Here is a 227,376-nt window from a genome sequence, read left to right on the forward strand (position 1 = left end):
CCCCAGACCCCCTCAGATCCAACGATCTGAGGGGGTCTTCTTTTGCGCCTGGGAAAAGCAAAGCTGCCGCGCGGCCTGGGACGCAACGCAGAGAGCCAGGCAATACGCCCGCGCGTTCGATGCGGGCGGATCGGATGGAAGCGGTGCCCTTGAGCCCGCGGGCGATGCCGTGCTTTGCATCGGCAGCCCGAAACCGAATGGCAATGCAACGGAGAACAGGACGGCAAGGCATGACCACGTCGAAGGGCCGCACCGACGGTCGTTGCCGGAACGCTTCTAAAGCGGGGCCTCGCGGCTCGTAGCGGTGGCTCTGGCCTGGCTAGCAGCAAAGAGAAGCTGCCTGACTCACGTCCACACTCACCCGGCGCATACGCTGCAGTCCAGCGGTTAAACATGTGGCGCGAGGTCGCCTGTTTTTCACCAAAGATTGCAATGTCTGGTGGCTTCATGGCCGCACGTATCGTTACGCAAACGAGGTTTGCCATGAAGAAGTCCCACATCCACGCTTCCCGCCTGTTGGTGTGCGCTGGTCTGCTGGGGATCGCCACCTCGGCCATGGCCCAGCGCTACGGGCCGCAGGACGAGGGCCGTCGTTTCAACGACGGCACGCGCGTGGTCTGCAAGAACGTCGAGGTCCGCAAGAACAGCAAGGATTCCAACCGGATCCTGGGCACCGCCACGGGCGCCGTAGTCGGCGGTCTGCTGGGCAACCAGATTGGTGGCGGCAACGGCAAGAAGCTGGCCACGGTCGGCGGCGCCATCGCCGGCGGTGCGGCCGGCCGCACGATCCAGGGCAACCACCAGATCGATCACGGCGATCGCGTCGTGGAGAAGCAGTGCGTCCGCCGCTGATCCGCAGCGCTTCGTGAGATCAACAGAACGGCCGGGCATTGCCCGGCCGTTCTGCGTTATGGACCTGGCGTGGGCGCGGAGGCTGCGCTCAGCGGTGCGCCCGTCGCAAATGTAGCGCTGCGGCCGATGCACTCGAATCGGTAAGCCTCACGGATCAAGCGCTGTGCGCTGAGGTCGCCGCCTGCGCGAACGCCTCGAAGGCGCGCGCCACCGCTTCCGCACCGGGGTCGACCACGCCTTCCAGCGCTTCGGCGCGCACGGAGGCCGAGCGGCCGGCCTGGGCCTTCTGCATCGTCGCCGTGGCGGCTGCGCCCTCGCGGGCCGCAGCCGCGGCGGCTTGCAAGTCGCCGGGCCGTTCGCGCAGCGCGGCGATGGCGGGAATGAGGGCGTCGAGCATGGTGCGGTCGCCCTGGCGGGCGCCGCCGGTCTCCTGCATGCGGGCGATGCCGCGCTCCAGCGCCTCGGGCCAGGACGCGGATTCCGCCAGCGCCTGTGCGGAGGCGGTGAGCATGATCGACAGCAGCACGCCGCTGGACCCGCCCATGCTGTGTTCGATCAGGGCCGCCAGTTCATGCGCCAGGCCTGCCTGTTCGCCGGTGCTTAGCGTGTCCGCCTCCAGCGCCGCGCGCACGGCGGCGGCGCCTTGGGCGAAGGTGGATCCGGCGTCGCCGTCGCCGACCTTGGCATCGAGCGCATCCAGTTCCTCCTTGGCGGTCAGCAGGGTCTGCGCGGCCTGCTTCAGCGCGTTGGCGCGCGTGGCATCGCGACGGCCGCTGCCGGGGGCATGTTCGGATTGGGGGCGCTCGGGTTCGAAGTAGGTCACCGGTCGCGGCGTTGAGACGCCGGGCCAGGCCAGCGTTTCGACCGGCGCGCGCAGGGCCTCGAGCACGTCGGCGTCGGCCGGGCCCAGGGTGATCGAGAAGCCGTGCATGTCCATCGAGGTCATCAGCGCCGCCGGTCGCACCATCACGGCGATGCGTTCCAGGCCGATGCGGGCGATCACGCCATTGGCCAGGCTGCCGAGCTCTTGCGTGGAGCAGCCGCCCAGGTCGTTGAGAAACACCACCAGCGGCGCGTCGGCGCCCAGGCGGGCGTCAGCGGCCTCCAGCAACGGCGAGAGCACCAGGTCCAGCGCATCCTGCAGCGACTGCGGATCGACCTTGCGCGCGCCCGGTTCGTTATGGATGCCCAGGCCGAGTTCGGGCGAGCGCTTGCCCTGGTGCTGGCCGGGCACGGTGGCGCTGGAGAGCGCCATGCCCAGCGACAGCAGGCGGTCGGCGAAGGCCTGCCCGCGTTCGGCGATCTGCGCCAGCGCCATGCCCTGCGCCGCCAGATGCCCGACATACTTGTGCACCAGCACCGTGCCGGCCAGGCCGCGCGGCTGGGCGGCATCTGGCAGGGCGATGTCGTCGCGCACCAGCACGGTGGCCACGTCGATGCCTTCGGCGCGCGCACGTTCGGCGGCCAGGCCGAAGTTGAGCCGATCGCCGGTGTAGTTCTTGATCACCAGCAGCACGCCGGGCGCCTGGCGGCAGGCGTGGATCGCGGCCAGGACCGCTTCGACACCGGGCGAGGCGAACAGGTCGCCGGCGATGGCGCCGGTCAGCATGCCCGGGCCGACGAAGCCGGCATGGGCGGGTTCGTGGCCGGAGCCGCCGCCGGAGAGCACCGCCACCTTCGTGGCGTCGGGCTCGGCCTGCAGCACGATGCGCATGCCCGAATCGGGTGCGCTCATGCGCAGCGGCATCAGCTGCGCGGTGGCGTTGAGGAGGTCGGCGACGATGGCGCGCGGTGCGCCGAGGAACTGCTGCATGCGTCGGTCCTGTCCGGGAGGGGCTTGCGAGCCTAGGACATGACGCGTGAGTCAGGTGCGCAGACATGGGGGGGCATGCACAATGCCCGTCCCCCTCTTCAGGACGACCCGCACAATGGCCGGAGCCAGCCTGTTCACCCTGCTCGACGATATCGCCACCATGCTCGACGACGTGGCGGTGATGACCAAGGTCGCCGCGAAGAAGACCGCCGGTGTGCTCGGCGACGACCTGGCGCTCAACGCCCAGCAGGTCACCGGGGTCAAGGCCAACCGCGAACTGCCGGTGGTGTGGGCGGTGGCCAAGGGCTCGCTGCTGAACAAGGCGATTCTGGTGCCGGTGGCGCTGGCGATCAGCGTCTGGCTGCCGGTGGCGATCCCTTATCTGATGATGATCGGCGGCGCGTATCTGTGCTTCGAAGGCGTGGAGAAGCTGGCGCACAAGTTCCTGCATTCGAAGGACGAGGACGCCGCGCATCACGCGCAGGAGGCCCGCGGCCTGGCCGATGAGCGCGTGGACGTGGTCGCGTTCGAGAAGGACAAGATCAAGGGCGCGGTGCGGACCGATTTCATCCTCTCGGCCGAGATCATCGTGCTCTCGCTGGGCGTACTGAGCGAGCGCACGCCGCCGCCGACCTTCGTCGAGGAGGTGATCGTGCTGGCGCTGATCGCGCTGCTGATGACCGTCGGCGTCTACGGCCTGGTCGGGGCGATCGTGAAACTGGACGACCTGGGCCTGTGGCTCTCGCGCAAGGGCGCCGCGCTGGCATCGATCGGCCGTGGCCTGTTGGTGGCCGCGCCGTTGCTGATGAAGTTCCTGTCCATCGCCGGCACCATCGCCATGTTCCTGGTCGGCGGCGGCATCCTGGTGCACAACATCGGCCCGCTGCATCACCTCATCGAAAGCCTGAGCCTGGGCGGGGTGGCCGCCAGCGTGGCGGGCATGCTCTACAACGCCCTGATCGGCGTGCTGGCCGGCGCGATCGTGCTGGGCGTGGTGCAGCTGGTCGGCAAGTTGCGCGGCAAGTCCGCCGCGCACTGAGGGCCTTCGGTCAGGCGGTGCCGGCGCCGCGCCCGCGGCGCACCAGGCACAGCGACACGGCCATCAGCCAGCCCAGGATCAGCACGATCACCGACTTCTGTCCCAGTCCGGTCAGCGGCGGTGGGCACCAGGCCATGGCCCAGATCGCCAGGAAGCACAGCGCCGCCCACGGCAGCGCCCAGCGCCGGTGCGCGCGCCAGTAGGCATCGTGGCGGAAGTCGTGGGCCTGCCACATCAGGCCGACCGTGGCGCAGACGAAGGCCGTGCTGGCCGCGCCCACGTGGATGCGCCCCTGCACGGTGGTGTGCGCGCCGGGCATGTCCATCCACGCATAGGCGGTGATGCACAGGGCCAGCGCGGCGGTCACGAACAGCGCCATCGGCATCCGGCCGCGTGCGCGCGGATGCAGGCTGCCGCGCAGCCCGAAGATCAGCGCCAGCATCCCGACGCTGAGCACGCAGTAGGCGGACTGGAGCAGATGGCCCCAGGGCCCGATCAGATACAGGCTCATCTGATTGCGCACCACATCCAGATCCGAGCGCAGCAGGTGGACCACGATGGTCACGGCGACGAAGGTCGCTAGGCTGGCCAGGGCCAGCCCCGGCCACAGCAGGTTCACGCGACCGTGCGGCGTCGAGGGGGAGGCGAAGGCGGTGGCGAGCGGCGCCGATCCTGGCATGTGGGCGGTCTGGCGATGGCATTGCTTCGTGCAATGCAGGGATTCTAGCGAGCGCGGTACGCGGCTGACCAATTCCTTGCTCACGCCACGCTGGCTAGCATGGGGCCCTGTTTCGGTCGGAGGATGGGTCATGGCATTCAAGGCCTTGCTGGTGAACAAGCGCGACGGCGCGGTACAGCCGGAGCTGGTGACGCTGGAAGACGGCGATCTGATGGAGGGCGATGTCACCGTCGCGGTCGAGTACTCCACGGTGAATTACAAGGACGCGCTAGCGGTGACAGGCCGGGCGCCGATCATGCAGGTGTTCCCGTTGATTGCCGGTATCGATCTAGCCGGGCGCGTGCTCGCGTCGGCGCATGCCGGCTTCAAGCCCGGGGATGCGGTGCTGGTCAACGGCTGGGGACTGAGCCAGACCCACCACGGCGGTTTCGCCCAGCGCGCGCGGGTGCCGGGCGACTGGCTGGTGCGCGTGCCGGACGCCTTCGACACGCGCCAGGCGATGGCGATCGGCACCGCCGGTTACACGGCGATGCTCAGCGTGCTGGCGCTGGAGCACAACGGCCTGACCCCCGATGCGGGCGAGGTGCTGGTCACCGGCGCCAATGGCGGCGTGGGTTCGGTGGCCATCGCCGTGCTCGGCAAGCTGGGCTATCGCGTGGTCGCCTCGACCGGGCGCATGGCCGAGGCCGACCATCTCAAGGCGCTGGGCGCGGCCGAAGTGATCGAGCGCGGCCCGCTGGGCGAGCCCGGCAAGCCGCTGCAGAAGGCGCGCTGGGCCGGTGCGGTGGACAGCGTCGGCAGCCACACCCTGGCCAATGTGCTGGCGCAGACCCGCGAGCGCGGCACGGTCACCGCCTGCGGGCTGGCCCAGGGCATGGACCTGCCGACGACGGTGGCGCCCTTCATCCTGCGCAACGTCACCCTGGCGGGCATCAATTCGGTCGATGCGCCGCAGGCGCTGCGCGAGACCGCCTGGCAGCGTCTGGCCCGCGACCTGGACCCGGCCTTGCTGGCGTCGGTCACCAGGCAGGTGGCGCTGGCCGAGGTGCCGCAGGTGGCCGACGACCTGCTCGCCGGCAAGGTGCGCGGGCGCGTGGTGGTGGACGTCAATGCCTGAGCCGGCCCCGGGCAGGGCGCACCCGATGACGCAGGTGCTGTTGGCGGGTGCGACCGGGCTGGTGGGCGGCCTGACGCTCTCGCAGCTGCTGCTCGACGAGCGGGTCACGCGGGTGGTGGCGCCGACCCGCCGCCCGCTGCCGATGACCCACGCCCGCCTGTTCAATCCGGTGGTGGATTTCGACGCGCTGCCGGCCGATGCGGACTGGTGGCGGGTGGACAGCGTGATCTGCGCGCTGGGTACGACGATGCGCCAGGCTGGTTCGCGCGCGGCGTTCAGGCGGGTGGATCACGACTATCCGGTGGCGATCGCGCGCCATGCGCTGTCCGGCGGGGCGCTGGCCTATGCGCTGAATTCGGCCACCGGCGCCGATGTCGCCTCGCGCTTCTTCTACACCCGGGTCAAGGGCGAGGTGGAGCGCGACCTGGAGGCGTTGGGCTACACGTCGCTGACCCTGGTGCGCCCCGGCCTGATCGAGGGCGATCGCGCGCAGCGCCGCACCGGCGAACACCTGGCCGGCCTGGTCCTGCACGCCCTCTCGCCGGTGCTGCCGCGCCGCTTCCGGCCCAGCCCCGCCGAAGGCGTCGCCGCGGCGCTGGTCGATGCGGCCTTGAATGCGCGTCCCGGGCGCCATGTGATCGAGGCCGCGCAACTGGCGGGCTGATCGGGGCGCGTGCCGGCCCCGGGTTGGTCACCGCTGCAACCATGCGCGGCGGCGCCTGTCTTCGGTGTTATAAAGCACGCCGTTTTTAACGGATCGGTAACGCGCATGACGCTCTCGAACGCCCGCTCCCGCACGTGCCGCCGCGTGCCGGTGCTGTGCCTGCTGGCCACCGCCATCGCCGCGCCCCTGCATGCGGCCGAATTCAAGCTCGCCGACGGGGAAGTCACCGGGACCTGGACCACGCGCGCGACCTACGGCATGGGCGTGCGCACGACCGGCCGTTCGGAGCATCTGGTCGGCAAGGGTTTCCGGTCCGACGGCGTGGCCAAGGGCGGCGATGGCGCCGATACCGCGGACGACGGCAACCTCAACTACGGTGCCGGCGATGTGTATTCCTCGCTGTTCAAGCTCAGCACCGCGGTCGACCTGAAGTGGCGCAACCTCGGCGTGGCCGTCAGTGGCCGCGCCTGGTACGACACCGCGCTGAAGGACAACGACGTGCCGCAGGGCAACCAGCCCAGCGGCTTCAAGGGCAATGCGCCGCTGAGCGACCACGACTTCTCCCAGTCCAACCAGTTCTCCGGGGCGATGCTGTTGGATGCGTATGTCTACGGCCGCTTCAAGCTGGGCGAATCCACCACGTGGGATTCGCGCCTGGGCAAGCAGCGGGTGAAGTGGGGCGAGGGGGTGTTCTTCCAGGGCGTCAACCAGGTCAATCCCTACGACTACACCACGCTGCGCCGCCCCGGCACCGATCCGGCCACCGAGGCCCAGCTGCCGGTGGAGCTGTGGTGGAACAAGCTCAGCTTCGACAACGGCGTGTCGGTGGAGGCCTTCTACCAGTGGAAGTGGCGCCCGACCGAGCTGGATCCGTGCGGCACGTTCTGGTCCGGCGCGGACATCGGCATCGACAACGGCTGTTCGGGCCTGCAGTCCAACGCCTACTACCCGATCAACGCCTATTCGCCCGGTGCGGGGCAGTGGCTGAGCGATGGCTACATGAACGCCGTCGGCGCCTACCTGCCGCGCGGGCGCGACATCGAGGGCAAGGACAGCGGCCAGTACGGCGTGGCGGCGCACTACACGATCAAGCCCATCGCCACCGAGCTGGGCCTGTACTGGATGCGCTACAACTCGCGCCTGCCGATCCTCAATGCCACCACGCCGAACATGGCCAACGCCGATCCGACCCTGGTCGCGCGCATGACGGCCGACGGCGTGCCGCTGGCCTACGCGCAGCTGTCCCAGCGCCTGTCCACGATCACCGAGTCGTGGGAGTACCCGGAGGATCTCACCCTGATGGGCCTGTCGGCCTCGCACAAGGCCGGGGCGTGGAAGTTCGCCGGCGAGGTCAGCTTCACCCAGGACCTGCCGGTGCAGATCAACACCGCCGACATGTTCGCCGCGCTGACCCGCAACGGCGGGCCGGTCGGTGGGCGCACCGCTGGGCAGGATCCGGGCTTCCTGCTCAAGGGCTACGACCGCTTCGACAAGTGGCAGGCGCAGGCCTCGGTCACGCGCACGCTGGGGCCGGTACTGGGCGCCAGCAGCGGCGTCATCGTCGGCGAGGCGGCCTGGCAGCACGTGGACCTGCCCGGGCTGGATGTCGCGCGCTATGGCCGTGGCTTCGCCTGGGGCTATTCGCCGCAGGGCTTCGACGGCAGCTGCGGCGCGGTGCAGAACCCGCAGGGCTGCGTGAACAAGGGCTACTTCACCAAGATGGCCTGGGGCTATCGCGTGCGTGGCCAGCTCAACTACGCGGTGGGCAGCACCACGCTGTCGCCCAGCCTGACCTGGGGCCAGGACGTGCACGGCTACGCGGTGGACGCCACCCTGGTGCAGGACCGCAAGACGGTCTCGCTGGGGCTGGCGGCCAAGTTCGCCGGCAACGCCTTCGCCTCGGTGGCCTACACCAACTACCTGGGCGACAACCCCTACGACGTGCTGGCCGACCACGACAACGTGGTGATGGCGATCGGCACCACGTTCTGAGCATGGCGGATGCGGTGCCGCCGGCCTGGCGGCACTGCGTGCTCGTTCAACCCGCGCAGCGCGTGCCCGGGCCGGGCGCTTCGGCCTGCACGTATTCGTTCACCTGCATGTCCAGGCCCTGGAACACGCGCTGCTCGCCGGCGCCCAGGCTGAACTGGTCCACCGGTGTGCGTGCGCAAGCGCGCTTGTCGTCGGTGCCGACGCGACAGGTCTCCTCGAACAGCTGGTAATGGCAGCGCCCACTGGCGCTGCGCACGCACTGGAACGTCGCCGAGCCGGCCGCGCGCGTGGTCCGGCTGAACAGCGTATCCACGCCGTCGCGCTGGCTGCGCGTGATGGACGTGCTGCTGCTGCCGTCGTGGCAGCCGAACAGCGCAAGCATGCAGTAGAGAATCGAGGTCAACAGGCGCATGGCGCGCTCCTTGTCATGTGATCGGTGGGCCGGCACGCAGGCAGACCGGGGGCTGGCAGTCCCGCTCGGCCAGGATGCGAAACCGTCGTCGCGCCGCACGAGACCGGCCGCGCTGCGACGTGCTACATGCCCTTGAACAAGCCCATGAACGGCTGGCTGACGCTCAGCAGTTCCGGGCGGTTGCGCAGCTTCAACTGGCCCTTGCCGGTGTCGTCGCGGATCACCGAGGCCACGGCCTTGAGATTGACGATGGTGGAGCGGTGGATCTGCTTGAACGCCGCCGGATCCAGCGCGCCCAGCAGCTCGCGCAGCGGCGTGCGCAGCAACGCCTCGCCGTCCGCGGTCATCACCACGGTGTACTTGTGGTCGGCACGGAAGTAGGCGACGTCCTCGATCAGGATCAGCCGCGTCTCGCGCCCGGTGCTGGCCGTCACCCACGCCAGCGGCGCGGCGGCCGGGCGCGCGCTCGGGGCTAGCCGCTGCAGCAGCGCATCCAGCACGGCCACATCCGGTGCCGAGGGCTTCGTGCGCGCCTGCAGGCGCTGCACCGTGGCGTCCAGGCGTTCGCGCGTGACCGGCTTGAGCAGGTAATCGACCGCGCCGTGCTCGAAGGCTTCCACTGCGTACTGGTCGTAGGCGGTGACGAACACGACCTGTGTGCGCGGGCTGGCATCGGCGACCGCGCGCGCCACCTCGATGCCGGTCAGGCCCGGCATGCGGATGTCGAGGAAGGCCACGTCCGGCTGGCGCTCGGCGATGGCTTCCAGCGCGCTGGCGCCATCGCTGCATTCGGCGCCGATGCCCAGCTGTGGCCAGGCCTGGCGCAGCTGCGCGACCAGCGCGGCGCGCAGCAGGTCCTCGTCTTCGGCGACCACGCACTCAGCCATGGGCGTCGGCTCCGGCGCAGGCCTGTGCGGCCGGCAGCGGCGGCGGCGTGGCCGCTGCCGGCGAGGGCGGCACGTGGACCGGCGGCGGGCGCGGCAGCACCAGCGTCGCGGCCACGCCGGCGGGGAAGTTGGAGGTCAGCGAGAAAGTCGCCGCATGGCCGTAGATCAGTCGCAGGCGTTCGCGCAGGTTGGTCAGACCGATGCCGGTGCCGCTGTTGTGCGCGCCGCCGAGGCCCAGGCCGTCATCGGCCACGGTCACCGCGATGCCCTCGTCGATGCTGCGCGCCATGATCCACAGCGTGCCGCCGCCGGGCTTGGGCTCCAGGCCGTGCTTGATGGCGTTCTCCACCAGGGTCTGCAGCATCATCGACGGCAGCGGCACGCCATGGAGCGCGTCGGGCACTTCGATGCGCGGGTCCAGGCGTGCGCCCATGCGGATCTTGAGGATCTCAAGATAAGCGCGGGTGCGCTCCAGTTCCTCGCCCAGCGGCGACATCGCGTTCTCCTCGCGCGGCAGCGAGCGGCGCAGATACTGGATCAGGTGCCCCAGCATCTGCTCGGCGCGCGGTGGGTCGGTGGCCGCCAGCACCTGCGCATTGGCCAGCGTGTTGTAGAGGAAATGCGGTTCCACCTGCGCCTGCAGCAGGTTCAGGCGCGCCTGGGTCAGTTCCTTCTCGGTGGCGTTGTGCGCGGCGGCGGCCTGTTCGGCGCGTCGGCGCTCGGCCACGCGCCGGGAGATGGCTCGGGTCAGCGACTCGATGTGCTCGTAGTTGACGCCCTTGTCCACCGTGTACAGGTCGCGCCAGGCACCGGCATCGGGTTCGCAACGCAGGCTGGCGCGACAGGTGCCTTCGCCCGGCATGATGGTGATCAGGACTTCGTCGCGCTTGATCGCGCACAGCGCCGGCAGGTTGTACCAGGCGATCCTGCGCTGCGGCTCGAAGCCCGGGCGTGGCACCTGGCCCTGGATGCGCAGGCTGTCGTGGACGATCTGCAGCGCGGTGATGCGTGGCAGCTCGCGCACCGCGCCTTCCAGCAGGGCGAAGGCGGCATCGGCTTCCATCGGCAGGTCGACCACGCGGCGCTGGCGGTTGGACAGGGTCGCCGCGTCCAGTTCGCCGGCCATGCCGCGCACGCGGTGCAGGTGATCGATCACGCGGATGATCGCCGAGACCAGCAGCCCGATCGCCAGCAGCCAGAAGATCACCCCCGGCGGCGCCTGGAACTGGTGGAAGAACGCCGCCCACAGCGGGAAGGCGATGGCCAGCGTCAGCAGCCACGCGCCCACGACACGAACGAAGAAGAAGAATCGCGGAAGCACGGTGCCGACCCCTGGAAAACCTGTTGCGGCCGAGCATACCCAGCGCCCCCCGGAGCGCCAGCCTGGACGCGACCAATCCACGGAATCGGCGACGAAGGGCCCGTCCGTCGGGACCAAACTCGCCCCTTCCCCCGATGACCTCCCCCGATCCGCGCCGCGCTGATACGCCACCTGCGGCCCTTGGGCATCCAGCCCGCCGCGCCTGTGCGCGGCCTTTCGTGTCTTGCGGCCGGTTCCTCGCGGACGGTCCGGGGCTGTGCCTGTGGGTGCCGGCCCAGGCGCCGCGGCTGGAGTCAGGCGATCAGGGAGCGCGCCGGCCCCATTTGGACGGACTCAAAGCGGCGCGTGTTCTTCCTTGTAGATCCGCAGCCCGCGCGCCTGGTAGTTGGCCAGGGCGGCCGGGTGGTCGAGGGTGCAGGTATGGACCCAGACGCGTTCGGTGCCGGGCCAGTCCCAGGCGGCGCGGATGGCGTGGCTCAGCAGTGGCCCGCCGAAGCCGTGCCCCAGGAACGCGCCGGCCAGGCCGAAGTAGCGGATCTCGGCGTTGCGCCCGTCCGGGCGATACAGCTCGTAATAGCCGGCGATGGCGCCGCGGTGATAAGCCACCCAGGTGCGGTGGCTGTCCTGCTCCACCAGCGCGCGCCAGTCGGCCTCGCTCCAGCGGTTCATGTCGCTCCAGTTCCAGTCCTTGCCGACCAGCCCGTAGAGGAAGCGGTTGAGCTCGGGTTGCGGGATTTCGCACTCGACGATCTGCAGGTCGGGCCGCTGCGGCTTCTCGCGCAGCGCGTCCGGCGAGGTCATCTCGAGATAGAAGGTGGTGCAGCGCTGCGACATCCTGCGGCTCCTGGGAACGTTCCAATCCGATTGTGACCAACCCGATGGCGGCGGCGCCAGCGTCGCCTTGCGCCAGGCCGCGGGATGGTGGACGTCCGGAATGAGGTCGTCGTCTGACAGCGGTGCTGTACAGGCGGCGGCCGTCGCATAGGCAGCCTGGCTGCCTGTCGCGCGCCGACGAGCTCCTTGAGCGCCGACCTAGTCCGCTGGACCCGGGAGGGTGCATCGCGCCGTCCGGCACCAGAGGCGACGGGCGTGGCGCCTTGTGTCGCACGCGTGCGGCCCGGACGCGCGCTGTCGCGGTGTCCGGCCGCATGTGACTCGCCCGTCACCCATGCGCGGGACGCAGGCCTCGTCGCGGTCACCATCCGCTGGCGCATGGTGGGATGGTCAAATTCTCGCCAATCTTCTGTGCGCGCCGCTTCGGCGACCGCTCGTCCGAGCCGACCCTCGAGCGCAGGAAAAAGCGGCGCCGCGCGGCTTGACGGCTGTCATCAAATCGTGGCATTTGGTTCACACGTCTTTTATCGCGGCGTTCGTAGATTCGATTCGAGCAGCGCCCCACGGGCCCCTTGTCCGCCGCGCCGCTCCCTCTCACCCGCGTCACGTCGCCGGTCGCTCAATGGCCTGCGGCGGCTCTTCGCTCCGCGCTCGTTTCGCTGTTGCTGTTCCGTCTTTCTCCTCTTTCGTTCCTGCGACGGATGTTCGATCCCCCATGTCTGCGTCTGTGCTGCCCGAGTCCCCGCGTCCCCTGAAGCCTTCACCCCGCGCCGCGCTGCCGCTGTCGCAGGAGTCCCTGCGCGCCCGCGATGCGCGCGGCCGGTTCGCGCCGCGCGCGGCCAACGATCCCGACACGGTGCGCTCCGGCGTCTCGCCGCGCCGCACGTCGCTGTTCGTCACCTCGGAGATGGCCGACTTCATCAAGGCCGGCGGGCTGGGCGACGTCGCCGCCTCGCTGCCGCGCGCGCTGCGCCACCGCTACGACGCGCGCGTGCTGATTCCCGGCTATCGGGCCGTGCGCGCCAAGGCCGGCAAGCTGCAGATGGTCGGCCGGATCGCGCCCAAGGCCGGTCTGCCGGCCTGCGCGCTGGGCTACACCACGCTGGACGATGGCTTGCCGGTCTATGTGCTGATCTGCCCGGAGCTGTTCGAACGCGAAGGCTCGCCCTACGTGTCCAGCCTGGGCGCGGAGTGGGAAGACAATGCCGTGCGCTTCGCCACGCTCTCGCATGCCGCGGCCGAGATCGCCGGCGGCCGCGCCGGCTTGGACTGGGCGCCGGACCTGCTGCACCTCAACGATTGGCCGTGCGCGCTGGCCTCGGCCTATGTGAAGTGGTCCGGCGGCAGCACGCCTTGCCTGCTGACCATCCACAACCTGGCCTACCAGGGCCTGTTCCCGCACGCGGTGGCGCCGCTGCTGGGCATCCCCGAGGCGGCGCGCGCGGACCTGGAGTTCTACGGCCAGATGTCCTTCCTGCGCGGCGGCATCGTGCATGCCGCGCACGTCAACACCGTCAGCGTCAGCTACGCCGCGCAGATCACCCTGCCGGCGATGGGCTGCGGCCTGGACCGGCTGCTGGCGCGCCGCGCCGCGGCCGGCGGCCTGACCGGCATCCTCAACGGCATCGACGCCAGCTGGGACCCGAGCACCGACAACCATCTGCAGGCGCACTTCAACCTGCACGACTGGGCCGGCCGCAAGGCCAACGCGAGCCAGGTCCGGCGCGAGTTCGGCCTGCCCGAGCGTGACGGCCCGCTGTTCGCCGTGGTCTCGCGCCTGGTCCACCAGAAGGGGCTGGACCTGATCTGCGAGGTCGCCCCGCAGATCGTGGCCGCCGGCGGGCAGATCGTGGTGATCGGCGGCGGCGAGCCGCAGATCGAGCAGAGCGTGCTGGCGCTGACGCGCCGCTACCCCGGTCATGTCGGCGCCTTCATCGGCTTCGAGGAACAATTGGCTCGGCGCATGTTCGCCGGCTCGGATTTCCTGTTGATGCCTTCCCGTTTCGAACCCTGTGGTCTGAGCCAGATGTACGCCCAGCGCTTCGGCAGCCTGCCCATCGCCCACGCCACCGGCGGGCTGATCGACACGGTGGACGATGGCGTGACCGGCTTCCTGTTCCAGGAGCCGTCGGCCGACGCGCTGCGTCGCTGCCTGGCGCGCGCCTTCCGCACCTTCCGCCTGCCGGGCCTGATCCAGGCCATGCGCCGCGCGGCCATGCTCAAGCCCAGCGGCTGGGACGTGGCGGGCAGCAAGTATCTGGCCCTCTACGACCGCACCGCGGCGCTGGCATGAGTGAGTCCGACCGGGCCGGGCAGAGGGCCAAGGTGATCACCGCCGGCGAAGGCGATGCTTCGCAGACACGCGCCGATGCGCCGCTCGACCCGCGGCTGCAGGCGCTGGTCGATGGCCACGACGGCGATCCGTTCGCCCTGCTTGGCCCGCGCGCCACCGGCAGCGGCGGGATGCGGATTGTGGCGATGGCGCAGGGCGCCGAGGCCATGGCCGTGCTCAATGCGCAGGGCAAGGTCGTGGCGCTGATGCGCTGCGTGCATCCGGCCGGCCTGTTCGAGGCCGAGCTGCCCACGCAGATGGCCTACCGTCTGCGCATCGCCTGGCCCGAGGCGCTGGAGGAGATCGAGGATCCCTACCGCTTCGGCCCGGCGCTGCAGCAGGAATGGCTGCACGGCATCGTCTCCGGCGATGGCGAGTCGGCGCGGCTGGCGCTGGGCGCGCACCGCGTGACCCACGAGGGCGTGGACGGGGTGCGCTTCGCGGTGTGGGCGCCCAATGCGCGGCGCGTGTCGGTGGTCGGCGACTTCAACGGCTGGGACGGGCGCCGTCATCCGATGCGCCTGCGCCACGATGGCGGGGTGTGGGAGCTGTTCCTGCCCGGCATCGTGCCGGGCATGCGCTACAAGTACGAGATCACCGCGGCCGACGGCACCCGCCTGCCGCACAAGGCCGACCCGATGGCCCGCCAGTGCGAACTGCCGCCGGCCACCGCCTCGGTGGTGCCCGAGGCCGAAGCCTTCGCCTGGACCGACGTGGAATGGATGGCGCGCCGCGCGGCCCGCGCGACCACGCCCGAGCCGATCGCGATCTACGAGCTGCACGCCGGTTCCTGGCGCCTGCGCGAGGACGGCCGGCACATGAACTGGGACGAGCTGGCCGATGCGCTGATCCCGTACGTGCAGTGGCTGGGCTTCACCCATATCGAACTGCTGCCGATCACCGAGTATCCCTTCGGCGGTTCCTGGGGCTATCAGCCGCTGGGCATGTACGCGCCGACCGCGCGCTATGGCAGCCCGGAAGGCTTCGCCCGCTTCGTCGATGCCTGCCACAACGCCGGCATCGGCGTGATCCTGGACTGGGTCAGCGCGCATTTCCCCAACGACGCGCACGGCCTGCAGCGCTTCGACGGCACCGCGCTGTACGAGCATGCCGATCCCAAGGAGGGCTTCCACAAGGACTGGAACACCCTGATCTACAACTACGGGCGGCACGAGGTCTCGGCCTATCTGGTCGGCAGTGCGCTGGAGTGGATCGAGCGCTATCACATCGACGGCCTGCGCGTGGACGCGGTGGCTTCGATGCTCTACCGCGACTACAGCCGCAGCGAGGGCGAGTGGGTGCCCAACCAGCACGGCGGTCGCGAGAACCTGGAGGCGGTGGAGTTCATCCGCCGGCTCAATGGCGAGGTCGGCCGCCGCTTCCCCGGCGTGATGATGATCGCCGAGGAGTCCACCGCCTGGGGCGGGGTGACGCAGCCGCCGGAGCACGGCGGCCTGGGCTTCACCCACAAGTGGAACATGGGCTGGATGCACGACACGCTCGAGTACATGAAGCGCGATCCCATCCACCGCAAGCATCACCACAGCGAGATGACCTTCGGCATGGTCTATGCGTTCTCCGAACGCTTCGTGCTGCCGCTCTCGCACGATGAAGTGGTGCACGGCAAGGGCTCGCTGCTCACGCGCATGCCGGGCGATGCCTGGCAGCGCTTCGCCAACCTGCGCGCGTACTTCGGCTTCATGTGGGCCCATCCGGGCCGCAAGCTGCTCTTCATGGGCGGCGAGTTCGGCCAGTGGTCGGAGTGGAACCACGACACGCAGCTGGACTGGGGGCTGATGCAGCAGCACGAGCATCACGGCCTGGCGCAGCTGGTGGGCGACCTCAACCGCCTGCTGTGCGCCGAGCCGGCGCTGTACCGCAACGACCACACCCCTGCGGGCTTCGACTGGTCGGTGGGCGACGACCACGCCAACAGCGTGTTCGCCTTCGTCCGCTTCGATCGCGATGGCGACGGCGCGCCGGTGCTGGCGGTGAGCAACTTCACCCCGATGCCGCGCTACGGCTATCGCGTCGGTGTGCCGCGTGCCGGTCAGTGGCGCGAGATCCTCAATACCGACAGCGGCCACTACGGCGGCTCCAACGTCGGCAACGCCGGGGCGGTGAGCACCGAGCCGGTGCCCATGCACGGGCATGCGCAGTCGCTCTCGCTGGCGCTGCCCCCCCTTTCCACCATCTGGCTGCGAGCGGTCTGATGCCGGGCCAGGGGGAGCATCCGGGCAGTTCGTGGCTCGGCGCGGTCGCATGCGCCGACGGGCAGACGCGGTTCCGGCTGTGGGCGCCGGACGCGCGCCAGGTGCGGCTGGAGGTGGAAGGGCAGGCATCCCAGCCGCTGACGCGCCGCGACGACGGCAGCTTCGATGCGGTCCTGCCACTGCCGCCCGGCACGCGCTACCGCTATCGCATCGACGATGCCGAACCGGTGCCGGACCCGGCCTCGCGCTGGCAGCCCGAGGACGTGCACGGCCCCAGCGTCGTCGTCGATGTCGACGCTTATGTTTGGCAACACGCGGGCTGGCAGGGCCGGCCCTGGCGCGAGGCGGTACTCTACGAGCTGCACGTGGGCACCAGCGGTGGCTATGCCGGGGTGATGGCGCAGCTGCCGCGCCTGGTCGAGCTGGGCATTACCGCGATCGAGCTGATGCCGCTCAACGCCTTTCCCGGCACGCGCAACTGGGGCTACGACGGTGTGCTGCCGTACGCGCCGGCGGCGGCCTACGGCAGCCCGGACGAACTCAAGGCGCTGATCGACGCTGCCCACGGCCACGGCCTGATGGTGCTGCTGGACGCGGTCTACAACCACTTCGGCCCGGACGGCAACTACCTGCACCAGTACGCCGAGACCTTCTTCAACGCCGATGCGCACACGCCGTGGGGCCCGGCCATCGACTTCCGCCAGGAGGCGGTGCAGCGCTACTTCATCGACAACGCGCTGATGTGGCTGCACGAATATCGCTTCGACGGTCTGCGCCTGGATGCGGTGCACGCGATCGTGCCCAACGATTTCCTGGAGACCCTGCGCCAGGCCATCCTCGCCAGCGTGGCCGAAGGGCGCCACGTGCACCTGGTGCTGGAAAACGAGGCCAATCAGGCCTTCCGCCTGGCCGACGGCTACACCGCGCAGTGGGACGACGACTTCCACAATGCCCTGCACGTGCTGCTGACCGGCGAGGACGAGGGCTATTACGCCGCCTTCGCCGACGATGCCAGCGGGCACCTGGCGCGCGTGCTGGGCGAGGGCTTCGCCTACCAGGGCCAGCCCGATCCGCGCGGCCATGTGCGCGGCGAGCCGTCCGGCCATCTGCCGCCGACCAAGTTCGTGGTGTTCGCGCAGAACCATGACCAGATCGGCAACCGGGCGATGGGCGATCGCCTGATCACCCAGGTCGCCCCGTCGGCGCTGCGCGTGGCGCTGGCGCTGACCGCGCTGACGCCGATGATCCCGCTGTTCTTCATGGGCGAGCCCTGGGGCGCGCGGCAGCCGTTCCAGTTCTTCACCGATTACCAGGCGCCGCTGGACGAGGCGGTGCGCGAGGGCCGGCGGCGCGAGTTCGCGCAGTTCGCCGCGTTCGCCAATCCTGCGGTGCGGGCGAGCATCCCGGACCCCAACGCGGTGCAGACCTTCGAGGTGTCCAGGGTGGACATCGGCGAGTCGCTGCGCGGCGAGGGCGCGGCGTTCGCCGAATGGTTCGCGCAGCTGCTGCAGGTGCGCGCCACGCAGCTGGTGCCGCATCTGGATCAGGCGCGCGCGCTGGGCGCGCAGGTGCTGGCGCCGGGCGCCATCGTCGCGCGCTGGCAGCTGGGCACGGCGGTGCTGCAGGTGGAATTCAACCTGGGCACCGCGCCGCTGACCGTGCCCGTGCCGGCCGGCGCGCGTCTGCTGCATGCCGAAGGCGCCGATGCCGACAGCGATGCGCTGGGCCCGAACTCCTTGCGCGCGTGGTGGCAGGACGCGCAGGCATGAGCGCCGACGCGCTGCACGCGCTGGCCGACGCCGCCGGCCTGCTGGTCGACTGGGTCGACGTGGCCAGCCAGCCGCGCAAGGTGGCCGATACGACGCTGCGCGCCGTGCTCGAGGCGATGGAGCTGCCCTGCGCCACGCCGGCGCAGTGCGCCGACAGCCAGCGCCGGCTGGAAGCCATGCAGGGCCGGCCGGCGCTGCGGACCGCGGTAGTCGATACGCCGGTGGCCGTCGAGGGCCGGCCGGGCGCCGCGTACAAGCTGCTCGATGAGCACGGCCAGGCCCAGGAAGGCCGCTTCGATGCGCAGGGCGCGCTTGGCCCTGTCGCGGTGCCCGGCTACTACCGCGTGCTGTGCGAAGGCGCCGGCGAAGACGGCATCGCGCTGGCCATCGCGCCCACGCGCTGCTGGTCGGTGGCCGATGCCTGCGGGGTGGCGCAGCCGCGCGCCTGGGGCGTGGGGCTGCAGGTCTATTCGGCGCGCACGCCGCTGGATGCCTCCATCGGCGATGCGCAGGGCGCGCTGGACTGGGCGCGGCGCGTGGCCGCCGCCGGCGGCGATGCGCTGGCGCTGAGCCCGATCCATGCCGCGCGGCCGCTGCAGCGGCATTACAGCCCGTATTCGCCCAGCGACCGGCGCTTCTTCGATCCACTATATGCCGCACCGGCGCTGGTGCTGGGCGAGGCGTTGGCGCGGCAGGCCCTGCAGGCGGCTGGGCTCGAGGCGCGCCTGGCCCAGTTGAACGCGGCCGCGCTGGTCGATTGGCACGGCGGTGCGCAGGCCAAGTGGGCCTGGCTGCGCGCGCTGCGCGAGCAGGCCTTGCCCGAGGCGCTGCAGGCGGATCTGCAGGCCTTCATCGCGGACGGCGGGCCGGCGCTGGAGCAGCACGTGACCTTTGCCGCGGCCGATGCCGGCGACGGCGATCCCGGCCTGCACCGCTATGCGCAGTGGCTGGCCGCGCGCAGCTGGCAGGACGTGCAGCGGCAGGCCCGTGCGGCGGGCATGCGCCTGGGCCTGATCAGCGACCTGGCGGTGGGCTTCGATCCGCACGGCGCCGAGGCGGCGGCGTGGCCGCAGGCGGTGCTGCACGGCCTGGTGCTGGGCGCGCCGCCGGACGCCTTCAACGCCGACGGCCAGGCCTGGGGCATCGGCAGTTATTCGCCGGCCGGCCTGCGCGCCAGCGGCTTCGCGCCCTTCATCGCGCTGCTGCGCGCGGTGATGCACGAGCGCGGCGGCGTGCGCATCGACCACATCCTCGGGCTGCTGCGGCTATGGGTACTGCCCGACGGCGGCAGCGCCGGCGACGGCGTGTATCTGCGCTATCCCTTTGAGGACCTACTGCGGCTGCTGGCGCTGGAATCCTGGCGCCAGCGCTGCGTCGTGATCGGCGAGGACCTGGGCGTGGTGCCCGATGGCCTGCGCGAGGTGCTGGCCGCGCACGGCGTGCTGGGCATCGACGTGCTGATGTTCACCCGCGACGCGGACGGCGCCTTCCTGCCGCCGGCGCAGTGGCGCCGCTCGGCGGTGGCCACCACGACCACGCACGACCTGCCGACGCTGGCCGGCTGGCGCATCGGCCGCGACCTGGACTGGCGCGAACGGCTGGGCACCGGCGGCCGGATCGACCGCGCCGCCGAAGACGCCCAGCGCAGCCAGGACGTCGCGCGCCTGCAGGCGCAGGTGCGCGCCGACGGCGGCGATGGCCAGACGCTGGCCAGCTGGCTGGCCTTCGCCGCGCACGGCCCGGCACCGCTGGCGCTGCTGCCGGCCGAGGACGCGCTGGGCCTGGAAGAACAGCCCAATCTGCCCGGCGTGGTCGAAGGCCATCCCAACTGGTCGCGGCGCCTGCCGCAGGACACGCCACACCTGGATGCGGCGCTGGCCGCGTTCGCCACCGCACGCGGCGAGGGGACGCCATGACCGAGTTACGCGCCACCGCGCGCCTGCAGCTGCATGAGGGCTTCACCCTGCACGATGCCGCCGCGCAGGTGCCGTACTACGCGCAGCTGGGCGTGAGCCATCTCTATCTGTCGCCGATCGGCACGGCCGTGGCCGGCTCGACCCATGGCTACGACGTCACCGACCCGACCCGCGTCAATCCTGAGCTGGGGGGCGAGCAGGGGCTGATGGCGCTGCACGCGGCGGTGCGCGCGCACGACATGGGCCTGCTGCTGGACATCGTGCCCAACCACATGGCCGCCCACGCGACCAATCCGTGGTGGTGGGATGTGCTCAAGCACGGCCGCCGCAGCAAGCATGCCGACTGGTTCGACATCGACTGGCGCAGCCCCGGCCACGACGGCAAGCTCTGGCTGCCGGTGCTGGACCGGCCCTATGCGCAGGCGCTGGCCGAAGGCGCGCTCAAGCTGGGCGTGTCCGCGGCCGGCGAGCTGCAGCTGGAACACCACGACGCCTGCTTCCCGGTGCGCGTGGACGGCGCGGCGGTCCCTGCGGATCTGGCGCTGCGCCGCGACTGGGCCTGGCGCATCAGCCAGGGCACCGCGCGCGGGGAGAGCACGCTGCACCGGCTGCTCGAACGCCAGTCCTATCGGCTGGCGTGGTGGGCGGTCGGCAACGACATGGTCAACTACCGGCGCTTCTTCGACATCACGTCCTTGGCGGCCATCCGCGTGGAGCGGCCGGATGTGTTCGCCGCCGTGCACGCGCTGCCGCTGCGGCTGATCGCCGAGGGCGTGCTCGATGGCCTGCGCCTGGATCACGTCGACGGCCTGGCCGACCCGCGAGGCTACCTGCGCCGACTGCGCGCGCAGGTCGACAAGGCCGGGCGCAAGCGTGGCCTGCGCCCGGGCAAGGTGACCCTGCTGGTGGAGAAGATCCTGGCGCCCGGCGAGACGCTGCCGCGCGACTGGCCGGTGCAGGGCACCACCGGCTACGACTTCATGGACCAGGTCTCCGGCGTGCTGCACGACGCGGACGGCGAGGCGGCGCTCACCGCGCTGTGGCAGCGTGTGAGCGGGCGCAGTGGGGACTTTGCGCAGGAGGAATTCCAGGCGCGTGGCGAGATCCTGGACGCCTCGCTGCAGGCCGAGTTCACCCGCGCCCAGCAGGCCGCGGTGGCCTGCGCGCATCTGGACCCGATCTGCCGCGAGTTCAGCCCGCAGATGATGGGCAAGGCGCTGACCGCGGTGATGCGGCGCTTCCCCGTGTACCGTACCTATGCCGGCAACGATGGGCTGGACGAGGGCGATGCGGCGCTGTTCGCGCGCGCCGCGCAGGCCGCGCGCGAACACGCCAATCCGCGCGTGCAGGCCGCCATCGACGCGCTGCAGCGCTGGATGCACGATGACCCCGATACGCCCAACGTGCAGCGCAGCCTGCGCCGCGTGCTGCGCCGGCGGCTGGAGCAGCTGTCCGCGCCGCTCAACGCCAAGTCGGTGGAGGACACGGCCTTCTATCGCCACGGCGTGCTGCTCTCGCGCAACGAGGTCGGCTCGCATCCGCAGCATCTGGCGACCGATCCACAGGTCTTCCATACCAGCGTCCAGGCGCATGCCGCCGGGCACCAGCGCGCGATGCTCGCCACCGCCACCCACGACCACAAGCGCGGTGAAGACGTGCGCATGCGCCTGGCGGTGCTGAGCGGCCGCGCGCCGTGGTGGGCCGAGCAGGTGGAGACCTTCAACGCGCTGGCCGGCGTGCGGATCAGCGCGGATGCCTGTTCGCCGGGCGATGCGTTGATGCTGTGGCAGACACTGATCGGCGCCTGGCCGCTGGAACTGGGCGTGGACGATGCCGACGGTCTGGCGGCCTTCGCCGAGCGCGTGGCCCAGTGGCAGACCAAGGCGCTGCGCGAGGCCAAGCTGCACAGCACCTGGACCGAGCCCAACGAAGCCTACGAGAGCGCCGCACGCGCGTTGCTCGACCTGGCACTGGTCGCACCCGAAGGCAAGTCACTGCGCACCGCCCTGCACGGCGCCGCGCAGTCGATCGGCGCGGCCGGCGCGGTCAACGGCCTGGCCCAGACCACGCTGCGGCTGACCGCGCCCGGCGTGCCCGATCTCTATCAGGGCACCGAGGGCTGGGACCTGTCGCTGGTCGATCCGGACAACCGTCGGCCGGTGGACTTCGACCTGCGCCGCCGCTGGCTGGCCGACGAGGCCTCCTGGGCCGCGCTGCTGCAGGACTGGCGCAGCGGCCGGGCCAAGGCGCGCCTGGTCGCGCTGCTGCTGCAGCTGCGCGCACGGCTGCCCGAGCTGTTCGGCCGCGGCGACTATCGCGTGCTGCACGCCGAGGGGCCGCGCGCCGGGCAGGTGCTGGCCTTCCGCCGCCAGCACGAGGGCCAGCGCCTGGTGGTCGCGGTGCCGCGGCTGGTGGCCGAGGGTCTCGTCGACGCCGCCGTGCCGCAGCTGCCGGCAGACTGGTGGCAGGATGGGGCGCTGCCCGTTCCCGATGGAACCTGGCACAGCCTGCCCGATGGGCGCGTGCTGCAGATACCCTCGGGACGCATCGCGCTGTCCGAGTTGTTCGCCCATGCCCCGGTGGCCGTGCTGGTCGCCCCTGAATGACGTTTCGCCATGGACCCCAATGCCCGCAGGCTCCGCATCGAACAGCTGGCTCACGAGATCTGGGAAGCCGAGGGTCGCCCCGACGGCCAGTCCGCGCGACACTGGGCCATGGCCGAACGCCTGGCCGATGCCGAATCGCGCGTGGCCGAGCAGAGCGGCTCGACCCTGACGCCCCGATCTGAGGACGCTGACACGCCGTGACCCTCGTGCCCCCCCGCACCCGGCCGGCCCGCGCCCAGGACAAGCGTCGCCCGGTCCGCCGCTCGCGCATCCGCGAGGGCCGGCCCTTCCCGCTGGGGGCCACCTGGGACGGGCTGGGCGTGAACTTCGCCCTGTATTCGGCCAACGCCACGCGCGTGGAGCTGTGCCTGTTCGACGAGCGCGGGCGCGAGGCCGAGCGCATCGTGCTGCCCGAATACACCGACGAGATCTGGCACGGCTACCTGCCCGACGCGCGGCCCGGCCAGCTCTACGGCTATCGCGTGCACGGTCCGTACGCGCCCGACGCCGGCCATCGCTTCAACCCGTACAAGCTGCTGCTGGACCCGTACGCCAAGCAGATCGTGGGCGAGCCCAAGTGGGCGCCGCACCTGTTCGGCTACACCGTGGGCCACAAGGACAAGGACCTGTCCTTCGACCGCCGCGACAGCGCCGGCTACATGCCCAAGTGCGCGGTGATCGATCCGGCCTTCACCTGGGGCAACGACAAGCGCCTGCTCACGCCCTGGCAGCGCACGGTGATCTACGAGGCCCATATCCGCGGCCTGAGCATGACCCACCCGGGCGTGGACGAGAATCTGCGCGGCACCTTCTCGGCGCTGAAGAACGACGAGCTGGTCGAGTACATCCAGGGCCTGGGCGTGACCGCGGTCGAACTGCTGCCCGTGCACGCCTTCGCCGACGACCAGCATCTGCTCGAGCAGGACCTGTCCAACTATTGGGGCTACAACACCCTGGGCTTCTTCGCCCCGCACTCGCGCTACATGGCCACCGGCTCGGTGCACGAGTTCAAGCAGATGGTCGCGCGCCTGCACCACGCCGGGCTGGAGGTGCTGCTGGATGTGGTCTACAACCACACCGCCGAGGGCAACCAGATGGGGCCGACGCTGTCGTTCAAGGGCATCGACAACGCCAGCTACTACCGCCTGGCCGACGACCGCCGCTACTACATCAACGACACCGGCACCGGGAACACCTTCGACCTGACCAACGCCGGCGCGCTGCGCATGGTGATGGATTCGCTGCGCTACTGGGTCGCCGAGATGCACGTGGACGGCTTCCGCTTCGATCTGGCCACGATCCTGGGGCGCGAGCGGCACGGCTTCGATCCTTCCAGCGGCTTCCTCGCCGCGTGCCGGCAGGATCCGCTGCTGAGCCAGGTCAAGCTGATCGCCGAGCCCTGGGACGTCGGCCCCGGCGGCTACCAGGTCGGCGGCTTCCCGCCGGGCTGGGTGGAGTGGAACGACAAGTTCCGCGACAACGTGCGCGCGTTCTGGCGCGGCGACGAGGGCAAGCTTTCCGAGCTGGCCACGCGCCTGACCGGCAGCGCCGACCTGTTCAACCGCCGCGGCCGCCGGCCCGGCGCCTCGGTGAACTTCGTCACCGCCCACGACGGCTTCACCCTGCGCGACCTGGTCAGCTACAACGAGAAGCACAACGAAGCCAACGGCGAGGACAACCGGGACGGCACCGACAACAACCTGTCGTGCAACTACGGCGTCGAGGGACCCACCGACGACGCGCAGATCAACGCGGTGCGCGCGCGCCAGCAGCGCAACCTGCTGGCGACGCTGCTGCTGTCGCAGGGCACGCCGATGCTGCAGGCCGGCGATGAGTTCGGCCGCACCCAGGGCGGCAACAACAACGCCTACTGCCAGGACAACGCGATCAGCTGGCTGGACTGGGCGGCCGCCGCCTCGCCGGACGGCGCGGAGCTGACCCGGTTCGTGCAGCGCCTGACCGCGCTGCGCCGGCGCTATCCGCTGCTGCACCGCGCGCGCTTCTTCGATGGCAAGTTCGACGAGGAGCTGGGCATCAAGGACGTGACCTGGATGTTCCCGGACGGCACCGAGATGGCCGAGGAGGACTGGCACAACCCGCAGGCGCGCGCGCTGATGATGCGCCTGGACGGCCGCGCGCCGGCCAGCGGCCTGCGTCAGGTGGCGGCCAACGTGACCCTGCTGATGCTGCTCAACGCCAGCCCCGAGGATGTGGTGTTCCATCTGCCCACGGTCGAGGGTGAGCACTGGCGCGTGCAGATCGACACCAGCGGCCGCAGCAACGCGCTCGCGGTGCCGGCCGGCGCGGCCTGGACCGCGCTGGGCCGCTCGCTTGCGCTGATGGCGGTCGAACAGGACAGCGCCGCGTCCGCCGAGCGCGCGGGCTGAAAGCAATGCGCGCGCGGCCCGGCCTGCGCCATCTGGTGGTGGTGCTGGGCGACCAGCTCGACCCCGACTCGGCCGCACTGCACGACTTCGACCCGGACCGCGACGCGGTGTGGATGGCCGAAGTCGCGCACGAGGCCTCGCATGTGTGGAGCACCCAGCCGCGCATCGCGGTGTTCCTGGCGGCCATGCGCCACTTCCGCGATGCGCTGCGGGCCCGCGGCTGGCGCGTGGAGTACCGCGCACTGGACCGCCACGACTTCGCCACGCTCGAAGATGCGCTGGCGCACGACCTGGCCGCGCTGCGGCCGGAGAAGGTCGTCGCCGTCAGGCCGGGCGAATGGCGCCTGGCGCAGTCGCTGCCGCGGGTGGTGGCCGAGGCCGGCCTCGCCTGGAGCGAGCGGCCGGACCTGCATTTCTTCTGCGATCCGGCCGACTTCGCCGACTGGGCGCGCGGCCGGCGCGAGCTGCGCATGGAGCACTTCTACCGCTGGATCCGCCGCCGCGAGCAGGTGCTGATGGACGGCGCGCAGCCGGTGGCCGGGCGCTGGAACTTCGACGCGGACAACCGCAAGTCCTTCGGCAAGACCGGGCCGCAGAAGGTGCCGGCGCCGGCCGCCTTCCCGCCCGATGCGGTGACCGGCGAGGTGATCGCGCTGGTGCGCGCGCGCTTCGGCGACCGGCCCGGCGACCTGTCGCGCTTCGACTGGCCGCTCACCCCGGCGCAGGCGCGGCAGGCGCTGGACGACTTCGTCGCGCTGCGCCTGCCGCACTTCGGCCGCTACCAGGATGCGATGTGGACCGATCAGCCGTGGCTGTTCCATGCGCTGCTGTCGGCGGCGATGAACCTCAAGCTGATTTCCCCACGCGTGGTGGTCGAGGCGGCGGTGCGCGCCTGGCGCGACGGTCATGCGCCGATCGAGGCGGTGGAGGGCTTCGTGCGCCAGGTGATCGGATGGCGCGAGTTCGTGCGCGGGGTGTACTGGCTGCGCATGCCGGCCTTCGCCCAGGACAACGCGCTGGACGCGCGGCAGCCGCTGCCGGCCTTCTACTGGGACGGGCGCACGCACATGGTGTGCATGCGCCAGACGCTGCAGCAGACCCTGCAGCTGGGCTATGCCCACCACATCCAGCGGTTGATGGTGACCGGTGCGTTCGCGCTGATGCTCGGCGTCGCGCCGGCGCAGATCCACGCCTGGTATCTGGCGGTCTATGTCGATGCGGTCGAATGGGTGGAGCTGCCCAATACGCTGGGCATGAGCCAGTTCGCCGATGGCGGGCGCATGGTGTCCAAGCCCTATGCCGCCTCGGGCCGCTACATCCAGCGCATGTCCAACTACTGCCAGGGCTGCCGCTACGACCCGGGCGCGGCCAGCGGCGAGGACGCCTGTCCGTTCACCACCTTGTACTGGGACTTCCTGCTGCGCCACGCGCGGCGCTTCGCCGACCATCCCCGCGCGGCGCTGCAATGGCGCAGCCTGGAGCGGCTGGACGAGGAGCAGCGCGCCGCCATCGCCGCACGCGCCGCGCAGCTACGGGCGCTGCTGACGCCGCTGGCGGACGCTTGATTCGTTTCGCGCATTCCAGGCGACGCGCCTCTACGTTTGGGCTCATCACTTCTCTAGCGCTGCAGCTCGCGTCGAGCGCGGGCATACGCCGCCTTCGCCTCGCTGCGCTCAGCTGGGGCGAACGCGTAACCCTTGAGGCATTGCCTCTTCGGGGGTGCTATAAGGCGTTCCCGCGGAATTGTTCGCCGGTTGAGGAGAGACCTGGATCATGGATCGGAGCCGGAGGCACTCGTCACACGTCGCAGTGATGGCAGGACTGCTCCTCAGCGCATCCTGCTTCGCCCAGGCGGCCGACTGTCCCGCACCTGCCGAGACCGTAGGTGGGCCCAGCAACGCCCATACCCGCTATGTCGAGGCGAATCTGCTGCCCGCGGTCATCAAGCCGGGCGACAAGCCGATCCCCTTGGTCGAACGCATGCGTCAGTTCGACGTGCCGGGACTCAGCGTCGCGGTGATTCACAATGGCAAGCTCGACTGGGCACGTGGCTGGGGCCTGCGCGACACGGCGGCGTGCCTGCCCGTAACGCCGGGCACCGCGTTCCAGGCGGCATCGATCAGCAAGGCGGTGACGGCCGTCCTGGCGTTGCGGCTCGTGGAGCAGGGCAGGATCGCCCTGGATCAGGACATCAACATCGCCCTGCGTTCCTGGCAGTTGCCGAAGGATCCGAAGCTTGCTCCGAACGGCGTGACCCTCCGGGAACTGCTGAGCCATACGGCCGGGCTTGGAGTCCATGGATTCGGATCCGACTACCTGCCCGGTACGACGCCACTGCCCACCCCCGTCCAGATCCTGGACGGCGTGCCGCCCAGCCACAACGCGCCGGTGCGCAGCGTGTTGCCGGCGGGCGCGCAGTTCGAATACTCGGGCGGCGGCTATGTGGTGACGCAAGTCGCGCTTGCCGACGTGAGTGGCATCTCCTTCGCCGACCTCGCGCAACGTGAGGTGCTGGGGCCGCTCGGCATGACCCGCAGCGCCTTCGCGATGCCGCCGTCGAAGGCGATCCTGACCGACATGGCATTCGGCCATGTCAATGGCAAGCCGATTCCTGGCAACTACGTGGTTTACCCCGAGCTCGCACCCGCGGGCCTGTGGACGAGCGCCAGCGATCTGGCGCGTGTGTTGATCGACCTGCAAGCCTCGATCGCGGGCAAAAAGGGCCGCCGTCTCTCGCCCGGGATGGCGCGCGACATGATGAAGCCCGTGAAAGATAACTGGGGGCTTGGCTTTGCCTTGTACACGAACGGGGCCCCCCGTTTTGGCCACGACGGCCTGAATCAAGGATTTGAATCCTTCATGGTGGCTTACGAAGGCAAGGGCGACGGCATCGTGGCGCTGACCAACGGAGGCGATGGACGTCGGTTGATGGCGGACGTGGTCCGGGCCATCGCAACCGACTACGGTTGGCCCGACCTCGCGGTGCCGGCGACCGAGGAGAAGAAGCTGTCGCCCGAAGAGCTCTCCAAGGCCGCCGGTCGCTATGTGGGGGGCGGGCTCGACGTCGTGCTTGAGGCGCGCCCGGAGGGCTTGTTCGCCAACGCAGGCGCTCCGGTCGCCGAGCGATTGATCACGTTGTCTCCGACCCGCTTCCGCTCCGAATCCATGGGGATCACGGTCGAGTTCGCGCCCGATTTCTCGAGCGGCACCATGATCGAGGGAGGTCCTCCGATGAGGTTGGTGCGCGTTGAAAACCCCTCCTCGCCTGCGAGTAAGCACTGAGCGATCGCTCGGGCGTTGACCGCAGGTCTTGGCTTGAATCCCGCCGATGTCGAAGCTCGGCGTTGCGGGGCGGCGATACAGGCGACCGGGATCGGCCTCAGGCCTCGTGCTCCAGGCTGCGCGCCAGCGCGTCGTCGAGGGTGGGGTAGAGGAACTGGAAGCCCTGGCCCTGGGCGCGGGCCGGGATCACGCGCTGGCCGTCGATCAGCATCTGGCCCATTTCGCCGAACGCCGCCTTCAGCGCGAAGCCGGGCGTCGGCAGCAGGGTGGGGCGGTGCAGGGCGCGGCCCAGTGCGGCGGCGAAGTCGCGCTGCCGCACCGGCCCGGGCGCGGTGCCGTTGACCGGGCCCTCCAGCGTGTCCTGTTCGATCAGCCACACGATCAGGCGCACCAGGTCCTCGCGCTGGATCCAGCTGAACCACTGCTCGCCGCTGCCGATCGGCCCGCCCAGGCCCAGCCGGTACGGCGTCAGCAGCTGCTGCAGTGCGCCGCCGCCGCCGTCCAGGACCACGCCGGTGCGCAGGCAGACCGTACGCACGCCGAGCTGCTGGGCCGGCCAGGCCGCGGCCTCCCAGTCGGCTGCCAGGTGCGCGCCGAAATCCTCGCCAGGCGGGTCGGTTTCGGTCAGCGGGGTGTCGTCGCTCGGCCCGTAGTAGCCGATGGCCGAGCCGGAGACCAGCACCGCCGGACGCACGGTCAGGCCCTGCATCCAGGCCAGCAGCGCCTCGGTGGTACGCAGGCGCGATTCGCGCAGCTGCTGCTTGTAGCGCTCGGTCCAGCGCTGCCCGGCCAGCGGCGCGCCGGCCAGGTTGATCACCGCATCGGCGCCGCCGGCGCCTTCGATGTCGGCCAGCAGGCGCACGCCCTGCGGCAGCACCTCGGCCGCCGCCTGCAGGTCGCGCGAGACCACGCTGACCTGCCAGCCGCGGGCCAGCAGCACCGGGCACAGGGCCTGGCCGATGAAGCCGCTGCCGCCGGTGATCAGCACCTGCATGGGGGATGCCTCCTGTCCAGATTTCCCGGCAGGGTAGGTGGCGTCTCGTGATGGCGCCGTGCGACGTGCGCGCCCGGGCCGAACGCCGACTGAGCGGGTCGCAGGGACGGATGAAACCGATTTCGCGCGTCGGGGTTATCCTTCAAGGGTTTCCATCAGCACGTCCGGCCGGTCCCCATGCCCAATCGCCTGTTCTCCCTCGTCCCTCTGACCGCTGTCCTGCTGCTGGCCGGCTGCGGCCATATGCCGTTCGAGAAGAAGGGCGAGATGCTGGCCAAGGAGAACTTCGATTCGGACGGCACCTACTCGCGCACCTTCGACCGCTCGCCCGAGCAGGTCTGCGAGGCCTCGCGCCGCGCGCTGCTGAGCCAGGGCTATGTGGTCAGCCGTTCGGACGCCTCCACGGTGGAGGCCAACAAGAACTTCCAGCCCGAGCCGGAAGTGCACGAACAGGTCGCCATCCGCGTCTCGTGCGTGGCCCAGGCCTCGGGCGAGTCGTGGGTGTTCGCCAGCGCCACCCAGGATCGTTACAACCTGCGCAAGTCCAATACCTCGGCCAGCGTGGGCACCGCGCTGGGCTCGCTGTCGCTGCCCTTCGGCAGCACCGACGACTCGCTGGTGCGCGTGGCCAGCTTGACCGTGCAGCAGCCCACCTTCTATCGCTCGTTCTTCGCCCTGGTCGAGCGCTACCTGCCGCCCCCGCCGCCGAAGAAGCCCAAGACCGACGCCGCGGCCAAGCCGGCCGAAACCCCGCCGCCGGCCCCGCAGCCGCTGCAGCCGCAGCCGGTGGGCGAGTCCATCCCGGTCCCGGCCAGCGAGGCCAAGCCGGCCGACGGCACCCTGGTGCCCCAGTCGACGGCGCCGGCCACGACGCCTTCGCAGGCGCCCGACGCGCTCTGACCGCGCCGGCTGCGTGGGTCGACCGGCCAGGCCGCCTTCGGGCGGCCTTTGTCGTTTCAGGGCGGGTCCTGTGGCGTCCGACTGGGGAAGACGCTGGGTCGTCACGAGATTGTGGGCTCGGTGTCCCGGTTGCCCGGATCTCGCTGCGCCGCACCTGGGTCATGCAGCCGATCTTCATCCGGGCGGGCCTAGGCTCGTGCCTCACATCGACAGCCTCGGGAGGGACGACACGATGGACACCCGCTATTTCGTCACGCAGGACAGCACCGGCGAGCGCCGCCGGGTGCGCATTCTCCCTGCGCCAGCCGGCGGCACCGACGCCGGCCATCCGCACGACCGTTACGCGCTGGACGACGGCTCGCCGGTGCGGCGCGTGGACAACGAGACCTTCCAGGTCATCGGCAGCGGCGCCTACGTCACGCTGGTGCGCGACTGACATCAGGCCCCGGCTCTTCGGCGCCTGCTGCGGCTCCTCCCCTTTCGCGCAGCGAAGGGGGAGGTTGGGAGGGGGTGCTTTGCCTTCCCCGCGAAGCGCGACCCCTCCCCTCAGTCGCTAGCCGCGACTTCGAGCTCCCCTTGGCCTGCGGCCAAAGGGCGGGGGCGCAGCGATGCCGCACACGCCACCCGACGCCACCCTCTGCCCGCCACTGCAACGATGCGGTGCGGGCCCTGCCATGGTCCGCATACCCGCCGCTCACGGAGGCGACCTATCCTTGTCGTCTTCGCGCATACGCGCCTGGCATCGAAAGAGGACACGCTGATGGAACTGGGTATGGTCGGACTGGGCAGGATGGGGGCCAACATGGCGCAGCGGCTGGCGCAGGGCGGCCATACGGTCAGCGGCTTCGATCCATCGCCCGAGGCGCGTCAGCGCGTCGCCGCCCAGGGCATCACCCCCGCCGACTCGCTGCAGGCGCTGGTCGCCGGGCTGTCAGCGCCGCGCGTGGTCTGGCTGATGGTGCCGGCCGGCAAGATCGTCGACGACACCCTGGACACGCTGCTGCCGCTGCTGGCCAAGGGCGACATCGTCATCGACGGCGGCAACTCGTTCTACCAGGACACCTTGCGCCGCGCCCAGCGCCTGCAGGAGGCCGGCCTGCACTACGTCGACTGCGGCACCAGCGGCGGCGTGTGGGGCCTGACCGAGGGCTACAGCATGATGGTCGGCGGCGCCGACGACGCGCTGGCCCTGCTCAAGCCGATCTTCGAGACGCTGGCGCCGTCGCCGACCACCGGCTGGGGGCATGTCGGACCGACCGGCGCCGGCCACTTCACCAAGATGGTCCACAACGGCGTCGAGTACGGAATGATGCAGGCCTATGCCGAGGGCTTCGCCATCCTCGAGCGCAAGGCCGATTTCAAGCTCGATCTGCACCAGGTTGCGCAGATCTGGCAGACCGGCTCGGTGGTGCGCTCCTGGCTACTGGACCTGACCGCCGATGCGCTGAAGCAGAACCCGACCATGGCCGGCATCGCGCCCTACGTGGAGGACTCCGGCGAGGGCCGCTGGACCGCCAAGGAGGCGCTGGACCTGGACGTGTCCGCGCCGGTGATCACCCTGTCCCTGCTCGAGCGCCTGCGCTCGCGCGAGAAGGACTCCTTCGCCGACAAGCTGCTGGCGGCGATGCGCAACGGCTTCGGCGGGCATCGCATCACCAAGGAGTAAGCGCGGTTCAAGCCCGGGGTTCCCCCGTCCCGCGGGAACCGGGAGATGTCCCGAGAGAAGCCCCAAGGCGCTGGGTTCCCGCGTTAGCGGGAACGACGGCTGGGGCGGGCCGACGCTTCGGCCAACACGCACCGCTGACGCGCACTGGCCATACTCGCGCGCCATGCGCGCGCTCGCCCTGCTCCTGCTGTGCCTGATCGTCTCGCCGCCGGCGCTGGCGCGCACGGTCTATCGCTGCGTCCGCGAGGGCACGTTGAGCCTGTCCACCGCACCCGAGCCGGGCTCCAGGTGCGAGGCGGTGCAACTGGACGACAACGCCGTGCAGACGCCCGACCTGTGGGGGCGCATGGGCGTCTTCAGCGGCACCCTGTACGAGCGCGAGCAGGACGGGTTCAAGGTCTACGGCACGCGCAAGCTGCCCGGTGCGGTGCCGTACCTGCGCTTCACCGTGGCCACGCCGCCGGGCGAGCCGGCGCACGCCGGCCTTGGCCAGGTCGGCACGCCCAGGCTGGATGCCTGGCCCAAGCTGTTCGCCGCCGCGGCCAGGCGCAATCAGGTCGAGGACGCGCTGCTGCGCGCCATCGCCCATGCCGAAAGCGGCTTCGATGCCGCCGCGGTGTCGCCCAAGGGCGCGCAGGGCGTGATGCAGCTGCTGCCGGGCACCCAGCGCGATTACGGGGTGGCCGATCCGTTCTCGCCCGAGCAGTCCATCGCCGCCGGCGCGCGCCACCTGCGCTGGCTGCTGCGCCGCTACGACGGCGACCGCACGCGCGCGCTGGCCGCCTACAACGCCGGCGTCGGCGCGGTGGAACGCTACGACGGCGTGCCGCCCTACGCGGAGACGCGCGCCTATGTCGACAAGGTCGAGGCGCTGCTTGCGCGTTACCGGCAGGCGCTGGGCACCGCGCCGCTGCGCCCGGCCGACGCGGTGCCGCGGCCAGCGCCTGCCGCCGGGCTCACGCCTTCGGGGTGAGCTTGATCAGGTGTCCGGCGCCGGCGTCCTCGCCGTCTTCCAGCAGGTACAAGGCGCCGTCCGGCCCCTGCTCGATCTCACGGATGCGCTGGCCCATGTCATAGCGCGCGGCCTCGCGCGCCTGCGTGCCGTTGAACTCCACCCGCACCAGCGCCTGCGAGGAGAGCCCGCCGATGAAGCCGTCGCCCTTCCAGTCCGGGAACAGGCGGCCCGAATAGATCACGAAGCCCGCCGGCGAGATCACCGGCGTCCAGGTGATCTTGGGCGCGGCGAACTCCGGGCGCGTGGCATGGTCCGGGATCGGGCGCCCGTCGTAGTGGTCGCCATTGGAGACGATCGGATAGCCGTAGTTGGCGCCGCGCTCGACCAGGTTGAGCTCGTCGCCGCCCTTGGGGCCCATCTCGTGTTCCCACAGCCGGCCCTGCGCGTCGAAGGCCAGGCCCAGGATGTTGCGGTGGCCCAGCGACCAGACCTGCGCGGCCACGCCGCCCTGGGCGGCGAAGGGATTGTCCGGCGGCACGCTGCCGTCGTCGTTGAGCCGGATGATCTTGCCCAGGTTGCTGGCCATGTCCTGGGCCGGGTCGAACTTCTGCCGTTCGCTGGAGCTGATCCACAGCTTGCCGTCGCGGTCGAACGCAAGCCGGTGCCCGTAATGCCCCTGGCCGCTGACCTTGGGCACCTGGCGCCAGATCACCTGCAGGTCCTGCAGCGCACCGCCGCCGGCCGTGTCCAGCTCCAGCTTGGCGCGCGCGACCGCGGCGCCGCGGGTGTCGCCTTCGCCGGCCTCCGCATAGCTCAGATACACCCAGTGGTTCTGCGCGAACTGCGGGTGCGGCAGCACGTCGCCGAACCCGCCCTGGCCGCCATAAGCAACCTTGGGCACGCCGGAAATCCGGGTGGCGTTGCCGGTCTTGAAGTCGAACAGCTGCAGCTGGCCGCGCTTCTCGGTCACCAGCAGGCGACCATCCGGCAGGAAGGCCATTGCCCAGGGCTCGTCGAAGCGGTGCACCCGCATAGCGGTGAAGGGCAGGGCGCCGGAGGCCGCCTCGGGCGCGGCCGCGCCGCTGCAGGCGGCCACCGCCAGCAGGGTGGGCAGCAGGGCCAGGCGCAGACGATGGGGAAGCGGCATGGCGCGAAGCTCTCGAAGTGCGCTGACGCGCGGAATCGCGGTTGTAACCGCTGGCCGGCGCGCAGTTGTTCAGGCCGCGTCAGGCTGACCGGTTCGTCACCGGCGCCGTCGCGCCAGCCGCCCACGCGCAAAAAGTGACACTTGGCATCTTGCGCGGCAGGTCCCCGGGTTCCACGCTGCGTCCTGCCCTCGCTAGGAATCTCGCCCATGCCCGCCCACGCCGTGTCGCCGCTGACGCCGTACCTGCCCATGGTGGCGATCGCCTTCCTGTACTACCGGCGCATCCGCCGCAGCTTCGGGCGCCAGCCCTGGCGACCGGTGCGCGCGGGGATCCGCCTGGGGATGCTGGCGCTGGTCACGGTGCTGCTGATCGTGCTGGGTTTCCTGATTCCGCACGTGGCGCCGGGGCTGGTGCTGGGCGCCCTGGCCGGCGCCGGGCTGGGCCTGCTGGCGCTGCGGCACACGCACAGCGAATGGCGCGACGGGCAGGGTTGGTACACGCCCAATCCCTGGATCGGCGCGCTGCTGATGGTCCTGCTGCTGGGGCGGCTGGCGTTTCGCTGGGCCAGCGGCGCCTTCGCCGGCGGCGCCGCCATGGCCGGCTCGCAGGCCAGTCCGTTGACGCTGGGCATGGCCGCGGCGCTGGTGATGTACTCGCTGGTGCACGTGGGCGGGCTGTGGCTGCGCATGCGCACGCTGCGTGAGCATGCGCCGGTCGCCCCACCGCCGCCGCCCACCGTGTCCTGAGCCACGCCAGATGCTCGACTTCCAGCTGATCCACTGCCCGTACTGCGGCGAGCCCTTGGAGATCGCCGTGGACGCCTCGGCCGGCGATGCCGACTACATCGAGGACTGCCAGGTGTGCTGCCGCCCGATCGCCATCGCCCTGCGCCTGGACGAAGAAGGCGATGCGCAGATCGCCGCGCGCGCGGAGAACGACGCCTGACCGGCCGCCTGGCGCTGCTACAGTGACTCCAGTCCCGTACCGCGTCCCCACCCCATGAATCTGCCGCTGCATTTCGGCCTGCTTGGCGCCCTGGAAGCCGGTGCCATCGCCTTCGTCATCGGCCTGCTGGTGTACGCGGTCTGGCACGCCATCGCCGCGCGCACCGGGCTGCATCATTCTCACGCGATCGGATGGAGCTGCGTGATCGCCGTGGCGATCGGTGCCGGCATCGACGCCTGGCATCTGTTCTCGCTGGGCGTGGTCAAGCTGGAATCCCCGGTGTACGCGCGCTTGGCCCTGCAGCGCATCCACGATCCGGACGCGCTGGGGACGCGTGTGGCCCTGGAGGCGATCGGCGCGGTGGTCGGCGTGGTGCTGTCGCGCCTGGGATTCAGCGCGCGTTCCTCGGCGCGCAACGCCGTCTGAGCCGCGTCGAGGCGCACAGCGCGCGGACTCGGTCACGCGATCAACGCCAGCCTGACGTTCTGCCCACGCTTCGCTAACGACGGGCCTAACGCCGATCGAGGCGTGGCGGGTTAACGGCGCGTTGGTCGCGGGTTCGCGGCACTGGTGGAGTTCATGCCGCCCCGCGCAGGGTGTGTGCCATGTGCCGTGCAGCGGCGCATGTCCCCGATGCAGAAGAGGTGCCCGCGCATGAAGCGTCTTCGATTCCACGCGTTCCCGCTGTTGCTGCTGTCCAGCAGCGTCCTGGTCGCGCCTGCATTGGCGCAGTCGCAGCAGCCCACACCGGCGCCGGCCGCCGCCGCATCTCCGGCGCCTGACCAGCGCCAGCAGCGTTGGGACGATCTTGATGCCAACCATGATGGCTCCATCAGCAAGGCCGAGGCAGCCGGCAACGCCGGACTGTCGCAGGTGTTTGACCAGGTCGACGCCAATGCCGACGGCGCCGTGTCGCTGGACGAGTACAAGGCCTTCGTGACCCAGCACTACGGGCCCGGCGCCGGCGAACCGGCTCCCGGCCGATAAGCGGACCCATCGTCCAGGTCCTGCCGGGCGAGAATCCGCACGCCGTCGCGTTTTCCGCTTGACCGCGGCGTGAAGACGGCGTTTCATGCGCGAGAGGCGCCGCCTTCACGGGTGCCTGGTCGCACCTTACCTGTTCTGCCCACCCCCTCGCGTCCGCGCGTTATCCGCGCATGGCGTCCCGCACCCAAGGAGTTTTCTGATGAAGATCCGCAACACGCTGCTGGCCTCGGCCGCCCTGGCCGCCACCCTCGCCCTGACCGCCTGCGGCCCGAAGGCCGACGAAACCGCCCCGGCGGCCTCGACTCCGGTCGAATCCACCGCCCCGGCCGAGACCACCACCCCGCCGGTCGAGTCGACCGCCCCGGCCGAGACTTCGGCTCCGGCCGAGACCACCATGCCGGCTGAGACCACCGCCCCGGCCGAGACGACCACGCCGCCGGAGAGCAAGCCGGCTGCCTGATCCCAGGCACCGCAAGTCCGGCCGGCATCTCGTCGGCCGGGCCTAGGCGAACAGAACGGGCGACCCTTGCGGGTCGCCCGTTTTGCTTGGGCATCGCTATCCTGTACAGCTCACGTCTCACAGGAGTGGCCATGCCACGGATCGACTGGGTCGGCTTCGACGGCGACGACACGCTGTGGAAGAGCGAGGACTACTACCGCGCGGCCGAGGCCGCGTTCGAGCAGATCATCGGCCACTACATCGACCTGGGCGACCGCCGTACCCAGCAGCATCTGCTGGCGGTCGAGCGGCGCAATCTGCGCGTGTTCGGCTATGGCGTCAAAGGCATGACCCTGTCGATGATCGAGGCGGCCATCGAGCTGACCGCACAGCGCATCAGCACCCAGCACGTGCAGGACATCATCGCCATCGGTCGGGCCACGCTGGATCATCCGGTGGAACTGATCGACGGCATCCGCCCGGCCGTGGAAGCCATCGCCGCGCGCCACCGCATCGTGCTGATCACCAAGGGTGACCTGTTCCATCAGGAAGCCAAGATCGTCAAGTGCGGGCTGTCGGACCTGTTCCACCGCATCGAGGTGGTGTCGGAGAAGGACACGCCCACCTACCAGCGCGTGCTCGACGAACTGGACGTGCGGCCCGAGCGCTTCGCCATGATCGGCAACTCGCTGCGCTCGGATATCGCGCCGGTGGTGGGCCTGGGCGGTTGGGGCATCCACATGCCGTATCACGTGACCTGGGCGCACGAGGCCGAGCACGACCTGGCCGAGAACACCCCGCGCCTGCTCCAGGTGCAGGACGCGCGCGAACTGCCCGGCGCGCTGGCCCGGATCGAGTCCGGCCTCGAAGCGCCATGAACTGGCGCGCGCTGGTCTGCGCGGCGGCCCTGCTGACGGTGCCGGCCATGCCTGCGATCGCGCAGCAGGCCGCGTCCCCGTCCACACCGGCCTACGCCCCGGACACCGGCGATGCCTGGATCGATGCGCGGCTGCGCGACCTGGGCGCCTACGCGCCGCGCTATCCCGACGCCTTCGTCGACGAGATCGCGCGCTACCTGGATGCGCCGCGTGCCTACGTCGTCGCACTGGGGCAGCAGCCCAACTGGGCGCCCGGCGACGTGTACTACGCCTGCGCCCTGGCCAAGGCGCTGGCCCAGCCCTGCCGCACCGTGGTGCGCGCCCGCACCCAGGACGACAGCGACGGCTGGCAGGGCGTCGCCCAGCGCCTGACCGGCAAGGGCAAGCCGATCCCCTATCGCACCGTGCGCACCCTGCTGCGCACCAGCTACGCCCACTGGGCCCGGCCGCTGGACTGAGCGGCGCAAGTCTGGCCGCTCACGTCGATAGCCTAGAATCGCAGGCGAAATGAACGCGCCCACCACGCCTCCGCAGGATCACGCCGCGACTGTCGCCCCCAAGCTGTCCGTCGCCCCCATGATGGACTGGACCGACCGCCATTGCCGGGCGTTCCATCGGGTGCTGGCGCCGGGCGCCTTGCTTTACACCGAGATGGTCCATGCCAATGCGGTGCTGCAGGGCGATCGGCAGCGGCTGCTCGGCTATGACGCCTCCGAGCATCCGGTGGCGCTGCAGCTGGGCGGCAGCGAGCCCGAGCGGCTGGCCGCGGCCGCGCGCATCGGGCAGGACTACGGCTACGACGAGGTCAACCTCAATGTCGGCTGCCCCTCCGACCGGGTGCAGGCCGGGCGCTTCGGCGCCTGCCTGATGAAGGAGCCGGCGCTGGTGGCCGAGTGCATCGCCGCCATGCGCGCGGCGGTGTCCATCCCGGTCACGGTCAAGTGCCGGCTGGGCGTGGACGAGCTGGAGGACTACGCGCACTTCGCCGGCTTCATCGACACGGTCGCCGCGACCGGCTGTGACACCTTCATCGTCCACGCGCGCAAGGCCTGGCTCGATGGCCTGTCGCCCAAGGAGAACCGCGAGATCCCGCCGCTGCGCTACGAGTGGGCCTACCGGCTCAAGCGCGAGCGTCCGCAGCTGACGATCTCGCTCAATGGCGGCATCGCCGACCTGGAGGCGATCGCCACGCACCTGACGCAGGTCGATGCGGTGATGCTGGGCCGCGCGGCCTATCACGATCCCTGCCTGCTGCATCGCGCCGATGCGCAGCTGGCCGGCACGCAGGTGCGCCCGCGCGAGGAACTGCTGCGCGCGCTGCGCCCTTACGTCGAGGCGGCGCTGGCGCGCGGTGTCGCGCTCAAGCACATCACCCGCCACGTGCTGGGCCTGTATGCCGGCCAGCCGGGCGGGCGCCAGTTCCGCCAGATCCTGAGCGAAGGCGCGCATCGCCCCGGTGCCGACTGGTCGCTGGTCGAACGCGCGCTGGCCGCCACCGGCGCGCCGCTGACCGCCGCCGCCTGAGGCCGGTGCGCCGGTGATCACGCGCGATCCGCAGGCCTTCCTCGCCTTGGCGCGCACGCTCGCGCCGGACTGGGGCGCCGCCACGGCGCGGGGCGTTTTCCTCGTGTCGCCCGATGGCTTTGCCCGTGCGGAGGAATCGGCCCGCGACAATGTCTACATGGCGAAGCACGGTTTCGATGCGGCCGCGGCACTGGCCGAGCACCGCGCCCTGCATCAGGCGCTGTCGGCGCAGCTGCCGGTGGTCGCCTTCGCCGGCGATGCGTCCACGCCCGATGCGCTGTTTCCCAACAATGTCTTCGCCACCGTGCCGGGCCGCGCGATCGTCGGGCGCATGCGTCATCCGGTGCGCCAGCGCGAGGCCGCGCGCGGCGACATCCGCGCCTTCTTCACCGACGTGCTCGGCTACGCGCTGGAAGACCTCTCGACCCAGCTGCATCCCTGCGAGCTGACCGGGTCGCTGGTGATCGACCGCGCGCGCGGCCTGGCCATCTGCGGGCTGTCCGAACGCTGCGACGCACAGGGCGCGGCGCTGATGCACGCCGCCTTCGGCCTGCGCGCCACGCTGCTGGTCGACCTGGCGCCGGGCGAGTACCACACCAACGTGGTCCTGGCGCTGCTGGCCGGCCGCGCCGCGCTGGTCAGCCCCGCCGGCTTCGCCAACCCGACACCGCTGCTGGCGGTGCTGCAGGCGCTGTACGGTCCGCACGTGATCGGGCTGGACGCGGCCGAGCAGCAGGCCTTCGCCGGCAATGCGATCAGCCTGAGGCCCGATTCGGTGTGGATGAGCCGCACCGCGCACCGGGCGCTGCGCCCGTCGACGCTGGCGGCGCTGGAGGCCGCCGGCCTGGAGCCGCAGTCCGTGCCGCTGCCCGCCATCGAGGCCGCTGGCGGCTCGCTAAGATGCTGTGTGGGCGAGCTTTTCTGATCCGGCCCGGCGCCTGAACGAGTCCGCATCCCCGTTCAGAAAATTCAGAACGGATTCACCGCGACGCCCCAAGACTGGCCCCTTCCTCGCCACCGGAGTGTCGGTCGCGGTTCATCCCACCGCGCGAATAGCCGTTACGATTCCGTTATGACCAGCTCACGCGCTCTAGATGCCCTTTTAACCGCCGCGCTCCTGCTCGGCGTGACGTCTGCGGCGTGGGCGCAGGTCGATCCCGGCATCGCCCCGGTCCTCCAGCGCGGCCCGGGTGGTCGCCTGGACGCGGCCGATGCGGTGCGCCGCGCCCAGGCCGAGAGTGGCGGACGTGTGCTGGGCGCCGAGCGCGTGCAGTTCGACGGCCGCGACATCATGCGGGTCAAGGTGATGGATCAGGACGGGCGCGTGCGCTACATGGACAGCGATTCGATGAGCCGGCGCGAGACGCGTCGCGGCGATCCGGGCCCGGGACGGGGCGATTTCCCGCCGATGCGTCCACGCGGGCCTAACCCCCCTCGCCCGTAAGCTGAACGGCATGGTGAGCCGTTCAGCTTGCCACCCGATACTCAGCAACGTCCCCATTTCAGTTAGGAAGACTCCATGCGCATTCTGCTGGTCGAAGACGAAGCTCCGCTGCGTGAAACCCTGGCCGCTCGCCTGAAGCGCGAAGGCTTTGCCGTCGATGCGGCGCAGGACGGCGAGGAAGGCCTGTACATGGGCCGCGAGGTGCCCTTCGACGTGGGCATCATCGACCTGGGCCTGCCCAAGATGTCGGGCATGGAGTTGATCAAGGCGCTGCGCGACGAGGGCAAGAAGTTCCCGGTGCTGATCCTGACCGCGCGTTCGAGCTGGCAGGACAAGGTCGAGGGCCTCAAGCAGGGCGCCGACGACTACCTGGTCAAGCCCTTCCACGTCGAGGAGCTGCTCGCCCGCGTCAACGCGCTGCTGCGCCGCGCCGCCGGCTGGAGCAAGCCCACGCTGGAGTGCGGTCCGGTCGCGCTGGATCTGGCCGCGCAGACGGTCAGCGTCAACGGCAGCAATGTCGATCTGACCAGCTACGAGTACAAGGTCCTCGAGTATCTGATGATGCACGCCGGCGAGCTGGTCTCGAAGGCCGACCTGACCGAGCACATCTACCAGCAGGACTTCGACCGCGACTCCAACGTGCTGGAGGTCTTCATCGGCCGCCTGCGCAAGAAGCTCGATCCCGACGGCGCGCTCAAGCCGATCGAAACCGTGCGCGGCCGCGGCTACCGCTTCGCCATCCCGCGCAACGAGGGCTGATGCCCGGGGCCGCGCCTTCCGCGCAGGCCCCGGCGGCAGGGCGCGAACGCATCGTCCGGTGGCGCCCGCGCTCGCTGCGGGCGCGCCAGCTGCTGGCCGCCAGCGTGGGCCTGGTGGCCTTCCTCGCGCTGGCCGGTGTGGCGCTGGACCGCGCCTTCGTCACCACGGCCGAGGACAACCTGCAGCGGCGGCTGGAAGGCTATGCGTACTCGTTCGCCAACAAGGTGGACTTCGCCCGCGACGGGTCGCTGATCAATCCATCGGATGCGGCGACGGTGATCGATCCGCGCTTCGGCCAGCCCGGTAGCGGGCTGTACGCGCAGATCGTGCTGCCCAATCCGGAGGCCGGCTGGGGGTCGGATTCGACCCTGGGCCCGTATCTGCCGCAGGGCAAGATGCTCAAGCCCAACGACAAGGTCTTCGAGGGCCCGCTGGACATGGTCCAGCTGGACGGGCGCGATGGCGCGATCTATCGCTTCGGCCTGGGCACGGTGTGGGCCGCGCGCGGGCCCAAGAGCGAGTTTTCCTATTCGATCTACGTGCTCGAAGACACGCAGGTGCTCGACTCGCAGCTGCAGACCTTCCGCCATGCGCTATGGGTCTATCTGGGCAGCGCGGGTGTGGTGCTGCTGCTGCTGCAGGGGCTGATCCTCAACTGGAGCCTGCGCCCGCTGCAGCGCGTGATCAACGAGCTCAAGCGGGTCCAGCGCGGTGAAGCCAAGGGCATGACCGAGCACCATCCGCGCGAGCTGGAGCCGCTGACCGAGAGCATCAACGCCTTCATCGATTCCGAGCGCGAGAACCTGGAGCGTCAGCGCAACACGCTGGCCGACCTGGCGCATAGCCTGAAGACGCCGCTGGCGGTGCTGCGCGCGCAGCTGGACGACGGCGTGCACGCCAATGCGCTGCGCGAGGAGCTCAACGTCCAGCTCAAGCGCATGAACGATCTGGTGTCCTACCAGCTGGCGCGCGCGGCCTCCACCGGCCACAAGCTGTTCTCGGCGCCGGTGGACATCGAGCCGCACGCCGACCAGATCGTGCGCGGGCTGGAGAAGGTGTACGCGGCCAAGGGCGTGATCTGCGAGTTCGAGATCGATCCGTCCGCGCGCTTCCACGGCGAGGTGGGCGACCTGCAGGAGCTGATGGGCAATCTGCTGGAGAACGCGTTCAAGTGGGCGCGCTCGCGCGTGCTGCTGACCGTCGCGCCGATCAATTCCGCCGGCAATCGCCGCGCCGGCCTGCTGCTGGCGGTGGACGACGATGGCCCGGGCATCGCCGAGGACAATGTCGCCAATATCCTGCAGCGCGGCGTGCGCGGCGACGAGCGCGTGCAGGGCCATGGCATCGGCCTGTCCATCGTGCAGGACCTGGTGCGCGGCTATCGCGGCGAACTGACCGTCAGCCGTTCGCAGGAGCTGGGCGGCGCGCGGTTCGAGGTGAAGCTGCCTGAGGGGCTGTGAGTCGGCCCCAGCTGCGCAGGCAGCTTGGGAAGTAACGTCCTTCTTCGACTTTGACCCTCCTTAGTTCGCCGCCGAGCAGGCGCCGGAGTTGGACATCAGGAGCCGCGAGCAACTTCCTACCGTCGCGAAAGCGGGAACCCATGGACGTTGCGCGACCTGGGCGGACGTCCATGGATCCCCGCGTTCGCGGGGATGACGGGTTTTTGCTGCGCTACCGCCCTCGACGCAACAACCTTCCTAAGCGAAGTTCGAGCCCGCAAGCTCCTGATCGATTCCCGATTCCCGATTCCCGATTCCCGATTACCGAATCCCGATTACCGAATCCCGAATCCCGAATCCCGAATCCCGAATCCCGAATCCCGAATCCCGAATCCCGAATCCCGCCGCCGCGGCGTTAGAACAGCGCCGGCGGCGCGCCGTAAAGCTTGATCAAGTGCTCGGCGACTTCCGGCATCGCCTCACGCAAGACCTGCGGGGCGGAGAAGTGGTATTCGCTGACCACGGCGAAGAATTCCTCCGGCGACTCGGCCGCATAGCCGTCGATGCGGGTGCGCTTGCCGGCGTCCACGCGCAGGCACAGGGCGTCGTAGTGCTGCTGGAAGTCCTTGGCCCAGGCGCGCTGCCAGCTGCCGGGCAGGGGCGGGCTGCCGTCGAGCACGCCGTTGAGTCCGTCGAGCTTGTGCGCCATCTCGTGCACGGCCACGCAGTAGCCGGCGGCCGGGTCTTCGATATCGGCCTGGACGTCGGCCCAGGACAGGATCAGCGGGCCGCTGTCCCAGGATTCGCCGGCCAGTTCGTCCTCCCACTCGTGCAGCACGCCGGCCGCATCGACATGACTGCGCTGCACGCGGAACGCCTCCGGATACACGATCAGCTGCGACCAGCCGCGCAGCCCGCCGATGCCGAACTCCAGCAGCGGCAGGCAGCACAGCGCGGCCAGCTGCACGCGTGCATGCTCGTCCAGCTCCAGGCCGCCCAGCGCCGTGATGGTCTTCTGATGGAGGAAGCGCGCCGCCAGGGCGCGCAGCGTCTCGCGCTGGGACGGCTGCAGGCCGCGGACCCACGGCAGGCCGTCGCTGGCCTGCTGCCAGAGGGTGTCGTCGAGGGAAGGTGGCTGGCCGCGCAGCCAGCGCAACAGCGGCTGGATCAGCGGAACATCCCGGGCAGGAAGCTGTTCCACTTGGGCGCGCGCAGGCGCAGCACGCCTTCGTCGTCGCCACCGCCGCCCTGGCTGGTCGCCGGTGCGGCGGCGTGGCCATAGCCGGACGCCGGACTGCTCTTGTCCGCCGTCGCGCCGGTGGTGGACTCGCCGGCGCGATTGCCCGACGCTGCCGGTGCGGTCGCGGCCACGGCAGTGCGCCCGTTCTGGGCCAGCACGGGCGAGGCGACGCAGGACAGCAGCACAACGGCAAGGCAGGCGCGAAGCATCGGAAGACTCCGGGGCGGGGCACACAGCGGCGAAACCCGATCATAACGCGCTTTTGACTTCCTGTACGCCATGACAGCATCCGCCGGCCCTCCCCATAATGGCGGCCTGATGACCGCCCTCCCTGTTCAGTCTCCCGCGTCCGCCGAGCGCGAGCGCCAGCTCCTGTCGCGCCTGATGCAGGGGCCGGTGTCCGGCGACCTGCTGGCGCAGGAGACCGGGCTGACCCGGACCGCCATCTGGAAGCGGGTCCAGGCCCTGCGCGAGGCCGGCATCGCCATCGCCGGCAGCGCCGGTCAGGGCTACGCGCTGCAGGGCCCGCTGGAACTGCTGGACGCCGATGCCCTGCGAGCGGCGCTGCCGGCCCAGGCGCTCGCCCTGATCGCGCAGCTGGAGGTGGCCTGGAGCCTGGATTCCACCAACAGCGAGCTCCTGCGCCGCACCAGCCCGGACCACGGCTGCGCCGTGCTGCTGGCCGAGCGCCAGACCGGCGGTCGCGGCCGCCGCGGACGCAGCTGGGCCTCGCCCCTGGCCGCGCACATCTATCTGTCGGTGGCCCGGCGCTATGGCGGCGGCCTGGCCCGGCTGGGCGGGCTGAGCCTGGTGGCCGGCGTGGCGGTGGCCGAGGCGCTGCGCGCCCTGGGCCTGGCCCAGGTGGGCCTGAAGTGGCCCAACGATCTGGTGGTCGACGGGCGCAAGCTCGGCGGCCTGCTGGTCGAGGGCGGTGGCGAGGCCGGCGGCCCGGTCCGCGCGGTGGTCGGCATCGGGCTCAACGTACGCATGCCGCAGGCGCAGGGCGAGGCGATCGACCAGCCCTGGATCGACCTGGCCGGTGCGCTGCCGACGCCGCCTGCGCGCCAGGCGGTGGTGGTGGCGGTGCTGGCGCAGCTGCTGCCGGCGCTGGCGCTGTTCGACAGCGAGGGGCTGGCGCCGTTCCTGCCGCGCTATGCCGCGCTGGATGCGCTGCGCGGACGCGCGGTGACGGTGAAGCTGGACGAGGGCGATGTGGTTGGCACCGCCGAGGGCATCGCCGAGGACGGCGCGCTGCGCGTGGCGACCGCGCAGGGCCTGCGCGTCTTCCACGCCGGCGAAGTCAGCGTGCGTCCGGCATGAGTCGGGAGGCGATGCCGCAGCGCTGGTTGCTCGATCTGGGCAACACCCGGCTCAAGGCCGCGCCGCTGCAGGCCGACGGCCGGATCGGCGCGGTGGTCGCGCTGGATCACGGACGCGGCGCCCTGCTGGACCAGCTGCGCGCGCAGCTGCCTGCGTATGGCGCGTCGGCCTGTCTGGCCAGCGTCGCGGCGCCGGCCCTGACCGCCGGCGTGCTGGAGGTCCTGCAGGAACGCTTTCGGCTTGTCTCGCTGGCACGCACCCAGGCGCAGCTGGCCGGTCTGCGCGTGGCCTATGCCGAACCGGCGCGGCTGGGCGTGGATCGCTTCCTGGCCATGCTCGGCGCGCGGGCGCGCGGCGCCGGGCCGTGGCTGGTGGCCGGCGTGGGCACTGCGGTGACGATCGATCTGGTCGCCGCCGACGGGGCGCACCTGGGCGGGCGCATCGCGCCGTCGCCGCAGCTGATGCGGCAGGCCCTGCACCGGGCCGCCGCGCAGCTGCCGGCCGAGGGCGGGGTGTTCGACGAATTCGCCGGCGAGACGGTCGACGCCCTGACCTCCGGTTGCGACGGTGCGGCCGTGGCCCTGATCGAACGCAGCCTGGCGCAGGGGGCCCAGCGCCTGGGCCAGACGCCGTCGCTGCTGCTGCATGGCGGCGGCAGCGCCCCGTTGGCGGCGCTGCTGCCGCAGGCGCAGCGCATCGACAGCCTGGTGCTGGAAGGCCTGGCCGTGTGGGCCGGGGTCTGCGCCGTGCCGGACCGATAGAATCCCGCGCCATGCTCATTCGTGCCCTGATCCTGTTGCTGGTCGTCCTCAACCTCGGCGTCGCCGCGTGGTGGCTGATGGCGCCGTCGTCGCCGGCGCCGGTGCCGACCGCGCAGGTCGATGGCCTGCCCTTGCTGGAGACGCCCACCCCGCAGCAGCTGGCCCAGGCGCGTCGCGCCACGGCCGGCCGCCCGGCGGTCGAGGCGCCGCCGTCGCCGCAGCTGGTCGAGGCCAAGCCGAGCACGGCCGTGCCCGCGACGCCGGCGCCGCAGGCCAAGCCGGTCGCGCCGCCCAAGCCCGTCGCCGCGCCCGCGCCTGCGCTTGCGCCGGAACCGCCGCCCAAGCCGGCGCCGCTGGCCTGCACGGCGCTGGGTCCGTTCGACAGCGAGGCCGAGGCGCGCGCCGCCCAGGGCCGGCTCAAGCCGGCGCCCGCGTCGGCCAGGCTGCGCAGCCAGAACCAGCCGGCCCGCGCCTACTCGGTGATGGCGCCGTTCGCCGATCGCGCCGCGGCCGAGGACATGGCCCGGCGGATCACGGCCGCCGGCTTCGACGACCTGATGGTGATCTCCAACGGGCCGTCCTCGGGCGTGGCGCTGGGCCGCTACAGCACGCGCGAGGCCGCCCAGCGCCGCCAGCGCGACCTGGAGGCGGCCGGCTTCGATGCGCGCATGGAGGCGGTGGGTCCCGAGGGCCCGGTGCAGTGGTGGCTCGACGTGCGCGCCAGCGCGCCGGCGACCGCGCTGCAGGGCCAGGCCGGGGCCGCGCGCGCCGTGGCGCAGGACTGCGCACGCGCCAGCGGCTAGAATGCGCCGCGACGCATCATCGCCGCTTTAGCTCAGCAGGTAGAGCAACCGCCTTGTAAGCGGTAGGTCGTCCGTTCGATTCGGACAAGCGGCACCATCTCCCGCAAGGCCGAACGGGCGCCTTGTGCAACCGAAGCTGACCGCTGTTCAGCGTGTTCACGCAGTTTCGACGAGGCGCTCGGCAGCCTTCACATCAAGGTTTTCCAAAGGGGAAAGCCGGGAAACCAACTTCGGAGAATTCCCAATGAAGCGCACGATCTGCCTGCTGGTGCTGTCCGTTTTCTTCGCCGGTTCGCTGGCTGCCTGCAACACCGTCAAGGGCGCCGGCAAGGACGTCCAGAAGGTCGGCAGCAAGATGGAAGATTCCGCCGACAAGACCGGCGGCACCGGGACCAAGTAATCCCGCTGCAGCGTTCAAACGATTCAACAAGGAAGCCGGCGCAAGCCGGCTTCTTTGTTCGTGCGCGCCGGTGACAGGTGCGACAGGCGCGGTGCGCTAACGACCCCTCCACGCGCGGCTCATGCGCGCGCAACACGCCGCCGGGCAGGCTGCCCGCACGGCATCGATCCGCCGTGTTGAAACCATGAGGTGAACGCATGAACAAGGACATCATCGCCGGCAACTGGAAGCAGCTCAAAGGCAAGGCCCAGGCCAAGTGGGGCGACCTGACCGACGACGTGTTCGACGTGGCCGAGGGCAACGCCGAGTACCTGGCCGGCAAGCTGCAGGAGCGCTACGGCTGGGACCGCGACCGCGCACAGAAGGAAGTGAACGCCTTCGAGCGTTCGCTTGACGAGCGCCACTGATCTTTCTCAGGCGCAGCTTGATCAGGCAACGGGCCCCTCGCGGGCCCGTTGTCGTTTGCGGCCGTGTTGGCACGTGCGACGGGCAGGCCGCCGCTTGGGCCGGGCAGTCGCCGCGGGCGGGTAAACTGGACGGCCCGCTTGCCACCGCATCGCCTTCGCATGAGCACCCGCGTCCTGACCGGCATCACCACTTCCGGCACGCCCCACCTGGGCAACTACGTGGGCGCGGTCCGCCCGGCCATCGCCGCCAGCCGCGCCGCCGACACGGAGAGCTTCTACTTCCTGGCCGACCTGCACAGCCTGATCAAGGCGCAGGACCCGGCGCGCACGCAGCGCTCGACGCTGGAGATCGCCGCGACCTGGCTGGCCGCCGGGCTGGAGCCGGACAAGGTGTGGTTCTACCGGCAGAGCGACATCCCCGAGATCTCCGAGCTGACCTGGCTCCTGACCTGCGTGGCCGGCAAGGGCATCCTCAACCGCGCCCATGCCTACAAGGCGGCGGTGGACAAGAACGTGGCCGATGGCGAGGACCCGGATGCGGGCGTGACCGCGGGCCTGTTCATGTATCCGGTGCTGATGGCCGCCGACATCCTGCTGTTCAACGCGCACCAGGTGCCGGTGGGACGCGACCAGATCCAGCACATCGAGATGGCGCGCGATTTCGGCCAGCGCTTCAACCACGTCTATGGCCGCGAGTACTTCACCCTGCCCGAGGCGCTGATCGACAACCACGTGGCCACCTTGCCCGGCCTGGATGGCCGCAAGATGAGCAAGAGCTATGGCAACACGATCCCGCTGTTCGCGCCGCCGGCCGAGCTGAAGAAGCTGATCTTCTCCATCCTCACCGACTCGCGCGCGCCGGGCGAGGCCAAGGACACCGAGGGCTCGCCGCTGTTCCAGCTCTACCAGGCCTTCGCCTCGGCCGAGGAAACGGCCGACTTCGCCCAGGCCTATGCCGAAGGCATCGGCTGGGGCGATGCCAAGCAGCGCCTGTTCGAGCGCGTCGAGCGCGAGGTGGCGCCGCTGCGCGAGCGCTACGAGACGCTGATCGCCAAGCCGGCGCGCATCGAGGAGATCCTGCGCGACGGCGCGCAGCGGCTGCGGGCCAAGTACGCCACGCCGTTCCTGGGCGAACTGCGCGATGCGATCGGGCTGCGCGACCTGTCCTCGGTGAGCACGGTGCAGGCGCAGACGGCGCCGAAGGCGGCCTTGCCGGTGTTCAAGCAGTACCGCGAGGCCGACGGCAAGTTCTACTTCAAGCTCTCCGATGCGCAGGGCCAGGTGCTGGTGCAGAGCCGTGGCTTCGACGCGCCGCGCGATGCGGGGCTGCGCGTGGCGGCGATGAAGGAGGCGAGCTCCGCCGACGCGCTGCCGGCGGCCGATGTCGAGCTGCGCGTTCCCGCCGACGAAGTGCTGGCCGCGCTGGCCGCGCTGCGCGAGGCCGCGGCGCAGGCCTAGCGCGCGCGCTGGGACCTTGCGACCAAGGCCGCATCGTGCATGCACGGGGCGCTGCCTAGAATCGCCGCATCTTTCCGATTCGGCGCGCACGCCATGAGCCAGCACGGCATCCACACGGTCGACACCGCCTTCCAGCGCGACCACTTCGACGCATGCTATCTCATCGTCGAACACGGGCGCGGCGCGTTCGTCGATTGCGGCACCAACCATTCGGTGCCGCTGCTGCTGCAGGCGATCGCGCGGGCCGGGCTGACGCCGGCCGACATCGACTGGCTGCTGGTCACGCACATCCATCTGGACCACGCCGGCGGTGCTGGCCTGCTGCTGCAGCATCTGCCCAACGCCCGGGTCGTCGCGCATCCGCGCGCGGCGCCGCATCTGATCGATCCCTCGCGCATCATCGCCGGCGCCACCGCGGTGTACGGCGCCGAGGAGATCGAGCGCAGCTACGGCCAGGTGCAGCCGGTGCCGGAGTCGCGTGTGGTGGTGGCCGAGGACGGCCATGTGGTCGACCACAACGGCCGCCCGCTGCTGTGCCTGGATACACCCGGTCACGCCCGGCATCACTACTGCGTCTGGGACGCGCGCAGTGCGTGCTGGTTTACCGGCGACACCTTCGGCCTGTCCTATCGCGAGCTGGACGGACCGCAGGGGCCCTTCATCCTGCCGACCAGTTCGCCGGTGCAGTTCGAGCCCGAAGCGCTCAAGCAGTCGATCGCGCGGATGCTCGCCTACGAGCCGCAAGGCATGTATCTGACCCACTACGACCGCGTCGGCTCCAGCTACGCCGAGGTCGAGAAGCTGGCGCAGGATCTGTACGAGCAGATCAATGCGATGGAGGCCCTGGGACGCGACGCCGATGGCAAGCCCGACCGCCACGCGAAGCTGCTCGAGGCTCTGGCGACGCTGTACCTGCAGCGTGCCCGCGCGGCGCAGGTGCCGCTCGAGGATGCGCAGATCGAACGCGCGCTGGCGATGGACATCGAGCTCAATGCGCAGGGGCTGGCCTGCTGGTTGGATCGGGAGCGGCGGTGAGTGTTGCAAGCCGTGGCGGCAGTGACACCTGGCGGCGACTTCATGTGGGCAGGATCGAGCCTTGTCGCATCAAGGGAACTCAAGGATGACCAAGGGCAGGCAGATGACAGGTTGGCGCGCGCGATGGAGTCTGGCGCGCGGTTCCGATGTGGCGGCCTTCTGGATGGCCATCGCGGTGGTCGGGACATTGATGGTGCTGGGCATATTGGGCGTACGGACCACCAGCGCGCTGCAGCCTGCTGCGCTGGCGTGCTTCGCTGCGTCGCTCTGGATCGAGCGCCCACTAGATCGACGGCGGGGGCTGTTGAACATGCGCCTGGGGCAGATTCATGAAGCCTTCGCACAGGGCCTGGTGCCGCGCATGCCTTTGGCCTCGCGACTGTTATCGATCACAGGCGCGGGACTGTTGCTGATCGCGGTCGTCCGCGCGATCGAAGGATAAGTACGCGTATCTAAGCGCCCAGCGACTGGCCGCCGTCGACGGCCAGGATCTGGCCGGTAATCCAGCGCGCCGCAGGCGAGGCCAGGAAGACGGCGGCGTTGGCGATGTCCTCCACCGCACCGAACTCGCCGAACGGGATGCGCTCGCGGATGCGCGTGTACAGCGCCGGCTCCCGGGTGCGGCGCTGCTCCCACAGGCCGCCGGGGAACTCGATGGAGCCTGGCGCGATGGCGTTGACGCGGATCTTCTCGCGCGCCAGTTCGGTGGCCAGGGTCAGCGTGTAGTAGTTCAGCGCCGCCTTGGCGGTGGAGTAGGCAGCCGCGCGCGGCGTGGGCACCTGGCCGTTGATCGAGGAGATGTTGAGGATGCTCGGGGAGGCGCTGCGGCGCAGATGCGGCAGGGCCAGGCGCGTGCTGCGCACGGCGGACATCAGGTCGACGTCGAAGCCGGCCTGCCAGCTGGCGTCGTCGCTGCCGTGACCGTAGCCGGAGGCGTTGTTGATCAGCACGTCGATGCCGCCAAGCGCGCCGGCCGCGGCCTCGATCCAGGCCGCGATCTGCGCGGGATCGGACAGGTCGCAAGGCAGGGCGTGCACGGTCAGGCCATGCCGGGAAAGATCGGCCACCGCGGCCTGCAGCGGCGCCTGGCCGCGCGCGCAGATCGACAGCTGGGCGCCGGCCGCGGCGCAGCCCTGCGCGATGGCCAGGCCGATGCCGCGGCTGCCGCCGGCCACCAGCACGCGCAGACCCTGCAGGCTGGAAGTGTTCATCGCCTCGTGCTCCTGTTTGAAAACGCCCATGATGCGCCTGTGCCGGTGAGCGCCGGGGCGGTGGCGATGAGCGCGGCATTCGCGCAATGGCCCGTGGTGGCCTCACAATGCCCGGCCCTCCCGTGGACCACGCCATGCGCAAGACCTACCACCTGGATATCGAAGGCCGGCATCCCGAGCGCCTGCTGGAGGCGGCCAAGCACGACATCCGCAAGTACCTCAAGCGCGAGCGTCGCAAGCCCTTGCCGGCCGGCGCGGACATCTGGGACTTCGATGCGCGCTTCGGCCAGGACGAGGCGGGCGCGCAGCCGCTGCCGCTGACCGAACTCATCCGCGCCATCGACCAGCATGTCGCGGCCGGCGCCGTGCAGTTCTATGTCGAACTGCTGCGCAAGCCGGGCAACCGCAATGCGCGGCCGCGCGGGCGCGATGGTGCGGCTGCCGCGGATGCGGGCGAGGATCTGTACGACGGCGACTGAGGTCGCCTGACGGCGAGCGCTGGTTGCGGCGAGGCGCGTCGAGCGCTGTGGCACACGCCGCCTGGACGTTTCGCGCCTGGGGCCAATCGTTACGCCCCTGCTGTGGTTCCCGTGAGAGCGGGAACTCAGGAGATTTGAAGCCAAGCGCTGACGTCCATGGGTTCCCGCTTTCGCGGGAACGACGGTCTTGCCAAGTCTTTCGAGTCGAAGGCGCAGCAGGCTCGAAGCGGCTCTGCTGATCGCTTTGGGTGCGGACACGTTCGAGCAGCGCGCTTTCCTCCGCGCGCGCGGCGCGAGGGCGATCAGGGCAGGCGCTTGCGCAGCGCCTGTTCGCGTGCGGCGTTTTCCGCCCGCAGCTGGGCCAGCGGGGCGATGCCGGCGGCCGCGCGCTCCTGGTCGCTGACCGCGCCCTCGCGCACCGCCAGCGTGCAGGTGGGTGGCGTGGCGCGCGCATCGCAGACGGGCTGGGTGCCGTACCACTGCTCGGGCTGCCGCGAGAGCAGCCAGCGATCGGTCGTGGCCGCGGCCAGCCAGCGCAGCTGCGCATCGTCCGGCGCCAGAGTGTTGCCCAGCATCGCCAGCGCGTGCGCCAGGGCGTAGTCCTCGCCGGTCAGGCCGTGCTGGAAGATGGTGGCCGCCATGCGGTAATCGTCGGCGCTGTGCAGCGCGCCGGCCCGGATCATCGCGCGCACCTGTTCGCGGCGCTGTGCGTCGTGCTCGGCCATCGCCTTGGCGGCGGATTTCAGCGCGACTGGATCGGTCAGGGCCCGCACTTGGCCGCGTTCGGCCTGGTCGGCCTGGTAGAGCGCGGCCAGCGAAGTGTCGGCCTGGGACTGGGCCGCGGCGCCGCCGCAGGCCAGGGCGCCGCAGGCGATGAGCAGGAGTGCGCGAAGTTGCATGGGATCTCCCGTGAGAGGCAGGGGGCGAGTCTGACCGGGCCAGACGCGCGCGTGCAACGTCCCGTCCCCCAACCGGGGCCAAGGCCGCCAGCGCGCACTGTTGTACGGGGGCGACAGGGCGAAGGCCACGGACTTGCGGCCGAATCTCTGTGGGCGATCGCATCCGCGCGCGATGGGTCCCTCTCAGCGTTCGCCAGCGTCGCAGCAGGCCTATCCCGCCTGCGCCTGCACGTTTCGTGATCAGCTCACGCCGGTCTGAGCACCGAGTCCAGCTGCGCCACGCACGAGAAATGCACGCTCTTCTGCTCGCCCAACTCCACTTTCTGGAAAGCCAGGTTGATCGGCGCCCAGATGGCCTGGTTCGGGAAGCGCAGCACGATGAAGGGGAAGAACGACAGCGAGGATTCGGGCACGAAGCGCGCCGGATCGACCCAGGCGGCAGGATGCTCGCGTAGGGCGACTTCGCCGATGTAGCAGCCGAAGCGGAACAGCGTGGAGGGAATGCGGTCGGCGGGCAGGCCGTCGTCGTGCATCTGCTGCAGGATGCGGTCGACGTGGTGCAAGGAGTCCAGGCTGTAATCCAGGACGGTCCCGTCCACGTCCTTGGTGGCAGCGACGATGTTGGCGGCGTGCCGTTCGGCGAATTCCGGCGTCGGAGGGAATTCCAGCTTGAGCTTCATGTTCACGATGGGGCGTCCTGAGGGGCGGATGGAGCAGGACGGGCCTGATGACATCCGGCGTCATTACACGTGGTCGGTGGCGGCATTCTGAGGCGCCATGCCGCCATCGTCCATCCGCTGAGGTCCATGCGCGCCCAGGCCAGGACGCCCGTCGCGGCCTGGGCGATGTCGCCTGGCGCCGCGGCTCAGTCCGCCAGCGCCAGGTCGTCGATCAGCGCGCGCAGGAAGCGGGCGGCTTCGCCACCGGTGCAGGCGCGGTGGTCGAAGGTCACCGACAGCGGGATGACCTTGTGCGATTCGAAGCCGCCCATCACCGGCGTCATCTGGAAGCGGGCGCGCCCGGCCGCGACGATGGCCACGCACGGCGGCACCACGATCGGGGTGGCGTAGCGACCGGCGAACATGCCGAAGTTGGACAGCGAGATGGTGTAGCCGGTCAGTTCGCTGGCCGGGATCGAGCGCTCCTGCACCTGGGTGCGCAGGCGGTTGACGCCTTCGCGCACGCCGCGCGCGTCCAGGATGTCGGCATTGCGCAGGGCGGGCACGAACAGGCCGTCGTCGGTGTCCACCGCGATGCCCACGTCCACGTGCGGGTGCAGGGTCCGGGTCAGCGCCTCGCCGTCGAACCAGGCGTTCATCGCCGGCACCGCGCGGCAGGCGGCGACGAGGCCGCGCACCAGACGCGCGGTGACGTCCTGGCCCGGCGCCCAGGCCTGGATGTCGGCGTCGTCGTTGAGCGTGGTCGCCACGACCTTGGCGTGCGCGTCGGCCATGACCCGCGCCATGTTGCGACGCACGCCCTTGAGCGGCTCGGGCTGGCCGCTGGCGCCGCTGCCCGGGGGCGAGGTGCGCATCGGCTTGCCGCTGGCCGACAGCGCGGTGCGCGCGCGGTCCGAGCCCCGCTCTCCCTGGGGTGCGGGTTCGGGACGTGCGGTGCTCGCTCTGGCGGCTGCACTCGCACCCCCGGCCGCGCTCCCGGTGGGCGCGGGGAGCAGCAGCGAAGCATCGGCGGCGGCCTGCTTGACGTCGGCCATGGTGACCACGCCCTCGGCGCCGGTGGCGCGCACGCGTGCCAGGTCCACGCCCAGCTTGCGCGCCATCGCGCGTACCGCCGGCATCGCCTTGACGCCGCCCACGGCGATCGCGGCCTCGGCCTGGACCGCGTCGGAGGACTGCATCGCGCCGACCACCGTGCCGGCATCGTCGCGCTCATGGTCGAAGCTCTCCACCGCGGGCGTCGGCGTGGGGACCGGCGCGGGCCTGGCGGCCGCGGCAGGCGCGGCGGGCTTGGGCGGGCCGTGGTGATGGCCGGTGTCCTGGCCTTCGGCGCGCTGGGGCAGGTTGGGATCGGGTTCGAACTGGGCCAGCATCGCGCCGGTCACCACCACCTCGCCGGCGGCGCCGGCCAGCCTGAGCACCTTGCCCGACACCGGCGAGGGCACCTCGACCACGGCCTTGGCCGTCTCCATCGACACCAGCGGTTCGTCCAGGCGCACCACGTCGCCCTCCTTGACGAACCATTCCACAATGGTCGCATCGGGCAGGCCCTCGCCCAGGTCGGGGAGGTGGAAGGTCTTGCTCTCGGTCATGGTCAACTCTCTTGAATCAATTCGATGGCGCGGTCCGGGATCCAGCCGCTGCGTCCCTGTGCATCGTGCGCCCACCACCAGCCGGCGTGTTGGCGTTCCAGCGTGATCACATCGCCCGGGTCGGCGTCGAGTTCGCGCGTGTCGTAGTCCTGCTGGGCGGTGGCGCCGGCCTCGTCGATGCGGAACACATCGGCCGGCATCCAGCCGCCCAGGCCCTGGGCCAGGGTGGCCCAGACGAAGTCGGGCCACTCGTGGTCGTGCTCGCCCAGCACCGCGCGCTCGCCCCGGGCCACGCGCACCGGCACGCGGTCGGGCGCGCGGTGGCGGGTCAGCACGCGCGCGCGCCGCATGTCAGCCGCGTGCCAGCGTGCGCTTGGCCGCCTCGACCACGCGCTGGGCGCTGGGCATGTACTTCATCTCCAGGCGGAACAGCGGCATGTGCGTGTCCGGCCCGGTGACGCGTTCGACCGGGGCCAGCAGGTCGTACATGCATTCCTCGGCCAGGCGCGCGGCGATCTCCGCGCCAAAGCCCGCCGTGCGCGGCGCCTCATGCACGATCACGCAGCGCCCGGTCTTGGCCACCGACTCGGCGATGGTGTCGAAGTCCAGCGGGGTCAGCGTGGCCACGTCGATCACCTCGGCGCTGATGCCCTCGGCGGCGAGCTGGTCGGCCGCCTCCAGCGCTTCCTTGACCTGCGCGCCCCAGCTCACCAGCGTCACATCCGAGCCGTCGCGCAGCACGAAGCACACGTCCAGCGGCAGCGCCTCGCCGTCGTCGGGCACGCGCTCCTTGTACTGGCGGTAGATGCGCTTGGGCTCCATGTAGATCACCGGATCCGGGTCGCGGATCGCCGCCAGCAGCAGGCCATAGGCGCGCTGCGGCGAGGACGGCATGACCACGCGCAGGCCGGGCACGTTGGTGAAGATGGATTCGTTGGCCTCGGAGTGGTGCTCGGGCGCGCGGATGCCACCGCCCCACGGTACGCGCAGCACCATCGGGCAGTGCAGGCGCCCGCGGGTGCGGTAGCGCAGGCGGGCGGCGTGGCAGACCAAGTGGTCGACCATCGGGTAGACGAAGCCGTCGAACTGCGCCTCGGCCACCGGCTTGAGACCCTGCGCAGCCATGCCCACGCTCAGGCCGGCGATGGTGGTCTCGTCCAGCGGCGTGTCCAGGATGCGCTGGGCGCCGAAGCGCTTCTGCAGCCCGGCGGTGGCGCGGAACACGCCGCCGTTGACGCCCACGTCCTCGCCCAACACCACCACGGTGGGATCGTGGGTGATTTCCCAGGCCAGGGCTTGGGTGATGGCTTCGATCAGGGTGATCGGCGTGGCCGCCGGGGTCTCGACGGTCGGCATCGCGTGGGTCTCGCTGGTCGCTTCGTGCGCGGGCATCGGCTTGTGCTCATCCATGGCGCTGCTCCCGGGCGATGGCGTCGGCGCGCTGCTTCAACAGTTCCGGCGGCGGGTCGGCGTAGAGGTAATCGAACATCGCCTCCACCGGCTGCACCGGGGTGGCCAGATACGCGTTGACCTCTTCGTCCACGCGCTGCCCACACTCGGCCTTCCAGGCGCTTTCCTGTTCCTCGTCCCACAAGCCCTGCGCGGTCAGCCAGGCGCGCATGCGCGGGATCGGGTCGCGTTCCCAGGCGGCCTTGACCTCGGCCTCGTCGCGGTAGCGACGCGCATCGTCGGCGGTGGTGTGGTCGGACAGGCGATAGGTGACGAACTCCAGCACCGTGCCGCCCTGGCCGCTGCGCGCGCGCTGCATGGCCTGGTCCATCGCATCGAGCACGGCGATCAGGTCGTTGCCGTCCACCTGGAGGCAGAACAGGCCGCCGGCCAGGCCCTTCTGCGCCAGGGTTTGCGCACCGGTCTGCGCCGAGCGCGGGACCGAGATGGCCCAGCCGTTGTTGACCACGCCCAGCACCAGCGGCAGCTGGTAGGCGCCGGCCGAATTGAGCGCGGCGTAGAAATCGGTTTTGGACGAACCGCCGTCACCGCAGGTGCTCACCGCCACGCGGTCTTCGCCGCGCAGCTTGAACGCCAGCGCCGCGCCGGCCGCGTGCAGGCATTGGGTGGAGATCGGCACCGACCAGGAGAAGTCCTGGCGCGGGACTTCGAAATCGTTGCCGCGCTCGTCGCCGCCCCAGTACAGCAGCACCTCGCGCGGCTTCACCCCGCGCATGAACTGCGCGCCGTACTCGCGATAGCTGGGCGCGAACACGTCCTGCGGGCGCATGGACGCGCCGATGCCCACGTGCGTGGCCTCGTGGCCCAGGCACGAGGCATAGGTGCCCAGCTTGCCGGTGCGCTGCAGCGCGATGGACTTGGTGTCGAACACGCGCACGAACAGCATCTGCTTGAACAGCTCGACCAGCCGGCCGGTGTCCTTGGCCAGTTCGGGCAGGGGGCGCCCGTTGGAAGTGCCGTCGGGGTTGAGGTACTGCAGGAATTCGATCTGGAAACTGGCTGCCAGGGACATGGCATCGTCGGTCTTGCGGAATGAGGACTTCATCATAGCCGCGCCATGGTAATGACCCGGTGCGGCTTTTCCTTCATGCAGCGCAGCAGCAACCGGTTCCCGTTCACCCCGTTTCACGCAAAAAAACGCGGCCCATCAAGGGCCGCGTGGGTTTTTGCCGGGATGTGTCGTCCCGCTTACCTGACCGCGGTGGAAAACCGTGTGCCGTTGTTGGACGTGTCGCGCTCGGTCGAGGTGGTGGACACCCGCGCGTCGAGCTGGACCGTGGATCCGCGCCGCGCCGTGCCCGTGGTCACCCACAGCGGGAACGCCGCCTGCGCGCCATCGGCCAGCGGCGTGCGCGTGACGCAGCGCAGCTGGGTATTGCGCAGCGAGCCCTCGCGCCGGCAGCTCCAGCCGCGCGGCGGATCGATCAGCGTCAGCACGTTCAGCGTATTGCCTTCGATCAGCACCTGCGCATTGGCCGCCGGCTGGCCGGCGTTGGCCACATGCACCACATAGCGCGTGTAGAACTGCGGGGCGCGGATGCTGGCCGAGCCTTCGACGGACACCGACACATCGGCGGTCGGCGGCGCGGTCACCTGCACCTGGGCCACGGCCTGGTTGTTGCTGCTGTCCGGGTCGAAGGTCTGCGAGGTCGCGGCCACGGCCAGGGTGACGCCGGTACCGGACTGGCTGGCCACCGAGGTCGCACTGACGCTGAAGTCGGCCGTCGCGGCGTTGTCCAGCGTGGCGCTGTTGCAGGCCACCGAGGTCATGCCGTCGGCCACCTGCGCCGCATCGCAGCTCCAGCCGGCCGGCGCGACGACCGTCATGTCCGGCAGCGCGCCGGCCAGGGAGAAGCCCACGCCCGGGGCGTTGGCGCCTTCGGGCCCGTTGTTGCGCACGTTCACCGTGTAGTGCAGCGGCTGGCCGGCGACGACGCTGGCGGCGTCGGCCGTGGCGGCGATCGCCAGGTCGGCCTTGGGCGCCAGTTCGAAGTAGGCCACCACCGGATCGTGGTCGGACAGGCGGGCCGGCGAGGTCGCATCGTTGCGCGCCACTTCCGGGAAATCGGCGTTGATGCGCGCGTGGTCCATGCCGAAGGCGGTGGTCGCCAGCACCAGCGCGTCGTTGACCAGCACATGGTCCAGCGTCTGCGCGCTGCCGCCGAAGGTGTAGGAGTAGTTCTGGCCGGCGGCGAGCAGTTCGCCCAGGTTGGTCAGGTCCGGATTGACCAGGTCGGCGCCGTCGCCGGGCACCAGGGTCTGCGCATCGGGGCTGGGCAGCCCGGTGATGGTGCCCAGCGCATCGACGTAGCCGTCGTTGAACTGGAAGGCGTTGAAGTCGCCCAGCACGGTGATGCGACGCTCCGGATTGTCGGTCTGCAGACCCTGGATCAGGTCGGCCAGGAACACCGCCTGCGCCTGGCGCTTGGCGCGCACGCGCTCACCGGCGGCATCGAGGGTGTCGGCGCCGTTGAGCGAGCGCTGATGCACGGCGATCACGGTGATCGGGAAGCTGCGGCCATCGGCCCAGTGCACTACCGCATCCAGCGCCAACGGCGGGCGGTCGTTGAGCAGGCTGGTGGCGCCGGAGGGCTCGGTCCAGGTGGTGTCCTTGCCGTACTGGGTCACGCCGGAGACCTCCACGCGCGCCACGCTGGCGCCGACCGTGGCGGTCTTGACCAGGAAGCCCACGTCGATGCCGCCCACATCGTTGCCTTCCTTCAGGTAGGGCACGTACTGCGGATCGGCCAGGCCCTGCGCCACCGCGTCGGCGTTGACCTTGTCGGCCACCTTCTGCAGCGTGGCCAGGTTCTCCATCTCCACCACCGCCAGGATGTCGGGCAGGCGCAGATAGTCGCGGATGGCGACCGAGGCCTTGGACAGGCGGTTGGCAAAGGCCGAGGGCGTCAGCGTCGGGGCGCCGTTGCCGTCGGCGGTGGTGTCGAAGAAGCGCTCCATGTTGTAGCCGGCCACGGTGAACTCGTTGGCGTTGGGCGCGCGCGCCGGGGTCGGCCCCGGGCCGGCGACGGTGTCCACCGCCACGCTCGGGTCGCGCACGATCACGTAGTGGCGATAGCTGTAGTCCAGCGGGCCGGTCAGGCCGCTGACCACCGCGCCGGCGGCCAGGTCCAGCGCGGTGCTGGCGCCGCCCAGCGTGTCGCTGTCGATGGTCAGGATTTCCGGATTGCCGTCCCACTGCGGGATGGCGCCGGAGACCGGCGTGGGCGCCTCGATGCCCGGCTCGCGGAACGGACGGGCGGTGTCGCCGATGACCGCGTAGAACTGGCCGTCGGTGGTGCCGGTGGCGTTGACTTCGTTGGTGAAGCCGCCGGTCGGGCCGACCACGCGCAGCTGCGGCACGGTCACGCGCATGCCTTCGAAGCGCTCCAGTTGGTCCAGGCCGCCGCCGGCGGTAAGCATCGAGGCGTCCAGCGCGATCGGCGCCGGCAGCGCCTGGCCGCTGGCCAGCAGCGTGGCGGTGACGCCGCCGCTGAGTTCGGTCAGCGGGCGCTGGTAGGGATCGGCGCTGGGCACGTACTCCTGCACCGTGCCGGACACGCGCACCAGGTTGCCGACCACGGCCGCGGCCGGGCGCGTGCTGCCGGTGTAGACGTACAGGCCCTCGGAGGTGGCCGGGTCGCTGTCGACCTCGGCGTCGGGCGTCTGGATCCAGAAGCCGACGTTCTTGACCGCGGTGACGATGCCGGTGGTGTAGACCAGCGCGCCCTTGCGCGGCGACTCGATGCCCGCGCCCTGGATGTCGTGGATGGCGGTCAGCGACAGATCGTCGTTGACGATGGTGCCGGTGGCCTTGGCCGTGCCCAGCAGCGCCGCGCCGGACAGGTTGGACAGGGTGAGGCTGAAGGTCTCGTCGGCCTCGGTGACGCTGTCGTCGATGAGGGCGATGGACACCGTGGCGCTGGTCTGGCCTGCGGCGAGGGTGACGCGGCCGCTGCTGGCGACGTAGTCGCTGCCGGCCGTGGCGGTGCCGTCGGCCGTGGCGTAGTCCACCGCGATGCCGCCGGACGGCGCCGGCTGGCTCAGGGTCAGGGTGAACACCAGCGGGCCGGCGCCCTCATCGCCCGAGGCGTCGGCGATGGACAGCACCGGCGTGCCGGCCGCGCCGCAGATCACGGCGGCGCTGGCGCGGTTGCGCGGGGTCGGCGCGCCGGTGGCGAAATCGGTGGCGTTGTCGTTGCCGTCGGTGCAGCCGTCGCCGGCGCGCAGCACCGCCAGGGTGTTGCTCGGCGCCGGCGTGGGGCCGCTGCCCTCGTAACAGCTGGCCGTGCCGCCGAAGCCGACCAGATCCACCGCCCCGCTCGGGCAGGCGCCGCTGAGCGCGGTGGCGCTGGCCACCAGGGCGACCTTGCCGGCGGTGCCGGACATGGCGATGCCGCCGCTGGCATCCGGCGTGGGCAGGGCGATGCTGCCGCCGCTGCCCTTGGCCTCCTGCACCAGGTAGTAGCCGCCCGCGGGCAGGCTGCCGCTCAGCGCGGTGACCGCCCAGCTGGTACCGCTGGCGCTGGCGTACTGCACGCTGTAGCCGGACAGGTCCACCGCGGCGGTGCCGGTGTTGTGCAGCTCGATGAAGTCGTTGGTGTAGGTGGCGCCGCTGTTGCCGCCGCCGCCATAGACTTGGCTGATCACCACCTGCGCCTGCGCGCACTGCGCGCCGCCCAGGCCCAACATCGCAAGCGCCAGCAGGCGCGACCAACGCGTCGTCATCGACGGCTTCTCCATGGCAAGGCTTCGGGGGATGGGGCCCGGTTCCGCCGGCCCGCGTCCGGACTATGAACGAAGCCTGAGTAAATTGCATGACAGCCATCGGCCGCGACACCGCGACATCCGGCGATGCCGGGCGGCGCGGGCGCTACCATGCCGCTCCCCTCGGGATGGCCGAACGCATGCAGATCCAGGACAACCAGCGGCCGCTGGAAGACGGCATCCACACCGACCTGGCCGGTCGCACCACCTATGGCGGCTATCTGCGCCTGGACCAGCTGCTGGCCGCGCAGCAGCCGCTGTCGGCGCCGCCGCATCACGACGAGATGCTGTTCATCGTCCAGCACCAGGTTTCCGAGCTGTGGATGAAGCTGATGATCCACGAGCTGAGCGCGGCCATCGGCCACCTGCGGCGCGACGAGGTCTGGCAGACGCGCAAGGTGCTGGCGCGCGCCAAGCAGGTGCTGCGCCAGCTGACCGAGCAGTGGTCGGTGCTGGAGACGCTGACGCCTTCGGAATACATGGGCTTCCGCGATGTGCTCGGCCCGTCCTCGGGCTTCCAGTCGCTGCAGTACCGGCAGCTGGAGTTCATGCTGGGCAACAAGAACGCGGCGATGCTCAAGGTGTTCTCGCACGACCCGGCCGGCCAGCGCGCGCTGGCCGCCGCGCTGGAGGCGCCGAGCCTGTACGAGGAATTCCTGCGCTACCTGGCGCGCTTCGGCCACGCGGTGCCGGCCCAGCACCTGGAGCGCGACTTCAGCCACGCGCACGTGCGCGACGAGGCGCTGCTGCCGATGTTCGAGCGCATCTATGCCGATACCGACCGCTACTGGCGCGAGTATTCGCTGGCCGAGGACTTCGTCGATCTGGAGACGCAGTTCCAGCTGTGGCGCTTCCGCCACATGCGCACGGTGATGCGCGTGATCGGCTTCAAGCGCGGCACCGGCGGCTCCTCGGGCGTGGGGTTTCTGAAGCAGGCGCTGGAGCTGGAGTTCTTCCCCGAGCTGTTCCAGGTGCGCACGGTGGTGGGGCTGACAGGCCCGTCAGCCTGAATCCGGCGCGATTGGTTTCATTTGACGCAATGACCCGCCTGCGGCCATCCTGCGCCGTCCCCCGCGCGGGGCGTTTTTTTGTCTACGCACGATTCAAGAGGGGAATCTGACGCATGACCGCCCAGTCCAACTGGTCCACGCTCGAGCCCGCGTCGCCGGCCAATGGCGATCCGCCGAAGTTCGACAATCTGATGGGGCATCCGCGACCGCTGTGGATGCTGTTCATGACCGAGTTCTGGGAGCGCTTTGCCTTCTACGGCATCCGCTGGGCCCTGGTCCTGTACATCGTGGCGCAGTTCTATGGCGGCGATGCGTCCGGGCAGGCCGATGCCAGCCGCACCTACGGCGCCTACCTGGCGCTGGTCTACGCGGCGGCGATCTTCGGCGGCTACATCGCCGACCGGGTGATCGGCTATCAGCGCTCGATCCTGCTCGGCGCGGTGGTGATGGCCGCGGGCCTGTTCCTGATCTCGGTGCCCAACCATCAGGTGTTCCAGCTGGGCCTGTCGACCATCATCGTCGGCAACGGCCTGTTCAAGCCCAACATCTCGACCATGGTCGGCAAGCTCTATGGGCTGAAGGACGAGCGCCGCGATTCGGGCTTCACCATCTTCTACATGGGCATCAACATCGGCGCGATGATCGCCCCGGTGCTGACCCAGTACCTGGCCGAGCAGGTCTTCGGTACCCAGGCCATGCCGTCCTACAAGATGGTGTTCATCGCCTCGGGCGTGGGCATGCTGGTGTCGCTGGTGTGGTTCTACATCGGCCGCCGCGGCCTGGGCGGCATCGGCACGCCGCCGGTCAACGCGCAAGGCATGGGGCGCACCTGGCTGGTGGCGGTGGGCTGCGTGCTCGCCGTGCCGGTGGTGTACTTCCTGCTGGCCATGGGCGCCAACGCGCTGGCCTGGGTGCTGGGCGTGATGTTCATCGTGCTGTCGGTGCTGCTGCTGGTCGAGGGCGTCCGCGAGGGCCGGGTCCAGCGCGACCGCGTGATCGCGATGCTGATCATCTTCCTGTTCAACGTGCTGTTCTGGTGCTTTTTCGAACAGGCCGGCAGCAGCTTCACCTTCCTGGCAGATGAGATCGTCAACCGCCAGTTCGGCGACTGGACCTTCCCGACCGCGTGGTTCCAGTCGGTCAACTCCATCGCCATCATCACCCTGGCGCCGCTGATCGCCTGGCTGTGGGTGCGCATGGGGCGCTTCAACCCTTCCATCCCGCGCAAGTTCGGCCTTGGCCTGCTGTTCAACGGCTCGGCCTTCCTGCTGCTGATGTTCGCCCTATCCACCCTGGTCAGCGACGCCGGCAAGATCCCATTCTGGACCTTGTTCATGGTCTACGTGCTGCAGTCGGTGGGCGAGCTGTGCCTGTCGCCGATCGGCCTGTCGATGGTGACCAAGCTGGCGCCGGTGCGCCTGGTCGGCTTCGGCATGGGCGGCTGGTTCCTGTCCACCGGCATCGGCAACAACCTCTCGGGCATCTTCGCCGGGCTGGTCAGCGGCGAGGGCGGCATGACCGTGGCCTCGGCGCAGCACGCCTATACGATGGGGTTCTGGATCCTCACCTGCTTCGGCGTGGCGCTGTTCCTGATCGCCCCGCTGGTCAACAAGCTGATGCACGGGGTGAAGTAAGCCCCGGTCCGCAAGGCGCCGCGGCGGCTCAGCTCGCCGCGGCGTGTCTGGGTGGAGGCGGGTGCTTCAGGCGCCCGCGCGCCCACGCACGAAGGCGGCCGCCAGCCGTATCGCATCGGCGCCATCGCGGTCGCCGCGCAACGCACGCACCAGCCGCGCCGGCGTCATGCCGGTGAATCGGGTCAGGTCGTGGGTGGCATGCGCCTGGTCGCTGTAGCCGTGCTGCGCCGCGGCCTCGGCGATGGGCGAGGCCGCGCCGTCCAGCGTCCGTAGCAGCCCCTGCAGGCGCCGCACCCGCGCGTACTCCTTCGGCGTCAGGCCGACCGCCGTGAGGAAGCGCGCCTGCAGCGTGCGCAGGGACACGCCCAGCCGGTCGGCCAGTGCGGTCATGCGCAGATCGCCCTCTGCGGCGTCCAGCAGCGCGGCGGCCTGTTCGGCCAGCGGGTCCAGCGCGAAGCCGGCGCAGTAGACCTGCAGCAGATCCCACAGCGGCTGTTGCGTCCCGGCGCTGACGCTGGCGCGGGTCGCCTGCGCGAAGCGCTGCGCGAACGCAGCGTCCAGCGTGTACAGGTCCGGGGCCTGTTCGCGCAGGGTCGGCAGGCGTTCGCCGGCGACCAGTCCACTGGCGGCCGCGGTCAGGCGCACGCCGATGCAATGCACCTGGCCGGCGGCCTGCAGCCGGATGGGGCCGCGTTGCTGCGCGGCGAAGCAGAACGCCTGGTCCGCCCGCAGCTGTCCGTCGGCCCCGTGGAAGCGCAGGGGCACGCCCAGCTCGGCCAGCAGTTCGCAGCGCCCGTCCGGGTACACGGTCTGGATGGCCGCGTCGGGCGTGGCGTCGCGCAGCTCCCACAGACAGTCCACGTAGCGGCGCAGCGCCGGCGGCGGCGTGTGTTCGGCGTAGTCCATGGCTGGGCATCGAACCGCCGCGCGCGTGTTTTTACAAGCCTTGCCCGCCGTAGCGTCGCTAAGGTCGCCTCATCTTCTGGACGGGGGTGCGAGATGCGGATGGCAGCGACGATGATGGTGGTGGGGTTGGGACTGTGGTCGGGCGCTGCGCAGGCCGCTGCGCCCGACCTGGCGTGGCTGTCAGGTCGCTGGTGCGGGGGCGAGGCTGGGCGGGTCATCGAGGAAGCGTGGCTGGCGCCTGTCGGAGGCGAGCTGATCGGGGTGTCGCGGACCGGCAAGGGCGAGACGACGCAGTCCTTCGAGTTCATGCGCATCGTGCGCGAGGGCGAAGGCCTGGCGATGCGCGTCCAGCCCAATGGCGAGGCGGCGACGGTGTTCGCCCTGGTGGCCAGCGGCCCGGGCTGGATCCGGTTCGGCAACCCCGCGCACGATTTTCCCAACACGATCGAGTATCGGCGCCAGGGCGAGCGCCTGAATGCCTGGATCGCAGGGCCGGGCCAGGATGGGAAACCCCTGCGCATCGACTTCGACTACACCCGCTGCGCGCCGTGAGCGCGCGATCAGGCCCCAGGGGCGCACGCGGCGCCCTCTGAAACAAAAACGCCGCGGGAGACCGCGGCGTTTTGTTCTCGGCGTTGCCGCGCGCTCAGCCCAGCGGCGGGTTGCGGTCGGCCGAGGACACCGGGCTGACCGGGGCGTCCTTCAGCCCGGCCAGCAGGTTGTCCATGCCGCTGCCGGCCAGGCGCTGCATCAGCGTGTGCAGCTGGGCGACCTCGGCCTCGTCGAGGACCGAGAGCAGGCGGCGTTCGCACTCGAGCACCAGCGGGGCCACGGTGTCGTGCAGGTCGCGGCCCTTCTCCGACAGCGCCAGTACCGAGCGGCGGCGGTCGTCGCCATGGATGTCGCGGCTGACCAAGCCGCGTTCGAGCAGGCGCGCCACCGCGCGGCTGACCGCCACCTTGTCCATCGCGGTCTGCTCGGCCACCTCGCCGGCGGACAGGCCGGGATAGCGGCCGAGCACGCACATCGTGCGCCACTCGGTCATCACCAGGCCGAAGCGGCGGTAGTACTCGGCGGAAATGGCCTGGCTGACGCGGTTGGACAGCACGCTCAGCTGGTAGGGGACGAAGGTTTCCAGCTGCAGGGTCAGCGGCTGGGCCGGTGGCAATGGGTCGGGCTGCTTCATGGTGCGGTGCGGCTTGTCAGCTTGTTTCAGATGAAACTATGCTGTCGCCAAGTCCTTTGCAAGGTGGGAGAAATGTCCGTGAGCGCCCAGCCCTCCATCCAGGCCCCGCAGACCAAGCCGCAGGTTGCCACGTTCGACAACCCAATGGGCATCGACGGCTTCGAATTCGTCGAATTCGCCGCCCCCGCCGGCCAGGGCGGCCAGCTGCACGACTACTTCCGCAAGCTCGGCTTCACCCAGGTGGCGCGGCACAAGACCCGGGCCATCAGCACCTATCGGCAGAACGACTGCACCTTCCTGATCAACGAGGACCCGGATTCCTTCGCCGCCGACTTCGCCGCCGAGCACGGGCCGAGCGCCTGCGGCTTCGCCATCCGGGTCAACAAGCTGGCCGAATGGGCCCGCGTGCAGGCGCTGAAGAACGGCGCCGAGCAGATCGGCCCGCGCGAGCTGACCAAGGCCGTGGCCGCGCCGGTGATCAAGGGCATCGGCGGCTGCATGCTCTACATCGTCGACCGCTACGACAGCACCGGCACCATCCACGACCCAGACTATGAGTGGCTGCCGGACGCCGAGCGCATGCCCAAGGGCTTCGGCCTGACCTTCATCGACCATCTGACCCATAACCTCTATCCGGGCAACATGGCGCAGTGGGCGGATTACTACGAGCGGCTGTTCAACTTCCGCGAGATCCGCTACTTCGACATCAAGGGCGCCAAGACCGGCCTGTTGTCCAAGGCGATGACCGCCCCGGACGGCATGGTGCGCATCCCGCTCAACGAATCGTCCGATCCCAAGTCGCAGATCAACGAATACCTGGACGCCTACAAGGGCGAGGGCATCCAGCACATCGCCTGCTTCACCGACGACATCTACGCCACGGTCGAGCAGATGCGCGCGGCGGGCGTGGACTTCCTGGACACGCCGGAGACTTATTTCGAGGTGATCGACCAGCGTATTCCGGACCACGGCGAGGACGTCGAGCGCCTGGCGCGCAACAAGATCCTGATCGACGCCGATCCGGAAACCGGCAAGCGCAAGCTGCTGCAGATCTTCACCCAGAACGCGATCGGCCCGATCTTCTTCGAGATCATCCAGCGCAAGGGCAACGACGGCTTCGGCGAAGGCAACTTCAAGGCGCTGTTCGAAAGCATCGAGCGCGACCAGATGCGGCGCGGCGTGCTGTAAGGCGTGTCTTGCGCTGCTCTCCCTGTTGGAGAGGGGCTGGGGTGAGGGTCCGGCGAAGTCCAGATGGCGAACGACGCTATGCTTCCAGCAAGCTTCCAGACAGGACGTCTGCCCATGCCAGGACGCATCGAGCCACCGCTGCCGACGCGGACGCTGCGCTACGCGCGCGTCTTACGTCGCGAGATGACCGATGCCGAGCGGCTGCTCTGGAAGCAGCTGAGCGGTGGTCAGCTGGAAGGACTGAACTTCCGGCGGCAGCATCCGATTCCGCCTTATATCGCGGACTTCTGCTGTATCGAGCGCAGGATGATCGTCGAGCTGGATGGCGGCCAGCATTCGCAAGGTCGCGATGCGGCACGCACGGCGTTTCTTGAATCGCAGGGGTGGCGCGTGCTGCGGTTCTGGGACAACGAGGTGTTGTTGGAGGTTGAGGCGGTGGTCGAGGCGATCTGGCATTTCGCCTCCGGACGCACCCTCACCCCAACCCCTCTCCCGGGGGGAGAGGGGCTTTAGTGAGCCGCGAGACGTAGACAGGTGGGTGGGTCCATGAATTCGACGCAATACATGACCGGCTTCGGCAACGCGTTCGCCAGCGAGGCGATCGCCGGGGCGCTGCCGGTGGGGCGCAATTCGCCGCAGCAGGTGGCCTTCGGGCTGTATGCCGAGCAGCTGTCGGGCACGGCGTTCACCGCGCCGCGCGGACAGAACCGGCGCAGCTGGCTGTACCGGATCCGGCCGGCGGCGATGCATGGCGGCTTCACGTTGTTCGAGCAGGCGCCGGACTTCCACAACGGCTTCGGCCAGGGGCCGGTCAGCCCGGACCAGCTGCGCTGGTCGCCGCTGCCGTTGCCCGAGGCGCCGACCGACTTCGTCGAAGGCCTGCTGACCATGGCCGGCAACGGCGCGGCCGAGGCGCAGCACGGCGTGGGCATCCATCTGTACGCGGCCAACCGCGATATGGCGGGGCGCTGGTTCTACGATGCCGATGCCGAGCTGCTGATCGTGCCGCAGCTGGGCCGGCTGCGGCTGGCCACCGAGTTCGGCGTGATCGAGCTGGAGCCGCAGCAGGTCGCGGTGATCCCGCGCGGCGTGCGCTTCGCGGTGACGCTGCCCGACGGCCAGGCGCGCGGCTATGTGTGCGAGAACTTCGGTGCGCCGCTGCACCTGCCCGAGCTGGGGCCGATCGGGTCCAACGGCCTGGCCAATCCGCGCGATTTCGAGACGCCGGTGGCCGCCTACGAGGACATCGAGGGCGACTTCGAGCTGATCGCCAAGTTCCAGGGCCATCTGTGGCGCGCGCCCATCGGCCACAGCCCGCTGGACGTGGTCGCCTGGCACGGCAACGGGGCGCCGTACCGCTACGACCTGCGTCGCTTCAATGCGATCGGCTCGATCAGCTTCGATCATCCCGATCCGTCGATCTTCACCGTGCTGACCTCGCCCAGCGACACGCCGGGCACGGCCAATCTGGATTTCGTGATCTTCCCGCCGCGCTGGCTGGTGGCGCAGGACACCTTCCGCCCGCCGTGGTTCCACCGCAACGTGGCCAGCGAGTTCATGGGCCTGGTGCACGGCGCCTACGACGCCAAGGCCGAAGGCTTCGCGCCGGGCGGGGCCTCGCTGCACAACGGCATGACCGGACACGGGCCGGATGCGGCCACGTTCGAGAAGGCCTCGCATGCGGACCTGTCCAAGCCGGACGTGATCACCGACACGATGGCCTTCATGTTCGAGACGCGGGCGGTGCTGCGGCCCACGCGTCAGGCGATGGAGGCCGCGCACCGCCAGCGTGACTACCAGCAGTGCTGGGCGGGCCTGAAGCGCAACTTCCAGCCGCCGGGTTGAGGGCTGTCGGGACGGCGGGCGTCGGCGTCTCCAGCGCGTGCAGGTGGTCCTCGGGCAGCACCTCGCGCAGGCGGTCGGCGATGCGCTGCACGTAGCCGGTGGAGGTCAGGGCCGGCAGCAGCTGCAGCGCCTCGCGCATGGTTTGGACGGCCAGGTGATCGTCGGCCGCGCGCTGCAGCTGGGCGTGCAGGCGCAGGGCGTCGGGATGGCGCTGCAGTTCGAGCATGCCGAGCAGGTACAGACGCGCGGCCACCATCGAGCGTCGGTGCGCCGCAGGCGCGGGCGTGGCGATGGGCGCGGGCGTAGTGGGCGCCGCTGGCGCGTGTGCAGGCCGCGGTTGCGGGTCGGCTTCTTCGGCCAGGCCCAGGTAGCCGGCGCGGATCAGCGCGGCCACGTGCAGCGGCGTGTCGGCGCCCAGCATCGCGGTCAGCGCCTCCAGGCTGCGCTGGCCATCGGCCAGGATCAGTACGCGCCGCTGGCGCATGTCCAGGCCCGCGCGATGGGTCTGCAGGGCGGCGTGGGCCTGGTCGGTCTTGCGCGGGCGCATGCGAAGGCGGCTCGGAGGGAGGCGCGCGCAGCCTGCGTGGCGTCCATGAAGCGGCGGTGACACCGGTGGCGTGCATGTGCGCAAGTGCGGGCGCGGTCCGGGTTTGCGTGAGATTCACCGGCGCCCGCTAGGCTGGGGCGGACCGATATCCGCCTTCGAGGAGCCCGCCTGCATGAAATCCCTGCTGCCCCTGACTGCCGCGCTGGCCCTCACCCTGGCCGCGTGCAAGCCGGCCGACACGCCGCAGCCCAGCACGCCGGCCGCCTCCGAGCCGGCCGCCTCCACGCCGGCGCAGGCCTCGCCGCCGCCCGCGACCGGCGAAGCGGACCCGCAGGCCAACGTGCCGGCCACCTGGCAGGGCTATGGCGATCTGAAGCTGGGCAGCACCGCCGACGCCGCGCGTCAGGCCTGGGGCGGCGAGCTCAACAGCAGCACGCCCTCCGAGGGCGGCGCCTGCTATCAGCTCACGCCCAAGTGGGCCACCGACAAGGCCGACGTGGCCTTCATGATCGAGGGCGATCACTTCGTCCGTTACGACGTGACCAGCTCCAAGGAAGTCGCGCCCGGCGGCGGCAAGGTCGGCATGGACGAGGCCGCGCTGCGCGCGCTGTACGGCGACAAGCTGCAGTCGATGCCGCACAAGTACGTCGAAGGCGGCAAGTACCTGAGCGTGGACGGGCAGGGCGGGGCGAAGCTGGTCTTCGAGACCGGCGCCGACGGCGTGGTCACCAGCTGGCGCGTCGGCCTGCCGCCGCAGATCGACTACGTCGAAGGCTGCGCGTAACGCGGGGTGTGGGTGGGTGTGTCTGTGGGGGCCATTGTCCCTCCTGCTCGGGGCGCGCCCACCTTGTAGAGCGGAGCTTGCTCCGCTGCCTTTCGACCCGATCATCGGGAAAGCTCCAGCGGAGCAAGCTCCGCTCTACAGGTGGGGTTCCCTTCAGGCCTTGCGCGGAAACAGGTAGATCACAGTTCCCACCACCATCGCTGCGCCGACCGCCAGCAGGTTGGCCAGGCTGGCGCTGCACAGCAGGCCCAGGGTGAGCAGCAGCGCCAGCACCGGGATCAGCGGGCCACCGGGCAGGCGCAGGGCGTTGGGGTTGTCGCGATGCCTGCGCGCCAGCACCAGCACCGCCGCCGCGGTGCCGATGTAGGCCAGCAGGCGGGTCACCATCGACAGCAGGGCGAGCTTCTCGAACGAGCCCGACAGCGCCAGCGCCACCGACAGCACGCCCTGCACGATGATCGCCGCGGCCGGCGTGCGGAAGCGCGGATGCACGCCCGCCAGGAACTTCGGCCCGAAGCCGTCCTGCGCCAGCGCGAACAGGAAACGCGGCCCCAGCATCACCGTGTTGCTGGTGGTGCCCAGGATCGAGATCACCGCGCCCACGGTCAGCACCAGCGCCAGGCCCTCGCCGCCGAAGCGCGCGGCCGCATCGGCCAGCGGCGTGGCCGACTCGGCCAGGCCGGGCAGGGTGCCCATCGCCACCACCTGCACCGCGGCGTAGATCAGCGTCACCAGCGCGATCATGGTGATCAGGGCGAAGGGCACGTCGCGGCGCGGGTTGCGGAATTCGCCGGCGGCGGCCGGGATGTTCTCGAAGCCGGCATAGGCGAACAGCAGCAGCAAGGCCGCCTGGCCCAGGTTGGGCAGGTCGCGCAGGTCCGGCGCGGTGCCGGCGAAGGCCAGTGACCAGTCCATGTAGAACAGGCCGACGACCACGAACAGCAGCAGCGGCACCAGCTTGCCGATCACCAGCGCCACGCCGGTGCGCGCGGCCGAGCGCACGCCGATCACGTTGATCGCGGTCAGCAGGCCCAGCGAGCCGATCACCACCACCAGGCGCCCGGCGCCGCTGGCGGCCGCCGGCCAGAAGCGCGAGACCGCATCGGCCAGGCCGTTGCCCAGCGCCGCGGCCGAGCTGATGCGCGTGAGCCAGATCATCCAGCCGACCTGGAAGCCCGCGTAGCGGCCGAAGGCCTCGCGGGCGTAGAGATAGCTGCCGCCCGGCTGGTCGAAATAGCTCGCCGCCTGCGCGTAGCACAGCACCAGCAGCGCCACCGCCACGCCGGCCAGCAGCACCGCCCACAGGCTCAACGGCCCCATCAGCGCGACCGTGGCCGCGGGCAACAGGTAGATGCCGCTGCCGATGACGTCGTTGATCGACAGCCCGACGATCTGCCAACGGCTGACCGCGCGGACCAGCGTGCCCTGCGCGGGCGTCGGCGCGGCGCTCACGGCTGCGCGTCCGCAGACAGCGGCGGCAGCGACCAGGCGCGTTGCAGGCGCTGGTACTCGGGCCGGGGCAGCAGCACGAACAGCGGCCGGCGCGCCGGATCCAGCCAGGCCTGCAGCGCCTCCATGCTGGCCGGCGCCATGGCCGTGCAGCCGGCGGTCGCCTCGCCGGGCTTGCGCCACAGGTGGGCGAAGATGCAGCTGCCCAAGCCCGGCGTGGCCTTGGCGTTGTGTTCGATCACGAAGCCGCGGGCGTAGCGCGGATCGCCGTCGTTGTGCAGATCCAGCCGCATGTGCTCGCTGGCGCCCTTGACGGCCTGCGCGCCGACCTGGCGTTCGTCGACGATCCGGTTGTAGAGCGGCGAGTCCGGCACGTCCACGCACCAGCTCGAGGCCTGCATCTGCTGGTAGGCGAGTCTGGTGTCGACCGCGGGTGCATAGCCGAAGGCCTCGCCGATGCCGTAGATGCCGGCCGGGCTGCGGCCATCGCCCTCGCGCTTGCGCGGGCCTTCGTGCTGGGCGGGGAACAGGCCTTCGCCCCAGGCGCTGCCCTGCTTGCCGATCGCCACGGCGAAGGCCGGCGCCGCCGGTTTCCAGCCCGTTCCATCGCGTTCGAAGGTCTGCAGCCGGCCCTGGGTGTCGTCCCAGCCGCCGGTGGTGACCACCACCAGCTGTTGCGCCTGGGCCATCGCGGGCGGCGTGGTGGTGCCTTTGGCCAGGGCCGGCTGCGTGGTCAGGACCAGCAGCGTGCACAGCAGGAAGTGGGGCAAGCGCAGGGACATGGACGCTCCGCGGGGCAGGGGGTCAGGCGTCGAGCAGGTGCTGGACGCGCTCCAGGTTGACCGCCAGCTGGCGCTCGCGGTCGGGGTTGATCTGGCACAGCAGCACGAACACGAAGTCCAGCAGGGACTGCAGCGAACAACGGTACAGCAGCTGGGCGATGTGCGGGGCCGGATCGTGCGCGGACACCACCAGCGCCGCATCGGCATGCGCGCGCAGCGGATTGGCGGTGTGCCGGGTGATGGACACCACCGCGCCGCCGGCGTCCTGGAACTGGCGCGAGATCTGCGACAGCTGCGGCACCTGGCCGAACTCGGACAGCAGGATCAGCACGTCGCCCGGCCGCGCGGCCGAGACGTTGGTCATCATCAGGATCGCATCGGCGTGATGCACGGTCAGCACGCCCAGCAGCGACAGGCGCATGGCGAACTCGCGCGCGAACAGCCCGTCGTCGCCCAGCCCGCATACGAACACCTTCTGCGCCTGGTCGATGCGCGCGACGATCTGCTCGATGCGCGCGCGCGGGTTGAGCAGGCGGGTCTCCTCCTCGGCCGCGGCCTTGCTGCGGCGCAGGCTGTCTTCCAGCCGGGTGTAGGCATCGCCGCCGTCTTCGGACGCGGTCGGATCCGCCGGCTGGCCGCCATTGCCGCGCGCGATGGCCTGGCCGACCGAGTACTTCAGGTCCGGATAGCCGCGGAAGCCGAGCTTCTGGCTGAACTTCACCACCGAGGACTGGCTGATGCCCAGCGCGCTGGCCAGCTGCTGGGAGGAGTAGTCGCGCAGCAGATGGGCGTTGTCGAGGATGTAGTCGGCGATGCGCCGCTCGATGGCGGACATGCGCTCGCGTTCGGCGCGGATCTTGAGCAGGGGGGGCATCAGCCGGTGCTCCTGCACAAGTTGTTGCCGTTGCCGTTGCCGTTGCCGTGGCTGGTGCCGTGGCCGTTGTTGTTGCTGTTGTGCTCTTTCCGCCCCCCTCCGCAGCGGCGATGCCGACGGGTCAAACCCCGCAGGGGCGCCGCGCATGGATGCGCGGCGTTTCCGGTCGGGGCAGGATGCCCCGTCCGGAAATTCCCGTCGGCAGCGCGGACCCGGCGCGCCGCAGGCGCGGCGGGCGCGAGGGCTGGGGTGTGCTTTCTTTGGCCTACCTTTCTTTGCACAAGCAAAGAAAGGTAGGTCGTGCCCCGGAGGGGCGCGAAAGCCTTTGCTGTTACATGCTGCTCCGCGTTGGAGGAGTGCCGCATGGAGCCAAGGAGAACGCGAACGCGTTTGAGGGTTGCGTGGTTCGCTTTCCTCCGATCGAGAGAGCGAGCGCGCTGGTGTTGCAGCTTCTGTTCAAAGCAGGGGCAACGGCCAAAGCGTTTCTCGCCCTGTCGGGCGCGAGTCACTTTTCTTTGCTTGTGCAAAGAAAAGTAACCAAAAGAAAGCACACCCCGTCCTCGCGCCCGCCGCGCTACGCGCGCCGGGTCCGCGTGACCGGCGGGGATTCGCGGAAGGGGCATCCTGCCCCTGCCGCGAACGCCGCGCATCCATGCGCGGCGCCCTTCGGGTGTTTCCCCGCCGGTCACGCCGCTGCGGAGGGGGCCCGGAAAAGCACAAGCAACGGCAACGGCAGAAGCAGAAGCGCCTCCCGTCTTCCCCGCGAACGCAGGGACCCAGGGACTTGCGTGCAGGAGAGGCAAAGGCGCTGGATCCCCGCCTTCGCGGAGATGACGCGCGCAAAGCGCCGTGGCGTTCCGGAGAAGGCGCATGTGCCTCACGGCGCGAGCAGCTCCAGCCCCTGGATCTCGCGGATGCCCAAGCCCGGTGCATCCGGGATGCTGATCTCCGACTCGTCGAACAGCACCCCGCCCACCACCGGATTGAACTGGCCCAGCGAAGGCCCGTCCAGATCGATCTTGGTGATCACATTGGCCTTGGCCACCGCCAGATGCACCGCCGCGGCCACGCTGATCGAGGACTCGATCATGCAGCCGATCATGCAGTCCACCCCGTACAGCGCGGCGATGTCGGCGATGCGGATGGCATTGGATAGCCCGCCGGTCTTCATCAGCTTGATGTTGATGATGTCGGCGGCGCGGCGCTGGATCAGGTCGAACACCTGCTGCGGGGCGAACACGCTCTCGTCGGCCATCACCGGCGTGTTGACCCGCTCGGTGACGTACTTGAGGCCGTCGATGTCGGCGGCCTTGACCGGCTGTTCGAGCAGTTCGAGTACCACGCCGGCGTCCTCGAGCTTGCCCATGGCATAGACCGCCTGCTTGGCGGTCCAGCCCTGGTTGGCGTCCAGGCGCAGCAGGGCGCGGCCCTCGACCGCGGCGTGGATCGCCTTGACCCGCTCGATGTCCAGGCCGATGTCCTTGCCGACCTTGATCTTCAGCGACTCGAAGCCGCGCTCCAGCGCGGACAGCGAGTCGGCCACCATCTTGTCGATGTAGTCCACGCTGATGGTGATGTCGGTGGTGATCACCGGATCGCCGCCGCCCAGCAGCTGGTACAGCGGCGCGCCGTAGCGCTGCGCCCACAGGTCGTAGAGGGCGATCTCCACCGCGGCCTTGGCGCTGGTGTTGCGCTCCATTGAGGACTGCACCAGCGCCGTCAGATGGTTGAGGTTGGCGATGTCCTGGCCGATCAGGCGCGGGGCGATGAAATGGCGGATGGCCTCGATGATCGAGCCATGCGTGTCGCCGGTGATCACCGCCGTGGCGGCGGCCTCGCCGTGGCCGGTGTGGCCGCTGTCGGTGCGGATCAGCACGATCACGTCCTCGACCGTGTCCACGGTGCGCAGCGCGGTCTTGAACGGGGTCTTCAACGGCACGCGCAGCATGCCCAACTCGATGTGGGTGATCTTCATTCTTGGGCTTTCGGGCGGATGCGCTGGATGTTGGTGATGCGGTCGACATAGCTGGCGGTGTCGCTGGCCAGCATCGGTTCGAGCGGGGTGACCGACACGCCGTTGAGGTGGCCGGCCACGCGCTTGCCGTCGGCGCCGGCCCAGCCGCCGCCGGCGGTGTCATGGATGACGTAGGTCAGGCCGTTGGCGTGGCCCAGCACCACCATGACGTGACCCGGGATGTAGACCAGGTCGCCGAGCGCGAGCTGCCCGACCGCGGTCAGGCGCTTGGCGTCGGGGTCGTCGGGGGCGAAGGCGATGCGGTCCAGCGCCGGGCTGACCGCCTGCTGCGAGGTATTGCGCGGCAGCAGCACGCCGAAGCTGCGGTAGACCTCGGAGGTGAAGCCGCTGCAGTCGCGCGCATCATAGGAATGGCCCCAGCCGTAGCGCTCGCCCAGGAACTTGAAGGCCTGGGTGATGAAGTGGCGCGGGGTCAGCGGCAGGTAGTCGGCCGCCGTGTCGGCCGTGCGCGGCAGCAGCGCCGGCACCAGCGCCAGCGAGCCGTCGGCGTTGCGGATCGGCAGCTGGATCACCCAGGCGGTGTAGGGCAGCTGGCCATTGACCGGCTGGGTCGGCGCCCAGTCGGCCAGCACCGGCACGCGCACGCCCATGTCCAGCTGCAGCTGCGAGACCTGCGGTTGCTCGGGCGTGAACACCGTGGTGGCGGTGGCACCGGTGACCACGCGATACGGCCCGTGGGCGCCGTAGTCGAACACCTGCTGCGCGCTGCCCAGGCCGACGAAGCGCTTCTCGATCCAGGCGCTGTAGCGCTCGGAGGTCACGAACAGCCACTGCCCGTCGCGGCTCTCGTGCAGCACGGCCACCGCATCGCCGGGGAACAGCGCGCTTTCCTGGAAGCGGTCGATGTCGTGGTCGTCCACGCTGCTGAAGACGCGCCTCGCGGTCGGGAAGGTACGCAGGTCGGCGCGATGGGTGACCAGGCCGTAGCGCAGCGGCGTGGCGGCGGGCACGGCATCCAGCGCCAGGCTGGCCTGCAGCGCGTCCAGGGCGGCGGCATCCAGCGCCTGGCCGTCGAGGCCGTAGAGCGTGCGCGTGGGCCGCGCCGACAGCGCCTGGATCGCCTCGACCACCTGCGCCCTGGGCAGCTGCGCGGGCAGGGCGCGCAGGTCGTGGATGGCCGGGTCGTCGCGGCGCATGCGCGCGTTCTGCGCGGCGATGCCGGCGCGGTCCAGCAGCACGCGGTCGGGCTGCCGCTGCCTGGCGATCCAGTAGGCGGCGGTGAGCTTGGGCGGATCGACGCCGACCACGCCGGTGACCGGGTCGATGGCGACCTGCGGCACCGGCACGCGCGCGGCCAGCGAGCCGATGGCCAGCAGCGACAGCAGGGCGCAGCAGGCGGCCGCGCGCAGGGCGTGGGCCGGGGAAGGCGGGCGCGTCATGGGGTGTCGCTCCGGAATCGATGAAGAAAAATAATTATTCCTTGTGATCTGAAATGCAAGAATAAATTATTGACCAGGCGCAGCCTGCGTGCTAATCGTGTCGTCCTCCGCCGCTGCCCGACGACCGCCTCGACGTGGACGCCTCGACCTGCCCCGGTTCTTCCTCCGCCACCCGCCTGGCGCGCAGCGCCCTGCTGTGCCTGGTCCTGGCGACCGCGCCGCTGGGCGCGCGCCCGGCCGCGCCCCCTGCGATGGTGCCCGAAGTGATCGCGCAGGTGGACCGCGGCCAGTTCCGGCAGGCGCGGGCCGGCATCGATCAGGCCCTGGCCGATGCCACGCTGGACGCGGCCACGCGCCAGGCCCTGCTCGACCAGCGCGAGCGGATGCGCCGCATCCGCCTGGATTTCAGCCTGGACCGCGCCGCGGCCTTCGCCAGGGTGCAGCAGGCGATCCCCGACCTGCGCCAGGACGAGTTCGACGCCTGGGACGCGCAGGGCCTGATCGAGCACATGGACATCGACGGGCAGCGCTGGTGGTTCAAGCGCGCCCCGTCCAACCTGTTCCTGCTGAGCAGCCAGGCCGTGGCGCGCCGCGCGCAGCCGCGCGCGCCCTCCGACGGCCCCAACGAGCGCCTCAACGATCATCACCGCGAAGTGCTGCGCGAGGCCAAGGCCAGCGGCCGCACCAGCGTGGCGCCGCGCCGAATCGAGGTGACCCAGTCCCTGACCGTCAAGGCCGATGCGGTGCCCGATGGCGAAACCATCCGCGCGTGGATTCCCTATCCGCGCGCCATCCCCGGCCAGCAGGAAGACATCGTGTTCCTGGACAGCACGCCGGCCGGCGCGCGCGTGGCCGGGACCGAGGCGCCGCAGCGCACCGCCTACCTGGAGGCCACCGCGCGCAAGGGCCAGCCCACGCGCTTTGCCGTGCATTACGCGGTGACCGTGTATGCGCGCCACTTCGCCATCGACCCGGCCAAGGTGGTTGCCACCCCAAGCGACCCGGCGCTGAAGCCGTTCCAGGCCGAGCGTCCGCCGCATGTGGTGTTCACCCCGCAGCTGCGCGCGTTCTCCAGGCAGGTGGTGGGCGATGAGACCAACCCGTACCGCATCGCGCGCAAGCTGTTCGCCGCGGTGGACAAGATCCCGTGGGCCGGGGCACGCGAGTACTCGACCATCAGCAACATCTCCGACTACGCCCTGCACGCCGGTCACGCCGACTGCGGCCAGCAGACCCTGCTGCTGATCGCGCTGCTGCGCATGAACGGCATCCCCGCGCGCTGGCAGAGCGGCTGGGTGTTCTCCGACGATGCGGTGGGCTACGACAACATCCACGACTGGGGCTGGCTGTACCTGGCGCCCTATGGCTGGGTGCCGATGGACGTGACCACCGGGGCGCTGGACAGCGCCGACCCGGCCGAGCGCGACTTTTACTTCGGCGGGCTCGACGCCTACCGCATGGCCTTCAACGACGACTGGTCGGTGGGCTTTGCCCAGCCCAAGGCGGCGTGGCGCTCGGACGATGTGGACTCGCAGCGCGGCGAGGCCGAGTGGCGCGGCGGCAACCTCTACTACGACCAGTGGAGCTACGACTTCAAGTGGCATGTGGCGCCGCTCACGCAGGCGCCCTGAGCCCTTTCGATCTTCCCCACCATTTCACCTGAAGGAGAGAGCAGGATGAAAGCCAAGCAGTACAAGCGCGTCGCGTTGTGTGTGGCCCTGGGCGCGTGCCTGGGCGCGATGGCGCCGGCCATGGCGCAGAGCACGACCGGCGCCATCGCCGGCCGCGCCGCCGTCGGCGACACGATCACGCTCACGCACCAGGCCACCGGCCTGACGCGCACGGTCACCGTCGGCAGCGATGGCCAGTACCGCCTGGCGCAGCTGCCGGTGGGCGAGTACCGCCTGGTGGTCGAACACGCCGGTGGCGGCGCCGGCGCGCCGCTGGAGGTCAGCGTGCCGCTGGGCGGCACCACCACGGTCAATCTGGGCGATGCCGGCGCGGTCACGCTCGATGGCGTGCGCGTGGTCGGCGCCAAGGTGATCAACCAGGTCGATGTCCATTCCACCGAGACCTCGTTCAACATCAGCCGCCAGGAGCTCTCGCGCCTGCCGGTGGACCAGAACCTCAGCGCGGTGGCGCTGCTGGCGCCGGGCGTGGTGTCCTCGGGCGCGACCTTCGGCGGGCTGACCTTCGGCGGTTCTTCGGTGGCCGAGAACGCGGTCTACATCAACGGCCTGGACGTGACCGATCCGTATCGGCGCCAGGGCTTCTCCTCGGTGCCGTTCGGCTTCTTCCAGGAAGTGCAGGTCAAGACCGGCGGCTACTCGGCCGAGTTCGGCCGCAGCACCGGCGGCGTCATCAATGCGGTGACCCGCTCGGGCGACAACACCTTCCGCGCCGGCGTGGAGTTCACCGCCGAGCCCTCGGCCTGGGCCGCGTCCAAGAAGGATCACTTCCACCACGACGGCACCCTGGACGAACGCGACCGCACCAGCCGCGACGCCAGTTCGTTCTACAAGACCAATGTGTGGGCCTCCGGCCCGCTGATCCGCGACAAGCTGTTCTTCTTCGGCATGTACGAGATCCGCGACAGCCAGCCGCGCGACATCGACACCACCCAGGCCTTCTACACCAAGGGCGACAACGACTTCTGGGGCGGCAAGCTGGACTGGCACATCACCGATGACCACCTGCTGGAACTGCTGGCCTTCTCCGACAAGGCCGACACGGTCACCGACGCCTACGGCTACGACTGGGACAGCGGCACGCGCGGGGCGTGGGTGGGCAGCAGCAATGCGGCCACCGGCGGCAACAACTGGTCGCTGACCTATACCGGCCACTTCGGCGACAACTTCGTGGCCAAGGCCCTGTACGGGGTGAACAAGCGCAGCGAGGACAGCGGCAGCCCGCTGGATGCGGCGTGCAGCATCGTCACGCGTTCGGGCAGCTATACCGCGGCCTTCGGGCCCAGGACCACGCAGGAAGGCTGCCACCCGAGCAATTCCAGCATCAACAGCCGCGAGGACGAGCGCAAGGCCGCGCGCCTGGACTTCGAGTGGACCCTGGGCGATCACCTGCTGCGCTTCGGCGCCGACCAGGAAATCATGGATTCCACCAGCGCCCGGGTCTATCCGGGCGACGGCCGCAGCTATCAGGTGCAGGCGACCACGCCGGGCAGCGTGCTGCCGGGTGGCGGGGTGGTGCCGGCCGGCGTCAACGCCATCGTCGATGCGCGCTACTACGTCACCGGCGCGCCGGTGCGGGCCAAGGCGCAGGCGATCTACGTGGAGGACAACTGGAACGTCACCCCCAACATCCTGCTCAATCTGGGCGTGCGCGCGGACAAGTTCGAGAACACGCTGCTGGCCTCGGGCGCGACCTTCGCCAAGGCCGACTTCTCCGACATGGTGTCCCCGCGCGTGGGCTTCAGCTGGGACATGCGTGGCGACGGCACGACCAAGCTGTTCGGCAACGCGGGCCGCTACTACATCCCGCTGACCAACAAGCTCACCGACTACTTCGGCGGCGGCACCACCGACGAGCACACCTACTACGCGCTCAACGGCTGGTCCGAGCAGCGCCACCCGGTCACCGGCGCTCCCTACCTGCTGCCCAACCTCGGCGCGCAGATCGGCCCGGTCAATACCGACGGCAACGCGCCGGCGCCCAGCGACCTGCGCACCACGGTGGCCAAAAACATCAAGCAGGTCTACCAGGACGAATACATCCTGGGCTTCCAGCAGGCCATCAGCGAGGCCTGGTCCTATGGCGTCAACCTGACCTATCGCAAGATGACCCGCGCGGTCGAGGACGCGCGCATCAACCATGTCGAGGGCTGCCCCTGGTATTCGGGCGACTGGCCGATCATCAACCCGGGCGAGAAGACCACGCTGTGGTGCCCGACCACCGAGGACTGGGTGACCTTCGATTCCTCCAAGGACGGCTACAAGGCCGGCGGCAGCGGCGCGATCATGGGCTACAAGAAGCCGCGGCGTACCTACAAGGCGGCCGAGTTCCAGATCGACCGCGCCTGGGACGACAAGTGGTTCTTCAACGCCAGCTACATCTATGCGCGCAGCGAGGGCAACATCGAGGGCCCGGTGAACTCGGACACCGGCTACAACGACACCAACCTGGTGCAGTACTACGACCATCCGGCGGTCAACGAACGCTACGGCGTGCTGTTCAACGACTACCGCCACCAGGTCAAGCTGCGCGGCGGCTTCAAGCTCAACGACATGTGGAGCTTCGGCGCGACGCTGGCGGCGCACTCGGGTGGGCCGATCACCGCCTTCGGCGTGGTCTGGCCCAACGACAGCCGCGCGGCCGGCGGCCCCGGCGAGTACAGCGGCGGCGGCTCGGGCTGGCTGTGCACGGCCAACTGCGGCGACTGGCGCACGCGCCAGCTGGTATACACCGAGCGCGGCGCGTTCGGCCGCATGCCCTGGGTCTACAACCTGGGCGCCAACGTGACCTGGACCCTGCCGGTGGAGGGCATCGACCTGAAGGCGCGGCTGTCGGTGTACAACCTGCTCAACCGGCAGACGGTGATCAACGTGCATTCGCGCTACGAGAGCGCACCGGGCACGCCGATGCCGTATTTTGGCGAGGGCACGGTCTGGCAGGAGCCGCGCTGGACGCAGTTGGTGGTGACCTGGAACTTCTGACGGCAGGTGCGCGGGCGGCCCGTCGCGCACGGGCCGTCCATCGCGACGGGAACGGCATGTTCAAGCACACAGGCAAGGCGCTGGCCCTGGCAGGGCTGCTGCTCGCATCGGGTCCGTCGGCGGCGGCCGATGCGCCGGCGCAGGCGTCCTTCGACACGCTGTTCGATCAGGCCATGGCGCGCTACCGGCTGCCCGGCCTGGCGGTGGGCGTGGTCGAGGACGGCAAGGTGGTCTACCTGCGCACGGCGGGCGAGACGCGCGCCGGCAGCGGCGAGAAGATCGACGCCGACACGCTGTTCAAGATCGCCTCCAACACCAAGGCCATGACCACCGGCGTGCTGGCGCGGCTGGTGGATCAGGGCAAGCTGAAGTGGGACGACCCGGTCACCCAGTACCTGCCGCAGTTCCGCATGGCCGATCCCTGGGTCACGCGCAACTTCCAGGTGCGCGACCTGCTGATCCACAACAGCGGCCTGGGGCTGGGGGCGGGCGATCTGATGCTGTGGCCCGAGCCCAACGACTTCACCCGCGCCGACATCATCGCCGGGCTGGCCTATCTGCAGCCCACGCACAGCTTCCGCGCGCACTACGCATACGACAACCTGATGTACGTGGTCGCCGGCGAAGTGGCGGCCAAGGCCGGCGGCAAGCCCTACGACCAACTGGTGCGGCAGGAGCTGTTCGGCCCGCTGGGCATGACCCGCTGCCAGGTCGGCGCGTTCGAGCGCGATGCGGTGGGCAACCTGGCCCAGCCGCACATGGTCCAGGACGGGCGCAACGTGGTGGTGCGCGCCGATGGCCCGACCATTCCGGACAACCCGTCCATGTCCGCCGGCGGCATCCGCTGCAGCGTGCGCGATCTGACCACCTGGATCGCGATGTGGCTGGCGCCCGACGCGGCGCATCCCTGGCTCTCGGCCCAGCAGCGCGCCGCGCTGTGGACGCTGCATACGCCGATGCCGATCGGGGCGCAGCTGCGCGACTGGGACGGCACGCATCTGTACGGCTATGGCTATGGCTGGCGGCTCTCGGACGTGGACGGCCAGTGGCGCGTGGCGCATACCGGCACGCTGATGGGCATGTACTCCTCGGTGACGCTGCTGCCGGACCGCAAGGTCGGCTTCGTGGTGCTGATCAACGGCGACGGCGAGGCCGCGCGCACCACGCTGACCGAGGCGCTGACCAAGCACTACACCCGCCCCGGCGCCGGGCTGGATGTCGATCACTACGCGGGCCTGCTGGAACAGGCGCGCGCCAGGGCGGCCGCGAACGCCACGCACCCGCAGGTGCCGGATACCTCGGACCGCAAGCCCGCCACGGCGGCGCGGTTCGCGCGCTGGCAGGGCGTGTACCGCGATCCGTGGTTCGGCCAGGTGAGCCTGTGCCCGCAGGACCAGGGCGTCGTGTTCCGCGCCGCGCGTTCGCCGCTGATGCGCGGGCCCGTGCTGGTCTCGCACGGGCGCTGGCTGGTGGACTGGGACGATGCCAGCGTCGATGCCGAGCCGTGGCTGGACTTCGCCCAGGCCGACGGCAAGACCACGCTGACGCTGAAGTCAATCGACCCGGACGCCGATTTCAGCTACGACTATCAGGACCTGCACTTCCAGCGCGTGGGCGCGTGCCCGGCGCAGCGGGGCGCAGCCGATCCATGAACCAGGGCCCGTCGATGCATTCCACCCCGAACCTGCCATTGCGCGCGGCCATGCTGCTGCTGGCCGCGCTGCTGCTGTCGGCCTGCGCCGGCCTGCCGCCGAAGAATCCGCTGGCCCAGTGGGAGCCCTCGCCGAATCAGAATGCGCGCGGGCCGATCCTGATCGTCATCCATTTCACCAGCGAGGACTCGGTCGCCGAGAGCCTGAAGACCCTCAAGACCGCCAACAGCGCAGGCCCGGTCAGTGCGCACTATCTGATCGGCGCCGACGGCAAGCGCTATCAGCTGGTCAGCGACGACCGCCGCGCCTGGCATGCCGGCGCGGGCCACTGGGGCACGATCAACGACGTCAACTCCGCCTCGATCGGCATCGAGCTGGACAACGATGGCCACTCGCCCTTCGCCGATGCGCAGATCGACAGCCTGCTGCTGTTGCTGGACGACCTGTGCCGGCGCCACCACATCCCGCGCACGGCGATCATCGGCCACGAGGACATGGCGCCGGGGCGCAAGGTCGATCCGGGTCCGCTGTTCCCGTGGAAGCGGCTGGCGCAGGCCGGCTTCGGCGTGTGGCCGCGCGCCGATGCGCCGCCGGCGCCGGCCGGCTTCGACCCGTGGCTGGCGATGGCCACGCTGGGCTATCCGCTGGACAACCGCGGCGACGCGGTCCAGTCCTTCCGCCATCATTTCCGCGGTCTGGAGGGGCGCACTTTCGATGAGGAAGACCTGCGCATCCTGCACGACCTGACCCTGCCGCCTCCGGCGAAGGACGCGCAGGAGGATGCGCCGTGAGGCGTGCGCTGACACTGCTGGTGGCGCTGGCGGCGTGTGGCGCGGCGCATGCCGCCGAGCCGGTGCGCACCTCGCCGGCCACCACCGCCGCGCAGGCCGGGCTGGTCGATGTGACCACGCTGGCGCCGGACGTGCAGCGCGACATCCGCTACGCCGGCGCGCACAACTTCACCGGCAAGCCGGTGGATGGCTACCAGGCGCCCAAGTGCCTGCTGCTGGCGCCGGTGGCGCAGGCGCTGGCCCAGGTGCAGGCCGACCTGCGCGCGCAGGGCCTGGGCCTGAAGCTGTTCGACTGCTATCGTCCGGTGCGCGCGGTGCAGGCCTTCATGCGCTGGGCCGCAGATCTGCCCGACCAGACGATGAAGGCCGAGTTCTACCCGGCGCTGGACAAGACCCGGATCATCCCCGATGGCTATGTGGCCGAGGTCTCCGGCCACAGCCGCGGCGCGACGGCGGACCTGACCCTGGTGCGCTGCCAGGCCGGTGCCTACACCGAGCTAGACATGGGCACGCCGTTCGACTTCTTCGATCCGCGCGCGCATACCGACGCGCCGGGCCTGAGCGAGGCGCAGCGCGCCAACCGCAAACGCCTGGTCGAGGCGATGGCGCGGCGCGGCTTCGCCAACTATCCCGGCGAGTGGTGGCATTACACCTTCAAGCCGGAGCCCTCGCCCGACGTGCAGTTCGACGTGCCGGTGCGCTGACTTGTCCGAGCAGCTGTCTGTCGGATGTAGAGCGGAGCTTGCTCCGCTGCTCTTCGGCCGGATCTATCGGGAAAGCCCCAGCGGAGCAAGCTCCGCTCTACAGGTGGGAGCCGCCCGTGTGGCCTTTCGGCCAATGGCGGCGATGGGCTCTCCGGGAAGGCCTCATTGCCGCCATTGGCCGAAAAGGCCACAAGGGCGGCTCCCACCGTACTTCGACCGGCCTGCGCGGCCGCTGGAATCGCTTCATGCCTGAGACCCACACCGCCCTGATCCAGTCCGACATCGTGCTGTTCGGCCTGATCGCCGCCACGCTGGCGTTCGTGTTCTGGACCGCCTCGCTCAAGGGCGTCTGGCAGAAGTTCTACGGCATCGTGCCGCCGCTGCTGCTGTGCTATTTCATCCCCGGCATCTTCAACTCGCTCGGCGTGATCGACGGTGCCGGCAGCCAGCTCTACAACCCGGTCGCCAGCCGCGTGCTGCTGCCGGCCGCGCTGGTGCTGCTGACCCTGACCATCGACCTCAAGGCGGTCATGGGGCTGGGCTGGAAGCTGCTGGCGATGTACTTCGGCTCGTCCTTCAGCATCATGCTCGGCGCGTTCTTCGCCTTCTGGGTGATGCAGCACGCGCATCCGGCGACCACCGCCGGCGACACCTGGGGCGGCATGGCGGCGCTGGCCGGCAGCTGGATCGGCGGCGGCGCCAACATGGTCGCGATGAAGGAGATCTTCCAGGTCGACGAGACCACCTTCGGCCAGTTCGTGGTGCTCGATGTCGGCGTGGGCTATGTGTGGATGGCGGTGCTGATCTTCCTGGCCGGGCGCGCCAAGGCCATCGATGCGCGCTCGGGCGCCGACACCTCGGCCATCGACGCGCTCAAGGCGCGCCTGGCCGACTACAGCGCCCAGCACGCGCGCATCCCCACGCTGACCGACTACATGCTGATCATCGGCCTGGCCTTCGGCGTGGTCGGCCTGGCGCACGCGGTGTCGCCGCCGCTGGCGGGCCTGTTCGCGCCGTATCCGTGGGCGCATGCGGCCAGCCTGGATTCGCCGTATGTGTGGGTGGTGCTGCTGGCCACCTTCGCCGGGCTGGCGTTGAGCTTCACCCGCGCGCGCCAGCTCGACGGCGCCGGCGCCTCGAAGATCGGCACGCTGCTGCTGTACGTGCTGATCGCCTGCATCGGCATGCAGATGGACATCGCCGCGCTGCTCGGCCGGCCATGGCTGTTCGTGCTGGGCGTGCTGTGGATCGTCGTGCACATCGTGCTGCTGTGGCTGCTGGGCCGGCTGCTGAAGGTGCCGTTCTTCTATTTCGCCATCGGCTCGCAGAGCAATATCGGCGGGCCGGCCTCGGCGCCGGTGGTGGCGGCGGTGTTCCATCCGGCGCTGGCCCCGGTCGGCGCGCTGCTGGGCACGCTGGGCTATGCCACCGGCACGGTGCTGGCCTATCTGGTCGGCATCGGCCTGCGCGCTATGGCCGGCGCGGGCTGAGCCGGGTCGGCCGCGCGCGCCCGTCGTCCTTCCCGCGAAGGCGGCAACCCGGCGCCTTCGGCCTTGCGCGTGTTCCCGCGCCTGCCCGCTGTTTCCCGGCGACCTACACGCGAATCGATGGCAGGCCCTAGAATCCCCTCACTCATCCGAGCGGGGCGGTGCGATGGTCGAGGGCTGGGGTTTGTTCGTGCTGGGCCTGGTGCTGCTGGCGCTGGGCGGCGACACGCTGGTCAAGGGCGTGTCGGGCATCGCCCAGCGGGCCGGGCTGTCGCCGTTCACCGCCGGGCTGTTGCTGCTGGCCTTCGGCACCTCGCTGCCGGAGCTGTTCGTCAACGGCGCGGCGCTGCTGCGCGGCACGCCGTCGCTGGCGCTGGGCAATGCGGTCGGCAGCAATCTGGTCAATCTGGGCCTGACCCTGCCGCTGGCGGCCCTGTTCGCCAGCGTGCAGGTGCGCCTGCGCCTGCTCACCCCGCTGCTGTGGGTGCTGGTGATCGCCTCGCTGCTGGTGATGGTGTTCGGCCTGGATGGGCGCCTGAACCGGCTCGAGGGCGGCCTGCTGCTGCTCGGCTTCGTGCTGGTCGTGGTGAAGGTGATCGTGCGCGGGCGCAGCGAGGCGCCCGAGGTGCGCGCGCCGGTGGAGGCCTACGCCGCCACCCGCACCGTGACCTGGCTCAACCTGCTGCGGCTGCTGATCGGCGTGGTGCTGCTGGGCTACGGCGCGCGCGATGTGGTGGTCTCGATGGGCACCCTGGCCCCGGCGCTGGGCCTGACCCCGCTGATGGCCGGCCTGCTGCCGGTGGCCATCGGCACGGCGCTGCCGGAGATCGCCGCGGCCATCGTCGCCGCGCGCCGCGGGCAGGGCGACATGGTGCTGGGCCACGTGATCGGCTCCAGCGTGTGCAACCTGCTGCTGGTGGTGGGCGGCATGGCCCTGATCGCGCCGCTGGCGCTGCCGGCCTCGTTCGTGAAGCTGGAGCTGCCCGCGGCCATCGTCCTGGCCATCGTGCTGGTGCCGATGCTGCGCGGCGATGCGCGCGTCAGCCGCGGCGAGGCGGCCGTGCTGCTGCTGGCCTTCTGCGCCTGGGTGGCGCTGGAACTGGCCTGGCTGCGCTGATCAGCGCGGCGCGTCGTCCTCGTCCTGCGGCGCCTGGGGCCGGGTGACCTGCGGCGAGATCCGCGTGTCCTTCGGCGGCACCGGCCGGGCATGGGTCATCAGCGACAGCGCCGCCTTGCTCATCAGGTGCGCGCTGATCGGCGCGGTGATGAACAGGAACGCGGTGATCAGCAGTTCGCGCGGCTGCGGGTCCTGGCCCAGCACCAGGTGATAGCCGACCGAGGCGATCAGCACGCAGCCCACGCCCAGCGTGCTGCCCAGCGTGGGCGCATGCACGCGCCGGAAGAAGTCCGACAGCCGCACCAGGCCCAGCGCGCCGATCAGGATGAAGGCCGTGCCGGCGATCAGCACCAGCGCCAGCAGCACGCGGAAGAGGTCGATCATTCGAACACGTCCCGGCGCAGCACGAACTTGCACAGCACCACCGTGCTGCTGAAGCCCAGCATCGCCACCACCAGTGCCGCCTCGAAGTAGACCGGGCTTTCCAGATGCATCCCCAGCAGCATCAGCGCCGCGATAAAGGTCACCGACAGCGTGTCCAGCGCCAGGATGCGGTCGGCCACCGTGGGCCCGCGCAGCAGGCGCCACAGGCACAGCAGCGCGGACACGCCGATGGCCACCAGGCAGGCCACGATGGTGTGCTCGAAGAACAGATGTGCGGTCATGGAAAGATCTCCATCAGCGGTTTTTCGTAGCGGGTCTTGATGTTGTCGATCGCTTCCTGCGCGCTGCGCATGTCCAGCATGTGGACGAGCAGGTAGCGGCGGTCGTCGGTCAGCGCGGCCGAGACCGTGCCGGGGGTCAGCGTGATCATGCTGGTCAGCGCGGCGATGCCGTGCAGGTTCTGGATGTCCAGCGGGATCCAGATGAAGCCCGGATGCAGCCGGCGCTCGGGGCCGAGCACCTGCATGGCGACGATCACGTTGGAGCGCAGGATGTCCCAGGCCACCACGCACAGCATGCGCGGCACCGGCCGCAGCGAACCGATGCGCGCGTACTCGCGGTCCAGGCGCGCGGCGAAGCGCGGGATCAGCCAGCCCAGCAGCAGTGCAAGTGCGAACTGGGCCGCGCTGTAGCTGTCGGTCATCAGCAGCCAGAACGCGATCACGCACAGGCTCAGCGGCCAGGACGGGGTCAGCCAGCGCAGCAGGCGCGTGCCCATCACGGCGCCCTCAGCACGGACGGCGCCGCGCGCAGCTGGTCGGTATAGCCGGCCGCGTCCAGCAGCTGTTGCCCGGTCGCGTCGGTGTAGCGCATCAGCGGCGCGGCGAAGGCCGTCATCGCCACGCCGAAGGCCAGCAGCAGCACCGTGGCCCAGGTCTCCTGCGGCCGGGCGCGGGCGGGCACGGGCTGTTCGCATTCGGCCTGCTCCACCTGCGCGGGCAGGCGCCAGAACAGGCGCACGCCGGCGCGGCTGAGGCCGATGATCACCAGCAGGCTGGAGAGCAGCACCACGCTCCACACCAGCGGCGTCTGCGCCGGCGGCACCGCCGAGAGCAGCGCGGCCTTGGCCAGAAAGCCCGACAGCGGCGGCAGGCCCGCGGCCGAGACCGCGGCGATCAGGAACAGCGTGCCCGGCACCGCGCGTCCGGGCAGGGCGGCGATGATCGACTTGTCGTCGCCGGCCGTGCCGCGACGGCGGCGGATCAGGTCGGCGATCAGGAACAGCGCGGCCGCCACGAAGGTGCTGTGCGCCAGGTAGTACAGCCCTGCGCCGATGGTCTGCGCCTGGCCCAGGGCGAAGGCCACGAACAGCGTGGCCGCCGACCAGATCACCAGATAGCCGATCATCAGCCGCAGCCGTGCCGAGCCCAGCACGCCCAGCGCGGCCACCAGCAGCGTGCCGGCGCCCAGCCACAGCAGCGCGGGGCGGGCGAAGCCGGCCAACAGCCCGGCCTGCTCGCCCAGCAGCAGGGTGCTGACCCGCAGCACCGCGTACAGGCCGACCTTGGTCATCACCGCGAACAGCGCCGCCACCGCCGCCGGCGCGCGCGCATAGGTCTCCGGCAGCCACAGGTACAGCGGCAGCAGCGCGGCCTTGGCGCAGAACACCACCAGCAGCAGGCCGAAGGCGGCCTTGACCAGCCCGGCCTGCGCCGGCGGCACCTGGCCGATGCGCGCGGAGAGCTCGGCCATGTTGAGCGAACCGAGCAGCCCGTAGATCAGCCCCAGCGCGATCAGGAACACCGCCGAGGCGGCGACGTTGAAGGCCACGTAGTGGAACGCGCCGCGCAGGCGCAGCCCGCGCCCGCCGCTGGCCAGCAGGCCGTAGCTGGCGCTCAGCATCACCTCGAAGAACACGAACAGGTTGAACACATCGCCGGTCAGGAAGGCGCCGTTGAGCCCCATCAGCTGCAGCTGGAAGAAGGCATGGAAATGCGGCGCGCGCCGGTCCCAGCCGCCGCAGGCGTGCAGCAGGCAGGCCGCCCCCAGCAGCCAGGTCACCGCCAGCATCCAGCCCGACAGCCGGTCGGCCATCAGCGCGATGCCCAGCCGCGCCGGCCAGTCGCCGAGCAGGTAGGCGACCACCTCGCCGTCGGCCACGCGCGCGACCACGGCCACCACCGCCACGCCCTGCAGGCCCAGCATCGCCCAAGCCGCCCAGCGTCGCGCCGCCCAGCCGAAGCGCCGGTGTTCGAGGAACAGCGCCAGCGCCGCGCCCAGCAGCGGCAGCACGATCGGCCACAGCAACAGATGGCTCATGCGCCCGGCTCCCGCGGCGGCGCGGCCGGCGGCTCGGGCGCGGCGTCGTGCGCATCGACATGATCGCTGTGGTTGTCGGCGCGGCTGCGCATGGCCAGCACCAGGCTGACCGCGGTCATGGCGAAGGCGATCACGATCGCGGTCAGCACCAGCGCCTGCGGCAGCGGATCGGTGTAGTGCGCCAGGTCGGCCGGCTGGCCGTCCACCAGCACCGGCGGCTGGCCCGGCCGCAGCCGCCCGCCGGCGAAGATCAGCAGATTGGTGGCATAGGACAGCAGGGTCAGGCCCAGGATCACATCGAAGGTGCGCGCGCGCAGCATCAGCCAGATGCCGGCGGCGGCGAGGATGCCGATGGCGCTGGCCAGAGCGAGTTCCATCAGGCGCGGCCTCCGGTGCTGGGCGAGCGGCGGTCCGGGTCCAGCGGCTTGCGCTGGGCGCGGCGGCGGCTCGAACCGCGGATGGTACCCAGCATCGAGAGCATCAGCATCGCCCCGCCGAACACCACCAGATACACGCCGGTGTCGAAGCCCAGCGCACTGGCCAGCGGCACATGCCCGATCAGCGGCAGCTGCAGGTCCAGGTGGCCGCTGGTGAGGAAGGGCACGCCGAACAGCAGCGACGCCAGCCCGCTCAGCACCGCCAGCACCAGGCCGAGCCCGATCAGGCGGATGTAGTCGAAGCCGAAGCGCGACTCGACCGAGGCCGCGCCCTGGATGACGTACTGCATCAGCAGCGGCACGGCCAGCACCAGCCCGGCGATGAAGCCGCCGCCGGGCGCGTTGTGGCCGCGCAGGAACAGGAAGATCGACACGGTCAGGATCAGCGGGAACAGGATCTGGGTCAGGTCGGCCGGCACCGGCAGCTGCACCGGGTCGCCGGCGATCAGGCGCTCGGGCGCCATGCGCGCGCGGCGCAGGCAGGCATGCACCACCAGCGCGGCGATGGCGAACACGGTGATCTCGCCGAAGGTGTCGAAGCCGCGGAAATCCACCAGCGTCACGTTGACCACGTTGCGGCCATAGGCCTCCGGCAGGGCGCGCGTCAGCAGCTCGCCGGCGACGGTGTCCGCGGGCCGGGTCATCATCGCGTAAGCCAGCACCGCCAGGCCCGCGCCCGCCGCGCAGGCGATCAGCGTATCGCGCCACTTGCGCCAGCGGGAAGCTTCGGGCGGGCTGGTCTCGGGCAGGTAGTTCAGCGCCAGCATCATCAGCACCAGGGTCACCATCTCCACCAGCAGCTGGGTCAGGGCCAGGTCCGGCGCCGACAGCAGCACGAAGGTCAGGCTGATCATCAGCCCCGCCGCGCTCAGCACGATCGCCGCCAGCAGGCGCTGGCGATGCAGACGCACCGCGCCGAGCGCGGCGGCGATCATCACCACCCACACCAGCGCGCCCAGCAGCGGCAGCGGCTGCACGCCGGCCAGCGACAGCGCCAGGCCGTCGCGCCACAGCGGCACCGCGGCCGCGGCGACGGCCACCAGCACCAGCATCAGCAGGCTGCGCTGCAGGCTGTTGTTGGCCAGGCGCGTGCTGATGCGGTTGCCCGCGACGAACAGCAGCTCCAGATGCCGTTTGAACAGGTCGCGCCCGATCGCCCGGGTCACCACCGCGTGCAGGTCCAGCAATCGCGCCAGCCCCAGATACAGCGCCACGCCGCCGACCACGCCGGCCAGGCTCATCGCCAGCGGCCAGTTCAGGCCGTGCCACACCGCCAGGCTGTAGTCGGGCGTGGCCGGGCCCAGGATGGCGGAGACGCCGGCGTGCAGCAGCCGCGCCACGGTCAGCGCCGGGAAGATGCCCACCGCCACGCACAGCAACACCAGCACCTCGACGGGGATCTTCATCCAGCGCGGCGGCTCGTGCGGGGTGACTTCGAGGTCGCGCGGGCCGTCGCCGAAGAAGGTCTCGTAGACGAAGCGCAGGCTGTAGGCCACGCCCAGCACACCGGCCAGCAGCGCGGCCACGCCGGTGAACACGCGCATCGGCGCCGGCGCCGGGGTCTCCAGCGCCGCGGCGAAGAACATTTCCTTGGACAGAAAGCCGTTGAGCAGTGGAATGCCGGCCATCGACAGCGAGGCCACGATCGCCAGCGTGCTGGTGAAGGGCATCAGCCGGCGCAGCCCGCCCAGCCGGCGGATGTCGCGCGTGCCGGTCTCGTGGTCGATGATGCCGGCGGCCATGAACAGCGAGGCCTTGAACACCGCGTGGTTGAGGATGTGGAACACGCCGGCCACCACCGCCAGCGGCGTGGACAGGCCGAACAGCATCGTGATCAGGCCCAGGTGCGAGATGGTCGAATACGCCAGCAGGCCCTTCAGATCGTGCTGGAAGATCGCATACCACGCACCCAGCAACAGGGTGACCGCGCCGATGGTGCTGACCGTGTAGAAGAACAGGTCCGTCCCCGCCAGCGCCGGGTGCAGGCGCGCCAGCAGGAACACGCCGGCCTTCACCATCGTGGCCGAGTGCAGATAGGCCGAGACCGGCGTCGGCGCGGCCATGGCCTGCGGCAGCCAGAAGTGGAACGGGAACTGCGCGCTCTTGGTCAGGATGCCGCCCAGCACCAGGAACAGCGCCCACGGATACAGCGCACTGGCGCGCAGCGTGTCGCCGGCGCCCAGCACCGTGTCCAGGTCGAAGCTGCCGACGATGCGGCCGATCAGCAGCACGCCGCCCAGCAGCGCCAGGCCGCCACCGCCGGTCACCACCAGCGCCATGCGCGCGCCTTCGCGCGCGTCCTTGCGATGCGTCCAGAAGCCGATCAGCAGGAACGAGGTCAGGCTGGTCAGTTCCCAGAACACGCACAGCAGCAACAGGTTGCCGGACACCACCACGCCCAGCATCGCGCCCATGAACAACAGCAGGAAGGCCAGGAAACGCGGCACCGAGTCGCGCTCGCTGAGGTAATAGCGCGCATACATCACCACCAGCGCGCCGATGGTCAGCACCAGCAGCGCGAACATCCAGGCGAAGCCGTCCACGCGCAGCGTGAACTCCAGGCCGATGCGCGGCAGCCAGGCGTGCCGGTCGTGCAGCACCTGCCCATCGAGGATGGCCGGTGTCATCGCCGCCAGCAGCGCCAGGCCGCCCAGCGGCGCCAGCGCGGCCAGCCACGCCAGCGCCGTGCGCGGCAGGCGATGGGCCGCGGCCACGATCGCCGCCATGACGAAGGGCAGGGCGAGCAGGGGAAGGAGGAGGTGGGGCATGCAGGGAATGCAGCCATTCGCGAGCAGGCCATCACGATAACAGCGGCGGCGTGAGCGAGCCGCTGACTGTCGGGTCATCGTGGTCAGCCAGGACCTGCGATCGATCCCCGGGCAGGCGGCGTTGGTGCTGCAAGGCCGTCAGGTTTGCGTCGCGTGGCGTAGGCCTGAGTGGCCGGTAGAGTCCAGCCCTCGCGAAGGTGGGCTCAAGCCGCGCTGGAGAAGAAGGCGGCCTTGCAGCGCGAATCCGAAGGGCCGCTCTCGCGGCGCGCTCTGCAGGGAATCGACAGGCCCTCGCGTCGCCGGAGTGCACGCAGTGACGCGGATGCGTCGTGCTGGCCTATCCTGTGCGGATGACTGCGTCTGTCGCTGCCGCCATGTCGTCTTCCCCCGCCCGCGTCGCCCTGGTGCTGGGCGGCAGCGGCCAGATCGGCCAGGCGCTGCTGGACCGGCTGGTCGCGCGCGGCTGGTCGGTGCTGGCGGTCTCGCGCAACGGGCAGCCGGCGCGCGAGCGCGTGCAATGGCTGGCCGGCGACCTGGCGACGATGCCCGCACTGCCCGATCGTGTCGATGCGATCTTCAGCGCCGGGCCGCTGGACCACTTCGCGCGCTGGTATGCCGGCAGCGCGCTGATCGCGCCGCGCGTGGTGGCCTTCGGTTCGACCAGCCTGGGCACCAAGCAGGCCTCCGTCGACGCGCATGAGCGCGACCTGGCCGCGCGTCTGCGCGATGCCGAGGCCGCGGTGTTCGCCGCGGCCGCCGCGCGCGGCGCGCAGGCCACGCTGCTGCGGCCCACGCTGGTCTACGGCGCCGGCCGCGATGCCTCGCTGACCCGGATCGCGGCGCTGGCGCGGCAGCTGCGCTGCTTCCCGCTGCCGCGCGGCGCCACCGGCGGCCTGCGCCAGCCGGTGCACGTGGACGATCTGGCCGATGCGGCGCTGGCCGCCTGCGACGCGGCGGCAAGCGCCGGCCAGTCCTACGCGCTGCCCGGCGGCGAGACGCTGACCTATCGCGAGATGGTGGCGCGCACGCTGGCGGCGATGTCACCGCCGGCGCGGCTGCTGGAACTGCCGCCACCGCTGTTTGCTCTGGCGGTGCGCACGGCGCAGGCGCTGGGCGTGGCGCGTTCGCTCAACCCCGCCGCGGTGGCGCGCATGCGCCAGGACCTGGTGTTCGACGCCGCGCCCGCGCGGCGGGACTTCGGCTATGCGCCGCGCGGCTTCGCGCCGACCGCGGCGATGCTGGGTCAGTAGCGCCAGCCCATCTTCCGGTAGAACTTGGCCAGTACCCAGATCGGGCCGATCAGCAGGTAGGACAGGTCGGTGAGGAAGCTGGGTTTGCGGCCCTCGATCTTGTGGCCGACGAACTGCGCGATCCACGCCACCACGAACACGCTCGCCGCGCTCCACAGCAGCACCTCGGTGCCCGCGCGCTGGCTGATCAGCCGGCACACGCAGCCCATGGTGAAGAACACCACGAACATCCCGTAGCCGATCGACCGCGAGAGCCGGTTGTAATACATCCACGCGCAGAACATCGCCAGGCCCGCCCACACCCCGCCGCGGAACCAGGTGGCCTGCACCGGGATGCACCACAGCAGCGCGACCACCGACCACAGGATCGCCGGCACCGCGACGACGTGGATCGCCTGGTTGGTGAGGTTGCGGTGGTCTTGCGAGTAGTTCGCGAACCACCGATCGATCGGGCGTTGCGCGTCGACGTGCTGCATCGGGTCCCTCCCAGGAAGACCGACAGCATAGCCCGCCGCCCGCCGCCGCACCCAGTGGGCGGCATGCTGCGCCGCGAAATCGACGCGAACGCAAACAGAAGCGCCGCGCCTTCTTACGAAAGCGCGGCGCTTTGGCCCCTCCCCTTGCGCAGCAGGGGGAGGCTGGCAGGGGGTTGCCTCAGCTACGCGCGGCCCCAACCGAAGGCGGCCTCACAAACCCCCTCCCACACCCTCAACCCATCACCGCTGCATCGCCACCACCGGCGCCGGCTCGACGACCGGAGCCGCCCGCTGCTGCGCCAGCAACTGCTGACTGCTGTGCTCGAAGCTCGGCGGCTGCGCCAGATCGACCGTGGCGCGGAAGCCCGGCGTGGTCCCCACGACGTAAGCCTTGCCGTCCTGCACCGCCACCCCGCCGACCTTCTCCGGCGTATCGATGCCGTGCTGCTTGGCCTGCACGGTGATATGCGCGGCCAGCTCGTTCGAATAAGGCGCCGGCACCTGGGCACGGATGGCCGTATACAGCCGGTGGTCCGGATGCGAGGCCTGGTCCAGCCCCGGCGTCGTCATCGCCGGTCGTGCCGCCAACGCCCGGCGCGTGTCCGGCCCGACCTCGCCATCCACCGCGATCCCGTGCGTGCGCTGCAGCCGCTCTACCGCCGCCTGCGTATGCGTGCCGAACTTGCCGTCCTCGGCCAAGCGCCGCCCGTGCTCGTCCCGCACGCCCAACGTGTTGAGCTGCTGCTGCAGGGCGCGCACGTTCGGGCCGTGGTCGCCGTGCTGGAGCACCTCGGCACCGGCGCCACGATGCGGTGCCGCGGTCGAGGTCGGCGCGGACGTGGTCTGCGCCGGCGCATGGCGATCCCAGAACGTCTGCGGGCTGATCAGATGGCCCTGCGGATCGCGCAGCTGGTAGTGCACGTGCTGGGCATATTGGCCGGCGCCTTCGGGTCCGCGCCCGCCCATCGTGCCGATCGGATCGCCGGCGCGCACGACCTGGCCTTCCTTCACCGAGCGCGAATCCAGATGCAGGATCTCGTGCGAATTGCCCTGCGCGTCGCGGATCTTCACCGTGCCGTACTGGCCGCCGGAGAAGGTCACCGTGCCGTCGATGGGCGAATGGACGGTCGGATGCCGCAGGTTGCGGCCGGCCTGGCCGCCCTCGTAGTTGAAGTCGGTGCCGCCATGCGGCCCCTTGCCACGATGCTCGCCGAAGTTGCCCGTGATGTGGGGGTCTTGACCGCCCTGGCCCGGCAGCATGCGCTCCATCGTCTGCTGGAAGCCGCCGTGGCCTTGCGCGTGGGAGGCGGGCGAGGGCGTCGCATGCGTCGGTGCGTGTCCCTGGGTCTGGGTGTGCGACAGGCGCTGTTCGACGAAGCGCTCGTAACGGTCCAGGTAGGGCGCCACCTCGCGCTGGGACAGGCCGAGACCGCCATAGTCCTTGCTGGGGCCGTCGTGATGGTACTTGTAGATGTAGTCCTCACCGTGGCCGCGGCTGCGCGCCAGGTCCCGATTGTCGATGAAGTGCTGCACCAGCGCCTGCGACTGGGTCCGCACGTCGAAGCGGTTGGCGTTGTTGAGCCCGTACTGGCCACCGGTGCGGTCGATGAACTGGCCAAGCCCGGACGCGGAGGTGGTCCCCGCGGCCGCATCCGGGTTGAAGCCGGATTCGACCCGGGCGATGGCCAGCACATAGGCCGTCTCGCGCGATGACAGCCCGGCCTCGCGCGAGGCGTCGATCAGGTTGTCGATCACCCTGGACTGGGTCTGCGGGGTGGCATCGCCCCATCGGCGCGACTCGCCGTGCAGACGGCCATCGCCGGCGTCGATGGGTTCGCGGTAGTGGCTCCAGGGTTTGATCCTGTCGCTGCGATAGGCGGCCCCGCGGGGCTGCACCATCTCGGTGTAGATCGTGTCGTCGGTCATGTCGTGCGTTCCTTTCTATGAGACGGATTCTTCCTTGGGAGGGGTACTGCTCCATGTACTGCGTACTGCGTTGGCCACGCGCCGCCGGATGGCGGTGCGTGAGCTTTCCTTAGCTCAGGACGGGTAGGGCACCACCTCCGGGTGCTTGAGTCCCAGCTCCTCGAGCTTGTGTTGGTATTCGTCGTTGTTCGGGCTCTGCTGGCCGTCTTCCTCATGCAGCGGCGGAGTCGCGTGATTCAGCAGCCGGCCCTGCGCGTCGTAGAGGAAGAACCACTCGCAGAACTCGCAGCCATAAGGCAGTTCGCCGTATTGCACGACGAAGTAGGCGCCGCCCTTGCCGTCTTCGGCGCAGCCCAGGCCCACCGCGGTGTAGTCGCTCATCTCGGGGGGCGCGGCCAGGGTCTGACGCTGCCCGTCGCGTTCCAGCTCGACCTGGGTCTTGGTGGAGGCGGCGCCGTCCTGGCGAGGCAACGCGTCCAGGTGCAGGCGTGCGCCTGGGCATTCCTTGATCATGCCGTTCTGTCCTTGTGCGGCCGCTTCGGTCGAAGCGGGAGAGGGTGAGGGAGCCGAAGCCTGTGCCGGCGTTTCGGCGGTCTGATCCGTGGAAGGCGTCTTGCCGCCGCAGGCGGCCAGCACCAGGGTGAGGCCCAAGGCGGGCAGGATGGAGCGGGCGGGGCGCATCAGGTCACCTCCTGGGCGGTGCGAGTCACGGGAAGGCAGGCCATACGGTCAGCGGCGTCCGGCATGCGGGTCGAACTGTTCGAAGCCCGGCGGGCCAATCTCCTCTGCCATGGCGCGTCCGAGCGATTCATCGACTCAAAGCGACTGGTCGTCCACCTTCACCAGGGTCCAGCAGGGGCGCTGGGCGAAGTAATAGACCTGCTGGTCGCCGCTGTCCGGCGTGCGCACCAGCACCTTGCGTCCGCCGGCCTCGTCGGAGACCACGACCTCGCGTCCACCGTTGCGGGCCGCCTCCAGGTTGGGAATCACCGGCCATTCGACCTCGGCCAGCGGGACCTGGCGGGTCACCGGCGCAGGTTCGGGCTGGGCGTTCGGATCGAGCTGGATCATCGTCAACGGATCGGCCGTGGCCTTTTCCTGGACCGCGATGTCGGCGCTGAAGCGCTGTACGAAGTGGTCGAAGTCCGCATCGGGGCAGTTGGCCGGGGCCGCGGCGGACGCGGCTGGCGCAGCGGGGACAGGCGCGGCAGCAGGGGCGGGCGCCTGCGGCTTGCAGGCGGCGAGCGCCAGAATCAGCGCGGACACGGGCACGAGCGTGCGGGTGAAGACCACTGGATCCTCCTGATCGCAAACAAGGCGCCCCGGGCGGGGCGCGTCATCGGGCCGGAGGATACCCGGCGTCTGCGGCCAGGTTTGTGAAGCGCACCCCGCGTCGCGCGCGGGGTGCTTGGCGCCGTTCAGTCCAGGCGGATGTCGGCCAGCTTGAGCAGGGCCTCGGCGTAGCGGGCGCGGGTGCGCTCGATCACTTCCGGCGGCAGCACCGGGCCGGGCGCGGTCTTGCCCCAGTCCAGCGTCTCCAGGTAGTCGCGCACGATCTGCTTGTCGTAGCTGGGCGGGCTGAGGCCGACCTGGTACTCGTCGGCCGGCCAGTAGCGCGAGGAATCCGGCGTCAGCATCTCGTCCATGATGTACAGGCGGCCGTCGGCATCGGTGCCGAACTCGAACTTGGTGTCGGCCAGCAGGATGCCGCGCGAGGCGGCGTACTCGGCCGCGAAGCTGTAGATGCGCAGGGTCGCATCGCGCACGCGTTCGGCCAGGTCGCCGCCGACGGTCTTGACCATGGCGTCGAAGTCGATGTTCTCGTCGTGGTCGCCGACCGCGGCCTTGGTCGAGGGGGTGAAGATCGGCTCGCGCAGCTTCTGCGCCTGCTGCAGGCCGTCGGGCAGCTCGATGCCGCTGATCTTGCCGGTGCGCTGGTAGTCCTTCCAGCCGCTGCCGATCAGATAGCCGCGGGCGATGGCCTCCACCGGCACCGGCTTGAGCTTGCGCGTGACCACCGCGCGGCGGGCGTACAGCGCCGGGTCCACGCCCTCGGGCAGGACGTCGGCGACCTCGATGCCGGTCAGGTGGTTGGGCATCAGGTGGGCGGTCTTGTCGAACCAGAAATTGGAGATCTGGCACAGCATCTCGCCCTTGCCGGGGATCGGGTCGGGCAGGACCACGTCGAAGGCGGAGAGGCGGTCGGTGGCGACGATCAGCAGATAGTCGCCGGGCGCGGCGTTGGCCGGCAGGCGTTCGCGTGGGATGTCGAAGACGTCGCGGACCTTGCCGCGATGGCGCAGGGTCAGACCGGGCAGATCGGCTTGCAACAGCGTGGTGGGCACACAGCACTCCTGGCGTGAGGCGAAAGGCGCTCGAAACCCCGCTCGCTGCGTGTGCCGGCGCGCCGGTTAAGGCGGCGGCGGGCCGCGTAGTGTACGCGCCTGCGCGCAAAGCGACAGGTGCCAAGGGCCCATCATCGATCCCCGGGCAGGCCGCGTTGGTGCCGCCCTGCGGCGCCCACCCGAAGGGCCGCCCTTGCGGAGACTGCGTCATCGCTCGGTCGTGGACGGACGTCCACTCCCTCCCGCTTCCTTGCCCCGGGCACGCGCAAGCACGGCGCGACCCACCCGGGGATCGATGACGGGCCTTGGGCCGCCTACCGTAAAATGTCGCTTCCCTCCCCACCGCAGGCCCGACCTCCCGATGAATCGCTGGTACGGAAAACTGCTGGGCGGCATCGCCGGCGCGCTGCTGTTCCGCCCCAATCCGGTGTTCGGCGCCCTGGTGGGGCTGCTGCTGGGCCATGCCTTCGACCGGGACTGGTTCCAGCTGTCGCGGGACAACCCGTACCGCGCCTTCGACCTGACCCGCGACGCCAGCGATGCGGAAGTCGACCAGGCCTATCGCCGCCTGATCTCCCAGTACCACCCCGACCGCCTGGCCGGCGCCGCGCCCGAGCTGCGCGCCCGCGCCGAGGCCCGCGCACGCGAGCTCAACGCCGCCTACGACCGCATCAAGACGCTGCGCCGCAAGCGCGCCGCCTGACCTCTTTCCTCTTCCGGCAGACCGCCATGTCCAACTGCATCATTTCCCCGTCCATCCTGTCGGCCGACTTCGCCCGGCTTGGCGCCGAGGTCGACGCCGTGCTCGCCGCCGGCGCCGACTGGATCCATTTCGACGTGATGGACAACCACTACGTGCCCAACCTGACCATCGGCCCGATGGTGTGCGAGGCGCTGCGCAAGTACGGGGTGACCGCGCCGATCGACGTGCACCTGATGGTCGAGCCGGTGGACCGCGTCGTGCCGGACTTCGCCAAGGCCGGCGCGAGCCACATCAGCTTCCATCCCGAGGCCAGCCGCCACGTGCACCGCACGATCCAGCTGATCAAGTCGCACGGCTGCACCGCCGGCGTGGTGCTCAATCCGGCCACCTCGCTGGACGTGCTGGACTGGGTGCTGGACGAGGTGGACCTGGTGCTGCTGATGTCGGTCAATCCGGGCTTCGGCGGGCAGGCCTTCATTCCCTCGGCGCTGGACAAGCTGCGCGCGGTGCGCGAGCGCATCGACGCCAGCGGCCGCAGGATCCATCTGGAGATCGACGGCGGGGTGAAGGTGGACAACATCGGCCAGATCGCCGCCGCCGGCGCCGATACCTTCGTCGCCGGCTCGGCGATCTTCAACGCCCCGGACTATGCGCAGGTGATCTCGCAGATGCGCGCGGCCGTGGCGGGGGCGAAGTGAGCCTGTCCATCCGCAGCGCCACGCGCGAGGACATCCCGCTGATCCTGGAGCTGATCCGCGCGCTGGCCGAGTACGAGCGCGAGCCGCACGCGGTCCAGGCCACCGAGGCCGACCTGGGGCGCACCCTGTTCGACGCGGGCGCCACCGCCTACTGCGTGCTCTGCGAGCAGGACGGCGTGGCGCTGGGCTTTGCGGTGTACTTCTTCAACTACTCCACTTGGAAAGGGCGCAACGGCCTCTATCTGGAGGACCTGTTCGTGCGGCCGCAGGCGCGCGGCCAGGGCGCCGGCCTGGCCCTGCTGCGCCACCTGGCGCGGCTGGCGGTGGAGAAGGACTGCGGGCGCTTCGAGTGGTCGGTGCTGGACTGGAACCAGCCGGCGATCGACTTCTACCGCGCCGTGGGCGCGCGGCCGATGGACGAATGGACCATCTATCGCCTGGATGGCCAGGCGCTGACCGACTTCGCACAGGGCTAGGGGCGCACCATGTTCAATCTGCTCAAGGCCACGATGCTGGCGATCGCCGCGCTGCCGCTGGCCGCGGTGGCGGCGCCCGCGTCGGTGGATCTGCTGGTCGGTTCGTATACCGACAGCGGCTCGCCGGGGCTGTATGCCTACCGCTTCGATACCGCCAGCGGCCGGCTGGACGCGCAGCCCTGGCAGACGCTGCGCCTGGACAACCCGTCCTGGCTGGTGCTCGCGCCCGACCAGACGCGCGTGTACGCCGTCAGCGAGAACGGGCCGGGCGCGCGCGACACGGTCGGCCGCGCCGGGATGCTGAGCCTGGACGCGCAGCATCGGCTGACGCTGCAGGGCCAGGTCTCCACCCTCGGCGACCATCCCACCCACGCCAGCCTGACGCCGGATGGGCGCTATCTGCTGGTGGCCAATTATTCGGTCGACACGCATCCGGGTGGATCGCTGGCGGTCCTGCCGATCGACGCGGAGGGCCGGCTGCAGCCGGTCACCCAGCTGCTGACCTACCAGGCCAGTCACGTGGATCCCGAGCGCCAGCGTTCGTCGCATGTGCACTGGGTCGGCTTCTCGCCCGACGGCGCGACCGCCTATGCCTCCGACCTGGGCGGCGATCGCGTGTACGCCTACCGCTATGCGCCGCAGGCCAACGCCGAACGGCCGCTGCAGCCCGCGCCCACCCCGTTCCTGGCGCTGCCGCCGGGCAGCGGGCCGCGGCACCTGACCTTCGACGCCAGCGGCCGGCACGCCTACCTGACCCTGGAGATGGCCGGGCAGGTGGCGGTGCTGGACGTCGACGCGCAGGGCGCGCCGCGGTTGCGCGAGGTGGTGAACCTGTTCGCGCCCGGCTTCACCGGCGGCAACGGCGGCGGCGCGCTGCACCTGTCGGCGGACGGACGCTTCCTGTACGCGATCAATCGCGGTGGCGACGATCATCTGGCCGTGTTCGCGGTCGGCGCCGATGGCGGCCTGACGCTGATCCAGCGCCGCGCCACCGAGGGCCGCCAGGCGCGCGAGTTCGCCATCGATCCGTCCGGGCGCTTCCTGCTGATCGCCGTGCAGGGCGCCAACCGGATCGTGGTGCTGGCGCGCGACCCGCACACCGGCAAGCTCGGCAAGACGCTGCAGGCGGTGGAAGTGGCGGCGCCGTCGGACCTGAAGTTCCTGCGGCCTTGACTCGAGGGGGTTTGGTTCGGTCTGGCTCGGTGGGAGCCGCCATGGCGGCGATAGGGCCTTACCGGGAAAGCTCCATCGCCGCCATGGCGGCTCCCACGAAAGCAAAAAAAGAACCGCGTCGAGTCGCCCCGGCGCGGTTCCCGCGAAGACTGGAGGCTGATCCTGCCTCCCTCCGTCGTCCCTGCTATGGCCTTCCACGCTACGCGCCGTATCTGACGGGAACATGACAGCCGGGGGCCGCGGCGACTGCTAGCCTGCGCCACCCCACGTCCGTTGCCCTTCCCATGTCCCAGCCGCGCTGGTGTCTGATCCTCAACGGCAAGGCCGCCGGCAACGATGCGGTGCGCGCCGCGGTGACGCAGGCGCGCGAGCGCGGCGCGCGGCTGGACGTGCGCGTGACCTGGGAGAGCGGCGACGCCGAGCGCTACGTCACCGAGGCCATCGCCGACGGCGTGGACACGGTGATCGCCGGCGGCGGCGACGGCACGCTCAGCGAGGTCGCCACCACCCTGGCCCATCGCGACGAGGGCGCCGACGCGCTGCCCGCGCTGGCCCTGCTGCCGCTGGGCACGGCCAACGACTTCGCCACCGCCGCCGAGCTGCCGCTCGAGCCGCAGGCCGCGCTGGCGCTGATCGCCGAGGCGCCGGCGCGGCCCATCGACCTGCTGCGCGTCACCGCCGACCACGGCCCGCACTGGTGCGCCAACATGGCCACCGGCGGCTTCGGCACCCAGGTTACGGTGGAGACCGACGAGGCGATGAAGCGCGTGCTCGGCGGCCTGGCCTATGTGGTCACCGGCCTGTCGCGACTGGGCCGGGTCGAGCCGATGCGGGCGCGCTTCCGCGGGCCCGACTTCGCCTGGGAGGACAGCTTCATCGCGCTGGGGCTGGGCAACGGCCGCCAGGCCGGCGGCGGCCAGGCGCTGTGCCCGGACGCGCTGGTCGACGACGGCCTGCTGGAGCTGACCATCGTCCCCGAGCTGACTGGCGCCTTCGCCGCCACGCTGGGCACGCTGATCACCGGCGGCAAGCGCGCGGCGCTGGAACAGGCCGCCGTGCGCGCGCGCCTGCCGTGGGTGGAGATCGACGTGGCCGAGCCGATCACGCTCAACCTGGACGGCGAGCCGGAGACCTCGCGCCACTTCCGCGTGGACTGCGTGCCCGGCCGCCTGCGCATGCACCTGCCCGACGGCTGCCCGCTGCTGGCCTGAGTCGGCCGCGCCGCGGTCGTCACGCAGATTCTCCCGTCTCGCCGCGCCCGGGTCCGGTCCACGGCTCGGCTGCGATGTCAGGCGCCGCTGCGACAGCCAGGTCGTCCGGCGCGCATTGGGCGACCGTTGCCGCTTGCGTCACCGCGCCATTCCCCGGAATCTGAGGCTCAGGCCCGTCGCGCGCGACACGACGGCGGCCGACGCCGTAGAGCACTGCGCTTCCGCCCGTCCCACGGACAGGCCGGCTTTCCCCGAACACGGACGCTCGCGGCCGGCGCTGCCTTGCCGGCGGCCGGCGTGCGTCGTCTTCGGCGGCCGAACTTTCTTCGCGCGCTGAGGTAGGGGGTCGGCGGAAACGGACGTCTGTCCGAGGGGAGGTGGTCTGCGTTCTTCTCAAGAGATGCTTGAGGTCGGGCATGTGGCGAATCACTCAATGAGCAAGATCTCCGAAGAGGCTTTCACCGTCGAGGAAGAGGACACCGTGTGCGCGTTGGACGAGGTACCGCTGGATGTCGACGCGCTGGTGCGGACCAGCCATGTCTCGCTGATCCAGTTCCTGCGAAGCCGGCTGCGATGTCCGGAGGATGCCCACGATGTCGTGCAGGAGACCTACATCAGGATGCTCCAGTACAACGGCTCGACGGCGCTGCGCTCGCCCACCTCGATGCTGTTCCGGATCGCCATCAACGTCGCCAACGACCTCAAGCGCAGCGAACGGGTCCGGCATGTTTCCCATCAATGCAACATCGATGATTTCGAGCTGACCGCGCAGACCCCGTCCTCGGAGCAGCACGTCCAGGCCAAGCAGGAACTGTCGATCGTGCGACAGACGATCGAGGAGCTTCCGCTCAAGTGCCGCACGGTGTTCCTGCTCAGCCGCGCCAGGGGCATGACCTACCCCGAGATCGCCAGGCACTGCGGGATCTCCGTGAAGATGGTGGAAAAACACATCAGCCATGCCCTTGCCGTGTGCATGAGCAGGGTGGCCAAACAGAATGGAACGATCAGTGGACACTAGAGACGAAGAGAAGCTGCTGCAGGACGCGGCAAGACACGCCGCCAGGCAGTGGTCCGGCGCGCAGACCGAACAGGAGCGCGCCGCGCTGCAGGCCTGGCTCGAGCGCGATCCGGCGCACGCCGACGCGTTCGCGGCCGCGCAGCTGCTGGCCGACGGGGTGGCCGAACTGGGCCGCTGCGATCCGGAGATGGCGCGGCTGGTCGCGCAGGCCGAGCAGCCCGTCGGGGGCGCGCATCGCCGCCTGGCCCGGACGACGTGGACGCTCGTGGCGCTGGCCGCCTGTGCGGCCGTCGTGGCCGCCGTGCAGTGGCGGCCGGCGCTGGGCGGTGCCGACCCGCAGACGACCTACGCCGCCACCGATGCGCCGCGCAGGATCGACCTGCCGGACGGCTCGCGCATCGACCTGGATGTCGGCACGCGCGTGCAGGTGGCCTATAGCCGCTCCGAGCGCCGCATCGCGCTGCTGGCCGGACGCGCGCTGTTCGCGGTGGCCCACGATCGCGACCGCCCGTTCGAGGTGGACGCGGATGGCTACAGGACCGTCGCGCTGGGGACCCGGTTCCAGGTCGATCGTCGCGATGCCCTGATCGCGGTGACCCTGAGCGAAGGCTCGGTGCGCGTGGAAAGCGGCGCGGGATCGGCCGCGACCGCGCAGCGCCTGCGCCCGGGCGAGCGCCTGCTGCTGCCGCTGGATGGACGCACGGCCTGGCACAGGGAACGCGCCGACGTGGACGTGGCCACCAGCTGGTCGCGGGGGCGCCTGCTGTTCCGCGACACGCCCCTGGACGAGGCCGTGCAGGAGATCAACCGCTACGCACGCATCCCGGTCGTGCTGGCCGAGCCCGGACTGTCCACGCTCAGGATCAGCGGGAACTTCCAGGCCAACGACAGCGACACCACGGTCGCCGCGTTCGCCTCCATTCTCCCGATCCGCACGGTCAGGGAGAAGGACCGGATCCTGATCCTCGAACGCACGCGCATGCGCTGACGCAGACCCGCCGAAGCGCGCGGCGGGCCGGGCCCGCCTCGGCTCCGCGCGTCCTGCTGTTGTGATGGAAGAAAACAGGGTCGCCCGGGGAGGGCGACGCCGCCGCGATCGCGATGTTCCAGGGGCCCGGCCGGGCCGCGTGCAGGGGCTGCGCGGCGCGACCGGCCCTCGATGCCGGATGCGGCCGGATGCGCGCGCCGCGGCTGCGCCGTGCGCGGCGCAACGCCATGCACGCGAGATTGCCTGCGTGTGTGCGGGCGGACATGCGTGGAGAGGATTCGTTTTTTTGTGCAATGCAGTATCGTTCCAGCGGGATGGAGGAAGTGGGAGTTCCGCGGAGCGGCCAGTTAGTCCCCTCTCATATCGACGCCGAAAATGCCCTTCTTGCCTGCAAGGCGGCTTGCTCGCGGAATTGTGAAGCTGTCCGGCCTGTCCGGTTGCCTGGCCGTGTTCGCCGGCGCCACCGTCCTCGCCCAGCCCTCGGCATCGATGGCCTCGGACCGTGCCTGGTCCGAAGCGGAGCGGGCGCGTGCGTTCGACTTCCGCATCCCGCCCGGCGCCCTGGCCGATGCCCTGGATCGTTTCAGCGAACAGAGCGGGCTGCAGGTCGTCTATTCGCTGGAGTGGCTGGAACGCAAACGCGCGCCGGTGGTCGCGGGCCGGATGTCGGCCGAGCAGGCGCTGGACAGCCTGCTGCAGGGCAGCGGCATGCGCTGGAAGCGGGTCACCGCCGGCGCGGTTGCGGTCGTGCCGGACGCGGAGTCCTCGCCGGACGCCTCCGTTCCTCGCGCGTCTGGCGCCGAAGACGCGGCGCAGTCGCATATCCCGCTGATGGATTCGGTGGAGGCGCTGGCCTTGCCGCAGCCACGCTGGTCCAACCTGCACAGCAGCTTCGCCCTGGGGATCAACAAGCGCCTGATCGAGACGCCGCGCGCGGTGACCCTGGTGCAGGAGGAAAGCCTCGACGACAACGCCGTGTCGGCCATCGACGATCTGGCCAGGGTCGCGCCCGGCACGTTCACCCCGACCCGCTTCGGCATCCAGGGCGGCATCGACATCCGCGGCGTGCCGGGCGACATCTTCTTCCGCGGCATGAAGCGTCTGAACCTGCAGGGGCATACGCCCTCGCTGCTGTCGGCGGCCAGCAGCATCGAGATCGTGCGCGGCCCGCCATCGCCCATCTACGGCATGGGCCGGATCGGCGGCTACATCAACATGGTGCCGCGCGCCAGCCGCGCAGTGCCCGCCAGCGATGAGACGAGGCGGGGCTGGCTGGAGGCGACGCTGGGCAGCTACCAGCACAGGGAGGCCAGCTTCGACGTCGGCGGCCCGCTGCAGTTGGGCGAGCGCAGCGCCAGCTACGACCTCTACGGCAGCGTGGTGGATTCCAACAGCTATGCGCGCAACGTGCCGCTGGACATCAAGGTGTTCCAGGGCGCGTTGAGCGTGGAGCCCATGTTCGGCAGGTTCCGCCTGGAGACCGGACTGAACCTGCAGGCCTCGCGCACGGCCGGCGCGCTGCTGGGGCGGGTGACCCAGGCGCTGATCGACGATGGCACCTATGTGCGCGGAACGCCGCTGGTCAATCTGGATCTGGACGGGAGCCAGGCCATCGGCCTCAAGGAACTGAACACCGCCTCCCCGGTGTCCGGCGCGCTGGGGCCGAACAATCAGCCCCTGCGGCAGGCCTGGGCCTGGCCGACCGACGCGCAGGGCCATCGGCTGCTGCTGAGCCAGTTCCCCACCGTCCCGGGCATTCCGCGCACGATGTACGACTACCTGGTCGCGCATCCGGAGGCCGACCCGACCGGGTTGCTGCGCGGGCAGGGCGTCGGCGGGCCGCGGCCGGCCAGGGGCGCGGTGCCGGCCGGCTTCGCCCTGGACCCGAGCACGGTGTCCTACGACACGCTGGACCGGCGCCGCTTCGCCGCCTACGAGCGCGACCTGCGCGCCGACCTGTACACCGCCTACGTGGACCTGATCGACGATGCCGATCCGGATGCCACGATGAAGAACCAGCTGTTCACCGATGTCATGCGCCAGTACAAGAGTTCCAACCAGCCGTTCGGAACCGAGCAGACGCCGTGGGTCCTGGAGGACAAGTTCACCCTCACCCGGCGCCTGCGCTCGGCGTCGGGGCTGGAGCGCAGCTTCATGGTCTCCACCAATCTCCGCTACACCGATGCGCATACGCGGCAGTGCACCGGGGACTTCTCCACGCATCGCACCGATGTGATGGCGTCCACCTGGGACAACGGCAGGAACGGCATGACGCCCAATGCGACCTTCACCAACTGCCTGGAGAACAGCGACATCCAGTCCGGTGGCTATCCGGTCACCTACGACGAGCGCACGCGGCTGCTGGAGCTGGGCACCGGCGCGCTGCTGGACCTGGAGCTGTCGCCCCACACCCGCCTGCTGCTGGGTGCGCGCCTGGACGTGTCGCGGGCCAGCACGGTGGAGTACGCCGGCACGACCGATGTCGGCGCGGGCACCTCGGCCAACCCCGGCGTGCTCGCCACCCGCGACCGGCGCGCCAGCGCCTGGGATGCGGGCGCATCGTGGAGCGCCAGCCTCACCCGCAGCCTGCCGGGCAATCTGCACCTCTATCTCACCGCGGCGCGGGCGAGCGTGGTGCTGGACGGCAACGACAACATCATCGACCGGGCGGTGGTCGAGGCCGGCCATATCGGCCAGTCCACCCTGTTCGAGGCGGGCATCAAGGGTGCGCCGCTGTCGGGCGACCTGTTCTTCAGCGCGGCCGTCTACCGCCAGCAGCGCAGCGGGATCCATTCGCCGACCGACGTGAGCGTGGCCGCGGACGCCACCTCGACCAGGACCCGGGGCTGGGAGCTGGAGCTGGCGTGGACGCCGAGCCCCCACTTCTCCGCCTCGTTCTACGCCGCGCACGAGAAGACGGTGTTCGACCCCAACTACAGCATCGGCATCGTGGTCGATGCGCGCACGCTGGGCTTCGCAGACGTGGTGGACCCGGCCACCGGCAAGGTGGTCTATCCGGCCGAGGCGTTCCTATACGGCGGGCGCGCGATCCTCGTCCTGCCCGCGGGCATGCGCGAATACGAGGAGAAGCAGGGCACGCCGAACCGGCAGATGGGCTTCAACCTGCAGCTCTCCAGCGGCGCAGGGCTCAAGTTCCTGTTCGGCGGCAACTACTTCTCGCCCACCTATGCCAGCCGGTTGAAGGTGGTGAGGCTGCCGCAGGCCTATGTGTTCAACGCCGGCGTACAGTGGACGCGCGGTGCGTGGCAGGTCCAGCTCGATGGCCGCAACGTGTTCGACGCGCGCTACTACCGCGCCAAGACCGGCGATCGGCTGGGCGATGTCACCCTGACCGCCATGCCCGAGGCCAACTGGCTGCTGAGCGTCAGGCGGAACTTCTGAGCGCGCGCCGGCACCCGGCCGGCGCGCGCGGTGTCACTTCGGCGGGGCGTCGACGAACAGGCGCTTGGGGATCATCGCGTGGATGCCCTTGACCCCGTCCACCACCTGCGTCACCCGGAAGTCGATGCCGATACTGGCCAGGGCGAAGGCGCGCTGGAAGTCCAGGCCCTTCTCCTGCCGCAGGAAGGCGTTGGTCTGGCGGATGGCCTGTTGCATGGCCAGGTCCAGATCGGGGTCCAGTCCGAAGGCGATGTAGTGGGTCGGGGTCTCCGCGCGCGGCATGGTCAGGCCCATGCCCTTGTGCAGCACGAAGCGCAGCACCGTGGTGTTGGCGGTCTCGATGGCGGTGATGGTGACCTCGCCGTCGCCCTGCGCGGCGTGCGAGTCGCCGGTGAAGAACAGCGCGCCCGGATGGAACACCGGCAGCAGCAGCTTGCTGCCGGCGACCAGCTCCTTGCAGTCCAGGTTGCCGCCGAACGCCCCGGGCGGGCCGCTGGCCCGGTTGGCGCCTTCCTGCGCCGGTGGCAGCACGCCCATCACGCCGTTGAAGGGAGCCAGGGGCACCTCGATGCCCGGCTCGAAGCGGCCGACCTTCCGCACAAGGTCGAGCGGCACCACCTTCGCGTACGCTTCCCTGACGTCCTCCGGCAGGCCACCGCGGCCCGGCGCCATGCTGACCACGCCGTAGGGAATGCGTGGCGTCACCGACAGGATCTGCACCTCCAGCACATCGCCCGGCATCGCGCCGCGGACGGCGATCGGCCCGACCAGCAGGTGTCCGCTCGGGAAGCCGGGCTGGCGCTGCGTCTGGGCCAGCACCGCGGCCACCTCGTCGATCGCCTGCGCCTGCTCGGCATCCAGCTGCAGGCCCTGCTCGCGCAGCCACTGCTGGGGCGGCTTGTCGCCCCAGCGGTTGCCGCCGCCGCCATCGATGCGCACGGTCTGGCCGCTGTCGATGGTCAGGATCGGCGCCTTCTGCGCCGGGAAGTTGCCGATCACCGCGTTCTGCGGCGTCAGCCGCACGTGGTGGTCGTAGGCCGGGGCCTGCGCGTCGGCCGGCGCGGCCGCCGGCGTCAGGCCGCTCGCGCCGCACAGCAGCAGCCCGAGCAGCGCCAGCCCGAGCGCACGGAGCGGGTCAGTATTCATCGAAGATCCTCTTGATTTCGGCGGTGTCGCGGGTCTTGCTCAGGGCGAGCTGGAGCAGGATGCGGGCCTTCTCCGGCGTCAGGTTGTCGCCGGGGACGATGCCGGCCTCGCGCCGGCGCGGCGTGTCCTGGACGCGCCCGCCGCGGGTGCGCGCGGTGGCGACCACCACCACGCCCTTGGCCTGCGCGCGCTTGATGGCCTCGGTCTGCGAGGCGGTGGGCGAGCCGGCGCCGGTGCCGTCCACGACGATGCCCTTGGCGCCATGGGCGACCATCGCATCGATCGGGTAGCCGGGCGCGTCGCGGTAGGCATAGGCGATCTCCACCACCGGCAGTTTCGGGTAGTCACGCCCGGCGAATTCGGAGGTCACGGTGTGCCGCCGCAGCGGTTCGCGCAGGAACACCACCTTGTCCGGGTCGGCGAAGCCGATCGCGCCGACGTCGATGCCCTGGAAGGCGTTGACCCGGTAGGCGCTGCCCTTGTTGACGTCGCGCGCCGGATTGATCAGCTGATTCATCACCTGCAGCACGCCCTTGCCGCGGGCCTGGTCGCTGGCCGCCACGCGCACCGCGTCGTAGAGATTGCGCGGGCCGTCGCCCGACAGCCCGGTCCACGGCCGCTGCGAGCCGACCAGGACGATGGGCTTGTCGGTCTTCACCACCAGGTCGAGGTAGTAGGCGGTCTCGGCCATGGAGTTGGTGCCGTGGGTCAGCACGATGCCGTGGACGCTCGGATCGCGCGCCAGTGCATTCATCCGCGCGGCGATGCGGACCTGGTCGGCGTAGACCGCCTGCGGCGCGTCGGGCGGGCCGCGCTGGTCGTCCAGCACGATGTTGGCCACGTTCTTCAGCTCGGGCAGGTCGTCGAGCCAGTCCTGCGGATCCACGCGCGGCACGCCCTTGCCGCCGTAGTTGGTGATGTTCAGGCGTGGCGTGCCGCGGCTGGCGATGGTGCCGCCGTAGGACATCAGCACCACGGTGGGCAGCGCTTCTGGCGCTGCCGGCGCCGGTGGCATGGGGATGTTGCGGGGAATCTCCTGGGCGCTGGCCGCGCCCAGCAGCAGGGCCAGCGGCCAGGCCCACCACGTCTTGTCGACTGTCATGCCTTAGTGCCTCCCAGGGTCAGTATTCGTTGAAGATGCGTTGGATCTCGGCCGGATCCGTGGTCCGGGTCAGGGCCAGGCGCAGCAGGATCCGGGCCTTGTGCGGCGGCAGGTTGTCCGCGGTAATCAGCCCGTCGGCGGCCGCGCGGGCGCTGGTCATGACCCGCCCGGACCCCTTGCGGTCGCTCATCACCAGCAGCACCCCCTTGGCGCGTGCGCGCTTGCCGGCCTCGCCCACGCCCCCGGTCAGGACGATGCCCTTGGCGCCGGCCGCGACGAAGGCGTCCACGGCCGTGCCGTCGCCGTCCTGGTAGATGTAGCTGACGTCCACGCGCGGCAGTTCCTTCAGCCCGGACACGTCGAACTCCGAGCGTGCGGTGTGGCGATACAGCGGGCGGCGGTAATAGACGATGCGGTCCGAATCGGCGTAGCCGAGCGGGCCGACGTCGCGCGCCACGAAGGTGTCCACCCGATAGGTGTTGCCCTTGGTCGTGTCGCGCGCGGCGCCGATCTGGTCGTTGAGCACGATCAGCACGCCCATCGCGCGCGAGGCCGGCGCGGCGGCCACCCGCACCGCGTTGTAGAGATTGAACGGGCCATCGCGGCTGACCGCCGAGAACGGGCGCATCGCGCCGACCACCACCGTCGGCTTGTCCGAGTGGATCACCAGGCTGAGGAAGTAGGCGGTCTCCTCCAGCGTGGCGGTGCCGTGGGTGATCACCGCGCCGTCGGAATCGGGCTGGGCGAGCCAGGCGTTGACCTCCTGCGCGAGCTTGAGCAGCAGCTCGGTGTTCATCGACGGCGAGCCGACGTTGGCGACCTCGGTGTAGCTCAGGTCGGCGATGTCGTGCAGCTCGGGCAGGTCGGCGATCAGCTCCTTCGGGCCGACCTTGCCGCTGTCGTACTCCATGAGCTTCTGCCGATCCGAGCCCAGGCTCTGGATGGTGCCGCCGGTGGTGAACAGGCGGATCCGGGGCAGGGACGTGGCGGCGTGCGCCGCTGGCGAGAGCCAGGCGCCGCACAGTACGAGGATCAGGAACAGGGCGATGCGGAGCTGCATGTCATCCGGTCTCCAGAACAAGGCGCAAGGGAAGGGGCGTGTGCGGGGCGGTGTCATCAGGCGTGGCCCGGCTGCAGGGCGCGCGCCTCGGCGCGCCATTCGGAGACGACGCGACGCACGTCGTCCGCGGTCATCCGTTCGCGGCCTTCGTGGGCGGGGCTGCCGCGCAGCGCCAGGGCGTGCTCCAGCCGGTCGGCCGCATCGGTCACCGCCTGGGCGTAGGCGTGCCGCTGCGCCTGGGTGATCGGCCTCGCGTCCAGGGTGGGCAGCAGCATCTGCCGGTAGCGGGCGCGGTCGTGCAGCAGGAAGGCCAGCGCCGCCTGGCGCGAGGCGCTCGGCTGCAGGGCGGCGAGCTTCGATGCCAGCGGATACTGCGCGTCCATGGCGGCCAGGGCCTGCCGCGCCGCGCGCACGGCCCCGGCCGCGTCGCCCTGGCCGGCCAGCCACTGCGCCTGCACCATGTGCGCGGTGTAAGGCGTCATCGGCGCGCGCCAGACGCGGGCCGCGCCGATCGTCAGCAGCAGCATCGGCACACCGAAGTAGAGCGCGTGCCTGGCCAGCACGGTGCCGGGGCCGCGTGCGGCGCCGTGTGTCCACCACGAGCGCGCGCCTTCCGACGACGAGCTGACCGCCTCGCCTGCCGTCTGCAGGTTCTCCTGGTTCTGGCGGTGGCGCAGCTTCCAGATGAAGCCGTCGAAGTAGTAGTGCAGCAGGGTCGAGGTGAAGCCCAGCGCCAGCAGCAGCGTCATCCACCCGCGCGAGGCATGCTGGCCGGACAGCACGGCGCCGTAGCCCAGGCAGAGCACGGTGTAGACCAGTGCGATGGCCAGCCCGCCGCGCGCGAAGGCGCGCGCGAACACGCCGCCGCGTGCGCGTCCCGGGCGCCGGGCCAGGTTGCGGTTGTAGTGCCAGACGATGGCCAGGTACTGGGTCATGTGCACGATGCCGACCACGGCGAAGCCGACCTTGAAGCTCCAGCCCGGCGCCAGGGCCTGGATCCAAGCATTGGGCGTGTAGGCCAGATACATCACCGCGAAGAAGCTCAGGCACAGCGCGAGCTTGATCCGGCTGATCCGCCAGCCCTTGTGCCGGCAGTACACGAGGTAACCCGCATAGGCCGCGATCGACACGCCGCCCAGCGTCAGGCCCGCGCGCGCCAGCGCCTGCGGCAGCGCATCGGGCAGGGCCAGGATCAGCGGCAGGCCGGCGACCCGGTACAGGTCTTCCAGCAGGTCGGGTAGCCAGTCCCCGCACAGCAGCATGATGGCGACGAAGCAGCCGATGGACAGCACCAGATCCATGCGCGCGGCCAGCGGCGGCGGCGCGTTGCCGCCGCGGTCGTAGAGGCGGGTGAAGCCGTAGTGCTGCATCAGGAAATGCCACGGATCCCACAGCGTGAGCAGCAGGAACAGGTAGAGCACGTTCTCCACCGGATCGCCGCGGGCGTTGAGATAGGTCAGCGCCGACAGCGCGCCCAGGAACGGAATCACCGGCGCCAGCAGGAAGGTCCAGCGGTGACGGCGGAACAGCTCGACGTCGCCGTAGATGCGGATGAAGGTCGGCAGGTGATGGGCCACCGTCATCACCACATGGGTCACCAGGATCAGCGAGGTGGCCCGCGCCGCGCCCTGCCAGCCGAACAGCGCCGTGGCCAGCACCAGCACCAGCACCGGCGCGGCGACGATGAAGAGCAGGTCGCGGGATGGCCCGAGGATCCAGCTGCCCGCCGTGCGGGCCGGCAGCGCGCGCACGGACGCCGCACGCGGGCCTTTCCCGAACGATCTGGCATCGCTGTGCGCGCTCAAAGGCGTCTCCCCGGACCGATGGCCACCCGAATTCCCCGCTGTGTCGGCATGCAGTCGCTGCACGCATGAAGGAAGACGCCAACGATCCGGCGGACCCTACCTGTCATGTGCGCGCGATGCGTTGCGCAGCGTGGGCGTCGGCGTGTTGTGTCTCGAGGGGTGGGGGATGCGCCGTGGCGTGCGTCTGCAAACCTTCGCCGTCGTTCCCGCGAAAGCGCGAACCCAGTGGCTTTCGCGGCGCACGCTGAAAGCGCTGTACTCCCGCGTTCGCGGGAACGACGGCTCTTTTCGCAATCGGCGCGATCCAAGCGTCTCGCGATCTACGCAAATCACGCATCTCAAGATCATCGTGATCGACATGTGGAGATTTTTTTCTCGCGCAGGGTAGGGGGCATGCCGCAACGCAGCGTCTGACTGGATGCGCTGCCGATGCGGATCCGCTCGGCCGGCGTCATGCGCCCCCTTTCCCGGAACCTCACCCATGCATCGTCTTTCGATCAAGGCGGAACGCTGTCCGCTGCTCAAGCTCGCCGTGCGCAGTCTGTTGCTCTTGATGTTGGTGCCGACCGTGGCGCTCTCCCAGTCCGAGACCGACAAGCCGTCCTCGGAGAAGAAGGTCAACACGCTGGACTCGGTCAGCGTCACCGGCGTGGCCGGCGGTTCGCCGCTGGAGGAACGCAGCGCGTCGTCGACCGGATTCGACAAGACCCTGCTGGATACGCCGCGCACGGTGTCCTTCATCGACTCCACCCAGATCGATCTGCTCGGCATCAACAGCGTCGACGACCTGACCCGCGCGGTGCCGGGCACCTTCACCACCACCCGCTACGGCCTGCAGGGCGGCATCAACGTGCGCGGCATTCCGGCGGACATGTTCTTCCGCGGCATGAAGCGGCTCAACATGCAGGGACATACGCGCACCAATCTGTCGGCGATGGACTCGATCGAGGTGGTCAAGGGCCCGCCTTCGCCGATCTATGGCATGGGCAAGATCGGTGGCTATACCAACCTGGTGCCCAAGTCCGGCCGCGCCGCCAACGGCGCCTATCTGGAGAAGCCGGAAGGATTCGTGCAGGCCATCACCGGCAGCTTCGACCGCGCCGAGAGCTCGGCGGGCATCGGCGGGCCGATGTCGGTGGGCGAGCGCAGGGGCGGCTACTACGTCTACGGGCTGATGGAGGATTCGGACTCCTACATCGACCAGGTCACGGTCAGGCAGAAGATCCTGCAGAGCTCGATCAGCCTGGACGATGTGGCCGGCCCGTTCCGCCTGGAGATGGGCGGGCAGTTCCAGAACTCCAAGACCCAGGGCGCCTACATGAACCGGGTGAGCCAGGCCCTGATCGACAGCGGCCAGTACGTCAGCGGCATGCCGCTGGCGCAGCTGGACCTCAACGGCGACGGCGCGATCGGCCTGACCGAGCGCAACCTGGCCTCGCCGATCCGGGGCAGGGTGGGCACCAACAACCGGTCCCTGTACCAGGGCTTCACCTGGCCCAGGTGCGGGGCCAACTACTGCGATGTCGGCAACTTCCCGAAGATCGGCGGCATCCCGCAGTCGATGTACAGCTATCTGTCGTCCCGCGGCGCCAACGATCCGGTCTCGCAGCTGCTGCTGGCCCAGGGCGTCGGCGGCGTGCTGCCGACCTCGGGCTATCTGCCGATCGGCTTCGTGCTCGATCCGGCCACGACCGGCTACAGCGACGTGGACTACTTCCGCAACGGCTCCTACGAGCGGCTGCAGGATGCCGACTCCAACATGTACTACGCGGACCTGATCTACGACACGCATCCGGACTTCACGATGAAGATCCAGTCGTTCTACGACCGCCTGGACTCGTTCAAGAACTCGCAGCTGCCCTACGGCGAGAAGCAGGACGTGCGCGTGTGGGAGGAGAAGGTCACCACCACCTATCGCATTCCCGACCGCTGGCTGCCCGCCTGGCTGCGCGTCAACAGCCTGGCCTCGCTCAACTACCGCGAGACGCGCAGCAAGATCCGCTCCTCCGGCGGCGACTACGACTGGCGCCAGGACGTGATGTACGGCGATGGCATCGCCGTGCCCAACACCTTGTTCTGGAACCAGTTGGACGATGCCAGCGTGCAGACTGGCGCGCCGTCCACCACCGACCGCCAGAGCTGGTTCAACGAGATCGGCCTGGGCGTGATGTTCGACGTGGACATGTTCCAGAAGGACACCGGCTTCCTGCGCGGCACCAACCTGCTGCTGGGCGCGCGCTACGACGTCTCGCACGCCAAGGCCTGGGACTTCTACCGCTTCAACGAGAACGCGAGCTTCGCCTACTACAACCCCGACGGCAGCATCCGCTACGTCAACAGCTATCTGCCCGAGCAGTACGCCCAGGGCTGGGACGGCGGCGCCTCCTGGAGCGTCAGCCTGTCCCAACAGCTGCCCTGGGGGCTGCGGCCTTACATCACCTACGCCAAGTCCAGCGTGACGCTGGACACCTCCAACAACGGCCTCGATCGCTCGACCATCACCTCGCCGGGCGGCCATATCGGCAGCGCCGACCTGCAGGAGCAGGGCCTCAAGGCGGACCTGTTCGACGGCCGGCTGGCCTTCACCGCCTCGCATTACAAGCAGACCCGCACCGACGTCACCAGTAACGTGGACGTGACCCTGGGCGCGGAAGTCTCCAGCACCGTGACCCGGGGCTGGGAAGGCGAGATCAAGTGGATGCCGATCAACCGCTTCTACCTGTCCGGCTACGTCAACTTCCAGAAGGCCAAGTACCTGTTCAACTCGGCCACCACCTACATGCTCAGCGCCTCCCAGCTCGGCTTCAAGGACGTGGTCGACCCGACGACCGGCAAGGTGGTGTACCCGGCCGATGCCTTCCTCTACGGCGGGCGCACGATCATCACCGTGCCGAGCAGCGTGCTGGCCAACTACATGGACCGCACCGGCAATCCGGAGAGCCAGTACGGCTTCAACGCGGCCTACGACTTCGACAACGGGTTCGGCGTGGTCTTCGGCGGCACCTACTGGAGCTCGGTCTGGGCCGATCGCCTCAAGACCCTGCGGCTGCCGTCGGCCACGGTGTTCAACCTGGCCGTCACCTACAAGCTGGGCGACTGGAACCTGAAGGTGAACGGCTACAACATCTTCGACGAGCTGTATTTCCGGGCGCGCAACACCGACACCGCGCCGGGCCTGGTTTCGGTGATGCCACCGCGCCGGGTCGAGCTGACCGCCCGCTACGACTTCTGACCGCGCTCGACAGCGCGCATGGGTCAGGCCGCCCTGCGACCTGGCGACCCATGCGCCTGCCTCTCCCCGCATGCCCGCCACCGCGCCGGTGGCGCGGCTCTCCCTATCGACAGGCCACCCGTCATGACCCCGCACGCTCCGCTTCTGTCCATGAAGGCCTTGCGCGTCCGCATCGCCTTCCCGCTCATCGCCGCGCTGGGCATCGCCGCCGCGCAGGCGGAAACGCTCGACATCAAGACCGCCTCCATCGCCGATCTGCAGCAGGCCTACGGCCAGGGCTTGCGTTCGGAGCAGGTGGTCGCCGCCTACCTGGAACGGATCCGCGCCTACGACAAGCGCGGCCCGATGATCAACGCGGTGATCACCCTCAACCCGCACGCGCTGGAGGAGGCCAGGGCGCTGGATGCCGAGCGCAAGCGCGGCACCACGCGCGGCCCCCTGCACGGCGTGCCGGTGGTGCTGAAGGACAACTTCGACACCTTCGATCTGCCCACCACGGCGGGCTCGCAGCTGCTGGCAGGCTCCCTGCCGCCGGACGATGCCTTCGTGGTCAAGAAGCTGCGCGAGGCCGGCGCGGTGATCGTGGCCAAGGTCAACCTGTCCGAGTTCGCCGGCAGCGGCGGCAGCGTCAGCGGCGCGGACGATCAGGACACGGTGCGCAAGGGCTCGGTGCCCAATGGCTTCAGCTCGATGGGTGGGCAGACCCGCAACCCGCACGATCCCACCCGCGGCCCGTCAGGCTCCAGCGGCGGCACCGGCGCGTCGATCGCCGCGACGTTCGCGCAGTTCGGCCTGGGCACCGACACCGGCGGATCGGTGCGCGGCCCGTCCTCGGTCAACGGCATCGCCGGGCTGAAGCCGACCCTTGGCCTGATGAGCCGCGATGGCATCGTGCCGCTCGCGCTGTCCTACGACACCGGCGGGCCGATGGCGCGCAGCGTCTACGACGTGGCGGTGGCGCTGGGCACCATGACCGGCGTGGACCCGGCCGATCCGGCCACCGCGCCCAGCGCGGCGTACCTGAAACACGACTACACGCCCGACCTGAAGCGCGGCGCGCTCAAGGGCGCGCGCATCGGCATCGCCCGCGACTTCATGGGCCAGGACGCCGGTGTGGACGCGGTGGTCGAGCGCGCCATCGCGACGCTGAAGTCGCTGGGCGCCAGCGTGGTGGACGTGCGCTACCCGCAATACCTGCTCGCGTCCCAGGGCCCCAACTACAACCTGCTGGTCGCCTCGGAGTTCAAGGCGCAGCTCACCGATTACCTGCACACGCTCAAGCCGGGCTTTCCGCGTTCCTTCGACGAGGTCGTGGCCAAGGCCAACGATCCGGCCACCGGCTACCGCAGCCCGCAGAAGGCGTTCGCGCTCAAGTACACCGCCGGCCTGGCGCTGGACCTGGACGATCCTTCGTATCTGGCGCTGAAGCATCAGGAGATGGCGGCGATCAAGGCCGGCATCGACGCCTTGTTCGAGAAGTACCGGCTGGACGCGATCGTGTATCCCACCTCGCCCAAACCCGCCACGCGGATCGACCTGGACCCGACCACCCTGCTGGGCAAGGGGCGGCCGCGGTCGGCGACCAGCTTCGCCAACCAGACCGGCTATCCGGACCTGATCGTGCCGGCGGGCATGACCCCGGAAGGCCTGCCGGTGACGGTCTCGTTCTTCGGCCCGGCCTGGAGCGAACCGAAGCTGCTGGGCTATGGCTACGACTTCGAGCAGGCCACCCACGCCCGGCAGCTGCCGCGCTACACGCCGGCCCTGCCCAGCGACGTCATCACCTACTGATCGTCCTTCCGTCTGCCGTGGAGACCCGCGCATGAAGCCCCTGCTGACGCTGGCCCTGTCCCTGGGCCTGCTGTTCTATCCGACCGCCCGCGCCGCCGCGGCGACCTTCGACCTGGAAACGGCCAGCGTGCAGGACATCCAGGCCGCGGTCGACGCCGGCGCGCTGACCTACGAGCGGCTGGTGCAGCTGTACCAGGCGCGGATCCAGGCCTACGACAAGCAGGGGCCGGGATTGAACGCGGTGATCACCCTCAACCCACAGGCGCTGGAGACGGCGCGCGCGCTGGACCGCGAGTTCCGCCAGCAGGGCCGGCGCTCGCCGCTGCACGGCATCCCGATCCTGGCCAAGGACAACTACGACACCGCCGACATGCCGACCAGCGGCGGCAGTTTCGTGCTGGCCAAGTCGGTGCCCTACCAGGACGCGCCCACCATCCGCCAACTGCGCCAGGCCGGCGCGATCATCCTGGCCAAGGTCAACATGGACGAGTTCGCCCACGGCGGCGTCGGCTTCTCCTCGCGCCTGGGCCCGACCCGCAACCCGCACGATCCGCGGCGCATCCCGAACGGCTCCAGCGGCGGTACCGGCGCGGGCCTGGCCGCCTGGTACGCGCCGCTGGGGCTGGGCTCGGACACCGGCGGCTCCATCCGCGGCCCGTCCTTCGCCAACGGCGTGGTCGGCATCAAGCCGACCACCGGCCTGGTCTCGCGCAGCGGGATCATGCCCTGCGTGCTGAGCTTCGACACCGGCGGGCCAATGGCGCGCACGGTGTACGACGCGGCGCTGGCGCTGGGCTTCATGACCGGCGTGGACCCGAATGATCCGCTGACCAGCACCAGCGCCGGGCTGTTCTTCCACGACTACACCCGGTTCCTGGACAAGCAGTCGCTCAAGGGCGTGCGCCTGGGCGTCATCCGCGATCTGACCGGGACCGATCCGGAAGTGGACCGGGTGTTCCAGGCCAGCCTGAAGGAGCTCGAGCAGTTCGGCGCGGTGCTGGTCGACGACCTGCACTATCCGGAGATGGCGCTGGCGCGCACCGGCGTGTCCAACCCCATCCGCGCCGAGGTCAAGGACAACTACCTGGACTACCTGGGCACCCTGCGCCCGGGCTTTCCCAGGACCATCACCGAGCTGGCCGAGCAAGGCCTGAAGCTGACCGCGCCGCAGGGCGAGTTCAAGCCGCATCCGAGCGTGTTCAAGCGCTTCCTGGCGCTGGGCCAGACGCCGCCGACCACCAGCATCGGCTACACCTACGCCAAGCAGTACGGGATGAAGGCGGTGCAGGGCGCGGTGCTGTCGCTGATCCAGGAGCATCGGCTCGATGCGCTGGTCTATCCCACGCGCCCGGCGCGCCCGGAGCTGATCGATCCGAAGACCCCGGAGATCGTCGAGCGCCCGCGCTCGCCCTCGCTGACCAACATCGCCAACGTGGCCCAGTTCCCCGACGTGATCGTGCCGGCCGGGGCGACCGCCGATGGCCTACCGGTGACGATCTCCTTCCTCGGCCCGGCCTATAGCGAGCCGCGCCTGCTGGCCTACGCCTATGGCTACGAGCAGGCCACCCACCACCGCATCTCCCCGTCCACCACGCCCGCGCTGTCGGGGGAACGGTTCGAGTACTGAGCCCGTTCCGCCCGTCACCGCCGCTCGATCGCCACAGGATCCGTCCATGCAGCCCACCGCTTCCCGCGCCCACGCGCGTCATCCCCTGCTGCTGGCCGGCGCGCTGCTGCTGGCCGGCCTGGTCGGGCCGGCCTGGGCGCTGGACATCACCACCGCCACGATCCCCCAGGTCGCCGCGCAGATGCGCGATGGCACGCTCACCTCCGAACAGCTCACCGCGGCCTATCTCAAGCGCATCGAGGCCTACGACAAGCAGGGGCCGACGATCAACGCGGTGATCACGCTCAACCCGCATGCGCTGGAGCAGGCGCGCCGGCTGGATGCCGAGCGCCGCGCCGGCAAGGTGCGCGGGCCGCTGCATGGCATCCCGGTGCTGCTCAAGGACAACTTCGACACCTTCGACCTGCCCACCAGCGGCGGCTCGCAGATGCTCAAGGACTCCATCCCGCCGGACGATGCCTTCGTGGTGAGGAAGCTGCGCGAGGCCGGCGCGGTGTTCCTGGCCAAGGTCAACCTGCACGAGTTCGCCTACGGCGGCGGCGCGCCCAACGGCTACAGCTCGCTCGGCGGGCAGACCCATAACCCGCACGATCCGACGCGGGGTCCGTCCGGCTCCAGCGGCGGCACCGGCGCCGGCATCGCCGCGGCCTTCGCGCAGTTCGGCCTGGGCAGCGACACCGCCGGCTCGATCCGCAACCCGTCCTCGGCCAACGGCATCGCCGGGATCAAGCCGACCCGTGGCCTGCTCAGCCGCGACGGCATCATTCCGCTGGCGCTGTCCTTCGACACCGGCGGCCCGATGGGGCGCAACATCGAGGATGTGGCCCTGGCCCTGGGCGCGATGACCGGCGTCGATGCGGCCGACCCGGCCACGGCCGCCAGCGCCGGCCACGCGCAGACCGACTATACGCGCTTCCTGGTCAAAGGCAGCCTGAAGGGCGCGCGCATCGGCGTGATGCGCGACTTCTTCGGCCAGAGCGCCAGGACCGACTTCGTGATGGAGCAGGCGATCCTGCGGCTGCAGGCGTTGGGCGCGACCGTGGTCGATGAGGTCCGGCTGCCGGAGTTCCTGATCGAGGAGATGGGGCCGATGCACCGGATGATGATCGACGTCGAGTTCAAGGCGCAGATCGCCGATTACCTCAAGACGCTGCGGCCCGGCCTCCCGCGCACCCTGACCGAGCTGGTGGCCGAGGCGCGCGCCCCGAAGACCGCCTATACCAGCCCGTGGAAGCGCGACAGCCTGGCCAAGATGGACCAGGCGCCATCGATCGACGACCCGATCTACCAGGCGGCCCGGCAGCAGGGCCTGGCGCTGACCACCGCGGTGATCGAGGGCCTGTTCGCCCAGCACCGGCTCGATGCGATGGTCTATCCCAGCGTGCCCTCGCCGGCCGCGCAGATCGGCGAGGATCGCGCTCCCGGCGGCGGCGCGCGTCGCCTGGGCCCGGCGATGCTGGCCAACCAGACCGGCTTCCCGGATGTGATCGTGCCGGCCGGCATGACGCCCGACGGCCTGCCGGTGACGCTGTCCTTCTTCGGCCGGGCCTGGAGCGAGGGCCGGCTGCTCGGCTACGCCTACGACTTCGAGCAGTCCGCGCACGCGATCGTGCTGCCCAGGTACACGCCGTCGTTGCCCACCGATGTGGTCGGGCGTTGAACGCCGGCGTCCGCGTGCACGCCGCACCTTTTCGCCATCGAGGACTCGCCATGACGCTGCACCCCCTGCGCCGCGCGCTGCTGTGGCTCACGCTGACGCTGACCGCGCCGGCCTTCGCCGCCGCGCCGCTGGACCTGGAAACCGCCACGGTGACCCAGCTGGAGGCCGCGATGGCCGATGGCGCCTTGACCTCCGAGACCCTGGTGCGCGCCTACCTGGCGCGGATTGCGGCCTACGACAAGCAGGGCCCGACCATCAACGCGGTGATCGCGCTGAACCCCAAGGCACTGCGCGAGGCGCGACGGCTGGACCGCGAGCGCAAGGCAGGCCATCTGCGCGGCCCGCTGCACGGCATCCCGGTGGTGCTGAAGGACAACATCGACACCTTCGACCTGCCGACCACCGCCGGCTCGTCGCTGCTGGCCGGCAGCCTGCCGCCGGACGATGCCTTCATCGTCAAGCGCCTGCGCGCGGCCGGCGCGATCGTGCTGGCCAAGGTCAACCTCAGCGAATTCGCCGCCGGCGGTGGCAGCGTCGGCGGGTCGCGGGACCCGGCGGTGCTCAAGGCCGGCGCGGTGCCCAACGGCTACAGCAGCCTGGGCGGGCGGACGCGCAATCCGCATGCGCTGGACCACGGCCCGTCCGGCTCCAGCGGCGGCACGGGCGCGGCCATCGCGGCGGCGTTCGCGCAGTTCGGCCTGGGCACCGACACGCGCAGCTCGGTGCGCGGGCCTTCCTCGGTCAACGGCATCGTCGGCTTGAAGCCGACCAACGGCCTGCTCTCGCGCGACGGCATCGTGCCGTTGGCGCTGTCGCTGGATACCGCCGGGCCGATGGCGCGCAGCGTGGCCGACATCGCCGTCGCGCTGAACGTCATGGCCGGGGTCGATCCGGACGATGCGATGACCTCGCGCAGCCAGGGCCGCGTGGAGCGCGACTATGCCGCTTCCCTCCGCCAGGGCGCGCTCAAGGGCGCGCGCATCGGCATCGCGCGCGACTTCGGCGGCCGCGACGCCGGCGTCGATGCGGTGTTCGAGCAGGCCGTGCAGGCGCTGCGCGGCCTGGGAGCCGAGACGGTGGACTTCCACTATCCGCGCTATCTGCTGGACGCCAAGGACGATCTCTACTTCACCATCACCCAGTCCGAGTTCAAGGCGCAGATCGCCGACTACCTGAAGACCACCGCGCCGCGCTATCCCAAGACCCTCGACGATCTCGCGCGCCTGGCCAGCGACCCCAGGACCGGTTACCCCAGTCCGCAGAAGGCCTACGGATTCCGCTACACCAATGCGGTCGCACTGGCGCTGGACGATCCGGTCTATCTGACCGCCAGGCAGCAGGGCATGGCGCTGGTGAAGGCGAGCCTCGATGCGATGCTGGAGAAATATCGGCTCGACGCCATCGTCTATCTCAGCGTGCCCACCGCGGCCTCGCCGATCCAGCCGCCGGCCAACCCGCAGCCGGTGAAGCCGGGAGACACCGCCTTCGACCTGGCCAACCTGTCCGGCTATCCCGACCTGGTGGTGCCGGCGGGGATGACGCCGAACGGGCTGCCGGTGAGCGTCTCCTTTCTCGGGCCGGCCTTCAGCGAGGCGCGGCTGCTCGGCTACGGCTACGACTTCGAACAGGCCACCCGGGCACGCCGCCTGCCCAGGTACACGCCGATGCTGGCCTCCGACATCGTGGTGCCGTGATTCGCGTTGCGGCGGGCGGCGTGCGTCGCGCTTAGGCGTGGGGGAACACAGGGGCTAGAATGGATCGCCTTCTTTCCCGTACTCCGCGCCCATGTCGCAGCGTGACTGGGTGGCTGCCGCCATCCACAAGATCGAGGCCGACTTCAACCGCTCGGCCGACACCCATCTGATCCCGCTGGAGCTGCCTGGCTACCCTGGCATCGACCTGTACCTGAAGGACGAGTCCAGCCATCCCACCGGCAGCCTCAAGCACCGGCTGGCGCGCTCGCTGTTCCTGTACGCGCTGGCCAACGGCTGGCTGCGCGAGGGCGCGCCGGTGATCGAGGCCTCCAGCGGTTCGACCGCGGTGTCCGAGGCCTACTTCGCGCGCCTGCTGGGCCTGCCCTTCATCGCGGTGATGCCGGCCAGCACCTCGCCGGAGAAGATCGCCGCGATCACCTTCTACGGCGGCCAGTGCCATCTGGTCGAGCAGGCCGGGGCGATCAATGCCGAGTCCGAGCGCCTGGCGCGCGAGCACGGCGGTCACTTCATGGACCAGTTCACCTACGCCGAGCGCGCGACCGACTGGCGGGCGAACAACAACATCGCCGAGTCGATCTTCAAGCAGATGGCGGCCGAGCCGCATCCGATCCCGGAATGGATCGTGTGCAGCCCCGGCACCGGCGGCACCGGCGCCACGCTGGGCCGCTACGTGCGCTACCGCCGGCATGCCACGCGCATCCTGTGCGTGGATCCGGAGCACTCGGTGTTCTTCGACTACTACCGCGATGCGCTGGGCGGGGCGGGCGATCCGGCGCGCCTGCACCACTGCGGCTCGCGCATCGAAGGCATCGGCCGGCCGCGGGTGGAGCCGAGCTTCGTGCCGGCCTGCATCGATGCGATGGTCAAGGTGCCCGATGCCCTGAGCCTGGCGGCGATGCGCTGGGCCAGCGCGACCCTGGGCAGGCGCGTGGGCGGCTCCACCGGCACTAACCTGGTCGGCGTGCTGCACGCCGCCCACGCGATGTGCCGGGCCGGGCGACGCGGCTCGATCGTCACCATCCTGTGCGATGCCGGCGACCGCTACGCGCACAGCTACTACGACCCGGCCTGGTACGCGCGCTGCGGCATCGACACCGCCGACAGCGATGCGGCCATTGCCGCAGCCGTGGCCGGCGGCGCGCTGCCGGCCCTGGCCACGGCCGCGGGCTGAGCGGGCGGGTCGACGGCGGCAGGGCCGCACGACAGTCGGCCCGGGCCCAGGCAAGTCCTTGCAATAAAACGTGTTGCGGCAGCGCTGGCTGAGATTTTGGCCAGCTGCTGCGGCGCCGCATGCAGGCCGGGCGCAGAATGATTACTCTGTAATTACAGAGTAATTCCTGGTGACGCGATGGCGGACTGGAACACCTTGAGCACCGACCGGAGCCAGCGCCTGCAGGCCGCGGCCAAGCTGGCCAGGGGCCGCCTGGTGCGCAGCCAGGACGTGGTGCCCCTGCTGGAGGCCGTGCTGCGGCCCGGCGACCGGGTCTGCCTGGAAGGCAACAACCAGAAGCAGGCCGACTTCCTGGCCGAGTGCCTGACCCGGGTCGATCCGGCGCGCGTGCACGACCTGCACATGGTGCAGTCGGTGCTGTCGCTGCCCTCCCACCTGGACGTGTTCGAGAAGGGCATCGCCAGGAAGCTGGACTTCTCCTTCTCCGGTCCGCAGTCGGTGCGCCTGGCGCGGCTGCTGGGCGAGGGCCGGCTGGAACTCGGCGCGATCCACACCTACCTGGAACTGTTCGGCCGCTACTTCATCGATCTGACCCCGCGCGTGGCGCTGATCGCCGCGCATGCGGCCGATCGCCACGGCAATCTCTACACCGGCCCGAACACCGAGGACACCCCCGCGATCGTGGAGGCCACCGCCTTCGGCGGCGGCATCGTCATCGCCCAGGTCAACCAGATACTCGACACGCTGCCGCGCGTGGACATCCCGGCCGACTGGGTGAACTTCGTCACCCACGCGCCGAAGCCGAACTACATCGAGCCGCTGTTCACCCGCGACCCGGCCCAGATCAGCGAGGTGCAGGTGCTGATGGCGATGATGGCCATCAAGGGCATCTACGCCGAGTACGGCGTCAACCGCCTCAACCACGGCATCGGCTTCGACACCGCGGCGATCGAACTGCTGCTGCCGACCTACGCCGAATCGCTGGGGCTGAAGGGCAGGATCTGCCAGCACTGGGCGCTCAACCCGCATCCGGCGCTGATCCCGGCGATCGAGTCGGGCTTCGTCAAGTCGGTGCACTCCTTCGGCTCGGAGCTGGGCATGGAGGACTACATCGCCGCGCGCCCGGACGTGTTCTTCGTCGGCGCGGACGGCTCGATGCGCTCCAATCGCGCGTTCTCGCAGACCGCCGGGCTGTATGCCTGCGACATGTTCATCGGCTCGACCCTGCAGATCGACCTGGCCGGCAACAGCTCGACCGCCACGCGCGACCGCATCGCCGGGTTCGGCGGCGCGCCCAACATGGGCTCGGACGCGCGCGGCCGGCGCCACGCCAGCCCGGCCTGGCTCAAGGCCGGGCGCGAAGCAGCCAGGCCCGGCGAGATGCCGCGCGGGCGCAAGCTGGTGGTGCAGATGGTGGAGACCTTCCGCGAGCACATGGCCCCGGCGTTCGTCGACAGGCTCGATGCCTGGGAGCTGGCCGAGCGCGCCGGACTGGACCTGCCGCCGGTGATGATCTACGGCGACGACGTCAGCCATGTGCTGACCGAGGAAGGCATCGCCAACCTGCTGCTGTGCCGCACGCCGGAGGAGCGCGAACAGGCGATCCGCGGCGTGGCCGGCTACACCGCGGTCGGTCTGGGCCGCGACCGGCGCATGGTCGAGAACCTGCGCGACCGCGGCGTGATCAGACGTCCCGACGACCTGGGCATCCGCTCGCGCAATGCCACGCGCGACCTGCTGGCCGCGCGCACGGTCAAGGATCTGGTGCGCTGGTCGGGCGGCCTGTACGACCCGCCCAAGCGCTTCCGCAACTGGTAAGGGGCACGCCATGGAAACCCTGCGCTACCGCTACGACGGACGCATCGCGCCCACCGGCACACGCGACCATGTGCTGGTCGGCGTGGTCGCCTCGGGCAATCTGGAAGTCATGATCGAGCCGGCCGCGCTGGAGGGCGCGATGGAGATCGAGATCGTCACCGCCGCGCGCGGCTTCGGCGAGATCTGGCAGGCCGTGCTGGACGACTTCGCCGCGCGGCATCCGCTCAAGGATGTGCGCATCTGGATCAACGATGTCGGCGCGACGCCGGCGGTGGTCAGCCTGCGCCTGGACCAGGCGGTGGAGACGCTGCAGGAGCCGGCCGCATGAGCACCGCGCGCAGCTTCTACGAGGCCGACGCGCGCGAGCGCATCGCCGGCTTGCTTGACCCGGGCACGTTCGGCGAGTTCCTCGGCCCGCGCCGGCGGATCACCAGCCCGCACCTGGCGCAGCTGGATCAGCCGGGCGAGTTCGACGACGGCATCGTCGTGGGCGAGGGGATGTTGCAGGGACGCCGGGTGCTGATCGCCGCGCAGCAGGGCCAATTCATGGGCGGCGGCGTGGGCGAGGTGCATGGCGCCAAGCTGGTCGGGCTGCTGGAGCGCGCGCAGCGGGTCGGGCCCGCGGCGGTGCTGCTGTTGCTCGACACCGGCGGCGTGCGCCTGCACGAGGCCAACGCCGGGCTGATCGCGATCTCGGAGATCATGCGCGCCACCTTGGCCACGCGCGCCGCCGGCGTGCCGGTGCTGGCGCTGATCGGCAGCGGCAACGGCGCCTTCGGCGGCATGGGCATCGTCGCGCGCTGCTGCAGCGCCGTGCTGATGTCCGAGGAGGGGCGGCTGTCGCTGTCGGGTCCGGAGGTGATCGAGACGGTGCGCGGCGTCGAGGAATTCGATGCGCGCGACCGCGCCCTGGTGTGGCGGGTCACCGGTGGCAAGCATCGCGTGCTGCTGGGCGAGGCGGCGCAGCTGGTCGCCGACCGCATCGACGCGTTCGGGCAGGCCACGCTCGAGGTGCTGGATCGGCTGCGTCCGGCCGACGATGACGCGCAGCTGCTGCAGGCCCTGGAGGGCGAGCACGCGCGCCTGGCGCAGCGCATCGAGGCGTTCGGCGATTGTCGCGATGGGCTGCAGGTCTGGGAGGCGCTGGGCGTCGCGCAGCCGCAGGCCTTGCCGCTGCTGGACACCGCCGCCTTCCTGGAGGCCACGCGCGGCCGGAGAATGCCATGGTACTGAGCGAACTGCTGGACCGGCTGTTCCCGCTGGGACACCGCATCGACCAGCGCGACGACGTGCTGACCGGCACGGCGAGCACCGCGCTCGGCGAGGTCACCGTCATCGGCACCGCCAACCGGCTCGAGGTCGGCGTCGACCATGCCCTGGCCCTGGCCGCCACCGTCATCGCCAGCACCCAGGCGCACCCGCAGCGGCCGATCGTGATGCTGGTCGACACCGCCGGCCAACGGCTGTCGCGCCGCGATGAACTGCTGGGCATCAACGGCTACTTCGCCCACCTGGCCAAAGCGTTGGACCTGGCGCGCCGCCGCGGCGCGGCGCTGGTGTCGCTGGTCTATGGCGAGTCGGTGAGCGGCGGCTTCCTGTCCTTCGGCCTGATGGCCGATGCGGTCTACGCCCTGCCCGAGGCGCAGGTGCGGGTGATGGACCTGCGCGCGATGGCGCGCGTGACCAAGCAGCCGCTGGAGAAGCTGCAGGCGCTGTCGCAGAGCTCGCCGGTGTTCGCGCCGGGCGTGGAGAACTACGTGGCGATGGGCGCGGTGCGTGCGATCTGGCGCGGCGATCTGGCCCAGGCCCTGGTCGATGCGCTCCAGGCGCCGCGCGAGGGCGATACCCGGCGCGCGCTGGGCGCGCAACGGGGCGGGCGCACGCTGGCGGCGGACGTGTCGGCGATGGTGGCCGCCGGCGATGCCTGAGCCGCTGCGCCGCCACACGCTGGTCTGGCTGCCGCCGCAGGCCGCGCACGCGGTCGCGCCGGCGCAGGCCGCGCGCGTGCGTGCCTGGTTCGAACAAGGCCATCCGGCCATCGTGGCGCGACGCCCGGCGGCGACGCCGGCCGATCCACTGCACCTGGGCGTGCCGCTGCCGCCGGCCGAAGGCAAGCAACGGCTGGCCGTGCGCGCCGCGGCCGCCGAAGTTCTGCGCATCGCACCGCCGCCGACCTTGGAGCAAAGCATCGCCAGCGCGCCTGCGGCATGGCGACCGGCGCTAGTGGCGCTGGCGCATCGGGCGCACGCGCTCGACCTGGTGCCACGCGTGTTCGGCGCCTTCTGCTGGCAGACGCTGACCGGCCTGGCGTACGTGCACGAGACGTCGGATCTGGATCTGCTGTGGGAGATCGATTCCGCCGCGCAGGCCGATGCCATCGTCGGCCTGTTGGACGAGTGGGAGCGGCGCCATCGCCATCGTGCCGATGGCGAGCTGCGCCTGCCCGACGGGCGCGCGGTGAGCTGGCGCGAATATGCCGGCGGCGCGACGCGGATGCTGGTCAAGACCGAGGATGATGCGCGCCTGGTCGCACGCGCGACCCTGTTTGGGGTGCAGCAGGTGGCCGCTTGAGCGCGCACGAGCCGCAGCCTGCCTGCGTGTCGCGTCCGCAGGACCGCGCCGAGGCGGCGCGCCTGGGCCGGCTCGCCATCGCCAGCCTGCATGCCGAACTGGCGCTGGCGCCCAAGCCCGGCCTGGTGACCCCGCGCGATGCCGGCAGCCATGCCGACATGGATGCGCGCACCTTCTGGCGCAGCCTGGCCGCGCTGCGCGGCTACTTCGAAGCGGTCGCGCAGGCGGGGCTGGCGCAGGTGCCGTTCGATGCGCTGCGCCGCCTTGGCCTGCAGGCCGAGGACGCGATGCTGCGCGCCACCGACGGCATCAACACCCATCGCGGTGCGATCTTCAGCCTGGGCCTGCTGACCGCGGCGGCGGCGCGGCTGCGGCGCATCGAGCGCGGACCCGTTGCCGCCGAGGCGGTCTGCCACGCGGTCAGCGACTGGCGTGCCGCACTCGAGACCGCACCGCTCGACCCCGACAGCCCCGGCCAGCGCATGCGGCGCGCCCACCGCGTCGCGGGCGTGCGCGAACAGGCCGCGGAGGGTTTCCCGCTGCTGCGCGAGGCCGCGCTGCCGGCGCTGCGGACCGCGCAGCAGGCCGGGCACGCGCCCACGGCCGTGCAGGCGCACGTGCTGATGACGCTGGTGGCGCGGGTCGACGACCTGAACCTGCTGCACCGCGGCGGCGCCGAAGGGCTGCGCTTCGCGCAACGTCAGGCGCGCGCCTTCCTCGCCCGCGGCAGCGTGTGGCAGCCCGACTGGGAGGCGCAGCTGGGGACGGTGGGCGAGGCCTTCGTCGCGCGCCGCCTGAGCCCCGGCGGCAGCGCCGATCTGCTCGCCTGCACCGTATTCCTCGACCGGCAGGCGCGCGCATGAGCCTGGCGCTGCTGTGTCCGGGGCAGGGCGGCCAGCATCCGGCGATGTTCGCGCGGGTGCAGGGCGATGCGGCCGCCGAACCCATCCTCCGCTACGCAGCCGACTTATTGCAGGAAGCGCCCGAGGCGCTGGCCGCCGGGCAGGCGCGCTTCGACAACGCGATCGCCCAGCCGCTGGTGTGCGCGGCCACGCTGGCGACCTGGGCGGCGCTGCGCGCGCGCCTGCCGTCGCCGGGGCTGGTGCTCGGCTACAGCGTGGGCGAGCTGGCCGCCCATGGCGTGGCCGGCAGCGTGACGCCGCAGGTGTGCCTGTCTCTGTCGCGGGCGCGTGCGGCCTGCATGGATGCGGCCAGTCCCGCCGACGGCGGACTGCTGGCGGTGATCGGCCTGTCGCGCCGGCGCATCGAGCGCCTGTGCGAGGCCTGCGCGGTCGCGGTGGCGATCGTCAACGGTGAGGATCACTTCGTGCTGGGTGGTCGTGAGGCGGGCCTGCAGGCCGCCCAGCGCGAGGCCGAAGCTCTCGGCGCGCGCACGCTGCGCTTGCCGGTACACGTGCCCGCGCACACGCCGTGGCTGGCGCAGGCGGCCGATGCGTTCGCCAGGACGCTGCAGGACGCTGCCGTGCGGGTGCCCGCTCTGGACGTGCTGGCCGGCATCGATGGCCATCGCATCGTCTCGCGCGAGGACGTCATCCGCAGCCTGTCGCGCCAGCTCGCCCAGCCGGTGGACTGGCACGGGGTGATGGCGCAGGCGATCGAGCGCGGCGCCCGCGTGCTGCTGGAGATCGGTCCGGGCAGCGCCCTGGCGCGGATGGCGCGCCAGGCGTATCCGGACTGCGAGGCGCGCGCGGTGGAGGAATTCCAGACGCTGGAGGGCGTCGTGGACTGGGTCGTCAGCGCCCTGGAGCGCCAGGCGATGCACTGAAGCAGGACCCTTGGGTGGCGGGCCGCCACTCGACGCAGTCGCGATATCACGTGTCTTAGGGAGGGCGCATGAGTCCGCAAATCATCACGATCATCGGCTTGGTGATCATGTTCGTCGTGGCCACGGCGCTGCCCATCAACATGGGCGCGGTGGCCTTCGCCCTGGCCTTCATCGTCGGGGGGATCTGGCTGGGCATGGATGCCAAGGCGGTGCTGGGCGGTTTCCCCGGCGACCTGTTCCTGACCCTGGTCGGGATCACCTACCTGTTCGCCATCGCGCAGAAGAACGGCACCATCGACCTGCTGATCCACTGGGCGGTCAAGGCGGTGCGCGGCAAGCTGGTGGCGATCCCGTGGGTGATGTTCATGGTCACCGCGCTGCTGACCGCCTTCGGCGCGCTGGGGCCGGCGGCGGTGGCGATCATCGGCCCGGTCGCGCTGCGCTTCGCCAAGCAGTACCGGATCAATCCGCTGCTGATGGGCCTGCTGGTCATCCACGGCGCGCAGGCCGGCGGCTTCTCGCCGATCAGCGTCTATGGCGGCATTACCAACAAGGTGGTGGAGAAGGCCGGCCTCCCGGTCAGCGAGATGTCGGTGTTCCTGACCAGCCTGGGCTTCAACCTGGCCATGGCGATCATCTGCTTCTTCGCGTTCGGCGGCCTGGCCTTGCTCAAGCGCCACGAGCCTTCGCGGGCCGAGTCCGAAGCCGTGCCCGTCAACGAGGCCTCGCCGCGCAGCTTCGCCATCGAGGGCCATGGCGCGCTGGTGACCCCGGGCGGGGGCACCTTGTCGATCAATCCGGTCGCGCTGGAGGCCGTGTCGATCAAGCGCGACCATGTGTTCACCCTGATCGGCCTGGTCGGCCTGGGCGTGGCCTCGCTGATCTACAGCCTCAACGTCGGCCTGGTGTCGATGACCGTGGCGGTGCTGCTGGCGCTGCTCTCGCCCAACGCGCAGAAGGGCGCGGTGGAGAGCATCAGCTGGTCCACCGTGCTGCTGATCGCCGGCGTGGTCACCTACATCGAGGTGCTGCAGAAGGCGGGCGCGGTCGACTTCATCGGCAACGGCGTGTCGCATATCGGCATTCCGCTGCTGGGCGCGCTGCTGGTGTGCTACGTCGGCGGCATCGTGTCGGCGTTCGCCTCCTCGGCGGCGGTGCTGGGCGCGACCATTCCGCTGGCGGTGCCGTTCCTGCTGCAGGGGCATCTGGCCCCGGCCGGCGTGATCTGCGCGCTGGCCGTGTCCTCGACCATCGTCGACGTCAGTCCGTTCTCGACCAATGGCGCGCTGGTGGTGGCCTCGGCCGCGCCGGACGAACGCGAGAAGCTGTTCCGCCGCTTCCTGGTCTACAGCGGCCTGGTGGTCGCGCTGGGCCCGCTTTCCGCGTGGCTGGTGTTCGTGGTGCCGGGTTGGCTGTGATGGCGCCACCCGGTAGAGCGGAGCTTGCTCCGCTGGGGCCTTTCGCGCGAACCGAACGAAGAGCAGCGGAGCAAGCTCCGCTCTACAAGGGGGACGTGACGCGATCGGGAGAGGGCGTTGCTCGGACCAAAAGAAAGCGGAGTGCCGATCGCTCCGCGCTCACGCCTCACTCCGCTCCACTCACTCCCCGCTTTTGCGTCCGCGCGGCAGTGGCGCCGGCACGTTGAGCTTGCCGCCCGAGGCGACGTACTTGGCCAGGGCTTCGCCCTGACTGAGCAGGTGGCGGTGCATGGTGCGCTCGGCCTCGGCGGCGTCGCCGTTGCGGAAGCAGTCCATCAGCTCGCGGTGTTCGCTCAGCGACATCGCCATCCGCCCCGGCGTGAGCAGCTGGCGGCCGCGATGCATCTTGAGGATGCGGTGCAGGTCGTGGGTGACGCGGATCAGCCACGGGTTGCCGGCGTGTTCCTGCACCGCTTCGTGGATGAGGTAGTTGTTGCGGTAGAACTCGGCCATGTCGCCGCGCTCGGCGGCCGCCTCCATCGCCGCGTGCAGCGACTCTAGCCGCGCCAGGCCGTCGGCGTCGATCTTGCGCACCGCCTCGTAGGCGCAGCGGCCCTCCAGCATCGCCATGATCGGGAACAGCTCGTTGAGGTCTTCCAGCGTCAGCCGGGTCACCCGCGCGCCGCGGCCGGGTTCGATCTGCACCAGCCCCTCGGCGGCCAGCAGCTTGAGGCTCTCGCGCAGCGGGGTGCGGCTGATGCCCAGCTCCTGGGCCAGGGCGGGCTCGTCGATCCAGTCGCCCGGCGGCAGGACGTAGTCGTAGATCTTCTGCCGCAGCGCATCGGCCACTTCCTCGTACATGGGCACGCGCCGGCGGGAGCTGGACTTGTCGGGCGTCAGGGTCATGGACGGGTGCGGCGCTTGGCACGATGTGTCAGATCCGCATCTTAATCCCTGCGCAGCGGCGGCCGCGAACCGCAGCGGGCACCGCGACTCGCGCCGTATCATGGCGCGCTCGCGCTTGCCCTGCGGCCGGCGCGCCCCCAGATCGACCGCCTGCCCCATTCCCAGAGTGCCCCCGCCATGAATCCGCTGCTCGATTTCTCCGGTCTGCCCAAGTTCGATGCCATCAAGCCCGAGCACGTCGGCCCGGCCATCGACACGCTGCTGGCCCAGGCCGAGGCCGCGGTGAAGCAGGCCGAGACGGTCAGCCCGGTGACGTGGGAGAGCTTCGTGGTGCCGCTGGACGATGCGACCGAGCGCCTGTGGCGCGCCTGGGGCCAGGTCAACCATCTGCAGGGCGTGCTGAACTCGCCGGCGCTGCGCAAGGCCTACAACGACAACCTGCCCAAGATCACGCGCTTCGGCAGCGCGCTGGGGCAGAACCTGGCGCTGTTCTCGCAGTACCGCGCACTCGCGGAAGGCGCGGACCTGACCACCCTGGACGCCGCGCGCGCCAAGACCCTGGACAACGCGCTGCGCGACTTCCGCCTCGGCGGCGCCGAACTGCCGGACGAGGCCAAGGCGCGCTTCGCCGCGGTGCGCGAGGAGCTGGCCAGCCTGTCGGCCAAGTTCTCCGAGAACGTGCTCGACGCCACCGACGAGTGGGAGTTCTGGATCAAGGACAAGCAGCACCTGGCCGGGCTGCCGGCCGATGTGATCGCCGCCTGCCGCGCCGCGGCCAAGGCCGACGACGAACCGGGCTGGAAGTTCACCCTGCAGATGCCGTGCTATCTGCCGGTGCAGACCTATGCCGACGACCGCGCGCTGCGCGAGACGCTGTACCGCGCCTATGCGGTGCGCGCCTCGGAGGCCGGCGAGGAGAAGCTGGACAACTCGCCGCTGATCGACCGCATCCTGGCCCTGCGCGCCGAGCTGGCGCGGCTGCTGGGTTTCGCCTCCTACGCCGAGTATTCGCTGGCGACCAAGATGGCGGGCAGCCCGGCCGAGGTGCTGAGCTTCCTGCGCGACCTGGGCGCCCGCGCGCTGCCGTACGCCAGGCAGGACCGCGCCGAACTGGAGGCCTTCGCCCGGGATGAGCTGGGCCTGGAGACGGTCGAGCCCTGGGACCTGGCCTACGTCAGCGAGAAGCTCAAGCAGGCCCGCTACAGCTTCTCGGCGCAGGAGGTGAAGCAGTACTTCACCGAGGACGCGGTGCTGGCCGGGCTGTTCGGCGTGATCAAGGCGCTGTACGGCGTGGACGTGCTGCCCGACACCGCGCCGGTGTGGCATCCGGACGTGCGCTTCTATCGCCTGCAGGACGCCGATGGCGCGCTGGTCGGCCAGTTCTACCTGGACCTGTATGCGCGCGAGGGCAAGCGCGGCGGCGCGTGGATGGACGATTGCCGCAACCGTCGTCATCGCGCCGATGGCGAGCAGACCCCGCTGGTCTATCTGGTGTGCAACTTCGGCAAGGGCGTGGACGGCGGGCCGGCCACCTTCACCCACAGCGATGTGATCACCCTGTTCCACGAGATGGGCCACGGCCTGCACCAGCTGCTGACCGAGGTCGGCGAGCTGTCGGTGGCCGGCATCAACGGCGTGGAGTGGGACGCGGTGGAGCTGCCGAGCCAGTTCATGGAGAACTTCTGCTGGGAGTGGTCGCGCGTGCAGGGCATGACCCGCCACGCGGAGACCGGTGAGCCGCTGCCGCGCGCGCTGTTCGACAAGATGGTGGCCGCGCGCAATTTCCAGAGTGGCATGCAGACCCTGCGCCAGCTCGAGTTCGCCCTGTTCGACATGGAGCTGCACAGCGCCTTCGATCCCTCCAAGGAAGGAGTGATGGACCTGCTCGAGCGCATCCGCGACGAGGTGGCGGTCAACCGCGCGCCGAAGTGGGGCCGCTTCCCGCACGCCTTCAGCCATATCTTCGCCGGTGGCTATGGCGCGGGCTACTACAGCTACAAGTGGGCCGAGGTGCTGAGCGCCGATGCCTACGCGGCCTTCGAGGAAGCGCCCGATCAGCTGGCCGCCACCGGCGCCCGCTTCCGCGCCGAGATCCTCTCGCGCGGCGGCAGCCGCAGCGCGCTGGAGAACTTCACCGCCTTCCGCGGCCGCGAACCGCGCATCGACGCGCTGCTGCGGCATAGCGGGATGGCGGCTTGAGGGCAGGGCGGTCCCACACTTGATGGGGGAGCAACCGTCTCTCAGTTCAAGCCGCGGCCTTCTCGTAGAGCGGAGCTTGTGGCGATCCCCTCTTGGGGACTTCGCTCCGCTTCGTTCGGTGCGTGGGGACGGCCCCAGCGGAGCGAGCTCCGCTCTACAGGTGGGAGCCGCCCTTGTGGCCTTTTTGGCCAATGGCGGCGATGGGGCTTTCGCAGCGAAATCGAGCGACCTGGCCTCCACGATAGCCCCCACTACCGTCGTTCCCGCGAACGCGGGAACCCAGGGACTTTCGCACGGCGCATCAAAGCCACTGGATTCCCGCGTTCGCGGGAATGACGGCTTCGGAACTGCTTAAGAAAGCGCGAGCGCCCCAGGCGGCGCGCCGCAAGCTGAGACAGACCCCTCCCCTCACTCGCTAGCCGCGACTTCAAACTCCCCTTCGCTGCGCGAAAGGAAGGGGGCACATTCTTCCGTGGGAGCCGCCATGGCGGCGATGGGGCTTCTGCGGCAAGGCCTACAACGCGCGAAACGCCGCCCCGCGGCTTGCCTCATCCGCATGCGCGTATCCTGTCGATCCCCACGTTGCATCGATCCGCCCGTGTCCGCGTCTTCGTCTTCCGTACCGCATTACCAGACCGCTGGCGCGCGTCGCGCCGACCTGATCGTCCATGTCGCCGGGCTGGCGCTGGCCATCGGCGGCGGCGCGGCCATGCTCTGGCGCGCGGCGGCCAACGAGGCGCTGCTGCTGGCCACCTGCGTCTACGCGCTGGGGCTGCTGGTGATGTTCGCCTGCTCGGCGGCGTACAACTTCGCCGCGCCCGCGCGGCAGCCGGTGCTGCGCAAGCTCGATCACGCCGGCATCTTCGTGATGATCGCCGGCTCATACACGCCGCTGCTGGTGCTGGCGCTGTCCGGCGCCTGGCGCTGGTCGATGATCGGCGTGGTCTGGGGCGTGGCGCTGTTCGGCGTGTTCGCCAAGCTGTGCCTGCCCGGGCTGGGCAAAGGCTTCTGGGTGGCGATCTATCTGCTGCTGGGCTGGGTCGGCATGGTCGCGATCAAGCCGATGGTGGCCGGGCTGCCGACGGCGGTGCTGTGGCTGATCGCCGCCGGTGGGCTGATCTACACCATCGGCGTGGGCTTCTACGTGCGCAAGTCGATGGTCTACAACCGCGCGCTGTGGCACGCCCATGTGCTGGGCGGTGCGCTGGCGCACTGGGCGGCGATCTGGCTGTGCCTGCGGCCGCTGCCGGCGGCCTGAAGGCGGGGTTTTTCAGCGGTTGCGGCGCGAGAGCAGGGCTTCCATCACGACCTTGCCGTCGGCGTTGCGCGCGCTGAGCAGGCCGCCGTGGGCGCGCACGAACTGGTCGGCGATGTACAGGCCCAGGCCCAGGCCGCTGCTGGCGCTGAAGCGGCCCTTGAACGGCTCGAACAGCCGCGGCAGCAGCTCGTCGGAAATCGCGCCGACATTGCTCACCATCAGCCGCACGTGCGCGTTTTCGCTGCCGTCCAGGCTCACCTCGACCGGCTCGCCGCCGCCGTGCTCGAGCGCATTGCCCAGCAGGTTGGAGAGGATCTGGGCGTAGCGGTCGGCGTCGACGTCGGCCACCAGATCGCCGGTGCAGGTCAGGCGCAGCACGCTGCCGGGCTTGGCCTGGCGGAATTCCTCCACCGCGCCGGCGGTCAGCGGCTGCAGGTCCTGCGCGACGAAGCTCATGCGCAGGCCGCGGGTGCGGATGCGCGAGAAGTCCAGCAGCTGTTCGACCATGCGCGCCATGCGCCGTCCGCTGCTTTCCAGGAAGCCCAGCGTGCGCTGCGCCGAGGCGTCCGGTGGCAGCTCCACGCCCAGCTTCTCCGCGCACAGCAGCACCACCGAAAGCGGCGTGCGCAGGTCGTGGGTGAGCACGGCGGTCATGGTCTCGTTGAGCTCCAGCGCGCGTTCCAGCTCGGCGTTGCGGCGCGCCAGCAGGCGGCGCTGCTCGTAGAGCTCGACGAAGATCTGCACCTTGCCCAGGATCACGTGCGTCTCGATCGGCTTGTGCAGGAAGTCCACGGCGCCGGCCTCGTAGCCCTTGAACGCGCGCAGGGGATCGTTGGGCGAGGCGGTGAGGAAGATGATCGGTACCTGCCGGGTGCGCTGCGAGCCGCGCATCAGCTCGGCCAGGGCGAAGCCGTCCATCTCCGGCATGTGCACGTCCAGCAGCGCCAGGGCGACCTCGTGGGTCAGCAGCAGCTCCAGCGCCTGCGCGCCGGAGGAGGCGCACAGGATGTTGAGATCGGCGCGGCGCAGCAGCGCCTCCATCGCGATCAGGTTCTCCTGGACGTCGTCGACGATCAGCAGGTTGATCGGCTCGCCGGTCGGCGCGTCCTGGGGCGTGAGATTGAGATTCATCGAGAAAGGGCCGAGAGGTGGTGGCAGAGTTCTGCCAGGGAAAGAACGGCGTCCGCACCGGCGCGGGCCAGGGCCGAGGCGGGCATCAGCGGTGAGGACGCATCGGCCGGGGTCTGGATCCAGGCGGTGCCGCCGGCGCGGCGCACCGCGGCCACGCCCTCGCTGCCGTCGCTGCTGGCGCCGGTGAGCAGGATCGCCAGCAGGCGCGGGCCGAAGACCTCGGCGGCGGTCTCGAACAGCGGGTCGATCGCCGGCCGCGAGAACAGCACCGGCTCGTCCAGCGACAGCGCCACATGGCCGGCGTCCTCGACCAGCAGGTGATAGTCCGGCGGGGCGATCAGCACCTGGCCGGCGCGCAGTGGCTGCTTGTCCTGCGCCTCGTCCACCTCCAGCGCGCAGTGCGCGCCGACGATCTGCGCCACCTTGCTGGGCCGGTCGCGCGGCAGGTGCAGCACGATCAGCACCGGCTGGCTCAGCATGGCCGGCAGGCTGGCCAGCAGCGTCTGCAGCGCCATCACGCCGCCGGCCGAGGCGCCGATGACGATGGCATCCAGGTCGTGGCCGCTGGGCAGCTTCATGCGGCCTTCCGGTACAGGCGCTGCTCGCGGCTGACCACCTCGAACGCGCCGGCATGCGGCCCGAACTGCAGCGACTCCTTGCTGCCAAGGCCAAGGAAGCCGCGATGCACCAGCGCCTCCTGGAACAGCCCGATCGCGCGGTCCTGCAGGGCGCGGTTGAAGTAGATCAGCACGTTGCGGCACGACACCAGGTGCACCTCGGAGAACACCGTGTCGGTGGCCAGGCTGTGGTCGGCGAAGACCACGTTGCGGCGCAGGCTGCGGTCGAACACCGCCCCGTTGTAGGCGGTGGTGTAGTAGTCGGCCAGCGAGCCGCTGCCGCCGGCGTCCAGATAGTTGCGGCTGAACAACGCCAGCCGCTCGATCGGGAAGATGCCGGCCTCGGCCTGGGCCAGCGCCTCGGTGTTGATGTCGGTGGCGTAGAGGATCGTGCGCTCCAGCAGGCCTTCCTCGCGCAGCAGGATCGCCAGCGACCAGACCTCCTCGCCGGTGCTGCAGCCGGCCACCCACAGCTTGATCGAGGGATAGGTGCGCAGCACCGGCAGCACCTGCGTGCGCAGCGCGGCGAAGTAGGCCGGGTCGCGGAACATCTCCGAGACCTGCACGGTGAAGTACTGCAGCGACTGGGCGAACAGCGCCGGGTCGTGCAGCAGCCGGTGCTGCAGCTGCGCCACCGTGTCGCAGTCCAGCCGCGACATCGCATGGCGCACGCGCCGGCGCAGCGAGGACATGGCGTACTGGCGGAAGTCGTAGTGGTAGCGCCGGTAGATCGCCTCCAGTAGCAGCGACAGCTCCAGATCGAACAGCTCGGCCTCGTTCACTGCCGCGAGCACCACACCCGGCACAGCGAGACCAGCTTGTCCACGTCGATGGGCTTGGCGATGTAGTCGTTGGCGCCGGCCTCCAGGCAGCGCTCGCGATCGTCGGCCATGGCCTTGGCGGTCAGGGCGATGATCGGCAGGTGCTGGTGGCGGCGCTGCTTGCGGATGTGCCGCATCGCGGTCAGCCCGTCCATCTCCGGCATCATGATGTCCATCAGCACCAGGTCCACCTCCTTGTCCTGCTCCAGGCGCTCGACCGCCTCGCGGCCGTTGCGCGCGATCTCCAGCTTCACCCCGAGCGGCTCGAGCACGCTGGACAGGGCGAAGATGTTGCGCACGTCGTCCTCGGCCAGCAGGATCGTACGCCCGTCCAGCACCGCGTCGCGCTTGCGCGCCTCGCGCAGCAGGCGCTGCTGGTCGCTGGGCAGCGAGGCCTCGACGCTGTGCAGGAACAGGGTCACCTCGTCCAGCAGCCGCTCCGGCGAGCGCGCGCCCTTGATGATGATGCTCTTGGAATAGCGGCGCAGGCGCTGCTCCTCCTCGCGGGTCAGCGCGCGGCCGGTGTAGACGATCACCGGCGGGAACGCCCCGGACTCGCGCTCGCCCATGCGCTCGAGCAGGTCGTAGCCGCTGCCGTCGGGCAGCGCCAGGTCGGTGACCATGCAGTCGAAGGTCACCGCGGCCAGCTGTTCCATCGCCTCGGCGATGCTGCCCACCGCGGTGATGTCCAGGCCCTCGTGGGCGAGCAGGCGGCGCAGGTTCTCGCGCAGGTTGCGGTCGTCCTCGACGATCAGCAGGCGGCGCATGTTGCGCTCGCTGGTCTGCTCCAGCTGGCGGATCGCCGCCACCAGCCGCTCGCGCGTGGCCGGCTTGAGCAGGAAGCCCACCGCGCCCAGTTCCAGCGAGACCTGCGCGCGCTCCTGCGCGGACATCACGTGCACCGGGATGTGGCGCGTGGCCGGGTCGCGCTTGAGCTGTTCGAGCACGCTCAGGCCGGAGATGTCGGGCAGGCCGACGTCCAGCAGCACGCCGCTGGGCTGGATCTGCGGCGCCAGGGCGATGGCCTCCTGCGCCGAGCCGGCCACCACGCAGTCGAAGTCCATGTCGTGGGCCAGCTCGACCAGCGCCTGGGCGAAGGCGGCGTCGTCCTCCACCGCCAGGATCGCGCGGCCGGGGCGGGTGCGGCGGTCGCGGTCGTCGAACGCGCTCGGCGCCGGCGCTGGCGTGGCGCTCGCGGCTGGGGCGGGCGCCGGCGCAGCGGGCGCGGGCGTCGCGGCCGCGCGCACGGCAGGCTCGGGCGCGCGCGGCGTCACCGGCGTGTCGGGCGTCTGCGGCGCGCATTCCACCGGCAGCTCCAGGATGAAGGTGCTGCCGCGGCCGGGCTCGCTGTCCACGGTGATGGTGCCGCCCATGCGCTGGGCCAGATCGCGCGAGATCGACAGCCCCAGGCCGGTGCCGCCGAAGCGGCGCTGGGTGCTGCCATCGGCCTGGCGGAAGGCCTCGAAGATCACCCCGGTCTGCGCCTTGGCGATGCCGATGCCGGTGTCGCTGACCACGAAGCGCACCCGGCCCACGCCATGCCCCTGCACGACCAGGGCGACGTGGCCGTGCTCGGTGAACTTGACCGCGTTGGCCAGCAGGTTCTTGAGCACCTGCTGCAGGCGCTGGGCGTCGATGGTCAGCCGCTCCGGCGCGCCGGGCTCGGCGCGGATGTCCAGCCCCAGCGCCTTCTGCGCGGCCAGCGGCTCGAAGGTCTCGCGCAGGCGCACCAGCAGCGGCGCCACGGCGATGTTGTCCTCGGACAGCTCGACCTGGCCGGCCTCGATCTTGGACAGGTCAAGGATGTCGTTGATCAGCGCCAGCAGGTCGTTGTTGGACGAGTGGATGGCCTGGGCGTACTTGATCTGCTCGGCGCTGAGCGTGCCCTCGCGGTTGTCGGCCAGCAGCTTGGCCAGGATCAGCGAGCTGTTCAGCGGGGTGCGCAGCTCGTGGGACATGTTGGCCAGGAACTCGGACTTGTACTGCGAGGCGGCCTCCAGCTCCTTGCCGCTGCGCACCAGCTCGTCCTGCGCGGCCAGCAGCGAGCGGCGCTGCTCTTCCAGCTCGTGGGTGCGCTCTTCCAGGTGCACGTTGATCTGTTCCAGCTCGGCCTGCTGCTGCTCCAGGTTGGCCTGGGACTGCTGCAGGCTGCGGCTCTGCTCCTCCAGCTCCTCGTTGGCCACGCGCAGCTCTTCCTGCTGGGCCTGCAGCTCCTCGCTCTGGCGCTGGGTCTGCTCCAGCAGCTCGACCAGATCGGCGCGCAGCTGCGCGGTGCGCAGGGCCACGCCGATGATGTCCATGCAGCGCTCCAGCAGGGCCAGGGCGCGGCCGTCGCTGTGGGCCACGCCGCTGCGGCCCAGTTCGATCGCGCCGACCACGCGGCCATCGGCGGTGACCGGCGCCAGCATCAGCTCGCCCGGCGCGCTGCGGCCCAGGCCGGTCTGGATCTGCACGTGCGAAGCATCGACGGCGCGCAGCTGGCGGACCTGCTTCAGGCGCACCGCTTCGCCCAGCTGGCCCTCGCTGGCGGGAATCTCGCTGGCCATGCCGGCCGGCAGCGCGATGCCGCCGCTCAGTACCAAGCGCTCGCCGAGCAGGCGGTACAGCGCGCCGACGTGCGCACCGGTGGCCTGGCACAGCGCGCCCAGCGCGTGCTGGGCCAGCTCCTGCGGCGACAGGTCGCCCTGCACGGCCGCGGCCACCGCGGTCTGGCGCTCCTGCAGCCACAGCGCGCGCTGGGCGGACATGCGCGCGCGGATGCCCTGCATGGTGATCATGCCCATGCCCAGGAAGCACAGGCCGCCGAAGGTGCGATTGACCGCCGAGAACGAGGAGTTGGTGCTGGCCGGGGCCACCTGGAAGCCGATCGCCACCAGCACGCAGGCCAGCACCGCCACCAGCAGCGGCACGCGCGGGCGCGACTGGAAGTTGGTGATCGCCACGGCGAAGAAATGGACCAGCCAGACCGCATAGCCCAGCGGCGTCACCAGCTCCAGGCCCAGGGTAAGGATCAGCAGGCCGGCCGCGGCGGCCCAGATCCAGGCGTCCCGCGAGGTGTTGGAGATTTGCATGGTGCGCGTACGGCTGGAAAAAAGACCCCCGATGGTAGCCGAGATCACGCGCAGATCACGTGCAGCGCCTGCGCCGCCGCGCGGCCTCCACGCGGCCTTCACATGGCGACTTCGAAGAATGCCTGTGCCCGCCTCGTCGCCTCGCTGCGCGTTCCGGCGGGCGACGCTGTGTCATCCTGCCGGGTCGTGCCGTCCCGCTTCTCTCGCTCCCTTCCCGGTGTTATTCCCATGTCCAAGCCGCTGCGCATTCTCTTTGTCGAAGATCAGGCCGACCTGCGCGAGCTGATGTCCGACGTGTTCGTGCAGATGGGCATGGAGGTGGTCACGCTGGCCGACGCCGCCGCGGCGCTGGAGCTGCTGGCCGAAGGGCCGCAGGTCGACGTGCTGTTCACCGACGTCTACATGCCCGGCCAGATGAGCGGCGCCGAGCTGAGCATGCGTGTGGCCCAGCGTTGGCCGCAGGTGCGCATCGTGCTGGCCTCCGGCCATGCCCGCCACCAGCTGCCCGAGCTGCCGCCGGGCGTGCAGTTCATCCAGAAGCCCTACAGCCTGCAGCAGGCCGCGCGCCTGATCCGCGGCGAAGCGCCCAGCAACCAGGCCGCCTGAGCCGGCGCCCGCGCCGGGCGTAGGACCTTCGGCAGGGGAGGGCGGACCGCCGGGGCGGTAGGATCACCGGTCCGTGCGTGGCCGGGCTGGTGCCCGGCGCGCTTCACCTGATTGCCTGGGGATCCGCATGCTCCTGAAATCCACCGCCCCGCGCCTGCTCGGTGCCTTGGCCCTGGCCGCGTGCGCGGCCGGCGCCTGGGCGCAGACGCCGACCGTGTCGGCCGCCGACTACGCCCGCGCCGGCGCGCTGATGTTCGCCCAGCCGCTGGTCGACCACGCCGTCACCCGCGTGACCTGGCTGGACGACACGCACTTCGTCTATACCGACCACGACGCCAGCGGCGACCGCCTGCTGCAGACCGACACGGCCACCGGGACCACCGCGCCGCTGTTCGACGCCAAGGCGCTGGCCGCCTCGCTCAACACGCTGCTGGAGACCAAGGACAAGCCGATCAAGGCCGACAAGCTGGGCATCCGCGGCATCGCCCTGACCGCCGACGGCCGCTACCGCTTCGCCATGCGCGGCACCGAGGTGGTCTGCGACGCCAGCGCCAAGTGCGCCAAGGTCTACGCCAAGCAGGACGCCGAGCCCGGCGCCCTGTCGCCGGACAAGAGGTCCGAGGCCTTCATCCGCGACTGGAACCTGTGGGTGCGCGACCTGGCCACCGGCAAGGAGACCCAGCTGACCACCGATGGCGTCAAGGACTACGGCTACGCCACCGACAACGCCGGCTGGAAGCACACCGACAGCGCCATCGTCGAGTGGTCGCCGGATTCGCGCAAGATCGCCACCTTCCAGCAGGATCAGCGCAAGACCAGCGACATGTACCTGGTCAGCACCAAGGTCGGCGCGCCCAAGCTGGAGGCGTGGAAGTACCCGCTGCCCGGCGACAAGCACGTGACCATGATCGAGCGGGTGATCATCGATGTGCCCACCCGCCAGGTCACGCGCCTGAAGATGGAGCCGGACCAGCACCGCTCCACGCTGTGCGACGACATCAGCTGCGGCCCGGACGGCGGCTGGGACGATGTGAAGTGGGCGCCGGACAGCAAGACCGTGGCCTTCGTGTCGACCTCGCGCTTCCACAAGGACGCCTGGTTCCGCATCGCCGACGCGGCCACCGGCGCGGTGCGCACCGTGTTCTCCGAACACGTCAAGACCCAGTACGAGAGCGGCAACGGCACGGCCAACTGGGCCTATCTGCCGGCCAGCAACGAGGCGGTGTGGTTCTCCGAGCGCTCCGACTGGGGTCAGCTGTACCTGTACGACCTGACCACCGGCAAGCTCAAGCACGCCATCACCACCGGTGAGGGCAACGTCACCGAGATGCTCAAGGTCGATCCGGCCACGCGCACGGTGTGGTTCCGCGGCGTCGGCCGCACCCCCGGCCTGAATCCGTATTACCAGCAGTTCTGGAAGGTCAGCCTGGACGGCGGCGCGCCGACCCTGCTCACGCCCGAGCCGTCCGACCACACCGTGGCGCTGTCGCCCGACGGCAAGCTGTTCGTCGATGCGTACTCGACCACCACCGTGCCGCCGGTGACCGTGCTGCGCAGCGCGGCCGACGGCAAGGACGTGGCCCAGATCGCCAAGGCCGACATCACCCGCCTGAAGGCCGCCGGCTGGGTGCCGCCGGAGCCGTTCACGGTCAAGGCGCGCGACGGCAAGACCGACCTGTACGGGATCATGTTCAAGCCGTCCAACTTCGATCCGTCCAAGAAGTACCCGATCGTCAACTACATCTATCCCGGTCCGCAGACCGGCTCGGTGCGCGGGCGCAGCTTCCTGGCCGCGCACGGCGACAACCAGTCGCTGGCCGAACTGGGCTTCATCGTGGTGGCCATCGACGGCATGGGCACGCCGTGGCGCTCCAAGTCCTTCCACGACACCTGGTACGCCGACATGGCCGACAACACGCTGCCCGACCAGGTGGCCGGCATGAAGGAACTGGCCGCGCGCTATCCGTGGATCGACCTGTCGCGTGCCGGCATCTGGGGCCATTCGGGCGGCGGCAACGCCTCCACCGCGGCGATCCTGCGCTATCCGGACCTGTTCAAGGTGGCCTGGTCGGAGAGCGGCAACCACGACAACCGCGGCTACGAGGACGACTGGGCCGAGCGCTACCAGGGCGAGCTGATCGTCGGCAAGGACGGCAAGAGCAACTACGATGCCCAGGCCAACCAGTCGCTGGCCGGCAACCTCAAGGGCCATCTGATGCTGGTGCATGGCACGCTCGACGACAACGTGCCGCCGTACCTGACCCTGCTGGTGGCCGACGCGCTGATGAAGGCCAACAAGGACTTCGACATGCTGATGATCCCCAACGCCCGCCACGGCTATGGGGCGATGACGGCCTATGTCGCGCGCCGTCGCTGGGATTACTTCGTGCGCTACCTGGCCGGCGGCACGCCGCCGGCGCAGTACGACCTGCAGATGCCGAAGGATTGATTGCGAGCGGTTGATCTTCGCGCTGCCGATCGTGTTCTAGAGAGGCCGGGTCCTGCGAAGGATCCGGCCCTTCTCTTTTTTCAGATCGTCATTCCCGTGAAAGCGGGAATCCAGGGACGTCGCGCTTAGCTTCTGTTGGTGCCTTGAGATTCCACCGTAAGTCACGGCGAGAGGCAGGCCCCAAAAGAAACGCCGGTGCAAAACCGGCGCTTCTCTTCATCCCTTCCGTCGAACGGATCAGGTCTTCGACTCGAGCGGAAGCAGGCTCACAGGCCGGGTTTGCCCGATCAGGATCTCCTGTCCGTTCTGGTCCTTGACATGCAGGCGGGTGCGCTGCGCTTCGGCGGTACTCGGCTGCCCTTCACATCGCTCCATGCACATCTCCAGCTTGGTCTCGCACTGATCTTCGGGATTGCCACTGGACAGACACTGCCCGTACGCCATGTTGCACACGGCGACACACGACGCCTCCGCCTTTCCGGGGGTGAGTGAGAGGGCGGTGCCAACCGCCAGCGCGGCTCCAACGATGATTGCTTTCATCCGTCAATCTCCTTTTGGTGGGAATCATTCCCGCTGCAGTTCTAGCACTGCCGAGCTGTCGCTGGCGCAACCGTCATCACGGTCTCGTCGCGATACGAATGCTCACCCGACTTGGCCACCATGAGCGAACAGTTCCGGACGTCCGCAATGTAAATCGCGACTCCCGTGCGAGCGAACGATTGATCGCGACGCAACACCCAATCCCGCCCGCATATCGTCCCGCCCGACGACAGCCAGACAGATCAAGCGCTGCGTCATTTCAACGTTTCCGGTGGCCTGCCCCACCGGCCGCGCGCGATACTGCGCGTCCCATGCGCAAGATCCTCCACATCGACATGGATGCCTTCTACGCATCGGTCGAACAGCGCGACGACCCGTCCCTGCGCGGCAAGCCCGTGGTGGTGGCCTGGCGCGGCGCGCGCTCGGTGGTGTGCGCGGCCAGCTACGAGGCGCGTGTGTTCGGCGTGCGCTCGGCCATGCCGGCGGTGCGCGCGGAGCGGCTGTGCCCAGATGCGGTCTTCGTGCCGCCCGACTTCACCCGCTACAAGGCCGTCTCGCGGCAGGTGCGCGAGATCTTCCTGGCCCATACCAACCTGGTCGAGCCGCTGTCGCTGGACGAGGCCTACCTGGACGTGACCGATCCCAAGATCGCCTCGCCCAGCGCCACGGCTACCGCGCAGGCGATCCGCGCGCAGATCTTCGAGACCACGCAGCTGACCGCCTCGGCGGGCATCGCGCCCAACAAGTTCCTGGCCAAGATCGCCTCGGACTGGAACAAGCCCAACGGCCAGTACGTGATCAAGCCGGCGCAGGTCGAGGCGTTCCTGACGCCGCTGCCGGTCGGGCGCATCCCCGGCGTGGGCAAGGTCGCCGAGCAGAAGCTGGCCGAGCTGGGCATCACCACGGTCGGCGAGCTGCGCGCGTGCTCGCTGGAGGAGCTCAGCCTGCGCTTCGGTCGCTTCGGCGCGGCGCTGCACCGGCGCGCGCGCGGCATCGACGAGCGCCCGGTGGAGCCGGACCAACCAGTGCAGTCGATCTCGGCCGAGGACACTTTCGCCGTGGACGTGCCGCTGGAGGAGCTGGACGAACCGATCGTGCGCATGGCGGCCAAGGCGTGGGCGGCCACGCGCAAGACCCCGCGCATCGGCCATACCGTTGTGCTCAAGCTGAAGACCGCGCAGTTCCGCATCCTCACCCGCAGTTTCACGCCCGAGGCGCCGCCGGCCTCGCTGGAAGCCTTCACCCGCATCGCGCTGGCCCTGCGCGAACGCGTGGACCTGCCCGCCGACACGCGCTATCGCCTGGTCGGCGTGGGCCTGTCGGGATTCCGCGAGCGCGAGGAGGTGGCGGTGCAGGGCGCGCTGTTCGACCACGATCTGGCGCCCGCGGGCGATGACAAACCGGCCATGTGATTGTTTAACGCGCGGCGCGCGCACTAGCATCGGCGCCCATGTCGTTGCGCATCGTCCCTCGCTGCCTGTGCTGGCTGCGCCTGCCGGCGCTGGCCGTGCTGCTGCTGGCTGTGCTGGCCAATCCGGTGCTGGCGGCGGTGGGCGATCTGCATGAAGCCACGCGCGGCAGCGCCGCGCACCTGCATCAGGCCGACGAGCACGCGCTGGCCGCCGACGCGGACGATGCCGACGATGCGGGCGATCTGCTGCATGCGCTGATGCATGCGGCGCATTGCTGCGGCCACCTGACCGCGATCCCCTCGCAGTTCGCGCTGCTGCCGATGGCGGCGGTGCGTGCGGCCCCGCAGGCGCGTGCGGGCCTGCCCGCGCGTTCCCACACCCCGAGCCTGGCGCTGCGTCCGCCGATCGCGGCCTGACGATCCCTCGCCCGCGGCGCCCGTAAAGGCTGCGCCGCGGGGATTCGTCATCGCCCTTTCGGAGATTCCCCATGTGGTTACGACTGGCGGCATTGGCCGCCTTCGCGGCCGTGCCCTGCGCGTTGGCGCAGGACCGGCCGCCGGCTCCCCTGAGCCTGGACGAGGCGCTGCGGCGCGTGTCCGACACCCATCCCCAGCTGCGCCTGATCGACGGCGAGCGGCCCGTGCTGGAGGCGCGCCGTGACGCCGCCGCGCTGGCGCCGGCGACCAGCCTCGGCGTGGAACTGGAGAACGCGCTGGGCAGCGGCCAGGCCCGCGCCATCGACAGCGCCGAGCTGACCGTCTCGCTGTCCGGCGTGCTCGAACGCGGCGGCAAGCTCGACGCGCGCCGTGCGCTGGCCCAGGCCAACCTGGACGCGCTGGCGCCGCGGCGCGAGGCCGCCCGCCTGGACGTGCTGGCCCAGGTTGCCCAGCGCTACCAGGCCATCGCCCTGGCCCAGCGCGCGCTGGCCATCGCGCAGCTGGACATCGACCAGCGCCGGCGCGCCGTGCAGGCGGCGCAGGCGCGGCTGCAGGCCGGCGCCTCGCCCGAGTCGGTGCTGCTGACCGCACAGGCGCAGCTGGCCCAGGCCGAACTGGACCGCGACCGCGCGCTGGCCGCCGGCCAGGCCGCGCGCCGCCAGCTGGCCACGCTGTGGGGCCAGCGCGAGGCCGACTTCGACGCGGTCAGCGGCGATCTGGAGGCCCTGCCGCGGCTGGAATCCTTCGACGCCCTCAGCCGTCTGCTCGAACGCACGCCGGAGCTGGCCATCGTCGCCGGCCAGGCGCGCGTGAGCGAAGCGCAGCTGCGCCTGGCCATCAGTGCGCGCAGCGCCGATGTGCAATGGCAGCTGGGCGTGCGCCGCCTGCAGGACGCGGGCGACACTACGCTGGTGGCGGGCTTCAGCCTGCCGCTGGGCGGCGCGCGGCGCGCCGAGCCGGAGATCCGCGCAGCCCAGGCCGAGCTCGCGGTCAGCACGCTGCAGCGCGACGCGGTGCTGCTGCAGCTGCATGCGACGCTGGCCGAGGCGCACGGTCGCTACCTGACCGCGCAACTGGAGACACAGCGCCTGGCGCGCGACGTGCTGCCGCGCCTGCAGCAGGCCGAACGCGCCGCCGAACGCGCCTGGCGCGCCGGCGCCATCAGCTACCTGGAATGGGCGCAGCTGCAGGCCCAGCGCGTGGAGGCGCTGCGGCGCCAGCTCGACGCCGCCGCGCAGGCCCAGACCGCCCTCGTCGAACTGCAGCGCCTGACCGGGCAACCGGTGGTGGCACCCCACGCTGCGCAGGAGACCACACCATGAACACGCATTCCTCTCTCTCGCGCTGTCTGCTGCTGTTCGGCACGCTGCTGCTGGCCGCCTGCGGCAAGGACGCGACGCCGGCCGTCGCGACGGACGATCACGCGCAAACCGCCGCCCGCGACGAACACGCCGATACGCCGCAAGGTGCGCGGAAGGACGCCGAGGCCGACAGCACGGTGATCCCCGCGGACATCGCGCGCGAAGCCGGCATCCGCGTGGCCCCGGCCGGGCCGGGCACCATCGCCGACGCGCACGAGGTGCAGGGCGTGCTGACGCCGGTCGATGGCCGCATCGCCCAGGCGACCGCGCGCTTCCCCGGCCCGGTGCGCAGCCTGCGCGCCAACGTCGGCGATCGCGTGCGCGCCGGGCAGGCGCTGGCCAGCATCGAAAGCAATCTCAGCCTGACCTCCTACACCGTCAGTGCGCCGATCGGTGGCGTGATCACCGCACGCAGCGCGCAGCTGGGCGGAGTGGTGGGTGAGGGCGCCGCGCTGTTCGAGATCGCCGACCTGTCCACGCTGTGGGTGGACCTGCATGTCTTCGGCAGCGACACCCAGCACATCACCGCCGGCGTGCCGGTCACCGTGACCCGGATGACCGATGGCGTCAGCACCCGCACCACGCTCGAACGCGTGCTGCCCGGCACGGCCACGGCCAGCCAGAGCACCGTGGCGCGCGCGCTGCTGCGCAACGACGACGGCCTGTGGCGCCCGGGCGCGGCGGTGAAGGCGCGCATCGTGGTGGCCACCACGCCGGCGGCGCTGGTGGTGCCGCTGGCCGCGCTGCAGACGCTGGAGGGGCGGCAGGTGGTGTTCGTGCGCGACAGCCAGGACCGCTACGTCGCCCGCGCGGTCGAACTGGGCCAGCGCGACGCGACCCAGGCGGCCGTGCTCTCCGGGCTGAAACCAGGCGAGCAGGTCGTGGTCGAGCAGAGCTACGTGGTCAAGGCCGATCTCGGCAAGGCGGGGGCCGGCCATGCGCATTGAGGCTGCCTTGAACGCCGCGCCTAACGCTCGGCCGTTCCCTTCGTTGCCGCGCACGCGGCAATCCAGCGCCTTCGCGCTCGACGGGACGACATCGCCACATCACGGGCGTCCCGCGTGCGCGCAGATGACGCCGATGCAGGCGATGGCGTCAGTCGCACGAGGCACGTCCGGCACGGTCCCAGGAGGACGCCCCCATGCTTGAGTCCATCCTGCGCCTCAGCATCGCCCACCGCTGGCTGGTCCTGGCGCTGACCGGCGTGCTCATCGCCGTCGGCGCCTGGAGTTTCACAAAGCTTCCCATCGACGCCACGCCGGACATCACCAACGTCCAGGTGCAGATCAACACCGCCGCGCCCGGCTACGCACCGCAGGAGGCCGAGCAGCGCATCACCTTCCCGGTGGAGACGGCCATGGCTGGCCTGCCCGGCCTGGAGCGCACACGCTCGCTGTCGCGCTATGGGCTTTCGCAGGTGACCGTGTCCTTCGTCGATGGCACCGACCTGTACTTCGCCCGCCAGCAGGTGGCCGAACGCCTGCAGCAGGTGCGCGCGCAACTGCCCGAGGGCCTGGACCCGCAGCTGGGGCCCATCGCCACCGGCCTGGGCGAGATCTTCGCCTACACCGTCGACGCCGCGCCCGATGCGCGCAAGCCCGATGGCAGCCGCTACACCGCCACCGATCTGCGCACGCTGCAGGACTGGGTGATCCGCCCGCAGCTGCGGACCGTGCCCGGCGTGACCGAGGTCAACACCATCGGTGGCCACGCGCGGCAGATCCACGTCACGCCCGATCCGGCGCAGCTGCGCGCGCTCGGCCTGACGCTGGAGGACGTCGTGCAGGCGCTGCGCGTCAACAACCGCAATGTCGGCGCCGGCTACATCGAGCGCAACGGCCAGCAGCTGCTGGTGCGCATCCCCGGCCAAGTCGAGGGCATCGAGCAGCTGGGCGACATCGTGCTGGCGCGGCGCGAGGGCGTGCCGATCCACGTCCACGATGTCGCCCGGGTCGCCGAGGGGCCGGAGCTGCGCAGCGGCGCCGCGACCCAGGACGGGCACGAGGTGGTACTGGGCACGGTGATGATGCTGGTCGGCGCCAACAGCCGCAGCGTGGCGCGCGCGGCGGCCGAGAAGCTCGAGGTCGCCCAGCGCAGCCTGCCGCCCGGCGTCACCGCCACGCCCACCTACGACCGCACCGCGCTGGTCGAACGCACCATCGCCACGGTCGCCAGGAACCTGGTGGAGGGCGCGCTGCTGGTGATCGTGGTGCTGTTCGCGCTGCTGGGCAATCTGCGCGCGGCGCTGATCACCGCCGCGGTGATCCCGCTGGCGATGCTGTTCACCCTGACCGGCATGGCCCGCGGCGGCGTGTCGGCCAACCTGATGAGCCTGGGCGCGCTGGACTTCGGCCTGATCGTCGATGGCGCGGTGATCATCATCGAGCACTGCCTGCACCGCTTCGGCCTGCGCCAACGCGAGCTGGGCCGCGTGCTCACCGACGAGGAGCGCTTCGAGGAAACCGCGCGCGCCAGCGCCGAGGTGATCCGGCCCAGCCTGTTCGGCCTGGGCATCATCACCGCGGTCTATCTGCCGATCTTCGCGCTCACCGGCGTGGAGGGAAAAATGTTCCACCCCATGGCCATCACCGTGGTGCTGGCGCTGAGCGGGGCGATGCTGCTCTCGCTCACCTTCGTGCCGGCCGCCATCGCGCTGTGGCTGGGGGGACGCGTACGCACCGGCGAGAACCGGGTGATGGGCTGGCTGCGGCGAGGCTACGTGCCGCTGCTGGACGCCAGCCTGCGCCATGGCCGCGTGGTCGCCTTCGCCGCGCTCGCGCTGGTGGCGCTGTGCGGTGCGCTGGCCACGCGGCTGGGCAGCGAGTTCGTGCCGCAGCTGGACGAAGGCGATATCGCCATGCACGCCATGCGCATTCCCGGCACGTCCCTGAGCCAGTCGGTGGACATGCAGCAGCGGGTGGAGAAGCGGGTGCTGGCCTTCCCCGAGGTCGCGCGCGTGTTCTCCAGGATCGGCACACCGGAGGTCGCCTCCGACCCGATGCCGCCCTCGGTGGCCGATACCTTCATCATGCTCAAGGACCGCGCGCAGTGGCCCGATCCGCGCAAGTCCAAGGACGCGTTGATCGGCCAGATCCAAGCCGCGGTGCAGGCGCTGCCGGGCAACAACTACGAGTTCACCCAGCCGATCCAGATGCGCATGAACGAGCTGCTCTCCGGCGTGCGCGCCGACGTGGCCGTCGCGCTGTACGGCGACGATCTGGACACGCTGCGCCAGGTCGGCGCGCGCATCGAGGCGGTGGCCCGCGGCGTGCCGGGCGCGGCCGACGTGCGCCTGGAGGAGACCGAAGGCCTGCCGCTGCTTTCCGTGCTGCCCGATCGCGCCGCGCTGGCCGGCTACGGGCTCAACGCCGGCGACGTGCAGGACACGGTGGCCACGGCGATCGGCGGCGAGGTGGCCGGCCAGCTGTTCGAGGGCGATCGCCGCTTCGACATCGTCGTGCGCCTGCCCGAGGCGCTGCGCGGCGACTCGGCCGCGCTGGCCGATCTGCCGATCTCGCTGGTCCCGGCGCTGGCCGGCGACGACGCCGACGAGGCCGGCCGCGTCGGCGGCTGGAACACGCCACGCACGGGCGCCGCGCCGCGCACGGTGCCGCTGCGCGAGCTGGCGCGCCTGGAGATCAGCGAAGGCCCCAGTCAGATCAACCGCCAGGACGGCAAGCGCCGCATCGTCGTCACCGCCAACGTGCGCCAGGGCGACCTGGGCAGCTTCGTGCAGCGCCTGCGCGAGGCGGTCGATGCGCGGGTCGAGCTGCCGACCGGCTACTGGATCAGCTACGGCGGCAGCTTCGAGCAGCTGGCGTCGGCCAGCCGGCGGCTGGCGATCGTGGTGCCGGCGACGCTGGCGCTGATCTTCGCGCTGCTGTTCTGGGCCTTCGGCAATGCGCGCGATGCGGCGGTGGTGTTCACCGGCGTGCCGCTGGCGCTCACCGGCGGCGTGCTGGCGCTGGCAATGCGCGGACTGCCGCTGTCGATCTCGGCGGGCATCGGCTTCATCGCGCTGTCCGGCGTGGCCGTGCTCAACGGGCTGGTGCTGGTGAGCTTCGTGCGCGATCTGCGCGGGCGCGGCGTGGCGCTGGCCCAGGCGGTGCGCGAGGGCGCACTCGGCCGCCTGCGCCCGGTGCTGATGACGGCGCTGGTGGCCTGCCTGGGCTTCGTGCCGATGGCGTTCAACACCGGCGCCGGCAGCGAGGTGCAGCGGCCGCTGGCCACGGTGGTGATCGGCGGCATCGTGTCCTCGACGCTGCTGACCCTGCTGGTGCTGCCGCTGCTGTATCGCTGGGCGCATCGGCGCGAGGCGGTGTAAGGCGGCGTTCGGGCTTTGCCCGACGTGTGGCCCACGGCCGCCGTCGCCGCCCGCAGGCGGCGGCGGGCGGTTGCTGGGGCCTTGTGGCGCCGACGCCGGGGCCCGGCTTGAACGCCGCGCTACGCGTCGGCGGCTAACATGCCGCTCCCCTTCGTCGCGTGGAGCGCACCGTGTCCTTTCCCTACCCGCTGGTGATCTTCGACCTGGACGGCACGCTGGTGGACAGCGCGCCGGACATCGCCGAGGCGGTCAACCGCACGCTGACCGACTGGAAGCTGCGGACCTTCGACCTGGCGCAGATCACCAACTGGATCGGCGAGGGCTCGCGCCAGCTGATCACCTACGCCATGCGCGCGGCCGGCAGCGATGCCGACATCGACGCGGTGATGCCCGGCTTCCTCAAGCACTACGGCGATACCGCGCTGGATGGCCAGCTCTATCCGGGCGTGGCCGACACGCTGGCGGCGCTGCACGGGCAGGGCGTGCGGCTGGCGGTGTGCACCAACAAGCCCGAGCAGTTCGTGCGCCCGCTGCTGGAGGCGCGCGGCGTGCTGGGCTTGTTCGATGGCATCGTCGGCGGCGACACGCTGGCCCAGCGCAAACCCGCGCCCGAGCCGCTGTGGCACCTGGCCACGCAGTTCGGCGTGGAGCCCGCCAAGAGCCTGATGGTGGGCGATTCGGAAAGCGATGCGCTGGCCGCGCACAACGCGAGCGTGCCGCTGGTGCTGCTGCGCTACGGTTATCGCAAGCAGTACGACCTCGACGCCGCCGGCGCGGTCGCGGTGCTCGACACCTTTCCCGAACTGCTCGCGCTGCGCTGAGGGTTCAGCGACGGCGCGGGCGCTGCGCTTTTTCGGCAGGCATGCAATAGGCCGCATGCAGCGCCTGCATCACGCCCAGCGCCGGGCTGTCGAGCAGGCGGTAGAAGATGGTCTGGGCCTCGCGTCGGGTGTCCACCAGCTCGGCCTGGCGCAGTACTGCCAGGTGCTGGCTCAGCGCCGACATCGACAGGGCGCTCTTGGCCTGCAGTTCGCCCACCGAAGCCTCGCCCTCCACCAGCCGGCACAGCACGCGCAGCCGCGCCGGATGCGCCAGCGCCTTCAGCAGCGCGCTCGCGGCCTGGGCGTGGCTGGCCATCGCGGCGGCATCCAGCGCAGGCGAGGGCAGGCGGGCGGGCATGGGCTTGACCTTTCGTTTTCGATGCGTCTAATTTAGATAAATCTAAAATACGACGCAACGGGAGTTTCGGATGTCACCGGCATCTTCCTCGCCGCAGGTCCAGCCCTTCCACGATCCGGCCACCGGCACGCTCACCTATGTCGTGCGCGATCCGCACAGTCCGGCGGCGGTGGTGATCGATCCGCTGCTGGATTACGACGCCAACGCCGCGCGCACCTCCACCGCCTCGGCCGACGCGCTGCTGGCCTGGGTGCGCGAACAGGGGCTGGACGTGCTGTGGATCCTGGAGACCCACGCCCACGCCGACCATCTCAGCGCGGCCGGCTATCTGCGCGATGCGCTCGGCGCGGGGATCGCCATCGGTCGCGGCATCGTCGGCATCCAGGCGCGCTTCAAGGCGCTGTTCGGCCTGGGCGATGAGTTCGTGGCCGATGGGCGCCAGTTCGATCGCCTGCTCGACGACGGCGACGTGCTGCAGGTGGGCGCGCTGACCGTGCGCGTGCTCGCCACGCCGGGCCACACGGAGGACAGCCTGAGCTATGTGATCGGCGATGCGGCCTTCATCGGCGACACGCTGTTCGCGCCGGCCTCGGGCACGGCGCGCACCGATTTTCCCGGCGGCGATGCGGCGCAGCTGTACGCCTCGATCCAGCGCCTGCTGGCGCTGCCGGAGGACACGCGCCTGTTCCTGTGCCACGACTATCCGGCGCAGGGCGCCGCGCCGAAGGTCGAGGTTAGTGTCGCCGAGCAGCGTGCGCACAACCTGCATGTCGGCCAGGGCGCGAGCGAGGCCGACTTCGTCGCCCGCCGTCGCGCGCGCGATGCGGTCCTGCCGGTGCCGCGCCTGCTGCTGCCGGCCCTGCAGGTGAACATCCGCGGCGGTCGTCTGCCGCCTGCCGAGGAGGACGGGGTGGCCTATCTGCGCCTGCCGCTCAATCGGCTGGGCGTGCAATGAGCCTGGAGTGGAGCGGCGCACTGGCCGGCGGCGTGCTGATCGGCCTGTCGGCCAGCGCGCTGCTGTGGCTGACCGGGCGCATCGCCGGCGTCAGCGGCATCGCCGGGCGCGCGCTGCTGGCGCCCGGCGAGGGCCTGGCCTGGCGGCTGGCCTTCCTGGCGGGGCTGATCTGCATGGGGGGTCTGGCGCTGCATGCGCTGCCATCCGCACAGCCCACGCGCGCGGGCTTTCCGCCGTGGCTGCTCGTCGTGGCCGGCCTGCTGGTCGGGGTCGGCACACGCATGGGCAATGGGTGCACCAGTGGTCACGGCGTCTGCGGGCTGGCGCTGCATTCGCGTCGCTCGCTGGCCGCCGTTGCGATGTTCATGGCGGTGGCGATGGCGGTGACCTTCCTGGTGCGGCATGTATGGAGTGGTCCATGAATCGGCAGGTCTGGGCCGCGGCGGCCTGTGGCGCGCTGTTCGGCGTCGGCCTGGTGGTCTCGGGCATGACCGATCCGCAGCGCGTGCTGGGCTTCCTCGATGTCGCCGGGCACTGGGATCCGCGTCTGCTGTTCGTCCTGGGCGGCGCGGTGTTGACCAGCGGCGCGCTGTTTCCGCTGATCCGGCGACGTCAGGCACCGGTGTGCGTGCCGTCGTTCTCGCTGCCGGCCGCACGCGCGATCGATCGTCCGCTGTTGCTGGGCGCCGCGCTGTTCGGCGCCGGCTGGGGGCTGGCCGGCTACTGCCCCGGCCCCGCGCTGGTCGGCCTCGGCGCCGGCATCGGCGAGGCGCTGTGGTTCGTGCCGGCCATGCTGGCAGGCATGGCGCTGCACCGGCTGCTGGCGCGAGCATAAAAAAAGCCGGCGCAACGCGCCGGCTCTTCTCTGCAAACCTTCCTGGGCGAAGGCTTACTGCCTGGCCTGCCAGCGCACGCTGACGGTGTACTCGCGGCCGGGCTGGTTGTACCACTGGACGGTCTCGTAATCCTTGTCGAACACGTTGGCGGCCTTGGCCAGCAGCGTCCAGTCGCGCGACAGGGCGTACTCCAGGCGCACGTCCATCGTGCCGTAGCCGGCCAGGCGCTCGGTGTTGGCCGCGTTGTCGTAGCGCTTGCCGGCGGCGTTGCCGGTCAGGCCCAGGCGGAAGTCGCCGATCGCATAGTCCAGGTCCAGGCGCGCGGTGTCGCGTGCGCGGCGCGCCAGCCACTTGTCGTGGTTGGCGCCGTCGCCGTCGTCGCGCGCATCGGCGTGGCTGAGCTGGGCGTTGATGTCCAGCCCGGCCAGGGTGACGAAGCCGGTCAGCTCGGCGCCGCGGATCCTGGCCTTGTCCACATTGACGATGTTGAAGGCCGTGTCGTAGCCGATCAGGTCCTCGATGCGGGTCTCGTAGGCGTTGAAGGTCCAGTTCCAGCCCTGACCGTACTGCGCCAGGCCAAGGTTGAGCGACTTGCTCTTCTCCGGCTTGAGGTTCGGATTGCTGAAGCCCGGGTAGTACAGGTCGTTGAAGTTGGGCGCCTTGAAGCCGGTGCCCGCGTTGGCGGTGAACTTGAAGCCGTTGCCGAAGCCGAAGCCATAGCCCAGGCTGCCGGTGGTGTGCGAGCCGAACTGTTCGTTGTCGTCGTTGCGCACCGAGGCCTGCAGCGCGTGCGCGCCGAAGCTGCCCTGGTACTCGGCGAACACGCCGGTGTTATCGCGCGCGTCGATGTCGTAGGGCGTGGTGCTGGTGACGCGGTCGTTCAGCCAGTCCACGCCCAGGGTGAAGGTCTGGCCTTCGGCGAAGCGGTAGTCGCCCTGCGCCGAGGCGGTGTCGCGGCGGGTGTCGAAGGTGCTGACGAAGCTGCGCGTGCCGGTATCGGCATCGGCGAAGTAGTTGTCGGCCTGGTCGTCGTTGCGGCCGGCCTGCACGGTCAGCTGGAACGCTTCGCTCGGGTTCCAGCGCAGCTTGCCGCCGGCCACGCGCTGCAGGCTCTTGGCCTCGTTGCCGCCGAACAGGGTGCCGTCGTATTCGTTGTAGCTGTCGGCGTTGAGGAAGTTGCCCTCCAGCGCCAGCGTGTCGGTGACGTCGATCCCGGCGCGCAGGCCGAAGGAGGTGTTGCGGTAGCCGTCGCGGTCCGGCTCGTCGGCGTAGCAGCCGGCGCCGAAGGGATGGGCCGCATCGCCGGCGGTGCCGCGGCAGGCGTTGATGCCGTCGGTGTCCTGGTAGCCGCCGTTGGCCGACAGCCAGCCGCGTTCGCCGCGATAGCTGAAGCCGGCGCTGTGGTCGCGCAGGCCATGGCTGCCGAAGCCGGCCTGGGCGTAGGTGGTCAGGCCCTTGCCGCCGCTGCGAGTGAAGATCTGGATGACGCCGCCGATGGCTTCGGAGCCGTACAGGCTCGAGCGCGGGCCGCGCACGATCTCGATGCGCTCGATCTGCGACACCGGCAGGTCCTGGAACGCGGCCAGCCCTGCGGTGACCGAGCCGATGCGCACGCCGTCCACCAGCACCAGCACGTGATCCGATTCGCTGCCGCGCAGGAACACGCTGGTCAGCTTGCCCGGCCCGCCCTGGTTGGCGATGTTGATGCCGGCGCGGCCGGCCAGCAGCTCGGGCAGCGAGGTCGCCTGGCTGCGCTCGATCTCCTCGCGCGAGATGACCTGCACGGGGACCAGGCTGTCCTGGACGGCGACTTCGGTGCGCGTGGCGGTGACGCTGATCTGGTCCAGATCGGTCGCGTCGTCGGCGGGCCGCGCCAGGGCGGTGGCGGAAAGGCTCAGGCCGATGGCCAGGCAGAGCAGGGTGGTCTTCATGTGGGGAACTCCGTCGCGCGCCTCGCACGTGCAAGGCAGGAAAGTCGCGGCGACGGAAGGCAACACAGGCGGACAGCGCGCACGGCAAGGCGTGGGCGCGGCACGCGCGACGCCCTCCGCATCGCAACCGGTGGTGGGTTCGGTACGAACCCGTGCTGCTCAGGCCGGTCTCCGGGCTTGCGAGCTGGAAGGCACTCCTTCCGCCGTCGCGCCTTCCCGCGTGCGATGAAGGCACGCAGTGGCCGATGCGTTGGCATGGCTCGCTTACCGTTGCGGGGGCAGCGCCGGATTCGTCCCGTGGCGGGGCTCACCGGCTTCCCGTTTCAACCTGGACGCGATGGATGCGCGGCAGGTCACCTGAAAGCGGCGCGGATTGTACGCGATCCGGCGCCTGGCGCGGCGCTCAGTCGCTGTCGCGGCCGGGGCTGTCGAAGAAATCGAACGCCGGCGCGGCGCCGCCTTCCTCATCGTGGCGGGTGGTGGTCACCGGTGCGGCGGCGGGGCGGCCGCGCGGGGCGGGCAGTGCAGCGGCGGCGACCTCGACCTCGGCCACCATCTGCTGGCGGCGGGCGTCGGGCACGTCCTGCCAGTGGCAGCCCAGCAGGGCGCCTTCCAGGGCGTAGAGCAGGTTGAGGCTGGGGCGGAAGCCGGCGCGCTTGATGCGCATGAAGGCTTCCACGGGACCGGCCGCGCGCAGGTCCTCTTCGGTGCGCAGGCCGACCTGGCGCAGCCACGCAGCGGACTTGGGGCCGATGTTGCGCAGCTGCGTGGTGCTCACGCCAGGGCGTCCACGAAGGCCGCGGCGATGGCTTCCAGGCCGCGCTGGTCGTCTTCGTCGAAGCGGCCCACCTGGGGGCTGTCGATGTCCAGCACGCCGATCAGGGCGCCGTCCTTCACCAGCGGCACCACCAGCTCCGAACGCGAGGCCGCGTCGCAGGCGATGTGGCCGGGGAAGGCTTCCACGTCGTGGACGCGCTGGGTCTGGCGGGTGCTGGCCGCCGCGCCGCATACGCCCTTGTCCAGGGCGATGCGCACGCACGCCGGCAGGCCCTGGAACGGCCCGACCACCAGCTCGGTGCCATCGAAGAAATAGAAGCCGGCCCAGTTGAAGCCGGGCAGTGCGTGATAGAGCAGCGCGGCGAGGTTGGCGGCGTTGGCGATGCGGTCGGTTTCCCCGTACATCAGGCCGCGCGCCTGCTCCAGCAGCTGCGCGTATTGCTCGGGCTTGGTCCCGGAGAGGGTCTGGGTCGCGAATGACATGTCGTGGATTCTACGACGCATGGCACGCAGACCGGCCATGGTTGTGCAGGAAACGCTATGTCCCCGGTGTGCGCGGCGCGGAAAGCTGGTTCTTGCGATCGAGGGTCGCGGGGGCGTGCGCGTTCTGGCTTCGGTTGGGCAGCGGTCCGGCGGGCGGTGGCCGCTTTTCCCTCAATCAGGGCGTCATGCCCTGATTTGGGCGCTCGGCTTCCTGCCTCGCTAGGCGCGGCCACCGCCCGCCGGCCCGCTGCCGCGCGCGTCGAGATGATCGGCTTCGGTCGAAAGAGGTCCTGCTTGGTTCACTGGGGAGCCTCGACCGTTCGGGCCCGTGACGGCGCGCGATCGGACTCCCATCTCCGTGGGAGCGACTGTCTCCTCAATCTGTAGAGCGGAGCTTGTGGCAATCCCCTTTTGGGGACTCCGCTGCTCTTCGTTCGGTTCATGGGGAGGGCCCCAGCGGAGCGAGCTCCGCTCTACAGGCTCCCACAGAGCACGAGCGGAGCGAAGGGCGGTCGGCGAAGCGTGTTTCCCGGCCCTGCACCCTGGTGGCGGAGACAAAAAAAAGGCCCGACAGGGGGAGGGACCTGTCGGGCCTGGATTTGTGCGGGGGGAGGGACCCACACAAATGGGGGTTGCGTGGCGCGGTGCGCCGGCGCGAGAACTGCTGTTGCGACGCAGCATAACGCCGGACTTGGTGCGATGCAACATCCCCTGCCCGTACGACCGACGAACGGTCGGCCGCGGGTCGATGACGTGCCTCGGTGTCAGTCCGCGCGCGGTCCGCGATAGCGGCTGCCGGCCGTACAGGTCTCGTGGACCACGACCTGGCTCAGCATCGGCAGGGCCGGCTTGAGGTGGTCCCAGATCCACTCGGCGATGCGCTCGCTGGTCGGGTTGTCCAGGCCCTCGATGTCGTTGAGGTAGTGGTGATCGAGCCGTTCGTAGAGCGGCTTGAAGGCCGCCTTGACGTCGGCGAAGTCCATCACCCAGCCGGTGTGCGGATCCAGGGGGCCGGTCAGATGCAGTTCGACGCGGAAGGAATGGCCGTGCAGGCGGGCGCACTTGTGCCCCTCGGGCACGTTCGGCAGCCGGTGCGCGGCCTCGAAAGTGAAGACCTTGAAGATGTCCATGGCGGGCAGTCCGGGGCCGGCGCGTGGGCGTCGGCGGTGAAGGAAAGGAGACGCGCCGGCCTGCGGCGCGTCCCCGCTGGCAGCTTAGTGCGCGGCGCGCGGCGCGCTCTGGCGCCGACCGCCGTCGCGGCGGCCGCCGTTGTTGGGCGCGCTGCCGCTGCCGTGCTTCTTCGGGCCGGCGTGGGCGTGGGCCTGCGCCTGGCGCGGGGCGTCGCCGTGCGGACGGCGGCCGTGGCGGCGCGGCGGACGGGTGCCCGACGGCTGCTCGGCCTTGCCCGGCGCGCTGTTGCCCCAGCGGATCGGATGCTGCGGCACGAAGCCCTCCACATCGCGGATCTCCACGTCGCGGCCCAGCAGGCGCACGATCTGGCGCAGCAGCTTGGCGTCTTCCTGCGCGACCAGCGACACCGCCTCGCCGGTGGAGCCATTGCGGCCAGTGCGGCCGATGCGGTGCACGTAGTCCTCGGCCACCATCGGCAGGTCGAAGTTGATCACCTTGGGCAGCTGGTCGATATCGATGCCGCGCGCGGCGATGTCGGTGGCCACCAGCACGTTGATCTTGCCGGCCTTGAAGTCGCGCAGCGCGCGCAGGCGCTGGGCCTGGCTCTTGTTGCCGTGGATAGCCGCGGTCTGGATGCCGGACTTCTCCAGGAAGGTGGCCAGCTTGTCGCTGCCGTGCTTGGTCTTGGCGAACACCAGCGTCTGCACGCGCGTGTCGGCCGCCAGCAGGTGCAGCAGCAGCTCGCGCTTGCGCGCGCTGTCCACCGGGTGCACGCGGTGGGCGATGGTGTCGGCCACGGTGTTCTTCGGTGTGACCTGGATTTCCAGCGGGTCGACCATGAACTCGCGCGCCAGCGCCTTGATCGGCTCGGCGAAGGTGGCCGAGAACAGCAGCGTCTGCCGGTCCTGCTTGGGCAGCTTGGCCAGGATGCGCTTGATCGAGGGCAGAAAGCCCATGTCGAGCATGCGGTCGGCCTCGTCCAGCACCAGGATCTCGATGCCCGACAGGTCCACGCTGCGGCGCTCGATGTGGTCCAGCAGGCGGCCCGGGCAGGCGATGACCAGGTCCACGCCACGACGCAGCGCGTCCAGCTGCGGGCCCATGCCCACGCCGCCGTAGATGGTCGCGGCCGGGATGCGCAGGTACTTGCTGTAGTCGCGCAGGCTCTCGAAGACCTGCGTGGCCAGCTCGCGGGTCGGGGTCAGCACCAGCGCGCGCGGCCGGCGCGGGCCGCGGGTGACCTCCTGCGAGGACGTGCCCAGGTGCTGCAGCAGCGGCAGGCCGAAGGCGGCGGTCTTGCCGGTGCCGGTCTGCGCGCCGGCCAGCAGGTCGCGGCCTTCCAGCGCCGGCGGGATCGCCTGCTCCTGGATCGGGGTGGGATGTTCATAACCCTGCTCGGTCAGCGCGCGCAGCAGGAACGGGGCAAGCCCCAGGGATTCAAACGACATGAGAAAACTCCGGATGGACGCCCACGCCGCGCGGCCCCTGCCTGATCCGTGCGACGCGAAAGCGCCGCCGGCCACGCAAGCCAACGCGAGGAGAAGCGTGTGTTGCCCGAAGCGTTCCCGAACCGCGCTGCGAGTAACTGGATGGGCGGCCCGTGCCGACACTGGCGCGAACCGTCTTTGCGAAGCGAAAAGGCGTCGGAAGGAAGGGGGACGAGGCGGGCGTAGGGCCCGGGCCGCGCCGCTGGTCCCGTCAAGGGAAACACGACTGCCGCTAGCGAAGCGCGTCGATGGTAGCAGATTCCAGGCCCTCCCGTGGCCCCGCCTCACCCCCGCCCCCGCACCGCGGCGCTTCTGACGAGCGCCACTGCCACTTCCGATCACGTCACAGCCCTTGTAGAGCGGAGCTTGCTCCGCTGCTTTCCGGCCGGATCATGGGAAGGCCCCAGCGGAGCAAGCCCCGCTCTACAAAGGCCGGATTATGGGAAGGCCCCAGCGGAGCAAGCTCCGCTCTACAGGTGGGGGCCGCCATGGCGGCGATGAGGCTTTGCCATGGACCAACCCGGCCCCAAACAGCAGGGGCGTATCATGCAGCCTCAGTTAAGGCAGAGCGGCCGATCCGACCATGAGCCTGCGCATCCAACGCAATCCCACCGATCCCAACCAGACCAGCGTGGAGGGCCACGGCTGCCGCGTCTGCCTGGTGCGCCATCTCGCCGTGTGCACCGCGCTGCCGCCCGATCAGGCCAAGGCGCTGGAGGCGATGACCGGCGACACCCATCTGCGCGCCGGCGAACTGCTCGCGCGCGAAGGCGAGCCGCGGCGCTACGTCTTCACCGTGCAGAGCGGCGCCCTGCGCCGCACCCGCACGCTGGCCGACGGCCGCCGGCTGGTGGCGGGGTTCCTGATGCAGGGCGACTACATCGGCTTCTCCGGCGCCAGCCACTACCGCCACACCATCGAGGCGATCACCGACGCCAGCCTGTGCGCGGTCTCCCAGCCCGGCATGCGCCAGCTGTGCCAGACCTATCCGGGCCTGGAACACGAGCTGATGGAGCGCGCCTGCATCGAGCTGGACGCCACGCGCGACAAGCTGATGGCGCTGGCGCGGATGACCCCGCCCGAGCGCCTGGCCGGCTTCCTGGTGGACATGGCCGCGCGCCGCGCGCGCCAGGGCCTGGACGATGCCGTGGTCGAACTGCCGATGACGCGCACCGACATCGCCGACTACCTGGGCCTGACCATCGAGACGGTCAGCCGCTGCTTCACCCGCCTGCGCACCGACGCGCTGATCGCCACGCCCGAGCCGCACACCGTGCGCCTGCTCGACCGCGACAGACTCGAGGCGTTGGCGGCCGCCGCCTGAGGCGTCCGCGCGGTCCCTAGGGACTGATGCTGTAGGTGATGTACAGGCCGCCGCCGGTGAGTACCACCATCGCCACGATGAAGGCCACGTCGGCCACCTGTTCGAGCCGGTGGTTGCGCGTGCCGGTGCGCAGCCCGAAGTAGGACACCAGCGTGGCGATCAGGAAGATCACCGCGTCCCAGGCGAGCAGGTCGTCGGCCAGGGTCGCCTTCTGATTCACCGCCGCCGCCACGTGCAGCAGGCCGACCCCGGTAAGACACACGCCGACCATGGCCGCCGAGATCGGGCAGATCAGCGCGCAGATCTTCTCGTCGAGCTTGCTGCGTGCGGGGTCGTACATGGCCGAACGTGTGGGGGTACGGACTCCGACTCTAGCGCAGCTGCGCGCATCGGCCGTTGCCCGGACTTAAACGCGGGCGTGCGTTTCGCTCACGGCTGCGCGCGGGGCGCGAGCCGGCCGTCGATCAGCTGCCAGTGCGCGTCGGCCCAGCCCGTGGGCAGGGCGTCGTGGGTGATCACGATGACGGTGCGGCCGGCGCTGGCCTGGGCCAGGTCGGCGAGCAGGGCCTGGGCGGTGTCCACGTCCAGGCCTTCGGTGGGTTCGTCCAGCAGCAGGATCGGGGCATCACGCAGCAGCGCGCGTGCCAGGGCCAGGCGCCGGGCCTGGCCGGCCGACAGGGTGCGGCCGTGTTCGCCGACCCAGCCGTCGAGCTGTCCGGGCAGCGCGCGCACCAGATCGTCCAGGCGCACCTGCGCCAGCGCCTGCCACAGGCGCGCCTCGTCGGCTTCCGGCGCGCCCAGCTGCAGGTTCTCGCGCACGCTGCCGGCGAAGACTGGCGCCTCCTGCGGCAGCCAGGCGATGTGGCGATGCCAATCGGCCAGGGCGAAGCCGCGCAGGTCCTGGCCGCCGTAGCGCAGCGCACCTTCGGTGGGATCGACCAGCCGCAGCAGCAGCGCCAGCAGCGAGCTCTTGCCCGCGCCGCTGTCGCCGCCGATGGCCACGCGCGTGCCCGGCGCGATGCGCAGCTGCACCTGCCGCAACACGGGCGCGGCGGCGCCGGGCCAGCGGAAGGCCACCTGATCCAGCTCCAGCACGCCGGTGGCGGGCACGGCCTGCGGCGCTTCGGGATCGGCCACCTGCGGGGCGGGGGCGAGGGTGGCCTCCAGCCGCTGCGCGGCGGTGGCGGCGGCGTGGCGTTCGCGCCAGGCCAGGGCGGCGCCCGCGCTGGCTTCCAGCAGGGCCACGGTCATGAAGAACAGGCCGGCGGCCGCGGGCGAGCCCAGCGTGCCGGTGCCGACCGCCTGCAGCAGCAGGCCCAGCACCAGCACCAGGGTCACCGCGCTGATCGCGCCATGGCCCAGGGTGCCCAGCGCGAGCACGCGCTTGCGCTGGCGTTCGAGCCGTTCGAAGTGCGTGCTGCGCGCGTCGATGCGCGCGGCCCAGGTGGCGCTGGCGCGCAGGGCGGCCAGGTCGGTCGCGCCGTCCAGGCCGTCCAGCACCTCGGCGCGCAGCGCGGCGCGGGCCTGCGCGCGGGCCTGTTCCTGCGCCTGTGCGCCGCGCGCGGTGAGCCAGGGCAGGCCGAGGCCCAGCAGCGCGCACGCCAGCAGCAGGGCCAGCCCGGCCAGCGGCAGCACGCAGGCCATGACCACGCAGGCCAGCACCATCAGCGCGCCCAGCGCGACCAGTGGGCCGAGCGCGCGCACCAGGCCGCCTTCGACGCGTTCGATGTCGCCGACCAGCTGGCCCAGCAGTTCGCCGGTGCGCAGGTGGCCCAGCTGCAGCGGCGCCAGCGGCAGGGCGCGGCGGAAGAAGCCGGTGCGCAGGTCCGCGCCGATGCGCAGGGTCACGTCGTGGCCGATCAGCTTCTCGAAGTAGCGCGACAGGATGCGGATGAAGGTCAGGCCGCGGATGCCGGCCGACGGCCCGAACAGGTTGAACCCCAGCGCCCCCACGCCGGCCAGCGAGGCGGCGGTGAGGAAGTGCCCGGCCAGGCCGAGCAGCGCGGTGCCGGCCAGCGCGGTGAGCGTCATCAGGGTCAGGGTCAGCGCGACGCCGCGGCGGTGCCGGGCCAGCAAGGCGTTCATGCCGCCCTCCGTACGCCCGGCGTGCGGTCATCGCCCAGCCACAGCACCTGGCCCAGGCGCTCGATCACGGCAGCGCTGTGCGTGGCCACCAGCAGGGCGCGGCCCTGGCCGAAGCGCAGCAGGGCCTCGAGCAGCGCGGTCTCGGTGTCAGCGTCGAGGAAGGCGGTGGGCTCGTCGAGCAGCAGCAGCTGCGGGTCCTGCAGCAGGGCGCGGGCCAGCGCCACGCGCCGGGCCTGGCCGCCGGACAGGCCGAAGCCACCCTCGCCGATGCGCGTGTCCAGGCCATCGGGCAGCGCGCGGGCGAAGTGCAGCACCTGCGCGGCCTCGGCGGCGGCCTGCAGCTGCGCGGGGCTGGCCTGCGGTGCGGCGATGCGCAGGTTGTCGGCGATCGTCCCGGCGAACAGATGCGGGCGCTGCGGCGCGTAGCCGATGCGCAGGCCGGTGGCGTGCTGGATCAGGCCCGCCTCCGGCGGCAGCCAGCCGGCCAGCGCCTCGAGCAGGGTGCTCTTGCCGCAGCCGCTGGGGCCGGCCAGGGCCAGGTGCTGGCCCGGGGCCAGGTCGAAGGACAGGCCCTGCACCGCGGCGCGCCCGGCACCGGCATGGCGCAGGCGCAAGTCGCGCACGCGCAGCAACGCCGGGGCGAGGGCGGGCGCCGGCCTGGCGTCGGCATGCGGCGGCGGGGCGGGTGCCGTGTCGTCCACGGCCAGCGCGCGGTTGATGCCGTCCAGCGCGGCCAGCGCGCCGGCGCGGTCGTGGTAGTGGGCGGCCAGCCGGCGCAGCGGGGCGTAGACCTCCGGCGCCAGCAGCAGGCAGAACAGGCCGGCCGCCAGGTCCAGCGGCGCGCTGCGCAGCTCGAGCATGCCCAGATAGGTCAGGCCCAGGTACAGGGCCACCATCGCCACGCCCATCGAGGCGAAGAACTCCAGCACCGCCGAGGACAGGAAAGCGATGCGCAGCACCTTCAGGCTGCCCTCGCGCACGCCCTGCGCGGCCTGCGCGATGCCGGCCAGCGCGGCGGAGGCCTGGCCGTATAGGCGGATCAGCCCCAGCCCGCGCAGGCGGTCGGCGAAATGCGCGCCCATGCGCGCCATGGCCTGCAGCTGGCGGTCGCTGGCGGCCTGCGCGCCCCAGCCCACCAGTGCCATGAACACCGGGATCAGCGGCAGGGTGAGCAGCAGCACCGTGCCGACCACGCGGTCCACGCAGAACACCGCGGCCAGCAGCGCCAGCGGCACCCACACCATCTCCATGCGCGCCAGCAGGAAGCCGCCGACATAGCCGTCCAGCGCATCGATGTGCGTGCCGGTCAGCTCGCTCAGCGCGCCGCTGCGCTGGCGCCGCAGCCACAGCGGGCCGCGCGCCTGCATCCGCGCGAACACGCCCAGGCGCAGGCCGTGGCGCAGCGCCTGCACCGCATCGTCGGCCAGCGTCCGGGACGCCCAGGCCAGCCCGGCGCGCGCCAGGCCGACGCCCAACAGCGCGGCCAGCGGCCACCACAGCGTCTGCATGGGCCGGTGTTCGGCCAGGACGTGCTGGGCCAGCAGCGCGATCAGGCCGGCCTGCGCGATCAGCAGCACGCCGCTGGCCGAAGTGGCCAGGCCGGCCAGACGCAGGCGGCTGCGGACCGGTGCGACCAGGGTCTCGAGGGTCAGGGGGGCGTCTGCGGTGGGCGCGACCAACATGGCGTCCATTCTGCGCCACGCCTCCTGCAAGGGCGTTGATCCAGATCAAGGTCGAATCCGGGCCAGGCGCGCAAGCTGTCGGCAATCTCCCAAACAGCTGCTCGTGCCATGCCCGACATGACCGTCGTTGAACTCAGCAGGCTGCAGTTCGCCCTGACTGCGCTGTACCACTTCCTGTTCGTCCCATTGACGCTGGGGCTGTCCTTCCTCATCGCCATCATGGAAAGCGTCTATGTGATGACCGGGCGCGATGTGTGGCGGCGCATGACCCTGTTCTGGGGCACGCTGTTCGGCATCAACTTCGCCATGGGCGTGGCGACCGGCATCGTCATGGAGTTCCAGTTCGGCACCAACTGGTCCTACTACAGCCAGTACGTCGGCGACATCTTCGGCGCGCCGCTGGCCATCGAGGGGCTGATGGCCTTCTTCCTGGAGGCGACCTTCATCGGCCTGTTCTTCTTCGGCTGGGACAAGCTGTCCAAGGTCCAGCACCTGGTGGTCACCTGGCTGGTGGCGCTGGGCTCGAACCTCTCGGCGCTGTGGATCCTGATCGCCAACGGCTGGATGCAGTACCCGGTCGGGGCGAAGTTCAATCCGGAGACCATGCGCATGGAGGTCACCGACTTCGCCTCGGTGCTGTTCAACCCGGTGGCGCAGGCCAAGTTCGTGCACACCGTCAGCGCCGGCTACGTGTGCGGGGCGGTGTTCGTGATGGCGATCAGCGCCTGGTACCTGCTGCGCGGGCGTCACCTGGAGTTCGCCAAGCGCTCGATGGCCGTGGCCGCCAGCTTCGGCCTGGCCGCGTCTTTGAGCGTGGTGGTGCTGGGCGATGAGAGCGGCTATATCGCCGGTGAGAACCAGAAGATGAAGCTGGCCGCGATCGAGGCCATGTGGGAGACCGAGCCCGCGCCGGCCGGCTTCAATGTCTTCGCGCTCCCCGACCAGGACACGCACAGCAACAGCGCGCAGATCCATATCCCCTGGGTGATGGGCCTGATCGGCACGCGCTCGTTCAATACCGAGATGCCCGGCATCCTGCCGCTGGTCGAACGGGCCAAGGAGCGCATCCGCAGCGGCCAGCAGGCCTATGCGGCCCTGCAGGCCCTGCGCGCGGACAGGAACGACGCCGCCGCGCGCGCCACCTTCGACGCGCACTGGGGTGATCTGGGCCACGGCCTGCTGCTCAAGCGCTATCGCGACGACATCGCCAACGCCACCGACGCGCAGATCGATCAGGCCGCCTTCGACACCGTGCCGCGCGTGGCGCCGCTGTTCTGGCTGTTCCGTGCGATGGCCGGGCTGGGCTTCTACTTCATCGGCTTCTTCGCACTGGCCTTCTGGTATGCCAGCAAGCACACGCTGCATGAGAAGCGCTGGTTCCTGAAGCTCGCCTTCTGGACGCTGCTGCTGCCGTGGGTGGCGATCGAGTCCGGCTGGATCGTGGCCGAGTACGGCCGCCAGCCCTGGATCATCGACGGCGTGCTGCCGACCTTCTTCGCCGCCTCGGGTCTGAAGCTGCACCAGATCCTGATCAGCCTGGGCGTGTTCGTCGGCCTCTACACCACGCTGGCGGTGATCGAGATCTACCTGCTGCGCAAGACCATCCTCAAGGGCCCCACCGAAGTCTCCGGTGGGCGTCAGCCCGACACCACCGGCACCCCGCTCGCCGCCGTCAACGCCTGAAGGCCACCTCATGGACACGATTCCGCTTAATTACGAAACCCTGCGCTTCATCTGGTGGCTGTTGCTGGGCATCCTGCTGATCGGCTTTGCGGTCATGGATGGCTTCGACCTGGGCGTGGCCACGCTGCTGCCCGGCGTGGCGCGCACCGATCAGGAGCGTCGGCTGGTCATCAACGTGGTCGGCCCGGTGTGGGAAGGCAACCAGGTGTGGCTGATCCTGGGCGGTGGCGCGATCTTCGCCGCGTTCCCGGCGCTGTATGCGGTCAGCTTCTCCGGCTTCTACCTGGCGATGATCCTGATCCTGATGGCGCTGATCCTGCGGCCGGTCGGCTTCAAGTTCCGCAGCAAGCTGGAGAAGCCCGCCTGGCGCGCGACCTGGGACTGGGTGCTGTTCGCCGCCGGGCTGGTGCCTGCGCTGGTGTTCGGCGTGGCGATGGGCAACGTGCTGGTCGGCGCGCCGTTCCGCTTCGACGACTCGCTGCGCACGATCTACGAAGGCGATCTGTTCGGCCTGCTGATGCCCTTCCCGGTGCTGTGCGGCCTGGTCAGCGTGGCGATGCTGGCCACGCACGGCGCGGGCATGCTGGTGATCAAGACCAGCGGCGAGATCCAGGCCCGCGCCCGTCGCCTGGGCAGCCTGACCGCGCTGGCCACGGCGGTGCTGTTCGCGCTGGCCGGCGTGTGGCTGGCGCTGGGCGTCAAGGGCTATCAGCTCGTCGGCGCGCTCGATCATGCCGGCCCGTCCAATCCTTTGGCCAAGCAGGTGGAGGTGGCCGCCGGGGCGTGGATGAGCAACTACCACGCCATGCCGTGGACCTGGATCTTCCCGGTGCTGGGCGTGGCCGCCTTCCTGGCCTGCGCGGCGCTGCTGCGCGCCGGGCGCGAGGTGCCTTCGTTCCTGGCCTCGGCGGTGGGCATCGCGGCGATCATCCTGACCGAGGGCGTGGCGGTGTTTCCCTTCATGCTGCCGTCCTCGCTGGATCCGCGTTCCAGCCTGACCCTGTGGGATGCCTCGTCCAGCCACATGACGCTGTTCATCATGCTGCTGGCCACCGCGGTGTTCCTGCCGATCATCCTGGCCTACACCGCCTGGGTCTACCGCGTGCTGCGCGGCAAGGTCGGCGACGACGCCTTGACCCGCAACCCCAACGCCTACTGACGGCGCTCAACCTTAGGAGCAACGACGATGTGGTACTTCTCCTGGATCCTCGGCGTGAGCCTGGCCTGCTTCTTCGCCATCCTCAACGGCATGTGGTTCGAGATGCGCGAGGACGCGCGCAAGCGCTGATCCTCCGCGTGTCATGAAGCGAAGCCCGCCGTGAGGCGGGCTTTCTTTTGGTTTCTCCTGATCGAGGCGCTGCGGCACTGCGGCGCTTGGGCATTGCGGCTTCGGACGGGCAGCGGTCCGGCGGGCGGTGTCCGCTTTTCCCTCAATCAGGGCATCCTGCCCTGATTCGGGCGCTCGGCATCCTGCCTCGCTAGGCGCGGCCACCGCCCGCCGGCCCGCTGCCTCGCGCATCAAGCCACAGGACTTCGGTTTGAGCCCCCTCCCTTTCGCCGCAGGCGAAGGGGAGGGCGGGGGTGGGATGCTTTTGCTTTTTGCTTCTGTGGCTTGCCCGGTAAAGCCCCGACCCCTCCCCAGCCCTCCCCTTCGCCTGCGGCGAAAGGGAGGGGGCAGAGCGCTTGCTCAGTGCCTTCGAATTGGGAGGAATTCTGATCTTTCCGCTCGCCGGGCCTCGCGCCGACCGGGCGTGGGGCAGAGCGGACTGGGTGTCTAGCGACGACGCGCGGATGCGCATGGTCCTCGCGGATGACCGACGTAATCCCCGTGGGAGCCGCCCTTGTGGCCTTTTCGGCCAACGGCGGCGATGGGGCTTTACCGGTAGAGCCTCATCGCCGCCGTGGCGGCCCCAACGAGACGCGAGCCTCGGTCAATTCCAGGAATCGGACATGGAGGTTAGCCGAGGATCGGCGCCCGGCTGCGTCGAAGCTGGTGGGCGAAGTCGGCTCGCCGGTCCGCCTCTCATGTCATCAACTGATTCGCGTCGCGCACCCCGGCAGAGCACCTGTCCTTTTCTCGGTCGCCGGCCGGACGTGTGCGGCGCTGGTCTCGTTTACTCGTGCGTGCCCGGGTCCGCCAGGAACACCGTGCTCCACAGCTGTGCGGCGTTGGACTCGTCCTCGTGCGCGCCCTGCGCGCCGAAGGGCTCGATGCGATAGCGCCCCTGTTCCCAGCGCCAGGACCACAGCTCGGAGGTGCGCACCTCGCCGGCCGCCTTGATCAACTGCTGCAACCGCGCCTGCGCCTGCTGCAGCTGTGCGCGCACGGGGGCAGTCAGGTCGTCGCGCGCCAGCTGGCGGCGCAGCCCCGCCAGCATCACCGCCTGTTGCCAGGCCCACACCACGGTGCCGTGGTAGGCCTGCGGCCCCAGGCGGCCCCAGGTCGCCTGGTCGGCGAAGACCGGGTTGGCGACCACCATGCCCACGTCGGTGATCAGCCCGGCCGGGAAGGGGCGCATCACCGCGGCCACGTCGCGCGCCAGCGTGTCCGGGTCGGGCCGGCCGAACAGCAGCCCGAAGCCCACATCCGAGTGCAGCACCGGCACGGCGCGCCCGTCCGCGTCTAGCGACAGCGCCGGGAACGCCAGCCCGGCACCGGCGAGCGAGGCCAGGGCCGGCTCGGCCGGCACGCCGAGCTGCTGCGCATAGCCGCGCAGCGCGGCGTCGGCCTGCGTGGCACCCAGGCGCACTTCGAACAGCGCCCGCGCCTGACGCTCCCAGGCATCGGCGCGTGCCGCGGCCGCGCGCAGGGTCTGGCGCTGCGCGTCGTTGGCGACGCCGTCCAGCAGGCCGCTGTCGACGAAGGCGCCGATCGCGCGCAGCGCCGCCGGCATCCAGACCACGTTGACGTCAAAGGGATAGCGGCCGCGGCCCAGGCCTTCCTCGCTGTCGCGCCACTGGCCGGTCATGCGCCCGGGCTTGAGCGCCAGCAGATGGTCGAAGGTCGGCGCCGCGGCGAAGGCCTCGCTGTTGCGCGCGACGTGCAGCAGGTTGCGCAGCAGCGCCTGGGCGTTGCTGCTGTGCTGCAGGTCGTTGCGGGCGGCGAGAAACACGCGGGCGCGGGCCTGGCCGCGCGGGTCCTCGACCAGCCAGGCCGCCATCACCGGCGCCAGCATGTAGTCGCCGTCGATCATGCCGTAGTCGTAGATCGGCGCGTCCGAGCGCGTGCCGTCGCCGGCCAGGTGGCGCAGGATCGCGAACTCGCCGATGTCCTCCTCGTGCGCGACTTCGCCCTGTGGCGACAGGCGCGCCAGCACCGCGCCCAGGACGGCTTCGACCGCCGTGGGCTGCAGCACGGGCATCAGCAGGCGCGTGGACATCAGCGTGTCGCGGCCGAAGTAGGTGTCGAAGCGCCACGAGCCGGCGAGGAACTTCTCGCGATAACTTAGAAACTGCAGCGCGTTGCGCATGCGCGCATCGGATGCGGCCTTGGCGTTGAGCAACTGGCCGCTGGCGAGCGGGGTCAGCGGCGTCTCGCCGGTCGAGGCGAGCAGGCGCAGGTGCACGGTGCCGTCGGCGCGCGCCGGTTCCAGCGTGATCGCGCCGGCCCGGGAGACGACGCGACCCTGTGTGATCTCCAGCGCGACGCGGTAGCCCGGCGCATCGTCGAGCCGGCGCCGCGCCCAGCTGACGCTTTGCGCGGCGACCTTCGCCTCGGTGGCCACCTGCGCGGGGATGGGCTGGCCCAGCTGCACATCGCGCAGCACGCGGATGCTGCCCAGCGCCGCCTTGTCCAGCGTCAGCGGACCGCCGCGCAGTTCGAGCTCGGCCACGATGCCGTGCATCGCCGGATCATCGCCCGACGCCTGTGGCCGCACCGATTGCAGCGTCCACTGCACCGGCGCCGTGGTCGGCGCGAACCACACCGCCACGCCGCTGTTGCCGGCCGGGAATGCGACCAGCAGGCGCGGACGCGTGCCGCTGGTGGCCAGCACATGCGCCGCCACCGGCCCATGCTGATAGAAGGCGTTGGTGGTGCTGCCCTCGTCGATGCGGAACTGCAGCGCCTGCGCGCTGGCCGCGGACGGGGCGAGCGCGGTCAGCAGACCGGCGATCGCCAGGCCTCTCCAAGTCCTGCCCAGTGCGGCCCGCAGGCGTGGCGCGGTCGATGGCCGTGGACGGCGCGGTGGCTGGTGCATGTGCTCGTTCCCTTTCAAGAAGTCGTCAACGACAACGCCCGGGCAGATCCCGGGCGTTGTCCTGTGCGTTGCCTGTCGTGTCATCAGAGAGCGTACTTGCGGATCACCACAGGTACTTGGCCTGGAAGTTGACCTCGCGGCCCTCCAGCGGACGGGCCAGCAGCACGCCGCCGGCACTGGCCGCATTGCCGAAGATGCGCGAGTTCGACTCGGTCAGCCCCAGCTCGTTGGTCATGTTGGTGCCGCGCAGGTTCAACTGCCAGTGATCGCCGATGTTGCTGGTCACGCCGAAGTCGACCGTGTGGTACGAGCCCAGCTGCTGCAGGCCCGACTGATCCTGCGTGTGATCGCCCACATAGGTGTAGGTGACGTACGGCAGGATGTCGCCCCAGGCGGTCACGAAGCGGTAGCTGGGCGTGAACATGCCGCGGAACTTCGGCTGGCGCTGCAGCTGCTTGCCTTCGATCGGCGCGCAGGCGTTCTTGCCGTTGATGTCGGTGTACTGGAAGCAGGCGTTGTAGTCGGTGTACTCGCCGTCCAGGTAGTTGGCCACCACCTGCAGGCGCAGGTTCTCCACCGGGGTCAGCGCGCCCATCAGGTTCACGCCGTTGGACTTGGAGCCGTAGATCGAGCGGTCGCCCACCGGCGTGCCCAGGCCGTTGGTCGGCTGGTACTGCAGGCCGGTGAAGACGCGGTGGTAGGCGCTCAGGTCCACGTACACCAGCGGCGACTGGTACTTGAAGCCGACTTCGTAGTTGCGGATCTTCTGCAGCGGCGGGTAGTCGTCGTTGGTGGTCCCGCGGATGCCGTTGTCGAAGTCCAGGAAGTGCCCGCCGGTGTTGACGCGTCCGTAGGCGGAGGTGTGCTCGTTGAAGCTGTAGTTGGCGCCGGCCGTCCACGAGGGATGGGTCTTGTCGTACTCGTTGTGCGCATAGGTGCCGTTGCACACCGGCACGGCGTTGTCGTACAGCGTGCGCGGATTGCCATCCAGGTCCTGGTTGGTCATGTTGCACACATCGCTCTTGGCGTCCTGGTTCTCAAGACGCCCGGACAGGTCCAGCAGCCAGTTGCCCACGCGCCACGAGTCGGACACGTAGATCGCCTTGTTGGTGGCGCTGCCGCGCTGGGCGATGTGGTAGCCGCCGAAATCGGCGAAGCCCTGGCCGTCGGTGCGGTAGTAGGTCTGCCCGCCATCGACGTAGGTGACCGCGATCGGCGTGGCGTTGGGCGTGTTGGTCATCAGCATCTGGTTGCCCAGCGACCACTTGTCGGCCATCGTGTAGTGCGCGTAGTACAGGCCCACGGTCAGCGTGTTGCCTTCGAACAGTTCGCGGCTCAGGCGGAAGTCGTTGTTGAAGCTCTTCAGGTGCTTGTGGATATGCCACCAGCCCTGCTGGATCACGCTCTGGTCCAGCGGCACCGCGCCCCCGGTGGTGGTGTAGGTGGCGGTGGCCGAACCGGCCGGCAGGTTGAAGCCGCCGGGCGTGTTCGGGTTGTAGAGCATGTCCGCCAGGCTGGCCGGGTTGTTGCCCGAGAACAGCGCATTGGTGTCCATGTCGCCGGCATCGAACAGGAAGCGGTCGCTGATCGACCAGCCGTTCTCCAGCTGATAGTCGAAGTTGCCGCCCAGGAAGAACATCTTCGCGCCGCGCCCGTCGGCCAGGTCGGCGTTGGTGCCGCCGTTGGGATAGCTGGGCAGGTACACGTGCTGCATGGCCTTGCTGTAGTACGTGTCCTTCAGCGGGTCGAAGCCCGGATAGGCGCTGAAGCTGTCGGTGCCGCGCTGGATCAGCGGGATCGGGGTGATGAACTGGTTCTTGTCGTTGAGGTAGCGGCTGTAGAGGGTGAACTTGCCCGCGTCGGTCTCGTGCGAGAGCGTGGCGGTCAGCTGGCCGCCCTTGTCGGCCTTGAACTGCGGGTCGCGCACGCCGTCGGATTCGCGCCAGAAGCCGCCCACGCTGCCGTACCAGCTGTCGGCCAGCTTGAAGCCGGAGAAGCCATCCAGCCGCCACAGTCCCTCGTTGCCGTAGGTCACCCCGATGCTGCCGGAGGGCACGTCGGTGCCGGTCTTGAGGAAGAAGTTGGCCGAGGCGCCCATCTGGCCATCGGCGAACACCACCGACGGGCCGCCCTGCAGGATTTCCACGGCCTCCACCGTGTCGTCCAGGCGGAACATCGAGGTGGTCTCGAAGAACGACAGCGTCGGCATGCCGTACAGCGGCGAGCCCATCAGCAGGGTGGAGAAGTACGGCGCATCGCCGCCGCCGGGGAAGCCGGCGATCTCGATGTTGGCGCCGGTCTGGCCGCCGCTGCTTTCCGGCCACATGCCCGGCGAGATCTTGAGCAGATCGGCCGTGCTCTTGGGATTGGCCTGCTTGATCTGCTCGGCGTTGGCCGTGACGATGTTGAAGCTGGCCTCCAGCTTCTTCACACCGCCGGCCTGGGCGGTACCCGAGACCACGACGGTGTCCAGCGTAGTGGCGTTGTCCTTGGACGCCGGCGCGGGCGTCGGATTCTGTGGAGCGGTCGCGGCTTCCTGCGCGAAGGCGGTGGCGTTGAGACTGGCGGCGATCGCCGCCGAGAGCGCATAGCGCGTCAACCAGATGCGTTGCATGGTTCCCCTCCCCGGAGAATGTGGTTCCACGTCGTTCTAAAGACAGCACGGACACGCATGCGCGACGCGGTCTGCCTCCGTTGCCAGCGCCCCTCCTGCAGCCGGCAACGGCCCATCGCGCACGCGATGCGCGGCACGGTAGGGACGCGCTTACAAAGGTGTCAAATTGCCCCAGGCGACGGCGCTCACAGTGCCGTCATGTCCTGCGCTGTCATGCGCACGGACCAGCGAAATCGCCTGCAATTCGCGCTCTTTTGATTTTGCTGCTATCGAACGCGAAGACGCGCGCAGGCAAGGCGAGCGTTGCGACGCAGCACAGCGTGGCGCGAACCGGACAGGCGATGACCGCAGGGCTGTCCGTCGCTGTCCAACGCGCCATCGGGGCACTCGGCGCGGTCTCCTGCCTGCGTGCGTCCGGGCGGACGGCCCGCATCGCAGCCCAGGCATTCTGGAGATCGTCAGGACGGCGCTCGAGGACCGGCACATCGGGGACGCTCACCCTGATGCCGGGCCAGGCCAACGACCGCCGTATCAGGCGCCGGAATCTGCGGGCCGACAGAATCTGAGCAGCGTCGCATCGCCGGGCACCGGGCTGGCCTTGAAGCCGAACCAGTGCAGCAAGCGCGCGGCCTCGTGGTCCTCGGCAAGCTCCAGGGCATACAGGTGGTGGAGACCCCGGGCCTTGGCGAGGTGGATCAGTTGCTCAAGCAGCGCCTCGGCAAGCCCCGAGTCATGGAAGGCGGCGCCCACCATCGTCGCGATCTCGCAGCGGGTCCTGTCCGGGCCGTCAACGCCGTACTGAGCCACGCCACAGAGGCGGTCCCCGACGAAGCCGCCGAGCACCACACGACTCACACCATCGGCGTCGAGCAGATCCGGGGCCATGGCAGCGTCCGGGGACAGCGGCAGCCCCAGGAGACGATTCCTGCCGGCTGCCGGCAAGAGCGCGCGCAGGAAGGCGACTTCCGCGTCCCCATCGCGAACGCCGAGCGGCCGGATGGTGGCCACACGGCCATCGCGCAGCGCGCACGTCGTCACCGGAAAGTCCGGGCAGAGATAGCGATCGGCACCGATCGGCTCGGTCGTCATGGCAGGTCCTTAGGAGGGGCGTGTCGGCGCCTGCCTGCCGTCCTTGCCTGAACCACCCTCCCACCCAGATACAGAGCGGAGTTCAGGCAGGCGCCAATGAGCGCGAGGAGCATGTCCTTGTGCGCGTCCCAGACATCGCCCTGCGTCCCCAGATAGGCCGCGCCCAGATCCGGGGCGGCGATCAGCACGGCCGCCCACTCGATCAGCTCGTAGAGCGCGGAGGTCGCGACGATGCACTGGATGCAGGCCAGCTCGCGGATCCAGGTCTTCATGGGGATCGCGCGAAGCAGCGTGCGGACCGCGGGCTGTACCAGCAGGCCGTACATGAAATGCACGAGGCGATCGTAGTGATTGCGGCCAGCCATGCTCGCCGGATCGAGCGGCAACTGGAACAGGCCATGCGCGAGCTGCCGGTAGGGCACCTGCGCATAGGTGTAGTGCGCCCCGATGCTGTGCAGCAGGAAGAAGGCGAGCAGCGCCGCATTGGTGCCGATGCCCCAGGCGCGGCCTCGCTGCAGCCAGATCAGGCAGGGGAGCGACAGGACAACCAGCAGGTTCTCGAGCAGCCAGTCGCGCGGGTGCCAGGGGTGGACGCCGGCGAGCAACCAGGCGACGCCGTACACCGCCAGACATCCATAGCCGACCCGCTGCCTGACGCGGACGCTTCGTCTTGACGCCAGGTCGGCCGCGGTCATCGCCATGGGCGAGGTCATCTTCGTGACGCTGCCCGCTAATGGGCCACCAGCACGGGGAGCGCACTGGCCGCCAGCACGTCGCGGGTCATGCCGCCAAGCGAACATTCCCGCAGTCTGGAATGGCCGTAGCCCCCCATGACGAGCAGCTGCGCATCGACCTTCCTGGCATGGGAGAGCACCACCTCGCTGCAACTGCTCGCTTTGCTGCCGAGCGTCGCGAAGGCGGTCTCGATGCCATGTCGCTCGAGATGATCGGCAAACGCCTGTCGCAGGGCCTCATCCGCGCGCAGACCCTCCAGCGGCGGATCGATCTCGACGACATGCACCTGCTCGGCGCGTCGCAGGAGCGGAAGCGCGCCGCTGAGCGCCCGCCTGGCGTTGGGCGAGCCGTTCCACGCGACCAACGCGCGCTCAGGGGGAAGCGGATGCTTGCAGCGCGGCGGGACGAGCAGGATGGGCGTGCCGGACTGGAACAGCACCGCATTGAAGAAGCGTTTCAGCTGCGGGGCCGGCTTGGCCAGCCCGGCCCAGCCGGGAAGCACGCACAGGTCCGCCGCCTGCGCCAGCAGGGCCGCGACGGCGGACGGGTAATCGGTATTGGCTTCCCACACCTCGACGGTCACGTGGTTGGTGTGCCCGGCCACGCGCCCACGCACCAGCTCGGCGCGGTTGCTGGCCAGACTGCGCACGGCGTTCTCCGCCGCCGTCAATGCCTGGGTCGGTATCAGATCCCACGGGCCCTCGGTGGGCAAGGGAAGATCGCAGATCTCCGCCGCGCGCACCTGTGCATCGTAGGACTGAGCGAGCTTGATGGCGACCGAGAGCGCGTCGTTGTCTCCCGCGGTGTCGGTCAGAGGAACCAGGATGTTCTTCAACATGTTCGTCTCCTCGGTTGGGTTCGATCGCACAGATCCAGGGTGTGCAGCAGATCGTCGGGGCGACTGCCGAGGCGATGCGTGCGCATGCCGAGTCCGTGCGAGAGCGTGTTCACTGCGTCGTCCTCCGCGTCGGCGAAGGTGACGAGTCGCCTGAGTCCTGCGCTGCGCGCCTTGGCGATCAGCAGCGCCATCAGCATCTCCTCGAGGCCTTGCCGTCGCCAGTCAGGCTTGACCAGAAGGCAGCACTCGCAGCGCCGCCGGTTCGCGACGATCCGAAAGCGCGCGATGCCGACGGCCACGTCCCGGCCATCGATCCGCGTCTCGGCGATCAGGCTCGGCGTCTGCGCCGTGTCGGCCGTGCCTGCCGTATCGCCGTCGCGGTGCGGCCATCGCGACGGGATCCCGCCCAGCATCCACAGGACCTCACGCTGCTGTCCTGCCTCCTCGATCACGGACCGGATGGCGGCTGCGTCGGCGTCGGTGCCGTCGCGGAAGACCACATGTCGCAGGTCGCGAAGCGATCCGGACCAGGTCGCGCTGTCTGTAGGGGTGAACGCAGCGGCTTGCATGGTCGTCGCCTCATCTGGAGAAGAACACCGGAATGTGGGAGCGGTCGAGCAGATCGCGCGTGGTGCCACCCAGCATCCATTCCCTGGCCCTGGAATGTCCGTAGGCGCCGCACACCAGAAGATCCGCTCCGGCCTCGAGGGCGTAGTCGGTGAGGACGTCGCTGATGGGGCGGCCCTGTGCCTGGGCCTCGTGGAAAGCCGCGCGCCGGCCCTTGCGCACCAGGAACTCGGCAAGCAGATGACCGGCCTCGCTGGTCCGGCCGCTCGGGGCGACCGCGATGATCGACGCGCGATCACACGGCACCAGCGCGCAGAAGTCATGGATGGCCCGCGCCGATTCCTGTGCGCCATTCCAGGCCAGCACCGCGTGGCGCAAGGGCGCCGGCAAGGGCATCCTGGCCGGGACGGCCAACACTGGCCGGCCCGAGCCGAACGCGATGGCGGAGAACGTCGCGTGCTGCTTGCGCCGCTGTGAACGCCGTTCCCCACCGCAGGCCACCGCGGCGAAATCGAACAACTGCGCGCGCTGGGCGATCGCGTTCAACGGAATGTCCTTGCTCCCGTCCTCGACCTCGATGTCGTAGGGAACGCGCAGCCTGGCTGCGGCCGAGCGCAGCGAACGCGTGCTGCTGTCCATATCGCGCAAGGCCTGCATGACCGCAGGCTGCATGCGCGTGATCGGGTCGCTGCCCAGCGCGCCCATCGCGGCCCCGGGGAGTTCGACCGGCTGCACGAGCGTGAGATGCCCGCTTCGCCCTTCGACGAGCGCGGCGGCATGGGCCATGGCCGCCTGGTCACCCGCGGTGTTGGTGAGCGCGACGAGGATCTCGACCATGTGGCCTCCCAGCTCTTGATCTGCGGGTGCGCGCGCAGCATCGGCCTGGCAAGGCGGCGCCTCATTGATCCAGATCAAAGAAGGCCGCTGGAGAAGCGATTGAAATACGGATTACCGACTGCCGCGGGTTGATCTGGATCAAGGTGCCGGCCTCGTCCGATCAGCAGCATGGGCTCGTCCCATCCTGGAGGACGCCCCCATGATCGAACTGGCAAGACGCGCCCTGGTACGCCACGCTGCCTGCGCGGTGGAAGCGGCGGCGCGCGAGGGCATCGACGTCGTGGTAGGACTCTATGAAGCCAGAGGGTCCGACACGCGGGAAGACGCGCGGCAAGTCGCCGGATGCGTGCACCGTTACCTGGAGAAGCTGCGCTATTCGCTCGCTGCGCTGGAGTCCGCCGAGAAGCGTCAGTACGTGAAGCGCTGGCGCGAGTTCTTGGTGGCCTACGACGACTATCTCGAGGTGGTCCGGCAGGCGCGCGTCGAACTGACAAGCGAAATCCGCGGCTCGGGCGCATCGATCGGGCTCGGTCTGTTGCCACTCCAACGCCGGCGTGATCCGCGCCTGGCACCGACGGTGAGAAAGAGCCGATAACGCGGTGTATGACACTGGGGCAGGTCGCAGCTAACACCTAGCGTATCGGCGAGGACGTGGGCAGCTCCGCACCGCACCGCACTGCGCCGACAGTGCGGACAGCGGATCCCACGCGCCGGCCAAGCCTTCGGCCTAGACCTGTCCCATGCCCCCGTCCACGAACAGTTCCACGCCGGTGATGAAGCTCGCCTCATCGCTGAGCAGGAACAGCGCCGCCGACGCCACTTCCTCCGGCTTGGCCATCCGCCCCAGCAGAATGGGCGCGACGATCGACGCGCGCACCTCGTCCGGCACGCGCGCCATCATCTCGGTGTCCGTGGGGCCCGGCGCCACGACATTGATGCGGATGCCACGCGGCGCGAGCTCGGCCGCCCAGGTCCGCGCATAGGAGCGCAGCGCCGCCTTGGTCGCCGCATAGGTGCCGTAGTTGGCGATGCCGAGCGAACTGGCGACCGAGCCCACCAGGACCACCGCCGCACCCGATCGCAGCGTGTCGACGGCGGCCTGCAGGCCATACAGCGCGCCTCTCACATTGACCGCGAAGTGTTGATCGAAGTGATCCTGGGTGACATCGCCCAGCGCCGCGGGCTCGCTGATACCGGCATTCAGCACCAGCGCGTCCAGAGACCCACAGCGCTCCCGCACCGCAGCGATCGCACGATCCAGGTCCTCGCGCGCGCTCGCATCGGCGACCAGCCCCTGGGCGTCATGGCCGATGGTGGAGACGGCGCTCTCCACCTGATCCCGCGCGCGGCCGGTGATGAACACCTTGGCCCCCTCCGCCGCCAGGCGCGTTGCGATGGCCAAGCCGATGCCCTTTGCGCCACCCACGACCAATGCGACCTTGTTCGCCATCCGATTCATCACGCATGCCTTGCCCAGGAAGAGATGCGCGCTAAGGTATACGCAGTAAATCTGGTATCAAGAACGCACCATGAGTAGCGTAGATATACACGGCGATACCGAGCTGGCCGCGCAGTCCTGCAGGGTGCTGTCCCAGATGGCGCAGATCCGGCCCGTGCTCGACAAGATCGCGGACAAGTGGACGATCCTGATCCTGATCGTGATCTGCCCAAAGCCCTCGCGCTTCAACGAAATCAAGCGTCGACTGGACGGCATCACCCACAAGGCGCTGGCCGACGCGTTGAAGCGCCTGGAACGCAACGGGCTGGTGACAAGAACCGTGCTGCCGACCTCGCCCGTCGGCGTCGAATATGCGATCACGCCCCAGGGACACGCCTTGCGCGAACCGTTCGAGGCGTTATGCGCCTGGGCGCTCGAACATGGCAGCGAACTCGATGCCGCCAGCGCGCGGTTCGATCAGCAGCAGAAGGCGCAGGCTTGAGTGGCGGACGCAGATCGCGACAGGCCTGGAGGCTCTGGCTAGACCATCGAGCGCGGCCCTGATTTTCGATGCGCAGGCGACCTTGCCGAAGCAGGCTGTGCCCCTCGCATCGGCGTCGCCCAACAAAAAACCCGCCGATGGGCGGGTTCTTCCTAACGCGCTGATTTCACAAGGGAAATCTGGTGGCTATGGGTGGACTCGAACCACCGACCCCAGCATTATGAGTGCTGTGCTCTAACCGGCTGAGCTACATAGCCGCGCGAAGAACCGGTAATTCTGGGCATCGGCCCGTGGCTTGTCAATCGATGCGCGGCGGGTTGAGGCTGCGGCCGGGGCGTGGCACATTCGGACCCAGTAGATTTTCAGGAGTCCGCGTCGTGATCGATCCGGACGGTTACCGACCCAACGTCGGCATCGTGCTCATGCATCCGGAAGGCAAGGTCTTCTGGGCGCGCCGCGTGCGCCGCGACGGCTGGCAGTTCCCGCAGGGCGGGATGAACACCGACGAGACGCCGGTGGAAGCCATGTACCGCGAATTGCGCGAGGAGACCGGGCTGCTGCCCGAACACGTCGAGATCCTCGGCGCTACCCCCGGCTGGCTGCGCTACCGGCTGCCGCCGCGCGCGGTGCGTCGCAACGAGCGGCATGTCTGCATCGGCCAGAAGCAGGTCTGGTTCTTGCTGCGCCTGGTCGGCGAGGAGCGCCACGTGCGCCTGGACGTGACCGATACGCCCGAGTTCGACCACTGGCGCTGGGTCGACTTCTGGTACCCGATGGAGCATGTGGTGATGTTCAAGCGTGGCGTGTATGCACGGGCGCTGGGGCATCTGGCGCCGATGGCGCGGGTCGTGGCCGGCGCGCAGGCCGTGCCGCAGCAACGCCAGGAGCGGCGGCCGGGCGAAGGCCAGGCGCGCAGTTCGCAGCGTCCGCGCGCCAGGGCCGGCCGGCGGCGCGAGGGTTCAGGCCCGGGTACGCCTGCAAATTGACAATCATTCGCATCCGCGATTGAATGGCATCGGGCCGGTCCGGCCCGCCGCCGTCCCGCCATCGCCGTGTACGTCTGCATCTGCAACGGGGTCACCGACCACCAGATCCGCGAAGCCGCCGCCAACGGCTGCAGGACCGTGTCCGAACTGACCATGCGCACCGGCGCCGGCAGCACCTGCGGCAGCTGCCTGGACATGGCCGCCGACCTGCTCGATGCGCACCACGCCAGCGTGGGTTTCCCGCTGCCGCTGCTGGGCGCCGCCCTGGCCAACGCCGCCTAAGGGCGCACCGCCCGCGCAGCGCGCGGGACTGATCACGATTCGCGTTTCCTCACGGCCTCGTGCCGGCCGCTATCCTGCGCGTCGATTCTCTGCGCATGGATATGACGATGAAGGGCGACGCCAAGGTCATCGAGTTCCTCAACAAGGTCCTCTACAACGAGCTGACCGCGATCAACCAGTACTTCCTGCACGCCAAGATGCTCAAGCACTGGGGCCTGAAGGAACTGGCCGAGTACGAGTACAAGGAATCCATCGACGAGATGAAGCATGCGGACAAGCTGGCCGACCGCATCCTGTTCCTCGAGGGCCTGCCGAACTTTCAGGCGCTGGGCAAGCTGCGCGTGGGCGAGAACTCGCGCGAGATGCTCGAGTGCGATCTGGCGCTGGAGCTGGAGGCGCTGCCGGTGCTGCGCGAGGGCGTGGCCTACTGCGAGACGGTGGGCGATTACGTCAGCCGCCAGCTGCTGGTGGACATCCTCGATTCGGAGGAAGAGCACGTGGACTGGCTGGAAACCCAGCTGGATCTGATCGGCCGGATCGGCGAACCGAACTACCTGTTGACCAAGCTCGACGACTGAGCCGCGGCCGGCGCGCCCTCCAGGCGTGCCAGATAGTCCTGCAGCGCCACCCGGGCGCGGGCGAACTCGGCGATCACCAGCGCCACCGCCACGGCCGGGCGCTCCAGGCGCGCCTCACGCGCGCCCAGTTCGATCCGCTTGGCCGCGGCCGACAGCGCCAGCGCGCCGAGATTGGCGCTGGAGGACTTGAGCGAATGCGCCGCCGCGCGCATGGCTTCCAGGTCGGGCGCGGCCGAGGCGGCCTCCAGCTCGGCGATCAGACGCGGCGCGTCCTCGAGGAAGACCTGGATGATGCGGCCGGTGTCCGGGCCGGTGAACTCGACGAGCTCGTCCAGCAGCGCGGTGTCCAGCGCGACCGGGATGCCGAGCGCAGGCGCGCTGGGCGGCGGCGCAGGCGACGGCGGCGCGGCGGACACGGGGTTGCCCTCTGAGACCGGGATCGTGGGGAGGGCGCCCACACTGGGCTCGCTGTTTGGGGTGTCCGAATCCGAGGCTTCGCCGACCGGCGGCAGCCAGCGCACCAGGCATTCCTCCAGCAGCGCGCGCGAGACCGGCTTGGACAGGTAGTCGTCCATGCCGGCGTCCAGGCAGCGCTGGCGGTCGCCGGCCATGGCGTTGGCGGTCATGGCCACGATCGGCAGGCGCGGCTGGCCGCGCTCGGCCTCGCGCTCGCGCCAGCGGCGCGTGGCGGTATAGCCGTCCAGCAGCGGCATCTGGCAGTCCATCAGCACCAGCGGGTAGCGGGTGCGCTCCATCTTCTCCAGCGCCATCACGCCGTTGTGGGCGTGGTCGGCGCGGAAGCCCAGCGACTCGAGCATCTTCTCGGCCACCGCCAGATTGACCGGGTTGTCCTCGACCAGCAGCACGCGGCGGCCGTCCACGGCGATGGGCTGCGAAGCGTCGGCGGCGGGTCCGACGCCGGCGAACGGCTCCGGTTCGGGCAGGGGCAGCGGCTGCTCGACGTGGACCGGCGCGCTGGCCGGCGCAGTGGGGGGCTTGGGGATGGTGCTCAGCAGCGCGCGCAGGTCCGATTCATGCGCCAGGCGCGGCAGCGAGGTCGCGCCGACGCGCAGCTCCTCGGGCACCGGCTCGTCGCCGTAGAGCCAGACCAGCTGGGTGCCGGTCTCCTGGGCGAGGCGGCCGATCACGCGGTGCAGGGCGCGGGCGCTGCTGCGCATGCTCGGGCTGAGATCGGCCACCACGGTGTGGAAGCCCGCGGTGTTGGCGCGCAGCCGTTCCAGCGCCTCCTGCACGGTCTCCACGCACTGCAGGGAGGCGTTCCACTGCGGCACCAGGTTGGACAGGCGCGAGCGCAGCCGACCGTCGGCGCTGACCAGCAGCACGCGCGCCTGCGCCGGGCGCGCCGGCGCGGGCAGGTCGCCCAGCGCCTTGAGCAGCGGGATCTCGAACCAGAAGGTCGACCCGCGCCCCAGCTCGGACACCACCGCGATGCGCCCGCCCATCAGGCCGACGATGCGCTTGCAGATGGCCAGCCCTAAGCCGGTGCCGCCGAAGATGCGGGTGGTGGACGCATCGGCCTGGCTGAAGGGACTGAACAGCCGCGCCTGCGCTTCGGGGTCGATGCCGATGCCGGTGTCGCGGACCTCGAAGCGCAACAGGTGCTGGGCGCCGGTCTCGCCCAGGCGCCGGGCGACCAGCGTCACCGAGCCGCGCTCGGTGAACTTGATGGCGTTGCCGATCAGGTTGGTCAGCACCTGGCGCAGGCGCAGCGGATCGCCGCGCACCGACAGGCGTACGGTTGGGTCCAGCTGCAGGCCCAGGCGCAGGCCGCGGCTCTCGGCCGGGCGCTGCATCAGCTGCATGACCTGCTCGAGCACCTCGCGCAGGTTGAAGGCGGTGTTCTCCAGCTCGAGCTTGTTCGCCTCCAGCTTGGAGTAGTCCAGGATGTCGTCGACGATGCGCAGCAGGGTCTGCGAGGAAGCGGTGGCGGTCAGCAGCAGCTGGCGCTGGTCCGGCGCCAGGGCCGAGCGCGAGAGCAGTTCGAGCATCGGCACGATGCCGTTGAGCGGGGTGCGGATCTCGTGGCTCATCGTGGCCAGGAACTCGCCCTTGGCCAGCACCGCCGATTCGGCCGCCTGCTTGGCCTTGATCAGCTCACCCTCGACGCGGCCCAGGCGCTCGACCTCGCGCTGGGCCATCTGGCGCTCGGACTCGGCGATGGCCGCGCGCGCGTCGGCGGCCTCGATGTGGCGCGCGACCGCATGCAGCAGCACCAGCGTGGCCACGGTGGCCAGCAGGGCGGCCACGCCCGAGGAGAAAGCCACCAGCAGCCACGGGCCGGGCACCATCGACAGGTCCAGCCACAGCGAGACCAGCAGCAGCACGGCCGCGGCGGCGCCCAGCCAGGACATCAATGCCGCACGTCCTGGCGCGGCGACCACTACAGCACCGCGTTATGGAAGTCGAAGCCCAGGTCCTCGCCGACGCCCTGCACCAGGTTGCCCTGGATGAAGTCGACGCCGCCCATCCACATGGCCGCGGCGGCCTGCGGGTCCTCGATCTGCTGGCCGATCACCAGCAGGTTCTGGCGGTGCGCCAGGTCGATGGTGGCGCGCAGCTGGCCGCGCAGCGCGGCGTCCTTGTGCGCGCCGGCGAAACGGCTGGAGACGCGCAGATAGCTCAGCGGCAGCAGCGAGAGCAGCGCCTCGGCATCGGTGCCGGGCTCGAACTGGCTCAGGCAGAACTGCACGCCGGCCTGCATCGGGGCCTGGCAGAAATCGCGCAGCGCCACGGTGTGGATCAGCGCGTCGGACAGGCGCAGGTCCATCACCAGCGAGGACGGCTCGATGCCGCGGCGGCGGATCTCGCCGATCAGCCAGTCGGCCGCGCCAGGGCGGTTCAGGGTCAGCGGCGACTGCGACACGAACAGGCGCAGCTCGGCGCCCTCGACCTTGCGCTTGGCGATCAGGTCCAGCGCGCGGGCGATGATCTGGCGGTCCAGGTCGACGATGTCGCCGGACAGCTCGGCCGCCGGCACGACCTGGGCGGCTGGCAGCAGCGTGCCGTCGGCCTGGCGCAGGCGCATGAGCACCTGGAACTGGGCCTGGTCGCCGCCGGCCACCGACACGATCGGCTGGAACAGCAGTTCCAGCGTGGTGTCGGCCAGCGAGGCGCGGGCCTGTTCGCTGGCCGAGGGCGCCGGCACGTGCGCGGCGACGTGGCCGGGCTGGCTGCGCGCGGCCACTGCGGCGTGCTCGACCGCCTCCAGCGCCGCATCGCGGTCGGCGAAGCCCAGGGCCAGCTCGGAGTAACCGATGATCGCGCGCAGCTGGATGGTCTCGCTGGCGCGCACCGGCAGCGACACCTTGGCCAGCTGGTCGTGCAGCGAACGGGCGAAGCCCTCCAAGGCCTCGCGCGGCAGGCCGCGGGCCACGGTCAGGAAGCTGTTGTCGTTCAGGCGCGCCAGCGGATGCGGCGCGGCGAAGCCGGACAGCTGGCGCGCGGCCTGCGACATCAGCTGCTCGAAGGCGGCATAGCCGTAGCGGTCGCGCAGACCCAGGGCGCCGGCGATCTCGATGAAGAACAGGCCGCCGTCGGCGTGTTCCTCCAGCGCCGAGGCCAGCTGCTGCTGGACGTAGGCGCGGGTGTGCAGGCCGGTCTCCGGATTGACGTCCAGCGGGGTCTGGTTGACCTCGGGCGCGGCGCTGGTCAGCACCTGCACCGGCAGGCGCTGGCGCATGCGGCGGATGCGGTTGGACACCGCGGCGATCAGGTGGCGCGGGCGGATCGGCTTGTTCAGGAAGTCGTCGGCGCCGCTGTCCAGCGCGTCGTACTGGCGTTCCGGATCCGGATCGCCGGTGAGGAAGACGATCGGCAGGTCCAGGTACTCGGGGCGCTCGCGGATGGCCATCGTCAGCGACATGCCGTCCTGGCCGGGCATGTGCAGATCCATCAGCAGCAGGTCCGGCACGAAGCGCTGGATGCTGTCGATGACCTTGTCGGCCTCCATCTCCACTTCGGCCAGCATGCCCGCGCCGTGCAGCACGCTCTGGGCGAACAGGGCCTGCGGGCGGTCGTCCTCGACGATCAGCACGCGATACGGCGATTCGGCCGGACCGCCTTCGCCCTCCGCCGCGCCGGCGGCCGGGGGCGCGCCCGCGCCGCCGGGCAGGCCGGCGCCAGCGCCGTTACCGGACTCTGCTTCGGCGCTGGCGGAGAGGGCCGGCACGTCGTCGGTCCAGCGCCGCCAGTAGTTCGGCGGCGGCATCTCGGCGCGCACCAGCGGGCGCGGAGAAGAAGAGGACGAAGACGTGGGGGACGGCGGTGCGGGCATCGGGCTTTCCGGCGTGACTGATGTCCATTATGCGACGGACTGCCGTTAAAACGGGTTCTCGACCCGCTTACGGCCGCGATGCGGCCGTGGGTGATGACCGGGGTCGCAGGCGTCGCCACACCGCGCGGGCGATCCATCCCAGCACCAGCGCGATGGTCAGGCTCAGCACCACCGCCACCGACAGCGCCAGCCAGGGATGGGCCAGCGCCAGGGCCAGGCCGCCGGTCACCACCACGTCCTCGGCGAGCGAGGCGGTCCAGTTGCTGACCGGCTCGGGCGAGGTGTTGAGCAGGGCGCGCGAGCCGGCCTTGAGCAGGTGGCTGGTCAGCGCCACGCCGGCGCCGGCCGCCAGCGCCCCGGTGCCCAGGTGACCGTCGGGCGAGAGCGTCGCGGCGGCCAGGAAGGCGCCGGCCGGCACCCGCGCCAGGGTCTGCAGCAGGTCCCAGACCGAATCCACGCCGGGGATCTTGTCGGCGAAGAACTCGGCCATCGCCAGGGCGCCGGAGGTGCCCAGCACCCACCAGGACTGGGTGGCCTGCAGCGCCGGCGGCAGCTCGACCCAGCCCAGCAGCCCGGCCAGGCCGATTCCGAACACGGTCAGGTAGGCGCGGATGCCCGCCATCCAGGCCAGCAGGATCCCGATCACGAACAGATGTGCTTCGGTCATGGCCAACACGCTCTAGACTGGGGGCGACGGGAGGGGAGCGCGCGTCCCGTCGGGTCATCGCCAGTATAGGTCCCGCCGGGGCCGCGTCCGTGCAGGCGCGCGGGGGCGGTGCGTGGACCGTGCCGGCCTTCCTTGCCAACGCCGTGTCCGCCATGCACTCCACCATTCCGCAGTACCGCATCGTCCGCGGCCGCCAGGGCCGCCGCCTGCCGTGGCGGCTCCTGCTGGTCCTGGGCTGGCTCGCCTCGCTGGCGCTGGTCGCCGCCGCCGTCCTGTGGCTGACGCGCCCGGCCGGCCTGGACCACCTGCGCCAGCGCGCGGCCAGCGCCGAGGCTGCCGAGCGCCAGTCCAGCCGCGAGGTCGCCGAGCTGCGCCGCCGGATGGTGGTGCTGGAGCAGTCCGACCGCATCAGTCGCGCGGCCAACCTGGACCTGCAGGACACCCTGGCCCAGCGCGAGACCCAGATCAACGATCTCCGCAGCGACCTGGCCTTCTATGCACGCCTGGCCGGTCCGACCGCCCAGCGCACGGACCTGACGGTGTTCTCCTCCAGGTTCGCCGCCCAGGGCGACGGGGCCTTCGGCTACCGGATCGTGCTGACCCAGACCCTGGACCGCGATGCGATCAGCACCGGGCAGATGCAGCTGGCGGTGGACGGCGTGCGCGCCGGCCGCCACGAGACGCTGGACTGGGGGCAGCTGCACACCGGCGGCGAGACCGCGCCGCAGGCGTTCTCCTTCCGCTATTTCCAAGAGCTGTCCGGGCGCATCGTGCTGCCGGCCGGCTTCACCCCGCAGCGCGTGCGCGTGACCCTGCAGGCGCCCGGGCGGGCGCCGGTCGAGCGCGCGTTCGACTGGGCCCCGGCCCGCGGCTGACCGCAGTCCCCTTCCTCCCACGGAGCGTCCATGTTGAAGAAGAAGAGCAGCTGGCACGACGGCCAGGCCGTCGACACCCTCATCGGCGCGCAGGTCGTGCTGCATGGCGATCTGCAGTTCAGCGGCGGGCTGGTGGTGGAGGGCCGCATCCACGGCCGGGTCTTCGCCGCGCCCGGCCAGCCGGCCACGCTGACGCTGGGCGAGGCGGGCCTGATCGAGGGCGTGGTCGATGTGCCGGTGGTGATCGTCAACGGCCGCATCGAAGGCGACGTGCGCGCCACCGAGCGGGTGGAGCTGGCGCCCAGGGCGCGGGTCAGCGGCAACATCCACTACAAGGTGGTGGAGATGCGCGCCGGCGCGGTGCTGGTCGGTCAGCTGATGCATCTGGCCGAGGGCGAACCGGCGCAGGCTGCGGCGCCCGTGCCGGCACAGCTGGACGCGCTGCCGGAAGCCGCCAACGCCTAGGCCGCGCAGGCGAGCCTCGGCCCTGTTCATAACGGGCCGACTAAGCTGGCGTCATGTCTGCGAACGATCCGCCCAACGGCGCGCCGCGCCCGGCGTCCGAAGGCCCGCATCTGCTGCCCGTCAGCCGCGGCGCGCGGCTGACGGTGTATGCGCTGCTGGGCGTGCTGGTGCTCGCGCTGGGCTTCGGTGTCTGGGGCCTGTGGACGGTGTTCGCCCCGGGCGCGCAGCAGGCGCCGACGGTGGCGCAGTGGCAGGCGACCCAGGGCCGCGTGCATGACCTCGAACAGCAGGTCGCCACGCTCTCGCGTTCGGACCAGATCAGCCGCGAGGCCAACCGCGACCTGCAGGCCACGCTGAGCGACCGCGAGGAACAGATCGCCGGCCTGCGCGCGGACGTGGCCTTCTACGAGCGTTTCGTCGGCGCCACCGCGCAGCGGCGCGGTCTGGCGGTGCACGAGCTCAAGCTGCAGCCGCAGACCGACCAGGCCTGGCACTTCACCGCCACGCTCACCCAGAACCTCAACCGCGGCGCGGTCAACCGCGGGCGCCTGCAGCTGAGCGTGGAGGGCACGCGCGCGGGCAAGCTGGAGACGCTGGACTGGGGCAGGCTCCGGCAGCAGCCGCAGGCCGACGGGATGGCGTATTCGTTCAAGTATTTCCAGCAGATCGAGGGCGAGATCGTGCTGCCGCCGGACTTCAAGCCGCTGCGCGTCACCGCGCGCCTGCAGCCGGACAACAGCGAGCGCGTGGACCAGTCCTTCACCTGGGCGCAGGCCGCCGGCGCGCAGGACGATGCGGCCCAGCCCGCGGGTTGAACTGACATCGTCCTGGCCCCATCCTTGCCGCCATGAGCACGCTCGTCTCCCTGCCCAATGCGACCCCGGCGCCGGACTACCAGTCGCTGGAGCGTCCGCTCAACTTCACCCATGCCGCCGCGGCCAAGGTGCGCGAGCTGATCGCCGAGGAAGGCAATGCCGACCTGGCGCTGCGCGTGTACATCGAGGGCGGCGGCTGCTCGGGGTTCCAGTACGGCTTCGAGTTCGACGAGAACCGCGCCGAGGACGACGTGGCCGTGCGCACCGACGAGGTCACCCTGCTGGTCGATCCGCTCAGCCTGCAGTATCTGATGGGCGCCGAGGTGGACTACACCGAGAGCCTGACCGGCGCGCAGTTCGTGATCCGCAACCCCAACGCCAAGACCACCTGCGGCTGCGGCAGCAGCTTCAGCATGTGATGCCGGCCGACGCGGGCGGCGCACGCACGCCGTTGCCTCTTCAGACCGGACCCTTGTCCGGTTTTTCGTTCGTGGCCGAGCCGTTGGACCGCGCCGATGCGCTGCGCGACGACGCGCGCGCGCTGGCCGCGCTGTGGCCGCAGGCGCGGGTGCTGGTGATCGACGCCGATGGGTTGGCCTACGCCGATCGCCACGGCGAGCTGTTGGCGCCCACCGGCGAGCAACTGGGCGGCGGGCCGGGCCTGGCGACATTCCTGGGGCTGCGCGGAGAGGTGGCGTGGTTTGCCATCTCGGCCGACGTGGTCGCCTTCCAGGCGCCGGGCCGGATGGAGCTGCGCCAGGCCGCCAGCGACTGGGCGCATGCCGATTCGACCGCCTTCGCCCAGGCGCGCGCGCTGCTGCACTGGCAGCGGCGCACGCGGTTCTGCACCGTCTGCGGCGGCCGGCTCGAACTGCGCCGCGCCGGCTATATCGCGCGCTGCCTGCAGTGCCGCGCCGAGCACTACCCGCGCGTGGATCCGGCGGTGATCGTGGCCGTCAGCGACGGCACGCGGCTGCTGCTGGGGCGCCAGGCAGCGTGGCCGGCGCAGCGCTATTCGGTGGTCGCCGGTTTCGTCGAGCCGGGCGAGAGCCTGGAGCAGACCGTGGCCCGCGAGGTGCTGGAAGAGACGCAAGTGCGCGTGCGCGCCGCGCGCTATCTCGGTTCGCAGCCCTGGCCGTTTCCCGGCGCCCTGATGCTGGGCTTCGAGGCCGATGCCGAGCCCGACGAACCGCGCGTCAACGGCGAGCTGGAGGACGCGCGCTGGTGCAGCGTAGACGAGGTCGGCGCGGCGCTGCGCGGCGAGGGCGAGCTGCTGCTGTCGCCACCGCTGTCCATCGCCCGTGCGCTAATCGCGCACTGGCACCGCAAGATGACGGCCTGAGCCGCCCGGCGTCGATCGCTCTAGAATCGGCGCCACGCAAGGGAGCCTTCGAAATGTCGATCACGCTGGTAGCGGTCGTGGTGGCGGTGGTGCTGGGCCAGCTGGCGCCGCATGCGGTGAGCGCGTACCGGCGCCACGATCTGTACGCGCGCTGGTTGCACTGGCTGCAGGTGCGGCTGGGCGGCAGCGGGCTGTGGACCGGTCCGGCCGGCGCTGCGCTGGCGATCGCGCCCTGGCTGCTGCTGGTGATCGTGGTGCAGGCCTGGCTGCATGCGCCGTTGCTGGGCCTGCTGGGTCTGGTCTTCGGCGTGGCGGTGCTGGTCTGGGCCTGGGGTCCGCGCGATCTGGATGCCGACGTGCGCGCGGTGCTCGAGGCCGAGGAGGCCGCCGGGCAGCGCCTGGCGATGGCCGAGCTGGGACCCGACAGCGACGACGCGCCGGGCCTGGTCGAGGCCGTGTTCCGCGCTGCGCTGACGCGCTGGTTCTCGGTGGTGTTCTGGTTCGCGCTGCTCGGCCCCGCCGGCGCGGTGCTGTACCGGCTGTGCGCCCTGTCCGCGCGCGGCCCGGCGGCCGACACCCTGCCCGAGGCGCACCGCGCCGGCGCCGCGCGGCTGCTGACCCTGCTGGACTGGCCGGTCGCGCAGCTGATGACGCTGTCGATGGCGCTGATGGGCAACTTCGACACAGTGTTCCAGGCCTGGCGTGGCGCTGGCGGCAACCGCTGGCGGCTGGACACCAGCTTCCTCGGCGCGGCCGCGCGCGCCAGCGTCAGCGCCGAAGTCGCCGAGGAAGTGCAGGACTATCTGGACGACGGCGTGCCCCCGCCGCCGCAGCTGCGCGACATGCCCGAACTCCGCGACGCGATGAGCCTGGTCTGGCGCATCCTGCTGCTGTGGCTGGCGGTGATGGCCTTGCTGGTGATCGCGGGGTGGGTGAGCTGAAGCGCGGCATGCCGCGCTTCAGCGAACGCCCGGCCAGGGATGGCCGGGCCGGACGATCCGCAAGGCAGCCAAGGTCGCGCCATGGATGGCGGTGCGGCGGATAATCGAAGCGCGATGGCTTGCGCGGCATGCCGTGCTTCAGCGAGCGCCCGGCTGATGCGACAGGTCGGCCAGCCCGTTCCGGCATTCTGGCGTAAGGCCGATCACAAAAAATCGTCGCTCCCGCGAAGGCGGGAGCCCATGGACGTTGTGCGGTCTGGACGAACGTCCCTGGATCCCCGCGTTCGCGGGGATGACGAGAAGAAGGATTTCCGCGAACGGCGCAGACATCCGAACGAGACGAGCGCTTGCTCGCGCTGACCTCAGGCAGCGCCTGCTTTAAGGCCTTGTCAGCTCTCAGGCACTGTCTGCGCTCAGGCCGTGCCAACACTCAAGCCGGCGGCGCCAGCAGCGTGAAGGGAAACCACGGCAGATTGCGCAACAGCCAATAGGCGGGAATCACCACCAGCCACACCCGCGGATCCATCGCCCAGCGCATGAGCGGCTGCAGCACGCGCGGCTGCCAGCCCCACGACCAGAGCAGCATCATCGGCAGCAGCGGCAACATCAGCATGCCCAGCGGATTCATGTGCAGGGCGGTGGGCAGATCGCCCTGCAGCAGGGCGTGCAGCGCGCGGGTCATGCCGCAGCCCGGACACCACAGGCCGGTGAGGCCGTGGAAGACACAACGGGGCAGCAGATTGCCCGGCTGATTGGGATCGACCACCCGCAGCACCAGCGCGCCGGCGGCGACCAATGGAACGGTCGCCGCCAGCAGGAGGACGCGCGGGCGCGTCAGTGCGATCACTGGCCGGCCTGCGCCCGGATCTGCTGCATCATCAGCTCGTAGTTGGCCATCGCATGGCCGCTGGCGAAGTTGTAGATCATCAGCACGATGCCGATCGCGGCGAACACCGTGGTCACGATGCACCAGGTCTTGGCCGTCTGCGAGGCGCGCTGGGCACCGGCGAAGTCGCCCGCGGCCAGCAGGCTGTTGACCTTGGCGGCGAACACGATCGCCACGATGCCGGTGATCAGGCCCGGGATGCCGCAGCACAGGCACAGGCTGAAGACCGTGGCCAGGATCGCCCACACCAGATGATTGGGCACCGGGCCCGGCGCGGCGGCCTGCGGCGGCGGGGTGTAGGGAGGCGGCGTATACGGCGGCGGATCGGACGGCGGCGTCGGCGGGCCGGGCGGCGGCGGAATCGTGCTCATCTACTCATCTCCCCAAGGGTTGGTGGCTGGAGTCTAGTCCAGCGTTGTGATCCTGCGAACCCGCTGTGCCTTCAGGCCGCATCGCCGCGCAGTGCGCGTACGCGGGCTTCGAGCTGCTCGGCGCTGCTGTCGGCGGGCATCGGTGCGCCGGCGACCACTTCGATATGCGCACGGAAGCGGCGCGGCAGGCGCATGCGGTGCAGGCGCGAGTCGCGATGCGACCACATGCTGGTCCACATGCCGCGCAGCGCCATCGGCACCACCGGCACCGGGCGGCGTTCGAGGATCTTCTCCACGCCGGACTTGAACGCGGCCATCTGCCCGTCCTTGGTCAGCGCGCCCTCGGGGAAGATGCCCACCAGCTGGCCGTCGGCGAGCGCCGCATCGATCTGTTCGAAAGCCTCCTGCATCAGCGCGGGGTTCTCGCGCGCGCCGGCGATCGGGATCGCCTTGGCGTTGCGGAAGATCCAGCGCATCACCGGGATGTTGAAGATCTTGTAGTACATGACGAAGCGCACCGGGCGCGGGATCGCCGCCGAGAGGATCAGCGCGTCCATGTAGCTGACGTGGTTGCACACGATCAGCGCCGGGCCCTCGTCGGGCAGGTGGCGCTCGATGCCGTGCAGGCGCAGCCGGTACAGCGCGCGCACCATCACCCAGCTCAGGAAGCGCATCAGGAACTCGGGCACGATCGAGAAGATCCAGATCGCCACCACGGCGTTGGCGATGGCCAGGGCCAGGAACACCTGCGGGATCGACCAGCCCAGGAAGCGCTGCACCGCCACGCCCAGCACCGCGGCGATGACGATGAACAGCGAGTTCTGGATGTTGACCCCGGCGATCACGCGCGAGAGCTCGCTGCGCGGCGTGCGGCTCTGGATCAGCGCGAACAGCGGCACCACGAAGAAGCCGGTGAACAGGCCGATGCCGACCAGGTCCATGCAGATGCGCCAGCCGCCGTGCGCCTGCAGGAACTGCATCACGCTCAGCCCGCTCTGCGTGGCCGCGCCCGGGCGGGCGAAGTACAGGTCGAGCATGAAGGCGGTGATGCCGAACGCGCCCAGCGGCACCAGGCCGATCTCCACCACGCGGCCAGAAAGCTTCTCGCACAGCAGCGAGCCGGTGCCGGTGCCGATGGAGAACAGGGCCAGGGCGAAGATGTACAGCGAGGGCGTGCCGCCCAGGTTGACCTCGGCATAGGTCGGCAGTTGCGCGGTCAGCACCGTGCCGATGAACCAGAACCAGGACACGCCCAGGATCGCGTTGCGCACCGCCAGCTGCTTGCGTGCCAGGCGCATGATGGCCAGCGATTCACCCAGCAGGTTCCAGTTGAGCTTGAGGTCCGGCGCGCCGGCTTCCACGCGCGGCACCTTGCGCGCGACCAGGTTGCCGGCCACCGCGAACACGATCACCGCGGTGGCCGCGGTCACCGGCCCGTGCGTGCCGGCGATCTGGAAGATCAGCCCGCCGAAGATCATGCCCACCAGGATCGACAGCGAGGTGCCCATCTCGACCAGGCCATTGCCGCCGGTGAGCTCCTCGGGCTTGAGCACCGAGGGCAGGATCGAATACTTGACCGGGCCGAACAGCGTGGACTGCGTGCCGGTGCAGAACAGCGCCACCAGCAGCACGGGCAGGTTCTGCGTCAGGAAGCCGACCGCGGCCAGCGTCATGATGCAGATCTCCATGGTGGTGGTGATTACGATCAGCCGCTGCTTCTCCAGCTTCTCGGCGATCTGCCCGGCGATGGAGGAGAACAGGAAGTACGGCAGGATGAACAGCGCCGGCGCCAGATTGGTGTACAGCGTGCGCTGCTGGGCATCGATGCCCAGGTAGAACAGCAGGCCGATGATGGCCTGCCGGTACACGTTGTCGTTGAAGGCGCCGAAGCACTGGACGGCGAAGAACGGCAGGAACCGGCGCTGCTTGAGCAGCGCGAACTGGTTGTGGCCCGAGGACATGCGCGATTCCGTGCGAGAGCTGGCGCGCAGCCTAGGCCATCGTGGTGGGGTTGGGGAAGCGGGGGTTGGGTGGAGCGGGGATTCGGGATTGGGGAGTCGCATGGGGCGCGGCAGGGGTAGAGCGCGTGCCGCGAGGTGAGCGCTATTGATCGCTGAAGCGCTCTTATGGGCGCAACCGTCTCTTCCGCCCACATCGCGGCCTCCTGGTAGAGCGGAGCTTGCTCCGCTGCCTTTCGGCCGGGTCAATCGGGAAAGCCCCAGCGGAGCAAGCTCCGCTCTACAGGTGGGAGCCGCCGTGGCGGCGAGGGGCTTTACCGGGAAAGCTTCATCGCCGCCATGGCGGCTCCCACCAAGCTCTGCCCCGTCCCTTTCGCGAAGCGAAGGGAGGGATGGGGAGCGGTTGCTCTTAGGCTGGCGCCGCGCTGGCGCCGGATGTGGTGGGCTCGGACGCGGGGCCGCGGATCACCTCGTCGGCGGCGGCGCGCAGTTTGGGCAGCAGACGCAGGATCAGGGCCAGCTGGGTGCGCAGCAGGCGCTGCTTGTCCTCGATGTTCTCGGGCATCTGTTCGAGCGTGTCGGCCAGCTCGGCCACGCCGGCGTCCAGGTCGGCCGGCGGCGGCTGGCGCGCGGACAGCGCGCTCGCGGCCTGGCTCAGTGCGTCGTGCAGGCGCTGACCGGCCTGGTCGATGAGCGCGTCGTCGGCGTGCGGCGGCAGCGTGGCGCGGTGCGCGCCCAGCGCCGAGAGATAGCCCAGCAGCGTGTTGGACAGCGCCAGGAAGCGGAAGCCCGCATCCAGGTTGCGGCGCAGGTAGCCCGGCTCGCGCACCATGTTGGCCAGCGCCGCCGACAGCGCCGCGTCGGCGTTGTGCATGTCGCGCCGGGCGATGCGATAGGCCAGATCGTCGCTGCCGCGGCCGCGGTACTGCGCCAGCACCTCGTCCAGGTAGCGTGTGCAGGCCTGCACCACCGCGGCCATCACCAAGTGCAGGCGCCGGCCCTGCCAGTCGGGCAGGATCAGGAACGAGGCCGCCGCGGCGATCGCGCAGCCGATCACCGTATCCAGCAGGCGCGGCCAGATCAGCAGGAAGCCGTCGCCCAGCAGGTTGAAGCACAGCAGCGCCATCACCGTGATCGCCGCGGTGGCGATCATGTAGCGGTCGGTGCGGGTGACGAAGAACACCAGTGCGCCGGCCAGCGCGATCAGCAGCTGCAGCTCGGTGCCGGGGAACAGTTGCATCAGCGCCCAGGTGGCGCCCAAGCCGACCAGCGTGCCGGCGATGCGCTGCACCAGCCGCAGGCGCGTGGCGCCGTAGCTGGGCCGGCAGACGAAGGCGGTGGTCAGCAGGATCCAGAAGCCGTGGTCGGGATGGATCGCGCGCATCACCCCATAGCCCACCGCCAGCGCGATGGCCATGCGCAGCCCGTGGCGGAACAGCAGCGACTTGGGCGTCAGCTGCGCTACCAGGCGTGCGCCCATCTCGCGCAGCGTATGCGGCGAGGCATCGCGCAGGCGCGTGTCGATGCCTTCGCTGGTGGTGTCGGACAGGGCGGTTTCCGACAGCCGCCGCTCGATGGTCTGCAGGTTGGTGCCCAGCAGTTCCAGCGAGCCGAGCAGGCGGTTCCAGCGCGGGTTGTGCTGGTCGCGCAGGAAGGCCAGCGACTCGCGCAGGTCCGCCGTGGCGATGCGCGTCTGCTCGCCGTACTCGAACGGCGTGCGCATGCGGATCGCCACGCCCAGCGCGGCGCAGGCCTTGCCCTGCAGCGCCAGCAGGCGCTGGCAGCGGTACAGCACGTCGCTGTGGAAGAAGGCCTCGGTCAGCGCCTCGTAGGGGTAGTGCGAGGAGCTGGCGCGCTCGTGGAAGTCCTGCGCCATGTAGTACAGGCGGAAGTACAGGCCCGACTGCACGCCGGGCCGGCCTGAGCGCCCGAAGCGCGCCAGGATCGCGGTCTTGGCGCCGTTGAGCGCCTCGACCACGCGCGCGTTCTGCTGGGCCAGCGCCAGCCGGCGCGCGTTGACGTCGACCTCGCGCACCGGCTCGAACAGATCGGCCTTCAGACGCAGGAAGCGGCCCAGCTCCCAGAACAGCCGCGCCAGCCGCTCGCGCACCGGGCGGTTGGCGAACAGCACCGTCCACAGGATCGACAGCAGTCCGTACCAGGCCGCGCCGAGCAGCAACAGCCCGGTGCCCTGCCAGCTGGCGGCGGTGTGCGCCGGGGCGGGGTTGATGCCATGGTCCATGCCGATCATCGCGTAGATCGACAGGCTGACCGTGCCGGTGGCGATGGAGGCATAGCGCTCGCCCAGCGCACCGAGCAGGGTCAGGGCGAAGGTCGCCAGCGCCAGGCTGATCACGAACAGCAGCGGATGCGGGAACAGCAGCTTGACCGCGCTGGCGGCCAGCACGAAGCACAGCAGCGACAGCAGCACCGACTTGGTCCGGCCCAGCCAGTTGTCGTCGGTCTCGGCCAGGGCGCTGGCGATGATCCCCAGGAACAGCGGCGGGATCCACAGCAGCCGGTCGTGGTACCAGCACAGGCCCATGGCCACCGACAGCGCGATGAACACCCGCAGCCCGTAGCTGGCTTTCTCGTGGGCCCAGAGGCGGCCGAGGCGGGATTCGAAGGACGAGGACATGCGAAAGGAGCGGGCGCACCGGGACGGACGAGACGCCAGTGTGCCGCAAGCCGATGCAACGCAACGTGGCCGGCGCGCGTGGGCCTAGCGGCATCGCGCGTCCGTTCGAGTCCAGGCACGGACTCAGCGGGCGCGCGCGGGGCGCGCCGATGCCCGCAGTGGCCGGCACGCTTGTCGATCAGGCGGTCGATGCGCAGTCGCCAGGTCGGCGCATGCCCATTGAGCCGGCGCAGCAGCGGCTGCCGGCATTGGCGAGCTACAAAAGGAAACGCGCCCGGCGGGGCGCGTTTCGTTCAACGCGTCGCGCTGAAGACGCCGGCGCTCAGTCCTGCTCGCGCACGATCGCGCGCCAGCCGATGTCGCGGCGGTGGAAGGCGTGCTCGAAGCCGATCCTGTCCACGCCGGCATAGGCGTTGGCCTGCGCCTGTGCGACGCGCTCGCCCAGCGCGGCCACGCACAGCACGCGGCCGCCGGCGCTGACCACGCGGCCGTCGGCGCCCAGCGCGGTGCCGGCGTGGAAGACCTTGGCGCTGGCCGGCACCGCGTCCAGGCCTTCGATGACCTCGCCGGTGACCGGCGTGTCCGGGTACGGGCGAGCGGCGATCACCACGCCCAGCGAGGGCCGCGGGTCCCACTGCGCCTGGACCTCATCGAGGCGGCCGTCGATCGCCGCCTCGACCAGGTCCACCAGGTCCGACTGCAGGCGCAGCATCACCGGCTGGGTCTCCGGGTCGCCGAAGCGCACGTTGAACTCGATCACCTTCGGCGCGCCGCTGGCGTCGATCATCAGCCCGGCATAGAGGAAACCGGTGAACGGCACGCCGTCGGCGATCATGCCTTGCACGGTCGGCTCGACCACTTCGCGCATCACGCGCGCATGCACCTGCGGCGTCACCACCGGCGCGGGCGAGTAGGCGCCCATGCCGCCGGTGTTGGGGCCGGTGTCGCCGTCGCCCACGCGCTTGTGGTCCTGGCTGGTGGCCATCGGCAGCGCGGTGCGCCCGTCGACCATCGAGATGAAGCTGGCTTCCTCGCCGTCGAGGAACTCCTCGACCACCACGCGCGCGCCGGCCTGCCCGAAGGCGTTGCCGCTGAGCATGTCGCGCACGGCGGCCTCGGCCTCCTCCAGCGTCATCGCCACGATCACGCCCTTGCCCGCGGCCAGGCCGTCGGCCTTGATCACGATCGGCGCGCCCTTGTCGCGCACATAGGCCAGCGCCGCGTCCGCGTCGGTATGCACCTGGTAGAACGCGGTCGGGATGCCGTGGCGGGCGAGGAAGTCCTTGGCGAAGGCCTTGCTGCCTTCCAGCTGCGCGGCGGCCGCGCTCGGCCCGAAGATGCGCAGGCCCGCGGCGCGAAACGCGTCGACCACGCCGAGCACCAGTGGCACTTCCGGCCCGACCACGGTCAGCGCCACGCCTTCGTCCTGCGCGAGCTTGAGCAAGCCTTCGATGTCGGTGACCTTGACCGGCACGTTGCGGCAGCCGCGCTCGGTCGCAGTGCCGGCATTGCCCGGCGCGACCAGCACCTCACTGACGCGGGCGGACTGGGCCAGCTTCCAGGCCAGGGCGTGTTCGCGGCCGCCGGAGCCGATCACCAACACTTTCATCACGATATCTCCGAGAGGGAGCCCCCTGAGTCAGGGGGCGATTCGCGCCGGAGGCGCGAATGGGGGTGTGGAAGCGCAAGGCCGGGGCCCGAAGTTTGCGCAGCAAACTTTGGGATTGATGCCGGCGCAGCCGGTATCAATGCCGGAAGTGACGGACGCCGGTAAAGACCATCGCGATGCCGTGCTCGTCGGCCGCGGCGATGACCTCGCCGTCGCGCATCGAGCCGCCGGGCTGGATCACCGCCTTGATGCCGGCCTGCGCGGCGGCGTCGATGCCGTCGCGGAACGGGAAGAACGCATCGCTGGCCATCACCGAACCCTCCACCACCAGGCCAGCGTCCTGCGCCTTGATGCCGGCGATGCGCGCCGAGTACACCCGGCTCATCTGCCCGGCGCCGACGCCGATCGTGCGGTGGTCCTTGGCGTAGACGATGGCGTTGGACTTGACGAACTTGGCCACCTTCCACGCGAACAGCAGGTCCTCGAACTGCGCCTCGGTTGGCGCCAGCTGGGTCACCACCTTCAGCTCGTCGCGGGTCACCACGCGGTCGTCGGCGGTCTGCATCAACATGCCCGAGCCGATGCGCTTGGTATCGATGAAATGCGGCGAGGGCGGCGCCAGCGGAATGCGCAGCACGCGCACGTTGGCCTTCTTGGTGGCGTAGTCCAGCGCACCCTGCTCGTAGTCCGGCGCGATCAGCACCTCGACGAACTGGCGGTCCAGGATCACCTTGGCCGTGGCCGCGTCCAGCGTGCGGTTGAAGGCGATGATGCCGCCGAAGGCGCTGGTCGGATCGGTCGCGTAGGCCAGCTCGTAGGCATCGCCGGTGCCTGCGCCCACGGCCACGCCGCAGGGATTGGCGTGCTTGACGATCACGCAGGCCGGCGCGTCGAACTGGCGCACGCATTCCCAGGCCGCGTCGCTGTCGGCGATGTTGTTGTAGCTCAGTTCCTTGCCCTGCAGCTGGGCGAAGGTGGCCAGCGAGCCGGGCGCCGGATACAGGTCGCGATAGAACGCGGCGCGCTGGTGCGGGTTCTCGCCGTAGCGCAGGTCCATCACCTTGACGAAGTTGCCGTTGGCCTGCGCGGAGAACAGCGAACGCTCCGGCGCAGCCTCCATGGCCTGTCCGCGTGCGGCGGTGCCGGCCTCCGCGGAAGGCTCCACGCACGAGGACAGGTAGTTGCTGATCGCCGCGTCGTACTGCGCCACGCGGTTGAACGCGGCCACCGACAGCGCGAAGCGCTTGGCCGCCGAGAGCTGGCCGTCGTGGGCCTCCAGCTCGGCCAGCAGTTCGGCGTACTGGTCCGGCGAGGTCGCCACGGCCACGCGCGCGAAGTTCTTGGCCGCGCTGCGCAGCATCGCCGGGCCGCCGATGTCGATGTTCTCCACCGCGTCGGCCAGCGTGCAGTCGGCCTTGGCGGTGACCGCCTCGAACGGATAGAGGTTGAGCACCAGCAGATCGATCGGGGCGATGCCGTGCTGCGCCATCACCGCATCGTCGAGGCCGGCGCGGCCCAGCAGGCCGCCGTGCACCAGCGGATGCAGCGTCTTGACCCGGCCGTCCATCATCTCGGGGAAGCCGGTGACCTCGGACACGTCCTTGACCGGCAGGCCAGCGTCGCGGATCGCCTTGGCGGTGCCGCCGGTGGAGAGCAGTTCAACGCCGCGCGCGGCAAGCGCACGGGCCAGCTCGAGCAGGCCGGTCTTGTCGGAAACGGACAACAGGGCCCGGCGCACGGGCAGCAGATCGGAAGACATGGTCAGGAGTGGGAAGCGACGCGGGGCGATATTGTAGAGCCCCGCGGCCCGTGGCTGCCGCCGGGCTGTCCCGGCTCGCGCCGCTGCCAGGCAGTGGCTTCGCGGTCCATGCCCCGCAGCGCGCGGGTGATCAGGCGGGTGCCGAGTGGCAGACCGCTTCGATGTTGTAGCCGTCCGGGTCGCGCACGAAGGCGCCGTAGTAGTGGGGGTGATAGTGCGGCCGCACGCCCGGGCCCCCGTTGTCGATGCCGCCTGCCGCCAGGGCCGCGGCATGGAAGGCATCGACCGCCGCGCGGTCGGCGGCCCGGAACGCGATGTGGATCGCCGGCCGGTTGGGGCCGCCGCTGCTGATCCAGAAGTCGGTCTTGGGCGGCTCCCCGAAGCCGGCCATGTCGTGGCTGCCCGTCAGTTCCGCGCTCACTTCCATGAGCAGACGGTAGCCCAGGGGCGCGAGCGCCTGGGTGTAGAAGGCCTTGCTTCTCTCGTAGTCGCTGACGGCGATGCCGGTGTGGTCGATCATGTCGGATGCCTCTGCCTATCCATCGGGTTTGGGAACCTTGGCGAGCGTTCATGCCGCCGGCCTGTCGTGGCAGGCGTTCCTGCCATGCCGATGGCGCGTTGCTGGCCGCCGCTGGCTCCGCCATCTGCGCGACGCCTGTGCGCAAGAGATGCAGGTCGACGATCCGCTCGACCGTTCGCTTTTTGGCCGGCTTCGCAGTGCGGGTGTGACGTGGTTGTTGCTTGTTGCGCCGTGCGCAGCGTGGATCGCGTGGTGCGCCAGGCGCGCGTCCGGGTGCGCGCGATGTGGATCGTCAGCGAAAGCGTGCGCGTGCTGCGCCGCGCCGGATGTCGATGGGCCACCGAGCGCTCAGGTCAGCCCGTAGTCCTTGAGCTTCTTGCGCAGCGTGGCGCGATGGATGCCGAGCAGGGCCGCGGCGCGGCTCTGGTTGCCTTCGCAATGGTTGAGCACTTCGACGAACAGCGGGATTTCCATCTCGCGCAGCACGATCTCGTAGACGTCGTCGGCCTCGCAGCCGTTGAGGTCGCGCAGGTAGCGGCGCACCGACTGGGCAACGTGTTCGCGCAACGGCGACTTTGGCGTGCCACGACTGGAGTCCTGGCGGGTCGTGGCGTTCAAGGCATCCCCGGATGTTTGTCGCATCGAAATGAACCCGGCCGGCGTTCGACACGCGAGGCGGAGCGCGGCGGGGGAGCGAGTCTAGCGCGTGGCCGCGGCGGGCGCACGCGCGCTGCGTCGCTTCTTCGCGTGTTCAGCGAAATTCGAAGGCGAAGGCAACCGCGCCGCCGTCCGGTTCACGCACCGGTACGGTCATCTGGCCGCTCTGGCCCGGGGCCAGCGTTGTCCCGCGCAGGCCAGGCTCGAGGTAATCGCTGGGCAGCAGCGCGCGTGCGCCGGTCACGCGGCCGTCGGCGTCGGACAGCGACAGGACGATCGCCGGCCACGGCTGCGGCCACGGCGCGTCGTTGCGGAAGGTGGCGCGCACACGCAGCATGCCGGCGGCATCGGCCATCGGCTGCACGTCGCGGGTCAGCATGGTGTAGTCGCGCGGCTGCTGCCACGCCGGCAGCGTGCAGCGCAGCGCGCCGCACAGTCGCTCCAGGGTCGGGCGCCAGGCCGCGTCCTGGGCCAGGCGCGCGCGATCGGCCACCAGCAGCTGCAGCGCCAGCAGCGCGCCCAGCGCGGCCAGGATCGCCCACTGCCAGCCCGGCACCGGAGGCCGTGCCACCGGCGCCGCAGTGCGCAGGAAGCTCGGGGCGGCCTGCGGCGTGTCGGCGGTCGGTGCTTCGGTCGTGGTGGAATCGCGGGAGTCGGGATCGATCATCGAAGGGTCTTGCACGACGGCGGCCTGCGCGGCCGCCGGAGGTTCTGTGGGGAGGTGTTCGGGAACGGCGCGCGGCGCTTCGGCAGCGGGCGCGGCCGGTGCGGCGGGCGGGTCGGAAGACGGCGCGGGCCGGGTGAAGTGGCCCACCTCGCCCTGCGGCGGCGCGCGCAGCAGGCTGGCGATGCTGGCCGCGCGCGCGGGCGCCTCGCCCAGCGCCTGGCCGCAGCGCGGGCAGTGCGCCGGCCACGCGCCGCTGCCCGGCTCGGTCGGCAGCGGCAGATGGCAGTGCGGGCAGGCGCTCATCGCCTTATTCAAGCATGTTCAGGCCGGCGCGGCCCCGGTGCGGCGCACGCCGTCGATGCGCATCCAGTCCTCCATCCGGGTAGCGCGCAGCTCGGTGAACCACGGCGCGTAGCGCTGCAGCAGTTCCTCCTCCTGGCCGTGCAGGATGCCGCTCATGGCCAGGCGTCCGCCTGGTGCCACGCGCGCGGCCAGCGTATCGGCCAGCGCATCGAGCGCCGAGGCCAGGATGTTGGCCACCACCACCGGATAGGTGCGCACCGGCTCGTCGGCAGGCAGGAACACCTGCAGCCGCGCCTGCACCGCGTTGCGCTCGGCGTTGTCGTGGGTGGCGATCAGCGCCTGCGGGTCGTTGTCCACGCCCACCGCGCCTTCGGCGCCCAGCTTCAGCGCGGCCAGCGCCAGGATCCCCGAGCCGCAGCCGAAGTCGAGCACGGTCCGACCCTGCAGCCGCCCTTCGCCAGCCAGCGTGTCCAGCCACTGCAGGCACAGCGCGGTGGTCGGGTGCGTGCCCGAGCCGAAGGCCAGCCCCGGGTCCAGCCGGACCACGGCCGCGTCGGCGGCCTGGGCGGCCTCGGGCAGGTCATGGTTCCACGGCACGATCCAGGTGCGCGCGCCAAAGGCCATCGGCTGGAACTGGTCCAGCCACGCGCGTTCCCAGTCCTGGTCGGCGACGATGCGGAAGCTCGCCTGGGTCCAGTCCAGCCCCGGATCGAAGGCCTCCAGCGCCGCCAGCAGGGCCAGAGCATCGGTCTCCTCGGGGAACAGCGCGGTCAGCACCAGCGCCTCCCACAGCGGCGTCTGGCCCACGCCCGGTTCCAGGATCGCGCGCTCGTTGCTGGTCTCGGCGTCGGCATCGACCAGGGTCACGGCGAGCGCGCCCAGGTCCTCCAGCGCGGTCTCGTAGCGGGGCTGGCGGGCCTCGCTGCAGGGGACGGAGAGTTCGAGGAACGGCATGGGCGTGTCAGGCGGGCAAGGGGACCGGGCATGCTAGACCATTGCCCTCAGGCAGGCCCAGAACCGGGACGCAGGTCCGCTCTGCCGCGCCTGGGCGAGGACCCGGCGCCGGGCATGGGCTAGACTGCCGGCCGCCGTGACCCGCCGCGCCCTGCGCCGGTGGCGGTCACGCCTCTTTTCTGGCTTCCCGCGCGTGTCGTCTCGACGATGAGGCATCTGGTGTTTCGCAGCACTGCAATGCGTTGCGCTGCCGGGCTGGCCCTGGCGGCGGCGCTGGCATGGGCGATGACCGCCACGCGCGGTGCGCGGCATGCGGCGCTGGAGGCCGATGCCGGTACGCAGGCGCCGCTGCATAGCCTGCCGGTCGTGGCGCTGTCGGCGCTGGAGCAGGCCCGGCGCGGGACGTCGATTCCGCTGCACGGTCTGCCGGTCGATCTGTCCGCCGCGTTCGAACAGGTCCCGGACCTGCACGACTACCGCCAGCGTCTGCAGGTCGCGGCCGACGCCGGCGACGTGCAGGCGCGCTGGGTCGCCAGCCAGGTCGACGAGTACTGCGCCGGCTATGCGCAGGATCCGCAGGCTTTCGACGCCGATACGCGCGCCATCGCCGGCCTGGCCGGACAGGCCGGCGCGGCGATGGCGCAGGCACGCGCGCGCATGGGTTCGCGCTGCAGCGGCTATTCGCCGGCCGATGGCGTCAGCCGCGATCGCATCGTCGCGGCGCGCCGGCAGGCCGCGCGCGGCGGGCAGCTGGCGGCCGAGGCCTCGCTGCTGGCCTTGGGCCAGCCGCTGGAGTCTTCGGCGGCGTACAAGCGCGCGCTGGTCCAGCGTGTGCTGGATGCGGGCGATCCGCAGGCTTATCTGGCGCTGTCCGGCGCGCTGGGCGCGGCGGCCAGCGGCGATGACACCTATCAGGACATGGTGGCCGGCACGTCGTTCGCCGAGCTGGCCTGGCAGCTGGCCGCCTGCAAGCTGGGGCTGGCGTGCGGGCCGCGCAGCGCGCTGATGACGCGCTATTGCGCCAACGGCGGCATCTGCTCGCGCGATGCCAATCAGGATTTCCCGGCGTTCGTGATGGACGCGGCCGTGCCGCGCCAGGGCGCCGACACGATCGACACGATGGTCAATCGTCTGGTGCAGTCGACCAGGCAAGGAGAAGCAAGATGAAGCAGCGGCGTTTTCTGAAAGGCGTGCGCACCTGGGGCTGGGCCGTGCTGTTCGTGGCCTACACCGTCGGTGCGGTCGGGATCGTGATCCTCGACACGGCCGAGGAGCGCTACCGCGGTCTGTCCAAGATCCAGCTGACGTCGGTGACCTCCGAACGCGATACGCGCCGTGCCGGCGCGGCCGAGATCGCGGCGCTCTACCGTGCGCAGAGCGGGATGCCGTTCTCTTCGCTGCAGCCGGGTTCGACCTTCCAGATCGTCTGGCCGGATGGCTCGACCGAGACGGTGATGGTGGTCAGCCCCAGCTCGGCGCTCGGCACCGAGCCGCTGCAGGGAACCGCGCAGCCGGCGCCCACCAAGCACTGAGGGTCCTTGGCGCCGCACTTGTTGCGGCAGTGGCGGGAGTGAAGAGGCCGGCGCAATGCCGGCCTTTTTTGTGGCTCTCTCCCAAGCGATGGATCTGGGCGTTTGGGGGTTCTGGCTTCGGAAGGGCAGCGGTCCGGCGGGCGGGGGCCGCTGATCCCTCAATCAGGGCATCCTGCCCTGATTCGGGCGCTCGGCATCCTGCCTCGCTAGGCGCGGCCCCCGCCCGCCGGCCCGCTGCTGCACGCGTTGGTTCATAGGGCTTCGCTTTGCGGGGGCGCTCGAACCCATCCTCGCGCACAACGCGATCAGTGACGGGAAGGCGTCGACTTGAGGCCCCCTCCCTTGCGCGCAGTGCAGGGGAGGGATGGGGAGGGGTCGGGGCTTTCCCGATGAAGCCGCCAAAGCAACAGCAACAGCACCCCACCCCGGCCCTCCCCTTCGCCTGCGGCGAAAGGGAGGGGGCAGAGCGCGATCAGTGATGCGAGAGCGTCGACTTGTGGCCCCCTCCCTTGCGCGCAGCGCAGGGGAGGGATGGGGAGGGGTTGGGGCTTTACCGGGCAAGCCACAGAAGCGAAGAGCAAAAGCACCCCACCCCAGCCCTCCCCTTCGCCTACGGCGAAAGGGAGGGGGCGAGGCTGGTTGGCGAAGTGCGCTTGCCGGCCGCGCGTTGCGGTGGAGACTTTTTTGGGCGATGCGCTGACCGATCAGGTCAGCGAGATCGCCTTGGTCTTGCGCTCGGCCAGGCGCTTTTCCAGGTAGTGGATGTTCTGGCCGCCGGCCTGGAAGCCCTTGTCGCGCATGATGCGCTGCTGCAGCGGGATGTTGGTGCGGATGCCTTCGACCACCGTCTCGCTCAGCGCCACGCGCATGCGCGCGATGGCCGTCTCGCGGTCGGGACCGTGCACGATCAGCTTGCCGATCATCGAGTCGTAGTTCGGCGGCACGCGGTAGCCCTCGTAGATGTGCGTGTCCACGCGCACGCCTGGGCCGCCCGGCGGATGGAAGTGCTGGATCAGGCCCGGATGCGGCATGAAGGTCTCCGGGTCCTCGGCGTTGATGCGGCACTCGATGGCGTGGCCGTTCAACACGATGTCGCTCTGCTTGATCGACAGCTTCTGGCCGGCGGCGATCTTGAGCTGCTCGCACACCAGGTCGATGCCGGTGACCATCTCGGTGACCGGATGCTCGACCTGGATGCGGGTGTTCATCTCGATGAAGTAGAAGCGCCCGTCCTCGAACAGAAACTCGAACGTGCCCGCGCCGCGATAGCCGATGCGGATGCACGCATCCACGCAGACCTTGCCGATCTCATCGCGCAGCGCCGGGGTGATGCCCGGCGCCGGGGCTTCCTCGACCACCTTCTGGTGGCGGCGCTGCATCGAGCAGTCGCGTTCGCCCAGGTGGATGGCGTTGCCCTGGCCGTCGGCCAGCACCTGGATCTCCACGTGGCGCGGATTCTCCAGGTACTTCTCCATATAGACCTCGCCGTTGCCGAAGGCTGCCTTGGCCTCGGCCTTGGTGGTCTCGATGGAGGACTTCAGCGCGCCCTCGGCGTGCACCACGCGCATGCCGCGCCCGCCGCCGCCGCCGGCCGCCTTGATGATCACCGGATAGCCGATCTCGCGGGCGATCTTGGTGTTGGTCACGATGTCATCGCCGAGCGGGCCGCCCGAGCCCGGCACGCACGGCACGCCGGCCGACTTCATCGCGCGGATGGCCTCGACCTTGTCGCCCATCAGGCGGATGGTGTCGGCCTTGGGGCCGATGAAGATGAAGCCGGACTCCTCCACGCGCTCGGCGAAGTCGGCGTTCTCCGACAGGAAGCCGTAGCCGGGATGGATGGCCTGGGCGTCGGTGACCTCGGCCGCGGCGATCAGGCGCGGGATGTTGAGGTAGCTCTCGGCCGAGGGCGCCGGGCCGATGCACACCGACTCGTCGGCCATGGCCACGTGCTTGAGGTTGCGATCGACGGTGGAGTGGACCGCGACCGTGCGGATGCCCAGGGTTTGGCACGCGCGCAGGATGCGCAGCGCGATCTCGCCACGGTTGGCGATGACGACTTTATCGAGCATGGGATTCGGGATTCGGGATTGGGGATTCGTAAGCCGCGACGTCCTCGCGCGTTGCGCGCGCGGTGTCCAGCGAACGGATCAGGGCATTGAGTCGGGAAAAGACGCGGTCGAGCAACGCGGCCAGTGACGCGTCCGCATCGCAGAAGCCGAGTCGCGCGGCGAGTTGGGCTTGGGTATCCAGTTCCGAGAGCGAACCGCGGGCCATCGACAGGACGCGCAGGTACTCGGTCGTCGAGCGGCGCGCCGCGCCTTCGGCGATGTTGGAAGGAACGCTGACGGCGGCTCTGCGCATTTGCGAGGTGAGTCCGTAACGCTCGGCGTCGGGAAAGTGCTCCGTGATCCGGTAGATCGATTCGACCAACGTCATCGCGTCGCGCCAGACGTCCAGGCGCTCGTGCGGTCGCGGCTGCGAATCCCGAATCACGAATCCCCAATCCCTGTCTTTTAGCCAATCACAAACAGCGGCTGATCGAACTCCACCGGCTGGCCGCTCTCGCACATGACCGCGACGATGGTGCCGGACTGGTCGGCCTCGATCGGGTTGAACATCTTCATCGCCTCGATGATGGCCAGCGTCTCGCCGGCCTTGACCTGCTGGCCGACGGTGACGAAGGCCGGCTTGTCCGGGGCCGGGGAGGTGTAGAAGGTGCCGACCATCGGCGAGCGCAGCACGTGGCCCTCGGGCAGGCCGCTGGCGGGCTTGGCCGCACCGCCGGTGGAGGCCTCGGTGGGCGAGCTCATCGGCATGGCCTTGGCCTCGGCCGGCGCGGGCGCGGCGGCATAGCTCAGCGGCGCGGCGGCGGGTGCGGCGTAGCCGCCCTTGGGCACGCGGGCCAGTCGGACGGACTCCTCGCCTTCCTTGATCTCGATTTCGGCGAGATTGGATTCTTCCAGCAGGTCGATGAGTTTCTTGATCTTGCGCAGGTCCATGAAAGGCCTCGGTGGTTGAACGCGATAAGGAGGAGGTGGCGGGCCCGGCGGATGGGCCGGGGGCGCGGATCAGGCGCGGCAGGCGCGCGCTGGTGCGGCCGTGGCCGCCGGCGTGCAGACGCGGGGCCAGGCTGCGCGGCGAAGGGATCGATGCTGCTGGTCGGCCATGGCGCGCTCCGCGAGGAGGCGGCAGTCTGGAGGAAGCTGGCAATGCTGTCCAGTTCGCCGAACTTTGCGGCGATTTAATCGCGCGTTTGAATTTGCGCGGCCGCCGGCGCCGCAGCGCCGATCCAGCGCTCGATCTCGCCGTCGGCGAAGGGCCCGACCTTCTGCCGCAGGATGCGGCCATCGGCGCCGACCAGCACGCTGTAGGGCAGCACGCCGGCCCGGTTGCCCAGCCGGACGCTGGCATCGGCCGGGCCGGGCGTGTCCAGCACCAGCGCATAGCGCACCGGCACGCGCTGCAGGAACTGCAGCACGTTCTGCGCGCTGTCCAGCGCCAGGCCGACCACCTGCACGCCGCGCGCGCCCTGGGCCGCGGCGAAGCGGTCGAGCTCCGGCATCTCCTTGACGCAGGGCGCGCACCAGCTGGCCCAGGCGTTGATCAGCAGCGGTCGACCGCCGGCCAGCTGCGCCAGATCGACGGACTTGCCGTGCGGGTCGGGCAGGACGAGGGCGGGCATCGCCTCGCCGACCGCGGCCATCGGCACCGTGGGCGTGGCGGGAGCAGGGGAAGGTGCTTCTGTGGCAGGGCGCCGCAAACCGGCGCCCTGCCACCACCACCCGGCGGCGACGCCGAGCACGCCGGCGGCCACGGCCACCAGCACCACCCGGGCGCTCACCGTGCCGAGGCCCGCTGCAGGGCGTCGCGCACCATCGGCGTGGTCAGCACGGTGGGCAGCACCTCGCCCTCGCCGCCGCTCTTCGGGAACACCACGTACAGCGGCACGCCCACCGCCTTGTGCGCCTGCAGGAAGGCGGTGATCTGCGGATCGACATTGGTCCAGTCGCCGCGCATCAGCACCGCGCCGGCCGACTGCATCGCCTGCTTGAAGTCATCCCCCGACAGCACGGCCTTCTCGTTGGCCTTGCAGGTCACGCACCAATCGGCGGTCATGTCGACGAAGACCACCTGGCCCTGTTTGCGCAGCGCGTCCAGGCGCTGCGGCGAATAGGGCTCGGCCCCGTCGGCCGCCGCGGTGGCCGCGGGCGTGCTCGCGGCGGGCAGCCGGTGCAGCAGCACCAGTGGTACCAGCGAGGCGATCAGCACCACCACCGCCAGGCCGCGCCGCAGCGGCGCGGTCTGGAAGCGCACGCGCTGGAACGCCCACAGCCCCAGTGCCAGCACCACCAGGCCGATCAGGGCCAGGCCGACCGCGTCGATGCCGCGCTGCTTGCCCAGCACCCACAGCATCCACACCGCGGTCAGATACATCGGGAAGGCCAGCACCTGCTTGAGCGTGTCCATCCACGCGCCCGGGCGCGGCAGGCGCGCGGCCAGCGCCGGCACCAGCCCGATCAGCAGGAACGGCAGCGCCAGGCCCAGGCCCAGCAGCGCGAACACCGCCAGCGCGACCGGCACGGGCGCGGCGAAGGCGAAGGTCAGCGCCGAGCCCATGAACGGCGCCGTGCACGGGCTGGCCACCACCACCGCCAGCACGCCGGTGAAGAAATCGCCGGACAGCCCGCCGCGCTCGGTCAGCCCGCGGCCGACACCGGCCAGCCCGTAGCCGACGGCGAACACGCCCGACAGGCTCAGGCCCACGGCGAACATCAGATAGGCCAGCGCGCCGGTGACCAGCGGCTGCTGCAGCTGGAAGCCCCAGCCCAGCGCCTGCCCGGTGGCGCGCAGGGCCAGCGCGACGCCGCCGACCAGCAGGAAGCTCAGCAGCACGCCGGCGGTATAGGCCAGGGCGCCGGCCCGCGCCCGGCCGCGTCCGCTCTCGGCCAGGGACAAGGCCTTGAGCGAGAGCACCGGCAGCACGCACGGCATCACGTTGAGGATCAGTCCGCCCAGCAAGGCCGCGACCAGCGCCAGCGCCCAGCCGGACGCGCCGCCGGCGCCCTGGTCGGCGCGCGCCAGCGCCTCCGGCGGCGGGGTCGAACGTGGCACCTCGGCCGGAGCCGGCGGCGTTGCCGCCGGGGCAGCGGTGCCGGCTTCCAGCGCCACCGGTGCGGCCAGCGCGACGGCGCGCGCCTCGGGCGGCGTCACCGTGCCGGCCGGCAGCGCAAGCGCGACCTGGCGGGTCATCGGCGGATAGCAGATGCCATCGGTCTGGCAGCCCTGGAAGGTGACCTCCAGCGTGGCCTTGGCCGCGTCGGCGCGGTCGCGGATCACAGGCACCGGCACCTCGACCTGGTCGAAGTACACCGTGACCTCGCCAAAGTGCTCGTCGCGATGGGCCTTGCCCGGCGGCCAGCGCGGCGCGCCCAGCGACAACCCCTCGGCGCCGTGCAGCGCCAGCTGGGTGCGGTCGCGGTACAGGTAATAGCCCTTGGCCGGGGTGAAGCGCAGTAGCAGCTGATTGCCGCCGTCGGCGATGGCCTCGAAGGCGAAGGCCTGCGCCTCGGGCAGGGGCGCCGCATCGGCGGCGCCCGGCACGGCGGCCTGCGTGCCCAGCAGCGTCGATCCCCCGGCCGCGGCGCCGCCGAGCGGCAGGCCCAGTCCGGTGCCGGCGCCGGACGCGGCGGCCGCCGGAACCGCCACCTGCAGCGTGCGGGTCTGCGGCGGATAGCACAGCCCGGCATCGGCGCAGCCTTGGTAGCGCACCTTCAGCGTGACCTGGCCAGCGGTCGTGGCCTTGCCCGGCAGAAGCGCATCGAGCTGCTTGCGGTAGGTCTCCACCGGCCCGAAGAACTCGTCGACGTGCTTGTCCCCGTCCGGCAGCTGCAGCGCGCCGGCCGTGAACCCGCCGCCCTGCGCCTCCACCGAGATCCGCTGCCGGTACAGGTAATAGCCGTCGGCGATCTTCCAGTGCAGGGCGATGCCGTCCGGCTTGCCCTGGGCGCCCAGCACGAAGGCCTGGTCGACCGGCAGCAGCTCGGACGGGTCGGCCGCCGTGGCCGGCAGGGTGGGGACGAGCAGGGCGAGCAGGGCCAGCGGACGGGCCAGACGGGAGATCAGCGACATGCGGCCAAGCTTAGCGGAGCGGCCGGTCCCGCAGGCGGCGCCACTGTGTTGCAAGGGGCATGGGCTTGCCGCCGATCCGGTGTCTGGGCCTTCCCGGCACCGGGCCTGAGGTCGATCGCCGCCCGCGCGCCGCGGGCCGGGCCGGATCGCTCAGCCGCCGCGCGCGTCGCCGCCCGGGCGGCCGGGACCGCGGGTGCGGGGGCGTCCGGTGCGCTGCAGGGCCAGGGTTTCCATCACTTCCAGCAACGACAGGCGCGCCTTCAGCGGCGCCTCGCGAAAGGCGCGCACCAGGCGGAACTCCAGCGGGTCCTCGACCAGGATGGCCTCGGCGGTGGCGATCGAATCCAGTTCCACCTCGCGCGAGAGCGTCATCGCGCCGCGGCCGGTGGCCAGCCACTCGAACTGCGTGCCCGTCGCCAGCGCCACTTCACGCAGGTGCGAGACACTGGGACTCTTGCCCTTGGGGGACTCCCAATGGCTCACGGCGCTGCGCTGCACCCCGACGGATTCTGCCAACTGACTTTGCGAGAGACCGGCAAGGCGCCGCGCCATGCGGACTCGCTCGGGTGCATCCATCAAACCTCTCCGTGGCGATCGCCATCCAGAAACTTTTGTGACCATAGCCAAGCGTTCCACGGATCGGAATGGAAAAGGATAGTGATACTAACGTAGTGACCAAAAATAGGCATACGTGGTGCGCTTTTGGTAACCAAAAGTTTTCCATAGCGCGCTAACAAAGGGTTTCGGCGGGATTGCGCGCCTTGTGCTCACTAGTTTTCCTGCGTTTAGGCCGGCTACAGGCTTGGCTTCGCCCAACCGCATTGGTATCTCTATGCCTGCCGGCAGGACGCTGGCACTGACAGGACGTCGGCGGGGGGAGTTGGCGCACGTCAAGGCGCGACGGAATCGGATTCCACAACCATTCCCTATGAAGCGCACGCATGCCGCACATGCGTGCGCTTCTTTTTTTGGCGGCGCCTGATCGCCCCGTCCGCCGCAGGCGCCTTCGCAAGAAATTCTCGCCGGCCGCCTTGAAAGGCCTGCCCGAGCGCCCCATCTGCCCTGTCAGCCCCCCGAGCCGTCCTGGCGCTGGGTCTTGGCGTTCCCGGTGTGCTGGCACTCGTCATGGGCGAGTGCTAACATCGCCGGCCCTTTCCTAGTCCAATCAATCACTTAAGAGGATTGACATGAGCAACATCAAGCCGCTGTTCGACCGCGTGGTCATCAAGCGTATGGAAGAAGAAAAGCTGTCCGCGGGCGGCATCGTGATCCCCGACTCGGCCACCGAGAAGCCGATCAAGGGTGAGGTCGTCGCCGTCGGCGCCGGCAAGATCCTGGACAACGGTTCGGTGCGCGCCCCGCAGGTCAAGGTCGGCGACAAGGTCCTGTTCGGCAAGTACAGCGGCACGGAAGTGAAGCTGGACGGCACCGAGTACCTGGTGGTGAAGGAAGACGACATCTTCGCGACCATCGGCTAAGGCCGGCGCGACGTCCGCTTTCTCTCATCCCCATCATCCAAGAACAATCGAGGTAATACGCAATGGCTGCCAAGGACATTCGTTTCGGTGAAGACGCCCGCTCGCGCATGGTGCGCGGCGTGAACGTGCTCGCCAATGCCGTCAAGGCCACCCTGGGCCCGAAGGGCCGCAACGTCGTGCTGGAGAAGAGCTACGGCGCCCCGACGATCACCAAGGACGGCGTGTCCGTCGCCAAGGAGATCGAACTGGCCGACAAGTTCGAGAACATGGGCGCGCAGATGGTCAAGGAGGTCGCTTCCAAGACCTCCGACAACGCCGGTGACGGCACCACCACCGCCACCGTGCTGGCCCAGGCCTTCATCCGCGAAGGCATGAAGGCCGTCGCCGCCGGCATGAACCCGATGGACCTCAAGCGCGGTATCGACAAGGCCGTGACCGCCGCCGTCGCCGAGCTGAAGAACATCTCCAAGCCCACCGCCGACGACAAGGCCATCGCCCAGGTCGGCACGATCTCGGCCAACTCGGACGAGTCGATCGGCAACATCATCGCCGAGGCGATGAAGAAGGTCGGCAAGGAAGGCGTGATCACCGTCGAGGAAGGCTCGGGCCTGGAGAACGAGCTGGACGTGGTCGAGGGCATGCAGTTCGACCGCGGCTATCTCTCGCCGTACTTCATCAACAACCAGCAGAGCCAGTCGGCCGACCTGGACGACCCGTTCATCCTGCTGCACGACAAGAAGATCTCCAACGTGCGTGACCTGCTGCCCGTCCTCGAGGGCGTGGCCAAGGCCGGCAAGCCGCTGCTGATCGTGGCCGAGGAAGTCGAGGGCGAGGCCCTGGCGACCCTGGTGGTCAACACCATCCGCGGCATCGTCAAGGTCGTGGCCGTCAAGGCGCCGGGCTTCGGCGACCGTCGCAAGGCGATGCTGGAAGACATGGCCGTGCTGACCGGCGGCACCGTGATCTCCGAGGAAGTGGGCCTGTCGCTGGAGAAGGCCACGATCAAGGATCTGGGCCGCGCCAAGAAGGTGCAGGTGTCCAAGGAGAACACCACCATCATCGACGGCGCCGGCGATACCGCGGGCATCGAGTCGCGCATCAAGCAGATCAAGGCGCAGATCGAGGAGACCTCCTCGGACTACGACCGCGAGAAGCTGCAGGAACGCGTGGCCAAGCTGGCCGGCGGCGTGGCCGTGATTAAGGTCGGTGCCTCCACCGAGATCGAGATGAAGGAAAAGAAGGCCCGCGTCGAAGACGCCCTGCACGCCACACGCGCTGCGGTGGAAGAAGGCGTGGTCCCGGGCGGCGGCGTCGCGCTGATCCGCGCCAAGGCCAACATCGGCGAGATCAAGGGCATCAACGAAGACCAGAACCACGGCATCCAGATCGCCCTGCGCGCCATGGAAGCCCCGCTGCGCGAGATCGTCACCAACGCCGGTGAAGAGCCCTCCGTGATCGTCAACAAGGTCAAGGACGGTTCGGGCAACTTCGGCTATAACGCTGCCAACGGCGAGTTCGGCGACATGGTCGAGTTCGGCATCCTGGATCCGACCAAGGTGACCCGCACCGCGCTGCAGAACGCCGCGTCCATCGCCGGCCTGATGATCACCACCGAAGCCATGGTGGCCGAGTCGCCGAAGAAGGAAGAGCCGGCGATGCCGCCGGGCGGTGGCATGGGTGGCATGGGCGGCATGGACTTCTAAGTCCGCCGCGCAGCCTCACCGCTGCTGCTGTACGACAAGGACCCCGCCGCGAGGCGGGGTCTTTTCGTTTCTCCGGCGTCGACCGCGCTGCGCCCGTCCCTTGGCGACCTCAGCGCGGTGCAAGGAACTGGCGCATGCGTGCAAGCTCCTCATCCAGCGCCTGGCCGAAGGCCGCCTCGCTGGGCGCCGTGCCCGCCGCATAGCCGGTCGCGGCCTCCAGCTGGCCCTCGCGCCAGGTCAGGTTCGCCCAGCCGATCACCTGCCCGCGCCAGAGCATCGGCAGGGCGTAGTAGCCGAACTGACGCCGGGCAGCGGGGGTATAGGCCTCGAACTTGTAGGTCCAGTCCCAGAACAGGCTGAAGCGGCGCCGGTCCCAGACGATGGGGTCGAAGGGCGCCAGCAGGCGTAGCTGCTCGTCGAAGCGATAACGGCGCGCTCGCGGATATTCGTCGGCGGGCCAGTACCAGTCGGTGCCGTCGATGCGCACCTGGGCCAGGCGCTCGCGCGCCAGGCGCAGGGCATCGCGCAGTTCGTCGCTCAGATGCGGCGCGCCGCCGCCGAGCAGGCGCGCCAGGTAGCCCAGGCTGGCGGCGGGCAGCGGCGCGTACTTGCGCACCACCAGGTCGAGCAGCGCCGCGGCGCGTTCGGCGCGGGCGGCCGGCGCGTCGTCCGCCGGCGCATGCGCCACGGCCTCGTAGACCCGCGTGCCGCTGTCGCGCCGCTTGACCCGCAGCAGGCCGCGGTAATGCAGGCCGTCGAGCAGCTGGGTGGTGGCATTGCTCGAGCCGCCCCAGTAGTTGCGCACGCGGCCATGGGCGAAGTGCTGCTCGACCTGGCGCGGATGCACCGCGCCGTGCTCACGAACGAAGGCCAACACCGCGTTGGCCCGTCGCCGGGTCTGCCCGTCCCAGGCGGCTTTGACCTGGCGCGGATGCAGCAGTGCCAGCAGGGGACGTGGCAGGAAGCCGTAGTTGACCAGGAAGTCCTCTTCCACCTGCAGCCGCGCGTAGCGACGCTCCAGGTCGCCGGCGCGATAGTCCTTGACCCGATGCCGCAGGATCAGGTCCTGCGCGCGCGCCGGGGCGCGGATCGGATCGGCCTGGACGAAGCCCAGCTTCGTGATCGCGCCGGCCAGCGTGGTCGGGGTGAACAGGCTGCGCGCGACCGCGTAGCGGCGCAGATCTTCCAGTCGGGGAGGGGCAGGCATGGGCGGCATTGAATCATGCGGCGAAGGATCGGCCCGATCGCGCATTGCCTGAGTTGCCGATGAAACAGTCGCGCCGGCGCAAAAGCCGTGGTATCAATGCTGCCCATGAACGCACCCCGCGCCCGCTATTACTTTTGGTTTCCGAAGCCACAGGCGGAGGAAGGAGCGCGTTCACCCTGAAGAAACCCTTCAGACGCATCCCGAAAGCCGCCAGCAACCCTGGCGGCTTTTTTGTTGCCAGCCCGGCGGTCCACGTACCCCACCGATCCGACGACACGAGACTTCAAGATGGCCCCGCTCACTTCCGACCTGCGCATCCGCAAGATCGAGCCCCTGCATACCCCGGCCGAGCTGATGACGGAGTTTCCCTGCGATGACGTCGCCTCCGACACCGTCGCCGCCGCGCGCGCGGCGCTGCACGAGATCCTGCACGGCCGCGACGACCGTCTGGCGGTGGTGATCGGCCCCTGCTCGATCCACGACCCGGCCGCGGCGATGGACTACGCGCGCCGGCTGCGCCCGCTGCGCGATGCGCTGGGCGGCGAACTGGAAATCATCATGCGCGTGTACTTCGAGAAGCCGCGCACCACGGTGGGCTGGAAGGGCCTGATCAACGACCCGCGGCTGGACGGCAGCTTCCGCATCAACGAGGGCCTGGCCACCGCGCGCAGCCTGCTGCGCGAGATCAACCTGCTCGGCCTGCCGGCCGGCTGCGAGTACCTGGACGTGATCTCGCCGCAGTACATCTCCGACCTGGTGGCCTGGGGCGCGATCGGCGCGCGCACCACCGAGAGCCAGATCCACCGCGAGATGGCCAGCGGCCTGTCCTGCCCGGTGGGCTTCAAGAACGGCACCAGCGGCGATGTGAAGATCGCGGTGGACGCGGTCGGCGCGGCCTCGCATCCGCATCATTTCCTGGCCGTGACCAAGCACGGCCAGTCGGCGATCGCCTCGACCACCGGCAATCCCGACTGCCACGTGATCCTGCGCGGCGGCAAGGTGCCCAACTTCGATGCGGCCAGCGTGCAGGCCGCCAGCGAGGTGCTGGCGCACAACGGCCTGGCGCCGCGCCTGATGATCGATGCCAGCCACGCCAACAGCGGCAAGAAGCCGGAGAACCAGCCCAAGGTCGTCGAGGATCTGGTGGCCCAGCTGGCCGCCGGCGAGGAGCGCATCGTCGGGGTGATGGTGGAAAGCCATCTGGTGGGCGGCCGCCAGGACCTGATCGAGGGTCAGCCGCTGACCTATGGCCAGAGCATCACCGACGGCTGCATCGGCTGGGACGATTCGGTGGCCGTGCTCGAGCGCCTGGCCGCCGGCGTGCGGGCGCGTCGCGCCCGTCGGATCGCGCAGGCCGCATGACCGCGCGCGCGGCCCGGCGGTCGCCGCCGGCCGCGCATACGTCCTGAACACACGCGTCGGGCATGCTTGGCCCGATGAACGCTTCCGACGCCGCGACGGCCCAGCGCCGTCCATCCCCCTTGCGCCGCTGGATGCGGCGCCTGGCCTGGCTGCTGCTGGGCTGCTACGCGGCCTATCTGGTCGCCGGCAATCTCTACCTCAACACGCCGCTGGGGCCGTGGAGCGTCAACCGCAAGCCGGAGAAGTTCGCCATGCACTGGGGCCCGGCGCTGACCTGGTGGCCGGGCGAGATCGTGCTGTGGAAGGTGTCGCTGCGCGGCCATGTCGGGCGCGTGGTGTGGACCATGCAGGCCGACCGCGTGGCCGGGCACATTTCGCTGCTCAACCTGGTGCACAAGGAAGTCTATGTGCCGCGCGTGCGCGCAACCGAGGTGACCGGGCAGATCGCCAGCGTGGCGCAGGAGATCCCGCCGCCGCCGGTGCGCCCGGGGGGCTGGCTGCTCAACTTCCCGGCCATCACCAGCGACAGCGTGCGCGGCGGCACGCTCGGGCCCTTGACGCTGGAGGGGCAGGGCAAGGCCAAGGTGGGCTTCACCAAGCGCCTGCGCGGCGGCCCGGCCGAGCTGCTGCCCTCCACCGCGCACTTCGAACATCTGCGCCTGGGCTATGGCCAGGTCGCGCTGCTGGAGGACGCCACGCTGGGCAGCGAGTTCGCGATGACCCCGACCACGCGCGCCCAGGCCAAGGGCATCCAGAAGCTGCGGCGCATGCGCATCGCGCTCGACGTGGCCGGCGGCACGCCGGCGCTGGCGGCCCGGCAGAGCGACGCGGGCAAGCTCGAACTGACCCTGCAGCCCGGCCAGGGCCGCGTGCAGGGGGCGCTGAAGCTGGTGCAGGCCGAGCTGGCCCCGGGCGGCGTGCTGTCCTGGCGCATGCCGGTGATGATCACCGACGTGCACGGGCAGGTGCATCGCAGCACGCTCACCGCCCAGCTCTCGGTCGACCGCGATCTGCATCTGAAGGCCAACATGCCGCCGCAGACCGACGGCGTGCTGGCGCTCGACGCGGACCTGCGCGCCGATGGCACCCGGATCCCGTTCGAGCAGCCGCGCACGCTGCTGCCGCGCACGTCCGGGCGGCTGGCCGGGCAATGGCAGTTCAGTTCACTCAAGTGGGTCACCTCGCTGTTCGTCAACGTGCCCTGGCTGTCGCTGGACGGCGCCGGGCGGGTGCAGGGCGATGTCACGCTGGACCACGGCGTGCTGGCCGTGGGCAGCCACCTGGAGATCCCGCACGTGCAGGCGCAGGCCGACGTGGTGGCCCAGCGCGTGACCGGCACCGGCAGCGCCAAGGCGCGGCTGGAAGCCGGCGAGGGCGGGCGGCCGCGCTCGCGCGTGGACGTGGCGCTGACCGACTACAGCGTCGCCGCGATCGACCAGCTCAAGCGGCCCTACATCCGCGGCAAGGACCTCAAGCTCCATACCGACAGCGACGCCGACCTGGCCAAGGCGCGCGAGTCGCTCAAGGCGCAGGCGACCTTCACCAATGCCCAGGTGCCGGACCTGCGGGCGTACAACCGCTTCCTGCCCAATGACCATCTGCGCTTCGACGGCGGCTCGGGCACGCTGACCGGTCAGCTGGCGCTGGATGCGGCCGGCCAGGCGGGCAACGGCCAGGTGCGCATCGCCGCGCGCGCGGCCCAGGTGCGCGCGGCGGGGCTGGCGATGCGCGGCGATGTGGACGTGGACCTGCGGCTCAAGCGCGCCGACCTGCAGCGCCAGCGGTTCGCCGTCGATGGCAGCACGGTCGCGCTGAAGAACATCAGCTTCGCCCACGCCGGGCTGAGCCGCAGCGGCTGGTGGGCCAACGTGTCGCTGCCGCGCGCGCAGATGGACGTGGCCGACGAGCGCCTGGCGGTGCAGGGCACGGTGTCTACGCAGATGAAGGACGTGGGCTTCTTGCTGGACCTGTTCTCGCAGGATCGCGATTACCCGGGCTGGATGGTCAAGCTGGTCGATGCCGGCACGGTGCGGGCGTCCACGCGCGTACGCTGGCGCCAGCACGACCTGGTGCTGGACGATATCGACGCGCGCAACGACCGCTTCGACCTGGTCGGGCGCTTCCGCCTGCAGGGCCGCGACAAGGCCCAGGGCGATCTCTACGCGCGCTGGGGCGTGCTGGGCGCGGCGGTAGAGCTGCGCAATGGCGCGCATACCTTCCACGTGCTGGGCGCCAAGCGCTGGTACGAGGCCCAGCCGGGCTACCTGGATTGAGGTTCAGCTTGCAGCAGGCGTTCGTTTTGCACTGCAGCGTGCAATGTCCTCGCGGGGGGCGCAGGATTGACCCGCATCCCGACGTGGGGGAGGGAGCAGGCCCGGAACTGGCGCAAGCTGTTTCGGGCTTTTTATTGCCTGTTTTTTGGGTCGACGGCCGGCCGTGTGGGCGTTGCGGCTTCGGTGGGGGGCGACGGCGGCGATGGGCATCGTCGGTGGAGCCTCATCGCCGCCATGGCGGCTCCCACCTTCCACCACCTCCCGGCTCCCGACTCCCGCATCGCATTGCTGCGTTCCGTGGGGCGGGACGCGCGCGGCGGCGGGGGCGGGGCCCAGGCGATAGAATGACGCCATGGACACGCCCGCTCCCCGCCAGATCCCGTTGCAGGTCGTCACTGCGCCCACCGCCGCCGCCTCGCTGGAGACCGGCGCCAAGCAGCTGGGCGGCGACAAGATCGGCCGCTCGCCGGTGCAGTTCGCCGACGCGCCGGTGCTGCGCAAGCCCTCCTGGATCCGCGTGCGCATCCCCTCGGGCAACGCCGTGGCCAACCTCAAGGCCAAGCTGCGCGAGAACCGCCTGGTCACCGTCTGCGAAGAGGCCAGCTGCCCGAACATCCATGAGTGCTTCGGCCACGGCACGGCGACCTTCATGATCCTGGGCGAGGTCTGCACCCGCCGCTGCTCGTTCTGCGACGTGGCCCACGGCCGGCCCAAGCCGCCCGATGCCAACGAGCCGGCCAGCCTGGGCAACACCGTGGCCGACATGGGCCTGAAGTACGTCGTGGTCACCAGCGTGGACCGCGACGACCTGCGCGACGGCGGGGCCCAGCATTTCGTCGACTGCATCGGCGCGATCCGCGAGAAGTCGCCCGGCACCCGCATCGAGATCCTGACGCCCGACTTCCGCGGCAAGGGCCGCATGGAGCGCGCGCTGGAGATCCTGGCGACCAATCCGCCGGACGTGTTCAACCACAACATCGAGACCGTGCCGGACCTGTACCGCAACGTCCGTCCGGGCGCGGACTACCAGTGGTCGCTGACCCTGCTCAAGCAGTTCAAGGCCCAGCACCCGGAGATCCCGACCAAGTCCGGCATCATGCTAGGCCTGGGCGAGACCTTCGAGCAGATCCAGGCCACCATGCGCGACCTGCGCGCGCACGAGGTGGACATGATCACCATCGGCCAGTACCTGCAGCCCACCCCGCACCACCACCCGGTGCTGCGCTACTGGACGCCGGAGGACTACAAGGCCCTGGAGGTCTACGGCTACGAGCTGGGCTTCAGCCACGTCGCTTCGGGCCCGATGGTGCGCTCGTCCTACCACGCCGACCAGCAGGCCGCCGGCGCGGGCGTGGCCGCCTGATCCGCGCCTCCAGCCCCGACCCGCGCAGCACCCTGTCCCGCCGCCTGGCCCTTAAGCCTGGCGGCGGTGTCGTATGGACGCCTTGTGCGGGCGCGTTCACATTGCGGAACCGCCTCCCCCCTAGGCTCGCATCGTGCGTGACAGCCCGCGCAACTTTCGGCACTGTGGCGTTGTCAACGTTCCACGCATCTTTCCCCACACGCTTCCACCGGCCCCGCGGCCGCGAGTCCATCGAATGAAAGCCAAGCTCACCCTGACCCTGCTGGCCCTGGCCCTGACTGCCCCGGTGGCGCTGCTGGCGCGGCCTGACGCGACACCCAGCAAGCCGGCCAGCACCAGCGTGGTGCCGATGGGGCCGACCGCCGACCAGTCCACCACCTCCAAGCTGGTCTACGGCCTGCTGTCCGACAGCCGTTACGCCTACCGCCCGCGCGCGCTGGACGATGCGCTGTCCCAGGACGTCTACAAGCGCTACCTGGATGCGCTGGACGGCGGCAAGCAGTTCTTCACCGCCAAGGACATCGAGGGCTTCATGCCGCTGTCCACGCGGCTGGACGATGCGATCAAGAGCGGCCAGCTCTCGCCGGCCTACGACATCTTCCAGGTCTACCGCCAGCGCGTCGGCGAGCGGGTGGCCTATGCGCGCAGCCTGCTGAAGAAGCCGGACTTCGATTTCACCACCCACGAGCGCTGGGAGTACGACCGCGAGAAGGCGCCGTGGGCCAAGGACAGCGCCGAGCTCGACGCGATCTGGCGCAAGTCGGTGATGAACGACTGGCTGCGGCTGAAGATGGCCGGCAAGAAGCCCGACGCCATCGCCCAGACGCTGGACAAGCGCTACGCCAATATCCAGCGCAGCGTGGACGAGCTGGACAGCGAGGACGTGTTCCAGACCTTCCTCAACGCCTACACCTCGGCGGTGGATCCGCATACCGACTACTTCACGCCTAAGACGGCCGAGCAGTTCAACCAGCAGATGTCGCTGTCGCTGGAAGGCATCGGCGCGGTGCTGCAGCGCCAGGACGACACGGTGGTGATCCGCGAGATCGTCCCGGGCGGCCCGGCCGACCTGTCCAAGAAGCTGCAGCCCGGTGCGCGCATCGTCGGCGTGGCCCAGGGCAGCGATGGCGCCTTCACCGACGTGATCGGCTGGCGCACCGACGATGTGGTCGATCTGATCCGCGGCAAGAAGGGCACCCGCGTGCGCCTGGAGTTCATCGCGCCGGAGGCGGGCATGGACGGGCCGCACAGCACGGTGACCATCGTGCGCGACAAGGTGCAGCTGGCCGAGCAGGCCGCCAAGAGCGAGATCGTGACGCTGCCGGCCTCTGGTAGCACGCCGGAGCGGCGCATCGGCGTGATCAAGCTGCCGGCGTTCTATCAGGACTTCGAGGGCCGTCGCCGCGATCCGAACAACTACACCTCGGCCACGCGCGACGTGCGCAAGCTGCTGGACGGCTTCAAGGGCCAGCACATCGACGGTGTTGTGATGGACCTGCGCAACAACGGCGGCGGTTCGCTGGACGAGGCGGTCGATCTGACCGGGCTGTTCATCGACCAGGGCCCGGTGGTGCAGGTGCGCGAATCCGGCGGCCGCGTGTCGGTCAGCGGCGACACCACCCCGGGCGTGTCCTGGGACGGGCCGCTGGCGGTGCTGATCAACCGCGGCTCGGCCTCGGCCTCGGAGATCTTCGCCGGCGCCATCCAGGACTACGGCCGTGGCCTGGTGATCGGTGAGACCAGCTTCGGCAAGGGCACCGTGCAGAACCTGGTCGACCTGGACCGCTGGCCGGCCAACGAGGGCGGCAAGCGCTTCGGCCAGCTGAAGCTGACCATCGCCCAGTTCTTCCGCGTGGCCGGCGGCAGCACCCAGCACAAGGGTGTGGTGCCGGACATCGCCTTCCCGGCCAGCATCGATGCGACCGAGTACGGCGAGGACACCTACGACAACGCGCTGCCGTGGACCAAGATCGCGCCGGTCAGCCACACCCAGTACGGCAACTTCGCCCCGCTGCTGCCGAAGCTGGAGGCCCTGCACGACGCACGGGTCAAGAACGACCTGGAATACCAGTGGTGGTCCGAGGACGTGGCCCAGTTCCGCGCCGAGAAGGCCAAGAAGTACGTGACGCTCAACGAGGCCGAGCGCCTGGCCGAACGCGATCGCCAGGAAGCCCAGCGCAAGTCGCGCCAGGAAGAACGCAAGAAGCTGGGCATGCCGCTGGACCCGCTGGCCGGCGATCTGGCCGACGACGGCCTGGGCGCGAGCGAGCGCGACATCGTCAAGGATGCCGCGCGCGAGAAGCTGGCCGACAAGCGTCCCGATCCGCTGCTGCACGAGTCGGCGGCCATCCTGGGCGATGCGATCGGCGTGCTGGGCCAGGACAAGCAGCTCTCGGCGCAGGTGCTGCCGGTGTCGACCAAGTCGGGCAGCTGGGCGGATTGAGGCGTCGCCACGGGCGGGAGCAGCTGTCTGCTCAAATCTCGCGGCGGCGTGCCTGTAGAGCGGAGCTTGCTCCGCTGCTCTTCGTTCGGTTCGTGGGGGAGGCCCCAGCGGAGCAAGCTCCGCTCTAAAGGTGGGAGCCGGCATTCCCGCGTTCGCGGGAACGACGGTAGGGAGATCTCCGGAGGCTTTGGGTTGGTAGGCGGCGGATGGTGATTGGATGCGGGCGCCTTCGGGCGCCCGTGTCGTTTGGGGCCCGGGCGAGCGCCCGCAACGTCGGATTCCACCGGTATGGGTGTAGCCAGGCGCGGGGCAGGCCCTAGACTGTGCGGCCCCGCGCTGTGGTGAACCCCCATGTCTTCCCCGATGCACGCCGCCACGTCTCCGCGCACCGGCGGCCTGGCCGTGCCGGCCGCGCTGCTGCTGGTCTACGTGGTCTGGGGGTCGACCTATCTGGGGATCCGCATCGCCCTGGAGCACGGCGTGCCGCCGCTGCTGGTGACCTCGGGCCTGCGTTTCGTGGTCGCCGGCGCGCTGCTGTTCGGCGTGCTGCGCCTGCGCGGGGTGGCCGCGCCGACGCGCGCGCAGTGGAAGAACCTGGTCGTCATGGGCGCGCTGCTGCTGGGCATGGGCAATGCGCTGGTCGTGCTGGCCGAGACCACGGTGTCCTCCGGGCTGGCGGCGGTGGCGGTGGCCTCGGTGCCGGTGTGGATGGGGCTGTTCGGCCTGCTGCGTGGCCAGCGCGCCACGCGCATCGAGTGGCTCGGCCTGATGCTGGGCTTCGCCGGGGTGGTGTGGCTCAACGCCGGCGGCACGCTCACCGCCAGTCCGCAGGGGCTGGTGTGCCTGCTGCTGGCGCCGATGGCCTGGGCCTTCGGCTCGGTGTGGTCGCGCGGACGCGACCTGCCGTCGCCCTTCATGGCCGCCGCCGGGCAGATGCTGTGCGGCGGCACGCTGATCATGCTGGCCGGCTGGCTGCGCGGCGAACGCCTGCACGCCGTGCCGCCGCTGGAGGGCGTGCTGGCGGTGGTCTACCTGGCGCTGTTCGGCTCGGTCATCGCCTTTACCGCCTATGTCTGGCTGCTGCATCACGTGCGCCCGGCGCTGGCCGGCAGCTATGCCTACGTCAATCCGGTCATCGCCGTGGCGCTGGGCGCGTGGCTGGCGCATGAGCGCTTCACCGCGCACGACCTGGGCGCGATGGCGGTGATCCTGGTCGGCGTGGTGGTGATCACGCTGGCCAAGGTGCGGCGCAAATGAGCGCGGCGGCGCCGATGCTGGACCGGCGCGGCGTGGCCGCCACGGTCGGGGCGTTCGTGGTGTGGGGCCTGTTCCCGCTGTACTGGCGGCTGCTGCAGCATGTGCCGTCGCTGCAGATCATCGCCCACCGCGTGGTCTGGAGCGCGGTGCTGGTGGTCGGCTGGCTGTGCCTGCGCGAGCGCGGCGCCTGGCTGCGGCGCATCGCCGCCCAGCCGCGCGCACGCGCCACCCTGGCGCTGACCTCGGTGCTGATCAGCTGCAACTGGGGACTGTACATCTGGTCGGTCAACAACGGCCATGTGGTCGAGGCCAGCCTGGGCTATTTCATCAACCCGCTGGTCAACGTGCTGCTGGGCGTTCTGGTGCTGCGCGAGCGGCTGACGCGGCTGCAGTGGATCGCGGTGGCGGTCGCGGCCGCCGGCGTGGCCTGGCTGACCTGGCAGGCCGGGCGCGCGCCCTGGATCGCGCTGGGCCTGGCCCTGAGCTTCGGCGCCTATGGCCTGCTGCGCAAGCTGGTGCAGGTCGATGCGGTGTCGGGACTGGGCATGGAGAGCGTGTACCTGTTCGTGCCCGCGCTGGCGCTGGTGGCCTGGGGCGAGGCCGGGCACGGCGGCGCCTTCGTGCACGGCTGGAGCCTGGGCACCGACGTGCTGCTGGTGCTGGCCGGGGCGGTCACCGCGCTGCCGCTGCTGGGCTTCGCCTACGGCGTGCGGCGCATCCCGCTGTCGCTGGTCGGGCTGCTGCAGTACATCGCGCCGACCCTGCAGCTGCTGCTGGGCGTGCTGGTGTTCGGCGAGCCGTTCGGGCTGGAGCGGGCCTTGGGCTTCGCCCTGATCTGGGCGGCGCTGGGCGTGTTCGTCGGCGACAGCCTGTGGCGCGGACGCCGGCGCGGCTGATGGCCTCACGACCCCGTCAGCCCGCGGGCGCGACCATGGTCGCCATGAAGGACGACGTGACCGCCCCGCCGAAGATCGCCGACGCGCAGCGCAACGTGCTGGACGCCGCCGCCGGCGCCGACCCCGCGCACGCGGCGCTGGCGCTGGTGGTGGACACCGACGGCTCGACCTATGTGCGTGCCGGCGCGATGGCGCTGTTCGATACCCACGGCGGCCAAGTCGGCTGGCTCAGCGGCGGCTGCCTGGAGCCTGAGATCCAGGTGCGCGCGCTGGCGGCGATCGAGCGCGGCGCGGCCGACTGGTTGGAACTGGACACCCGCGAAGACGAGGACCTGCTGTCCGGCTCGGCGATCGGCTGCCGCGGCCGCCTGCAGCTGACGCTGCTGCCGCTCGCGCTGCTGCCGGGGCTGGAGACCGCGATCGCCGCCTGGCGC

At 70.3% G+C, this 227,376-nt stretch carries 197 protein-coding genes, 2 tRNA genes, 1 pseudogene and 1 riboswitch (1 of these 201 only partly in view); of the genes and pseudogenes, 116 read left to right on the plus strand and 84 right to left on the minus strand.

From position 1 onward, the window contains the following. The first annotated feature begins 483 nt into the window (after window positions 1–483). Window positions 484–852 (plus strand): glycine zipper 2TM domain-containing protein, encoded by a 369-nt coding sequence (locus tag WFQ05_RS14380; protein ID WP_130525117.1) that lies wholly within the window; start codon window positions 484–486, stop codon window positions 850–852. A gap of 154 nt (window positions 853–1,006) precedes the next feature. On the opposite strand, the gene WFQ05_RS14385 is transcribed toward WFQ05_RS14380, so the two are convergent. Then, window positions 1,007–2,665 (minus strand): dihydroxyacetone kinase subunit DhaK, encoded by a 1,659-nt coding sequence (locus WFQ05_RS14385; protein WP_337054317.1) that lies wholly within the window; start codon window positions 2,663–2,665, stop codon window positions 1,007–1,009. A 115-nt stretch (window positions 2,666–2,780) separates the two neighbouring features. Here WFQ05_RS14385 and WFQ05_RS14390 point away from each other — a divergent pair, with 115 nt between their 5' ends. Further along, window positions 2,781–3,704: a DUF808 domain-containing protein gene (locus WFQ05_RS14390; RefSeq protein ID WP_337054318.1), complete on the plus strand. Its 924-nt coding sequence runs from the start codon at window positions 2,781–2,783 to the stop codon at window positions 3,702–3,704. Window positions 3,705–3,714: 10 nt separating this feature from the next. Here WFQ05_RS14390 and WFQ05_RS14395 read toward each other — a convergent pair whose 3' ends face one another. Continuing rightward, entirely contained in the window at window positions 3,715–4,383 is a 669-nt protein-coding gene (locus tag WFQ05_RS14395) for a DUF998 domain-containing protein (RefSeq protein WP_165403026.1), read from the minus strand. A 130-nt stretch (window positions 4,384–4,513) separates the two neighbouring features. Between WFQ05_RS14395 and WFQ05_RS14400 the strand changes: the two genes are divergently transcribed. The 3 genes from WFQ05_RS14400 (at window position 4,514) to WFQ05_RS14410 (ending at window position 8,156) form a co-directional block, all read left to right on the plus strand. Beyond that, window positions 4,514–5,500 (plus strand): MDR family oxidoreductase, encoded by a 987-nt coding sequence (locus tag WFQ05_RS14400; protein WP_337054319.1) that lies wholly within the window; start codon window positions 4,514–4,516, stop codon window positions 5,498–5,500. 25 nt (window positions 5,501–5,525) lie between these two features. Then, window positions 5,526–6,164, plus strand: coding sequence for an NAD-dependent dehydratase (locus WFQ05_RS14405; protein WP_337054320.1), 639 nt, complete (start codon window positions 5,526–5,528; stop codon window positions 6,162–6,164). A gap of 105 nt (window positions 6,165–6,269) precedes the next feature. Further along, a complete protein-coding gene (locus tag WFQ05_RS14410) occupies window positions 6,270–8,156 on the plus strand; it encodes a DUF1302 domain-containing protein (RefSeq protein ID WP_337054321.1) in 1,887 nt (628 codons plus the stop codon). A gap of 46 nt (window positions 8,157–8,202) precedes the next feature. Here the strand turns inward: WFQ05_RS14410 and WFQ05_RS14415 are convergent, their stop codons facing one another. The 4 genes from WFQ05_RS14415 to WFQ05_RS14430 all read right to left on the minus strand — a co-directional run bounded on the left by WFQ05_RS14415 (window position 8,203) and on the right by WFQ05_RS14430 (window position 11,610). After that, window positions 8,203–8,568 carry a hypothetical protein gene (locus WFQ05_RS14415; protein ID WP_337054322.1) on the minus strand — a complete coding sequence of 122 codons (366 nt, stop codon included), beginning with the start codon at window positions 8,566–8,568 and terminating at the stop codon, window positions 8,203–8,205. A 122-nt stretch (window positions 8,569–8,690) separates the two neighbouring features. After that, window positions 8,691–9,455: a LytTR family DNA-binding domain-containing protein gene (locus WFQ05_RS14420; protein WP_337054323.1), complete on the minus strand. Its 765-nt coding sequence runs from the start codon at window positions 9,453–9,455 to the stop codon at window positions 8,691–8,693. Beyond that, on the minus strand, window positions 9,448–10,776 hold the full coding sequence (locus tag WFQ05_RS14425) for a histidine kinase (protein ID WP_337054324.1): 1,329 nt from the start codon (window positions 10,774–10,776) through the stop codon (window positions 9,448–9,450). The genes WFQ05_RS14420 and WFQ05_RS14425 overlap by 8 nt, the downstream gene beginning before the upstream one ends. Window positions 10,777–11,109: 333 nt before the next feature. Further along, window positions 11,110–11,610, minus strand: coding sequence for a GNAT family N-acetyltransferase (locus WFQ05_RS14430; RefSeq protein WP_337054325.1), 501 nt, complete (start codon window positions 11,608–11,610; stop codon window positions 11,110–11,112). A gap of 715 nt (window positions 11,611–12,325) precedes the next feature. Between WFQ05_RS14430 and glgA the strand changes: the two genes are divergently transcribed. From glgA to WFQ05_RS14475, 9 genes are all read left to right on the plus strand, one after another. After that, window positions 12,326–13,903: a glycogen synthase GlgA gene (gene glgA / locus WFQ05_RS14435; protein ID WP_130525106.1), complete on the plus strand. Its 1,578-nt coding sequence runs from the start codon at window positions 12,326–12,328 to the stop codon at window positions 13,901–13,903. Continuing rightward, a complete protein-coding gene (gene glgB, locus WFQ05_RS14440) occupies window positions 13,900–16,155 on the plus strand; it encodes a 1,4-alpha-glucan branching protein GlgB (protein WP_337054326.1) in 2,256 nt (751 codons plus the stop codon). Before glgA ends, glgB begins: the two co-directional genes overlap by 4 nt. Beyond that, on the plus strand, window positions 16,155–17,924 hold the full coding sequence (gene treZ, locus WFQ05_RS14445; RefSeq protein WP_337054327.1) for a malto-oligosyltrehalose trehalohydrolase: 1,770 nt from the start codon (window positions 16,155–16,157) through the stop codon (window positions 17,922–17,924). The genes glgB and treZ overlap by 1 nt, the downstream gene beginning before the upstream one ends. Then, entirely contained in the window at window positions 17,921–19,840 is a 1,920-nt protein-coding gene (locus WFQ05_RS14450; protein WP_337054328.1) for a 4-alpha-glucanotransferase, read from the plus strand. The genes treZ and WFQ05_RS14450 overlap by 4 nt, the downstream gene beginning before the upstream one ends. Next, the gene (gene treY, locus WFQ05_RS14455; RefSeq protein WP_337054329.1) at window positions 19,837–22,446 is read left to right on the plus strand and encodes a malto-oligosyltrehalose synthase; all 2,610 of its coding nucleotides are present in this window, start codon (window positions 19,837–19,839) and stop codon (window positions 22,444–22,446) included. Before WFQ05_RS14450 ends, treY begins: the two co-directional genes overlap by 4 nt. Before the next feature lie 9 nt (window positions 22,447–22,455). Then, window positions 22,456–22,647 (plus strand): DUF2934 domain-containing protein, encoded by a 192-nt coding sequence (locus WFQ05_RS14460; protein WP_130516288.1) that lies wholly within the window; start codon window positions 22,456–22,458, stop codon window positions 22,645–22,647. Between the two features lie 5 nt (window positions 22,648–22,652). Continuing rightward, on the plus strand, window positions 22,653–24,833 hold the full coding sequence (glgX, locus tag WFQ05_RS14465) for a glycogen debranching protein GlgX (protein WP_337054466.1): 2,181 nt from the start codon (window positions 22,653–22,655) through the stop codon (window positions 24,831–24,833). Window positions 24,834–24,838: 5 nt separating this feature from the next. Further along, window positions 24,839–26,398: a cryptochrome/photolyase family protein gene (locus WFQ05_RS14470; RefSeq protein ID WP_337054330.1), complete on the plus strand. Its 1,560-nt coding sequence runs from the start codon at window positions 24,839–24,841 to the stop codon at window positions 26,396–26,398. Between the two features lie 247 nt (window positions 26,399–26,645). Next, entirely contained in the window at window positions 26,646–28,115 is a 1,470-nt protein-coding gene (locus WFQ05_RS14475; protein WP_337054331.1) for a serine hydrolase domain-containing protein, read from the plus strand. Between the two features lie 97 nt (window positions 28,116–28,212). Here the strand turns inward: WFQ05_RS14475 and WFQ05_RS14480 are convergent, their stop codons facing one another. Beyond that, a complete protein-coding gene (locus WFQ05_RS14480; RefSeq protein ID WP_337054332.1) occupies window positions 28,213–29,109 on the minus strand; it encodes a TIGR01777 family oxidoreductase in 897 nt (298 codons plus the stop codon). A 177-nt stretch (window positions 29,110–29,286) separates the two neighbouring features. On the opposite strand from WFQ05_RS14480, the gene WFQ05_RS14485 reads away from it, so the two are divergent. The 4 genes from WFQ05_RS14485 (at window position 29,287) to WFQ05_RS14500 (ending at window position 32,648) form a co-directional block, all read left to right on the plus strand. Next, entirely contained in the window at window positions 29,287–30,009 is a 723-nt protein-coding gene (locus tag WFQ05_RS14485; RefSeq protein WP_337054333.1) for a DUF2242 domain-containing protein, read from the plus strand. Window positions 30,010–30,241: 232 nt separating this feature from the next. Next, window positions 30,242–30,445: a hypothetical protein gene (locus WFQ05_RS14490; protein WP_130516298.1), complete on the plus strand. Its 204-nt coding sequence runs from the start codon at window positions 30,242–30,244 to the stop codon at window positions 30,443–30,445. A gap of 324 nt (window positions 30,446–30,769) precedes the next feature. Beyond that, complete coding sequence (gene gnd / locus WFQ05_RS14495; protein ID WP_130516300.1) at window positions 30,770–31,675, plus strand: phosphogluconate dehydrogenase (NAD(+)-dependent, decarboxylating); 906 nt, start codon at window positions 30,770–30,772, stop codon at window positions 31,673–31,675. A 163-nt stretch (window positions 31,676–31,838) separates the two neighbouring features. Continuing rightward, the gene (locus WFQ05_RS14500; RefSeq protein WP_337054335.1) at window positions 31,839–32,648 is read left to right on the plus strand and encodes a lytic transglycosylase domain-containing protein; all 810 of its coding nucleotides are present in this window, start codon (window positions 31,839–31,841) and stop codon (window positions 32,646–32,648) included. On the opposite strand, the gene WFQ05_RS14505 is transcribed toward WFQ05_RS14500, so the two are convergent. Next, window positions 32,632–33,777, minus strand: a complete 1,146-nt coding sequence (locus WFQ05_RS14505; protein ID WP_337054336.1) for a PQQ-dependent sugar dehydrogenase — start codon at window positions 33,775–33,777, stop codon at window positions 32,632–32,634. The genes WFQ05_RS14500 and WFQ05_RS14505 overlap by 17 nt on opposite strands. A 207-nt stretch (window positions 33,778–33,984) precedes the next feature. Here WFQ05_RS14505 and WFQ05_RS14510 point away from each other — a divergent pair, with 207 nt between their 5' ends. The 12 genes from WFQ05_RS14510 to WFQ05_RS14565 all read left to right on the plus strand — a co-directional run bounded on the left by WFQ05_RS14510 (window position 33,985) and on the right by WFQ05_RS14565 (window position 42,214). Beyond that, window positions 33,985–34,524, plus strand: coding sequence for a hypothetical protein (locus WFQ05_RS14510; RefSeq protein WP_130525093.1), 540 nt, complete (start codon window positions 33,985–33,987; stop codon window positions 34,522–34,524). Between the two features lie 10 nt (window positions 34,525–34,534). Beyond that, window positions 34,535–34,723 (plus strand): CPXCG motif-containing cysteine-rich protein, encoded by a 189-nt coding sequence (locus WFQ05_RS14515; protein WP_130525092.1) that lies wholly within the window; start codon window positions 34,535–34,537, stop codon window positions 34,721–34,723. A gap of 54 nt (window positions 34,724–34,777) precedes the next feature. Beyond that, a complete protein-coding gene (locus tag WFQ05_RS14520) occupies window positions 34,778–35,149 on the plus strand; it encodes a hypothetical protein (protein ID WP_130525091.1) in 372 nt (123 codons plus the stop codon). A gap of 228 nt (window positions 35,150–35,377) precedes the next feature. After that, window positions 35,378–35,710, plus strand: a complete 333-nt coding sequence (locus WFQ05_RS14525; protein ID WP_337054337.1) for an EF-hand domain-containing protein — start codon at window positions 35,378–35,380, stop codon at window positions 35,708–35,710. 199 nt (window positions 35,711–35,909) lie between these two features. After that, window positions 35,910–36,170: a hypothetical protein gene (locus WFQ05_RS14530; RefSeq protein WP_130516314.1), complete on the plus strand. Its 261-nt coding sequence runs from the start codon at window positions 35,910–35,912 to the stop codon at window positions 36,168–36,170. Window positions 36,171–36,301: 131 nt separating this feature from the next. Continuing rightward, window positions 36,302–37,027 carry an HAD family hydrolase gene (locus WFQ05_RS14535; protein WP_130516316.1) on the plus strand — a complete coding sequence of 242 codons (726 nt, stop codon included), beginning with the start codon at window positions 36,302–36,304 and terminating at the stop codon, window positions 37,025–37,027. Beyond that, window positions 37,024–37,485: a hypothetical protein gene (locus tag WFQ05_RS14540; protein WP_337054339.1), complete on the plus strand. Its 462-nt coding sequence runs from the start codon at window positions 37,024–37,026 to the stop codon at window positions 37,483–37,485. The genes WFQ05_RS14535 and WFQ05_RS14540 overlap by 4 nt, the downstream gene beginning before the upstream one ends. A gap of 49 nt (window positions 37,486–37,534) precedes the next feature. Further along, window positions 37,535–38,551 (plus strand): tRNA dihydrouridine(20/20a) synthase DusA, encoded by a 1,017-nt coding sequence (gene dusA / locus WFQ05_RS14545; RefSeq protein ID WP_337054340.1) that lies wholly within the window; start codon window positions 37,535–37,537, stop codon window positions 38,549–38,551. A 13-nt stretch (window positions 38,552–38,564) separates the two neighbouring features. Then, the gene (locus tag WFQ05_RS14550) at window positions 38,565–39,476 is read left to right on the plus strand and encodes an arginine deiminase-related protein (RefSeq protein ID WP_337054341.1); all 912 of its coding nucleotides are present in this window, start codon (window positions 38,565–38,567) and stop codon (window positions 39,474–39,476) included. Window positions 39,477–39,623: 147 nt separating this feature from the next. Beyond that, window positions 39,624–39,995 carry a hypothetical protein gene (locus WFQ05_RS14555; RefSeq protein WP_130516328.1) on the plus strand — a complete coding sequence of 124 codons (372 nt, stop codon included), beginning with the start codon at window positions 39,624–39,626 and terminating at the stop codon, window positions 39,993–39,995. Window positions 39,996–40,070: 75 nt separating this feature from the next. Then, a complete protein-coding gene (locus WFQ05_RS14560; protein WP_130516330.1) occupies window positions 40,071–40,754 on the plus strand; it encodes a response regulator transcription factor in 684 nt (227 codons plus the stop codon). Then, the gene (locus WFQ05_RS14565; protein ID WP_130525069.1) at window positions 40,754–42,214 is read left to right on the plus strand and encodes a sensor histidine kinase; all 1,461 of its coding nucleotides are present in this window, start codon (window positions 40,754–40,756) and stop codon (window positions 42,212–42,214) included. Before WFQ05_RS14560 ends, WFQ05_RS14565 begins: the two co-directional genes overlap by 1 nt. A gap of 394 nt (window positions 42,215–42,608) precedes the next feature. Here the strand turns inward: WFQ05_RS14565 and WFQ05_RS14570 are convergent, their stop codons facing one another. Next, window positions 42,609–43,394 (minus strand): M90 family metallopeptidase, encoded by a 786-nt coding sequence (locus WFQ05_RS14570; protein ID WP_337054342.1) that lies wholly within the window; start codon window positions 43,392–43,394, stop codon window positions 42,609–42,611. Next, the gene (locus tag WFQ05_RS14575) at window positions 43,361–43,642 is read right to left on the minus strand and encodes a hypothetical protein (protein ID WP_130516336.1); all 282 of its coding nucleotides are present in this window, start codon (window positions 43,640–43,642) and stop codon (window positions 43,361–43,363) included. The genes WFQ05_RS14570 and WFQ05_RS14575 overlap by 34 nt, the downstream gene beginning before the upstream one ends. A gap of 109 nt (window positions 43,643–43,751) precedes the next feature. On the opposite strand from WFQ05_RS14575, the gene birA reads away from it, so the two are divergent. From birA to WFQ05_RS14620, 9 genes are all read left to right on the plus strand, one after another. Beyond that, window positions 43,752–44,753 (plus strand): bifunctional biotin--[acetyl-CoA-carboxylase] ligase/biotin operon repressor BirA, encoded by a 1,002-nt coding sequence (gene birA / locus WFQ05_RS14580; RefSeq protein WP_337054343.1) that lies wholly within the window; start codon window positions 43,752–43,754, stop codon window positions 44,751–44,753. Continuing rightward, window positions 44,750–45,514, plus strand: coding sequence for a type III pantothenate kinase (locus WFQ05_RS14585; RefSeq protein ID WP_337054344.1), 765 nt, complete (start codon window positions 44,750–44,752; stop codon window positions 45,512–45,514). The genes birA and WFQ05_RS14585 overlap by 4 nt, the downstream gene beginning before the upstream one ends. Before the next feature lie 11 nt (window positions 45,515–45,525). Beyond that, on the plus strand, window positions 45,526–46,317 hold the full coding sequence (locus tag WFQ05_RS14590) for an SPOR domain-containing protein (RefSeq protein WP_337054346.1): 792 nt from the start codon (window positions 45,526–45,528) through the stop codon (window positions 46,315–46,317). A 21-nt stretch (window positions 46,318–46,338) separates the two neighbouring features. Continuing rightward, a tRNA-Thr gene (locus tag WFQ05_RS14595) sits at window positions 46,339–46,414 on the plus strand. Window positions 46,415–46,561: 147 nt separating this feature from the next. Then, entirely contained in the window at window positions 46,562–46,717 is a 156-nt protein-coding gene (locus WFQ05_RS14600; protein WP_130516342.1) for an entericidin A/B family lipoprotein, read from the plus strand. A gap of 197 nt (window positions 46,718–46,914) precedes the next feature. Beyond that, complete coding sequence (locus WFQ05_RS14605; RefSeq protein ID WP_130516345.1) at window positions 46,915–47,124, plus strand: CsbD family protein; 210 nt, start codon at window positions 46,915–46,917, stop codon at window positions 47,122–47,124. A 159-nt stretch (window positions 47,125–47,283) separates the two neighbouring features. Then, on the plus strand, window positions 47,284–48,582 hold the full coding sequence (locus WFQ05_RS14610) for a tryptophan--tRNA ligase (RefSeq protein ID WP_337054347.1): 1,299 nt from the start codon (window positions 47,284–47,286) through the stop codon (window positions 48,580–48,582). A gap of 93 nt (window positions 48,583–48,675) precedes the next feature. Beyond that, window positions 48,676–49,617, plus strand: a complete 942-nt coding sequence (locus WFQ05_RS14615) for an MBL fold metallo-hydrolase (protein ID WP_130535758.1) — start codon at window positions 48,676–48,678, stop codon at window positions 49,615–49,617. Between the two features lie 85 nt (window positions 49,618–49,702). Continuing rightward, on the plus strand, window positions 49,703–50,059 hold the full coding sequence (locus tag WFQ05_RS14620) for a hypothetical protein (RefSeq protein ID WP_337054348.1): 357 nt from the start codon (window positions 49,703–49,705) through the stop codon (window positions 50,057–50,059). 10 nt (window positions 50,060–50,069) lie between these two features. On the opposite strand, the gene WFQ05_RS14625 is transcribed toward WFQ05_RS14620, so the two are convergent. After that, entirely contained in the window at window positions 50,070–50,828 is a 759-nt protein-coding gene (locus WFQ05_RS14625) for an SDR family oxidoreductase (RefSeq protein ID WP_337054349.1), read from the minus strand. Window positions 50,829–50,962: 134 nt separating this feature from the next. Here WFQ05_RS14625 and WFQ05_RS14630 point away from each other — a divergent pair, with 134 nt between their 5' ends. Then, complete coding sequence (locus tag WFQ05_RS14630) at window positions 50,963–51,307, plus strand: DUF6172 family protein (protein WP_130517582.1); 345 nt, start codon at window positions 50,963–50,965, stop codon at window positions 51,305–51,307. Window positions 51,308–51,609: 302 nt separating this feature from the next. Here the strand turns inward: WFQ05_RS14630 and WFQ05_RS14635 are convergent, their stop codons facing one another. From WFQ05_RS14635 to WFQ05_RS14665, 7 genes are all read right to left on the minus strand, one after another. Then, a complete protein-coding gene (locus WFQ05_RS14635; RefSeq protein ID WP_337054350.1) occupies window positions 51,610–52,206 on the minus strand; it encodes a hypothetical protein in 597 nt (198 codons plus the stop codon). A 245-nt stretch (window positions 52,207–52,451) separates the two neighbouring features. Next, a complete protein-coding gene (locus WFQ05_RS14640) occupies window positions 52,452–52,892 on the minus strand; it encodes a hypothetical protein (protein ID WP_337054352.1) in 441 nt (146 codons plus the stop codon). A gap of 179 nt (window positions 52,893–53,071) precedes the next feature. Then, the gene (locus tag WFQ05_RS14645) at window positions 53,072–54,475 is read right to left on the minus strand and encodes a dihydrolipoamide acetyltransferase family protein (protein WP_337054353.1); all 1,404 of its coding nucleotides are present in this window, start codon (window positions 54,473–54,475) and stop codon (window positions 53,072–53,074) included. Window positions 54,476–54,477: 2 nt separating this feature from the next. After that, window positions 54,478–54,825 (minus strand): SH3 domain-containing protein, encoded by a 348-nt coding sequence (locus tag WFQ05_RS14650; protein WP_130525060.1) that lies wholly within the window; start codon window positions 54,823–54,825, stop codon window positions 54,478–54,480. 1 nt (window position 54,826) lies between these two features. After that, the gene (locus tag WFQ05_RS14655) at window positions 54,827–55,831 is read right to left on the minus strand and encodes an alpha-ketoacid dehydrogenase subunit beta (RefSeq protein WP_130517586.1); all 1,005 of its coding nucleotides are present in this window, start codon (window positions 55,829–55,831) and stop codon (window positions 54,827–54,829) included. Between the two features lie 46 nt (window positions 55,832–55,877). Next, window positions 55,878–56,957 (minus strand): pyruvate dehydrogenase (acetyl-transferring) E1 component subunit alpha, encoded by a 1,080-nt coding sequence (gene pdhA, locus WFQ05_RS14660; RefSeq protein ID WP_130525127.1) that lies wholly within the window; start codon window positions 56,955–56,957, stop codon window positions 55,878–55,880. A 176-nt stretch (window positions 56,958–57,133) separates the two neighbouring features. Then, window positions 57,134–60,670 carry a Calx-beta domain-containing protein gene (locus WFQ05_RS14665; protein ID WP_337054354.1) on the minus strand — a complete coding sequence of 1,179 codons (3,537 nt, stop codon included), beginning with the start codon at window positions 60,668–60,670 and terminating at the stop codon, window positions 57,134–57,136. Window positions 60,671–60,849: 179 nt separating this feature from the next. Between WFQ05_RS14665 and WFQ05_RS14670 the strand changes: the two genes are divergently transcribed. Both WFQ05_RS14670 and WFQ05_RS14675 read left to right on the plus strand, forming a co-directional pair. Beyond that, entirely contained in the window at window positions 60,850–61,719 is an 870-nt protein-coding gene (locus tag WFQ05_RS14670; protein WP_130517588.1) for a tryptophan 2,3-dioxygenase family protein, read from the plus strand. A 113-nt stretch (window positions 61,720–61,832) separates the two neighbouring features. Beyond that, window positions 61,833–63,353, plus strand: a complete 1,521-nt coding sequence (locus tag WFQ05_RS14675; protein WP_337054355.1) for an oligopeptide:H+ symporter — start codon at window positions 61,833–61,835, stop codon at window positions 63,351–63,353. Between the two features lie 66 nt (window positions 63,354–63,419). Here WFQ05_RS14675 and WFQ05_RS14680 read toward each other — a convergent pair whose 3' ends face one another. Continuing rightward, window positions 63,420–64,259 (minus strand): helix-turn-helix domain-containing protein, encoded by an 840-nt coding sequence (locus tag WFQ05_RS14680; RefSeq protein WP_337054356.1) that lies wholly within the window; start codon window positions 64,257–64,259, stop codon window positions 63,420–63,422. Between the two features lie 99 nt (window positions 64,260–64,358). Here WFQ05_RS14680 and WFQ05_RS14685 point away from each other — a divergent pair, with 99 nt between their 5' ends. Further along, window positions 64,359–64,811, plus strand: a complete 453-nt coding sequence (locus WFQ05_RS14685) for a DUF6265 family protein (RefSeq protein ID WP_337054357.1) — start codon at window positions 64,359–64,361, stop codon at window positions 64,809–64,811. A 94-nt stretch (window positions 64,812–64,905) separates the two neighbouring features. Here WFQ05_RS14685 and WFQ05_RS14690 read toward each other — a convergent pair whose 3' ends face one another. Beyond that, a complete protein-coding gene (locus WFQ05_RS14690; protein WP_130516372.1) occupies window positions 64,906–65,445 on the minus strand; it encodes a MarR family winged helix-turn-helix transcriptional regulator in 540 nt (179 codons plus the stop codon). A 78-nt stretch (window positions 65,446–65,523) separates the two neighbouring features. Between WFQ05_RS14690 and hppD the strand changes: the two genes are divergently transcribed. The 4 genes from hppD (at window position 65,524) to WFQ05_RS14710 (ending at window position 69,809) form a co-directional block, all read left to right on the plus strand. Beyond that, window positions 65,524–66,633 carry a 4-hydroxyphenylpyruvate dioxygenase gene (gene hppD, locus WFQ05_RS14695; protein ID WP_337054467.1) on the plus strand — a complete coding sequence of 370 codons (1,110 nt, stop codon included), beginning with the start codon at window positions 65,524–65,526 and terminating at the stop codon, window positions 66,631–66,633. A gap of 114 nt (window positions 66,634–66,747) precedes the next feature. After that, entirely contained in the window at window positions 66,748–67,146 is a 399-nt protein-coding gene (locus WFQ05_RS14700; protein ID WP_337054358.1) for a DUF559 domain-containing protein, read from the plus strand. A gap of 33 nt (window positions 67,147–67,179) precedes the next feature. Continuing rightward, window positions 67,180–68,478 (plus strand): homogentisate 1,2-dioxygenase, encoded by a 1,299-nt coding sequence (gene hmgA, locus WFQ05_RS14705; RefSeq protein ID WP_337054359.1) that lies wholly within the window; start codon window positions 67,180–67,182, stop codon window positions 68,476–68,478. Window positions 68,479–69,197: 719 nt separating this feature from the next. Then, window positions 69,198–69,809 (plus strand): lectin, encoded by a 612-nt coding sequence (locus WFQ05_RS14710; RefSeq protein ID WP_337054360.1) that lies wholly within the window; start codon window positions 69,198–69,200, stop codon window positions 69,807–69,809. Between the two features lie 153 nt (window positions 69,810–69,962). On the opposite strand, the gene WFQ05_RS14715 is transcribed toward WFQ05_RS14710, so the two are convergent. From WFQ05_RS14715 to WFQ05_RS14735, 5 genes are all read right to left on the minus strand, one after another. Continuing rightward, window positions 69,963–71,261, minus strand: a complete 1,299-nt coding sequence (locus WFQ05_RS14715) for an APC family permease (protein WP_337054361.1) — start codon at window positions 71,259–71,261, stop codon at window positions 69,963–69,965. Then, the gene (locus WFQ05_RS14720) at window positions 71,258–72,040 is read right to left on the minus strand and encodes a L,D-transpeptidase family protein (RefSeq protein ID WP_337054362.1); all 783 of its coding nucleotides are present in this window, start codon (window positions 72,038–72,040) and stop codon (window positions 71,258–71,260) included. Before WFQ05_RS14720 ends, WFQ05_RS14715 begins: the two co-directional genes overlap by 4 nt. 22 nt (window positions 72,041–72,062) lie before the next feature. Then, window positions 72,063–72,914, minus strand: a complete 852-nt coding sequence (locus WFQ05_RS14725) for a MurR/RpiR family transcriptional regulator (RefSeq protein WP_337054363.1) — start codon at window positions 72,912–72,914, stop codon at window positions 72,063–72,065. Between the two features lie 877 nt (window positions 72,915–73,791). Further along, complete coding sequence (locus WFQ05_RS14730; RefSeq protein ID WP_130528137.1) at window positions 73,792–74,889, minus strand: dipeptide epimerase; 1,098 nt, start codon at window positions 74,887–74,889, stop codon at window positions 73,792–73,794. Continuing rightward, window positions 74,886–76,328: an SH3 domain-containing protein gene (locus WFQ05_RS14735; protein WP_337054364.1), complete on the minus strand. Its 1,443-nt coding sequence runs from the start codon at window positions 76,326–76,328 to the stop codon at window positions 74,886–74,888. Before WFQ05_RS14735 ends, WFQ05_RS14730 begins: the two co-directional genes overlap by 4 nt. 251 nt (window positions 76,329–76,579) lie before the next feature. Here WFQ05_RS14735 and WFQ05_RS14740 point away from each other — a divergent pair, with 251 nt between their 5' ends. The 7 genes from WFQ05_RS14740 (at window position 76,580) to WFQ05_RS14770 (ending at window position 86,749) form a co-directional block, all read left to right on the plus strand. Continuing rightward, window positions 76,580–77,959: a transglutaminase domain-containing protein gene (locus WFQ05_RS14740; RefSeq protein ID WP_337054468.1), complete on the plus strand. Its 1,380-nt coding sequence runs from the start codon at window positions 76,580–76,582 to the stop codon at window positions 77,957–77,959. Window positions 77,960–78,004: 45 nt separating this feature from the next. After that, a complete protein-coding gene (locus WFQ05_RS14745) occupies window positions 78,005–80,998 on the plus strand; it encodes a TonB-dependent receptor (RefSeq protein ID WP_337054365.1) in 2,994 nt (997 codons plus the stop codon). Between the two features lie 56 nt (window positions 80,999–81,054). Beyond that, a complete protein-coding gene (locus WFQ05_RS14750; RefSeq protein ID WP_337054366.1) occupies window positions 81,055–82,650 on the plus strand; it encodes a serine hydrolase in 1,596 nt (531 codons plus the stop codon). A 14-nt stretch (window positions 82,651–82,664) separates the two neighbouring features. Continuing rightward, the gene (locus tag WFQ05_RS14755) at window positions 82,665–83,441 is read left to right on the plus strand and encodes an N-acetylmuramoyl-L-alanine amidase (RefSeq protein ID WP_337054367.1); all 777 of its coding nucleotides are present in this window, start codon (window positions 82,665–82,667) and stop codon (window positions 83,439–83,441) included. After that, entirely contained in the window at window positions 83,438–84,145 is a 708-nt protein-coding gene (locus WFQ05_RS14760) for a M15 family metallopeptidase (RefSeq protein WP_337054368.1), read from the plus strand. The genes WFQ05_RS14755 and WFQ05_RS14760 overlap by 4 nt, the downstream gene beginning before the upstream one ends. A gap of 245 nt (window positions 84,146–84,390) precedes the next feature. Next, a complete protein-coding gene (locus tag WFQ05_RS14765; protein WP_337054369.1) occupies window positions 84,391–85,635 on the plus strand; it encodes a DUF819 family protein in 1,245 nt (414 codons plus the stop codon). 163 nt (window positions 85,636–85,798) lie between these two features. Beyond that, the gene (locus WFQ05_RS14770; RefSeq protein ID WP_337054370.1) at window positions 85,799–86,749 is read left to right on the plus strand and encodes a sodium:calcium antiporter; all 951 of its coding nucleotides are present in this window, start codon (window positions 85,799–85,801) and stop codon (window positions 86,747–86,749) included. Here the strand turns inward: WFQ05_RS14770 and WFQ05_RS14775 are convergent, their stop codons facing one another. The 6 genes from WFQ05_RS14775 to WFQ05_RS14800 are packed head-to-tail and all read right to left on the minus strand — an operon-like array spanning window position 86,750 to window position 92,657. After that, window positions 86,750–87,133: a Na+/H+ antiporter subunit G gene (locus WFQ05_RS14775; protein ID WP_130516398.1), complete on the minus strand. Its 384-nt coding sequence runs from the start codon at window positions 87,131–87,133 to the stop codon at window positions 86,750–86,752. Further along, window positions 87,130–87,414, minus strand: a complete 285-nt coding sequence (locus WFQ05_RS14780; RefSeq protein ID WP_337054371.1) for a K+/H+ antiporter subunit F — start codon at window positions 87,412–87,414, stop codon at window positions 87,130–87,132. The genes WFQ05_RS14775 and WFQ05_RS14780 overlap by 4 nt, the downstream gene beginning before the upstream one ends. Next, entirely contained in the window at window positions 87,411–87,911 is a 501-nt protein-coding gene (locus WFQ05_RS14785) for a Na+/H+ antiporter subunit E (RefSeq protein ID WP_130528144.1), read from the minus strand. The genes WFQ05_RS14780 and WFQ05_RS14785 overlap by 4 nt, the downstream gene beginning before the upstream one ends. After that, a complete protein-coding gene (locus WFQ05_RS14790; RefSeq protein WP_337054372.1) occupies window positions 87,911–89,452 on the minus strand; it encodes a monovalent cation/H+ antiporter subunit D in 1,542 nt (513 codons plus the stop codon). Before WFQ05_RS14790 ends, WFQ05_RS14785 begins: the two co-directional genes overlap by 1 nt. Beyond that, window positions 89,449–89,829 carry a Na+/H+ antiporter subunit C gene (locus tag WFQ05_RS14795; RefSeq protein WP_130525040.1) on the minus strand — a complete coding sequence of 127 codons (381 nt, stop codon included), beginning with the start codon at window positions 89,827–89,829 and terminating at the stop codon, window positions 89,449–89,451. Before WFQ05_RS14795 ends, WFQ05_RS14790 begins: the two co-directional genes overlap by 4 nt. After that, window positions 89,829–92,657, minus strand: a complete 2,829-nt coding sequence (locus tag WFQ05_RS14800) for a monovalent cation/H+ antiporter subunit A (RefSeq protein ID WP_337054373.1) — start codon at window positions 92,655–92,657, stop codon at window positions 89,829–89,831. Before WFQ05_RS14800 ends, WFQ05_RS14795 begins: the two co-directional genes overlap by 1 nt. A 350-nt stretch (window positions 92,658–93,007) precedes the next feature. Here WFQ05_RS14800 and WFQ05_RS14805 point away from each other — a divergent pair, with 350 nt between their 5' ends. After that, window positions 93,008–93,907: an SDR family oxidoreductase gene (locus WFQ05_RS14805; protein ID WP_337054374.1), complete on the plus strand. Its 900-nt coding sequence runs from the start codon at window positions 93,008–93,010 to the stop codon at window positions 93,905–93,907. On the opposite strand, the gene WFQ05_RS14810 is transcribed toward WFQ05_RS14805, so the two are convergent. From WFQ05_RS14810 to WFQ05_RS14830, 5 genes are all read right to left on the minus strand, one after another. Then, complete coding sequence (locus tag WFQ05_RS14810; RefSeq protein ID WP_131659614.1) at window positions 93,901–94,383, minus strand: Mpo1-like protein; 483 nt, start codon at window positions 94,381–94,383, stop codon at window positions 93,901–93,903. The genes WFQ05_RS14805 and WFQ05_RS14810 overlap by 7 nt on opposite strands. Window positions 94,384–94,623: 240 nt before the next feature. Then, a complete protein-coding gene (locus tag WFQ05_RS14815; RefSeq protein WP_337054375.1) occupies window positions 94,624–96,309 on the minus strand; it encodes a peptidoglycan-binding protein in 1,686 nt (561 codons plus the stop codon). 114 nt (window positions 96,310–96,423) lie between these two features. Continuing rightward, window positions 96,424–96,990, minus strand: coding sequence for a hypothetical protein (locus WFQ05_RS14820; RefSeq protein ID WP_337054376.1), 567 nt, complete (start codon window positions 96,988–96,990; stop codon window positions 96,424–96,426). Between the two features lie 135 nt (window positions 96,991–97,125). After that, window positions 97,126–97,575 carry a hypothetical protein gene (locus tag WFQ05_RS14825; protein ID WP_228257982.1) on the minus strand — a complete coding sequence of 150 codons (450 nt, stop codon included), beginning with the start codon at window positions 97,573–97,575 and terminating at the stop codon, window positions 97,126–97,128. A 152-nt stretch (window positions 97,576–97,727) separates the two neighbouring features. After that, window positions 97,728–98,654, minus strand: a complete 927-nt coding sequence (locus WFQ05_RS14830; protein WP_130525035.1) for a phosphoribosylaminoimidazolesuccinocarboxamide synthase — start codon at window positions 98,652–98,654, stop codon at window positions 97,728–97,730. 361 nt (window positions 98,655–99,015) lie between these two features. On the opposite strand from WFQ05_RS14830, the gene WFQ05_RS14835 reads away from it, so the two are divergent. From WFQ05_RS14835 to WFQ05_RS14870, 8 genes are all read left to right on the plus strand, one after another. Then, the gene (locus WFQ05_RS14835; protein ID WP_130516420.1) at window positions 99,016–99,357 is read left to right on the plus strand and encodes a J domain-containing protein; all 342 of its coding nucleotides are present in this window, start codon (window positions 99,016–99,018) and stop codon (window positions 99,355–99,357) included. A 26-nt stretch (window positions 99,358–99,383) separates the two neighbouring features. Further along, the gene (gene rpe / locus WFQ05_RS14840; RefSeq protein WP_130525034.1) at window positions 99,384–100,055 is read left to right on the plus strand and encodes a ribulose-phosphate 3-epimerase; all 672 of its coding nucleotides are present in this window, start codon (window positions 99,384–99,386) and stop codon (window positions 100,053–100,055) included. Continuing rightward, window positions 100,052–100,531: a GNAT family N-acetyltransferase gene (locus tag WFQ05_RS14845; RefSeq protein WP_130528152.1), complete on the plus strand. Its 480-nt coding sequence runs from the start codon at window positions 100,052–100,054 to the stop codon at window positions 100,529–100,531. The genes rpe and WFQ05_RS14845 overlap by 4 nt, the downstream gene beginning before the upstream one ends. 9 nt (window positions 100,532–100,540) lie before the next feature. Then, window positions 100,541–101,704, plus strand: coding sequence for a lactonase family protein (locus WFQ05_RS14850; protein WP_337054377.1), 1,164 nt, complete (start codon window positions 100,541–100,543; stop codon window positions 101,702–101,704). Window positions 101,705–101,988: 284 nt separating this feature from the next. Continuing rightward, window positions 101,989–102,915: a lipid kinase YegS gene (gene yegS, locus WFQ05_RS14855; RefSeq protein WP_337054378.1), complete on the plus strand. Its 927-nt coding sequence runs from the start codon at window positions 101,989–101,991 to the stop codon at window positions 102,913–102,915. Window positions 102,916–103,348: 433 nt separating this feature from the next. After that, a complete protein-coding gene (locus WFQ05_RS14860; protein WP_165403031.1) occupies window positions 103,349–103,933 on the plus strand; it encodes a sigma-70 family RNA polymerase sigma factor in 585 nt (194 codons plus the stop codon). Beyond that, window positions 103,911–104,921, plus strand: a complete 1,011-nt coding sequence (locus tag WFQ05_RS14865) for a FecR domain-containing protein (protein WP_337054379.1) — start codon at window positions 103,911–103,913, stop codon at window positions 104,919–104,921. Before WFQ05_RS14860 ends, WFQ05_RS14865 begins: the two co-directional genes overlap by 23 nt. Before the next feature lie 414 nt (window positions 104,922–105,335). After that, window positions 105,336–108,323: a TonB-dependent receptor plug domain-containing protein gene (locus WFQ05_RS14870; protein WP_337054380.1), complete on the plus strand. Its 2,988-nt coding sequence runs from the start codon at window positions 105,336–105,338 to the stop codon at window positions 108,321–108,323. A 33-nt stretch (window positions 108,324–108,356) separates the two neighbouring features. Here WFQ05_RS14870 and WFQ05_RS14875 read toward each other — a convergent pair whose 3' ends face one another. From WFQ05_RS14875 to WFQ05_RS14890, 4 genes are read right to left on the minus strand one after another with little or no spacing between them, the layout of a single operon-like run. Further along, on the minus strand, window positions 108,357–109,469 hold the full coding sequence (locus tag WFQ05_RS14875; RefSeq protein WP_337054381.1) for an acetamidase/formamidase family protein: 1,113 nt from the start codon (window positions 109,467–109,469) through the stop codon (window positions 108,357–108,359). Continuing rightward, window positions 109,459–110,571 carry an asparaginase gene (locus WFQ05_RS14880; RefSeq protein ID WP_337054382.1) on the minus strand — a complete coding sequence of 371 codons (1,113 nt, stop codon included), beginning with the start codon at window positions 110,569–110,571 and terminating at the stop codon, window positions 109,459–109,461. Before WFQ05_RS14880 ends, WFQ05_RS14875 begins: the two co-directional genes overlap by 11 nt. A gap of 19 nt (window positions 110,572–110,590) precedes the next feature. Beyond that, window positions 110,591–111,631 (minus strand): type II asparaginase, encoded by a 1,041-nt coding sequence (locus tag WFQ05_RS14885; RefSeq protein WP_130528159.1) that lies wholly within the window; start codon window positions 111,629–111,631, stop codon window positions 110,591–110,593. A 56-nt stretch (window positions 111,632–111,687) separates the two neighbouring features. Next, the gene (locus tag WFQ05_RS14890; RefSeq protein WP_337054383.1) at window positions 111,688–113,382 is read right to left on the minus strand and encodes a hypothetical protein; all 1,695 of its coding nucleotides are present in this window, start codon (window positions 113,380–113,382) and stop codon (window positions 111,688–111,690) included. A gap of 535 nt (window positions 113,383–113,917) precedes the next feature. On the opposite strand from WFQ05_RS14890, the gene WFQ05_RS14895 reads away from it, so the two are divergent. The 14 genes from WFQ05_RS14895 (at window position 113,918) to WFQ05_RS14960 (ending at window position 132,225) form a co-directional block, all read left to right on the plus strand. Next, complete coding sequence (locus tag WFQ05_RS14895) at window positions 113,918–116,668, plus strand: TonB-dependent receptor plug domain-containing protein (RefSeq protein ID WP_337054384.1); 2,751 nt, start codon at window positions 113,918–113,920, stop codon at window positions 116,666–116,668. Between the two features lie 150 nt (window positions 116,669–116,818). Continuing rightward, window positions 116,819–118,459, plus strand: a complete 1,641-nt coding sequence (locus WFQ05_RS14900) for an amidase family protein (RefSeq protein ID WP_337054385.1) — start codon at window positions 116,819–116,821, stop codon at window positions 118,457–118,459. 31 nt (window positions 118,460–118,490) lie between these two features. Beyond that, complete coding sequence (locus WFQ05_RS14905; RefSeq protein WP_337054386.1) at window positions 118,491–120,086, plus strand: amidase family protein; 1,596 nt, start codon at window positions 118,491–118,493, stop codon at window positions 120,084–120,086. A gap of 46 nt (window positions 120,087–120,132) precedes the next feature. Next, entirely contained in the window at window positions 120,133–121,746 is a 1,614-nt protein-coding gene (locus tag WFQ05_RS14910) for an amidase family protein (protein WP_337054387.1), read from the plus strand. 50 nt (window positions 121,747–121,796) lie between these two features. Beyond that, a complete protein-coding gene (locus WFQ05_RS14915) occupies window positions 121,797–123,440 on the plus strand; it encodes an amidase family protein (protein WP_337054388.1) in 1,644 nt (547 codons plus the stop codon). 91 nt (window positions 123,441–123,531) lie between these two features. Further along, window positions 123,532–124,632 (plus strand): PLP-dependent cysteine synthase family protein, encoded by a 1,101-nt coding sequence (locus WFQ05_RS14920; protein WP_130516434.1) that lies wholly within the window; start codon window positions 123,532–123,534, stop codon window positions 124,630–124,632. A gap of 177 nt (window positions 124,633–124,809) precedes the next feature. After that, window positions 124,810–126,450, plus strand: coding sequence for a malonate decarboxylase subunit alpha (gene mdcA, locus WFQ05_RS14925; RefSeq protein ID WP_337054389.1), 1,641 nt, complete (start codon window positions 124,810–124,812; stop codon window positions 126,448–126,450). Between the two features lie 10 nt (window positions 126,451–126,460). Beyond that, on the plus strand, window positions 126,461–126,778 hold the full coding sequence (gene mdcC / locus WFQ05_RS14930) for a malonate decarboxylase acyl carrier protein (RefSeq protein WP_130528168.1): 318 nt from the start codon (window positions 126,461–126,463) through the stop codon (window positions 126,776–126,778). Then, window positions 126,775–127,683, plus strand: coding sequence for a biotin-independent malonate decarboxylase subunit beta (locus WFQ05_RS14935; protein ID WP_337054390.1), 909 nt, complete (start codon window positions 126,775–126,777; stop codon window positions 127,681–127,683). Before mdcC ends, WFQ05_RS14935 begins: the two co-directional genes overlap by 4 nt. Next, entirely contained in the window at window positions 127,674–128,378 is a 705-nt protein-coding gene (gene mdcE, locus WFQ05_RS14940) for a biotin-independent malonate decarboxylase subunit gamma (protein WP_337054391.1), read from the plus strand. Before WFQ05_RS14935 ends, mdcE begins: the two co-directional genes overlap by 10 nt. Beyond that, on the plus strand, window positions 128,371–129,021 hold the full coding sequence (gene mdcG / locus WFQ05_RS14945; RefSeq protein ID WP_337054392.1) for a malonate decarboxylase holo-[acyl-carrier-protein] synthase: 651 nt from the start codon (window positions 128,371–128,373) through the stop codon (window positions 129,019–129,021). The genes mdcE and mdcG overlap by 8 nt, the downstream gene beginning before the upstream one ends. Next, entirely contained in the window at window positions 129,018–129,884 is an 867-nt protein-coding gene (mdcB, locus tag WFQ05_RS14950) for a triphosphoribosyl-dephospho-CoA synthase MdcB (RefSeq protein WP_337054393.1), read from the plus strand. The genes mdcG and mdcB overlap by 4 nt, the downstream gene beginning before the upstream one ends. Then, window positions 129,881–130,807, plus strand: coding sequence for a malonate decarboxylase subunit epsilon (mdcH, locus tag WFQ05_RS14955; RefSeq protein ID WP_337054394.1), 927 nt, complete (start codon window positions 129,881–129,883; stop codon window positions 130,805–130,807). The genes mdcB and mdcH overlap by 4 nt, the downstream gene beginning before the upstream one ends. A 68-nt stretch (window positions 130,808–130,875) precedes the next feature. Then, a complete protein-coding gene (locus WFQ05_RS14960; RefSeq protein WP_337054395.1) occupies window positions 130,876–132,225 on the plus strand; it encodes an SLC13 family permease in 1,350 nt (449 codons plus the stop codon). 180 nt (window positions 132,226–132,405) lie between these two features. On the opposite strand, the gene WFQ05_RS14965 is transcribed toward WFQ05_RS14960, so the two are convergent. Then, complete coding sequence (locus tag WFQ05_RS14965) at window positions 132,406–133,131, minus strand: GntR family transcriptional regulator (protein ID WP_337054396.1); 726 nt, start codon at window positions 133,129–133,131, stop codon at window positions 132,406–132,408. A gap of 177 nt (window positions 133,132–133,308) precedes the next feature. Here WFQ05_RS14965 and WFQ05_RS14970 point away from each other — a divergent pair, with 177 nt between their 5' ends. Next, a complete protein-coding gene (locus WFQ05_RS14970) occupies window positions 133,309–135,330 on the plus strand; it encodes a M3 family metallopeptidase (protein ID WP_337054397.1) in 2,022 nt (673 codons plus the stop codon). Window positions 135,331–135,886: 556 nt separating this feature from the next. After that, window positions 135,887–136,588, plus strand: coding sequence for a hemolysin III family protein (locus WFQ05_RS14975; RefSeq protein ID WP_337054398.1), 702 nt, complete (start codon window positions 135,887–135,889; stop codon window positions 136,586–136,588). Between the two features lie 12 nt (window positions 136,589–136,600). On the opposite strand, the gene WFQ05_RS14980 is transcribed toward WFQ05_RS14975, so the two are convergent. Genes WFQ05_RS14980 through WFQ05_RS14995 form a run of 4 tightly spaced genes read right to left on the minus strand, consistent with a single transcriptional unit; the run spans window position 136,601 to window position 142,228 of the window. After that, window positions 136,601–137,719, minus strand: coding sequence for a hybrid sensor histidine kinase/response regulator (locus WFQ05_RS14980; protein WP_130525008.1), 1,119 nt, complete (start codon window positions 137,717–137,719; stop codon window positions 136,601–136,603). Continuing rightward, a complete protein-coding gene (locus WFQ05_RS14985; RefSeq protein WP_337054399.1) occupies window positions 137,716–138,297 on the minus strand; it encodes a chemotaxis protein CheB in 582 nt (193 codons plus the stop codon). The genes WFQ05_RS14980 and WFQ05_RS14985 overlap by 4 nt, the downstream gene beginning before the upstream one ends. Continuing rightward, window positions 138,294–139,142, minus strand: a complete 849-nt coding sequence (locus tag WFQ05_RS14990) for a CheR family methyltransferase (protein ID WP_337054400.1) — start codon at window positions 139,140–139,142, stop codon at window positions 138,294–138,296. The genes WFQ05_RS14985 and WFQ05_RS14990 overlap by 4 nt, the downstream gene beginning before the upstream one ends. After that, a complete protein-coding gene (locus tag WFQ05_RS14995) occupies window positions 139,115–142,228 on the minus strand; it encodes a response regulator (RefSeq protein ID WP_337054401.1) in 3,114 nt (1,037 codons plus the stop codon). Before WFQ05_RS14995 ends, WFQ05_RS14990 begins: the two co-directional genes overlap by 28 nt. A 228-nt stretch (window positions 142,229–142,456) precedes the next feature. On the opposite strand from WFQ05_RS14995, the gene WFQ05_RS15000 reads away from it, so the two are divergent. Together WFQ05_RS15000 and WFQ05_RS15005 are read left to right on the plus strand one after the other, a co-directional pair. Then, window positions 142,457–142,834: a response regulator gene (locus tag WFQ05_RS15000; protein WP_337054402.1), complete on the plus strand. Its 378-nt coding sequence runs from the start codon at window positions 142,457–142,459 to the stop codon at window positions 142,832–142,834. Window positions 142,835–142,961: 127 nt separating this feature from the next. After that, on the plus strand, window positions 142,962–145,283 hold the full coding sequence (locus tag WFQ05_RS15005; protein WP_337054403.1) for a DPP IV N-terminal domain-containing protein: 2,322 nt from the start codon (window positions 142,962–142,964) through the stop codon (window positions 145,281–145,283). Window positions 145,284–145,520: 237 nt separating this feature from the next. On the opposite strand, the gene WFQ05_RS15010 is transcribed toward WFQ05_RS15005, so the two are convergent. Beyond that, complete coding sequence (locus tag WFQ05_RS15010; RefSeq protein WP_337054404.1) at window positions 145,521–145,823, minus strand: hypothetical protein; 303 nt, start codon at window positions 145,821–145,823, stop codon at window positions 145,521–145,523. 311 nt (window positions 145,824–146,134) lie between these two features. On the opposite strand from WFQ05_RS15010, the gene dinB reads away from it, so the two are divergent. The 6 genes from dinB to gph all read left to right on the plus strand — a co-directional run bounded on the left by dinB (window position 146,135) and on the right by gph (window position 154,178). After that, window positions 146,135–147,235, plus strand: a complete 1,101-nt coding sequence (dinB, locus tag WFQ05_RS15015) for a DNA polymerase IV (RefSeq protein WP_337054405.1) — start codon at window positions 146,135–146,137, stop codon at window positions 147,233–147,235. A 38-nt stretch (window positions 147,236–147,273) separates the two neighbouring features. After that, the gene (locus tag WFQ05_RS15020) at window positions 147,274–147,651 is read left to right on the plus strand and encodes a hypothetical protein (RefSeq protein WP_337054406.1); all 378 of its coding nucleotides are present in this window, start codon (window positions 147,274–147,276) and stop codon (window positions 147,649–147,651) included. 71 nt (window positions 147,652–147,722) lie between these two features. Further along, window positions 147,723–148,994 carry a TolC family protein gene (locus WFQ05_RS15025; RefSeq protein WP_337054407.1) on the plus strand — a complete coding sequence of 424 codons (1,272 nt, stop codon included), beginning with the start codon at window positions 147,723–147,725 and terminating at the stop codon, window positions 148,992–148,994. Further along, window positions 148,991–149,980, plus strand: a complete 990-nt coding sequence (locus tag WFQ05_RS15030) for an efflux RND transporter periplasmic adaptor subunit (protein ID WP_337054408.1) — start codon at window positions 148,991–148,993, stop codon at window positions 149,978–149,980. Before WFQ05_RS15025 ends, WFQ05_RS15030 begins: the two co-directional genes overlap by 4 nt. Window positions 149,981–150,174: 194 nt before the next feature. Continuing rightward, window positions 150,175–153,357 (plus strand): CusA/CzcA family heavy metal efflux RND transporter, encoded by a 3,183-nt coding sequence (locus WFQ05_RS15035; RefSeq protein WP_337054409.1) that lies wholly within the window; start codon window positions 150,175–150,177, stop codon window positions 153,355–153,357. 170 nt (window positions 153,358–153,527) lie between these two features. Then, on the plus strand, window positions 153,528–154,178 hold the full coding sequence (gph, locus tag WFQ05_RS15040) for a phosphoglycolate phosphatase (protein WP_337054410.1): 651 nt from the start codon (window positions 153,528–153,530) through the stop codon (window positions 154,176–154,178). A gap of 4 nt (window positions 154,179–154,182) precedes the next feature. Here gph and WFQ05_RS15045 read toward each other — a convergent pair whose 3' ends face one another. Next, complete coding sequence (locus WFQ05_RS15045) at window positions 154,183–154,536, minus strand: metalloregulator ArsR/SmtB family transcription factor (protein ID WP_337054411.1); 354 nt, start codon at window positions 154,534–154,536, stop codon at window positions 154,183–154,185. 70 nt (window positions 154,537–154,606) lie between these two features. On the opposite strand from WFQ05_RS15045, the gene WFQ05_RS15050 reads away from it, so the two are divergent. The 3 genes from WFQ05_RS15050 to WFQ05_RS15060 are packed head-to-tail and all read left to right on the plus strand — an operon-like array spanning window position 154,607 to window position 156,326. Further along, window positions 154,607–155,491, plus strand: coding sequence for an MBL fold metallo-hydrolase (locus tag WFQ05_RS15050; RefSeq protein WP_337054412.1), 885 nt, complete (start codon window positions 154,607–154,609; stop codon window positions 155,489–155,491). Continuing rightward, window positions 155,488–155,913: a YeeE/YedE family protein gene (locus WFQ05_RS15055; protein ID WP_337054413.1), complete on the plus strand. Its 426-nt coding sequence runs from the start codon at window positions 155,488–155,490 to the stop codon at window positions 155,911–155,913. The genes WFQ05_RS15050 and WFQ05_RS15055 overlap by 4 nt, the downstream gene beginning before the upstream one ends. Further along, complete coding sequence (locus tag WFQ05_RS15060; protein WP_337054414.1) at window positions 155,910–156,326, plus strand: DUF6691 family protein; 417 nt, start codon at window positions 155,910–155,912, stop codon at window positions 156,324–156,326. The genes WFQ05_RS15055 and WFQ05_RS15060 overlap by 4 nt, the downstream gene beginning before the upstream one ends. A gap of 54 nt (window positions 156,327–156,380) precedes the next feature. Here the strand turns inward: WFQ05_RS15060 and btuB are convergent, their stop codons facing one another. The 5 genes and pseudogenes from btuB to WFQ05_RS15085 all read right to left on the minus strand — a co-directional run. Further along, window positions 156,381–158,258 (minus strand): TonB-dependent vitamin B12 receptor, encoded by a 1,878-nt coding sequence (gene btuB, locus WFQ05_RS15065; protein ID WP_337054415.1) that lies wholly within the window; start codon window positions 158,256–158,258, stop codon window positions 156,381–156,383. Window positions 158,259–158,402: 144 nt separating this feature from the next. Further along, window positions 158,403–158,634, minus strand: a riboswitch (cobalamin riboswitch). A 27-nt stretch (window positions 158,635–158,661) separates the two neighbouring features. Beyond that, window positions 158,662–159,036, minus strand: a complete 375-nt coding sequence (locus WFQ05_RS15070) for a TfoX/Sxy family protein (RefSeq protein WP_130516491.1) — start codon at window positions 159,034–159,036, stop codon at window positions 158,662–158,664. Further along, window positions 159,033–159,518 carry a GAF domain-containing protein gene (locus tag WFQ05_RS15075; RefSeq protein WP_130524992.1) on the minus strand — a complete coding sequence of 162 codons (486 nt, stop codon included), beginning with the start codon at window positions 159,516–159,518 and terminating at the stop codon, window positions 159,033–159,035. Before WFQ05_RS15075 ends, WFQ05_RS15070 begins: the two co-directional genes overlap by 4 nt. 764 nt (window positions 159,519–160,282) lie before the next feature. Then, entirely contained in the window at window positions 160,283–160,648 is a 366-nt protein-coding gene (gene queD / locus WFQ05_RS15080; RefSeq protein WP_130516495.1) for a 6-carboxytetrahydropterin synthase QueD, read from the minus strand. A 159-nt stretch (window positions 160,649–160,807) separates the two neighbouring features. Continuing rightward, window positions 160,808–162,097 (minus strand): annotated as a pseudogene (locus tag WFQ05_RS15085) (DEAD/DEAH box helicase); the annotation flags it as partial. A 622-nt stretch (window positions 162,098–162,719) separates the two neighbouring features. Between WFQ05_RS15085 and WFQ05_RS15090 the strand changes: the two are divergent. Beyond that, complete coding sequence (locus tag WFQ05_RS15090) at window positions 162,720–163,460, plus strand: helix-turn-helix domain-containing protein (protein ID WP_130528190.1); 741 nt, start codon at window positions 162,720–162,722, stop codon at window positions 163,458–163,460. 16 nt (window positions 163,461–163,476) lie between these two features. On the opposite strand, the gene WFQ05_RS15095 is transcribed toward WFQ05_RS15090, so the two are convergent. The 3 genes from WFQ05_RS15095 to cydD form a co-directional block, all read right to left on the minus strand. Further along, entirely contained in the window at window positions 163,477–163,800 is a 324-nt protein-coding gene (locus WFQ05_RS15095) for a hypothetical protein (RefSeq protein WP_130528191.1), read from the minus strand. Between the two features lie 89 nt (window positions 163,801–163,889). After that, on the minus strand, window positions 163,890–165,545 hold the full coding sequence (gene cydC, locus WFQ05_RS15100) for a thiol reductant ABC exporter subunit CydC (protein WP_337054416.1): 1,656 nt from the start codon (window positions 165,543–165,545) through the stop codon (window positions 163,890–163,892). After that, window positions 165,542–167,227: a thiol reductant ABC exporter subunit CydD gene (gene cydD, locus WFQ05_RS15105; RefSeq protein ID WP_337054417.1), complete on the minus strand. Its 1,686-nt coding sequence runs from the start codon at window positions 167,225–167,227 to the stop codon at window positions 165,542–165,544. Before cydD ends, cydC begins: the two co-directional genes overlap by 4 nt. A gap of 108 nt (window positions 167,228–167,335) precedes the next feature. On the opposite strand from cydD, the gene WFQ05_RS15110 reads away from it, so the two are divergent. From WFQ05_RS15110 to cydX, 3 genes are read left to right on the plus strand one after another with little or no spacing between them, the layout of a single operon-like run. Beyond that, window positions 167,336–168,910, plus strand: a complete 1,575-nt coding sequence (locus WFQ05_RS15110; RefSeq protein WP_337054418.1) for a cytochrome ubiquinol oxidase subunit I — start codon at window positions 167,336–167,338, stop codon at window positions 168,908–168,910. Between the two features lie 10 nt (window positions 168,911–168,920). Continuing rightward, on the plus strand, window positions 168,921–170,069 hold the full coding sequence (cydB, locus tag WFQ05_RS15115; protein WP_131659661.1) for a cytochrome d ubiquinol oxidase subunit II: 1,149 nt from the start codon (window positions 168,921–168,923) through the stop codon (window positions 170,067–170,069). A 27-nt stretch (window positions 170,070–170,096) separates the two neighbouring features. Then, complete coding sequence (cydX, locus tag WFQ05_RS15120; RefSeq protein ID WP_130516512.1) at window positions 170,097–170,198, plus strand: cytochrome bd-I oxidase subunit CydX; 102 nt, start codon at window positions 170,097–170,099, stop codon at window positions 170,196–170,198. 826 nt (window positions 170,199–171,024) lie between these two features. Here cydX and WFQ05_RS15125 read toward each other — a convergent pair. From WFQ05_RS15125 to WFQ05_RS15155, 7 genes are all read right to left on the minus strand, one after another. Then, the gene (locus tag WFQ05_RS15125; RefSeq protein ID WP_337054419.1) at window positions 171,025–173,109 is read right to left on the minus strand and encodes a hypothetical protein; all 2,085 of its coding nucleotides are present in this window, start codon (window positions 173,107–173,109) and stop codon (window positions 171,025–171,027) included. 103 nt (window positions 173,110–173,212) lie between these two features. Beyond that, a complete protein-coding gene (locus tag WFQ05_RS15130; protein WP_337054420.1) occupies window positions 173,213–175,723 on the minus strand; it encodes a TonB-dependent receptor in 2,511 nt (836 codons plus the stop codon). A 531-nt stretch (window positions 175,724–176,254) separates the two neighbouring features. Continuing rightward, window positions 176,255–176,812, minus strand: a complete 558-nt coding sequence (locus WFQ05_RS15135) for a GNAT family N-acetyltransferase (RefSeq protein WP_337054421.1) — start codon at window positions 176,810–176,812, stop codon at window positions 176,255–176,257. Next, window positions 176,809–177,513 (minus strand): DUF2238 domain-containing protein, encoded by a 705-nt coding sequence (locus WFQ05_RS15140; protein WP_337054422.1) that lies wholly within the window; start codon window positions 177,511–177,513, stop codon window positions 176,809–176,811. The genes WFQ05_RS15135 and WFQ05_RS15140 overlap by 4 nt, the downstream gene beginning before the upstream one ends. Before the next feature lie 29 nt (window positions 177,514–177,542). Then, window positions 177,543–178,385: a universal stress protein gene (locus WFQ05_RS15145; RefSeq protein ID WP_337054423.1), complete on the minus strand. Its 843-nt coding sequence runs from the start codon at window positions 178,383–178,385 to the stop codon at window positions 177,543–177,545. Further along, entirely contained in the window at window positions 178,379–178,954 is a 576-nt protein-coding gene (locus WFQ05_RS15150; protein WP_337054424.1) for a GNAT family N-acetyltransferase, read from the minus strand. Before WFQ05_RS15150 ends, WFQ05_RS15145 begins: the two co-directional genes overlap by 7 nt. 10 nt (window positions 178,955–178,964) lie before the next feature. After that, the gene (locus tag WFQ05_RS15155) at window positions 178,965–179,789 is read right to left on the minus strand and encodes a universal stress protein (protein ID WP_337054425.1); all 825 of its coding nucleotides are present in this window, start codon (window positions 179,787–179,789) and stop codon (window positions 178,965–178,967) included. A gap of 199 nt (window positions 179,790–179,988) precedes the next feature. Here WFQ05_RS15155 and WFQ05_RS15160 point away from each other — a divergent pair, with 199 nt between their 5' ends. Next, the gene (locus WFQ05_RS15160) at window positions 179,989–180,384 is read left to right on the plus strand and encodes a hypothetical protein (protein WP_337054426.1); all 396 of its coding nucleotides are present in this window, start codon (window positions 179,989–179,991) and stop codon (window positions 180,382–180,384) included. Between the two features lie 132 nt (window positions 180,385–180,516). Here the strand turns inward: WFQ05_RS15160 and WFQ05_RS15165 are convergent, their stop codons facing one another. Then, complete coding sequence (locus tag WFQ05_RS15165; protein WP_337054427.1) at window positions 180,517–181,248, minus strand: glucose 1-dehydrogenase; 732 nt, start codon at window positions 181,246–181,248, stop codon at window positions 180,517–180,519. Window positions 181,249–181,384: 136 nt separating this feature from the next. On the opposite strand from WFQ05_RS15165, the gene WFQ05_RS15170 reads away from it, so the two are divergent. Further along, on the plus strand, window positions 181,385–181,729 hold the full coding sequence (locus tag WFQ05_RS15170) for a helix-turn-helix domain-containing protein (protein WP_337054428.1): 345 nt from the start codon (window positions 181,385–181,387) through the stop codon (window positions 181,727–181,729). Window positions 181,730–181,909: 180 nt separating this feature from the next. Here WFQ05_RS15170 and WFQ05_RS15175 read toward each other — a convergent pair. Then, window positions 181,910–181,986, minus strand: a tRNA-Met gene (locus WFQ05_RS15175). A 120-nt stretch (window positions 181,987–182,106) separates the two neighbouring features. On the opposite strand from WFQ05_RS15175, the gene WFQ05_RS15180 reads away from it, so the two are divergent. From WFQ05_RS15180 to bfr, 3 genes are all read left to right on the plus strand, one after another. Then, the gene (locus WFQ05_RS15180; protein WP_130516528.1) at window positions 182,107–182,715 is read left to right on the plus strand and encodes an RNA pyrophosphohydrolase; all 609 of its coding nucleotides are present in this window, start codon (window positions 182,107–182,109) and stop codon (window positions 182,713–182,715) included. Between the two features lie 66 nt (window positions 182,716–182,781). After that, a complete protein-coding gene (locus tag WFQ05_RS15185; RefSeq protein ID WP_130516530.1) occupies window positions 182,782–182,997 on the plus strand; it encodes a (2Fe-2S)-binding protein in 216 nt (71 codons plus the stop codon). A gap of 107 nt (window positions 182,998–183,104) precedes the next feature. Next, window positions 183,105–183,575: a bacterioferritin gene (gene bfr, locus WFQ05_RS15190; protein WP_337054469.1), complete on the plus strand. Its 471-nt coding sequence runs from the start codon at window positions 183,105–183,107 to the stop codon at window positions 183,573–183,575. Here the strand turns inward: bfr and WFQ05_RS15195 are convergent. The 3 genes from WFQ05_RS15195 to WFQ05_RS15205 all read right to left on the minus strand — a co-directional run bounded on the left by WFQ05_RS15195 (window position 183,548) and on the right by WFQ05_RS15205 (window position 188,536). Next, a complete protein-coding gene (locus tag WFQ05_RS15195; protein WP_337054429.1) occupies window positions 183,548–185,947 on the minus strand; it encodes an ATP-binding protein in 2,400 nt (799 codons plus the stop codon). The genes bfr and WFQ05_RS15195 overlap by 28 nt on opposite strands. A 29-nt stretch (window positions 185,948–185,976) precedes the next feature. Beyond that, window positions 185,977–187,869 (minus strand): EAL domain-containing protein, encoded by a 1,893-nt coding sequence (locus tag WFQ05_RS15200; protein ID WP_337054430.1) that lies wholly within the window; start codon window positions 187,867–187,869, stop codon window positions 185,977–185,979. A gap of 67 nt (window positions 187,870–187,936) precedes the next feature. Further along, window positions 187,937–188,536 (minus strand): DUF4126 domain-containing protein, encoded by a 600-nt coding sequence (locus WFQ05_RS15205; protein ID WP_337054431.1) that lies wholly within the window; start codon window positions 188,534–188,536, stop codon window positions 187,937–187,939. A gap of 152 nt (window positions 188,537–188,688) precedes the next feature. Between WFQ05_RS15205 and WFQ05_RS15210 the strand changes: the two genes are divergently transcribed. Genes WFQ05_RS15210 through WFQ05_RS15235 form a run of 6 tightly spaced genes read left to right on the plus strand, consistent with a single transcriptional unit; the run spans window position 188,689 to window position 192,974 of the window. Continuing rightward, entirely contained in the window at window positions 188,689–189,411 is a 723-nt protein-coding gene (locus WFQ05_RS15210; protein WP_337054432.1) for a DUF6776 family protein, read from the plus strand. Between the two features lie 30 nt (window positions 189,412–189,441). After that, complete coding sequence (locus tag WFQ05_RS15215) at window positions 189,442–189,876, plus strand: polymer-forming cytoskeletal protein (protein ID WP_130524976.1); 435 nt, start codon at window positions 189,442–189,444, stop codon at window positions 189,874–189,876. Between the two features lie 53 nt (window positions 189,877–189,929). Then, window positions 189,930–190,691 carry a DUF6776 family protein gene (locus tag WFQ05_RS15220; protein WP_337054433.1) on the plus strand — a complete coding sequence of 254 codons (762 nt, stop codon included), beginning with the start codon at window positions 189,930–189,932 and terminating at the stop codon, window positions 190,689–190,691. Between the two features lie 32 nt (window positions 190,692–190,723). Further along, entirely contained in the window at window positions 190,724–191,110 is a 387-nt protein-coding gene (gene erpA / locus WFQ05_RS15225) for an iron-sulfur cluster insertion protein ErpA (RefSeq protein ID WP_130516543.1), read from the plus strand. After that, complete coding sequence (gene nudC, locus WFQ05_RS15230; RefSeq protein WP_130516545.1) at window positions 191,110–192,033, plus strand: NAD(+) diphosphatase; 924 nt, start codon at window positions 191,110–191,112, stop codon at window positions 192,031–192,033. Before erpA ends, nudC begins: the two co-directional genes overlap by 1 nt. 53 nt (window positions 192,034–192,086) lie before the next feature. After that, window positions 192,087–192,974: a hypothetical protein gene (locus WFQ05_RS15235; protein ID WP_337054434.1), complete on the plus strand. Its 888-nt coding sequence runs from the start codon at window positions 192,087–192,089 to the stop codon at window positions 192,972–192,974. A gap of 430 nt (window positions 192,975–193,404) precedes the next feature. On the opposite strand, the gene WFQ05_RS15240 is transcribed toward WFQ05_RS15235, so the two are convergent. From WFQ05_RS15240 to prmA, 10 genes are all read right to left on the minus strand, one after another. Beyond that, a complete protein-coding gene (locus tag WFQ05_RS15240) occupies window positions 193,405–193,821 on the minus strand; it encodes a DUF2752 domain-containing protein (RefSeq protein ID WP_337054435.1) in 417 nt (138 codons plus the stop codon). Next, entirely contained in the window at window positions 193,818–194,231 is a 414-nt protein-coding gene (locus tag WFQ05_RS15245) for a CD225/dispanin family protein (RefSeq protein ID WP_130516549.1), read from the minus strand. The genes WFQ05_RS15240 and WFQ05_RS15245 overlap by 4 nt, the downstream gene beginning before the upstream one ends. Before the next feature lie 71 nt (window positions 194,232–194,302). Then, a complete protein-coding gene (locus WFQ05_RS15250; protein WP_130516551.1) occupies window positions 194,303–196,192 on the minus strand; it encodes an MFS transporter in 1,890 nt (629 codons plus the stop codon). A gap of 406 nt (window positions 196,193–196,598) precedes the next feature. Then, window positions 196,599–198,827: a YccS family putative transporter gene (yccS, locus tag WFQ05_RS15255; protein WP_337054436.1), complete on the minus strand. Its 2,229-nt coding sequence runs from the start codon at window positions 198,825–198,827 to the stop codon at window positions 196,599–196,601. Window positions 198,828–199,149: 322 nt separating this feature from the next. Further along, complete coding sequence (gene purD / locus WFQ05_RS15260) at window positions 199,150–200,436, minus strand: phosphoribosylamine--glycine ligase (protein WP_337054437.1); 1,287 nt, start codon at window positions 200,434–200,436, stop codon at window positions 199,150–199,152. A 136-nt stretch (window positions 200,437–200,572) separates the two neighbouring features. Then, window positions 200,573–202,195: a bifunctional phosphoribosylaminoimidazolecarboxamide formyltransferase/IMP cyclohydrolase gene (purH, locus tag WFQ05_RS15265; RefSeq protein ID WP_337054438.1), complete on the minus strand. Its 1,623-nt coding sequence runs from the start codon at window positions 202,193–202,195 to the stop codon at window positions 200,573–200,575. 130 nt (window positions 202,196–202,325) lie between these two features. Beyond that, the gene (locus tag WFQ05_RS15270) at window positions 202,326–202,715 is read right to left on the minus strand and encodes a VOC family protein (protein WP_337054440.1); all 390 of its coding nucleotides are present in this window, start codon (window positions 202,713–202,715) and stop codon (window positions 202,326–202,328) included. Window positions 202,716–203,063: 348 nt separating this feature from the next. Continuing rightward, complete coding sequence (gene fis, locus WFQ05_RS15275) at window positions 203,064–203,333, minus strand: DNA-binding transcriptional regulator Fis (RefSeq protein ID WP_130516561.1); 270 nt, start codon at window positions 203,331–203,333, stop codon at window positions 203,064–203,066. Between the two features lie 133 nt (window positions 203,334–203,466). Then, window positions 203,467–204,342 carry a DUF3426 domain-containing protein gene (locus tag WFQ05_RS15280; protein WP_130516563.1) on the minus strand — a complete coding sequence of 292 codons (876 nt, stop codon included), beginning with the start codon at window positions 204,340–204,342 and terminating at the stop codon, window positions 203,467–203,469. A gap of 18 nt (window positions 204,343–204,360) precedes the next feature. Next, a complete protein-coding gene (prmA, locus tag WFQ05_RS15285; RefSeq protein WP_337054441.1) occupies window positions 204,361–205,296 on the minus strand; it encodes a 50S ribosomal protein L11 methyltransferase in 936 nt (311 codons plus the stop codon). Window positions 205,297–205,533: 237 nt separating this feature from the next. Between prmA and WFQ05_RS15290 the strand changes: the two genes are divergently transcribed. Together WFQ05_RS15290 and WFQ05_RS15295 are read left to right on the plus strand one after the other, a co-directional pair. Then, a complete protein-coding gene (locus WFQ05_RS15290) occupies window positions 205,534–206,463 on the plus strand; it encodes a hypothetical protein (protein WP_337054442.1) in 930 nt (309 codons plus the stop codon). After that, on the plus strand, window positions 206,460–206,828 hold the full coding sequence (locus WFQ05_RS15295; protein ID WP_337054443.1) for a hypothetical protein: 369 nt from the start codon (window positions 206,460–206,462) through the stop codon (window positions 206,826–206,828). The genes WFQ05_RS15290 and WFQ05_RS15295 overlap by 4 nt, the downstream gene beginning before the upstream one ends. A gap of 704 nt (window positions 206,829–207,532) precedes the next feature. Here WFQ05_RS15295 and accC read toward each other — a convergent pair. The 6 genes from accC to WFQ05_RS15325 form a co-directional block, all read right to left on the minus strand. Continuing rightward, on the minus strand, window positions 207,533–208,900 hold the full coding sequence (accC, locus tag WFQ05_RS15300; protein WP_130516567.1) for an acetyl-CoA carboxylase biotin carboxylase subunit: 1,368 nt from the start codon (window positions 208,898–208,900) through the stop codon (window positions 207,533–207,535). Further along, on the minus strand, window positions 208,890–209,324 hold the full coding sequence (locus WFQ05_RS15305; RefSeq protein WP_337054444.1) for a four helix bundle protein: 435 nt from the start codon (window positions 209,322–209,324) through the stop codon (window positions 208,890–208,892). Before WFQ05_RS15305 ends, accC begins: the two co-directional genes overlap by 11 nt. A gap of 20 nt (window positions 209,325–209,344) precedes the next feature. Continuing rightward, window positions 209,345–209,830 carry an acetyl-CoA carboxylase biotin carboxyl carrier protein gene (accB, locus tag WFQ05_RS15310; RefSeq protein WP_337054445.1) on the minus strand — a complete coding sequence of 162 codons (486 nt, stop codon included), beginning with the start codon at window positions 209,828–209,830 and terminating at the stop codon, window positions 209,345–209,347. Window positions 209,831–210,072: 242 nt separating this feature from the next. Next, window positions 210,073–210,672: a TlpA disulfide reductase family protein gene (locus WFQ05_RS15315; RefSeq protein ID WP_337054447.1), complete on the minus strand. Its 600-nt coding sequence runs from the start codon at window positions 210,670–210,672 to the stop codon at window positions 210,073–210,075. Beyond that, window positions 210,669–212,960 (minus strand): protein-disulfide reductase DsbD, encoded by a 2,292-nt coding sequence (locus WFQ05_RS15320; protein WP_337054448.1) that lies wholly within the window; start codon window positions 212,958–212,960, stop codon window positions 210,669–210,671. The genes WFQ05_RS15315 and WFQ05_RS15320 overlap by 4 nt, the downstream gene beginning before the upstream one ends. Before the next feature lie 150 nt (window positions 212,961–213,110). Continuing rightward, complete coding sequence (locus tag WFQ05_RS15325; RefSeq protein ID WP_165403037.1) at window positions 213,111–213,536, minus strand: helix-turn-helix transcriptional regulator; 426 nt, start codon at window positions 213,534–213,536, stop codon at window positions 213,111–213,113. Between the two features lie 611 nt (window positions 213,537–214,147). On the opposite strand from WFQ05_RS15325, the gene groES reads away from it, so the two are divergent. Together groES and groL are read left to right on the plus strand one after the other, a co-directional pair. Further along, window positions 214,148–214,438 (plus strand): co-chaperone GroES, encoded by a 291-nt coding sequence (gene groES, locus WFQ05_RS15330; RefSeq protein ID WP_130516576.1) that lies wholly within the window; start codon window positions 214,148–214,150, stop codon window positions 214,436–214,438. 62 nt (window positions 214,439–214,500) lie between these two features. Then, entirely contained in the window at window positions 214,501–216,141 is a 1,641-nt protein-coding gene (gene groL, locus WFQ05_RS15335) for a chaperonin GroEL (RefSeq protein ID WP_130516578.1), read from the plus strand. A 109-nt stretch (window positions 216,142–216,250) separates the two neighbouring features. On the opposite strand, the gene WFQ05_RS15340 is transcribed toward groL, so the two are convergent. Then, window positions 216,251–217,348 carry a crosslink repair DNA glycosylase YcaQ family protein gene (locus tag WFQ05_RS15340; RefSeq protein ID WP_337054449.1) on the minus strand — a complete coding sequence of 366 codons (1,098 nt, stop codon included), beginning with the start codon at window positions 217,346–217,348 and terminating at the stop codon, window positions 216,251–216,253. Between the two features lie 288 nt (window positions 217,349–217,636). On the opposite strand from WFQ05_RS15340, the gene WFQ05_RS15345 reads away from it, so the two are divergent. The 7 genes from WFQ05_RS15345 to WFQ05_RS15375 form a co-directional block, all read left to right on the plus strand. Next, complete coding sequence (locus WFQ05_RS15345) at window positions 217,637–218,710, plus strand: 3-deoxy-7-phosphoheptulonate synthase (protein ID WP_306995598.1); 1,074 nt, start codon at window positions 217,637–217,639, stop codon at window positions 218,708–218,710. 74 nt (window positions 218,711–218,784) lie between these two features. Further along, complete coding sequence (locus WFQ05_RS15350) at window positions 218,785–220,983, plus strand: hypothetical protein (RefSeq protein WP_337054450.1); 2,199 nt, start codon at window positions 218,785–218,787, stop codon at window positions 220,981–220,983. A 352-nt stretch (window positions 220,984–221,335) separates the two neighbouring features. Beyond that, on the plus strand, window positions 221,336–222,346 hold the full coding sequence (gene lipA, locus WFQ05_RS15355; protein ID WP_130516636.1) for a lipoyl synthase: 1,011 nt from the start codon (window positions 221,336–221,338) through the stop codon (window positions 222,344–222,346). Window positions 222,347–222,581: 235 nt separating this feature from the next. Next, window positions 222,582–224,789 (plus strand): carboxy terminal-processing peptidase, encoded by a 2,208-nt coding sequence (locus WFQ05_RS15360; protein ID WP_337054451.1) that lies wholly within the window; start codon window positions 222,582–222,584, stop codon window positions 224,787–224,789. Window positions 224,790–225,140: 351 nt separating this feature from the next. Next, window positions 225,141–226,046 carry a drug/metabolite exporter YedA gene (yedA, locus tag WFQ05_RS15365; RefSeq protein WP_337054452.1) on the plus strand — a complete coding sequence of 302 codons (906 nt, stop codon included), beginning with the start codon at window positions 225,141–225,143 and terminating at the stop codon, window positions 226,044–226,046. Continuing rightward, a complete protein-coding gene (gene rarD, locus WFQ05_RS15370; RefSeq protein ID WP_130536104.1) occupies window positions 226,043–226,942 on the plus strand; it encodes an EamA family transporter RarD in 900 nt (299 codons plus the stop codon). Before yedA ends, rarD begins: the two co-directional genes overlap by 4 nt. Further along, window positions 226,942–227,376, plus strand: the start of a protein-coding gene (locus WFQ05_RS15375) for an XdhC family protein (RefSeq protein WP_337054453.1). It continues 609 nt past the right edge of the window; only the first 435 of its 1,044 coding nucleotides appear in the window; its start codon is at window positions 226,942–226,944; the stop codon falls past the right edge of the window. Before rarD ends, WFQ05_RS15375 begins: the two co-directional genes overlap by 1 nt.

The sequence above is a fragment of the Pseudoxanthomonas sp. USHLN014 genome, from assembly GCF_037153335.1.
Classification (GTDB): domain Bacteria; phylum Pseudomonadota; class Gammaproteobacteria; order Xanthomonadales; family Xanthomonadaceae; genus Pseudoxanthomonas_A; species Pseudoxanthomonas_A winnipegensis.

Coding starts and splice junctions, on each gene's coding strand:
- WFQ05_RS14380 (WP_130525117.1), top strand. CDS start 484: ATGAAGAAGTCCCACATCCACGCTTCCCGCCTGTTGGTGTGCGCTGGT.
- WFQ05_RS14385 (WP_337054317.1), bottom strand. CDS start 2,665: ATGCAGCAGTTCCTCGGCGCACCGCGCGCCATCGTCGCCGACCTCCTC.
- WFQ05_RS14390 (WP_337054318.1), top strand. CDS start 2,781: ATGGCCGGAGCCAGCCTGTTCACCCTGCTCGACGATATCGCCACCATG.
- WFQ05_RS14395 (WP_165403026.1), bottom strand. CDS start 4,383: ATGCCAGGATCGGCGCCGCTCGCCACCGCCTTCGCCTCCCCCTCGACG.
- WFQ05_RS14400 (WP_337054319.1), top strand. CDS start 4,514: ATGGCATTCAAGGCCTTGCTGGTGAACAAGCGCGACGGCGCGGTACAG.
- WFQ05_RS14405 (WP_337054320.1), top strand. CDS start 5,526: ATGACGCAGGTGCTGTTGGCGGGTGCGACCGGGCTGGTGGGCGGCCTG.
- WFQ05_RS14410 (WP_337054321.1), top strand. CDS start 6,270: ATGACGCTCTCGAACGCCCGCTCCCGCACGTGCCGCCGCGTGCCGGTG.
- WFQ05_RS14415 (WP_337054322.1), bottom strand. CDS start 8,568: ATGCGCCTGTTGACCTCGATTCTCTACTGCATGCTTGCGCTGTTCGGC.
- WFQ05_RS14420 (WP_337054323.1), bottom strand. CDS start 9,455: ATGGCTGAGTGCGTGGTCGCCGAAGACGAGGACCTGCTGCGCGCCGCG.
- WFQ05_RS14430 (WP_337054325.1), bottom strand. CDS start 11,610: ATGTCGCAGCGCTGCACCACCTTCTATCTCGAGATGACCTCGCCGGAC.
- glgA (WP_130525106.1), top strand. CDS start 12,326: ATGTCTGCGTCTGTGCTGCCCGAGTCCCCGCGTCCCCTGAAGCCTTCA.
- glgB (WP_337054326.1), top strand. CDS start 13,900: ATGAGTGAGTCCGACCGGGCCGGGCAGAGGGCCAAGGTGATCACCGCC.
- treZ (WP_337054327.1), top strand. CDS start 16,155: ATGCCGGGCCAGGGGGAGCATCCGGGCAGTTCGTGGCTCGGCGCGGTC.
- WFQ05_RS14450 (WP_337054328.1), top strand. CDS start 17,921: ATGAGCGCCGACGCGCTGCACGCGCTGGCCGACGCCGCCGGCCTGCTG.
- treY (WP_337054329.1), top strand. CDS start 19,837: ATGACCGAGTTACGCGCCACCGCGCGCCTGCAGCTGCATGAGGGCTTC.
- WFQ05_RS14460 (WP_130516288.1), top strand. CDS start 22,456: ATGGACCCCAATGCCCGCAGGCTCCGCATCGAACAGCTGGCTCACGAG.
- WFQ05_RS14470 (WP_337054330.1), top strand. CDS start 24,839: ATGCGCGCGCGGCCCGGCCTGCGCCATCTGGTGGTGGTGCTGGGCGAC.
- WFQ05_RS14475 (WP_337054331.1), top strand. CDS start 26,646: ATGGCAGGACTGCTCCTCAGCGCATCCTGCTTCGCCCAGGCGGCCGAC.
- WFQ05_RS14480 (WP_337054332.1), bottom strand. CDS start 29,109: ATGCAGGTGCTGATCACCGGCGGCAGCGGCTTCATCGGCCAGGCCCTG.
- WFQ05_RS14485 (WP_337054333.1), top strand. CDS start 29,287: ATGCCCAATCGCCTGTTCTCCCTCGTCCCTCTGACCGCTGTCCTGCTG.
- WFQ05_RS14490 (WP_130516298.1), top strand. CDS start 30,242: ATGGACACCCGCTATTTCGTCACGCAGGACAGCACCGGCGAGCGCCGC.
- gnd (WP_130516300.1), top strand. CDS start 30,770: ATGGAACTGGGTATGGTCGGACTGGGCAGGATGGGGGCCAACATGGCG.
- WFQ05_RS14500 (WP_337054335.1), top strand. CDS start 31,839: ATGCGCGCGCTCGCCCTGCTCCTGCTGTGCCTGATCGTCTCGCCGCCG.
- WFQ05_RS14505 (WP_337054336.1), bottom strand. CDS start 33,777: ATGCCGCTTCCCCATCGTCTGCGCCTGGCCCTGCTGCCCACCCTGCTG.
- WFQ05_RS14510 (WP_130525093.1), top strand. CDS start 33,985: ATGCCCGCCCACGCCGTGTCGCCGCTGACGCCGTACCTGCCCATGGTG.
- WFQ05_RS14515 (WP_130525092.1), top strand. CDS start 34,535: ATGCTCGACTTCCAGCTGATCCACTGCCCGTACTGCGGCGAGCCCTTG.
- WFQ05_RS14520 (WP_130525091.1), top strand. CDS start 34,778: ATGAATCTGCCGCTGCATTTCGGCCTGCTTGGCGCCCTGGAAGCCGGT.
- WFQ05_RS14525 (WP_337054337.1), top strand. CDS start 35,378: ATGAAGCGTCTTCGATTCCACGCGTTCCCGCTGTTGCTGCTGTCCAGC.
- WFQ05_RS14530 (WP_130516314.1), top strand. CDS start 35,910: ATGAAGATCCGCAACACGCTGCTGGCCTCGGCCGCCCTGGCCGCCACC.
- WFQ05_RS14535 (WP_130516316.1), top strand. CDS start 36,302: ATGCCACGGATCGACTGGGTCGGCTTCGACGGCGACGACACGCTGTGG.
- WFQ05_RS14540 (WP_337054339.1), top strand. CDS start 37,024: ATGAACTGGCGCGCGCTGGTCTGCGCGGCGGCCCTGCTGACGGTGCCG.
- dusA (WP_337054340.1), top strand. CDS start 37,535: ATGAACGCGCCCACCACGCCTCCGCAGGATCACGCCGCGACTGTCGCC.
- WFQ05_RS14555 (WP_130516328.1), top strand. CDS start 39,624: ATGACCAGCTCACGCGCTCTAGATGCCCTTTTAACCGCCGCGCTCCTG.
- WFQ05_RS14560 (WP_130516330.1), top strand. CDS start 40,071: ATGCGCATTCTGCTGGTCGAAGACGAAGCTCCGCTGCGTGAAACCCTG.
- WFQ05_RS14565 (WP_130525069.1), top strand. CDS start 40,754: ATGCCCGGGGCCGCGCCTTCCGCGCAGGCCCCGGCGGCAGGGCGCGAA.
- WFQ05_RS14575 (WP_130516336.1), bottom strand. CDS start 43,642: ATGCTTCGCGCCTGCCTTGCCGTTGTGCTGCTGTCCTGCGTCGCCTCG.
- birA (WP_337054343.1), top strand. CDS start 43,752: ATGACCGCCCTCCCTGTTCAGTCTCCCGCGTCCGCCGAGCGCGAGCGC.
- WFQ05_RS14585 (WP_337054344.1), top strand. CDS start 44,750: ATGAGTCGGGAGGCGATGCCGCAGCGCTGGTTGCTCGATCTGGGCAAC.
- WFQ05_RS14590 (WP_337054346.1), top strand. CDS start 45,526: ATGCTCATTCGTGCCCTGATCCTGTTGCTGGTCGTCCTCAACCTCGGC.
- WFQ05_RS14600 (WP_130516342.1), top strand. CDS start 46,562: ATGAAGCGCACGATCTGCCTGCTGGTGCTGTCCGTTTTCTTCGCCGGT.
- WFQ05_RS14605 (WP_130516345.1), top strand. CDS start 46,915: ATGAACAAGGACATCATCGCCGGCAACTGGAAGCAGCTCAAAGGCAAG.
- WFQ05_RS14610 (WP_337054347.1), top strand. CDS start 47,284: ATGAGCACCCGCGTCCTGACCGGCATCACCACTTCCGGCACGCCCCAC.
- WFQ05_RS14615 (WP_130535758.1), top strand. CDS start 48,676: ATGAGCCAGCACGGCATCCACACGGTCGACACCGCCTTCCAGCGCGAC.
- WFQ05_RS14620 (WP_337054348.1), top strand. CDS start 49,703: ATGACCAAGGGCAGGCAGATGACAGGTTGGCGCGCGCGATGGAGTCTG.
- WFQ05_RS14625 (WP_337054349.1), bottom strand. CDS start 50,828: ATGAACACTTCCAGCCTGCAGGGTCTGCGCGTGCTGGTGGCCGGCGGC.
- WFQ05_RS14630 (WP_130517582.1), top strand. CDS start 50,963: ATGCGCAAGACCTACCACCTGGATATCGAAGGCCGGCATCCCGAGCGC.
- WFQ05_RS14635 (WP_337054350.1), bottom strand. CDS start 52,206: ATGCAACTTCGCGCACTCCTGCTCATCGCCTGCGGCGCCCTGGCCTGC.
- WFQ05_RS14645 (WP_337054353.1), bottom strand. CDS start 54,475: ATGACCGAGAGCAAGACCTTCCACCTCCCCGACCTGGGCGAGGGCCTG.
- WFQ05_RS14650 (WP_130525060.1), bottom strand. CDS start 54,825: ATGCGGCGCGCGCGCGTGCTGACCCGCCACCGCGCGCCCGACCGCGTG.
- WFQ05_RS14655 (WP_130517586.1), bottom strand. CDS start 55,831: ATGCCGACCGTCGAGACCCCGGCGGCCACGCCGATCACCCTGATCGAA.
- pdhA (WP_130525127.1), bottom strand. CDS start 56,957: ATGTCCCTGGCAGCCAGTTTCCAGATCGAATTCCTGCAGTACCTCAAC.
- WFQ05_RS14665 (WP_337054354.1), bottom strand. CDS start 60,670: ATGACGACGCGTTGGTCGCGCCTGCTGGCGCTTGCGATGTTGGGCCTG.
- WFQ05_RS14670 (WP_130517588.1), top strand. CDS start 60,850: ATGCAGATCCAGGACAACCAGCGGCCGCTGGAAGACGGCATCCACACC.
- WFQ05_RS14675 (WP_337054355.1), top strand. CDS start 61,833: ATGACCGCCCAGTCCAACTGGTCCACGCTCGAGCCCGCGTCGCCGGCC.
- WFQ05_RS14680 (WP_337054356.1), bottom strand. CDS start 64,259: ATGGACTACGCCGAACACACGCCGCCGCCGGCGCTGCGCCGCTACGTG.
- WFQ05_RS14685 (WP_337054357.1), top strand. CDS start 64,359: ATGGCAGCGACGATGATGGTGGTGGGGTTGGGACTGTGGTCGGGCGCT.
- WFQ05_RS14690 (WP_130516372.1), bottom strand. CDS start 65,445: ATGAAGCAGCCCGACCCATTGCCACCGGCCCAGCCGCTGACCCTGCAG.
- WFQ05_RS14700 (WP_337054358.1), top strand. CDS start 66,748: ATGCCAGGACGCATCGAGCCACCGCTGCCGACGCGGACGCTGCGCTAC.
- hmgA (WP_337054359.1), top strand. CDS start 67,180: ATGAATTCGACGCAATACATGACCGGCTTCGGCAACGCGTTCGCCAGC.
- WFQ05_RS14710 (WP_337054360.1), top strand. CDS start 69,198: ATGAAATCCCTGCTGCCCCTGACTGCCGCGCTGGCCCTCACCCTGGCC.
- WFQ05_RS14720 (WP_337054362.1), bottom strand. CDS start 72,040: ATGTCCCTGCGCTTGCCCCACTTCCTGCTGTGCACGCTGCTGGTCCTG.
- WFQ05_RS14725 (WP_337054363.1), bottom strand. CDS start 72,914: ATGCCCCCCCTGCTCAAGATCCGCGCCGAACGCGAGCGCATGTCCGCC.
- WFQ05_RS14730 (WP_130528137.1), bottom strand. CDS start 74,889: ATGAAGATCACCCACATCGAGTTGGGCATGCTGCGCGTGCCGTTGAAG.
- WFQ05_RS14735 (WP_337054364.1), bottom strand. CDS start 76,328: ATGACGCGCCCGCCTTCCCCGGCCCACGCCCTGCGCGCGGCCGCCTGC.
- WFQ05_RS14740 (WP_337054468.1), top strand. CDS start 76,580: ATGGTGCCCGAAGTGATCGCGCAGGTGGACCGCGGCCAGTTCCGGCAG.
- WFQ05_RS14745 (WP_337054365.1), top strand. CDS start 78,005: ATGAAAGCCAAGCAGTACAAGCGCGTCGCGTTGTGTGTGGCCCTGGGC.
- WFQ05_RS14750 (WP_337054366.1), top strand. CDS start 81,055: ATGTTCAAGCACACAGGCAAGGCGCTGGCCCTGGCAGGGCTGCTGCTC.
- WFQ05_RS14755 (WP_337054367.1), top strand. CDS start 82,665: ATGCATTCCACCCCGAACCTGCCATTGCGCGCGGCCATGCTGCTGCTG.
- WFQ05_RS14765 (WP_337054369.1), top strand. CDS start 84,391: ATGCCTGAGACCCACACCGCCCTGATCCAGTCCGACATCGTGCTGTTC.
- WFQ05_RS14770 (WP_337054370.1), top strand. CDS start 85,799: ATGGTCGAGGGCTGGGGTTTGTTCGTGCTGGGCCTGGTGCTGCTGGCG.
- WFQ05_RS14775 (WP_130516398.1), bottom strand. CDS start 87,133: ATGATCGACCTCTTCCGCGTGCTGCTGGCGCTGGTGCTGATCGCCGGC.
- WFQ05_RS14780 (WP_337054371.1), bottom strand. CDS start 87,414: ATGACCGCACATCTGTTCTTCGAGCACACCATCGTGGCCTGCCTGGTG.
- WFQ05_RS14785 (WP_130528144.1), bottom strand. CDS start 87,911: ATGGGCACGCGCCTGCTGCGCTGGCTGACCCCGTCCTGGCCGCTGAGC.
- WFQ05_RS14790 (WP_337054372.1), bottom strand. CDS start 89,452: ATGAGCCATCTGTTGCTGTGGCCGATCGTGCTGCCGCTGCTGGGCGCG.
- WFQ05_RS14795 (WP_130525040.1), bottom strand. CDS start 89,829: ATGGAACTCGCTCTGGCCAGCGCCATCGGCATCCTCGCCGCCGCCGGC.
- WFQ05_RS14800 (WP_337054373.1), bottom strand. CDS start 92,657: ATGCCCCACCTCCTCCTTCCCCTGCTCGCCCTGCCCTTCGTCATGGCG.
- WFQ05_RS14805 (WP_337054374.1), top strand. CDS start 93,008: ATGACTGCGTCTGTCGCTGCCGCCATGTCGTCTTCCCCCGCCCGCGTC.
- WFQ05_RS14810 (WP_131659614.1), bottom strand. CDS start 94,383: ATGCAGCACGTCGACGCGCAACGCCCGATCGATCGGTGGTTCGCGAAC.
- WFQ05_RS14815 (WP_337054375.1), bottom strand. CDS start 96,309: ATGACCGACGACACGATCTACACCGAGATGGTGCAGCCCCGCGGGGCC.
- WFQ05_RS14820 (WP_337054376.1), bottom strand. CDS start 96,990: ATGCGCCCCGCCCGCTCCATCCTGCCCGCCTTGGGCCTCACCCTGGTG.
- WFQ05_RS14835 (WP_130516420.1), top strand. CDS start 99,016: ATGAATCGCTGGTACGGAAAACTGCTGGGCGGCATCGCCGGCGCGCTG.
- rpe (WP_130525034.1), top strand. CDS start 99,384: ATGTCCAACTGCATCATTTCCCCGTCCATCCTGTCGGCCGACTTCGCC.
- WFQ05_RS14850 (WP_337054377.1), top strand. CDS start 100,541: ATGTTCAATCTGCTCAAGGCCACGATGCTGGCGATCGCCGCGCTGCCG.
- yegS (WP_337054378.1), top strand. CDS start 101,989: ATGTCCCAGCCGCGCTGGTGTCTGATCCTCAACGGCAAGGCCGCCGGC.
- WFQ05_RS14860 (WP_165403031.1), top strand. CDS start 103,349: ATGAGCAAGATCTCCGAAGAGGCTTTCACCGTCGAGGAAGAGGACACC.
- WFQ05_RS14865 (WP_337054379.1), top strand. CDS start 103,911: ATGGAACGATCAGTGGACACTAGAGACGAAGAGAAGCTGCTGCAGGAC.
- WFQ05_RS14875 (WP_337054381.1), bottom strand. CDS start 109,469: ATGAATACTGACCCGCTCCGTGCGCTCGGGCTGGCGCTGCTCGGGCTG.
- WFQ05_RS14880 (WP_337054382.1), bottom strand. CDS start 110,571: ATGACAGTCGACAAGACGTGGTGGGCCTGGCCGCTGGCCCTGCTGCTG.
- WFQ05_RS14885 (WP_130528159.1), bottom strand. CDS start 111,631: ATGCAGCTCCGCATCGCCCTGTTCCTGATCCTCGTACTGTGCGGCGCC.
- WFQ05_RS14895 (WP_337054384.1), top strand. CDS start 113,918: ATGCATCGTCTTTCGATCAAGGCGGAACGCTGTCCGCTGCTCAAGCTC.
- WFQ05_RS14900 (WP_337054385.1), top strand. CDS start 116,819: ATGAAGGCCTTGCGCGTCCGCATCGCCTTCCCGCTCATCGCCGCGCTG.
- WFQ05_RS14905 (WP_337054386.1), top strand. CDS start 118,491: ATGAAGCCCCTGCTGACGCTGGCCCTGTCCCTGGGCCTGCTGTTCTAT.
- WFQ05_RS14910 (WP_337054387.1), top strand. CDS start 120,133: ATGCAGCCCACCGCTTCCCGCGCCCACGCGCGTCATCCCCTGCTGCTG.
- WFQ05_RS14915 (WP_337054388.1), top strand. CDS start 121,797: ATGACGCTGCACCCCCTGCGCCGCGCGCTGCTGTGGCTCACGCTGACG.
- WFQ05_RS14920 (WP_130516434.1), top strand. CDS start 123,532: ATGTCGCAGCGTGACTGGGTGGCTGCCGCCATCCACAAGATCGAGGCC.
- mdcA (WP_337054389.1), top strand. CDS start 124,810: ATGGCGGACTGGAACACCTTGAGCACCGACCGGAGCCAGCGCCTGCAG.
- mdcC (WP_130528168.1), top strand. CDS start 126,461: ATGGAAACCCTGCGCTACCGCTACGACGGACGCATCGCGCCCACCGGC.
- WFQ05_RS14935 (WP_337054390.1), top strand. CDS start 126,775: ATGAGCACCGCGCGCAGCTTCTACGAGGCCGACGCGCGCGAGCGCATC.
- mdcE (WP_337054391.1), top strand. CDS start 127,674: ATGGTACTGAGCGAACTGCTGGACCGGCTGTTCCCGCTGGGACACCGC.
- mdcG (WP_337054392.1), top strand. CDS start 128,371: ATGCCTGAGCCGCTGCGCCGCCACACGCTGGTCTGGCTGCCGCCGCAG.
- mdcH (WP_337054394.1), top strand. CDS start 129,881: ATGAGCCTGGCGCTGCTGTGTCCGGGGCAGGGCGGCCAGCATCCGGCG.
- WFQ05_RS14960 (WP_337054395.1), top strand. CDS start 130,876: ATGAGTCCGCAAATCATCACGATCATCGGCTTGGTGATCATGTTCGTC.
- WFQ05_RS14965 (WP_337054396.1), bottom strand. CDS start 133,131: ATGACCCTGACGCCCGACAAGTCCAGCTCCCGCCGGCGCGTGCCCATG.
- WFQ05_RS14970 (WP_337054397.1), top strand. CDS start 133,309: ATGAATCCGCTGCTCGATTTCTCCGGTCTGCCCAAGTTCGATGCCATC.
- WFQ05_RS14975 (WP_337054398.1), top strand. CDS start 135,887: ATGCGCGTATCCTGTCGATCCCCACGTTGCATCGATCCGCCCGTGTCC.
- WFQ05_RS14980 (WP_130525008.1), bottom strand. CDS start 137,719: ATGAATCTCAATCTCACGCCCCAGGACGCGCCGACCGGCGAGCCGATC.
- WFQ05_RS14985 (WP_337054399.1), bottom strand. CDS start 138,297: ATGAAGCTGCCCAGCGGCCACGACCTGGATGCCATCGTCATCGGCGCC.
- WFQ05_RS14995 (WP_337054401.1), bottom strand. CDS start 142,228: ATGCAAATCTCCAACACCTCGCGGGACGCCTGGATCTGGGCCGCCGCG.
- WFQ05_RS15000 (WP_337054402.1), top strand. CDS start 142,457: ATGTCCAAGCCGCTGCGCATTCTCTTTGTCGAAGATCAGGCCGACCTG.
- WFQ05_RS15005 (WP_337054403.1), top strand. CDS start 142,962: ATGCTCCTGAAATCCACCGCCCCGCGCCTGCTCGGTGCCTTGGCCCTG.
- WFQ05_RS15010 (WP_337054404.1), bottom strand. CDS start 145,823: ATGAAAGCAATCATCGTTGGAGCCGCGCTGGCGGTTGGCACCGCCCTC.
- dinB (WP_337054405.1), top strand. CDS start 146,135: ATGCGCAAGATCCTCCACATCGACATGGATGCCTTCTACGCATCGGTC.
- WFQ05_RS15020 (WP_337054406.1), top strand. CDS start 147,274: ATGTCGTTGCGCATCGTCCCTCGCTGCCTGTGCTGGCTGCGCCTGCCG.
- WFQ05_RS15025 (WP_337054407.1), top strand. CDS start 147,723: ATGTGGTTACGACTGGCGGCATTGGCCGCCTTCGCGGCCGTGCCCTGC.
- WFQ05_RS15030 (WP_337054408.1), top strand. CDS start 148,991: ATGAACACGCATTCCTCTCTCTCGCGCTGTCTGCTGCTGTTCGGCACG.
- WFQ05_RS15035 (WP_337054409.1), top strand. CDS start 150,175: ATGCTTGAGTCCATCCTGCGCCTCAGCATCGCCCACCGCTGGCTGGTC.
- WFQ05_RS15045 (WP_337054411.1), bottom strand. CDS start 154,536: ATGCCCGCCCGCCTGCCCTCGCCTGCGCTGGATGCCGCCGCGATGGCC.
- WFQ05_RS15050 (WP_337054412.1), top strand. CDS start 154,607: ATGTCACCGGCATCTTCCTCGCCGCAGGTCCAGCCCTTCCACGATCCG.
- WFQ05_RS15055 (WP_337054413.1), top strand. CDS start 155,488: ATGAGCCTGGAGTGGAGCGGCGCACTGGCCGGCGGCGTGCTGATCGGC.
- WFQ05_RS15060 (WP_337054414.1), top strand. CDS start 155,910: ATGAATCGGCAGGTCTGGGCCGCGGCGGCCTGTGGCGCGCTGTTCGGC.
- btuB (WP_337054415.1), bottom strand. CDS start 158,258: ATGAAGACCACCCTGCTCTGCCTGGCCATCGGCCTGAGCCTTTCCGCC.
- WFQ05_RS15075 (WP_130524992.1), bottom strand. CDS start 159,518: ATGTCATTCGCGACCCAGACCCTCTCCGGGACCAAGCCCGAGCAATAC.
- queD (WP_130516495.1), bottom strand. CDS start 160,648: ATGGACATCTTCAAGGTCTTCACTTTCGAGGCCGCGCACCGGCTGCCG.
- WFQ05_RS15090 (WP_130528190.1), top strand. CDS start 162,720: ATGAGCCTGCGCATCCAACGCAATCCCACCGATCCCAACCAGACCAGC.
- WFQ05_RS15095 (WP_130528191.1), bottom strand. CDS start 163,800: ATGTACGACCCCGCACGCAGCAAGCTCGACGAGAAGATCTGCGCGCTG.
- cydC (WP_337054416.1), bottom strand. CDS start 165,545: ATGAACGCCTTGCTGGCCCGGCACCGCCGCGGCGTCGCGCTGACCCTG.
- cydD (WP_337054417.1), bottom strand. CDS start 167,227: ATGTTGGTCGCGCCCACCGCAGACGCCCCCCTGACCCTCGAGACCCTG.
- WFQ05_RS15110 (WP_337054418.1), top strand. CDS start 167,336: ATGCCCGACATGACCGTCGTTGAACTCAGCAGGCTGCAGTTCGCCCTG.
- cydB (WP_131659661.1), top strand. CDS start 168,921: ATGGACACGATTCCGCTTAATTACGAAACCCTGCGCTTCATCTGGTGG.
- cydX (WP_130516512.1), top strand. CDS start 170,097: ATGTGGTACTTCTCCTGGATCCTCGGCGTGAGCCTGGCCTGCTTCTTC.
- WFQ05_RS15125 (WP_337054419.1), bottom strand. CDS start 173,109: ATGCACCAGCCACCGCGCCGTCCACGGCCATCGACCGCGCCACGCCTG.
- WFQ05_RS15130 (WP_337054420.1), bottom strand. CDS start 175,723: ATGCAACGCATCTGGTTGACGCGCTATGCGCTCTCGGCGGCGATCGCC.
- WFQ05_RS15135 (WP_337054421.1), bottom strand. CDS start 176,812: ATGACGACCGAGCCGATCGGTGCCGATCGCTATCTCTGCCCGGACTTT.
- WFQ05_RS15140 (WP_337054422.1), bottom strand. CDS start 177,513: ATGGCGATGACCGCGGCCGACCTGGCGTCAAGACGAAGCGTCCGCGTC.
- WFQ05_RS15145 (WP_337054423.1), bottom strand. CDS start 178,385: ATGTTGAAGAACATCCTGGTTCCTCTGACCGACACCGCGGGAGACAAC.
- WFQ05_RS15150 (WP_337054424.1), bottom strand. CDS start 178,954: ATGCAAGCCGCTGCGTTCACCCCTACAGACAGCGCGACCTGGTCCGGA.
- WFQ05_RS15155 (WP_337054425.1), bottom strand. CDS start 179,789: ATGGTCGAGATCCTCGTCGCGCTCACCAACACCGCGGGTGACCAGGCG.
- WFQ05_RS15160 (WP_337054426.1), top strand. CDS start 179,989: ATGATCGAACTGGCAAGACGCGCCCTGGTACGCCACGCTGCCTGCGCG.
- WFQ05_RS15165 (WP_337054427.1), bottom strand. CDS start 181,248: ATGAATCGGATGGCGAACAAGGTCGCATTGGTCGTGGGTGGCGCAAAG.
- WFQ05_RS15170 (WP_337054428.1), top strand. CDS start 181,385: ATGGCGCAGATCCGGCCCGTGCTCGACAAGATCGCGGACAAGTGGACG.
- bfr (WP_337054469.1), top strand. CDS start 183,105: ATGAAGGGCGACGCCAAGGTCATCGAGTTCCTCAACAAGGTCCTCTAC.
- WFQ05_RS15195 (WP_337054429.1), bottom strand. CDS start 185,947: ATGTCCTGGCTGGGCGCCGCCGCGGCCGTGCTGCTGCTGGTCTCGCTG.
- WFQ05_RS15200 (WP_337054430.1), bottom strand. CDS start 187,869: ATGCCCGCACCGCCGTCCCCCACGTCTTCGTCCTCTTCTTCTCCGCGC.
- WFQ05_RS15205 (WP_337054431.1), bottom strand. CDS start 188,536: ATGACCGAAGCACATCTGTTCGTGATCGGGATCCTGCTGGCCTGGATG.
- WFQ05_RS15210 (WP_337054432.1), top strand. CDS start 188,689: ATGCACTCCACCATTCCGCAGTACCGCATCGTCCGCGGCCGCCAGGGC.
- WFQ05_RS15215 (WP_130524976.1), top strand. CDS start 189,442: ATGTTGAAGAAGAAGAGCAGCTGGCACGACGGCCAGGCCGTCGACACC.
- WFQ05_RS15220 (WP_337054433.1), top strand. CDS start 189,930: ATGTCTGCGAACGATCCGCCCAACGGCGCGCCGCGCCCGGCGTCCGAA.
- erpA (WP_130516543.1), top strand. CDS start 190,724: ATGAGCACGCTCGTCTCCCTGCCCAATGCGACCCCGGCGCCGGACTAC.
- nudC (WP_130516545.1), top strand. CDS start 191,110: ATGCCGGCCGACGCGGGCGGCGCACGCACGCCGTTGCCTCTTCAGACC.
- WFQ05_RS15235 (WP_337054434.1), top strand. CDS start 192,087: ATGTCGATCACGCTGGTAGCGGTCGTGGTGGCGGTGGTGCTGGGCCAG.
- WFQ05_RS15245 (WP_130516549.1), bottom strand. CDS start 194,231: ATGAGCACGATTCCGCCGCCGCCCGGCCCGCCGACGCCGCCGTCCGAT.
- WFQ05_RS15250 (WP_130516551.1), bottom strand. CDS start 196,192: ATGTCCTCGGGCCACAACCAGTTCGCGCTGCTCAAGCAGCGCCGGTTC.
- yccS (WP_337054436.1), bottom strand. CDS start 198,827: ATGTCCTCGTCCTTCGAATCCCGCCTCGGCCGCCTCTGGGCCCACGAG.
- purD (WP_337054437.1), bottom strand. CDS start 200,436: ATGAAAGTGTTGGTGATCGGCTCCGGCGGCCGCGAACACGCCCTGGCC.
- purH (WP_337054438.1), bottom strand. CDS start 202,195: ATGTCTTCCGATCTGCTGCCCGTGCGCCGGGCCCTGTTGTCCGTTTCC.
- WFQ05_RS15270 (WP_337054440.1), bottom strand. CDS start 202,715: ATGATCGACCACACCGGCATCGCCGTCAGCGACTACGAGAGAAGCAAG.
- WFQ05_RS15280 (WP_130516563.1), bottom strand. CDS start 204,342: ATGAGCGCCTGCCCGCACTGCCATCTGCCGCTGCCGACCGAGCCGGGC.
- prmA (WP_337054441.1), bottom strand. CDS start 205,296: ATGCCGTTCCTCGAACTCTCCGTCCCCTGCAGCGAGGCCCGCCAGCCC.
- WFQ05_RS15290 (WP_337054442.1), top strand. CDS start 205,534: ATGCGTTGCGCTGCCGGGCTGGCCCTGGCGGCGGCGCTGGCATGGGCG.
- WFQ05_RS15295 (WP_337054443.1), top strand. CDS start 206,460: ATGAAGCAGCGGCGTTTTCTGAAAGGCGTGCGCACCTGGGGCTGGGCC.
- accC (WP_130516567.1), bottom strand. CDS start 208,900: ATGCTCGATAAAGTCGTCATCGCCAACCGTGGCGAGATCGCGCTGCGC.
- accB (WP_337054445.1), bottom strand. CDS start 209,830: ATGGACCTGCGCAAGATCAAGAAACTCATCGACCTGCTGGAAGAATCC.
- WFQ05_RS15320 (WP_337054448.1), bottom strand. CDS start 212,960: ATGTCGCTGATCTCCCGTCTGGCCCGTCCGCTGGCCCTGCTCGCCCTG.
- WFQ05_RS15325 (WP_165403037.1), bottom strand. CDS start 213,536: ATGGATGCACCCGAGCGAGTCCGCATGGCGCGGCGCCTTGCCGGTCTC.
- groES (WP_130516576.1), top strand. CDS start 214,148: ATGAGCAACATCAAGCCGCTGTTCGACCGCGTGGTCATCAAGCGTATG.
- groL (WP_130516578.1), top strand. CDS start 214,501: ATGGCTGCCAAGGACATTCGTTTCGGTGAAGACGCCCGCTCGCGCATG.
- WFQ05_RS15340 (WP_337054449.1), bottom strand. CDS start 217,348: ATGCCTGCCCCTCCCCGACTGGAAGATCTGCGCCGCTACGCGGTCGCG.
- WFQ05_RS15345 (WP_306995598.1), top strand. CDS start 217,637: ATGGCCCCGCTCACTTCCGACCTGCGCATCCGCAAGATCGAGCCCCTG.
- WFQ05_RS15350 (WP_337054450.1), top strand. CDS start 218,785: ATGAACGCTTCCGACGCCGCGACGGCCCAGCGCCGTCCATCCCCCTTG.
- lipA (WP_130516636.1), top strand. CDS start 221,336: ATGGACACGCCCGCTCCCCGCCAGATCCCGTTGCAGGTCGTCACTGCG.
- WFQ05_RS15360 (WP_337054451.1), top strand. CDS start 222,582: ATGAAAGCCAAGCTCACCCTGACCCTGCTGGCCCTGGCCCTGACTGCC.
- yedA (WP_337054452.1), top strand. CDS start 225,141: ATGTCTTCCCCGATGCACGCCGCCACGTCTCCGCGCACCGGCGGCCTG.
- rarD (WP_130536104.1), top strand. CDS start 226,043: ATGAGCGCGGCGGCGCCGATGCTGGACCGGCGCGGCGTGGCCGCCACG.